At 70.8% G+C, this 201,575-nt stretch carries 187 protein-coding genes, 1 tRNA gene, 8 pseudogenes and 2 riboswitches; of the genes and pseudogenes, 99 read left to right on the top strand and 97 right to left on the bottom strand.

Annotation, left to right across the window (positions count from 1 at the left end; all coding sequences use genetic code 11):
* The first annotated feature begins 190 nt into the window (after positions 1-190).
* The 10 genes from AB0F38_RS23145 to AB0F38_RS23100 all read left to right on the top strand — a co-directional run bounded on the left by AB0F38_RS23145 (position 191) and on the right by AB0F38_RS23100 (position 10,224).
* Positions 191-799, top strand: a complete 609-nt coding sequence (locus tag AB0F38_RS23145) for a CDP-alcohol phosphatidyltransferase family protein (RefSeq protein WP_361896481.1) — start codon at positions 191-193, stop codon at positions 797-799.
* 111 nt (positions 800-910) lie between these two features.
* Positions 911-3,406 (top strand): mannose-1-phosphate guanyltransferase, encoded by a 2,496-nt coding sequence (locus AB0F38_RS23140; protein ID WP_361896478.1) that lies wholly within the window; start codon positions 911-913, stop codon positions 3,404-3,406.
* Between the two features lie 97 nt (positions 3,407-3,503).
* Positions 3,504-4,424 carry a DUF881 domain-containing protein gene (locus AB0F38_RS23135; RefSeq protein WP_361896475.1) on the top strand — a complete coding sequence of 307 codons (921 nt, stop codon included), beginning with the start codon at positions 3,504-3,506 and terminating at the stop codon, positions 4,422-4,424.
* Positions 4,421-4,753 (top strand): small basic family protein, encoded by a 333-nt coding sequence (locus AB0F38_RS23130; protein WP_003970459.1) that lies wholly within the window; start codon positions 4,421-4,423, stop codon positions 4,751-4,753. Before AB0F38_RS23135 ends, AB0F38_RS23130 begins: the two co-directional genes overlap by 4 nt.
* Before the next feature lie 5 nt (positions 4,754-4,758).
* On the top strand, positions 4,759-5,583 hold the full coding sequence (locus AB0F38_RS23125; protein WP_361896472.1) for a DUF881 domain-containing protein: 825 nt from the start codon (positions 4,759-4,761) through the stop codon (positions 5,581-5,583).
* Between the two features lie 61 nt (positions 5,584-5,644).
* Positions 5,645-6,574, top strand: coding sequence for an FHA domain-containing protein (locus AB0F38_RS23120; RefSeq protein WP_361896498.1), 930 nt, complete (start codon positions 5,645-5,647; stop codon positions 6,572-6,574).
* A 40-nt stretch (positions 6,575-6,614) separates the two neighbouring features.
* A complete protein-coding gene (locus AB0F38_RS23115; protein ID WP_361896469.1) occupies positions 6,615-7,358 on the top strand; it encodes a MerR family transcriptional regulator in 744 nt (247 codons plus the stop codon).
* A gap of 53 nt (positions 7,359-7,411) precedes the next feature.
* Complete coding sequence (locus AB0F38_RS23110; RefSeq protein ID WP_006123076.1) at positions 7,412-7,885, top strand: bifunctional nuclease family protein; 474 nt, start codon at positions 7,412-7,414, stop codon at positions 7,883-7,885.
* Positions 7,886-8,053: 168 nt separating this feature from the next.
* Entirely contained in the window at positions 8,054-8,671 is a 618-nt protein-coding gene (locus AB0F38_RS23105) for a MerR family transcriptional regulator (protein ID WP_361896467.1), read from the top strand.
* 74 nt (positions 8,672-8,745) lie between these two features.
* On the top strand, positions 8,746-10,224 hold the full coding sequence (locus tag AB0F38_RS23100) for a DNA polymerase IV (protein WP_361896464.1): 1,479 nt from the start codon (positions 8,746-8,748) through the stop codon (positions 10,222-10,224).
* Here the strand turns inward: AB0F38_RS23100 and AB0F38_RS23095 are convergent.
* Positions 10,146-10,517 carry a PRC-barrel domain-containing protein gene (locus tag AB0F38_RS23095; protein WP_361896462.1) on the bottom strand — a complete coding sequence of 124 codons (372 nt, stop codon included), beginning with the start codon at positions 10,515-10,517 and terminating at the stop codon, positions 10,146-10,148. The genes AB0F38_RS23100 and AB0F38_RS23095 overlap by 79 nt on opposite strands.
* Before the next feature lie 126 nt (positions 10,518-10,643).
* A riboswitch (glycine riboswitch) is annotated at positions 10,644-10,739 on the top strand.
* A gap of 195 nt (positions 10,740-10,934) precedes the next feature.
* On the opposite strand from AB0F38_RS23095, the gene gcvP reads away from it, so the two are divergent.
* A complete protein-coding gene (gene gcvP / locus AB0F38_RS23090; RefSeq protein ID WP_361896458.1) occupies positions 10,935-13,820 on the top strand; it encodes an aminomethyl-transferring glycine dehydrogenase in 2,886 nt (961 codons plus the stop codon).
* A gap of 62 nt (positions 13,821-13,882) precedes the next feature.
* Here the strand turns inward: gcvP and AB0F38_RS23085 are convergent, their stop codons facing one another.
* Positions 13,883-14,089 (bottom strand): DUF5999 family protein, encoded by a 207-nt coding sequence (locus AB0F38_RS23085; protein WP_361896455.1) that lies wholly within the window; start codon positions 14,087-14,089, stop codon positions 13,883-13,885.
* Positions 14,090-14,379: 290 nt separating this feature from the next.
* Complete coding sequence (locus AB0F38_RS23080; protein ID WP_361896453.1) at positions 14,380-14,985, bottom strand: hypothetical protein; 606 nt, start codon at positions 14,983-14,985, stop codon at positions 14,380-14,382.
* Positions 14,986-15,477: 492 nt separating this feature from the next.
* On the opposite strand from AB0F38_RS23080, the gene AB0F38_RS23075 reads away from it, so the two are divergent.
* From AB0F38_RS23075 to AB0F38_RS23060, 4 genes are all read left to right on the top strand, one after another.
* A complete protein-coding gene (locus AB0F38_RS23075) occupies positions 15,478-16,983 on the top strand; it encodes a glutamate-cysteine ligase family protein (protein ID WP_361896450.1) in 1,506 nt (501 codons plus the stop codon).
* A 150-nt stretch (positions 16,984-17,133) separates the two neighbouring features.
* The gene (locus AB0F38_RS23070) at positions 17,134-17,913 is read left to right on the top strand and encodes a type II CAAX endopeptidase family protein (RefSeq protein WP_361896447.1); all 780 of its coding nucleotides are present in this window, start codon (positions 17,134-17,136) and stop codon (positions 17,911-17,913) included.
* A 390-nt stretch (positions 17,914-18,303) separates the two neighbouring features.
* Positions 18,304-18,762 carry a Clp protease N-terminal domain-containing protein gene (locus AB0F38_RS23065; protein ID WP_361896495.1) on the top strand — a complete coding sequence of 153 codons (459 nt, stop codon included), beginning with the start codon at positions 18,304-18,306 and terminating at the stop codon, positions 18,760-18,762.
* 67 nt (positions 18,763-18,829) lie between these two features.
* A complete protein-coding gene (locus AB0F38_RS23060) occupies positions 18,830-19,879 on the top strand; it encodes an EamA family transporter (protein ID WP_361896444.1) in 1,050 nt (349 codons plus the stop codon).
* Between the two features lie 226 nt (positions 19,880-20,105).
* On the opposite strand, the gene AB0F38_RS23055 is transcribed toward AB0F38_RS23060, so the two are convergent.
* Positions 20,106-20,801: a pyridoxamine 5'-phosphate oxidase family protein gene (locus AB0F38_RS23055; protein ID WP_361896442.1), complete on the bottom strand. Its 696-nt coding sequence runs from the start codon at positions 20,799-20,801 to the stop codon at positions 20,106-20,108.
* Between the two features lie 35 nt (positions 20,802-20,836).
* Here AB0F38_RS23055 and AB0F38_RS23050 point away from each other — a divergent pair, with 35 nt between their 5' ends.
* Positions 20,837-22,168 (top strand): aminotransferase class I/II-fold pyridoxal phosphate-dependent enzyme, encoded by a 1,332-nt coding sequence (locus AB0F38_RS23050; protein ID WP_361896439.1) that lies wholly within the window; start codon positions 20,837-20,839, stop codon positions 22,166-22,168.
* Here the strand turns inward: AB0F38_RS23050 and AB0F38_RS23045 are convergent.
* On the bottom strand, positions 22,159-23,154 hold the full coding sequence (locus AB0F38_RS23045) for a DMT family transporter (protein ID WP_361896436.1): 996 nt from the start codon (positions 23,152-23,154) through the stop codon (positions 22,159-22,161). The two genes, AB0F38_RS23050 and AB0F38_RS23045, sit on opposite strands and share 10 nt — an antisense overlap.
* Positions 23,155-23,227: 73 nt before the next feature.
* Here AB0F38_RS23045 and AB0F38_RS23040 point away from each other — a divergent pair, with 73 nt between their 5' ends.
* Positions 23,228-24,187, top strand: a complete 960-nt coding sequence (locus AB0F38_RS23040; protein ID WP_361896434.1) for a LysR substrate-binding domain-containing protein — start codon at positions 23,228-23,230, stop codon at positions 24,185-24,187.
* On the opposite strand, the gene AB0F38_RS23035 is transcribed toward AB0F38_RS23040, so the two are convergent.
* Entirely contained in the window at positions 24,147-24,617 is a 471-nt protein-coding gene (locus AB0F38_RS23035) for a pyridoxamine 5'-phosphate oxidase family protein (RefSeq protein ID WP_361896431.1), read from the bottom strand. The genes AB0F38_RS23040 and AB0F38_RS23035 overlap by 41 nt on opposite strands.
* A 223-nt stretch (positions 24,618-24,840) precedes the next feature.
* Between AB0F38_RS23035 and AB0F38_RS23030 the strand changes: the two genes are divergently transcribed.
* Positions 24,841-25,416 (top strand): flavodoxin domain-containing protein, encoded by a 576-nt coding sequence (locus AB0F38_RS23030; protein WP_361896428.1) that lies wholly within the window; start codon positions 24,841-24,843, stop codon positions 25,414-25,416.
* A 172-nt stretch (positions 25,417-25,588) separates the two neighbouring features.
* Here the strand turns inward: AB0F38_RS23030 and AB0F38_RS23025 are convergent, their stop codons facing one another.
* The 14 genes from AB0F38_RS23025 to AB0F38_RS22960 all read right to left on the bottom strand — a co-directional run bounded on the left by AB0F38_RS23025 (position 25,589) and on the right by AB0F38_RS22960 (position 35,127).
* Entirely contained in the window at positions 25,589-27,535 is a 1,947-nt protein-coding gene (locus AB0F38_RS23025) for an ABC transporter permease (protein ID WP_361896426.1), read from the bottom strand.
* A 64-nt stretch (positions 27,536-27,599) separates the two neighbouring features.
* Entirely contained in the window at positions 27,600-28,394 is a 795-nt protein-coding gene (modA, locus tag AB0F38_RS23020) for a molybdate ABC transporter substrate-binding protein (RefSeq protein ID WP_361896423.1), read from the bottom strand.
* 190 nt (positions 28,395-28,584) lie between these two features.
* On the bottom strand, positions 28,585-28,731 hold the full coding sequence (locus AB0F38_RS23015) for a hypothetical protein (protein ID WP_361896420.1): 147 nt from the start codon (positions 28,729-28,731) through the stop codon (positions 28,585-28,587).
* Positions 28,732-28,979: 248 nt separating this feature from the next.
* Positions 28,980-29,453 carry a hypothetical protein gene (locus AB0F38_RS23010; RefSeq protein WP_361896417.1) on the bottom strand — a complete coding sequence of 158 codons (474 nt, stop codon included), beginning with the start codon at positions 29,451-29,453 and terminating at the stop codon, positions 28,980-28,982.
* A gap of 47 nt (positions 29,454-29,500) precedes the next feature.
* Positions 29,501-29,902: a gas vesicle protein K gene (locus AB0F38_RS23005; protein ID WP_361896414.1), complete on the bottom strand. Its 402-nt coding sequence runs from the start codon at positions 29,900-29,902 to the stop codon at positions 29,501-29,503.
* Between the two features lie 51 nt (positions 29,903-29,953).
* Positions 29,954-30,190, bottom strand: coding sequence for a gas vesicle protein (locus AB0F38_RS23000; protein ID WP_361896492.1), 237 nt, complete (start codon positions 30,188-30,190; stop codon positions 29,954-29,956).
* 23 nt (positions 30,191-30,213) lie between these two features.
* Positions 30,214-31,041, bottom strand: a complete 828-nt coding sequence (locus AB0F38_RS22995; protein WP_361896411.1) for a GvpL/GvpF family gas vesicle protein — start codon at positions 31,039-31,041, stop codon at positions 30,214-30,216.
* On the bottom strand, positions 31,038-31,490 hold the full coding sequence (locus AB0F38_RS22990) for a gas vesicle protein (RefSeq protein ID WP_361896489.1): 453 nt from the start codon (positions 31,488-31,490) through the stop codon (positions 31,038-31,040). Before AB0F38_RS22990 ends, AB0F38_RS22995 begins: the two co-directional genes overlap by 4 nt.
* A gap of 61 nt (positions 31,491-31,551) precedes the next feature.
* A complete protein-coding gene (locus tag AB0F38_RS22985; RefSeq protein WP_361896409.1) occupies positions 31,552-32,724 on the bottom strand; it encodes an SRPBCC family protein in 1,173 nt (390 codons plus the stop codon).
* Complete coding sequence (locus AB0F38_RS22980) at positions 32,717-33,271, bottom strand: hypothetical protein (protein ID WP_361896406.1); 555 nt, start codon at positions 33,269-33,271, stop codon at positions 32,717-32,719. The genes AB0F38_RS22985 and AB0F38_RS22980 overlap by 8 nt, the downstream gene beginning before the upstream one ends.
* A gap of 21 nt (positions 33,272-33,292) precedes the next feature.
* Positions 33,293-33,550 (bottom strand): gas vesicle protein GvpG, encoded by a 258-nt coding sequence (locus AB0F38_RS22975; RefSeq protein WP_361896403.1) that lies wholly within the window; start codon positions 33,548-33,550, stop codon positions 33,293-33,295.
* A 39-nt stretch (positions 33,551-33,589) separates the two neighbouring features.
* A complete protein-coding gene (locus AB0F38_RS22970) occupies positions 33,590-34,303 on the bottom strand; it encodes a GvpL/GvpF family gas vesicle protein (protein ID WP_361896400.1) in 714 nt (237 codons plus the stop codon).
* A gap of 3 nt (positions 34,304-34,306) precedes the next feature.
* Positions 34,307-34,750 carry a gas vesicle structural protein GvpA gene (locus AB0F38_RS22965; protein ID WP_361896397.1) on the bottom strand — a complete coding sequence of 148 codons (444 nt, stop codon included), beginning with the start codon at positions 34,748-34,750 and terminating at the stop codon, positions 34,307-34,309.
* 59 nt (positions 34,751-34,809) lie between these two features.
* On the bottom strand, positions 34,810-35,127 hold the full coding sequence (locus AB0F38_RS22960) for a gas vesicle protein (RefSeq protein ID WP_361896394.1): 318 nt from the start codon (positions 35,125-35,127) through the stop codon (positions 34,810-34,812).
* A gap of 389 nt (positions 35,128-35,516) precedes the next feature.
* On the opposite strand from AB0F38_RS22960, the gene AB0F38_RS22955 reads away from it, so the two are divergent.
* The 7 genes from AB0F38_RS22955 (at position 35,517) to AB0F38_RS22925 (ending at position 41,615) form a co-directional block, all read left to right on the top strand.
* Positions 35,517-36,401 (top strand): HipA family kinase, encoded by an 885-nt coding sequence (locus AB0F38_RS22955; protein ID WP_361896391.1) that lies wholly within the window; start codon positions 35,517-35,519, stop codon positions 36,399-36,401.
* Positions 36,398-36,781 (top strand): DUF3037 domain-containing protein, encoded by a 384-nt coding sequence (locus tag AB0F38_RS22950; protein WP_361896388.1) that lies wholly within the window; start codon positions 36,398-36,400, stop codon positions 36,779-36,781. The genes AB0F38_RS22955 and AB0F38_RS22950 overlap by 4 nt, the downstream gene beginning before the upstream one ends.
* 202 nt (positions 36,782-36,983) lie before the next feature.
* The gene (fabG, locus tag AB0F38_RS22945; RefSeq protein WP_361896385.1) at positions 36,984-37,745 is read left to right on the top strand and encodes a 3-oxoacyl-ACP reductase FabG; all 762 of its coding nucleotides are present in this window, start codon (positions 36,984-36,986) and stop codon (positions 37,743-37,745) included.
* A 22-nt stretch (positions 37,746-37,767) separates the two neighbouring features.
* Entirely contained in the window at positions 37,768-38,523 is a 756-nt protein-coding gene (locus AB0F38_RS22940; RefSeq protein WP_361896382.1) for an SDR family oxidoreductase, read from the top strand.
* A 117-nt stretch (positions 38,524-38,640) separates the two neighbouring features.
* Complete coding sequence (locus tag AB0F38_RS22935) at positions 38,641-40,221, top strand: ABC transporter substrate-binding protein (RefSeq protein ID WP_361896379.1); 1,581 nt, start codon at positions 38,641-38,643, stop codon at positions 40,219-40,221.
* An 81-nt stretch (positions 40,222-40,302) separates the two neighbouring features.
* The gene (locus AB0F38_RS22930; RefSeq protein WP_361896376.1) at positions 40,303-40,986 is read left to right on the top strand and encodes a uracil-DNA glycosylase; all 684 of its coding nucleotides are present in this window, start codon (positions 40,303-40,305) and stop codon (positions 40,984-40,986) included.
* A gap of 146 nt (positions 40,987-41,132) precedes the next feature.
* Positions 41,133-41,615 (top strand): hypothetical protein, encoded by a 483-nt coding sequence (locus AB0F38_RS22925; RefSeq protein ID WP_361896486.1) that lies wholly within the window; start codon positions 41,133-41,135, stop codon positions 41,613-41,615.
* Positions 41,616-42,366: 751 nt separating this feature from the next.
* On the opposite strand, the gene AB0F38_RS22920 is transcribed toward AB0F38_RS22925, so the two are convergent.
* The gene (locus tag AB0F38_RS22920) at positions 42,367-43,044 is read right to left on the bottom strand and encodes a TetR family transcriptional regulator (RefSeq protein WP_361896374.1); all 678 of its coding nucleotides are present in this window, start codon (positions 43,042-43,044) and stop codon (positions 42,367-42,369) included.
* 75 nt (positions 43,045-43,119) lie between these two features.
* On the opposite strand from AB0F38_RS22920, the gene AB0F38_RS22915 reads away from it, so the two are divergent.
* Positions 43,120-44,334 (top strand): FAD-dependent monooxygenase, encoded by a 1,215-nt coding sequence (locus AB0F38_RS22915; RefSeq protein ID WP_361896371.1) that lies wholly within the window; start codon positions 43,120-43,122, stop codon positions 44,332-44,334.
* 19 nt (positions 44,335-44,353) lie between these two features.
* Complete coding sequence (locus tag AB0F38_RS22910; protein ID WP_361896368.1) at positions 44,354-45,259, top strand: Gfo/Idh/MocA family oxidoreductase; 906 nt, start codon at positions 44,354-44,356, stop codon at positions 45,257-45,259.
* Here AB0F38_RS22910 and lnt read toward each other — a convergent pair.
* From lnt to AB0F38_RS22895, 3 genes and pseudogenes are all read right to left on the bottom strand, one after another.
* Positions 45,231-46,859 carry an apolipoprotein N-acyltransferase gene (lnt, locus tag AB0F38_RS22905; protein ID WP_361896365.1) on the bottom strand — a complete coding sequence of 543 codons (1,629 nt, stop codon included), beginning with the start codon at positions 46,857-46,859 and terminating at the stop codon, positions 45,231-45,233. The genes AB0F38_RS22910 and lnt overlap by 29 nt on opposite strands.
* A gap of 100 nt (positions 46,860-46,959) precedes the next feature.
* Positions 46,960-47,433 (bottom strand): nuclear transport factor 2 family protein, encoded by a 474-nt coding sequence (locus tag AB0F38_RS22900; RefSeq protein ID WP_361896362.1) that lies wholly within the window; start codon positions 47,431-47,433, stop codon positions 46,960-46,962.
* Positions 47,434-47,490: 57 nt separating this feature from the next.
* Positions 47,491-47,726 (bottom strand): annotated as a pseudogene (locus AB0F38_RS22895) (universal stress protein); the annotation flags it as partial.
* Positions 47,727-48,029: 303 nt separating this feature from the next.
* Between AB0F38_RS22895 and AB0F38_RS22890 the strand changes: the two are divergent.
* Positions 48,030-52,157, top strand: a complete 4,128-nt coding sequence (locus AB0F38_RS22890; RefSeq protein WP_361896360.1) for a bifunctional nitrate reductase/sulfite reductase flavoprotein subunit alpha — start codon at positions 48,030-48,032, stop codon at positions 52,155-52,157.
* 2 nt (positions 52,158-52,159) lie between these two features.
* Here the strand turns inward: AB0F38_RS22890 and AB0F38_RS22885 are convergent, their stop codons facing one another.
* The 3 genes from AB0F38_RS22885 to AB0F38_RS22875 form a co-directional block, all read right to left on the bottom strand.
* Positions 52,160-52,951, bottom strand: coding sequence for an SGNH/GDSL hydrolase family protein (locus AB0F38_RS22885; RefSeq protein WP_361896357.1), 792 nt, complete (start codon positions 52,949-52,951; stop codon positions 52,160-52,162).
* Between the two features lie 156 nt (positions 52,952-53,107).
* Entirely contained in the window at positions 53,108-53,980 is an 873-nt protein-coding gene (locus AB0F38_RS22880; protein WP_361896355.1) for an undecaprenyl-diphosphate phosphatase, read from the bottom strand.
* Between the two features lie 171 nt (positions 53,981-54,151).
* Positions 54,152-54,874 (bottom strand): TVP38/TMEM64 family protein, encoded by a 723-nt coding sequence (locus tag AB0F38_RS22875; protein WP_361896352.1) that lies wholly within the window; start codon positions 54,872-54,874, stop codon positions 54,152-54,154.
* Positions 54,875-55,155: 281 nt separating this feature from the next.
* On the opposite strand from AB0F38_RS22875, the gene AB0F38_RS22870 reads away from it, so the two are divergent.
* From AB0F38_RS22870 to AB0F38_RS22860, 3 genes are all read left to right on the top strand, one after another.
* On the top strand, positions 55,156-55,329 hold the full coding sequence (locus AB0F38_RS22870) for a hypothetical protein (RefSeq protein ID WP_361896349.1): 174 nt from the start codon (positions 55,156-55,158) through the stop codon (positions 55,327-55,329).
* Between the two features lie 93 nt (positions 55,330-55,422).
* On the top strand, positions 55,423-56,592 hold the full coding sequence (tuf, locus tag AB0F38_RS22865) for an elongation factor Tu (protein WP_361896346.1): 1,170 nt from the start codon (positions 55,423-55,425) through the stop codon (positions 56,590-56,592).
* An 89-nt stretch (positions 56,593-56,681) separates the two neighbouring features.
* Positions 56,682-57,527: a fused MFS/spermidine synthase gene (locus AB0F38_RS22860; protein ID WP_361896343.1), complete on the top strand. Its 846-nt coding sequence runs from the start codon at positions 56,682-56,684 to the stop codon at positions 57,525-57,527.
* Here AB0F38_RS22860 and AB0F38_RS22855 read toward each other — a convergent pair.
* Together AB0F38_RS22855 and AB0F38_RS22850 are read right to left on the bottom strand one after the other, a co-directional pair.
* Positions 57,489-58,802: an MFS transporter gene (locus tag AB0F38_RS22855; RefSeq protein ID WP_361896341.1), complete on the bottom strand. Its 1,314-nt coding sequence runs from the start codon at positions 58,800-58,802 to the stop codon at positions 57,489-57,491. The two genes, AB0F38_RS22860 and AB0F38_RS22855, sit on opposite strands and share 39 nt — an antisense overlap.
* Positions 58,803-58,868: 66 nt before the next feature.
* Positions 58,869-59,912 carry a hypothetical protein gene (locus AB0F38_RS22850; protein ID WP_361896338.1) on the bottom strand — a complete coding sequence of 348 codons (1,044 nt, stop codon included), beginning with the start codon at positions 59,910-59,912 and terminating at the stop codon, positions 58,869-58,871.
* A 109-nt stretch (positions 59,913-60,021) separates the two neighbouring features.
* On the opposite strand from AB0F38_RS22850, the gene AB0F38_RS22845 reads away from it, so the two are divergent.
* Both AB0F38_RS22845 and AB0F38_RS22840 read left to right on the top strand, forming a co-directional pair.
* The gene (locus AB0F38_RS22845) at positions 60,022-60,459 is read left to right on the top strand and encodes a DUF4442 domain-containing protein (protein ID WP_361896484.1); all 438 of its coding nucleotides are present in this window, start codon (positions 60,022-60,024) and stop codon (positions 60,457-60,459) included.
* 147 nt (positions 60,460-60,606) lie between these two features.
* Positions 60,607-61,272, top strand: coding sequence for a DedA family protein (locus AB0F38_RS22840; protein ID WP_361896335.1), 666 nt, complete (start codon positions 60,607-60,609; stop codon positions 61,270-61,272).
* A 117-nt stretch (positions 61,273-61,389) separates the two neighbouring features.
* On the opposite strand, the gene AB0F38_RS22835 is transcribed toward AB0F38_RS22840, so the two are convergent.
* Positions 61,390-61,920, bottom strand: a complete 531-nt coding sequence (locus AB0F38_RS22835; RefSeq protein WP_361896332.1) for a gamma carbonic anhydrase family protein — start codon at positions 61,918-61,920, stop codon at positions 61,390-61,392.
* Positions 61,921-62,074: 154 nt separating this feature from the next.
* On the opposite strand from AB0F38_RS22835, the gene AB0F38_RS22830 reads away from it, so the two are divergent.
* The gene (locus AB0F38_RS22830; RefSeq protein ID WP_361896330.1) at positions 62,075-62,827 is read left to right on the top strand and encodes an acyltransferase; all 753 of its coding nucleotides are present in this window, start codon (positions 62,075-62,077) and stop codon (positions 62,825-62,827) included.
* A 6-nt stretch (positions 62,828-62,833) separates the two neighbouring features.
* Here AB0F38_RS22830 and AB0F38_RS22825 read toward each other — a convergent pair whose 3' ends face one another.
* Positions 62,834-63,700 carry a DMT family transporter gene (locus tag AB0F38_RS22825; protein ID WP_361896327.1) on the bottom strand — a complete coding sequence of 289 codons (867 nt, stop codon included), beginning with the start codon at positions 63,698-63,700 and terminating at the stop codon, positions 62,834-62,836.
* 93 nt (positions 63,701-63,793) lie between these two features.
* Here AB0F38_RS22825 and AB0F38_RS22820 point away from each other — a divergent pair, with 93 nt between their 5' ends.
* Positions 63,794-64,378 (top strand): XRE family transcriptional regulator, encoded by a 585-nt coding sequence (locus tag AB0F38_RS22820; protein ID WP_361896324.1) that lies wholly within the window; start codon positions 63,794-63,796, stop codon positions 64,376-64,378.
* 116 nt (positions 64,379-64,494) lie between these two features.
* On the opposite strand, the gene AB0F38_RS22815 is transcribed toward AB0F38_RS22820, so the two are convergent.
* Positions 64,495-65,304, bottom strand: coding sequence for an AAC(3) family N-acetyltransferase (locus AB0F38_RS22815; protein WP_361896322.1), 810 nt, complete (start codon positions 65,302-65,304; stop codon positions 64,495-64,497).
* Positions 65,305-65,340: 36 nt separating this feature from the next.
* Positions 65,341-65,757 carry a CoA-binding protein gene (locus tag AB0F38_RS22810; protein WP_361896320.1) on the bottom strand — a complete coding sequence of 139 codons (417 nt, stop codon included), beginning with the start codon at positions 65,755-65,757 and terminating at the stop codon, positions 65,341-65,343.
* Between the two features lie 82 nt (positions 65,758-65,839).
* Here AB0F38_RS22810 and AB0F38_RS22805 point away from each other — a divergent pair, with 82 nt between their 5' ends.
* From AB0F38_RS22805 to AB0F38_RS22795, 3 genes are all read left to right on the top strand, one after another.
* Positions 65,840-66,475, top strand: coding sequence for a YigZ family protein (locus tag AB0F38_RS22805; RefSeq protein WP_361896317.1), 636 nt, complete (start codon positions 65,840-65,842; stop codon positions 66,473-66,475).
* 127 nt (positions 66,476-66,602) lie between these two features.
* Positions 66,603-67,769: an exonuclease SbcCD subunit D gene (locus tag AB0F38_RS22800; RefSeq protein ID WP_361896314.1), complete on the top strand. Its 1,167-nt coding sequence runs from the start codon at positions 66,603-66,605 to the stop codon at positions 67,767-67,769.
* A complete protein-coding gene (locus AB0F38_RS22795) occupies positions 67,766-70,846 on the top strand; it encodes an SMC family ATPase (protein ID WP_361896311.1) in 3,081 nt (1,026 codons plus the stop codon). The genes AB0F38_RS22800 and AB0F38_RS22795 overlap by 4 nt, the downstream gene beginning before the upstream one ends.
* A 15-nt stretch (positions 70,847-70,861) precedes the next feature.
* Here the strand turns inward: AB0F38_RS22795 and AB0F38_RS22790 are convergent, their stop codons facing one another.
* Positions 70,862-71,308 (bottom strand): Lrp/AsnC family transcriptional regulator, encoded by a 447-nt coding sequence (locus AB0F38_RS22790; protein WP_361896308.1) that lies wholly within the window; start codon positions 71,306-71,308, stop codon positions 70,862-70,864.
* A 95-nt stretch (positions 71,309-71,403) separates the two neighbouring features.
* Between AB0F38_RS22790 and AB0F38_RS22785 the strand changes: the two genes are divergently transcribed.
* A complete protein-coding gene (locus tag AB0F38_RS22785) occupies positions 71,404-71,880 on the top strand; it encodes a rhodanese-like domain-containing protein (RefSeq protein ID WP_361896305.1) in 477 nt (158 codons plus the stop codon).
* 28 nt (positions 71,881-71,908) lie between these two features.
* Here AB0F38_RS22785 and AB0F38_RS22780 read toward each other — a convergent pair whose 3' ends face one another.
* From AB0F38_RS22780 to AB0F38_RS22770, 3 genes are all read right to left on the bottom strand, one after another.
* Complete coding sequence (locus AB0F38_RS22780; protein WP_361896302.1) at positions 71,909-72,778, bottom strand: ATP-grasp domain-containing protein; 870 nt, start codon at positions 72,776-72,778, stop codon at positions 71,909-71,911.
* A gap of 89 nt (positions 72,779-72,867) precedes the next feature.
* Positions 72,868-74,553: a DUF885 domain-containing protein gene (locus tag AB0F38_RS22775; RefSeq protein ID WP_361896300.1), complete on the bottom strand. Its 1,686-nt coding sequence runs from the start codon at positions 74,551-74,553 to the stop codon at positions 72,868-72,870.
* A 190-nt stretch (positions 74,554-74,743) separates the two neighbouring features.
* Positions 74,744-75,256 (bottom strand): Lrp/AsnC family transcriptional regulator, encoded by a 513-nt coding sequence (locus AB0F38_RS22770; protein WP_361896297.1) that lies wholly within the window; start codon positions 75,254-75,256, stop codon positions 74,744-74,746.
* A 59-nt stretch (positions 75,257-75,315) separates the two neighbouring features.
* Here AB0F38_RS22770 and AB0F38_RS22765 point away from each other — a divergent pair, with 59 nt between their 5' ends.
* Entirely contained in the window at positions 75,316-76,548 is a 1,233-nt protein-coding gene (locus AB0F38_RS22765; RefSeq protein ID WP_361896294.1) for a PLP-dependent transferase, read from the top strand.
* Here AB0F38_RS22765 and AB0F38_RS22760 read toward each other — a convergent pair.
* The 5 genes from AB0F38_RS22760 to AB0F38_RS22740 form a co-directional block, all read right to left on the bottom strand.
* Positions 76,466-77,878 carry a GNAT family N-acetyltransferase gene (locus AB0F38_RS22760; RefSeq protein WP_361896291.1) on the bottom strand — a complete coding sequence of 471 codons (1,413 nt, stop codon included), beginning with the start codon at positions 77,876-77,878 and terminating at the stop codon, positions 76,466-76,468. The two genes, AB0F38_RS22765 and AB0F38_RS22760, sit on opposite strands and share 83 nt — an antisense overlap.
* Before the next feature lie 56 nt (positions 77,879-77,934).
* Entirely contained in the window at positions 77,935-80,667 is a 2,733-nt protein-coding gene (locus AB0F38_RS22755) for a DUF6493 family protein (RefSeq protein ID WP_361896288.1), read from the bottom strand.
* Positions 80,664-82,037, bottom strand: coding sequence for an SWIM zinc finger family protein (locus AB0F38_RS22750; RefSeq protein WP_361896286.1), 1,374 nt, complete (start codon positions 82,035-82,037; stop codon positions 80,664-80,666). Before AB0F38_RS22750 ends, AB0F38_RS22755 begins: the two co-directional genes overlap by 4 nt.
* Before the next feature lie 73 nt (positions 82,038-82,110).
* The gene (locus AB0F38_RS22745) at positions 82,111-83,718 is read right to left on the bottom strand and encodes an alkaline phosphatase D family protein (protein WP_361896283.1); all 1,608 of its coding nucleotides are present in this window, start codon (positions 83,716-83,718) and stop codon (positions 82,111-82,113) included.
* Between the two features lie 77 nt (positions 83,719-83,795).
* Positions 83,796-84,158 carry a hypothetical protein gene (locus AB0F38_RS22740; RefSeq protein ID WP_361896280.1) on the bottom strand — a complete coding sequence of 121 codons (363 nt, stop codon included), beginning with the start codon at positions 84,156-84,158 and terminating at the stop codon, positions 83,796-83,798.
* A gap of 221 nt (positions 84,159-84,379) precedes the next feature.
* Here AB0F38_RS22740 and AB0F38_RS22735 point away from each other — a divergent pair, with 221 nt between their 5' ends.
* Together AB0F38_RS22735 and AB0F38_RS22730 are read left to right on the top strand one after the other, a co-directional pair.
* Positions 84,380-85,264, top strand: a complete 885-nt coding sequence (locus tag AB0F38_RS22735; protein WP_361896277.1) for an RNA polymerase sigma-70 factor — start codon at positions 84,380-84,382, stop codon at positions 85,262-85,264.
* Between the two features lie 301 nt (positions 85,265-85,565).
* Positions 85,566-86,333 (top strand): GntR family transcriptional regulator, encoded by a 768-nt coding sequence (locus AB0F38_RS22730; RefSeq protein WP_361896275.1) that lies wholly within the window; start codon positions 85,566-85,568, stop codon positions 86,331-86,333.
* A gap of 78 nt (positions 86,334-86,411) precedes the next feature.
* Here AB0F38_RS22730 and AB0F38_RS22725 read toward each other — a convergent pair whose 3' ends face one another.
* From AB0F38_RS22725 to AB0F38_RS22715, 3 genes are all read right to left on the bottom strand, one after another.
* Entirely contained in the window at positions 86,412-87,569 is a 1,158-nt protein-coding gene (locus AB0F38_RS22725; protein WP_361896272.1) for an ROK family protein, read from the bottom strand.
* A 100-nt stretch (positions 87,570-87,669) separates the two neighbouring features.
* Entirely contained in the window at positions 87,670-88,320 is a 651-nt protein-coding gene (locus AB0F38_RS22720; RefSeq protein ID WP_361896269.1) for a response regulator transcription factor, read from the bottom strand.
* 4 nt (positions 88,321-88,324) lie between these two features.
* Positions 88,325-89,497 (bottom strand): histidine kinase, encoded by a 1,173-nt coding sequence (locus tag AB0F38_RS22715; protein WP_361896266.1) that lies wholly within the window; start codon positions 89,495-89,497, stop codon positions 88,325-88,327.
* A 108-nt stretch (positions 89,498-89,605) separates the two neighbouring features.
* Between AB0F38_RS22715 and AB0F38_RS22710 the strand changes: the two genes are divergently transcribed.
* From AB0F38_RS22710 to AB0F38_RS22695, 4 genes are all read left to right on the top strand, one after another.
* Complete coding sequence (locus AB0F38_RS22710) at positions 89,606-90,541, top strand: ATP-binding cassette domain-containing protein (protein ID WP_361896263.1); 936 nt, start codon at positions 89,606-89,608, stop codon at positions 90,539-90,541.
* A 5-nt stretch (positions 90,542-90,546) separates the two neighbouring features.
* Positions 90,547-91,290 carry an ABC transporter permease gene (locus tag AB0F38_RS22705; protein WP_361896261.1) on the top strand — a complete coding sequence of 248 codons (744 nt, stop codon included), beginning with the start codon at positions 90,547-90,549 and terminating at the stop codon, positions 91,288-91,290.
* A 126-nt stretch (positions 91,291-91,416) separates the two neighbouring features.
* Positions 91,417-91,878 (top strand): hypothetical protein, encoded by a 462-nt coding sequence (locus AB0F38_RS22700; RefSeq protein WP_361896258.1) that lies wholly within the window; start codon positions 91,417-91,419, stop codon positions 91,876-91,878.
* A gap of 9 nt (positions 91,879-91,887) precedes the next feature.
* On the top strand, positions 91,888-92,175 hold the full coding sequence (locus AB0F38_RS22695; RefSeq protein ID WP_361896255.1) for a hypothetical protein: 288 nt from the start codon (positions 91,888-91,890) through the stop codon (positions 92,173-92,175).
* 277 nt (positions 92,176-92,452) lie between these two features.
* Here the strand turns inward: AB0F38_RS22695 and purB are convergent, their stop codons facing one another.
* The 5 genes from purB to AB0F38_RS22670 form a co-directional block, all read right to left on the bottom strand.
* Complete coding sequence (gene purB / locus AB0F38_RS22690) at positions 92,453-93,895, bottom strand: adenylosuccinate lyase (RefSeq protein ID WP_361896252.1); 1,443 nt, start codon at positions 93,893-93,895, stop codon at positions 92,453-92,455.
* A gap of 180 nt (positions 93,896-94,075) precedes the next feature.
* Entirely contained in the window at positions 94,076-94,912 is an 837-nt protein-coding gene (locus tag AB0F38_RS22685; RefSeq protein ID WP_361896249.1) for an SGNH/GDSL hydrolase family protein, read from the bottom strand.
* Positions 94,913-95,013: 101 nt separating this feature from the next.
* Entirely contained in the window at positions 95,014-96,033 is a 1,020-nt protein-coding gene (locus AB0F38_RS22680) for a hemolysin family protein (protein WP_361896246.1), read from the bottom strand.
* Positions 96,030-97,370 (bottom strand): hemolysin family protein, encoded by a 1,341-nt coding sequence (locus tag AB0F38_RS22675; protein WP_361896243.1) that lies wholly within the window; start codon positions 97,368-97,370, stop codon positions 96,030-96,032. Before AB0F38_RS22675 ends, AB0F38_RS22680 begins: the two co-directional genes overlap by 4 nt.
* 232 nt (positions 97,371-97,602) lie before the next feature.
* Positions 97,603-98,037, bottom strand: coding sequence for a GNAT family N-acetyltransferase (locus AB0F38_RS22670; protein ID WP_361896240.1), 435 nt, complete (start codon positions 98,035-98,037; stop codon positions 97,603-97,605).
* Positions 98,038-98,158: 121 nt separating this feature from the next.
* Here AB0F38_RS22670 and AB0F38_RS22665 point away from each other — a divergent pair, with 121 nt between their 5' ends.
* Together AB0F38_RS22665 and AB0F38_RS22660 are read left to right on the top strand one after the other, a co-directional pair.
* A complete protein-coding gene (locus AB0F38_RS22665) occupies positions 98,159-98,386 on the top strand; it encodes a hypothetical protein (RefSeq protein WP_014157595.1) in 228 nt (75 codons plus the stop codon).
* Positions 98,383-98,754 (top strand): fic family toxin-antitoxin system, toxin component, encoded by a 372-nt coding sequence (locus tag AB0F38_RS22660; protein WP_361896237.1) that lies wholly within the window; start codon positions 98,383-98,385, stop codon positions 98,752-98,754. Before AB0F38_RS22665 ends, AB0F38_RS22660 begins: the two co-directional genes overlap by 4 nt.
* 144 nt (positions 98,755-98,898) lie before the next feature.
* Here the strand turns inward: AB0F38_RS22660 and AB0F38_RS22655 are convergent, their stop codons facing one another.
* From AB0F38_RS22655 to bioB, 4 genes are all read right to left on the bottom strand, one after another.
* Positions 98,899-99,576 (bottom strand): class I SAM-dependent methyltransferase, encoded by a 678-nt coding sequence (locus AB0F38_RS22655; RefSeq protein WP_361896234.1) that lies wholly within the window; start codon positions 99,574-99,576, stop codon positions 98,899-98,901.
* 66 nt (positions 99,577-99,642) lie between these two features.
* A complete protein-coding gene (bioD, locus tag AB0F38_RS22650) occupies positions 99,643-100,332 on the bottom strand; it encodes a dethiobiotin synthase (RefSeq protein WP_361896231.1) in 690 nt (229 codons plus the stop codon).
* Position 100,333: 1 nt separating this feature from the next.
* Positions 100,334-101,638 carry an adenosylmethionine--8-amino-7-oxononanoate transaminase gene (locus tag AB0F38_RS22645; RefSeq protein ID WP_361896228.1) on the bottom strand — a complete coding sequence of 435 codons (1,305 nt, stop codon included), beginning with the start codon at positions 101,636-101,638 and terminating at the stop codon, positions 100,334-100,336.
* Positions 101,631-102,824 carry a biotin synthase BioB gene (gene bioB / locus AB0F38_RS22640; RefSeq protein ID WP_361896225.1) on the bottom strand — a complete coding sequence of 398 codons (1,194 nt, stop codon included), beginning with the start codon at positions 102,822-102,824 and terminating at the stop codon, positions 101,631-101,633. Before bioB ends, AB0F38_RS22645 begins: the two co-directional genes overlap by 8 nt.
* A 144-nt stretch (positions 102,825-102,968) precedes the next feature.
* On the opposite strand from bioB, the gene AB0F38_RS22635 reads away from it, so the two are divergent.
* Positions 102,969-104,117 carry an 8-amino-7-oxononanoate synthase gene (locus tag AB0F38_RS22635; RefSeq protein WP_361896222.1) on the top strand — a complete coding sequence of 383 codons (1,149 nt, stop codon included), beginning with the start codon at positions 102,969-102,971 and terminating at the stop codon, positions 104,115-104,117.
* Positions 104,118-104,122: 5 nt separating this feature from the next.
* Here the strand turns inward: AB0F38_RS22635 and AB0F38_RS22630 are convergent, their stop codons facing one another.
* Both AB0F38_RS22630 and AB0F38_RS22625 read right to left on the bottom strand, forming a co-directional pair.
* On the bottom strand, positions 104,123-104,329 hold the full coding sequence (locus AB0F38_RS22630) for a DUF397 domain-containing protein (protein ID WP_361896219.1): 207 nt from the start codon (positions 104,327-104,329) through the stop codon (positions 104,123-104,125).
* Positions 104,330-104,360: 31 nt separating this feature from the next.
* Entirely contained in the window at positions 104,361-105,218 is an 858-nt protein-coding gene (locus tag AB0F38_RS22625) for a helix-turn-helix transcriptional regulator (protein ID WP_361896216.1), read from the bottom strand.
* A gap of 231 nt (positions 105,219-105,449) precedes the next feature.
* Between AB0F38_RS22625 and AB0F38_RS22620 the strand changes: the two genes are divergently transcribed.
* A complete protein-coding gene (locus AB0F38_RS22620) occupies positions 105,450-105,881 on the top strand; it encodes an ATP-binding protein (protein ID WP_361896213.1) in 432 nt (143 codons plus the stop codon).
* 93 nt (positions 105,882-105,974) lie between these two features.
* Here the strand turns inward: AB0F38_RS22620 and AB0F38_RS22615 are convergent.
* A pseudogene (locus AB0F38_RS22615) lies at positions 105,975-106,202 on the bottom strand (LysR substrate-binding domain-containing protein); the annotation flags it as partial.
* Between the two features lie 2 nt (positions 106,203-106,204).
* Between AB0F38_RS22615 and AB0F38_RS22610 the strand changes: the two are divergent.
* Positions 106,205-106,393, top strand: a pseudogene (locus AB0F38_RS22610) (LysE family translocator); the annotation flags it as partial.
* A gap of 18 nt (positions 106,394-106,411) precedes the next feature.
* Here AB0F38_RS22610 and AB0F38_RS22605 read toward each other — a convergent pair.
* From AB0F38_RS22605 to AB0F38_RS22595, 3 genes and pseudogenes are all read right to left on the bottom strand, one after another.
* Positions 106,412-106,882 carry a C40 family peptidase gene (locus AB0F38_RS22605; protein WP_361896211.1) on the bottom strand — a complete coding sequence of 157 codons (471 nt, stop codon included), beginning with the start codon at positions 106,880-106,882 and terminating at the stop codon, positions 106,412-106,414.
* A gap of 3 nt (positions 106,883-106,885) precedes the next feature.
* A riboswitch (cyclic di-AMP (ydaO/yuaA leader) is annotated at positions 106,886-107,058 on the bottom strand.
* A gap of 363 nt (positions 107,059-107,421) precedes the next feature.
* Positions 107,422-107,730 carry a hypothetical protein gene (locus tag AB0F38_RS22600; RefSeq protein WP_361896208.1) on the bottom strand — a complete coding sequence of 103 codons (309 nt, stop codon included), beginning with the start codon at positions 107,728-107,730 and terminating at the stop codon, positions 107,422-107,424.
* A 6-nt stretch (positions 107,731-107,736) separates the two neighbouring features.
* Positions 107,737-108,231, bottom strand: a pseudogene (locus tag AB0F38_RS22595) (ATP-dependent Clp protease proteolytic subunit); the annotation flags it as partial.
* Here AB0F38_RS22595 and AB0F38_RS22590 point away from each other — a divergent pair.
* From AB0F38_RS22590 to AB0F38_RS22555, 8 genes and pseudogenes are all read left to right on the top strand, one after another.
* Positions 108,228-108,461, top strand: a pseudogene (locus tag AB0F38_RS22590) (type II toxin-antitoxin system prevent-host-death family antitoxin); the annotation flags it as partial. The pseudogenes AB0F38_RS22595 and AB0F38_RS22590 sit on opposite strands and share 4 nt — an antisense overlap.
* Positions 108,462-108,939: 478 nt before the next feature.
* The gene (locus tag AB0F38_RS22585; protein WP_124283047.1) at positions 108,940-109,242 is read left to right on the top strand and encodes an urease subunit gamma; all 303 of its coding nucleotides are present in this window, start codon (positions 108,940-108,942) and stop codon (positions 109,240-109,242) included.
* A gap of 12 nt (positions 109,243-109,254) precedes the next feature.
* Entirely contained in the window at positions 109,255-109,566 is a 312-nt protein-coding gene (locus tag AB0F38_RS22580) for an urease subunit beta (RefSeq protein WP_361896204.1), read from the top strand.
* Positions 109,559-111,280 carry an urease subunit alpha gene (locus tag AB0F38_RS22575; protein ID WP_361896201.1) on the top strand — a complete coding sequence of 574 codons (1,722 nt, stop codon included), beginning with the start codon at positions 109,559-109,561 and terminating at the stop codon, positions 111,278-111,280. The genes AB0F38_RS22580 and AB0F38_RS22575 overlap by 8 nt, the downstream gene beginning before the upstream one ends.
* 51 nt (positions 111,281-111,331) lie before the next feature.
* Positions 111,332-111,997 (top strand): urease accessory UreF family protein, encoded by a 666-nt coding sequence (locus AB0F38_RS22570; protein ID WP_361896198.1) that lies wholly within the window; start codon positions 111,332-111,334, stop codon positions 111,995-111,997.
* A 38-nt stretch (positions 111,998-112,035) separates the two neighbouring features.
* A complete protein-coding gene (gene ureG, locus AB0F38_RS22565) occupies positions 112,036-112,713 on the top strand; it encodes an urease accessory protein UreG (RefSeq protein WP_361896195.1) in 678 nt (225 codons plus the stop codon).
* Complete coding sequence (locus AB0F38_RS22560) at positions 112,710-113,495, top strand: urease accessory protein UreD (protein ID WP_361896193.1); 786 nt, start codon at positions 112,710-112,712, stop codon at positions 113,493-113,495. Before ureG ends, AB0F38_RS22560 begins: the two co-directional genes overlap by 4 nt.
* Before the next feature lie 153 nt (positions 113,496-113,648).
* Positions 113,649-115,223 carry an alpha/beta hydrolase gene (locus tag AB0F38_RS22555; RefSeq protein WP_361896190.1) on the top strand — a complete coding sequence of 525 codons (1,575 nt, stop codon included), beginning with the start codon at positions 113,649-113,651 and terminating at the stop codon, positions 115,221-115,223.
* A gap of 218 nt (positions 115,224-115,441) precedes the next feature.
* On the opposite strand, the gene AB0F38_RS22550 is transcribed toward AB0F38_RS22555, so the two are convergent.
* The 6 genes from AB0F38_RS22550 to AB0F38_RS22525 form a co-directional block, all read right to left on the bottom strand.
* Entirely contained in the window at positions 115,442-116,155 is a 714-nt protein-coding gene (locus AB0F38_RS22550) for a lysophospholipid acyltransferase family protein (protein WP_361896187.1), read from the bottom strand.
* Positions 116,156-116,244: 89 nt separating this feature from the next.
* Positions 116,245-116,403, bottom strand: a complete 159-nt coding sequence (locus AB0F38_RS22545) for a hypothetical protein (protein WP_361896185.1) — start codon at positions 116,401-116,403, stop codon at positions 116,245-116,247.
* Between the two features lie 65 nt (positions 116,404-116,468).
* A complete protein-coding gene (locus tag AB0F38_RS22540; RefSeq protein WP_361896182.1) occupies positions 116,469-117,419 on the bottom strand; it encodes a cytochrome c oxidase assembly protein in 951 nt (316 codons plus the stop codon).
* A gap of 112 nt (positions 117,420-117,531) precedes the next feature.
* Positions 117,532-118,557, bottom strand: coding sequence for a 6-phosphofructokinase (locus AB0F38_RS22535; RefSeq protein ID WP_361896179.1), 1,026 nt, complete (start codon positions 118,555-118,557; stop codon positions 117,532-117,534).
* A gap of 202 nt (positions 118,558-118,759) precedes the next feature.
* Complete coding sequence (locus AB0F38_RS22530) at positions 118,760-119,488, bottom strand: glutamine amidotransferase (protein WP_361896176.1); 729 nt, start codon at positions 119,486-119,488, stop codon at positions 118,760-118,762.
* Between the two features lie 34 nt (positions 119,489-119,522).
* On the bottom strand, positions 119,523-120,761 hold the full coding sequence (locus AB0F38_RS22525; RefSeq protein ID WP_361896174.1) for a MurT ligase domain-containing protein: 1,239 nt from the start codon (positions 120,759-120,761) through the stop codon (positions 119,523-119,525).
* A gap of 114 nt (positions 120,762-120,875) precedes the next feature.
* Between AB0F38_RS22525 and def the strand changes: the two genes are divergently transcribed.
* Entirely contained in the window at positions 120,876-121,421 is a 546-nt protein-coding gene (gene def, locus AB0F38_RS22520) for a peptide deformylase (protein WP_361896172.1), read from the top strand.
* Positions 121,422-121,441: 20 nt separating this feature from the next.
* Here def and AB0F38_RS22515 read toward each other — a convergent pair whose 3' ends face one another.
* Positions 121,442-122,092, bottom strand: a complete 651-nt coding sequence (locus AB0F38_RS22515; RefSeq protein ID WP_361896169.1) for a TetR family transcriptional regulator — start codon at positions 122,090-122,092, stop codon at positions 121,442-121,444.
* Between the two features lie 176 nt (positions 122,093-122,268).
* On the opposite strand from AB0F38_RS22515, the gene AB0F38_RS22510 reads away from it, so the two are divergent.
* Positions 122,269-123,495, top strand: coding sequence for an acyl-CoA dehydrogenase family protein (locus AB0F38_RS22510; RefSeq protein WP_361896167.1), 1,227 nt, complete (start codon positions 122,269-122,271; stop codon positions 123,493-123,495).
* A 48-nt stretch (positions 123,496-123,543) separates the two neighbouring features.
* On the opposite strand, the gene AB0F38_RS22505 is transcribed toward AB0F38_RS22510, so the two are convergent.
* The 3 genes from AB0F38_RS22505 to AB0F38_RS22495 are packed head-to-tail and all read right to left on the bottom strand — an operon-like array spanning position 123,544 to position 125,205.
* Positions 123,544-124,035, bottom strand: coding sequence for a glutathione peroxidase (locus AB0F38_RS22505; RefSeq protein WP_361896165.1), 492 nt, complete (start codon positions 124,033-124,035; stop codon positions 123,544-123,546).
* 31 nt (positions 124,036-124,066) lie between these two features.
* Entirely contained in the window at positions 124,067-124,609 is a 543-nt protein-coding gene (locus AB0F38_RS22500; protein ID WP_361896163.1) for a GNAT family N-acetyltransferase, read from the bottom strand.
* Between the two features lie 20 nt (positions 124,610-124,629).
* A complete protein-coding gene (locus tag AB0F38_RS22495) occupies positions 124,630-125,205 on the bottom strand; it encodes an XRE family transcriptional regulator (RefSeq protein WP_361896161.1) in 576 nt (191 codons plus the stop codon).
* A 149-nt stretch (positions 125,206-125,354) separates the two neighbouring features.
* Between AB0F38_RS22495 and AB0F38_RS22490 the strand changes: the two genes are divergently transcribed.
* Positions 125,355-125,780, top strand: coding sequence for a hypothetical protein (locus tag AB0F38_RS22490; RefSeq protein WP_361896159.1), 426 nt, complete (start codon positions 125,355-125,357; stop codon positions 125,778-125,780).
* Here the strand turns inward: AB0F38_RS22490 and AB0F38_RS22485 are convergent.
* The 3 genes from AB0F38_RS22485 to AB0F38_RS22475 all read right to left on the bottom strand — a co-directional run bounded on the left by AB0F38_RS22485 (position 125,734) and on the right by AB0F38_RS22475 (position 129,668).
* Positions 125,734-127,068, bottom strand: a complete 1,335-nt coding sequence (locus tag AB0F38_RS22485; protein WP_361896157.1) for a chloride channel protein — start codon at positions 127,066-127,068, stop codon at positions 125,734-125,736. The two genes, AB0F38_RS22490 and AB0F38_RS22485, sit on opposite strands and share 47 nt — an antisense overlap.
* A 130-nt stretch (positions 127,069-127,198) precedes the next feature.
* Positions 127,199-128,629, bottom strand: a complete 1,431-nt coding sequence (locus AB0F38_RS22480; RefSeq protein ID WP_361896154.1) for a DUF2252 domain-containing protein — start codon at positions 128,627-128,629, stop codon at positions 127,199-127,201.
* A gap of 346 nt (positions 128,630-128,975) precedes the next feature.
* Entirely contained in the window at positions 128,976-129,668 is a 693-nt protein-coding gene (locus AB0F38_RS22475) for a hypothetical protein (RefSeq protein WP_361896151.1), read from the bottom strand.
* Between the two features lie 48 nt (positions 129,669-129,716).
* On the opposite strand from AB0F38_RS22475, the gene AB0F38_RS22470 reads away from it, so the two are divergent.
* The gene (locus AB0F38_RS22470) at positions 129,717-129,944 is read left to right on the top strand and encodes a DUF6011 domain-containing protein (protein ID WP_361896148.1); all 228 of its coding nucleotides are present in this window, start codon (positions 129,717-129,719) and stop codon (positions 129,942-129,944) included.
* A gap of 13 nt (positions 129,945-129,957) precedes the next feature.
* Here the strand turns inward: AB0F38_RS22470 and AB0F38_RS22465 are convergent, their stop codons facing one another.
* Entirely contained in the window at positions 129,958-130,836 is an 879-nt protein-coding gene (locus tag AB0F38_RS22465; RefSeq protein ID WP_361896145.1) for an acyl-CoA thioesterase II, read from the bottom strand.
* A 34-nt stretch (positions 130,837-130,870) separates the two neighbouring features.
* Positions 130,871-133,384: a DUF3516 domain-containing protein gene (locus AB0F38_RS22460; RefSeq protein WP_361896142.1), complete on the bottom strand. Its 2,514-nt coding sequence runs from the start codon at positions 133,382-133,384 to the stop codon at positions 130,871-130,873.
* 154 nt (positions 133,385-133,538) lie between these two features.
* Between AB0F38_RS22460 and AB0F38_RS22455 the strand changes: the two genes are divergently transcribed.
* Together AB0F38_RS22455 and AB0F38_RS22450 are read left to right on the top strand one after the other, a co-directional pair.
* A complete protein-coding gene (locus tag AB0F38_RS22455) occupies positions 133,539-134,330 on the top strand; it encodes a metal-dependent hydrolase (RefSeq protein ID WP_361896139.1) in 792 nt (263 codons plus the stop codon).
* A gap of 55 nt (positions 134,331-134,385) precedes the next feature.
* Positions 134,386-135,909: an ATP-dependent DNA ligase gene (locus tag AB0F38_RS22450; RefSeq protein WP_361896137.1), complete on the top strand. Its 1,524-nt coding sequence runs from the start codon at positions 134,386-134,388 to the stop codon at positions 135,907-135,909.
* A gap of 53 nt (positions 135,910-135,962) precedes the next feature.
* On the opposite strand, the gene AB0F38_RS22445 is transcribed toward AB0F38_RS22450, so the two are convergent.
* From AB0F38_RS22445 to AB0F38_RS22425, 5 genes and pseudogenes are all read right to left on the bottom strand, one after another.
* Positions 135,963-137,324, bottom strand: a complete 1,362-nt coding sequence (locus tag AB0F38_RS22445; RefSeq protein ID WP_361896134.1) for an NAD(P)/FAD-dependent oxidoreductase — start codon at positions 137,322-137,324, stop codon at positions 135,963-135,965.
* A 216-nt stretch (positions 137,325-137,540) separates the two neighbouring features.
* Positions 137,541-139,322, bottom strand: coding sequence for an ABC transporter ATP-binding protein (locus AB0F38_RS22440; RefSeq protein WP_361896131.1), 1,782 nt, complete (start codon positions 139,320-139,322; stop codon positions 137,541-137,543).
* Positions 139,319-141,181, bottom strand: coding sequence for an ABC transporter ATP-binding protein (locus AB0F38_RS22435; RefSeq protein ID WP_361896129.1), 1,863 nt, complete (start codon positions 141,179-141,181; stop codon positions 139,319-139,321). Before AB0F38_RS22435 ends, AB0F38_RS22440 begins: the two co-directional genes overlap by 4 nt.
* Before the next feature lie 110 nt (positions 141,182-141,291).
* Positions 141,292-141,528: pseudogene (locus AB0F38_RS22430) on the bottom strand (hypothetical protein); the annotation flags it as partial.
* Positions 141,529-141,545: 17 nt separating this feature from the next.
* Positions 141,546-141,989 carry a MarR family transcriptional regulator gene (locus tag AB0F38_RS22425; protein ID WP_361896126.1) on the bottom strand — a complete coding sequence of 148 codons (444 nt, stop codon included), beginning with the start codon at positions 141,987-141,989 and terminating at the stop codon, positions 141,546-141,548.
* A gap of 133 nt (positions 141,990-142,122) precedes the next feature.
* Between AB0F38_RS22425 and AB0F38_RS22420 the strand changes: the two genes are divergently transcribed.
* On the top strand, positions 142,123-143,931 hold the full coding sequence (locus AB0F38_RS22420) for an ABC transporter ATP-binding protein (protein ID WP_361896123.1): 1,809 nt from the start codon (positions 142,123-142,125) through the stop codon (positions 143,929-143,931).
* Between the two features lie 182 nt (positions 143,932-144,113).
* On the opposite strand, the gene AB0F38_RS22415 is transcribed toward AB0F38_RS22420, so the two are convergent.
* A complete protein-coding gene (locus AB0F38_RS22415; RefSeq protein WP_361896120.1) occupies positions 144,114-145,256 on the bottom strand; it encodes an NAD(P)-binding domain-containing protein in 1,143 nt (380 codons plus the stop codon).
* A gap of 74 nt (positions 145,257-145,330) precedes the next feature.
* Between AB0F38_RS22415 and AB0F38_RS22410 the strand changes: the two genes are divergently transcribed.
* The 3 genes from AB0F38_RS22410 to AB0F38_RS22400 all read left to right on the top strand — a co-directional run bounded on the left by AB0F38_RS22410 (position 145,331) and on the right by AB0F38_RS22400 (position 149,878).
* The gene (locus AB0F38_RS22410) at positions 145,331-145,753 is read left to right on the top strand and encodes a secondary thiamine-phosphate synthase enzyme YjbQ (protein WP_361896118.1); all 423 of its coding nucleotides are present in this window, start codon (positions 145,331-145,333) and stop codon (positions 145,751-145,753) included.
* A gap of 310 nt (positions 145,754-146,063) precedes the next feature.
* Complete coding sequence (locus AB0F38_RS22405; RefSeq protein ID WP_361896116.1) at positions 146,064-146,576, top strand: hypothetical protein; 513 nt, start codon at positions 146,064-146,066, stop codon at positions 146,574-146,576.
* Positions 146,577-146,593: 17 nt separating this feature from the next.
* Positions 146,594-149,878, top strand: a complete 3,285-nt coding sequence (locus tag AB0F38_RS22400; protein ID WP_361896113.1) for a tetratricopeptide repeat protein — start codon at positions 146,594-146,596, stop codon at positions 149,876-149,878.
* 599 nt (positions 149,879-150,477) lie between these two features.
* On the opposite strand, the gene AB0F38_RS22395 is transcribed toward AB0F38_RS22400, so the two are convergent.
* From AB0F38_RS22395 to AB0F38_RS22380, 4 genes are all read right to left on the bottom strand, one after another.
* Positions 150,478-150,681: a hypothetical protein gene (locus tag AB0F38_RS22395; protein WP_361896111.1), complete on the bottom strand. Its 204-nt coding sequence runs from the start codon at positions 150,679-150,681 to the stop codon at positions 150,478-150,480.
* 38 nt (positions 150,682-150,719) lie between these two features.
* Positions 150,720-152,594 carry a DUF262 domain-containing protein gene (locus tag AB0F38_RS22390; protein ID WP_361896109.1) on the bottom strand — a complete coding sequence of 625 codons (1,875 nt, stop codon included), beginning with the start codon at positions 152,592-152,594 and terminating at the stop codon, positions 150,720-150,722.
* A gap of 44 nt (positions 152,595-152,638) precedes the next feature.
* Positions 152,639-152,830, bottom strand: coding sequence for a hypothetical protein (locus AB0F38_RS22385; RefSeq protein WP_361896106.1), 192 nt, complete (start codon positions 152,828-152,830; stop codon positions 152,639-152,641).
* Positions 152,831-153,008: 178 nt separating this feature from the next.
* Positions 153,009-153,137, bottom strand: coding sequence for a transposase (locus AB0F38_RS22380; RefSeq protein ID WP_361896103.1), 129 nt, complete (start codon positions 153,135-153,137; stop codon positions 153,009-153,011).
* A gap of 239 nt (positions 153,138-153,376) precedes the next feature.
* Between AB0F38_RS22380 and AB0F38_RS22375 the strand changes: the two genes are divergently transcribed.
* From AB0F38_RS22375 to AB0F38_RS22360, 4 genes are read left to right on the top strand one after another with little or no spacing between them, the layout of a single operon-like run.
* Entirely contained in the window at positions 153,377-154,132 is a 756-nt protein-coding gene (locus tag AB0F38_RS22375) for a (5-formylfuran-3-yl)methyl phosphate synthase (protein ID WP_361896100.1), read from the top strand.
* An 8-nt stretch (positions 154,133-154,140) separates the two neighbouring features.
* Positions 154,141-155,550, top strand: coding sequence for an aldehyde dehydrogenase family protein (locus tag AB0F38_RS22370; protein WP_361896097.1), 1,410 nt, complete (start codon positions 154,141-154,143; stop codon positions 155,548-155,550).
* A complete protein-coding gene (locus tag AB0F38_RS22365) occupies positions 155,547-156,653 on the top strand; it encodes an NAD(P)-dependent alcohol dehydrogenase (protein WP_361896094.1) in 1,107 nt (368 codons plus the stop codon). The genes AB0F38_RS22370 and AB0F38_RS22365 overlap by 4 nt, the downstream gene beginning before the upstream one ends.
* Positions 156,650-157,636, top strand: coding sequence for a class I SAM-dependent methyltransferase (locus tag AB0F38_RS22360; RefSeq protein ID WP_361896091.1), 987 nt, complete (start codon positions 156,650-156,652; stop codon positions 157,634-157,636). Before AB0F38_RS22365 ends, AB0F38_RS22360 begins: the two co-directional genes overlap by 4 nt.
* Positions 157,637-157,793: 157 nt before the next feature.
* On the opposite strand, the pseudogene AB0F38_RS22355 reads toward AB0F38_RS22360, so the two are convergent.
* Positions 157,794-158,101, bottom strand: a pseudogene (locus AB0F38_RS22355) (EF-hand domain-containing protein); the annotation flags it as partial.
* Between the two features lie 236 nt (positions 158,102-158,337).
* Here AB0F38_RS22355 and AB0F38_RS22350 point away from each other — a divergent pair.
* From AB0F38_RS22350 to AB0F38_RS22340, 3 genes are all read left to right on the top strand, one after another.
* On the top strand, positions 158,338-159,957 hold the full coding sequence (locus tag AB0F38_RS22350) for an endo-1,4-beta-xylanase (protein ID WP_361896088.1): 1,620 nt from the start codon (positions 158,338-158,340) through the stop codon (positions 159,955-159,957).
* 578 nt (positions 159,958-160,535) lie between these two features.
* Positions 160,536-161,600 (top strand): 2,3-butanediol dehydrogenase, encoded by a 1,065-nt coding sequence (locus AB0F38_RS22345; RefSeq protein WP_361896086.1) that lies wholly within the window; start codon positions 160,536-160,538, stop codon positions 161,598-161,600.
* Between the two features lie 462 nt (positions 161,601-162,062).
* Positions 162,063-163,703 (top strand): N-6 DNA methylase, encoded by a 1,641-nt coding sequence (locus tag AB0F38_RS22340; RefSeq protein WP_361896083.1) that lies wholly within the window; start codon positions 162,063-162,065, stop codon positions 163,701-163,703.
* Between the two features lie 55 nt (positions 163,704-163,758).
* On the opposite strand, the gene AB0F38_RS22335 is transcribed toward AB0F38_RS22340, so the two are convergent.
* A complete protein-coding gene (locus AB0F38_RS22335; protein ID WP_361896080.1) occupies positions 163,759-165,906 on the bottom strand; it encodes a UvrD-helicase domain-containing protein in 2,148 nt (715 codons plus the stop codon).
* Positions 165,903-167,726: a DUF4357 domain-containing protein gene (locus tag AB0F38_RS22330; RefSeq protein WP_361896077.1), complete on the bottom strand. Its 1,824-nt coding sequence runs from the start codon at positions 167,724-167,726 to the stop codon at positions 165,903-165,905. The genes AB0F38_RS22335 and AB0F38_RS22330 overlap by 4 nt, the downstream gene beginning before the upstream one ends.
* A 245-nt stretch (positions 167,727-167,971) precedes the next feature.
* Between AB0F38_RS22330 and AB0F38_RS22325 the strand changes: the two genes are divergently transcribed.
* The 11 genes from AB0F38_RS22325 (at position 167,972) to AB0F38_RS22275 (ending at position 177,943) form a co-directional block, all read left to right on the top strand.
* Complete coding sequence (locus AB0F38_RS22325; RefSeq protein WP_361896074.1) at positions 167,972-169,216, top strand: sigma-70 family RNA polymerase sigma factor; 1,245 nt, start codon at positions 167,972-167,974, stop codon at positions 169,214-169,216.
* Positions 169,217-169,324: 108 nt separating this feature from the next.
* The gene (locus AB0F38_RS22320; protein ID WP_361896071.1) at positions 169,325-169,450 is read left to right on the top strand and encodes a hypothetical protein; all 126 of its coding nucleotides are present in this window, start codon (positions 169,325-169,327) and stop codon (positions 169,448-169,450) included.
* A gap of 1,075 nt (positions 169,451-170,525) precedes the next feature.
* The gene (locus tag AB0F38_RS22315) at positions 170,526-171,227 is read left to right on the top strand and encodes a hypothetical protein (RefSeq protein WP_361896068.1); all 702 of its coding nucleotides are present in this window, start codon (positions 170,526-170,528) and stop codon (positions 171,225-171,227) included.
* A gap of 7 nt (positions 171,228-171,234) precedes the next feature.
* The gene (locus tag AB0F38_RS22310; RefSeq protein ID WP_361896065.1) at positions 171,235-171,870 is read left to right on the top strand and encodes a MauE/DoxX family redox-associated membrane protein; all 636 of its coding nucleotides are present in this window, start codon (positions 171,235-171,237) and stop codon (positions 171,868-171,870) included.
* Positions 171,846-172,394, top strand: coding sequence for a hypothetical protein (locus AB0F38_RS22305; protein WP_361896063.1), 549 nt, complete (start codon positions 171,846-171,848; stop codon positions 172,392-172,394). The genes AB0F38_RS22310 and AB0F38_RS22305 overlap by 25 nt, the downstream gene beginning before the upstream one ends.
* Entirely contained in the window at positions 172,391-173,311 is a 921-nt protein-coding gene (locus AB0F38_RS22300) for a peptidoglycan-binding protein (protein ID WP_361896060.1), read from the top strand. The genes AB0F38_RS22305 and AB0F38_RS22300 overlap by 4 nt, the downstream gene beginning before the upstream one ends.
* Entirely contained in the window at positions 173,312-173,500 is a 189-nt protein-coding gene (locus AB0F38_RS22295; protein WP_361896057.1) for a hypothetical protein, read from the top strand.
* Positions 173,501-173,572: 72 nt separating this feature from the next.
* Entirely contained in the window at positions 173,573-174,076 is a 504-nt protein-coding gene (locus tag AB0F38_RS22290; RefSeq protein WP_361896055.1) for a hypothetical protein, read from the top strand.
* A gap of 208 nt (positions 174,077-174,284) precedes the next feature.
* Positions 174,285-175,019 (top strand): D-Ala-D-Ala carboxypeptidase family metallohydrolase, encoded by a 735-nt coding sequence (locus AB0F38_RS22285; protein ID WP_361896052.1) that lies wholly within the window; start codon positions 174,285-174,287, stop codon positions 175,017-175,019.
* Between the two features lie 202 nt (positions 175,020-175,221).
* A complete protein-coding gene (locus AB0F38_RS22280; RefSeq protein WP_361896049.1) occupies positions 175,222-176,970 on the top strand; it encodes a glycoside hydrolase domain-containing protein in 1,749 nt (582 codons plus the stop codon).
* A gap of 34 nt (positions 176,971-177,004) precedes the next feature.
* Positions 177,005-177,943, top strand: a complete 939-nt coding sequence (locus AB0F38_RS22275; protein ID WP_361896046.1) for a penicillin-insensitive murein endopeptidase — start codon at positions 177,005-177,007, stop codon at positions 177,941-177,943.
* Between the two features lie 55 nt (positions 177,944-177,998).
* Here AB0F38_RS22275 and selD read toward each other — a convergent pair whose 3' ends face one another.
* Positions 177,999-179,039 (bottom strand): selenide, water dikinase SelD, encoded by a 1,041-nt coding sequence (gene selD / locus AB0F38_RS22270; protein WP_361896043.1) that lies wholly within the window; start codon positions 179,037-179,039, stop codon positions 177,999-178,001.
* Between the two features lie 56 nt (positions 179,040-179,095).
* Between selD and AB0F38_RS22265 the strand changes: the two genes are divergently transcribed.
* The 3 genes from AB0F38_RS22265 to selB all read left to right on the top strand — a co-directional run bounded on the left by AB0F38_RS22265 (position 179,096) and on the right by selB (position 182,307).
* Positions 179,096-179,189: transfer RNA gene (locus AB0F38_RS22265), tRNA-Sec, on the top strand.
* A 23-nt stretch (positions 179,190-179,212) separates the two neighbouring features.
* A complete protein-coding gene (selA, locus tag AB0F38_RS22260; RefSeq protein ID WP_361896041.1) occupies positions 179,213-180,532 on the top strand; it encodes an L-seryl-tRNA(Sec) selenium transferase in 1,320 nt (439 codons plus the stop codon).
* 2 nt (positions 180,533-180,534) lie between these two features.
* Entirely contained in the window at positions 180,535-182,307 is a 1,773-nt protein-coding gene (gene selB / locus AB0F38_RS22255; protein ID WP_361896038.1) for a selenocysteine-specific translation elongation factor, read from the top strand.
* A 338-nt stretch (positions 182,308-182,645) separates the two neighbouring features.
* On the opposite strand, the gene AB0F38_RS22250 is transcribed toward selB, so the two are convergent.
* The 4 genes from AB0F38_RS22250 to AB0F38_RS22235 are packed head-to-tail and all read right to left on the bottom strand — an operon-like array spanning position 182,646 to position 183,748.
* On the bottom strand, positions 182,646-183,038 hold the full coding sequence (locus tag AB0F38_RS22250) for a hypothetical protein (protein ID WP_361896035.1): 393 nt from the start codon (positions 183,036-183,038) through the stop codon (positions 182,646-182,648).
* The gene (locus AB0F38_RS22245; protein ID WP_361896032.1) at positions 183,022-183,363 is read right to left on the bottom strand and encodes a hypothetical protein; all 342 of its coding nucleotides are present in this window, start codon (positions 183,361-183,363) and stop codon (positions 183,022-183,024) included. Before AB0F38_RS22245 ends, AB0F38_RS22250 begins: the two co-directional genes overlap by 17 nt.
* Positions 183,364-183,400: 37 nt before the next feature.
* Positions 183,401-183,583, bottom strand: coding sequence for a hypothetical protein (locus AB0F38_RS22240; protein ID WP_361896029.1), 183 nt, complete (start codon positions 183,581-183,583; stop codon positions 183,401-183,403).
* Positions 183,584-183,748 carry a hypothetical protein gene (locus AB0F38_RS22235; RefSeq protein ID WP_361896026.1) on the bottom strand — a complete coding sequence of 55 codons (165 nt, stop codon included), beginning with the start codon at positions 183,746-183,748 and terminating at the stop codon, positions 183,584-183,586. It lies immediately after the preceding gene.
* 120 nt (positions 183,749-183,868) lie between these two features.
* Between AB0F38_RS22235 and AB0F38_RS22230 the strand changes: the two genes are divergently transcribed.
* From AB0F38_RS22230 to AB0F38_RS22220, 3 genes are all read left to right on the top strand, one after another.
* Positions 183,869-185,164: an N-acetylmuramoyl-L-alanine amidase gene (locus AB0F38_RS22230; protein WP_361896023.1), complete on the top strand. Its 1,296-nt coding sequence runs from the start codon at positions 183,869-183,871 to the stop codon at positions 185,162-185,164.
* 1,176 nt (positions 185,165-186,340) lie between these two features.
* Positions 186,341-189,640 (top strand): DUF4132 domain-containing protein, encoded by a 3,300-nt coding sequence (locus AB0F38_RS22225; protein WP_361896020.1) that lies wholly within the window; start codon positions 186,341-186,343, stop codon positions 189,638-189,640.
* 218 nt (positions 189,641-189,858) lie between these two features.
* Positions 189,859-190,104: a hypothetical protein gene (locus tag AB0F38_RS22220; protein ID WP_361896017.1), complete on the top strand. Its 246-nt coding sequence runs from the start codon at positions 189,859-189,861 to the stop codon at positions 190,102-190,104.
* A 9-nt stretch (positions 190,105-190,113) separates the two neighbouring features.
* On the opposite strand, the gene AB0F38_RS22215 is transcribed toward AB0F38_RS22220, so the two are convergent.
* Entirely contained in the window at positions 190,114-191,088 is a 975-nt protein-coding gene (locus AB0F38_RS22215; protein ID WP_361896014.1) for a YafY family protein, read from the bottom strand.
* Between the two features lie 80 nt (positions 191,089-191,168).
* On the opposite strand from AB0F38_RS22215, the gene AB0F38_RS22210 reads away from it, so the two are divergent.
* Entirely contained in the window at positions 191,169-191,903 is a 735-nt protein-coding gene (locus AB0F38_RS22210; protein ID WP_361896011.1) for an alpha/beta fold hydrolase, read from the top strand.
* A gap of 42 nt (positions 191,904-191,945) precedes the next feature.
* Here the strand turns inward: AB0F38_RS22210 and AB0F38_RS22205 are convergent, their stop codons facing one another.
* Entirely contained in the window at positions 191,946-193,136 is a 1,191-nt protein-coding gene (locus AB0F38_RS22205; protein WP_361896008.1) for an IS110 family transposase, read from the bottom strand.
* A 308-nt stretch (positions 193,137-193,444) separates the two neighbouring features.
* Here AB0F38_RS22205 and AB0F38_RS22200 point away from each other — a divergent pair, with 308 nt between their 5' ends.
* Complete coding sequence (locus AB0F38_RS22200; RefSeq protein ID WP_361896005.1) at positions 193,445-194,443, top strand: winged helix DNA-binding domain-containing protein; 999 nt, start codon at positions 193,445-193,447, stop codon at positions 194,441-194,443.
* Positions 194,444-195,035: 592 nt separating this feature from the next.
* Here AB0F38_RS22200 and AB0F38_RS22195 read toward each other — a convergent pair.
* Positions 195,036-195,995, bottom strand: coding sequence for a GNAT family protein (locus tag AB0F38_RS22195; protein ID WP_361896003.1), 960 nt, complete (start codon positions 195,993-195,995; stop codon positions 195,036-195,038).
* Positions 195,996-196,055: 60 nt separating this feature from the next.
* On the opposite strand from AB0F38_RS22195, the gene AB0F38_RS22190 reads away from it, so the two are divergent.
* Together AB0F38_RS22190 and AB0F38_RS22185 are read left to right on the top strand one after the other, a co-directional pair.
* Positions 196,056-196,688: a TetR/AcrR family transcriptional regulator gene (locus AB0F38_RS22190; protein ID WP_361896000.1), complete on the top strand. Its 633-nt coding sequence runs from the start codon at positions 196,056-196,058 to the stop codon at positions 196,686-196,688.
* Between the two features lie 132 nt (positions 196,689-196,820).
* A complete protein-coding gene (locus AB0F38_RS22185) occupies positions 196,821-198,284 on the top strand; it encodes a glycoside hydrolase family 76 protein (protein WP_361895997.1) in 1,464 nt (487 codons plus the stop codon).
* Positions 198,285-199,810: 1,526 nt separating this feature from the next.
* Here AB0F38_RS22185 and AB0F38_RS22180 read toward each other — a convergent pair.
* Positions 199,811-200,251: an ATP-binding protein gene (locus AB0F38_RS22180; protein WP_361895995.1), complete on the bottom strand. Its 441-nt coding sequence runs from the start codon at positions 200,249-200,251 to the stop codon at positions 199,811-199,813.
* Between the two features lie 219 nt (positions 200,252-200,470).
* On the opposite strand from AB0F38_RS22180, the pseudogene AB0F38_RS22175 reads away from it, so the two are divergent.
* Together AB0F38_RS22175 and AB0F38_RS22170 are read left to right on the top strand one after the other, a co-directional pair.
* A pseudogene (locus tag AB0F38_RS22175) lies at positions 200,471-201,304 on the top strand (helix-turn-helix transcriptional regulator); the annotation flags it as partial.
* Complete coding sequence (locus AB0F38_RS22170; RefSeq protein ID WP_361895992.1) at positions 201,301-201,492, top strand: DUF397 domain-containing protein; 192 nt, start codon at positions 201,301-201,303, stop codon at positions 201,490-201,492. The pseudogene AB0F38_RS22175 and the gene AB0F38_RS22170, both read left to right, overlap by 4 nt.
* Positions 201,493-201,575 lie beyond the last annotated feature (83 nt).

Raw genomic sequence — 201,575 nt, 5'->3', positions numbered from 1 at the left:
ACTGCAGGGGGGACCCTGTGGGAGAGTAGGACGCCGCCGAACAATTTTTCCGGGGAAGCCCCGTGCCTTTGTGGCACGGGGCTTTTCTGCGTTCACGCCCCCTTCCCCCGTACCCCTGTGCACCGGCCGTCGACGGCTGAGGGTAGGGTCAGGGGGCATCATCGGCACGTTCTTCACAGGAGGCCCCCGGGTGGAGGTCCAGGAGACTCGAGTTCAGACGGACCGAGTACTCACCATCCCCAACATCCTCAGCATGGCTCGCCTCGTCGGCGTACCGCTTTTCCTGTGGCTGATCCTCCGCCCCGTGTTCGGCGGGCCCAACAGCGACGGCTGGGCGTTGCTGGTCCTGATGCTGAGCGGTGTCAGTGACTATCTCGACGGCAAGCTCGCCCGCCGATGGAATCAGATCAGCAGTCTCGGCCGACTCCTGGACCCGGCCGCAGACCGCCTCTACATCCTGTCCACTCTGGTCGGCCTCACCTGGCGGGAGATCCTTCCACTCTGGCTGACCGCAGCGCTTCTCGCCCGTGAACTCATGCTCCTCGTCATGGTGGGAATCCTGCGCCGGCACGGCTATCCGCCCCCCCAGGTGAACTTCCTCGGCAAGGCAGCCACGTTCAACCTGATGTACGCCTTCCCCTTGTTGCTGCTCAGCGACGGAAGTGGTTGGCTGGCAACGACGGGCGCCATTTTCGGATGGGCGTTCGCCGGATGGGGTACAACTCTCTACTGGTGGGCAGGGATCCTCTACGTGGTCCAGGTCCGCCGGCTCGTCAAGGCGGATGAAGTAGCCGATTAGCTCGTTGGCGCGTGCCGTGCAGAGTCGCACGCCCGCAATGAATGCCCTGGTGTTTACCCCGACGGGTGAAGTCGGCTAGACCGTCGTCTCTTCAAGGAGGACGTTTCCGACATGAAGGCCGTCGTGATGGCAGGCGGTGAAGGCACTCGCCTTCGCCCCATGACCTCAAGCATGCCCAAGCCACTCCTGCCCGTGGCCAATCGGCCGATCATGGAGCATGTGCTGAGACTGCTCAAACGGCATGGACTCAACGAGACCGTTGTGACCGTCCAGTTCCTCGCCTCGCTCGTCAAGAATTACTTCGGCGACGGCGAGGAGCTCGGTATGGAGCTCACCTATGCCAACGAGGAGAAGCCGCTCGGTACTGCGGGAAGCGTGAAGAACGCCGAGGAAGCCCTGAAGGACGACACCTTCCTGGTCATTTCCGGCGACGCCCTCACCGACTTCGACCTCACGGACCTCATCTCCTTCCACAAGGAAAAGGGCGCGCTCGTCACGGTGTGCCTGACGAGGGTTCCGAACCCACTGGAATTCGGCATCACGATTGTCGACGAAGAGGGAAAGGTCGAGCGCTTCCTGGAGAAGCCGACCTGGGGCCAGGTCTTCTCGGACACGGTGAACACGGGCATCTACGTCATGGAGCCCGAAGTCTTCGACTACGTCCAGGCCGACACCTCGGTGGACTGGTCGGGCGATGTGTTCCCGCAGCTGATGAAGGAAGGCAAGCCCATCTTCGGCTACATCGCCGAGGGCTACTGGGAGGACGTCGGCACCCACGAAAGCTACGTCAAGGCCCAGGCCGACGTGCTGGAACGCAAGGTGGACGTCGAGCTCGACGGTTTCGAGATCTCTCCCGGCGTATGGGTGGCGGAAGGCGCGGAGGTCCACCCCGACGCGGTGCTCCGGGGCCCGCTGTACATCGGGGACTACGCCAAGATCGAAGCCGGCGCGGAGATTCGCGAGCACACGGTCGTGGGCTCCAACGTCGTCGTGAAATCCGGTGCGTTCCTGCACCGGGCCGTGGTGCACGACAACGTGTACATCGGCGACCACAGCAATCTGCGCGGCTGCGTGATCGGTAAGAACACCGACATCATGCGTGCGGCCCGCATCGAGGACGGCGCCGTCATCGGCGACGAATGCCTGGTCGGTGAAGAATCGATCATCCAGGGCAATGTGCGGGTCTACCCGTTCAAGACCATCGAGGCCGGCGCGTTCGTCAACACCTCGGTGATCTGGGAGTCGCGGGGGCAGGCGCATCTGTTCGGAGCCCGTGGAGTCTCCGGGATCCTGAACGTCGAGATCACCCCGGAGCTCGCGGTACGGCTCGCCGGTGCGTACGCGACGACGCTGAAGAAGGGCGCGACGGTCACCACGGCCCGTGACCACTCCCGTGGTGCGCGTGCACTCAAGAGAGCGGTCATCTCGGCGCTGCAGGCAAGCGCCATCGATGTCCGGGACCTGGAGAACGTACCGCTGCCCGTAGCCCGTCAGCAGACCGCACGTGGCAGTGCCGGCGGCATCATGATCCGGACGTCTCCCGGGGTGCCGGACTCCGTCGACATCATGTTCTTCGACGAACGGGGAGCCGATCTCTCCCAGGCCCGCCAGCGCAAGCTGGACCGGGTCTACGCTCGCCAGGAGTACCGCAGGGCCTTCCCCGGGGAGATCGGGGACCTCCACTTCCCGTCGAGCGTCTTCGACTCCTACACGGGCTCCCTCCTGCGCAACGTCAACACGGAGGGCATCGCCGACGCCGGTCTCAAGGTTGTCGTGGACGCTTCCAACGGCAGTGCGGGTCTCGTCCTGCCCAGCCTGCTCGGACGGCTCGGCGTGGACGCGCTGACCATCAACCCGGGGCTCGACGAGTCGCGGCCCACCGAGACGGCCGAGACCCGGCGGGCCGGACTGGTGCGGCTCGGAGAGATCGTGTCGTCCGCGCGGGCAGCCTTCGGGGTGCGGTTCGACCCCGTCGGTGAGCGGCTCTCGCTCGTCGACGAGCGGGGCCGCATCATCGAGGACGACCGGGCGCTGCTGGTCATGCTCGACCTGGTGGCGGCCGAGCGGCGGAGCGGGCGGGTGGCCCTGCCGGTGACGACCACACGCGTCGCCGAACAGGTGGCCGCTTACCACGGCACGCAGGTGGAATGGACGACCACGTCCCCCGACGACCTGACGCGGGTGGGCCGGGAGGACACCGCCATCTTTGGTGGCGACGGGCGCGGCGGATTCATCATCCCCGAGTTCAGCAGCGTCTTCGACGGTGCCGCGGCCTTCGTCCGCCTCATCGGGCTGGTGGCCAGGACGCAGCTCACGCTCAGCCAGATCGACGCCCGCATCCCGCGTGCCCACGTCCTTCGCCACGACCTCGCCACGCCGTGGGCCGTCAAGGGACTCGTCATGCGACGCGTGGTCGAGGCGGCGGGGGAACGCAATGTGGACACCACCGACGGTGTCCGGGTCGTCGAGACCGACGGCCGCTGGGTGATGGTGCTGCCCGACCGTGCGGAGGCCGTGACCCATCTGTGGGCCGAAGGCCCCGACGACGCCTCCGCCCAGGCACTGCTCGACGAATGGTCGGCGATCGTCGACAGCGCGGGCGACTGACTCCGCGACGGTGACCCGGAAGCCGGCACGCCGCGGCTTCCGGGCCACCGGTGGGGCCATTCGGCGGCAGCCGTCATGACGTGCGACGATGTGCGGCATGTCGCAGCCGCCCCCCGATCGGAGCAGCGCACCGCCGCCTCCCCGTCCCGACGCGTCCATGTCACTGCTGACCACGGTGATGGAGCACAGCCTGGATGAGGGCTACGCCGAGGCTTCGGCACGCCGCGAGGCCGACGGCAGCGCCGGTATGCCCCGCACGCTCAAGTCGAAGCTGGGGCTCGCGGCAGGCCTGGTGCTGGCCGCTCTCGTGGTCACCCTCGGTGCCGCCGAGGCCCGTGTCGCGGCTCCGGTGGTGGCCAAGGAGCGCGAGGAACTCATCGATCGCGTCAACGCGGAGACCACCGCGGCCGACGCGCTGCAGGCGGACGTCGACGAACTGCGCAAGGACGTCGGCGAGCGGCAGCGCAAGGCCCTCGAAGAACACGGCGGGGACCAGGGCGGTCTGGTCGCGCTGCTGTCCGGTGCAACTGCCGTCGAAGGGCCCGGAATCAAGCTCGTCGTCGACGACGCCGAGGACACCGATCAGGGCGGCGGCGGGCCGCGCGAGTCGACCGGCTTCGCCGACACCGGGCGGGTACGGGACCGCGACATGCAGCGGGTGGTCAACGGACTCTGGCAGTCCGGCGCCGAGGCTGTCGCGATCAACGGGCAGCGGCTGACGGCACTTTCGGCGATCCGCGCCGCGGGCGACGCCATACTGGTCGACAACAGGCCGCTCGTGCCGCCCTACACCGTACTCGCGGTGGGGGACGGGAAGAAGCTCGCCGACGCGTTCCGCGACAGTGCGGACGGGCTGTACCTGCAGGCGCTGCACGAGAGCTTCGACATCCGCACCAGCATCTCCGAACAGGAGAAGGTGCGTCTGCCGGCCGCGCCGAGCCTGATCGTACGTACAGCAGAGCCTCAGGCCGCAGACACGGGCAGTGGTGCGGCAGACACAAGGAAGGGCACATCGTGATCGCCGTACTGGGCCTCGTCGTCGGAGTCGTGGTCGGACTGTTGGTCCGGCCCGAAGTGCCGGCGGTGGTCGAGCCCTACCTGCCGATCGCCGTTGTCGCCGCGCTCGACGCCGTCTTCGGCGGTCTGCGGGCCATGCTCGACGGGATCTTCGTGGACAAGGTCTTCGTGGTGTCGTTCCTCTCGAACGTCGTGGTGGCCGCGCTGATCGTCTTCCTCGGCGACAAACTGGGCGTCGGAGCCCAGCTCTCCACGGGTGTGGTGGTCGTCCTCGGCATCCGTATCTTCTCCAACGCCGCGGCCATCCGCCGGCACGTCTTCCGGGCTTGAGGCCGATGACCAACGAACAGAACCCGCACGGCGCGCACCGCGCCGGAGCGCTGCCTCCCGAGGCCCCCGGACCCGCGCCGGGCCCGGCTCCGGCCGACGCCCCCGAGGAGCTCTCCGGACGCCGGCGGCTGCTCGCCGGCCTCTGGCCGCCCAGGGTGACCAGGGCCCAACTCATCGTGGCCCTGCTCCTGTTCGTCCTCGGACTGGGGCTTGCCATCCAGGTCAGGTCGAACAGCGACAACAGCGCACTGCGCGGCGCCCGCCAGGAGGACCTGGTGCGCATCCTCGACGAGCTCGACAACCGCACCCAGCGCCTCGAGGACGAGAAGCAGCGCCTGGACGACCAGCGCACGGAACTGGAGAACAGCTCCGACCAGGCGGAGGAGGCCCGTAAGCAGACCCTGGAGAAGGAACGGCAGCTCGGCATCCTGGCGGGCACGGTCGCGGCCCACGGGCCCGGTATCACCCTGACCATCAGCGACCCGACGGGCGCCGTCGAGGCGGACATGCTCCTGGACGCCATCCAGGAACTGCGTGCGGCCGGTGCCGAGGCCATCGAGGTCAACGGGGTGCGCGTGGTGGCCAACACCTACTTCTCCGGCGACGGGGGAGACCTCAGGGTCGACGGGCGCAGGATCCGGACCCCGTACGAGTTCAAGGTCATCGGTAAGCCGCAGGACCTCGAACCGGCTCTGAACATCCCCGGCGGAGTGGTGCAGACCCTGGAGAAGGAGCAGGCCACGGCGGAAGTGGCGCGGGCCGAGGACATCGTCGTGGATGCCTTGCGACCGGCTGAGCAGCCTGACTACGCTCGGTCGTCACCGCAGTGAAGGCACGGTGGACAGGGCCGGAAGGACACGGGGACGAGGTTGCGGGGGGTCGGCGCATCAGATCGGTGGCGCGTGGTGGAAACTGTCGAGTGGATACGGACGTTGTGAGGATGTCCGGGTCGGCAGGTGTGTTCATTCAGGGTTCGTCCTGCCCCACGGGCGGGTCTATTTCGGTCAAGGGGAAACGCCCGTGAAGTTGTTTGCGAAGTTGTTCGGAAAGAGTGCCCGCGAGGACAGCAACAGTGCTGCCCGTCATCGTGCTCCGCGTCAGGGGCAGGGCGCCGAGGAGCGGGGATCGGATCGCCCGCTCTTCCGCGATGAAGTGCCGGGTCCGGCGGGTGACGGTGCCGGTGTGTCCGGCGCGTCGTCTGTTGACCCTGGTGGTGCCGGACGCATAGGTTTCGGGGAATCATCGACCTCAAGTACGGGTGGAGGGTTTCCCCCCGCCCCGGAGGGCTCGTCCATGCCGGTTTGTACGAGGTGCGGGCATCGCAATGCCGAGGCCAGCCGTTTCTGCTCCAACTGCGGCGCGCCGCTGCGGGGCGCAGTGCCCGAGCGTGCCTCGGAGACGACCTCGACCATCTCGATCTCCGGCATCGAGGCGTACGAGGCCGAGGTGACCGGCCAGACGGCCGCCCCCTCGCTCTCCCCGGAGGCCCAGGCCGCCGTGGACGCCCTGCCTGCGGGTTCCGCGCTCCTGGTGGTGCGCCGCGGCCCGAACTCGGGCAGCCGCTTCCTGCTGGACGGCGACCTGACCACGGCCGGCCGTCACCCGCAGAGCGACATCTTCCTCGACGACGTGACCGTGTCGCGGCGTCATGTGGAGTTCCACAGGAACGCGGACGGTAGTTTCACCGTGGGGGACGTCGGCAGCCTCAACGGCACCTACGTCAACCGTGAGCGCATCGATTCCGTCGCGCTGTCCAACGGCGACGAAGTCCAGATCGGGAAGTACCGGCTGGTCTTCTACGCGAGCCAGCGGGGCGTGTGACCCTCCCCGGGCTCCGTCCGGGGGGACCCTAGGAAGGTCCATGCTGCGAACACCGACAGGCGGTGCCGGCCACGGCACCGCCGCCGCGGACGGGCGAGGCATGAGCATCGGCACGGTGCTTCTGCAGCTGCGCGACGAGTTCCCCGAAGTCACCATCTCCAAGATCCGCTTCCTGGAGGCCGAGGGGCTCATCGAGCCGCAGCGGACCCCTTCCGGATACCGGAAGTTCCGCTCCGCCGATGTCGAGCGACTGGCTCAGGTCCTGCGCATGCAGCGGGACCACTACCTGCCGCTCAAGGTCATTCGTGAGCACCTCGACGCCCTGGCCCGCGGCGAGCAGGCCGCGCTGCCTCCCGGGAGCGGCCAGGGCGAGCTCGGGGACGGCCGCTGGGACCAGAACCCGGGCCGGGCCAACGCCGCCCGTATCGGGCGCTCCGAGCTCCTTGCCGCGGCGGAGGTCACCGAGGACCAGCTCGGTGAGTGGGAGTCGTACGGGCTGATCGTGCCCACGCCCGAGGGCAGCTACGAGGCCGAGACGGTCACCGTGGCGCGGCTTGTGGCGGATCTGGGGCGATTCGGTCTGGAACCTCGGCACCTGCGGGCGGTGAAAGCGGCCGCCGAGCGTGAGGCGGGGCTGGTCGAGCAAGTGGTCGCACCCTTGCGCCTGCACCGGAATCCGCAGACCAGGGCCCATGCGGAGGCCACCGCGAGGGAGCTCGCGGAGCTGTCCGTCCGGCTCCATGCCGCGCTCGTGCAGACCGCTCTGAAGGTTCGCTTCCGCTGACCGCGGAGGAGCCCGACTATCCAAACATGGCGGGCACGTCCTAGGGTTGCTGTGTGAACGAGCTCGACGTTGTGGGTGTCCGGGTGGAAATGCCCTCCAACCAACCGATCGTGCTCCTGCGTGAAGTGGGAGGCGACCGGTACCTCCCTATCTGGATCGGCCCTGGGGAAGCGACAGCGATCGCCTTCGCCCAGCAGGGCATGGCTCCGGCCAGGCCGCTGACCCATGATCTCTTCAAGGACGTGCTCGAGGCCGTCGGCCAGGAGCTCACCGAGGTCCGTATCACGGACCTCCGGGAAGGGGTCTTCTACGCGGAGCTGGTCTTCGCCAGTGGGGTCGAGGTGAGCGCGCGGCCGTCCGACGCCATAGCGCTCGCCCTGCGCACCGGTACGCCGATCTACGGCAGTGACGGGGTGCTGGACGACGCCGGAATCGCCATTCCGGACGAGCAGGAGGACGAGGTGGAGAAGTTCCGCGAGTTCCTCGACCAGATCTCGCCGGAGGACTTCGGTACCAACAGTCAGTGACCGTCCGGCAGGGCCTCTGTCAGCGCATCCGAGAAGCCGTTCCCCGAATTCGGTCACGGGAAACCACCCTCAGGGTGATTATCACTCGGCGTGCCGAGTGTGGCGATCGTTGACGCACCCCTGGTGACTGCCTACCTTCGAGTGGGCAGGTCAAGGACGGAGGTCGGCGTGAGAAGCAGCGGCGACGGTACGGCTGTGGGTGGGCCGTACCAGCAGCACGGCAGTGCGGCCGACCACACCATCAGGCAACCGGCCCAGCCGGTGATGATGGCAACGGACGGTGTGGCAGTGGCAGGTGAGATCGGCTATCGGGGGCCGACAGCATGCGCAGCGGCCGGGATCACTTACCGGCAGCTCGACTACTGGGCGCGTACGGGCCTGGTGGAGCCGAGTGTGCGTCCGGCCCACGGGTCCGGGACGCAGCGTCTCTACAGTTTCCGGGACGTGGTTCTCCTCAAGATCGTCAAGCGTTTCCTGGACACGGGCGTCGCTCTGCAGAACATCCGCACCACGGTCCAGCACCTGAGGGCCCGGGGGTTCACGGATCTCGAGCGGATGACCCTCATGAGCGACGGGGCGACGGTCTACGAGTGCTCCTCGCCCGACGAGGTCGTGAAGCTGCTCCAGGGGGGCCAGGGAGTCTTCGGGATCGCGGTGGGCGTCGTCTGGCGGGACGTGGACGCCGCGCTGTCCCAGCTGCACGGCGAGAGGGTCGACACCGGCGAGACGCTGATCGGCAACAACCCCGCCGACGAGCTGGCCCGGCGGCGCAACCGCGCGGGCTGAGAGCACCGGGGCCGCCCGCGCCGCGCGGGTGCCGGGCAGTCCCGTTGTCAGTGGCGTAGGGCAGCATCGGTGAGGTGAGAGCCGCACCGACCATCCTGCATCTGGACATGGATGCCTTCTACGCGTCCGCTGAGCAGGCGTCGAAGCCCAGCCTGCGCGGCAAACCGGTCGTCGTGGGCGGACTGGGGATGCGCGGGGTGGTCGCCACGGCCTCGTACGAGGCCCGGCGGCTCGGTGTCCACTCGGCGATGCCTATGGCACAGGCCAGACGGCTGGCACCCAACGCGGCCTATCTGGTGCCCCGCTTCTCGCTCTACCGCGCGGTGAGCGACCAAGTGATGGAGCTGCTCGGGCGCCTGTCCCCGCTCGTGGAGCCGCTCAGCCTGGACGAGGCCTTCGTCGACCTGGAGGCGGGTGGGGTCGCCGACGACTCCATGTCCGCCCGCATGGTCGGTGAGCAGCTGCGCACGGTCATCAGGGGTGTCACCGGCCTCAGCGGTTCCGTCGGTCTGGCGGGCTCCAAGATGCTCGCCAAGATCGCCTCCGAGGAGGCGAAGCCGAACGGGCTGCTGCTGATCGAGCCGGGCACCGAGCGTGAGCTCCTGGCCCCCATGCCCGTACGGACCCTCCCGGGTGTGGGACCCGCCACCGGTGACCACCTCCGGCGGGCGGGCATGACCGTGGTCCAGGACCTCGCGGAGGCGGGCGAGGCGGAGCTCGTACGGCTCCTGGGCAAGGCGCACGGCGTCGGGCTGTACCGCATGGCGCTCGGGTACGACGACCGGCCCGTCGTCGCGGAGCGGGACGCGAAGTCCGTGTCGGTCGAGGACACCTTCGATGTGGACCTGCACGACCGGGTGCGCGTCAGGACGGAGGTGGAGCGTCTGGCGGACCGGTGCGTCCACCGGCTCCGGGGCGCGGGACGGTCCGGCCGGACCGTCGTCCTCAAGGTGCGCCGCTACGACTTCTCGACGCTGACCAGGTCCGAGACCCTGCGCGGCCCCACGGACGACCCCACCGTCGTCAGGGAGGCCGCGGCCCGGCTCCTGGAGGCCGTCGACACCACCGGTGGCGTGCGGCTGCTGGGGGTGGGGGTCACCGGGCTCGCGGACTTCACACAGGAGGATCTCTTCGCGCAGGCAGCCGACGCACGGCAGTCAGCCGACGCGCAGCGGGCGACGGCGGACGAGCCGGGGTCCGGGGCCGCCGCGGTGCCGGACGAGCCGGACGCCGCGGCGGGGGAGGACGCCTCGCACGAGAGCGCCGCACAGCTGTCCGCCCGGCGCTGGCAGGCCGGGCACGACGTACGCCACGACGTCCACGGCCATGGGTGGGTGCAGGGCAGTGGGGTCGGCCGTGTCACCGTGCGGTTCGAGGAGCCCGGGATGCCGCCCGGCCGGGTGCGCACCTTCCGCATCGAAGATCCGGAACTCCACCCGGCCGACCCGCTGCCGCTGGTGCGGGACCCGGTGGACTACTCCTCGTGGCCGGCCAGCCTGCCGAAGTCCCTGTCCGGCCCGGTCCCGCCCGGGGGGGCGGAGTCCAGCCCGTAGTGGCGGTAGAGCTGCAGCTCCTGCTCCGGGGAGAGGTGACGGCCGACACCGAAGTCGGGTGCGTCCTTGATCAGGGCGCGGTCGAAGGGGATCACCAGAGTGCCGTCGACGAATTCGCTGGGCTCCAGCGGGACGAACGCGTCCCGGGTGAAGAGCCCGGTGCGGACGGCTGCCCACTCGGGTACGCCGGTGGCGTCGTCGAGATAGACCTCGTCCACCGTTCCGATCTTGGCCCCCTTGCGGTCGAAGGCCTTGCGGCCGATCAGGCTGCGCGGATCGATGTCGGTCTGCACGGTGCCTCCCACTGGTCGCAACAGGGTGGTCGCAACTGCTCCACAGGCACAACGAAAGGCCAGATCCGGGGCTTCGGCCACTCGAGACGCCGGCTCCGGCCCGCTGGTAGTCTGGAACACGGCTGCCGACCCCGCGCGGGAGAGCCCTCCGGAGAAATCCGGAGGCGCCGAAGGAGCAACTCCTCCCCGGAATCTCTCAGGCCCCCGTACCGCGCGGACGAGGTCACTCTGGAAAGCAGGGCGGGACCCGTACGGCACGTGCCGTCGAGGGCCCCCGTCCTCACCGACGGTGAAAGCCGGTACGCCTCCGGGCCGTGCCGGTGAAGCTCTCAGGTCGAGATGACAGATGGGGAGGCCGTCCGGGCAGCCACGCCGTGGTGCCCCTCGCAGGTCGTGACAGACCAGGAGGCCTCCATCATGACCCCCCGTCGCACTCCGCTCTCCCAGCTGGAGCAGGGCATTCCGTTCGAGCAGCGCCACATCGGGCCCGACGCCGAGGCCCAGGCGAAGATGCTCGCCCAGGTCGGATACGGCTCCCTCGACGAGCTCACCGCCGCAGCGGTGCCCGACGTGATCAAGAGCGCCGAGGCGCTGAACCTTCCTGCGGCCCGTACCGAGGCCGAGGTCCTGGCCGAGCTGCGACGTCTCGCCGACCGCAACCAAGTGCTCGCCCCGATGATCGGGCTCGGCTACTACGGCACCTTCACCCCGCCGGTGATCCTGCGCAACGTCATGGAGAACCCGGCCTGGTACACCGCGTACACGCCGTACCAGCCGGAGATCTCCCAGGGGCGGCTCGAAGCCCTGCTGAACTTCCAGACGATGGTGGCCGACCTCACCGGCCTGCCGACCTCCGGGGCCTCGCTCCTCGACGAGGGCACGGCGGCCGCCGAGGCCATGGCCCTGGCCCGACGTGTCGGCAAGGTCAAGGACGGCGTCTTCCTGGTCGACGCCGACACCCTCCCGCAGACCGTCGCGGTGATCGAGACCCGCGCCGAGCCGACCGGCGTCGAGGTGGTCGTCACGGACCTCTCCGACGGAATCCCGGCGGACGTCGCCGAGCGGGGCGTCTTCGGCGTGCTGCTGCAGTACCCGGGCGCCTCCGGAGCCGTGCGCGACATCAAGCCCGTCATCGAGCAGGCCCACGAGCTCGGGGCGATCGTCACCGTCGCCGCCGACCTGCTGGCCCTGACCCTGCTGACCTCGCCCGGCGAGCTGGGCGCGGACATCGCCGTCGGCACCACGCAGCGCTTCGGCGTCCCGATGGGCTTCGGCGGACCGCACGCGGGGTTCATGGCCGTGCGCGAGAAGTTCGCCCGCAGCCTGCCCGGCCGCCTCGTCGGCGTCTCCGTCGACGTGGACGGCAACAAGGCCTACCGCCTGGCCCTGCAGACCCGCGAGCAGCACATCCGTCGCGAGAAGGCCACCAGCAACATCTGCACCGCGCAGGTGCTGCTCGCCGTCATGGCCGGGATGTACGCGGTCTACCACGGCCCCGAGGGCCTGCGGACGATCGCGCGGCGTACGCACCGGTTCGCCACGATCCTCGCCGAGGGGCTGCGGGCCGCCGGTGCCGACGTCGTGCACGGCGCGTACTTCGACACGCTGACCGTCCGCGTCCCGGGCGCGGCGGCGGGCGTCGTCGCCGGGGCCCGTGAGCGCGGGGTCAATCTGCGGCTCGTCGACGCCGACCGGGTCTCCGTCGCCTGTGACGAGACCACCACCCGTGCGCAGATCGCCGCCGTCTGGGCGGCCTTCGGTGCCGCCGGCGACATCGAGGCCCTCGACGCCGAGGCAGCCGACGCGCTGCCCGGGAACCTGCTGCGCGCCGACTCCTTCCTCACCCACCCGGTCTTCCACCAGCACCGTTCCGAGACGGCGATGCTGCGCTACCTGCGCAAGCTCGCCGACCGGGACTACGCGCTGGACCGCGGCATGATCCCGCTCGGCTCGTGCACGATGAAGCTCAACGCGACCGCCGAGATGGAGTCGATCACCTGGCCCGAATTTGGTGCGCTGCACCCCTTCGCGCCGGCCGAGCAGGCCCAGGGCTTCCTCACCCTCATCCGTGAGCTGGAGGAGCGTCTCGCCGAGGTCACCGGCTACGACGCCGTCTCCCTCCAGCCCAACGCCGGCTCGCAGGGCGAATTCGCCGGTCTCCTGGCCGTGCGCGCCTACCACCGGGCCAACGGCGAGGAGCAGCGGACCGTCTGCCTCATCCCGTCCTCCGCGCACGGCACCAACGCCGCGAGCGCCGTGATGGCGGGCATGAAGGTCGTCGTGGTGAACACCGCCGACGACGGCGAGGTCGACATCGAGGACCTCCGCGCCAAGATCGAGAAGCACCGCGACGAGCTCGCCGTCCTGATGATCACCTACCCCTCCACGCACGGCGTCTTCGAGGAGCACGTCGCCGCCATCTGCGGTGAGGTGCACGACGCGGGCGGCCAGGTGTACGTGGACGGAGCCAACCTCAACGCGCTGGTCGGCCTGGCCAAGCCCGGCAAGTTCGGCGGGGACGTCTCCCACCTGAACCTGCACAAGACCTTCTGCATCCCGCACGGCGGCGGTGGTCCCGGTGTCGGTCCGGTCGGCGTGCGCGCGCACCTGGCGCCGTACCTCCCGAACCACCCGCTCCAGCCCGCGGCGGGCCCGGAGACCGGCGTCGGTCCGATCTCGGCCGCCCCCTGGGGTTCGGCCGGCATCCTGCCCATCTCCTGGGCGTACGTACGGCTGATGGGCGGCGAGGGCCTGAAGCGTGCGACGCAGGTCGCCGTGCTCGCGGCCAACTACATCGCCAAGCGTCTGGAGCCGCACTTCCCGATCCTGTACAACGGCCCGGCCGGTCTGGTGGCGCACGAGTGCATCGTGGATCTGCGCCCCATCTCGAAGGCGACCGGTGTCAGCATCGATGACATCGCCAAGCGGCTGATCGACTACGGCTTCCACTCGCCGACGATGTCGTTCCCGGTGGCCGGGACGCTGATGATCGAGCCGACCGAGAGCGAGGACCTCGCCGAGCTCGACCGGTTCTGCGACACGATGATCGCCATTCGCGGTGAGATCGAGAAGGTCGCTTCCGGCACCTGGACCGCGGACGACAACCCGCTGCGCAACGCGCCGCACACCGCGGCCGCTCTGGGTGGCGAGTGGACGCACGCCTACAGCCGCGAGGTGGCGGTCTTCCCGGCCGGCGTCTCGCCGTCGGACAAGTACTGGCCGCCGGTGCGCCGGATCGACGGGGCGTTCGGCGACCGCAATCTGGTCTGTTCCTGCCCGCCGCTGGACGAGTACGACCAGTAGGACACGCGTCGGGGCCGGTGCGGAGACTTCTCCGGCCGGCCCCTGTGTCTTTTCCGCCGTGGTCAGGCGGCTTTCATCACCTGGCCGTTCCTCAGGGTCCGGTGCGGGGCGATGATCTGCCCGTCCGGGAGCAGCTCACCGGTGTCCTCGAAGAGCAGGACGCCGTTGCACAGCAGGCTCCAGCCCTGTTCCGGGTGGTGTGCCGTCAGGCGTGCGGCTTCCCGGTCGGCGGAGTCTGCGGTCGGGCAGGGTGGCTGGTGCTGGCACATGGATGGGTTCTTTCGCTGCGTCGAGTCGAGTGTCCTGCGGCGTGACGATGTGTTCATGGCCCGCCCCCGTATCAGATCGGTCCGGTCCCAGTGTTGCCCTACGGGCTTCATTCCGCAGGCATTTCGCCACAGCTCCTCTTCTCCTTCCCGGACGCGTCACCCGGCCGGACGGTCCAACACAACTGGACTGTCCCTCCGGGTGGTTCGGGGTGACCTGACCGGGCTAGTCCGGACGGGCGGGCGGACGCGCCCCCGCCGTGGAGACGACGGGGGCGCGTGAGGCCGGAGGATCAGGCCGGTGACCCGAGGAGGCCGGGGAGCTCCGGAAGCGGAGCCGGGGTGACACGCAGAGTCATGACCGGAAGCAGATCGGCGACCCGGTGCGGGCGCTGGGCGGTGATCCCGGGAGGCGCGGGCGCCAGGGGCACCAGCACATCGGTCGGAGCGAGTGTCCCGCCCGCGGCATCGGCCTCGGTGTCGTCGTGCAGCCACAGGGTGAGCATGTAGAGCTCCGGGATGGACAGCAGACGCGGCTGGTAGTGCGCTGCCGCCGACTCGGCCTGTCGCACGGCGAGTTCGGTCGAGGCGAGGTAGGGACCCTCGAAGAAGTGCGAGAAGGTCCAGCCGTCGGCGGTGAGCACGGTGTCCGCGGCGGCGACGGCGCGTTCACCGCTGCGGATCAGGAAGCGCCAGCCGGCGAGGCGGGTGGAGGGTGCTGTCTCGCTCGGCGCGATCCGGTCCAGCACATGGACGGGGAGGGGAAGCTCGGGGCTCAGCGATCCCTGGACGGACCGGAGAGCGGGTGTATGGGCCTCGCGGACGGCGGTGGGAGAACCGAGTGCTGCGAGAACGCTGCGCAGTGCGGGCGCTGGGGCCGGAGAAACATGCAGCGGCATAGTGGGTCGCCTCTCACTTCGGAGACACGGTGATGCGTGGGCGGGTGCAGACGGCGCTGTCGGCGTGCGGGGCCAGAGGACGGCCGGCGACCGGGCGGACCGGCCGGTGCGTCAACTCTCTGCCGCGTTCGCAGAGTTTATACGACAAATGTTCACACGATGTTTCGGCTAGCCGTTCCACGTATTGTCCACAAGATGGATTTAAGCCTCTGAATTGCGGGATTTCTGCTACTTCGACCCCGCCTGGGAAGCCTGCGGCCAGGAATTTTCACGTGACGGCGGTAGGCTGAAACGCATCGGTGTTTCCATGCGCTCCCGGCGGCACGAACTCCATATGCTGCATGCCGACGGAATGTGCCTCCGGCTTCCGCCAACAGACTACTGGGTGCCCGATGGTCGTGGGGGCGTTATAGATCACCTCGTCGGGGCATTATCGATCGTGATGCGAGCGGCCTGTGCCGCGGGCCGCCCACCCGAGGAGGGGACCCTTCGATGGGCGAGAAGGTCGTGGCGGACAGCTTTGATCTGTCCGGTCGGCAGGTGTACCGCAAGAAGCTCACCCAGTGCCTGGAAGGGCTGGAGAGGCTCCTGTCGGAGCAGAGGTTCGATCGGCCCAGGAATCTCATGGGGCTGGAGATCGAGCTGAATCTCGCGGGTCCGGACGGCATGCCGCGGATGCGCAATGCGGAGGTGCTCCAGCGCATCGCCAGCCGGGATTTCCAGACCGAACTAGGGATGTTCAATCTGGAAGTAAACATTCTGCCGCACCGGCTGAGCGGCAGGGTTTTCGATCAGCTCGCCGAAGAGCTCCGCACCGGGCTCGCCTATGCGCACCGGAAGGCCGCGGAGGTGGACGCCGGGATCGTGATGATCGGCATCCTGCCGACACTCGGCCGCGATGACGTGGTCTCGGCGAACCTGTCGGACGTGGACCGGTACACACTGCTCAACGACCAAATGGCGGCGGCCCGCGGCGAGGATTTCGTCCTCGATATCGAGGGCGTCGAACGACTTGTCTGTTCCTCCTCCTCCATCGCTCCCGAATCGGCCTGCACCTCGGTCCAGTTGCACCTGCAGGTGACACCCGCCCGCTTCGCCGACGTGTGGAACGCCGCCCAGGCCATCGCCCCCGTCCAGATCGCCCTCGGGGCCAACGCCCCCTTCCTGTTCGGCAAGGAGCTGTGGCGGGAGTCGCGGCCGCCGCTGTTCCAGCAGGCCACGGACGTACGGCCGCCCGAGCTCAGGAATCAGGGGGTTCGGCCCAGGACATGGTTCGGGGAGCGCTGGATCGGCTCCGCGTACGAGCTCTTCGAGGAGAATCTGCGTTACTTCCCGCCCCTGCTGCCGATCTGCGACGACGAGGAACCGCTGCGGGTGCTGGACGAGGGCGGTGTACCGACTCTCGCCGAACTCGTCCTGCACAACGGCACGGTCTACCGGTGGAACCGGCCGGTGTACGGGCTGGCCGACGGTGTTCCCCATCTGCGGGTGGAGAACAGGGTCCTGCCCGCCGGGCCCACGGTCGTCGACGTGATCGCCAACGCTGCCTTCTACTACGGGCTGGTGCGCGCGCTGGCCGACGAGTCACGGCCGGTGTGGACCAAGCTGCCCTTCGAGGCCGCCGCCGAGAACTTCGACACCGCTTGCCGCCACGGGATCGACGCCGAGCTGCTGTGGCCGCGCCCCGGGCGCTCGGGAGGTGTGACGAAGGTGCCCGCCGTCAAGCTGGTGCGGGACGAACTGCTGCCGCTGGCCGCAGCCGGGCTCGACGCCTGGAACATCGAGCCCGCGGACCGCGACCTCTATCTGGGAGTGATCGAGGAGCGCTGCCGCCGCCGCGTGAACGGGGCCTCCTGGCAGGTCGACACGTATCACCGGGCACTGGAGGCAGGCCTCGAACGGGACGGGGCGCTGGCGGCCACCACCCGGCGCTACGGCGAACTGATGCAGTCGGGCGAGCCGGTGCACACCTGGCCGGTCGGCTTCCCCGCCCCCTGAGGAGGACGGGCGGCCCTCGCCGGCAGCCGCCCGTACCCGCGCCGTCGCTCGGAGGCGGCCGCCCGGTGTCCCTCCGCGCCCTTGCCGTCGGGCAAGCTAGGACGCACTGACGCACGGCTGAGGGCAGGTGTACGGGTGGAGGCGGGGCGCGTGGCTGGATCCATTGCTCACGAGGAGGTGTCACGGCGGACCCTGCGGTCGGAGACGCTGCTGGTGCTGGCCGTCTCGCTCGGGGCCAGCGGGGTGTCCGCCCTGATCAGCTTCGTCGGATCGCTGACGAAGCCAGGGGGTCTGAAGGACCAGGCCGCGACGCTGAACGGTTCCTACGCCCCCGGACGGCCGTGGCTGGACCTCTCGTGGCAGCTGTTCGGCATCGCTTCCGCTCTGGTGCCGGTCGCGCTGGTGGCCCATCTGCTGATCCGGGAAGGGGCCGGCCTGCGGACCCTCGGCTTCGACCGTACGAAGCCCTGGCCGGACCTGGGCCGCGGCACGTTGGTCGCTGCGGGGATCGGCAGTGCCGGGCTGGCGTTCTACCTGGTGGCGAGGGCCGGCGGATTCAACCTGACGGTGGTCCCGGAGTCGCTGCCCGAGGTGTGGTGGAAGTTTCCGGTGCTGATCCTCTCCGCGGTGCAGAACTCCGTCGTGGAGGAAGTGATCGTCGTCGGCTACCTGCTGCGCCGGCTGGGGCAGCTGGGGTGGACGCCGATGGCGGCTCTGGCGGCGAGCTCGGTGCTGCGCGGCTCGTATCACCTGTACCAGGGAATCGGCGGCTTCATCGGGAACGTGGTCATGGGCGTCGTCTTCGTCCTGCTGTACCGGCGATGGGGGCGCGTCGGACCGCTGGTCGTCGCGCACGCCCTGCTCGACATCGGGGCCTTCGTCGGATACGCGCTGCTCGCGGGCAAGGTGGACTGGCTGCCCACGCCGTGACGGACACCCGCTCCTACCCGGTGGGTGTGTTTGCGGCGGATGGTCATCCCGGGCACCTGGCCGCGGCGCGATCCTCGTGATTCCGCAGAAGGAGCTGCACCCGATCCTCGCCGACGATCACTGAGGCGTGCGGTCCGAACGGCGGCCGATCGGCACCTCGCGGCCGGTCCGCAGGGCCTCCGCGCCGTCCAGGGTGGCCAGATCTCATCCCCAGGGATGAGGAACCACTCGGACATGCCCGTCCACGGTGGTAGGTCCGGATGGGTCGTGCCGGGGATGTTCTCGCCCTCCGGGGGTGATGGGGTAGGAATCGTGCACAATGCGACGCGATGGATCCCCGGACAGACCCCGCCGAACCCCGCCGAACCCGCTGCCGGGCTCGCCGCGGAGATGGCGGCGGTCGCGACCGGCGCGCGCAGGCGGGCAGTGCGTGACGGTGACCGCCACATCGACACGGCGCATCTCCTTCACTCCCTCATCGAGTCCGATCCCGGCGTCCGGGAGGCGTTCGGCGAGGGACCCCGACTGGCCCGAGTCCTCGGCTATCTCGTACAGCGCAGCATCGGGTACGGCCTCCGCTGGCAGGGCGTACGGGAACGCACGGGTGCGCTGCCTGCCTTGCGGGGCGCGGTGGACGTGTGGTCGCCCTCGGCCGCGGCGGCGCTGGACCGGGCGGTGCGTGGGGCGGTTCTGCGCGGAGAGCCCCGCGCCGGTGGCCTCGATCTCCTTGCCGCACTGGTGGCCGACCCGCAGTGCCGGGCCGTCGAGGTGCTGGAGCGGGCGGGCGTCGATGCGGCATGGCTCGCGGGCCGGACGGCCGACCGGCTGACGGGGGCGGCGCGGGGGTGATCGTGGACACGGCACCGACAGGGGTAACGGTGGTGACGCTCCTGACGTCAGCTGCCATGATGTGCCGATGCACGCGTCTCAGAGGAGAAGTGCCGGTCTGGGCCTGGCCCTGGCCTCGGCCTTCGCATTCGGTGGTTCAGGGGTGGCGGCCAAACCGCTGATCGAGGCGGGGCTCGACCCCCTGCACGTGGTGTGGCTGCGGGTGACCGGTGCCGCTCTCGTCATGCTGCCCGTCGCCTGGCAGCACCGGAAGCTGGTCCGTGAACGGCCCGTGCTGCTGGCCGGATTCGGACTGTTCGCCGTGGCCGGCGTCCAAGCCTTCTACTTCGCCTCGATCTCCCGTATCCCGGTCGGCGTCGCCCTCCTCGTCGAGTACCTGGCGCCCGCGCTGGTCCTGGGCTGGGTGCGCTTCGTGCAGCGCAAGCCCGTCACCCGGGCCGCCGCGGCCGGAGTGGTGCTGGCCGTCGGCGGACTCGCCTGTGTGGTCGAGGTCTGGGCCGGTCTGAGCTTCGACGCCGTGGGGCTGCTGCTCGCACTCGGAGCGGCGTGCTGTCAGGTGGGCTACTTCGTGCTGTCCGACCAGGGCAGCCAGGACACCGGGGACGGGGATACCGCCGCCGAGTCGCCGCATCCCGTCGGCGTGATCGCGTACGGCCTGGTGGCCGGCGCGGCGGTCCTCACCGTGGTGGCCAGGCCGTGGGGCATGGACTGGACGACACTCGGCGGGAACGCGGCGATGAACGGGCATCAGGTCCCCGCATGGCTGCTGCTCGGCTGGATCGTCCTGCTCGCGACCGTGCTCGCCTATGTCACCGGAGTGGTGTCCGTACGGCTGCTCTCGCCGCAGGTGGCGGGCGTCGTCGCCTGTCTGGAGGCGGTCATCGCCACCGTGCTGGCCTGGGTGCTGCTCGGCGAACACCTCTCCACGCCTCAGCTCGTGGGCGGCTGCGTCGTCCTGATCGGGGCGTTCATCGCGCAGTCCTCCGCACCCAGGCCGCCGTCCGGACCGGTGGCATCCGGCCCGGGCACGCCCGGACCCCGCGCGGAGGGGGCAGCGGGCGCCCGCGCATCCGCCGCTGCCGGAGGTGAGCTGTCCGGTTCTCCGGCCTCACCGTAGGGTGGCGATCGCGCGGCGCACCGTACTTCCGCCTCCTGCCGCCAGACACGCGGCAGCCCACTCCTGACGAGGACCGGGCCCAGGTGCCTCCCGAGCGGGAGCCGCCCCGCGTGCGGAGCCTGGCGACCACCCCTCCCACTCTCCTCCGGCCTGCGCCTGGACGCGCCGTCCGATAGGCCCGTTGCCGGCCGGGACGACGGGACCACCGTGCCGGCCGGGGCGTGCTTCAGAGCGCGGCCAGATAGTCGGGCACCGGGACCGCGGGGTCCAGATCGTCGGACGGCACCGGTGCGGCGTAGCCGTGGGCCAGGGGAATCACTCCGGCCCAGTACGGCAACGAGAGGTCCGCCGGATCGTCGTTGGGGCCGCCGGTGCGGACCTTCGCGGACAGCTCCTCAAGGTCCAGGCGGATGACGGCCGTCGCGGCGAGCTCCTTCGCGTCGGCCGGCCGCGAGTCCCGGGACCTGCCCGGTACGACCTGGTCGACGATGGCGTCGAGCGCGATGCGCCGCTCCTCCGGGTCGGTGACCGTACGGGCGATGCCGTGGACCACCACGGAGCGGTAGTTCATCGAGTGGTGGAAGGCGGAACGGGCCAGCACCAGGCCGTCGACGTGGGTGACCGTCAGGCAGACCGCCATGCCCGGATCCGCAGCGCCGGCGTCGCGCAACGGTCGGGATCCGGTCGAGCCGTGCACGTACAGCCGTTCGCCGACCCTGCCGTAGAGCGTCGGGAGCACGACCGGCGCGCCGTCGCGGACGAAGCCCAGGTGACAGAGGTACGCCTCGTCGAGTATCGAGTGGACCAGCTTTCGGTCGTACGAGGCGCGCTGCTTGGCCCGGCTCGGGACCGTACGCACGGTCGGCTGGTAGGGGACTGCGACGTCCGTCCCGGTGCTGTCGGGCCCAGAGGTGTCCGGCATTGCCTTCTCCATTGCACTAGTGCATAATCACGTTTGTGCTAGGAGAGTATCGGATCAGTGGGCGGCGTGCATCGGAAATCGCCGCGAGTGTGGAGCGGGGGGTCGGCTCGGGAGACCTCGCGCCCGGTCATGCGCTGCCCCCCATGCGGGAGTTGGCGTCCCTGCTCGGCGTCAACCCCAATACGGTGGCCGCCGCCTACCGGACGCTCCGCGAGCGCGGAGTGATCGAGACGGCGGGCCGCAGAGGGAGCAGGGTGCGCTCGAGCCCCGCGAGCACGGCGCGTGGCTCGCTCCGGATCGAGGCGCCGCCGGGTGTGCGTGACCTGGGTGAGGGCAACCCGGATCCCGCCCTTTTGCCGGACCTCGACGAGGCACTGGCCGCCGCCGCGCGGTCGTACGCCCGGCAGCCCGGCATGTACGGGGACGCCCCTGTCCTTCCCGGACTCGCGGCGTTCGCGCGGGCCGCGATGGATGCCGACGGTGTGCCCGCCGGCCCCCTGGCGGTCGCCTCGGGGTCCCTCGACGCGATCGAGCGGGTGCTGTCGGCGCATCTCAAGCCCGGCGACGCGGTCGCCGTCGAGGACCCGGGGTGGGGCGGTCTGCTGGACCTCGTCCCGGCGCTGGGACTGCGTGCCGTGCCGGTCGCGCTGGACGAGGAGGGCCCGCTGCCCGGCCAGGTGGAGCGGGTCCTGCGGGCGGGAGCCAGGGCCCTGGTCGTCACCGACCGGGCGCAGAACCCGACCGGTGCGGCGGTGAGCGGCCGCAGGGCGGCCGAGCTCCGGACCGTCCTCGCGGAACGCCCGGATGTCCTGCTCATCGAGGACGACCACGGCCACGCCATCGTCGACCTTCCGCTGCACCCCCTGGCCGGGGTCACGGAACGCTGGGCGCTGGTGCGGTCCGTCGCCAAGGCGTACGGACCGGATCTGCGCCTCGCGGTGCTCACGGGCGACGCGCTGACCGTGGACCGGGTGACCGGACGCCAGCGGCTGGGGCCCGGCTGGGTCAGCACGCTGCTGCAGCGGACCGTGGTGCACCTGTGGACGTCGGGGGCGGTGGACGCGGCGGTGATCGCCCGGTCCTACGGGGAGCGCCGGCAGGCGCTCATCGATGCGCTGGACGCGCGAGGCGTCCCGGCGTACGGGCGGAGCGGAATGAACGTGTGGGTGCCCGTCAGCGACGAGACGGGCACGGTGGCCCGGCTGTTGCACTCGGGCTGGGCGGTGGCCCCGGGGGCGCGCTTCCGGATGGATTCGCCGCAGGGGATGCGCCTGACGGTGTCCCCGCTGACCGCGGGCGACATCGCGCCCCTGGCGGACGCGGTCGCGGCCGCGGTGGGGCCCGTCCGGCCCGTCAGCTACGGCTGAGCCGCGGGGCGGCGGCCTCCGGTGGTCCGGTGGGCGGCGCGGGCCCGGCTCTGGGTGAGTGCGGCGCCGACAAGGACGATCAGGGCGCCGACCGGGGTGTTCCAGCTCAGCTGCTCGTCGAGAAGGGCCACGCCGGCCGCGGTCGCGATGACCGGGATGAAGTAGGTGACCATCTGAGCTGTCGTCGGGCCGACCTCCGTCACGAGTCCGTACTGGACAAGGAGGGCCAGTCCTGTGCCGAGCGCTCCCAGCGCGATCACGGAGAGCGTCGGGAGGAGCGGGAAGCTGTCGGGGAGCGAGGTGAACACAGGGGTGACCACGGCGAGTTGCAGCGTCCCGAGGAACAGCTGACTGCCGGTCATCGCCAGCGCCGACGAGCCGGTGCCCGCCAGGGTGCGACGGAGGTAGATCCAGCCGACGGGATAGCTGAGGGAGGCCAGGAGGGCCATCGCCGTGCCGCTCAGGTCCAGGCCGGAGAAGCCCTGCCAGGCGCCCAGCACCGTCAGTACACCGATGAAGCCCAGGCCCAGCCCGGCGACGCGGCGGCGGGTCGGCCGGTCCTCGGAGAGGGCGACGAGCGAGAGCGCCATGCCCCACAGGGGCGAGGTCGCGTTGCAGATTCCGGCGAGCGTGGACGGGATGGTCAGCTCGGCGTACGCGAAGAGCGAGAACGGCAGCGCGTTGAGGAAGAACGCGGCGACGAAGAGGTGACCCCAGGTCCGGCCGGAGCGCGGCAGGCGTTCGCGGCGGACCGCCATCGCCACGGCGAGGACCGCCGTACCGAACAGCAGGCGTCCGAACGTGACCTGGAACGGCGCGTACCCGTCCGTGCCGACCTTGATGAGGAGAAAGCTGAATCCCCAGATGAGGGCGAGCGCCACGAAGCGGATGCGCCAGTCGATGGCCGGTCGCGGGGCGGGGGCGGCGGTCGCGGGCACGGGGGTGCTGGACGGCGGGACGGTTCTCGGTGCGGGAGGGGCGCTCATGGGTCAACGATGACGGCACGATTCGCGTAGGACAAGTGAGATTTCGTGGTTCCTTTCGCGTAGCATCGCTTAGATGTTGAATCTGGAGCGCCTGCGCACGCTGGATGCCCTCGCCCGGCACGGCTCGGTCAGCGGGGCCGCCGACGGTCTTCACGTCACGACATCGGCGGTCTCCCAGCAGATGTCCAAACTGGAACGCGAGGTGGGGCAGCAGCTCCTCGCCAGGAACGGCCGGGGGGTCCGCCTCACCGACGCGGGCCGGCTGCTCGCCGACCATGCCGCGAAGATCCTGTCCCAGGTGGCGATCGCGCAGTCCGACATCGAGGCCCAGCGCGGCCAGGTGGTCGGCGAGGTCAGGATCGCGGCCTTCCCGACAGCGGCCCGCGGGCTGTTCCCGGCCGCCCTCACGTCACTTCGCGCGGATCATCCCGAGCTGAGGCTGCGCACGACGGAGCTGGAGCCGGAGAGCGGGATCCGCGCGGTGATCCGGGGGGACGTGGACCTCGCCGTGGTGCTCGACTGGAGCAACAAGAGGCTGCCCGTGCCCGGCGGTCTGGCCAAGGCCGAGATTCTCGACGACGCACCGGACATCGCCATGCCGGCCGGCCACCCGCTCGCGGACCGCGCGGAGGTCGACCTGGAGGACTTCGCCGACGACGAGTGGGTGTCCTGGCCGGAGGGCGAATTCTGTTACGAGTGGCTGATGTTCACACTGCGGTCCAAGGGCATCGAGCCCCGCATCGCACACCTGGCGGGCGAACATCACACACAACTCGCCCTGATCGAGGCCGGATTCGGAGTCTGCGTGGCTCCCCGCCTGGGTCGTGGGCCGGTGCCGGACGGTGTACGGCTCGTGCCGGTGCGGCAGACGATGCGGCGTCACGTCCATGCGGTGTGGCGCACGGACGCGGACCGCCGGCCGTCGATCAGGGCGGCGGTGGAGGCACTGCGCGCCGCGGGGCGGTCGCTGGACGCCCCGGTCGCCCAGGACCTCAGGCCGGATCAGCCAGCTTCCGGAAGTCCCAGGACGTGACGGTCTGCGGAGTGAGCCGCAGCCAGGCGTGCCGTCCGTCGTGCGGCAGGGCGTCCATACCGAAGTACTTGGATGCGAACATCCGCTCCGGAGGCTCCAGTTCGGCGCACGCGGCACCCGTGCGGGGGATCTCGCCGACGGTCTCCGCCTCACCCGACAGTTCCACGCCGCGCAGCTCTCCGTACTCCACCCCGTCGTCGACCACCACCGCCATCCTCGGGTCGTGCCGCAGCTGCGACCAGCGCAGGCTCCGGGTGAGGGAGTACAGCCAGAGCGACGTGCCGTCCCAGACGAACCACAGTGCCCCGACGTGGGGCCGGCCCTCCGGGGAGACCGTGGCCACGCGGCAGGTGCGCTGTCCGGTGAGGTAGGCGTCCCGTTCGGCGTCGCTCATCATGATCCGACGGCCGCGGCGCTGGGTGGCGGTCATGGGACGCCCTTCGTCGGGGTGGGCCGGATGCGGAACCACGCGGAACCATGCGCGGCCATTCGGAATCATGAAGGCTTGTCCGTGATCACGCAATGGGTCCCGCCCGACGGTCCGCGTCGCGGTGCCGACGCAGCATCCCGGCGCCAGGAGCCCCTCGGACGAGCGTGATCGAGTCGCCCCGCACCGGTCGCGGTCAGGTCCGCGGTGGATGAGACTGGCGGACGTGAGCACCGCTGCGCAGCCTTCCCGCCGGCACGACACGGTCCGTGTGCTCGTCGCGTACGCGGGTGTCCACGGCTCCACCCGGAGCGTCGCCGAACACATCGCCGCTCGCCTGGCGCGGCAGGGGGTCCAGGCCGATGCGCTTCCCGTCGACGCCGTGGATGATCCGAGTGCGTACGACGCGTTCGTCGTGGGCAGTGCCGTTCACGACATGGCGTGGCTTCCAGAGGCTCTGACGTTCGTACACGCCGACGCGGACCTGCTGGTGCGCCGGGGCGTGTGGCTCTTCAGCGTGGGGATGCCGGCTGCCCTGCGAGGCCCGTGGAAGGCACTGGTCGGCCGGGAGGAAGTCCATGTGGTCGGCGGCCTGATCGACGAGCTGCGTCCACGCGGTCACCGTCTGTTCTCGGGTGTCATCGGACCCGGACACCTGACGCGAGCCGGGCGCGTGAGGTTCCGGGTGATGGGCCTGCGCTACGGCGACTACCGGGACTGGCCGGCGGTTGACGCATGGGCGGGGGAGATCGGCCGCGAAGTGCTCGGGCGCGGCGCGGAGGCCGGCGACGCTCAGGCATGAGGCCGGCGGATGATCCCCTGCCGTCCGTCGCCGTCCCGCATCCCGCTGCGCCGCTCACGCATGCGCGCGTCCACCGAGGTGCTCCGGTCGTCCTCAGATGCGCCCGGTCTTCTCAGGAGCCGGTCGAACAGCTCACCGGCCGGCCCCGGGGTCACCATGTGTCAGGGTCCGTTCAGAGGGGGACGACGGTTACTTCCGTGGCCTTGACGCCTGCCCAGACAGGAGTTCCCTCGGCGAGGCCGAGTTCGGCGACGGCCTGCGGGGTGACCTCGGCGACGAGGTCCGGCGTCCGGTCCGAGGTGATCAGGACACGGAGCCGGCTCCCACTGGTGGTGATCTCCCGTACGGTGCCGGGCCAGACGTTGCGAGGGCTGCCGGTGGGCCTGTCCCGGTGTACGGCGACGGCCTCCGGGGCGATGATCGCGAGGCAGCTCGTGCCGGGCGGGAGCGGATCCGCGGCGACGAGGACGCCGCCGCCGTCGAGCCGGACGCCTCCGGCGCCGGCGATGCCGGGCCACGCGTTACGGCCGAGCATGCGGGCGACCCAGGGGGAGCGGGGATGGCGGGTGACCTCGGTGGGTGGCGCGTCCTGCAGGGCCCGTCCCTCGTCGAGGACGAGGACCCGGTCGGCGAGCGCGACAGCTTCGACGGGGTCGTGGGTGACGATCAGGCATACGCCGCCGAAGCCGTCGAGATGGCGGCGAAGGGTGTGCCGGACGTGAGCGCGGGTGGTCTGGTCGAGGGCCGCGAGCGGTTCGTCGAGCAGGAGCAGCCGGGGACGGGCGGCCAGTGCCCGTGCCAGCGCGACGCGTTGGGCCTGGCCTCCGGAGAGCTGAGCCGGTCTGCGGTGCGCGAGATGACCCACGCCGAGGCGGTCCAGCCACTGCTGGGCGGTGAGGCGGGCCTCGGCGCGTGGCACACCGTGCGCGCGAAGCCCGTAGGCGGTGTTGGCCAGCGCGTTCATGTGAGGGAAGAGGGCGCCGTCCTGCGGGACCCAGGCCACGCCCCTGAGGTGCGGGGGGAGAGCGGTCACATCGGTGTCGCCCAGGCGGAGTTCGGCGTGGGCGCGTGGGGTGAGGCCGAGGAGTGCGCGCAGCAGGGTGGTCTTTCCGGCGCCGTTGGGGCCGACGACGGCGATGGTCGTCCCGGCATCCGCGTCGAGCGTGAGGCTGTTGAATCCGGTGACTACGGCGTGGAGCGGCCAGCTGCCCTCGGTGGCGGCCGTGGGGTGCGTGGCCACCGGAGCGGCATGCGCGTCCTTCCGCGGGGCGGGCCCGGAATCGTCTGCCGGAGTCCGCGGCCGTGCCGGGGTGTTCGGAGTGCCGGTCCAGCGCCCGCGCAGGGCGATGAGCACGGCCATGGCGATGACGAGCAGAAGCAGGGAGACGGAGGTGGCGGCTTCCGGGTTGTCCTGGAGCAGCAGATAGACCTGGAGCGGCAGCGTCTGCGTTGCGCCGGGGAGGTTCCCGGCGAAGGTGATGGTCGCACCGAACTCACCGAGGGCTCTCGCCCAGGTCAGGGCCGCGCCGGCGGCCAGTCCGGGGGCGACCATGGGCAGGGTGACGGTGAAGAACACCCGCACCGGTGAAGCCCCCAGGGAGGCTGCGGTCTCCTCGTAGCCGGGGCGCAGACCGCCCAGCGCCCCTTCGAGGCTGATGATCAGGAACGGCATCGCGACGAAGGTCGCGGCGAGGACGGCGCCGGAGGTGTGGAACGGCAGCGTGACACCGAACGTGTCCTCCGTCCAGGGCCCCAGGAGTCCGCGCCTGCCGAAGGCCAGGAGGAGGGCGACGCCGCCGACGGTCGGTGGCAGCACCATCGGCAGGAGCACCAGGGAGCGGACGAGTGCCTTGCCGGGGAAGTCGACGCGGGCCAGGAGCCAGGCCAGCGGGACGCCGAGGACGACGGACAGGCCCAGCGCCCAGGCGGACACGACCAGGGACAACGTCAGCGCTCGGGTCGTCTCGGGGCTGGTCAGATGAGTGCTCAGGTCGCCCCACGAGGTGCGGGAGAGGATCCCGACGAGGGGCAGCAGCAGGAAGGCGACGGCCAACAGGGCGGGGATGGCCAGGGCGATCGGCGTGCGGGGGCCGGTGGTGCGGTGGCGTAGGCGTCTCATCGAGGATTCCCTGAGCTGGAGGTGCCGTGCGTGCGGGCCGGCCGCCCCTCGAGGTGGTGGTCTGTCACGGCTTCTGGAAGCCCGCGGCGGCGAGGATCTTCCGGGCCCCGGGGGTCGACAGCCACGTCACGAAAGCGGTCGCGGCCTCGTTGTTCTTCGACGTCTTGAGGGTTGCCGCGGGGTAGGAGGCTATGGCGTTCCGGGCGTCCGGGATGTCGATGGCGTCGACCTTGTCGGTGGCCGTCGCGGCGTCCGTCCTGTAGACGAGACCGGCGTCGGCCTCGCCCAGCCCGACCTTGCTGAGGACGGCGCGGACGCTGGGCTCCTGGGAGACCGGCTTCACGTCGATCTTCTGCGCGTCCAGGATCTGCCGGCTGTAGCGCCCGGCCGGAACCTCCGGCGCCGCGAGGACGACCTTCAGCGCGGGGTCGGCGAGGTCCTCCAAGGTCTCGACCTTCTCCGGGTTGCCCTTGCCCGTCGCGATCACCAGACGGTTCTTCGCGATGACGGTCGGCGTTCCGGTGTCGGACTTCAGGCCGTCCATCGTCCTGGTGTCGGCGGTGACCAGGGCGTCCGCGGGTGCACCCTGCTCGACCTGGGCGGCGAGCTCCTGCGAGCCGGCGAACGAGAACGTCACCTCGGTTCCGGGGTGCTCCCTCTCGTACACCGCACCGGCGGTCTTGAAGACCTCGGTGAGCGAGGACGCGGCCAGAACCGTCAGGTCGGCCTCAGGGGCGCCGGTGGCCGTGCCGTTGTCACCCGAGTCCTTCCCCCCGCCGCCGCAGGCGGCCAGCGGAACGAGCAGAGCCGCCGTGAGTGCCGCGGCCGTGGTACGACGCCTGGTGGAGGTGGCAGACATGGGGCGGGACTCCTTCGGCACGCGGTCGGCCGCCCGATAGTAAAGGGCTGCATGTGCCATACAATAGAGCTTTCGCGCTTGCATTTACAGAGTGAAATCCTATTCCACCTGGCATATGCGATTCGATCTGGAGGGTTGCCCTCCGCGGTCCAGGAGGCGCCCGCACCGGCATCCCCGCACCGGGCACACCTCACGCGGCGTGAAGAGCCCGGACCCGGTCGTTGGTTCCCAGCGGGGCGAACAGTTCCCCGCGGGCGACCGTGAGGTCGATCCCGCGTACGGCGTCGCATCCCCGACAGCTCCGCCTCAGCGCCACCGCTTCGATGACTGCGTTCATGCACTCCAGACTCCCGGCGGCAGGAGACGGGCGGCAGTGCGCTCCGTCATGGGGTCCCATGACGGGCGTCATACGCACCCATGACACGGCGCACAGCCGGCCAGGCCCGCGCGGGAGAGTGGGGAACCTAGTGACCAACGCGCGTAGCAGCGGGCGACTGCCCACCCCTCAGGCGCTGACGCACGGAAGGAGGGCCGACGGGTGGTCCGTCGGCCCTCCTGGGAGTGGGGGTGCTTGCTGCGGTCCGGTCAGATTCGTCCACCGGTCAGGCGGGTGATCGGACCGACGTGGGTCCTGGCCGTCTGGCGTCCGAGTGCGAAGGCACCGCCGAGGAGGCCACCGACACCCGCGGCGGCGCCCACCGCTATCGCCTTGCGGTGCTTGAGGACGGTCCACGCTGTGGTGGCGGTCGAGGCCACCTTGCCCGCTGTGTCCCGGACGGTCTGCTGTCCCGTCTCCCACCCGGCCGCAGCAGCCTGCCTCGCCGCCAGGCCCGCCGAGCGCACGCCGGACTCCGCGGACTTCCCGGCTTCCTGGGCCGACGTCCTGGCCTCCTGTGCCGCTGACCCGGCCTTCGAGGCCGCGACCGCCGAGCCGGACTTGGCACGGTCACCGGCGGCCGAACCGGCCTGTCGCCCCTTGGCGGCGGCCGTCTTGGCACCTGCACCGGCCTTCGCCGCAGAACCGTTCATGTTCTTGGTTTCTTCGCTCTCTGCAGTCATGGTTTTCGTGTTACCCCTCGATCTCGCTCGAAACAGGACGAGTGGAATCAGCCGGAATCGCGGGGGAGCAGCGAACCCAGCGGACCGAGATCCAGATTGAGGTCCTCCACCGTGAGGTCGTAGCGCTCGCACAGCTCCGACATCCGGTCCTGGAGGATCATCAGCGTCATTCCGATACGTTCCTCCTGGTCCTCACGCAGATCCCCCTGGTCGACCCGGTGCAAGGCGGTGCGCTCCATGAGCTGACGCAGCAGCTCGACGATGGTCAGCACCAGTTTGACGAGGTCGCGTTCCACCGAATCCGCGTCGGTCTCCAGCCGCTGGGCCGGTCCGCTGCGCCTGTCGCGGTCGTCCGGCCCCGCCGGCGCGAGATCGAAGGCCCGCGCCGCCGCCTGGGCGACGTCCTGAAGGTCCGGGGCGTGCGTGTGCGGTTCCGCCTGCTCAGCCATGGGAGTTCTCCTCGTTCCTTCGCCCTTGCCGGGCGGGCCTTCGGACAGCCGTCACCACGGCGACGGCTCGTCCGAGGTGATCGATCGGATCACGGCTCTCAGATTGATGTGCACCAGGTCGACATCGGCGACGGAGACAACCAGGTCTCCCGTGAGTACCGCTCCGCCGTTCAGCAGCCTGTCGAGCAGGTCGATCAACGCCACCTGCCGCCCCGCCAGCGATTCGAAGGAATCGTCGGGCGCCGCGGACTGCCCGGCGCGGGGTTCGAAAGACCCCGCGCCGGGCATCGCGGCGCTCAGCTCGTCGTTCGTCACCGCTCGCCACCGGCCGCGGCGGGGGGCGTCGCGAACGAGTACGGTGCCCACGGGCCGGTGATCTCCACGCGCACACCCGGTACGTCATCGGCGAGCCCGGTGAGGACCGTGCGGAATGCGCCGACCTCGGAACCACGCACCAGATAGGCCGCGTTGAGGATGTTCTCGCCCGCACCCTGGACGAGGTCTCCCTGCTGGGGCCGGTGGGAGACGTGCGCCCTGGCGATGTCGGCCACCCGGAGGGGCACCTCGGCAGCCACGGCACCCGCCGCCCGGTAGATGTCGCGATGGTTCCGCTGCTGGGCCCTGCGCCTTTGCAGGTAGGCCCGGCCAGGGCCGGCCGCCGGCTCGGCATCGGCGTCCGGCCCCCCACCGCCGGCCGCAGCCGCGTCGCGGGGGTCCGCGTAGACCTTGACGCCGAGCTCGACATGGCCTTCCAGGCGGGCGAGCAGAGCGCCGAACTCCGGCCGGCGTTCGCCGAGCATGGTCCGGACCCGGGCGTCGTCGAGGTATACCGTCGCCAGCCGCATGGGCAGGACGGTCGCGTGCTCGTACGCCGCTGCGACGACCGCGTGGTGCGTCCGGGCCATCACTTCGAGCTGTCCCAGATCCTCCATCACGGCCTTCACACCCTCGGTGCCGTACGAGGCGGCCGGCACCGACGACACCAGAGCCGCGAGGTCTCCGGCGCGGACCGTCCGCAGAGGTCCGCCCTCCAGGCCCTGGCACCCGGCGAGCACCGGCTCGAGCGGGGCACCCGCACGGCTGACGGCGTAGACGTAGGCCATGGCCGAGGCCGTCGCCGGGTCCGCTGGCGCAGTCACTTCCACTCCTCACCTTCCGTGTCCTTTGCCTGCGCGTTCTCCGCTTCGGGCTTCCGGGGCGGTGCGCCCCGGCCGGCCTCCGCGGACGACGCGCCGGGCGGTCCCATCGCTGCCCTGAGCTCGGCGATCTCCGCCCTGAGCCGGGCGTTCTCCGCCTCCACCTGATGCGCCACCGGAGAGGCGTCGTGCACCGTGTTCCCGGCCTTCTGGCCGACGTGCGCCCGTGAGGACAGTGAAGGATCGTGCTCCCACCAGTCGATGCCCATCTCCTTGGCCTTGTCGACGGACGCGACCAGCAAACGCAACTTGATCGTCAGGAGTTCGATGTCGAGCAGGTTGATCTGGATATCGCCCGCGATGACGACGCCCTTGTCCAGGACGCGTTCAAGAATGTCCGCGAGATTCGCGGAGGACCCTTGCTGTCCGTACGGGGACGTCGAGGCCCCCATACGGCCGGCCAGTGAATCGGACACGTCTCATCATTCCCATCCGAACTGGGGGCGCACCAGGTCAGCCACGTGCGGACGCGGTACGGCGTCGGCGTCGCGGAGCCGGTTCTTCTTCCTCGTCGTCCTCAACAGGCTCCTCCTCGTCCTCGTAGCCGTCCTCGGCGGGAACTTCGTCCTCGGGCTCCTCGTCCTCCGCCTCGTACTCGTCCTCCGGGGAGGGTTCTTCGTCCGTCTCCGCCTCGTGATCCGAGACGGGACCCTCTTCTTCCTCCTCGGTGAACTCGTCGTCGTGCTCGTCCCGCTCCTCATGCTCGTCGTGCCCGGGGTCTGCCTCGCTTTCGGCGAGCCCGGGCTCCTCCGTCTCCGAGCCGTTCTCCTCCGCGGCGCGTGCCTCTTCCTCCTCGACGGCCTCGTCATGGTCCAGGACGACCTCGCCGTCCCGGATCTCGCCGCGCCAGCCGTCAGTGGCCTCGCCGCGCATCATGATGAACTTGCGGTAGAGCTTGAGGTCGAGGCGCGCCCTGCGACCCTGGGCCCGCCAGATGTTGCCGGTCTTCTCGAACAGCCCCTTGGGGAAGTACTCGAGGACGAGCAGGACCCGCGTCAGGTTGTCCGTGACGGCGTGGAACGTCACCACGCCCTTGACCGTTCCCTTGGCGCCCTCGGTGGTCCAGGTGATGCGTTCGTCCGGGACCTGTTCGGTGACGTTCGCCTTCCAGCTGCGGGTCGACTTGGCGACCTTCACCTTCCAGTTGCTGCTTGTGTCGTCGGCTTTGTCGACACTCACCACGCCCTTCGCGAAGGTGCTGAACTCCTGGAACTGCGTCCACTGGTCGTACGCCTCACGCACGGGCACACCGACGTCGATGTCCTCGGAGATGGTGACGCTCTTGGACTTGCCCCCGCCGCCCTTGCGCCCCTTGCCGAACAAACCCTTGACCTTGTCCTTGACGACGTCCTTCACGTGGGAGGCGCCGGCAGTGACGGCTGCCTGCGCCGGGGACTTGCCCTCACTGAGCGCCTTGCCGCCCTTGGCGAGGCCCCGCGCCGCTCCGCCGGGGCCCACCTTTCCCTCCGCGAGCTTGCCGACCCCGTCGCCGAGCTTGTGGCCCAGGCTGGTGACCGCGTGCTGGGTCCGGGCCTTGAGATAGTTCTGCAGCTCTTCCTTGAGACGGCCGGTTGCGGGATTGTTCGCGACGTCGTCCTTGAACCTGCCGAAGGCCGAGTCAGCCATTGTCGCCACCCCCGCTACGGCGAGTGCCTGACGCAGCCGTCTTGCGGGCACCCGTAGTGGCCTTGCGCCTGGCCGGCGTGGTCTTCTTCCGGGCAGCGCCCGAGGCGGTCCGACGGGCTCCCGAAGTGGCCCCTTCCGCGGACTTCGCCGCCTCGGCCGCAGGCTTGCGGCGCGGTCGCGGCTTCTCCTCGGTGTCCTCGGACTCCTCGCTGTCCTGTTCCCGGCCCCGCACCTCCGCGTCCGCGCCGGACGGATCTTCGAGTTCGAGGGTGCGCTTGCGAAGCGAGTCGGCGAGGCCGGTCGCCCGCTGGGTGAGGGCGTTGGCGGCCGCCTGCTTCGTGGCGCCCACCACCTCCTTGCGCACCTGTTCGTTGACGGTGCCGAGAAGCGGTGAATCGGCCAGCATCCTGCCGAGTTGTTTGCCGTCCAGGCTCAGCTTCTTGCCCGCCAGGAACATCCCGAAGCCGATTGCCAGCTTGGCTTTCTTCGTGCGTCCCAGGAGGTACCCGCCCACAAGGGCCGCACCTATCTTCATATTGCCGGTCATCTGTCGAACACCTCAATCTCGTCAGGATTTATCGTCCAGACGCGTCCGGTAGTTCTCGCACTCGGCGAGCCGGTCCAGCAATTCGTCCTCGCGCCGGTCGAATTCATCCTCGTCGATGTCTCCGCGCAGCAGTTCCTTTTCCAGCTCGGCCAACTGCGTACGTACGGGGCCCGGGTCGTAGTGCTCACGTTCCGCGGCCAGTACGACCTGATCGATGACCCATGCCGTACCGCGCACCGGTGCCAGCGGGAGAGTGAACAGCTGCGAAAAGAGGCCCATGGCGGGCTCCTCCCGTCCGTAAGGGTCTGCGGGGCCGCCTCAGACGAAGCTGTAAGGCGGAAGCGGGCCGTTGAGAGCGAACTCGTACGAGTCGCCCCTGCGCTCGGCCTCTTCGTGCACCGCCTGCGAGAACGCGGATGCCTCGTCCCGTCGTACGAGGTAGGACACGTTCAGGAAATGCGTCTTGGTCGGATCCCCTTCGGAGACCCGTTCCGCGACTGATGCCAGCGCGGCCGACACGCTTTTCCCCACGGCGTCCTGCCTGGCTCCGATCTCGTTCGATATGAGCTCGCCCAGGGCCATCTTCTGGTCCTGCGCCGCCGGGTTCTGCCGGGTGTACTCGTTGAGCCGCCGGACCTCCGGGGACTCCGCGAGGATTTCCCGGAGCATGTTTTCCTCGTCGCCCGAGACCTTCAGGTTGTACTCGAGGCGGCCGTCGAGTTCGAAGAGGCGGGCGGTATAGCTGTCCTTGCCCTGTTCGAGTGCGGCCAGGACCTGTTCGTCGTCCGGACCGACCAGCCCGAACCGCATCGGCAGTGCCGCCCCGTCGGCCATCAGCCGCTCCAGCACGCTCTGGTGAGCGACGAGGTCCCGGCGCTTCGCGCGGAGGTCGGGGGGCGTGTCACTGACGACCGCGCTGAGCTCCCGCGTCTTGAGGGTGCGCAGGTCCGAGGCCGGTGCGCCGACCCCGGGGAGGCCGTCGAGGCGCAGCGGGTGGTCAGCCGCGGTGATGGCGTAGATGTACGTCGGCATGGGCTACTCCTCCCGCCGCTGCGTGGTGCGGCGGCTGCTGCTCGAAGCGGTGGACTTGCGTGCGGGCCGCTTCTCCTTCTCCTCGTCGGAGTCCCGGCCACCCTGGAGGGTGTCGGTGAAGGCTTCGACCGCGCCGGTCAGTGCCCCTTTCGACTTGCCCTTGGCGCCGCTCTCGACGGTGTCTCCGACAATGTCCGTGAGCTGGGTCGGAGCCTTGCGGCCCGACTCGAGGTCCAGTCGGTTGCACGCCTCGGCGAAGCGGAGATAGGTATCCACGCTGGCCACCACCACGCGGACATCGATCTTGAGGATTTCGATACCGACGATCGAGACACGAACGAAGGCATCGATGACGAGCCCCCTGTCGAGAATCAGCTCGAGAACGTCGTAGAGGTTTCCGGATCCGCCGCCACTGTTGGAGGCGTTGCTCTGCTGTACGAGACTCATGGTCGGTCTTCCTTCCAATGAGTTGGTGCGCATGGGTACGGATTTTCTGGGGGATCAGCTCAGCGGTCGACCTGTCCCCGCGCATACCGTCTGACGCGTTCGTATCCCACGAGTTGGCCCTGTTCGTCGAGCGATACGTGATAAGAAGCCATCACGCTCGTGGTGTCCGGGATCTTCTCGATCTCGACGACTTCCACGTTCGCTGTCCAGCCGTCGTCCGTCGCACTGAGCGAAGACACCGAACTGGGCTCCTGCTGGAGGAGTCCGGCGAGCTGCCTGGCCGCGTTTCGCATCGCCGTGGAGATATCGACGCGACTGTCACGTCTGCTGTCGCCGCTCCCTTCGCTGTCGTTCTCGGATTTCCGGGTCGTCGTCATGCGGTCACCTGCCGTGCGTCGTCGAGGCTTCCCGTCGGCTTTGCGTCAGCCGTTCATTCGGGGATATGCAGTGCGCGTGCCCATGCGGCCCGAACGTATGCGTGACGGCTTCTCGTCTTCCTCGCATCCCGGGGGAATCAGGGACCGGTCGAAGCGCGCTTCGGATCTTCGGCCCGGTCGGCCCACCCGCAGGTGACAGTGGTGTGGGCGGCCGGATGACGACCGGTGCGCCGGCATCCCGATCGCGTGCGCGACGTGACCGCGGACAGGCGGCGGGCGGCGGCCGTGCCACGGTCGACGGCCCCGGCGCGAGACGTGGCGGTACCGGGACGCGGCCTCCTGACCCGCTTCACGGAAATGGAGAGTGCCTGGCCGTATAGCCTGGGAAAATGCTTACTGAAGTCACCGCGACCCGCTACGTGACCCCGTTGCGGGAGGGCGGATCGCTGCCAGGGATCGTGGAGGCCGACGATCTGGGCACGTACGTCATGAAGTTCACGGGTGCGGGGCAGGGCCGCAAGACCCTGGTCGCGGAGGTCATCTGCGGGGAGCTGGGCAGGCGGCTGGGGCTGCGGGTCCCCGAGTTGGTGACGATCCAGCTCGACCCCGTCATCGGGCTCGGGGAGCCGGACCAGGAGGTGCAGGAGCTGCTCAAGGCGAGCGGCGGGCTGAACCTCGGCATGGACTACCTGCCCGGCTCGCTCGGGTTCGACCCGCTCGCCTATCAGGTGGATCCGGCGGAAGCCGGGAAGGTCGTCTGGTTCGACGCGCTGATCAACAACGTGGACCGGTCGTGGCGGAACCCCAACATGCTGGTCTGGCACGGTGACCTCTGGCTGATCGACCACGGGGCCACGATGATCTGGCACCACAACTGGCCGGGCGCACAGGCCTCCGCGGCGAAGCCGTACAACGCCTCGGACCACGTCCTCGCGCCGTTCGGCCCCGACATCGCCGCTGCCGCCGCCGAGCTCGCCCCGCTCGTCACCGAGGAGCTGCTCACCGAGGTGGCCGCCGAGGTGCCGGACGAGTGGCTGGCCGGGGAGCCGGGCTTCGGGACGACGGACCTGTTGCGGCGGGCGTACGTGGAGCCGCTGCTGGCGCGCGCCGCCACGATCCACGAGCGCATCTCGATGGGGGAGCCCACGAAGACACAGCCCTCCCAGGCCCCCGGCTGGGTCACCGAGCGCCTGGCTCCACGGCCGCACCTGACGAAGAGGGACCGTGCCGCCCAGGCGGACGCCGGGCAGAACAGCAAGGACGGCGGCCGATGAGCGAGCGCGATGTCTTCGAGTACGCGGTCCTGCGCGTCGTGCCCCGGGTCGAGCGCGGCGAGTGCTTCAACGCGGGCGTGCTGGTCTACTGCCGGGCGAAGTCCTTCGTCGCCGCGCGCACGCACCTGGACGAGCGCAAGCTCAAGGCACTGGACCCGCATGCCGACGTGGTGGGCGTACAGGCCGCCCTGCGCGCGGTCGAGGGAGTGTGCTGCGGCGGCGAAGCGGCCGGCCAGGCGGCCGGTGACGACCCGGGGCGGCGCTTCCGCTGGCTGATCGCACCCCGCTCCACGGTCGTCCAGCCGGGCGTCGTGCACAGCGGACTCACCACGGACCCCGAGGCTGAGATCGAACGGCTGCTCGACCTGCTGGTGCGCTGACCCCGGCACCGGCGGCGGTGTCCGCGACCTGCGCGGTCGCGGCGCCGTCCGGTGTGACATGCGCCCGTGCCCCCGTGGGCCGTTGACACCGGGTGCCAGGGCTTCTAGCGTCTCGTCTGCTGAAGGTACTAAGCGGTTGCTCAGTTGTCGGGAACTTCCTGACGTCCGCTGAGCCGCGATCCAAGGGCGAGGAGAACCAAGCATGTCCACCACCGAGCAGCGCGTCGCCATCGTGACGGGAGCGGCACGGGGCATCGGCGCCGCCACCGCCGTACGCCTGGCGGCCGAGGGCCGCGCCGTCGCCGTACTCGACCTCGACGAGGCGGCGTGCAAGGACACGGTCGAGAAGATCACCGCCGCGGGGGGCTCCGCCCTCGCCGTCGGCTGCGACGTGTCGGACAGCGCCCAGGTGGAAGCCGCCGTCGCGCGCGTCGCCGCCGAGCTCGGCGCTCCGACGATCCTGGTCAACAACGCGGGCGTGCTCCGCGACAACCTGCTCTTCAAGATGAGCGAGTCCGACTGGGACCTCGTGATGAACGTGCACCTCAAGGGCGCGTTCCTGATGGCGAAGGCCGTCCAGGCGCACATGGTGGAGGCCAAGTTCGGCCGTATCGTGTCGCTCTCCTCCTCGTCGGCGCTGGGCAACCGCGGCCAGGCCAACTACTCCGCGGTCAAGGCCGGTCTGCAGGGCTTCACCAAGACGCTGGCCAAGGAGCTCGGCAAGTTCGGCGTGACCGCCAACGCCGTCGCCCCCGGTTTCATCGTCACCGAGATGACCGCCCAGACCGCGGCCCGTGTCGGCATGGGCTTCGAGGAGTTCCAGGCCGCCGCCGCCACCCAGATCCCCGTGCAGCGCGTGGGCCGGCCCGAGGACATCGCCAACGCCATCGCCTTCTTCACGGGTGACGACGCGGGCTTCGTCTCCGGCCAGGTCATGTACGTCGCCGGCGGACCGCTCAACTGATCCCGGAAGGGCAACGGACATCATGACTGTGCAGGACAGTGGCAAGGTCGCGCTCATCACGGGTGCGAGCCGGGGCATCGGTTACGGCATCGCCGAGGCGCTGGTGGCCCGGGGGGACCGGGTCGTCATCACCGGCCGCGGCGAGGACGCACTCAAGGAGGCCGTCGAGAAGCTCGGCTCCGGCCGGGTGATCGGCGTCGCGGGCAAGGCGCACGACGAGGAGCACCAGGCGACGGCCGTCGAGCGTGCCATGGAGGCGTTCGGCCGGGTCGACTTCCTGATCAACAACGCCGGTACGAACCCGGTCTTCGGGCCGATGGCCGAGCTGGATCTCAACGTCGCCCGAAAGGTCTACGAGACCAATGTGATCTCGGCGCTCGGCTTCGCCCAGCAGACCTGGAAGGCCTGGCAGAAGGAGAACGGCGGCGCGATCGTCAACATCGCGTCCGTCGCCGGGGTCTCCGCATCGCCGTTCATCGGCGCCTACGGCATGAGCAAGGCGGCCATGGTCAACCTGACCCTCCAGCTGGCGCACGAGTTCGCGCCCGTGGTCCGGGTCAACGCCATCGCGCCCGCCGTGGTGAAGACGAAGTTCGCCGAGGCGCTGTACGAGGGCCGGGAGGCCGAGGCGGCCGCCGCCTACCCGCTCGGCCGGCTCGGAGTGCCGGAGGACATCGGCGGTGCGGCGGCGTTTCTCACCTCCGCGCAGGCGGACTGGATCACGGGGCAGACGCTCGTGGTCGACGGCGGTATCTTCCTGAACGCCGGCGTGGCCTGAGAGTGGCCTGAGCCGGTTTGGCCCTGATCGAGGTAAGTGCCCCCCGGGTCAGCGGGTTGATCCGGCGGGGCGCTGCGGTATGGTCTGCCGACCCATGGCTGATCGAGGAGCGTGCGCGTGTTCTACCGGGCCAGTCTGCAGGCTGCTGCAGCCCTTGCTTCCCTTTCTCTGCTGGCCGGCTGCGGACTGCTGTCCGACAGCAGTTCGGAAACGAACCAGCAGATAGCGGTCGGGACGACGAGCTCGCCCTCGACACTTGATCCGGCTGCGGCCTGGGACGGCTCCTGGGAGCTGATGCGGAACGTTTTCCAGACGCTGGTCAGCTTCCCGACCGGCAGTACGAGCCCTGAACCGGATGCGGCGGAGTCGTGCCGGTTCACCGACGCCACGAGCATGGCGTACCGGTGCACCCTCCGTGGCGGCCTGAAGTTCTCCAACGGCGAGAAGATCGACGCCGAGACCGTGAAGTACTCGATCGACCGGATCGTGAAGCTCAAGGTCAAGGGCGGCCCGGCCGGCCTCCTCGGTTCCCTCGACCGGGTGGAGACCAAGGGCGACGACACGGTCATCTTCCACCTCGCCAAGGCGGACGCCACCTTCCCGTTCATCCTGGCGACCCCGGCGATGTCGCTCGTCCCGCCCAGCGAGTACCCGGCGGACAGCATCCGTGAGGACGGCAAGGTCACCGGCTCCGGACCGTACGTCCTGAAGTCGTACGAGCCCGGCGAGAAGGCCGAGCTGGCCAAGAACCCCGACTACAAGGGTTTCGCCAACCGGAAGAACGACTCGGTCACCATCCACTACTTCGAGGGTTCCGCCCCCATGGTGAAGGCGCTGAAGAAGAAGGAGATCGACGCCACCTACCGCGGTCTGACCGCCGAGGAGGTCGTCAGCCTCGAGGACAACAAGGCGGACAACGAGGGTCTGCAGATCATCGAGACGGTCGGCGCCGACATCCGCTTCCTCGTCTTCAACCCCAAGGACCCGGCCTCCGGCAAGCTCGCGGTCCGGCGGGCCATAGCCCAGCTGGTGAACCGCGACGCGCTCGTCGCCAAGGTCTACCAGGGCACCGCGGAACCGCTGTACTCCATGGTCCCGAAGGGGATCGCCGGTCACACCACGAGCTTCTTCGACTCCTTCGGCGATCCGGACAAGGACAAGGCCAAGGCGATCCTCAGCGAGGCGGGGATCGACGAGCCGGTCGAGATGACCTTCTGGTTCACCACGGACCGCTACGGTTCGTCCACCGCTCCCGAGTTCGCGGAGCTGAAGCGCCAGCTCGAAGCGTCCGGCCTGTTCAGGATCACGCTGAAGAGCGCACCGTGGAAGTCCTTCCAGGAAGGCTTCACCAAGGGTGACTACCCGGTCTTCGGGCGTGGCTGGTTCCCCGACTTCCCGGACCCGGACAACTTCATCGCCCCCTTCGTGGGTCCGGACAGCGTCACCGGCACGCCCTACGTGACGAAGGAGATCACCCAGGACCTGCTCCCCTCCTCCCGTCAGGAGAGCGACCGCGGGGCCGTCTCGAAGCAGTTCAAGCGCGCCCAGGAGATCCTCGTCGAGGACGTGCGGCTGCTGCCGCTGTGGCAGGGCAAGCTCTATGTGGCGGCGGGCGAGGACATCGGTGGCAGCGAGCGCGCCCTGGACCCGCAGACGGTCATGCAGTTGTGGGAGCTGTACCGCAAGGCCAGCTGGTAGGCAGGGCTCGGAGGGTCCGTTGTCAGTGGCCCCCGGTAGGTTCTGTGGACAAGAACCAATTGCTTACCGGAGGTTGTGGACGTGACCGACACCGACCTGCTGCCCGAGTCCTGGCGCGGCGTCCTCGGCGAAGAGCTGCAGAAGCCCTACTTCAAGGAGCTCACCGACTTCGTCGAGAAGGAGCGGGCCAACGGGCCGGTGTATCCCCCGCGCGATCAGGTGTTCGCCGCGCTGGAGGCCACCCCGTACGACCGGGTGAAGGTGCTCATCCTCGGCCAGGACCCCTACCACGGCGAGGGCCAGGGGCATGGGCTCTGCTTCTCGGTCCGGCCGGGGGTCAGGACGCCCCCTTCGCTGCGCAACATCTACAAGGAGATGAACGACGAGCTCGGCCTGCCGGTCCCGGACAACGGATATCTGATGCCGTGGGCCGAGCAGGGCGTCCTCCTGCTCAACGCGGTGCTGACGGTCCGGGGCGGCGAGGCGAATTCCCACAAGTCCAAGGGCTGGGAGAAGGTCACGGACGCGGTGATCCGTGCGGTGGCCGACCGGCCCGACCCGGCGGTCTTCGTGCTCTGGGGCAATTACGCGCAGAAGAAGATCCCGCTGATCGACCCGGAGCGCCACGTCATCGTGAAGGGCGCGCACCCCTCGCCGCTCTCCGCGAAGAAGTGGTTCGGCTCCCGTCCCTTCACCCAGATCAACGAGGCCGTCGCCGCCCAGGGCCACGAGGCCATCGACTGGCGGATCCCGGACCTGGGCTGACAGGCGGCCGCGCCGGCCCGGACCTGCGGGCGACCCGGTCGGTGCATCCGGCCATCCGGCCCGCATCCGGGCGCGCTCGCCTGAGGCTGCGGCTAGCGTCGGCTCGACGGGCAGGCCGGACGGCGATCAGGGAGACCTCTGTCGTGGTGGAGCAGCAGGATGCGTCGAAGGACGCTGTCGTGACCAGGATCGGCCGGGCGGTCATGCTGCTCCACGGCGGGGACAGGGAAGAGGCGCGCAATCGTTTCGGTGCCCTCTGGGCGGAGATCGGTGAGGACGGTGACGCCCTGCACCGCTGCACCCTCGCCCACTACATGGCCGACACCCAGGACGATCCCTGGGACGAACTCGCCTGGGACCTGAGGGCCTTGACCGCCGCGGAGGAGCTGACCGGCGCAGCCGTGGCGGAACACCGGGACGCCCTCGCGGCGCGGTCCTTCCTCCCCTCCCTGCACCTCGCCCTCGCGGCCGACTGTCTGCGGCTGCAGCGCCTCGAGGCCGCCCGGCTCCATCTGGACCGGGCGTGGGACACCGTCGGCGCCCTGGGGGACGACGGTTACGGCGGAGGGATCCGGGCGGCCATCGGGCGGCTGGAGCAGCGGATGCGGGGGAGCCGGGCGGGAGAGTGAGACGGGCGGGCGCGTTGTGCCCCGGTGACGCCGGCCCGCCGTGACCCCGGAGTCAGCGGCCGTACGTCGCGTCGCAGATTCTGGACTGTGGGCTCCCGGCCGGCCAGCGCCCGTATCCCCGGCCCAGTGCGCAGACGTCCTTCCCGGTGACGGGGACGGAGGCGCCCGGTGCGACCGGCCCCGCGCCGCCCGGGAACCGAGGGGGCAGGCGAGGCGCCTGTGGCCGAGGGGCGTCCGCCCGCTCACGTCGGCGCGGCGTGCGTGGCGCGTCGTCCCGGGCGGACGAGGGAGCGCCGGCACGCCCGGCGGAGGCGGACGCGGCAGGATCCGGCAGTGCCTCCAGGGAGTCCAGGACCGGGGGCTGCACGATCTGCGGTGCCACGTCCTGCACGGGTCTGCTGGTGCCGGGACGTGGAGCCACGGTCTTTCGCGGCGGTTCCACCGAGACGCAGCCCGAGACCGCGGTGACGGCGATTCCCGCCAGGAGCGTTGCTGTGATTCCGGTTCGATGCACCCGCCTCACTCTGCCCGGCGGATACCGTCGCGGGACAGTCGCTGAGCCAGGATTGGCCCGCACGAGTGACGCCCGCGGCAGGGCCGCTCGGCCGGTCATGTACGGCGGGTCCCGGAGCCGCCGGAGCGCGGGCCGGAGCGTCGGCCGCCGCTCACGCCGTCGATCCGTTCCCGGACGAGGTCCGCGCGTCCGTCGTGCGGGCCGCCGTCGTCCCGGGACCGTCCGCGGGGCCACTGCCTACACGCTCGCGCCGCCGAGCATCCCGCGCAGCAGTTCGGCGCAGCCGGTGCGCAGCTCCTCCTCCGTGGGTACGGAGCGGTGGTGGGACCCTGCGGCGCAGGCGAACATCATTCCCTCCGCCCAGGCCACCAGCGACAGGGCGTGGCGTTCCGGTTCGGCGGATCCCGCGGCGGTCATCAGGGCCACCAGCGGTTCGCGGAACTGCCGGCCCGCGGCGTCGTAGTACGCCCGCAGCTCGGGGCGCCTGGTGGCCTCCAGCGCCAGTTCGTACCGGCAGATCAGCAGTTCGGTGCGGCCCGTCAGATACCGGTGCAGGGCCTGCGCCAGCCCGGCGGCCAGCAGGCCGGGATCGCCGGCCGCGGGAGGTCCGGGAGGCTGCGGAAGCCCCTGTGGCCCCAGCGGCCCCGAAGGCTCCGGAATCCCCGAAGCCCCGGGAAGGCTCCCCGGGTCGAGCACCTGAGACTCCAGCTCGGCGAGCCGGCGCACGCTCGCCTCCAGCAGCGCCTGCCGGGTGCGGGCATGGTTCGACGTCGACCCCTGGGGGAGTCCGGCCCGCTCGTCCACCGCGCGATGGGTCAGCCCCCGCATCCCGCGCTCCGCGAGCAGGGTCAGGGCGGTGTCGGCGATCAGATCGGCGCGGGAAGAGCCGGGCGTCCGGATGGTGCGTGTGGGCATGGGGCCAATCTACCGTCGAAACTACACCTGTAGTACGGTGAGTCGTCTACTACAACTGTAGTTTGGAGGTCGGTCATGACAACGTCCCATGCAGTGGTCATCGGCAGCGGCATCGGCGGCCTCACCGCCGCCACCGCGCTGCACCGGTGCGGCTGGCAGGTCACCGTGCTCGAACGCGCCGCCTCGCTGGAGCCCGTCGGGGCGGGCATCAGCCTCGCGCCCAACTCCCAGCGCGCGCTGGACGTCATCGGCCTGGGCGACGCGGTCAGGTCCCTCGCCGCCTGGCACGGCGACGGCGGCATGCGCACGCCGGCCGGTCGCTGGCTCGCCCGTACCAGCAGTGCCGCGGCGGCCGAGCGGTTCGGCGGGCCGCTGGTCCTGCTGCACCGCTCCGCCCTCGTCGACCTGCTCCGATCCGGGCTGCCCGATGCGGCACTGCACACCGGTACGCCGGCGGAGCTCGTCGGTCCGGGGCGGGCGGGCGGCCGCAGGGCCGTCGTCAGGACGTCATCGGGCGACATCGAGGCCGATCTGGTGATCGGCGCCGACGGTATCGGCTCGACCGTGCGCGCCACGCTCTTCCCACGTCATCCCGGCCCCAGGTACAGCGGCTTCACCACCTGGCGCGTCGTGTCCCCCGGAGTCGGCCACCCGTTCAGCTCGCACGAGACCTGGGGGCGCGGAGCCCTGTGGGGCAGCCACCCGATGAAGGACGGCCGCATCTACGCGTACGCGGCGGCCACCGCCCCGGCCGGGGCGGTGGCCGCCGACGACGAGAAGGCGGAGCTGCTGCGCAGGTTCGGCGACTGGCACGACCCGGTGCGCGCGATCATCGGGTCCGTCGGGCCCGGCCAGGTGCTGCGCCACGACGTGTACCAGCTGACCGATCCGCTGCCCTCGTTCCACCAGGGCCGTACGGCGCTCGTGGGCGACTCCGCGCACGCCATGGCACCCACGCTCGGCCAGGGGGGCAACCAGGCCATCGAGGACGCCGTCGTGCTCGCCCACCACCTCCCGCCGGACCGCGACCCGGGGGAAGGGCTCGCCGCCTACAGTGCGGCCCGGCTGCCCCGTACGACCGCGATCGTGCGTAAGGCCGCACAGGCCTCCCGGCTGATGCAGCTGTCCGGCGGACCGGCCGTCGCCGTACGGAACGGGCTGATCGCCACCGTCGGGCGCCTGGGCCCGGGGCTCGCCCTGCGCGCCTTCGACGGCATCGCCGACTGGCACCCGCCGCAGCGCACGTATGCTGCCGGGACCAAGGGCGGGCACAGGACGCGGCCTTGGTGAGGGCGACAGGGAGAATTCCGTGAAGGTCGGTTGCATCGGGCTCGGCGACATCGCGCAGAAGGCGTACCTGCCGGTGCTGACGACACTCCCCGGGGTCGAACTGCATCTGCAGACCCGCACGCCGGCGACGCTCGCGGCCGTCGCGGGGACCCACCGGATCCCCGGCCGGCGGTGCCACACGGATCTCGACTCGCTCCTGGCCCAGGGGCTGGACGCCGCCTTCGTGCACGCGCCCACCTCCGCGCACCCGGAGATCGCCGGGCGGCTGCTCGAAGCGGGCGTCCCGACGTACATCGACAAGCCGCTCGCCTACGAACTCGCCGAGTCCGAGAGGCTGGTGGCGCTCGCCGAGGAGCGCGGCACCAGCCTCGCCGTCGGCTTCAACCGCCGACTGGCACCGTCCTACGCCCAGTGCGCCGAGCACCCGCGTGAACTGATCCTGATGCAGAAGAACCGGGTGGGGCTGCCCGAGGATCCGCGCACCATGGTGCTCGACGACTTCATCCACGTCGTCGACACGCTGCGCTTCCTGGTGCCCGGCCCGGTCTCCGACGCCGTCGTGCGGGCGCGGATCGAGGACGGACTCATGCACCATGTGGTGCTCCAGCTGTCCGGCGACGGATTCACCGCCATCGGCATGATGAACCGGCTCAACGGATCGACCGAGGAGATCCTGGAGGTCTCCGGCCAGGACACCAAACGCCAGGTCCTCAACCTCGCGGACGTCGTCGACCACAAAGGGCAGCCCACCTTGCGGCGGCGCGGTGACTGGGTGCCGGTCGCCCGTCAGCGCGGCATCGAGCAGAGCGTGCTGTTCTTCCTGGACGCGGTGCGGGCCGGTCAGGTGCTCAGTGCCCAGGACGCGCTGGAGACCCACAGGCTGTGCGAGCGGGTGGTCAGGGACGCCCTGGAGCAGGCTTCCTGAGGGACCGCACGCCGGCCGTACCGAAGAAGACGGCCAGCACCGCCAGCGCCCCGTACACGGGCCAGGCACCCAGCCGCACGTAGAGCGTGCTGCCCCGCGCGAGCGGTACGTCGTACACCGCGGCCTCGCTCGCGTCCGTACCGAGCGGCGCACCCACCCGTTCGCCCTGCGGGCCGTACGCGGCGCTCACGCCCGTCAGGGTGGCGTGCACCATCGGCCGCCCGGTCTCGGCCGCCCGCAGCGCACCGAGCGAGGCGTGCTGCGCGGGCGCCCAGCTGTGCTGGAACGTCGAGGTGGAGGACTGGGCGATCAGCAACTGCGCGCCGTCCGCGGCCAGCCGCCTGCTCATGTCGGGGAACGCCGACTCGAAGCACACCAGCGGCCCGAGCCGCAGCCCGTCCGCGCCCGGCAGGTCCATCACCACGGGGCGCTCGCCGCGCAACCGGTCCTCGCCCGCCGCCCTGCCCACCGAGGTCGCCCAGCCGAGCACCGCACGGGCCGGGACGTACTCACCGAACGGCACCAGGCGCATCTTGTCGTAGCGGTCCCCGGTCGGCCCGTCAGGGCCCACCAGCACCGCGGACTTGTAGATCCCGGCGCTGTCCGGACCTTCCGTCCGCCGGGCGTCCATGTTGACCAGCAGTTCGGCCCCGACCAGCCGGGAGAGCGCCGCGATCCGGTCCGCGGTTCCGGGGCTGCGTGAGAGATCCACGCCCACGCTGCTCTCGCCCCACACCACCAGGCCGACGTCCCGGCCGACGAGGGAACGGGTCAGCGCCTCACTGCGTGCGAACCGGCGTTCGATACTGTCCGGGCCGTCGACGACACCCGGCTGCACGACGGCGATCCGGGCGGTGCCCGTGCGCTCCGGCTGCGGCGCCCGGACCCAAATGGCCGCCACACCCAGCGTGCACACCACGAGACAGGCGGCCGCGGCGGTGCGGGCCGACGGTACGACCAGGAGCAGCGTGACCGCGGTGTTCACCGCCACCACGAGCAGGCTGACCAGCCATACGCCCCCGACGGACGCGGTCCGCAGTGCGGGAGCGAACTCCCACTGACTGGCGCCCAGCAGACCCCACGGGCCGCCCAGCCCTTCCCAGGAGCGGACCAGCTCGATCATCAGCCACCCGGAGGGCAGGACCGCGACGGCGGCCACCGCACCCCGGAACGACGGTGATCCGCCGAGCAGCCGGGACACGAGCACGCCCCAGGGAGCCCACAGCAGGCCGAGCAGAGCCGCGAGCACCACCAGGAACACATGCAGGCTCGGCATCAGCCAGTGGTGCACGGCGAGCATGAAGCCCATGCCACCCAGCCAGCCGTCGGTCGCGGCGCGCCGCCCGGTGTCCGCCGACCGGAGCAGCAGCATCCACGGTACGAGGGCCACTGGAGCGATCCACCAGAGCGAGGGGGCGGGGAACGCCAGGGCGGGCAGGGCGCCGGCGCACAAGGCCGCGGCACCGCGCCACAGGGGAGCGCGCAGCAGGCGCGCGTACGGCCGGGTGCCGCCGTCGGCCGGGCTGCTGCCGGCCTGGCCCTCGTCGGCGGGACCGCCCGGAGTCCGGTCCGCCGGAAGCCGCCCGCCCCGCATCGGCATGCCGTGTCCTCCTCGCCGGTCGCCCCGCTCGATCCCAGTGTGCGGCAGAAGATCGTCAGCGCACAGGGGGCGTGCCGGGGGCCCGGCCCCCGGGTGCGGATCAGCCGGCCGTGGGTGTGCCGGGCGACCACCGCCACTTCTCGTGCGCCTCGACCGTGCGGATCAGCCAGCCCGGCTCCGCACGCAGCAGGTCGAAGGTGTACCGGCCGCCGGAGAAGAAGGCCGGGGCCGTCCCTCCGGCCCCTGCTTCCGGTCCCATCGGATTCAGGTAGTCGGCCCGTACCCGCGCCCGGTCGCCGGGGTAGCCGCCCAGGTCCTGGAGGTCGAGCCGCCGGTTGACGATCAGGTGCTGGCGGACCGGGAAGGGCCGCAGGGTCTCCGCGAGCCACCGCGCCGCCTCGGCGGCCGGACCCTCGGACCCGCCCGCACCGCGGTAGTCCGCACGGCCGTCCTCGGTGAACAGGGCGCCGTAGTCCTCCCAGGCGCCGTCGTCCACCGCCACGGCGTAGCCGGTGATCACCGCATCGATCGAGAGCCGGTCCATTACCGTCGCGAGAGCCACGCGCTGTGTCATCGGGCAAGTGTCCGCCCGCGGGACCGGAAGTCCAAGGGGCCCGCACTCCCCGCGGCCTCAGCAGGGCACGACGGCCACGGGACCGAGGGTGTGCGTCACCGCCGTCTGCGCGACCGGGAACAGCCCGGGCCCCCGGGGGATCCGCCGCCCCTGTGCCGCCCGACCACGGTCAGCACCGCGGTGGCCGGCGCCGTGACCGGGGTGCGGGAGGCCGGTCCTCCGACCGGTTCACGTACGACGTCCGCCTGCGGGTACTTCTCCGGCCGGCCGGCCGTCAGTTCGGCGAGCGTTCGCCCGGGAGGAACCGTCGACCGCGGCGATCACGGGACGGTCGTGGGCGGTCATGACCACCTCCTGAGTGCGCCGCCGGGCGCATTCGATTCCGGCCGAGTGCCCCCGGCGGGGCTTTCGGCGAGGCCGCGCCGGCACCCGCTCCTCACGTTACGTCCGGGAGGTGCCCGGCCTTTGCCGGGGCCTCACGCACACGTACCTCCGACTGTGCACGGGACGTAACCACGCTTGATCGTCACGCGTGACACCCCAGAAACGGACGTTTCGTACCGTCGGGGGAGCACGTTCCCCACGAGAGGCCGTCCATGACCGCGCCGAATCCGCAACCGGACACCGCCACCCAGGTGCGGACGGTCTGCTCGTACTGCGGTGTCGGCTGCGGGATCGTCCTCGATCTCGGCATGGGGCCCGACGGGAGGCGTACCGTCCTGAAGGCCTCGGGCGACAAGGCGCACCCCGCGAACAAGGGCAGGCTCTGCACCAAGGGGGCGACGAGCGCGGAGATGCTCGCGGCGCCCGGACGGCTGGCGACGCCGCTGGTCCGGACGGACCGCAGCGAGGAACCGGCTCCGCAGACCATGGACGCCGCCCTCGAGGCGACCGCGCGGCGGCTGCGCGCGATCGTCGACGAGCACGGACCCGACGCGCTCGCCCTCTACGTCTCCGGGCAGATGACGCTGGAGGCGCAGTACCTGGCCAACAAGCTCGCCAAGGGCTTCGTCCGGACCAGCTGGATCGAGTCCAACTCCCGGCTCTGCATGGCCGGCGCGGGCAGCGGCTACAAGCTCTCGCTGGGGGCGGACGGCCCGCCGGGCTCGTACGAGGACTTCGAGCACGCCGACGCGTTCCTCGTCATCGGCGCGAACATGGCGGACTGCCACCCCGTCCTCTTCCTCCGCCTCATGGAGCGGGTGAAGACCGGTGCCAAGCTCATCGTGGTCGACCCCCGGCGCAACGCCACCGCCGACAAGGCCGATCTGTTCCTGCAGATCCGCCCGGGCACGGACCTCGCGCTGCTCAACGGCCTCCTGCACCTCCTCGTCGAGAACGGCCACACCGACCCCGAGTTCATCGCCGAACACACCGAGGGCTGGGAGGCGATGCCGGACTTCCTGCGGGACTACACCCCTGCCACGGTCGCGGAGGCCACCGGGATTCCGGAGGCGGACATCCGCCTCGCCGCCCGCTGGATCGGCGAGGCCGGCGACTGGATGAGCTGCTGGACCATGGGCCTCAACCAGAGCACGCACGGCACCTGGAACACCAACGCCCTGATCAATCTGCACCTGGCGACCGGAGCCCTCTGCCGGCCGGGCAGCGGGCCCTTCTCGCTCACCGGCCAGCCCAACGCCATGGGCGGCCGCGAGATGGGCTACATGGGACCGGGCCTGCCCGGACAGCGCAGCCTGCCGGCCGATGACGAGCGCGCCTTCATCGAGGAGATGTGGGACATCGCGCCCGGGACCCTGCGCACGGAGGCGGCGGGCACCGGAACCGTCGACATGTTCCGGCGGATGGCGGCCGGCGAGATCAAGGCCTGCTGGATCATCTGCACCAACCCCGTCGCGTCCGTGGCCAACCGCAGGACCGTCATCGAAGGGCTCGAAGCGGCGGAATTCGTCGTCACCCAGGACGTCTTCGCCGACACCGAGACCAACGCCTACGCCGACATCGTCCTGCCCGCCGCACTGTGGGCGGAGGCCGAGGGCGTCATGATCAACTCCGAGCGCAACCTCACCCTCAGCCGGCCGGCCGTCGAACCGCCGGGGGAAGCCTGGCCGGACTGGCGGATCATCGCGCGGATCGCCTGCGAGATGGGGTACGAGGACGCCTTCGGCTACAGCAGCGCCGAGGAGATATTCGAGGAGATCAAGCAGGCCCACAATCCGAGGACCGGGTACGACCTGCGCGGCGTCACGTACGCACGGCTGCGCGACACCCCCGTCCAGTGGCCGAGCGCCGCCGTGGACGGCCCCGACCGCAACCCCGTCCGCTACCTCAACGACGGAGTCAGTCAGACCCTCACCGTGCGCCCCGACGGAACCGTGCCACGGCTGGCCTTTCCCACCGCGAGCGGCCGGGCGGTGTTCTTCGCCCGCCCGCACCTGCCGCCGGCCGAGATGCCCGACGACGACTTCCCGTACGTGCTCAACACCGGCCGCCTCCAGCACCAGTGGCACACCCTGACGAGGACCGGGAAGGTCGCCAAGCTCAACAAGCTGAACCCGGGCCCCTTCGTGGAGATCAATCCGCGGGACGCCCAGGCGCTCGGCATCGGGGAGGGCGATGCGGTCGAGGTCGCCTCACGGCGCGGCCGGGCCGTACTGCCGGCCGTCGTGACCGACCGGGTGCGGCCCGGGGACTGCTTCGCGCCCTTCCACTGGAACGACCTGTTCGGCGAGTACCTCAGCGTCAACGCGGTGACCAACGACGCGGTCGACCCGATCTCCTTCCAGCCCGAGTTCAAGGTGTGCGCCGTGACACTGGCGAAGGTGTCCGCCGTCGTCCCCGCCGCCGCCCCCGCTCCTGTCCAGGCCGCGGGACCGGCTTCCGCGCTCGCCGGTGTGTTCGCGATAGCGGACGCCGCACCTCCCGTGCTGGCCGGCCACGAGCGCCGCTATCTGGCCGGTTTCCTGGCGGGCGTCGGTACGCGGACGGTGGGCACACCGGTGCTGCCGGCGCACGCGCCGTTCGAGCCGGAGCACGCCCTGTGGGTCAACGGAGTGCTGGCGGGGATGTTCTCCCGGCTGCCCGACGACGCGCCCGGGAGCGGGGCGCACACCGCGCCCGCGCGGGACGTCCCCACCGGGCGCCGGATCGTGGTGCTGTGGGCCTCGCAGACCGGAAACGCCGAGGGGGTCGCGGCGGCGGCCGCGCGGCGGCTGACCGACGAGGGACGGACGGCGACGCTCCTCGGGATGGACGACAGTCCGCTGGAGAGCCTGCCGCGGCCCGCCGATCTGCTGGTGGTCACCAGCACCTTCGGCGACGGCGACGCCCCGGACAACGGCTCCGGGTTCTGGGACTCCCTCCACGCGCCCGACACCCCGCGCCTGGAAGGCGTGCGCTACGCCGTGCTCGCCCTCGGGGACTCCTCCTACGACGACTTCTGCGGGCACGGAAGGCGTCTCGACGAGCGGTTCGACGAGCTGGGGGCCGTACGGCTCCTGCCGCGCGCCGACTGCGAACCGGACTACGAAGAGCCGGCGGGGCAGTGGCTCGACCAGGTGTGCGCCGCCCTGGGCACCCCGGCGGAGCCCGCTCCGGCAGCCCCCGCTCCTGCCGCGGCCCCCCGTGCTCCGGTTCGCCCCTCCAGGGCGGCGCCCACGCTCGCCCGTCTCACCGGCAACAGGCTGCTGAGTCTCCCCGGCGCCACGAAAGAGGTGCGCCGGTTCACCTTCGACAGCCAGGACAGCCCCGTCCCCCTCGTGTACGAGGCGGGCGACGCGCTCGGTGTCGTACCGGTCAACTGCCCCGACCTCGTGGCGGAATGGCTCGCCGTCACGGGCCTCGACGCCTCGGACCCGGTCGACGTCTCCGGCCTCGGCACCGTACCGCTCGGCGAAGCGCTCCACCGGCACCTGGACATCGCCCAGGTCACCCCCGACCTCCTGCGACTGGTCGGCGACCGCACCCACGACCGCACCCTCAAGAAGCTGCTGCGCCCGGACAACAAGGGCGAGCTCGCCCAGTGGACCTGGGGCCGGCAGGCGATCGACGTCGTAGCCGAACACTCCGCCCGCGCCACGGCGGCCGAGTGGACCGCAGCCCTCCGGCGCCTGCGGCCACGCCTCTACTCCATATCCTCCAGCCCGCTGACCGACCCCCGGCTGGTCCGGCTCACCGTCTCCGTCGTCCGCTACGAGAACCGGCACGGCCACCCCCGCAAGGGCGTGGCGTCCACCTTCCTCGCCGACGCCGCATCCGGCAGCCCCGTCCCCGTCTTCGTCCAGCGCGCCCCGCACTTCCGCCCGCCGGCCGATCCCGCCACCCCCATGGTGATGGTCGGCCCCGGCACCGGGGTCGCACCCTTCATCGGCTTCCTCGACGAACGGCGCGCCCTCGGACACCGGGCCGCCAACTGGCTCTTCTTCGGTGAGCAGCGCAGGGCCACCGACTTCTACTACCAGGACGAGCTCGACTCGCTGCGCGCCGACGGCACCCTGAGCCGGCTGGACACCGCCTTCTCCCGCGACCAGCGGGCCAAGGTCTACGTGCAGGACCGGATGCGCGAACACGGCGCCCACCTGTGGGCCTGGCTCCAGGACGGTGCCCACTTCTACGTGTGCGGCGACGCATCCCGGATGGCGAAGGACGTGGACCGGGCCCTGCGCGACATCGCGGTCGCCCATGGTGGGCTGGCACAGGACGCGGCAGCCGCGTACGTCAAGCAGCTCGCCGCCGACAAGCGGTACGTGCGCGACGTGTACTGAGCTCAGTTCCCCAGGGCGGCGCTGAAGGCCGGCAGATACGCGGAGGCGTGCCCCTCGGCCGTCGGGTGGACGTTGCTGCCGCTGATCCATGCGTCGCTGGTGCAGATCTCGTGCCCGGCGAAGGCCGGCCGGCCGTCCGCGAAGGCGAATCCGGCTGCCGCCGCACGGCCCGCGATCGTCGCGTTGAGCAGATCCGAACCCCGGTTGACGGCCGTGCGCTTGGCGGAGCTGAGCCCGCCGAGACAGAGGCCGCCCTCCTTGTAGAGGTGCGGGTATCCGATCACGACGACCTCGGCATGGGGCGCCCGGGCGCGGACGGTCGCGTAGAGGCTGTCCAGCTCGCCCGGCAATTCGTTCACGACGTACTCCCCGGCCGTTTCCAGGGCCCGCTCGCAGGCCGACAGGGTGGAGTACTGACAGCTGAGCATGGTCGAGGCGAAGCCGGAGTCGTTGCCTCCGATGCTCAGGCTGACCAGGGTGGTGCCCTCGTCGAGTTCGCCGACCTGGCCGCCGAGCACATCGGGGATCTTCGCACCGCCGCAGGCGGCGAAGGAGAACGAGGCGGGGTCGTTGGTGCCGGCCCACAGGGCGGGGTAGGCGTTGCGGCTCCGGGTGCACGCGATGTCGGAGTAGCTGCCGGCGCCGGTACCGGAGGCGTACGAGTCACCGAGGGCCACGTAATGCACCTCGGCCGCCGTCGCCGTGGCCGTCGTCGGGGAGGCGGAGGCCGGGACGGCGACCGAGGCGAGCGCGAGGGCCAGCAGTGCGGAACCGGCTGTGCGGGGCAGGGGCATGGGATTCTCCGTGGAGTGAGAGGGAAGGCGGCCGGTGCACTGCCGCCGACGAGCGTGACCACACCCAACCTCCCGCCCCGGAGCCCTCACGTCATCGGCGAAATGACTGACTCCCGGACCGGCCCGGTCCGGGAGTCAGGGGCGCAAGGGCCTTGCTCAGCCCGCGGACTCACCCGCGTGCGGGCTCAGCACGCCCGCCCCGATCAGGATGAACAGGGCGATGCCCAGGATCACGCGGTAGATGACGAACGGCATGAAGCTCTTCGTCGTGATGAACTTCATGAACCAGGCGATGACCGCGTAACCGACCACGAACGCGATGATCGTCGCGAAGATCGTCGGTCCCCAGGAGACGTGACCCTCACCCGCGTCCTTCAGCTCGTACGCCCCCGATGCCAGCACCGCGGGGATGGCCAGCAGGAACGAGTAGCGTGCCGCCGCCTCACGGGTGTAGCCCATGAGCAGACCACCGCTGATCGTCGCGCCCGAGCGGGACACGCCAGGGATCAGGGCCATCGCCTGGCAGATGCCGAAGATCAGGCCGTCCCGGACACCGAGCTCCCGCAGGGATTTGCGCTCCTTGATCGCACGGTGCTTGCCGCCGGTCTCGTCGCGGGCCGCGAGCCGGTCCGCGATGCCGAGGACGATGCCCATGACGATCAGGGTGGTCGCGATCAGACGCAGATCACGGAACGGACCCTCGATCTGGTCCTTGAGCGTGACGCCGAGCACACCGATGGGAATCGAACCGATGATGACCAGCCAGCCCATCTGGGCGTCGTGGTCGCCGCGCATCGACGAATCGGTCAGCGACCGGAACCAGGCCGAGATGATCCGGGCGATGTCCTTGCGGAAGTAGATGAGGACCGCGGCCTCCGTGCCGATCTGCGTGATGGCGGTGAACGCCGCACCCGGGTCGTGCCAGCCCGCGAACGCGGCGGTCAGCCGCAGGTGCGCGCTGGAGGAGATCGGCAGGAACTCGGTCAGTCCCTGAACGAGGCCCAGGACGAATGATTCGAACCAGCTCATGGGGCTTTGGCCATCCCGGAGGTGCTCATGCAACGGCCGACGGACAGGAAGGCCGTCGGCACCGTGCGGATGTGGTCAGAAAAGGGGACGGGACGCCACGGCCCCGGACATCCTCTGTCGGTCGCGGGCAGCGTATCGCCTGCAGATGAACGGACTCCGGGGCGCCCCCGTTTACGAGGCGGTCTCCGCCCCGCCCAGCCGGTGACGCCTGCGCCAGGCCAGCAGGGCCGCACCCGCACCGGAGAGCACGATGAAGCCCGTCGCCGCGAGGAACGCCGGCGAGGTCGGCGAGGACGCCTCGCTGCCGGCGATGACGTAGGCCGCCGTGTTGGGGATCGAGCCGAGCCCGGTGGCCAGCAGGAACGGCGGATACCCCATACGCGAGGTCGCCGCGCAGTAGTTGGCGGCCGCGAACGGCACTCCGGGGAAGAGCCGCAGCGCCAGCATGGAGCGGAATCCGTGCCGGCTCAGCACCCCGTCCGCTGCCATCAGCCACTTGCCGCGCAGCAGCGTGCGGAGCGCGTCCTGCCCCAGCACCCGGCCCAGCATGAACGAGACGCCCGCACCGAGCACGGTCCCGGCCAGGGCGGCAGCCAGACCGGTCTGAGCGCCGAAGAGCGCACCGGCGGCGAGATTGAGCAGCGGACGCGGCACGAACGCCACGGTGCACACGCCGTAGGCGACGCCGAACAGCATCGCCGCGGCCGAACCCGTCAGGTGGGGCGGCCAGCCCGAGGCCAGCAGTCGCTGTGGTTCGAACAGCACCATGGTGGTGGCGGCGGCCAGCAGCACCGCCACGAGCAGGGAGAACCTGGACCAGGGGGAGAGCAGCACCCTCGTACAGCGAACGGCGAGGCCGCCGGCGGGCGGCGTTGCGGGGACGGGCTCGAACATCTGGGGAGCGTAACCGAAACGCGTGTGTGATCGCCGTCATGTGCGTGTGACGGGCCACGCGGGGGAGCGGCATGGGGCACGCGAGAGCCCTGCCGTCCTTCACCGCGGCGGGCTCTCGCGTCAACGGCGCACACCGATATCAGGCCGTTCGTCCAGAAGCGAGACTCGCGAACCCGGTCCAGGCTTCCGGGCGCCGGTGGACCGGCCCCTGCCCGTCACACCGGCCGCGCCCGCTCGAAAACCGCTCGACGTGAGCGCGCGCATGAACCAGGATCAGGGGCATGTTCCGGTACGCCTTCCTCGCAGCGCAGTCCGCAGTCGCGGACGCGCCGAAGGCTGCCGTGAACCCCGCGGTCGCGAGCGCGGCAGCCGCAACGGCAGTCGCGGCAGTGGCCGCAGCAGCAGTCGCGGCGTTCACCGCTTCGGCGGCGCCCATCGGCGGCGCCCGAAGCTGACCCTCCCCCGACAGTCCGGCGGACCCCGCAAGGGGAGGGTCGGCAGGGCCCTGGGGTCTTCTCCTCGCAGCTTCGAATTCCAAGGAACGAGCCATGCCCAAGACGGCATACGTGCGCACCAAGCCGCACCTGAACATCGGCACCATGGGCCACGTCGACCACGGCAAGACCACGCTGACCGCCGCCATCACCAAAGTGCTGAGCGACCGGGGGACCGGCACGTTCGTGCCGTTCGACCGGATCGACCGGGCGCCGGAGGAGGCGCAGCGCGGCATCACCATCAACATCTCGCACGTCGAGTACGAGACGGACACCCGCCACTACGCGCACGTCGACATGCCCGGCCATGCCGACTACATCAAGAACATGGTCACCGGAGCGGCGCAGCTCGACGGCGCGATCCTCGTCGTGTCCGCGCTCGACGGGATCATGCCGCAGACGGCGGAGCATGTCCTGCTGGCCCGTCAGGTCGGCGTCGACCACATCGTCGTGGCCCTCAACAAGGCCGACGCGGGTGACCCCGAGCTGACGGACCTCGTCGAGCTGGAGGTCCGCGAGCTCCTCTCCGCCCACGGCTACGGTGGCGACACGTTGCCCGTCGTACGGGTGTCGGGCCTCAAGGCCCTGGAGGGGGACCCGCGCTGGACGGCGTCCATCGACGGACTGCTGGACGCGATCGACACGTACGTACCGATGCCGGTGCGCTACACCGACGCGCCGTTCCTGCTGTCCGTGGAGAACGTGCTCACCATCACGGGCCGCGGCACCGTCGTCACCGGCGCCGTGGAGCGCGGCACCGTGCGCGTCGGGGACAGGGTGTCGGTGCTCGGCGCGGACATCGAGACGGTCGTGACCGGCCTGGAGACCTTCGGCAAGCCGATGGAGTCTGCCGAGGCCGGGGACAACGTCGCGTTGCTGCTGCGCGGAGTGGAGCGCGACCGGGTCCGCCGCGGCCATGTGGTGGCGGCTCCCGGCAGCGTGAGTCCGAGCCGGCGCTTCACCGCGCGGGTGTACGTCCTGTCGGCCCGGGAAGGAGGCCGGACCACTCCGGTCACCACCGGATACCGGCCGCAGTTCTACATCCGCACGGCGGACGTGGTCGGCGACGTCGACCTCGGTGACACGGCCGTGGCACGGCCCGGCGACACGGTCACCATGACCATCGAGCTCGGCCGTGACGTCCCGCTCGAGGCCGGTCTCGGCTTCGCGATCCGCGAGGGCGGCCGGACGGTCGGCGCCGGTACGGTCACCGGCCTGCTCTGACCCAGGCACCGCGGAACCCGCCCCCCACCCTTCGCGGGGGGCGGGTCCCGTGTGTCCGGCACTCCTCGGGAAGGGGGAACAATGGGGGCGTGAACGAGCCGATACCCGTCATCCGTACCACCGACTGCGGCACCGCCCGGCTGCTGCCCGATGTGGACCGGGACCGGGCCTGGCTGCTCACGGTCGACGGCGCCCCGCAGTCCTACGTGGACCTCGATGACCCGGAGCACCTCGAATTCGAGTACGTACGGCGGCTCGCCCATGTCGTGGACCGGGCGGGGGAGCCCGGTGCGCCGCTGGACGTCGTGCACCTCGGCGGCGGGGCGCTCACCCTGCCCCGCTACGTCGCGGCGACCCGCCCCGGGTCCCGGCAGGATGTCGCCGAGACCGACCGTGGACTGATCGAGCTGGTCCGCGAGCATCTGCCGCTGCCCGGAGAGGCCGGGATCACCGTGCACGGCACCGATGCCCGGGGCTGGCTGGAGCAGGCACCTGAGGATTCCGCGGACCTCCTGATCGCCGATGTCTTCGGCGGCGCGCGCGTACCTGCCCCTCTCACGTCCGTCGAGTACGCACGGGCTGCCGGGCGGGTCCTGCGCGCGGACGGAATCTACGCGGCCAACCTGGCCGACAGCGCTCCGTTCGGCTTTCTGCGCCCGCAGCTCGCCAACTTCGCCGAGGTATTCGACGAGCTCGCGCTGATCGCCGAGCCCGCCGTGCTGCGCGGCAGACGCTTCGGCAACGTCGTGCTCGTCGCTTCCCGGAGCCCGCTCGACATCGCACCGCTGACGAGGCTGTGCGCCGCCGACGCGTTCCCCGCCCGGGTCAGCCACGGGGCGGCGCTGACGCGGCTCATCGGCGGAGCCGCGCCGGTACGCGACGACGAGGCCGTCGCATCACCCGAGCCCCCCGACGGGGCCTTCGGCATCGGCTGACGCCCCGGCCGGCGCCGGGACCCTGGCGCCGGCCGCCTTCACGGTGCCGCGCCGGGTCAGATTCCGTACGTCCGGGACGCACAGAACCCCCACCGTGACCACCACGATCAGCACGGCGCAACCCCACAGCGCCTCGCTGCGGCCCACCAGCGTCTCCACCGGACCGGCCGCCGCCGTCGCGAGCGGCACCATCGCGACCGAGCCGAACCAGTCGTACGCCGAGACCCGGGACAGCTTCTCCTCCGGTATCTCCTGATGAAGGGCCGTCATCCAGGAGACACCGAACACCTCGATGGCGACCCCGGTCACGAACATCACGCCGCACAGCGCCGTCACCGGCAGAGGTATCGCGAGGCCCGCCGACGGCAGGGCCATGGGGAACACGCAGAGCGTCCCGGCCAGCAGCAGCCTCCGGGGCTTCCAGCGCATCATGAGCAGCGCCCCGCCCAGGGTGCCGACCCCGAACGCGGCGAGCGCGAACCCCCACGGACGTGCGCCCCCGAGCTCGTCCCGTGCCACCAGCGGGCCGTACACCGCCTCGGCGGCCCCGACCACGGCCACGACCACGGAGAACTGCAGCACGATGGCCCAGAGCCAGGGGCGCCCCGCGACCTCCCGCCAGCCGTCGCGCATATCGGCGAGCAGCCCTCCGCCGGGTTCGCGCGCGGGGATGTGGCTCACGTCGAGGAAGGCCCGGAGCACACCGGCGACGGCGAACGCCGCCGCGTCGACGGCCAGGACCCAGCCCGGGTCCATGGCCGCGATCATCGCGCCGCCGAGCGCCGCGCCGCCGATGGCCGCACCGTGCATGGACATCCGGAAGAAGGCGAAGGCGCGGGCCGCCTGATCGCCGCTGACGCTGGACATCAGCATGCCCTCGGCCGCCGGGTTGAAGAAGGCCTGACCGGTACCGCACAGCGCGGTCAGCAGCATCATCTGCCACAGCTGGGGGTCGCCTGCCAGCACCAGCCAGGCGAACGCCGCCTGGGAAACGCAGTTGAGCGTGTTGGCCGCCACCATCACGCGGTGCCGCGGAAGCCGGTCCGCGATCGCGCCGCCGATCAGCAGGAAGAGCACCAGCGGCGCGGTGCGTGCGGCCGCGACCAGCCCCACGTCACCGCCGTCGCCGCCCGATTCCAGAACCGCGAAGGCCGCCGCGATCAGCGCGCCATGGGTACCCAGGCTCGTGATGATCGCGGCGGCGGTCAGCAGACCGTAGTTGCGGCCGGTCCGCGGGGAGCGGCTTTCGGTGGGCGGGGAGGCGGCGGAAGTCACCCGAGGACTATCCCCGCCGCGGCCCCGTGCTGCCAAATGGGTTAACCCGGCCCCGGCTGCCCCAGGTCAGGACGCGCTCCCGGCGAGCCTGACGGTGCTGAGGATCTTCTGGACGGTGGCGTCCGGGAGTTCGTCGGCGACTCCGGCGTTGGCGTAGAGGACCCAGGACGCGTACTCGCCCTTGGTGTTCTTGAAGGTGAACGCGATCGACTTGCCGTCGGTGTCGCACTTGTCCTTGTTGGCCAGCCCTGTGGCGGTCGCCGTCACGACGCTGCCGGAGAGACCGGACTTGGTCGTGTACGGCTTGGGCTTGCCTATCTTGACCTTCTCCTTGGGGTCCTCCTGGGCGTAGGCGGCCCAGACCCAGTTGGCGGCCTCGTTGGTGGCGGCCTCGTCGGTGCTCTTCGCACCCTGGCCGCCCTTGGTGCCGACACCGGCCAGACCGGTGTCCTCGTCACGACCGTCCTTGTCGGAGTCGTCGACGCACCACTTGCTCTTGTAGTAGGCCGGCGCGGTAAAGCCGACAGCCGGCTTCCCGGTGGGGTTCTTGACGTCCTCGAAGCCGGAGAACACACTGCTGCCCGCGACCTCCCAGTCGCCGGGCACGTCGAACTGAGTGCCCCACTTGGGATTGGTCACGACCTTCCAGCCGGGGACCGTCGGCGCGGCGTCCTCACCGCCCCGCGGGTTGGCCGCGGGGGAGGAGGCGGTGTCGGAGGGCTTCGCGGACGGCGAGGCCTTGCCGCCGGCGCCGCTCGTACCGCCCTTGTCGTCGTCCTTGTTCATGACGACGACGCCGGTGACGACAGCCGCCACGACGACCGCGGTGGCGGCGACGATCGCGACGATCGTCGTCTTCTTCCTGTCGTCCGGCTGCGGACCGCCGGGCTGGCCGCCCGGCACCGCGTACTGCGGCACGGTGGGCTGCTGGTACGGGTTGGGCTGCGGGTATCCGGGCTGCTGGCCCGGCTGGCCCTGCTGGTAACCCGGCTGCTGATATCCCGGCTGCTGATAGGGATTCGGCTGCTGGTACCCCGGCTGCTGGTACGGGTTCTGATTCTGGTCCTGCGGGTTTTGCTCGCCCCCGGGCGGCTGCTGTCCTGGCCACATGGCCAGTAACCATAGAGGGGTGGACCGTCCACTGCTACGGCCGCCCCTGTGAGGGGATGGTCAAAGAGTGCTACCCGCTAGTAACATGACGGCCATGAGCACGGAAGAGATGACAGTCGGCGACCTGCTGTCCGCGAGCGTTCCGATGGTGCGGACCCTCAACCTCGAATACCTGGAGACGACCGCGGAGCGTGCTGTCCTCTCGCTGCCGGACCAGCCCGAGTATCACAACCACCTTGGCGGCCCCCACGCCGGAGCGATGTTCACGCTGGCCGAGTCGGCCAGCGGCGCGATCGTGATCGCCGCGTTCGGTGACCAGATGGCGCGGGCCGTTCCGCTGCCCGTCACCACGGAGATGGCGTTCAAGAAGGTGGCCATGGGCCGGCTCACCGCGACGGCCACGCTGGGCCGCCCGGCGACCGAGGTCGTGGCCGAGCTGGACGAGGGCAAGCGCCCGGAGTTCCCCGTGGCCGTCGAGATCCGGCGGGCCGACGGTGCGGTGACGAGCGAGATGAGCGTGGTCTGGACGCTGCGTCCGAACCGCTGACCCGGCACCGGGGCGGACACACCTGGCCGGCACCCGGCCCGTGCGTGCGGCCGGTGGGAAGGAGTCCTCGCGCCGGCCGACCCGGTAGGCTGCCCGCCGTGCGCCTCAGGTGCACGGCGGGCAGATTCTCAGCGGGAGGAACAGGCGTTGCACGTCCAGGAGTGGCTCGAGACCGTCCCCGCGGTCAGCATTTACCTCCTGGTGGGGGTCGTCATCGGACTCGAGAGCCTGGGCATTCCGCTGCCGGGCGAGATCGTCCTCGTCAGTTCGGCGCTCCTCGCCTCCCAGCACGGTGACATCGACCCCGTGGTACTCGGCGCCTGCGCGTCGGCCGGAGCGATCATCGGGGACTCGATCGGCTACGCCATCGGCCGCAGGGGAGGACGCCCCCTGCTCGCCTGGCTCGGCGCCAGATTCCCCAAGCACTTCGGGCCGGCCCAGATCGCCATGGCGGAGCGGTCGTTCGAGAAGTGGGGCATGTGGGCGGTCTTCTTCGGCCGTTTCGTCGCACTGCTGCGGATCTTCGCCGGGCCCCTGGCCGGTGTCCTGCGCATGCCGTACTGGAAGTTCCTGATCGCCAATGTGTTCGGCGGCATCCTCTGGGCCGGGGGCACCACGGCCGTCATCTACTCGGTGGGAGTCGTCGCCGAGGCATGGCTCAAGCGTTTCTCGTGGCTCGGCCTGGTGGCCGCGGTGCTGATCGGGCTCACCTCGATGCTGGTGCTGAGGAACCGGGCCAAGAAGGCGGAGCGGCAGTCGGCGGACGGCCCTGTGCGGGCGTCCGAGCCGGACGTCGTGGCCGTCGCGGACTGATTGCCCACGCTCTCCCGGGCGCCTGGCGAAGGGAACGCCGGAACCCCGGGGCGCCCTGAACCCTGACCGACCCACCCCGGCAGTCCGCCCCCGGCAGTCCGCCCCCGGGCGGGACGGTCAGGCCCCGTGCGCGGCGCGGTGCGCCTTCGCCAGTTCCACGTAGCCGGCCGCGTTGAAGGCGATGCCCTCGCGCTCCTCGGCGGTCAGTTCCCGCTTGACCTTGGCGGGGACACCCGCGACGAGGGAGCCGGGCGGTACCCGCATCCCCTGCGGGACGAGGGCCTGCGCGGCGACGAGCGAACCGGCACCGATGTGCGCCCCGTTGAGGACGGTCGCACCCATGCCGATCAGGACGTCGTCTTCGATGACGCAGCCGTGCAGGACGGCGTTGTGCCCGACGGAGACCCGTGCGCCAACGGTCAGCGGGAAGCCGGGGTCGGTGTGCACGCTGCAGTTGTCCTGGATGTTGCTCTGCGGGCCGAGCGAGATCGGGCCGCAGTCGGCACGCAGCACGGCCTGATACCAGACGCTGGAACCGGCGGCCAGCGAGACCTCACCCATGACGACCGAGGTGGGTGCCACGAAGGCGTCCGGATCGACGTCCGGCTCCTTGCCGCCGATGCCGGTGATCAACGCCTGCTCTGCCATCGCCTGCTCCTCCGCTGCGGGGGTGTGCGGTCGTGCGCCTTCCGGTGTCCTCAGGTGAACGGTAGGCGACGTGTTCCTGGTCCCGGAGCGGTGTGGGGTGAACATCACAGCCGGTCCCGGGGATCCGCCCGTCCCTGCCGACTACCGTGAGCGGGTGCCGAAGAACAGAGACACGTTCTCCTTCCCGCTGGCCCGCTGGCGGCGCCGTGTCCTGTCCCGGGCCGTCCACCGGAGCTGGGACTGGGTGCAGGAGGCCGGGGCGGTCACCGCGCAGCATCCGGGGCGGCTGAGGTTCGGCCGGATCGGCACGGGAACCCGGCTCGCCTTCCCGCAGGGCACCGTCTTCGGCGAGCCGTGGATCGAGCTGGGCGATCACTGCATCATCGGTGAGCAGGTGACACTCACGGCGGGACTGATGCCCGATCTGGACCTGGGGGCGGACCCCATCCTGACCCTGGGAGACGGCGTCGTGCTCGGCCGCGGCAGCCATGTCATCGCGGACACCGCGGTGACGATCGGCTCGGACACGTACTGCGGCCCGTACGTCTACATCACGTCCACCAACCACAGCTACGACGACCCTGAGGAGCCCGTCGGCAAGCAGTGGCCGCGCATGGAGCCGGTCGTGATCGGCCCGGGCTGCTGGATCGGTACCGGAGCGGTGATCCTCCCCGGGGCCAGCCTCGGCCGCAATGTCGTGGTGGCGGCGGGAGCCGTCGTGCGGGGAGAGGTGCCCGACCACGCGGTGGTGGCGGGGGCGCCCGCCCGCGTCGTGCGGAGCTGGGACCCCGACAAGGGCTGGCAGCCGCCCCTGCGCACACCCGCCCCGGTCCCGATCCCCGAAGGGGTCACTCCTGAGCAGCTGCAGGCCGTGGCGCATCTGCTGGAGGACACCCCCCGCGCCTGACGGGCGCTATCCGGCTGCCAGCAGGACCGTGCCCACCAGGGCCAGGCCCGCCCCTGCCGCCTGGACGCCGCGCAACCGCTCGCCCAGCACGCCCCGTGCGGCCAGGGCCGTCACCACGGGGTGGAGCGAGGCCAGTACGGCGGCGACGGTGACCGGGCCGTGCCGGGCGGCGATCGCGTACGTGCCGTTCGCCGCGACATCGGCGAGGCCGATGAAAGCCAGCGCGGGCAGCGCGGCGAGCACGACGGCTCCGCCGCCCTCCTCGGGCAGGGCGCGGCCTCCACGGCGTACCGATACGTACAACGCCGTGCCGCCTACCGCGATGTTCGTGACGCGCTGGACGAGGAGTGCCAGGAAGAGCCCGGTCACCGTCGTCGACGCCTCCGCGATCAGGGCCATCACCGCTCCGAAGCCGAACGCGGCCAGCAGTGTCAGGACCACCGCCTGGCGCTGCACCGGCGCCCCGCGCAGCTGCGGGCCGCCCGCCAGGACGACGCCCGCGACGGCCACGGCCACCCCGGCGGACTGCAGCAGCCCCGGCCGCTCACCGACGACGAGGCCGACCGCCACCGGCACGGCGACGCCCAGCGATCCGAACGGGGACACCATGCCCATCGGGCCCAGTGCCAGGGCCTTGTAGAAGCTCAGCATCGCGACCGGGCCGACGGCGCCCGCCGCCACCGCGAACCAGAGCCGGCCCCCGGCCTCGCTCCAGCCGCCCGTCGCGATCACCACGACGCCCAGCACGAGGGCGGCGACGCGCTGCGAGACCACCACGACCGTGAGGGCGGGCGTGCGCCGGGTGAGCAGTCCGCCGCCGAAGTCGGCCAGCCCCCACAGAAGGCTCGTGGCCAGGGCGAACAGTGCTGTCATCGAGTGCCTCGCAGTACAGTGCGATGGTCGGGTGGGTGCACCACGCCGTAGTGCAATATTTTCGACCCTGTCATCCACAATATTGGACGGAATGTGTCTGACCTCGATCAGCTCACCCAGTCGCTCGCACGCAATCTCAGGCGCTGGCGGGGCGAGCGTGGCTTCACGCTGGACGCCCTCGCGGCCCGGGCCGGGGTCAGCCGCGGCATGATCATCCAGATCGAGCAGGCCCGGACGAACCCGAGCGTCGGCACCACCGTCAAGCTCGCGGACGCACTGGGCGTCAGCATCACCACCCTGCTCGACTACGAGCAGGGGTCCCAGGTGCGGCTGGTACCCGAGAGCCAGGCCGTCCGCATGTGGTCCACGGAGGCGGGCAGCTCGACCACGCTGCTGGTGGGTACGGAGGCCAGGGGTCCCATCGAGCTCTGGTCCTGGCACCTGATGCCCGGCGACAGCAGCGCCTCCGACCCGCACCCCGAAGGAACGGTGGAACTCCTCCATGTCACGGCGGGCGAACTGACCCTGGTCGTCGACGGCGAGGCGCACGCGGTACCCGCCGGAACCTCGGCGACCTTCGCGGCGCACGTCCCGCACAGCTACCGCAACGAAGGCACCGAGCCGGCCGAACTGACCATGGCGGTCTCGATCCCGCCGGTCCGCCGGGACGGCACATGAGCAGGGGGCGCTGACCCCGCGGACCTGCGCGCACCCGGCTCCCGCACTACCCGTTCCACCTGCTGCTCCCCGGCCGAGCATGGCCGGTGCCCGCCGCTGTGCGGAGCGCCGGGCAGTCAACCACCGCCGGTCCGATGGGTCCCGAGCCAGCCGACGGCGAAATCCACGGCCGGGCGGAGACGCATCAGGCGGCTGACGGCCGAACCCACCCGGCCCGTGCGGACCGCGCCGGTCAGTTCCGCACGCTCGAAGGCGCGGCCCAGTGCGGCGAAGTCGCTGTCGTCCAGTGCCACGTCCTCGTACTCCCACCACCGGCGCCCGCCCTCCGGTGCCACCACACAGCGGTAGAGGCGGCGCGGCGGGGCGGGAAGACGGTATTCGGCGAGGTGGAAAGCGGTGCAGGTGTCGAAACCCGTGCCCAGCAGCAGGATCTGCGCATCGGCTTCGTACAGCCGGGCCAGGGGGGAGTCCTCGCCCAGATGGCAGTCCGGGCGGTGCCCCGCGAGCAGCTTCCCGGCCGACGGGCCGATCGCGGTGAACGAGGTCTGCGGATGGGCGCTGCGCTCGGCGCCCGGGGTCAGCCGCACCGTCTCGGCGAGCCGGCCCATGGAGGGCGCGGGCGTGGCCGCACGGTCGAACGGCGGCATCGCCGCACGCACCGCCGCACGCGATTCGTCGCTCAGGCCGCGGACACGGTTGAGATACGAGGGCGAGGTGTCGGAATTCTCCGGGGTGAAGGAGGGAACGACCAGCGTCCCCTCCGGTCCGAGCGCCGTCCGCAGGGCGTCCGCCATGGCCACGGCGTCCCCTCCCACGGCGCGCATCGACGCGTGGACCAGCAGGACGCCACCCCGCTCCACGCCGAGCCCGGTCAGCTGGGCGGCAGCGCGTTCACCGTCGACGAGGTGCTGTGTCACGGCGGACATTCTCCCGGCCGGGCGCCGGTCGCGACACCACGCCTCTCAGGAGCGGCCGCCCAGGCGGGGTATCTCGATCGCCGGGCAGCGGTCCATCACGACGTCGAGCCCCGCCGCGCGGGTGCGCTCGTACGCCGCCTCGTCGATCACTCCGAGCTGGAACCAGACCGCCTTCGCTCCGGCCGCCACCGCCTCGTCGGCCACCCCGCCCGCGAGGTCGCTGTTGACGAAGACATCCACCACGTCGACCGGGAACGGGATGTCCGCCAGCGAGGCGTAGCCCCGCTCGCCGTGGACCGGCTCCGCCCTGGGGTGCACCGGGACCACCTTCTTACCGAAGCGCTGGAGGACCTCGGCCACTCCGTAGGCCGTCCGCGAGCGGTTGCCGGACAGCCCGACCACCGCCCAGGTCTCGCCCGTGTCCTGAAGGATCCTGCGGATCGTCTCGTCGTCTGCGTACATGCCCGGACAACGGACGGCCCTCCCGGACCATTCCCCACGGGAGGGTGAACGTGGCCCGCGGACCGGCACATAGGGTGGGCTGATGCAGGAGCAGTACCGGACAGTCGCCCGTGCGGGCGTGCACGAGACCGAGGTCAACCGATCGCGTTTCCTCTGCGCGCTCGCCCCCGCCGCCACGGAGCAGGAGGCACAGGATTTCGTCGCACGCGTCCGCAAGGAGCACCCCACCGCGACCCACAACTGCTTCGCCTACGTGATCGGCGCCGACGCCTCCGTGCAGAAGGCGAGTGACGACGGGGAGCCCGGCGGGACCGCGGGTGTGCCCATGCTGCAGATGCTCATGCGGCGGGAGGTGCGTTACGTCGTCGCCGTCGTCACCCGCTACTACGGCGGAGTCAAGCTCGGTGCCGGGGGACTGATCCGGGCATACGGGGGAGCGGTCGGCGAGGCGCTCGACACGTTGGGCACGATCACCCGTCAGCGGTTCCGGCTCGCATCGGTCACCGTCGACCACCAGCGGGCGGGCAAGCTGGAGAACGATCTGCGGGCCACCGGCAGGACCGTGCGCGAGGTGCGGTACACGGAGGCCGTGACGATCGAGATCGGGCTGCCGGACGCCGACGTCGAAGGGTTCAGGGCCTGGCTGGCCGATGCCACGGCCGGCACGGCGATGCTCGAACTGGGTGGCGAGGCGTACGGGGAGGTCCGGTCCGGATGAGAGATCGGGAGGCCGGCGGCATCCGCCCGGCCGGGCGGGCCGCGGAAGCCCGCGGCAGGCGAGATGCCGGGCGGGCCCGGGGGCGGAGGAAGCGGAACATGCAGGTCGGAACGGTCGGAGTGATGTCGTGAGGATTCTGCACACCTCGGACTGGCACCTGGGGCGGTCGTTCCACCGTGTCCCGATGCTCGAGGCCCAGGCCGCCTGCCTCGACCACCTGGTGGAGACCGTGCGGGAACACGAGGTCGACGCGGTCGTCGTGGCGGGAGACGTGTACGACCGGGCCGTGCCGTCGCTCGCGGCCGTCCAGCTGTTCGACGACGCACTGCACCGGCTCGCCGCCGCCGGGGTACCGACGGTCATGATCTCCGGCAACCACGACTCGGCCCGCAGGCTCGGCGTGGGCGCCGGGCTGATCGCACGGGCGGGCATACACCTGCGCACCGACCCGCGGGACTGCGCTACTCCCGTCATGCTGTCCGACACACAGGGCGAGGTGGCCTTCTACGGACTGCCCTATCTGGAACCCGCCCTCGTCAGGGACACACTGGGCGCCGCCAAGGCCGGGCACGAAGCCGTCCTGCGTGCCGCGATGGACCGGGTACGGGCCGATCTCGCCTCCCGGCCGGCCGGAACCCGCGCCGTGGTCCTCGCGCACGCCTTCGTGGCGGGCGGCGAGCCCAGCGACAGCGAGCGCGACATCACCGTCGGCGGCGTCGCAGCGGTTCCCGCCGGGGTCTTCGACGGGGTCGACTACGTGGCACTCGGACACCTGCACGGCTGCCAGACCGTCACCGAACGCGTGCGCTACTCGGGCTCCCCGCTCGCCTACTCCTTCTCCGAGCACGCCCACCGCAAGACGATGTGGCTCATCGACCTGGGCGGCGGGGGGCAGTTCACCGCCGAACGCATCAGCTGTCCGGTCCCGCGTCCTCTCGCCCGGCTCCGCGGACACCTCGACACCCTGCTGGAGGATCCCGCCCTGGCACGTCACGAGGCGTCCTGGGTGGAAGCCACCCTCACCGACCCCGCCCGGCCGGACGAGCCGATGGCCCGACTCCTCGCACGCTTCCCGCACACCCTCAGCCTGGTCTTCGAACCCGAACGCGCCCCGGAGGACCCGCTCGGCTCGTACGCCCAGCGGCTCGAGGGACGCGACGACCACCAGATCGCCGAGGACTTCGTGGCCCACGTGCGCGGCGGCAGCGGCCCCAGCACACAGGAACGCACGGTGCTGCACGACGCCTTCGACGACGTACGGGTGCACGACGGTGTGACGGAGGTGGCCCGTTGAGACTGCACAGGCTCACCCTCACCGCCTTCGGCCCCTTCGGCACCACGCAGGAGGTCGACTTCGACGCGCTGTCCTCGGCCGGACTCTTCCTGCTGCACGGCCCGACCGGTGCGGGCAAGACCTCCGTCCTCGACGCCGTCTGCTACGGGCTCTACGGAGCGGTCCCAGGCGCCCGGCAGAGCCCCGGGACCTCCCTGCGCAGCGACCACGCCCCGGCGGATCTGCCGACCGGGATCCGCCTGGAGCTGACCGTCGGCGGACGTCGGCTGGAGATCACCCGGAGCCCCGCCCAGCCCCGCCCCAAGCGCCGAGGCGGCGGCTTCACCACGGAGAAGGCACAGAGCCTCCTGCGCGAGTACGACCCGGGGAAGGGCTGGCAGCCGCTCAGCCGCTCTCACCAGGAGATCGGTGAGGAGATCGGCCGGCTCATCGGCATGAGCCGGGAACAGTTCTGCCAGGTGGTGCTGCTGCCCCAGGGCGACTTCGCCCGCTTCCTGCGCGCGGACGCCGAGGCGCGGGGCAAGCTCCTCGGCAGGCTCTTCGACACCCGCCGGTTCGCCGCGGTCGAGGAGCGGCTGGCCGAGCTCCGCCGCACGGCCGAAGCCCGGGTACGGGCCGGTGACGAGCAGATCCTCGCCCTCGCCCAGCGGATCGCCCAGGCGGCCGGACCAGCGGCCGGCGAGGCGACGCTGCCCGAGGACCGGCCCGGTGAGCCCGGACTCGCCGGTGGCGTACTGGAATGGGCCGCCGTCGCACGCGGCGGCGCACACGAACGGCTCGACATCGCGCAGTGCGCCCTCGCCACGGCGGAGAGCCGGCATGCCGTCGCCCGTCACGCACTCGACTCCGAGCGCGAGCTCGCCCGGCTCCAGCAGCGCCACGAGGAGACCCGCCGCCGCTCCGCCGGACTCGAGGAACGCCGCGCCGAACGCGACCGGTGCCACGAACAGCTGTCCCGTGCGCGCAAGGCGGACCTGGTCGCCCCCGCGCTGGAACTGCGGGACGAGGCCGAACGGGCCCACCGCGAAGCGAGCGAGGCACGCGAACGGTCCCGGGCCGTACTGCCCCGCGACCTGGCCGACGCGGGCGCCGAGCAGCTCGCGGACCTGGAGCGAGGAATCCGCGCGGAACTCGGCGCACTCGACGCCGCACGCCGCGCCGAACAGCGCAGCCGCGAGATCGACGCCGAACGGTCAGTGCTCGAACGGCAGTCCCGCGCCGACGACGAGACCATCCAGGAGGCGGCCGACTGGCTGGCCGGCTGGGACACCGCCCACCGGGACCTCCGGGAGCGCATCGAGACGGCCCAGGAGGCCGCGACCCGGGCGGAACAACTGGCCGGGCAACTGGCCCCGGCCCGGAAACGGCTGGACGCCGCGCACCGGCGCGACGCGCTCGCCGTGCAGGAGGAGACCGCCGCCGCCCGCCTGACAACGGCCCGCGAGCACGCGGTGGCTGCGCACGAGACCTGGCTGGGGCTGCGCGAACGGCGGCTTCGGGGCATCGCCGCGGAGCTGGCCGCCCAGCTCGTCGACGGCGAGGCCTGCGCCGTGTGCGGCTCCGCCGACCACCCGGAGCCCGCCCTCGCGGGCGACGGCCATGTGGACCGGGCGACGGAGGAGGCGGCGCTCACCGCCCACCGACGCGCCGACCAGGCCCGCGCGGACGCGGAACGCGAGCTCGGACTCCTCCGCGAGCGTCTGACCGCGGCGCGCGCCGAGGCGGCGGGGGCCGGGGACGGACCGACGGACGGCGGGTACGCGGCGCACGAGGCGGCGACCGACGACGCGGACTCCCGTACCGTCTCCGTGGCCGGGCTCGCCGCGTTCGTCGACAGGCTGAGCCGGGAGCACGCGGACGCCCACCGGCTCGCCGCCGGGACGCACGGGGCCAGGGAGGCCCTCGCCGCAGCCGAGCGGGAGCACCTCGGACGGCTCGACGACCGGCAGCAGGCCGAGCGGCGAGCCGCGGCCCGCACCTCGCAGCGGGAAGCGCTCGACCGCGAACAGGCCACGCTGGAAGCCGAGCTGGTGAAGGCCCGCGGTGCATCGGCATCCGTCGCGGAGCACGCCGCGCTGCTGGGACGCCGGGCCGGGCTGCTCGCCGAGGCCGCGGAAGCCCTCCGCGCCGAGCAGAGCGCCGCGCGGCAGCGCAAGGAGGCCGATGGCCGCGTCGCCGACGCCGCCTTCCGAGCGGGCTTCGACACCCCGGAGGCCGCAGCCGCGACATTGCTGGGGGAGTCCGCACAACGCGAGCTCCAGCACCGGATCGACGCCTGGCAGGCGGAGTCCGCCGCGGTCAGCGACCGGCTTGCCGAGGCGGACGCCCGGGCGGCGGCGGAGCGCCCGCCCGCCACGCCCGACGCCGCACAGACCGCCTACGACCTGACCGCGCGGCTGCTGCGCGACAGCGCGAGCGCGCTCGCCGCCGCGCAGGAGCGCTGCACCGAGCTCGGCCGGCTCTCCCGGCGGGCGGGGGACGAGGTACGCAGGCTGGGACCGCTGCGCACCGACTACGAGCGGGTGGCACGCCTCGCCGGGCTGACCGCGGGCACCTCCGCCGACAACGAACGCAGGATGCGGCTGGAGGTGTACGTCCTCGCGGCCAGGCTCGAACAGGTGGCCGCGGCGGCTACCGCCCGCCTCCAGAAGATGTCGTCCGGCCGCTACACCCTGGTCCACTCCGATGCGCGCAGCGGCGGCCGGAGAGCGGGGCTCGGCCTGCACGTCGTGGACTCCTGGACGGGCCGGGAGCGCGACACCGCGACCCTCTCGGGCGGCGAGACGTTCTTCGCCTCGCTCGCGCTGGCGCTCGGCCTCGCCGATGTCGTCACGGACGAGGCCGGCGGCGTACGGCTGGACACGCTGTTCATCGACGAGGGTTTCGGCAGTCTGGACGACCAGACCCTGGACGAGGTGCTCGACGTCCTGGACTCACTGCGCGAGCGTGACCGCAGCGTCGGCATCGTCAGTCACGTGGCCGACCTGCGCCGCCGCATCCCCGCACAGCTGGAGGTGGTGAAGGACCGGCACGGATCGGCGGTCCGCCACCGGGCCACGGGCACGCTCGGCGGCTGACCGCCTCGGCGTCGCTCAGCGGCTGACCGCCCGGCGGGGCAGGGGTGAGGAGTACACGATGCTGGTGGTCACGGAGCCGAGGGTGCCGATCCTCCCCGTGACCTCCTCCAGGTGGCGCATCGACCTGGCCGTCACCTTCAGTACGAAGCAGTCGTCCCCGGTCACATGGTGGGCCTCCACGATCTCCGGCGTCGTGTCGGTCAGATCGTGGAACGGCTTGTAGTTGCCGTGGGGATAGCGCAGCCGTACGAAGGCGAGAATCGGCATCCCGAGCCTTTCCGGGTCGACCACAGCGGCGTATCCGCTGATGACCCCCGCCTCCTCGAGACGGCGCACCCGCTCCGTGACGGCGCTCGGGGACATGGCGACGGCGCGGGCCAGCTCGGCGAAGGTCGCGCGTCCGTCGCGTTGCAGGACTTCGAGGATGCGCCAGTCCGTCGCGTCCGTGGGAATGTCGGTCATGGGTCCGAGACAACAGGGAAATCACCGGCGGATCAACCGATGTGCCGGGAATCTCTGCTTCCGGCCGGGTGTCCCCAGCCCCTAGATTCCTGGACATGAACTCACCGACCGCCCACGCCGTCCTGCGCGTTCCGCCGGCCTCCCCGGCAGCCGCCGCCGCTCACTTCGGTGCCTCGCTCGCCTTCCACGCGGACGTCTCCGACGTGGCAGCCGCCCTCGACACCGAGGGCGATCCCGGGTTCGTCGTCCTGGACTCGCGGTCCACCGCGGCCTGGGACCAGGGGCACGTGCCCGGCGCCGTGCACCTGCCGACCGCCCTGATCGCGGAGCAGGCGGCCGCGCTCCTCGACCCTGCCGTCCCGGTGGTCACGTACTGCTGGGGACCGGGCTGCGACGGCGCTGCCCGCGCCGCCCTGGCCCTCGCCGAACTCGGCTACCAGGTCAAGGAGATGCTCGGTGGCTTCGAGTACTGGGTGCGCGAGGGCTTCGGGTTCGAGACCTGGCAGGGGCGCGAGCAGCGCGCCGCCGATCCGCTCACCGCGCCGGCCGGCTCCGACGACTGCGGCTGCTGACACGCAGCCCGGCCTCGCCCGGACCGGATCAGGATGCGGGCAGCGCGCCGAACAGCGCCTCCCCGTCGTCCCCGGCGGGCAGGCCGCTGACCTGTCCGTCGCCCACCTCCACCACCCGCCACACCCCGTCCTCCCGCAGCGCGAGGTCGGTCGTGACCCAACGGCAGCCGAGGCGGCGCACGGCCGCACCGACCGCGTCGAGCCCGGGCGCGGGAACCCGGCCAGGAGTGTCCGGATGGGCCGTCACCCGCACCGGATCCCCGTCCACCCACCACACCCGGGCCTCCCCGCCCGCCACGAACGGCTCGTACGCCCGCAGCACCACCCCGCCGGCCAGGAAGTCGCCCTGCAACTCCACGAACCTACCGACGACACGGGCGAGCCGGTCCGTGTCCGACAACTCGGGTACGAAGCAGGCCTCGTGCCACTCGTGCTTGCGGGACTTCACGAAATCCTTCACGATCCCCGGCCCAGGGCCGAGGGGTTCCGCCAGGCGTGACAGGGACGGGACGTCCGGCGGACCGCCCGACGAGGGCAGTGCGCACCAGACACTGCGCGGCGTGAGACCCGCGAACGTCCCGTACCAGCCGGGGAGTTCATGGGCGGCGCGGTACGCGGTGGGAGTCGTCAGGAGCGAGCAGCCGCGCGCGAGGAGAGCCTGTTCCAGCTCCTCGTACCGGGCCGCCGGAACCATCCAGCCGCGATACCAGTACGGCCCCGAGTCCCGCGGTACCCGGCCGACGGCCGCCTTCGCGTCCCCGCTGAGCAGGACGTCGTGATCGACCGCGACGACCTGTGCACCCGCCCGCCGCGCCGCAGCCGCTTCCGGGGCGAACCGAGGGTCGGGGCGTCCCGGCCGCAGGGGGTCGGAACAGAACAGGAAAGAGGCCGGGGCCATGCGGAACTCACTCTTCGAGCCGTCGGGGAGGGGAAGGAGCGGCACGCGGGTGCGGGGCGGGCGCGCATGCGCGCCCGCCCCGCCCGGGATCAGAGCCTGGACAACTCGTCCACCAGGTCGTCCAGGCCGAGCGATCCCTGCGAGAGGGCCGCCATGTGCCAGGCCTTCAGGTCGAAGGCGTCACCGTGCGCCTTGCGGGCGTTCTCCCGGCCCAGCAGCCATGCGCGCTCGCCCAGCTTGTAACCGATGGCCTGCCCCGGCATCGACAGGTAGCGGGTCAGCTCGCTCTCCACGAAGTCGGCCGGCCGGCCGCTGTGGCTGCCGAAGAACTCCTGGGCCAGGTCCGGCGTCCACCGCTCGCCCGGATGGAACGGCGAGTCTGCGGGGATCTCCAGCTCCAGGTGCATGCCGATGTCCACGATCACCCGGCAGGCACGCATCATCTGGGCGTCCAGATATCCGATCCGGCGCTCCGCGTCGGGCAGGAAGCCCAGCTCGTCCATGAGCCGCTCCGCGTACAGCGCCCAGCCCTCGGCATTGGCACTGACATGGCCGATCGACGCCTGGTAGCGCGAGAGGCTGTCCGCCACGTGTGTCCACTGCGCGATCTGCAGGTGGTGGCCCGGCACACCCTCGTGGTACCAGGTGGACACCAGGTCGTACACCGGGAAGCGGGTCTCGCCCATGGTGGGCAGCCAGGTGCGGCCGGGGCGCGAGAAGTCCTCGGAGGGGCCGGTGTAGTAGGGGGCGGCGGCCCCGCCCGCGGGAGCGATCCGGGACTCCACCTTCCTTACGCGCTCGGCGAGTTCGAAGTGGGTACCGTCGAGGGCATCGATCGCTTCGTCCATCAGGCCCTGCAGCCACACCCGGACCTCGTCCACGCCCTCGATGTGCTCGCCGTGCACATCGAGGTGGGCGAGCGCCTCCCACGGCCCGGCACCCGGGAGGATCTTCTCGGCCTCGGTCCTCATCTCGGCCAGCAGCCGGTGGTATTCGGACCAGCCGTATGCGTACGCCTCGTCGAGATCCAGGTCCGTGCCGTTGAACTGGCGGGCCCAGCGGGCGTAGCGCTCGCGTCCCACGGTGTCGGGGGCGCCCTCGATCGCGGGGGCGTACACCTCACGCATCCACTCCCGCAGCGCGAGCAGCCCCTCGGCGGCCCGACCGGCCGCCCCGTCCAGCTCCGTGCGCAGCGAATCCGGTCCCGAGGCCACGAAGTCCTGGAAGAAACCGGGTCCGTCGCCTCCGGCCCAGGTGCCCAGCTGCTCGATGAAGGTGGCGGTGGGGCGCGGGCCCGCGTACAGCTTCCGCTCCAGACCGAGCGCGAGCGAGGCGCGATACCCCTCCAGCGCGGCGGGGACGGCGAGCAGGCGGTCCACGACCGCCGCCCAGTCCTCGTCCGTCGCGGTCGGAGTCGCCGTGAACACCTCGCGGAGGCTGTGCACCGGCGAGTGGATGTTGGAGACGGCCCGCAGCCCCTCCTCGGCCTCATGGATGGCGAGATCGGCCGTCAGGCGCTCGCGCAACAGCCGTGCGCAGCGCTGTTCCGCCTCCGTGTCCGCGCCCGGTACCTGCTCGGCGGCGTCGAGTTCCACGAGGGTCCTGCGGATCAGCTCGGCCATGGCGGCCTGGCCGGCAGGTGAGAGATCGGGCAGTGTGCGAGAGCATTCTGCGACACCGAGATAGGTACCGGTGATCGGGTCGAGTGCGATGTATGCGTCGACGTAGGCGTCGGCGACCTGGCGCGGCAGTGCGCTGCTCGATGTGTCTGGCATGTGGACATCCTCGTACGGCGGAGGCCTCTTCGTCACCGGTATGCGCCCTTCGGACTCGGCGCGGGTGGCGAAGTGGCCCGCATGCGACTTCGCCGCGGCCATGGCTCAGCACCGGTTCGGCCGGGTTCGCCCCTGGTCGGTACGGGTCGCCACCGGCTCGGCACCGGGCCGGTGGCGACCGTAAGATCCGTCACAGCACGGGGGCGTCGGGGCGTGGCTCCTGTGCGCCCGTGGCGGGAGGCAGGAGGGGACCGCACTCCCACTGCTGGAAGATCAACCGGGTCTCCACCCGCGCGACCTCGCGGCGTGAGGTGAATTCGTCCAGGACCAGCCGTTGCAGATCCGCCGTGCCGGCGACGGCGACATGCACCAGGTAGTCGTCGGGCCCGGTGAGATGGAACAGCGCGCGGGACTCGGGCAGCGCCCGGATCCGTTCGACGAACGGACCGATCAGCTCGCGGCGGTGCGGCCGGACCTGCACCAGGAGCAGCGCCTCCAGGCCACGGCCGAGCCGGGCCGGATCGAGCCGCAGCTGGTGTCCGAGGATCACACCGGAACGGCGCAGCCGTGCCACCCGGTCCAGACAGGTGGACGCTGCCACACCCACTTCGGCGGCTAGCTCCCGATACGTCATCCGTGCATCGTTCTGCAGCAGTCGCAGAATATGCAGATCCACCGGGTCCAGAGCGACGGATTCAGCCATCGGCCGAACGTAGCACGGGTCTTCCCCGCAATCATCCGTCCACTGTTCAGAGTAGTGGCATGGACACCGAATCCCCCGCGCTGACCACCCCGGCACCCACCCGGCCCAGGGCGCTCGCCACCGAAGCCGTGCACGCCGGACGCGACGATCTCGCCTCTCTCGGTCTGCACGCCGCACCGATCGATCTGTCCACCACCTACCCGTCGTACGACTCCCGGGGCGAGGCCGAGCGCATCGACGCCTTCGCCGCCACCGGCGCGAAGCCCGACGGGCCGCCCGTCTACGCCCGGCTGGACAACCCGACCACGGCCCGTTTCGAGACGGCGCTCGCCCGTCTGGAAGGTGCCGAGAGCGGAGTCGCCTTCGCCAGCGGAATGGCGGCGCTCACCGCCGTGCTGCTGGCCCGGGCGAGCACGGGGCTGCGGCACGTGGTCGCGGTGCGTCCGCTCTACGGCTGCAGCGACCACCTCCTGGGCGCCGGGCTGCTCGGCACCGAGGTGACCTGGACCGATCCGGCCGGCATCGCCGACGCGATCCGTCCCGACACCGGGCTGGTGATCGTCGAGACTCCCGCCAACCCGACACTGGCAGAGGTCGACATCAGGGCCGTGGCCCACTCCTGCGGCTCGGTGCCGCTCCTCGTCGACAACACCTTCGCCACGCCCGTACTGCAGCGCCCGCTCGAACACGGGGCCCGGATCGTGCTGCACAGCGCGACCAAGTACCTCGGCGGGCACGGGGACGTGATGGGCGGAGTCGTCGCCTGCGACGAGGAGTTCGCCGCGTCACTGCGGCAGGTGCGCTTCGCCACCGGCGGCGTGCTGCATCCGCTCGCCGGCTACCTGCTGCTGCGCGGGCTGTCCACGCTCTCCGTGCGGGTCCGGGCCGCGTCGGCGAGCGCCGCCGAACTCACCCGCAGGCTCGCCGCCGACCCCCGCGTCGCGCGCGTGCACTACCCGGAGCTGGGCGGGGCGATGGTTGCGTTCGAGGTGTACGGGGATCCGCACCGGGTGATCGCGGGAGTCCGGCTCATCACTCCGGCGGTGAGCCTCGGCAGCGTGGACACCCTGATCCAGCATCCGGCCTCCATCAGCCACCGCATCGTGGATGAGGGAGACCGGCAGGCCGCAGGTGTCAGCGACCGTCTGCTGCGCATGTCGGTCGGTCTCGAGGACGTCGAGGACCTGTGGGCCGATCTGTGCCAGGCGCTCAGCGACGGATCTGCGGGTGCTGTTCCGTCTGCTCGTGCGCAGGACCGGGCCGGTCGGGAGACGCAGCCAGCCGGGCGGTGATCACCAGCGTGCCCTCCTCGATCTGGTAGTCCAGGGGCAGTGCGAGTGCGCGCATCGCCGCGACCATGCCCGTGTTGTGGGCCTGGGTGACGGCGTACACACTCTCGCAGCCGGCCTCGACCGCCAGGGCCACGAGCCGGCCCAGGAGCTCGGAACCGATGCCGCGGCGTTGCCAGTCGTCCTCCACCAGGAGGGCGACCTCGGTCTCGTCCCCGTCCCAGAGCAGGTGGCCGAGCGCCACGAGCCGGCCGGAGGCGGTCTGCACGGCGAGGGTGCGGCCGAAGCGCGGGCTCAGGAGGTGGTCCAGGTAGCGGTCGGCGTCCCGGACCGGGCCGTGGTAGCGCAGGCCGAGGGTGTGCTCGGAGCAGCGGTCGTGCATGGCGCGGGCGGCGGCGACGTCGCTGCGGTCCGCGCGGCGCACCGTGATCTCGTTGCCCTCGGGAAGAGTGAGGACGTCCTCGCTGCGCGGGACGCGCGGGCCGAGCCGGGCGTCGAGCTCGACGAGGGCGCGGGCGCGGGCGAATTCCGTCGGGGTGAACGGGAGATACGGGCGCTCGACCGTGATGACTCCGCCCGAAGGGTCGCGCAGTCTCATCACGGTGTCCTCCAGGACACCCTCCACGGGCGCGCTCTCACCGGTGGGACGCCCGGTGATCGACAGGGCGGGCAGCGAGTGGATCGTGCACCGGCCGAGGAGCTGGCGGAGCGCCAGCGGGAGCTCGGCCGCGTCCAGTGCCGTACGGGTGGCAAGGCCGATGACCCGGGTGGGGGTGTCCACCAGGTCGTGCGCGTCCGCGCGCTCGATCCAGGTGGAGGTACCCCCGGCGGCGGCGATCTCCCGGGTGAGCTGCTGGGCCGGCAGCTCTGCGGGCGACCGCAGCAGGAACTCGTCGACGGTGCCCTGCGCCAGCGGGTGCGTCTGCAGGGTGAGGATGTCGATCCGGTGCCGGGCGAGGACGATGCAGAGGGCGGCCAGGGCGCCGGGGGTGTCCCGCACCGTCGTCCGCATGCGCCACAGCACCGTCTCCGTCTCCACGGCCTCGTCGGCACCGACGGAGGCGGTATCCGGATCCGTGCCGGCGAAGGACGTGCCGGTATCCGGGGGCGGGGCGTGGCTGTGCCGCCGGGCCCACCAGGTGTGGAACGCGGCCGTGGCCACCAGGGCCACGGCCGAGGCCATGAGCAGGTAGGGGCCGTCCGGCTGGTGCCCGATCAGGTTCGCGATCGCGTCGGCCACGGCAACCGCCGTGAAGAGAGCGGCCAGTTCGATCAGGTCCCGCCGCCAGTGGTGGGGACGGCGGGCACTTTTCGCGGATGTCACATCAGTCATGTCCTCACTGTGACCGACCGGTGTTGCCTGATCACGAACGCATTGTGACTGATGGGTTACGTGTGGATCTGGTCGCCTATCAGTACCTTTTGGCTTTCCCCGTCGACGGCCTCCCCGCCGTACCCGGGCCCGGAGGCCGCCAGCAGCCGGGTGGCCTGCCGCACCAGCTGCGAGGAGCCCCGCCGACCGGCCGTCGCGGCGAGGCCGGCGATCGGCTCCGTGGCCACCGGGCCGCAGCGTTCCGTGCACATGGCCGCGACGGCCAGGATGTCGCCCAGCCCGTGCGGCGCCTTCTCGTAGGCCAGCAGACTCGGCAGCGCCGCTGTGAGCACCGACAGGACCGTCCGGTACGCGCCGGTGGCGGCGGCCGTACGGGCGGAGTCCGCGAGCCGCTTCGGCTTCACGAGATCGTGGTCGACGAGTACGGCCAGCTCCCGGCCGAGCACGCTCGCGTCCAAGCGCCCCTGGGCGGCGAGTACGAGCAATGCGTCCACCGCCGAGAGGCGGTCCTCCGGACGGCGTGCCCCCAGTCCGTACGCCAGGGCGAGATGGATGGCATCGGCGGCAGGTCCACCCGCCTCGACGAGTCCCGGAAGCACCCACGACCCACCGTCCGGGCCGTCGTCCGCGCCGTGCATGAGCGTGGGTATCAGCCAGGCGGCGAGCGCCTCGCCGTCCTCCGGGAGTGCCGCGAGCCAGTGCTCCGAGCGGGCGGCGGCCCAGTGGTAGCAGGGGCTCTGATCGGGGTGGTGCGGACGGCCCAGCCAGTGGAACGCGCGCGGGAACTCCTGCTGGATGTCGAGGCGTTCCTTCGTGGCGAGCAGCACCCGTCGGGTTCCGGCGGCGGACCGCTGCCACCAGGTACCGGAGGTCGGGAGGTCGCTGTCCGACCGATGCCGCAGTACCGGCGCGACCGGCGTGTCCGCCCGCAGCCACGAGGCGAGCCGGTCGCCCTCCGCCGTGCCGAGCAGGGCGGCGTCGGCCGCGGCCCGCAGGCTGTCGGTCCGGCGCACACGAAGCAGCGCCTGCGCGAAGTCGACGGGCCCCGGCAGGACGCCGAGCCGACGATAGGCCCGCAGCCGCTCCACGAGTTCGCCGGCGTCCAACGAACCGGTGTGCCGCGTCGGTGTGGCCAGCAGGAACGGCACCTGCCCCGTCGTCGCGAAGGCGGCCGCCTCCCACAGCCTCGCGTACATCACCCCGTCCAGCGCGGCATGCGGGCAGGTGCCCGTAGCCGTCCACCGATTACGTCCGTCGTGGACGGACCGGAACGAGATCCGGCCGAGCAGCGATGCCACGACGAGATCGAGACCGCCGGGATTCCTGGTGAACCACCGGTCCACCTGCTCCTGCCTGAGGTCCTCGAGCCACCATTGTCCCGCCATCGCCTCGCGCAATGCCTCCGTCAGCGCCGTGCGGTCGGTCCGGGCGTGACGGATCAGACCGTCGAGCGCGCGCTCGAACGAACACACCTCACGTGATCCGGAATTCACCAGGGCGGCCACCTCCTCGACGAGCTCGGCCACCGTCCCCGGGGCGGGTCCGAGGAGACGCGCGGCCGGCACCGGGGGCAGGATCTCCTCGTAGGGCTCATCGGCAGGTTCCTCGTCCAGCAGGTCCCCGAACACCTCATGGGCGGCGGCCCGGTGCATCGGTCCCAGCCGCGCCGCGGCGAGCGCGAGGTCCTCACGCACGGCGTCACTCGCCGCACGGAGGTGACGCGCCGTCAGCTTCAGGGCGCGCTCCTGGACGTCCATGTCCTCGTGCCCGAAGGCCTCGGCGACGACCGGAAGCAGTGCGTCGGCGCCGGACGCCTCCCGGCGCAGCACCTTGCCGATCAGCACCAACTGGGCGCGCACCAGCTTCTTCTCCGTGCGGAACAGCACCGAGCCCGAGACATCGGCGAGCACACGCGTGCTCAGCTCACCGCGCGCGTCCAGCCGGGAGAGCACCTCCTGCGCATGGCCCGCGACGATCGCCACGCCGTCCGCGGCCATTCCCGACCAGTCCGGGACGCGCGCCGTCTCCTCCTCCTCGGTCAGGCCGAGCGCACGCACCACGGCCAGGTAGAAGCGCAGACTCCCCGGCCGTCCCCCGCGCAGCAGCCGCTTCACGGCCCCGTCGACCAGCACGGCACGGTCCAGAACCCCTTCGGTGGCCAGCGCCGCCAGTGCGGTCGGCCAGTGATCGCCGGACTCCGGATCGTCGTACCAGTACAGCGTGGACGGTGGCTCGGGCCCCTCGAACAGCCTCGGCACCATGGCCGTGAGATGCGGTTCGGCGCGCAGGATGTCGATCAGCGGGTTCCGGTCGTTGCCGTGCCACCGGCGGGAACCGACGTACGACACCCAGGCCTCCACCATGGTGTCCGTGACCGGCATCGGGCACTGCGCGATGCGCACCAGCTCGGCGACGAACCGGTAGTCGGAGTCCGTCGTGGCCATCGACGGACGTGCCGCCAGCCGATGGGCGAGGTCGGCGAGCCAGGCCGGATCACGGTCCGCGAGCACCTTCAGCACCAGGGGGTACGGGGTGCCCGACCAGTCGCGCAGATCCCTGCCGCCGATCCAGGCAGCGCAGGCCGCTGCGCCGGTGTGACACCCCGCACCCGCGACAAGCAGCGTGTTCCGGACCTTCGCCCGCTGCTGCCAGTCCCAGCCCCGGGCCTCCCTGCGCAGGGACTTCAACTCCGCGAGGGCCGCCTTGCGCCCCGCGCGATCGAGTCCGGCCACGAGTTCGGGCACGGCCTGCTCGTTGCCGTCCCGGACAGCGGTGAGGAGCTCCTTCATCGCACACCGCCCGCAACCGTGGCACCGCGGCGGACCATTCGGACGGCCAGCGCGTGCTTGCAGGGGCCGCGGCGTCCCCGGTAGTCCGCCCACCACTGGCAGGTACAGCTCAGCACTCCGTCGTTCTCCCGCACCTGGTAGCGGCGTTCACCGGAGGAGACGGCCGCCAGCTCGCCGTCGACCACGACCGCTCCCTGACCGGCCAGCTGCCGTGCCGCGACCAGACGCGGATTGTGCCGTTCGGCCCGGCGCGCGTCGTAGGGGAGTTCCCGGTGGAAGTACGCTGCGTCCGCGAGGTCGTACCCCACGCGCCCGGCCGTGCCCAACCGTGCGAGCGCCGCCCGTACCCGCTCCACCGTCAGCCCCGACTGCTCGGCCAGATCAGCGGGCTCGATCCTGGGCTCCCACGCCAGCAGCACGGACACCAGCTCGGCATCCGCCGCCGCGTCGTCCGTGGCCAGCGCCTCCAGCACTCCACCCTCACCCGAGAAACCGCGGGACGCGTCGGGCGACAGGGTCAGTGTCAGCCGCATTCCCGGCAGCACCACCTCCCAGGCACTCGCCGTCGCCGTACCGTCGGCCACCGGACCGTAGATCCGCAGAGCCGTCGCATGCCGCAACACCCGCTGGAGCGCGACCAGCCGCTCCGGGCCCGGCAGACAGACCGCACCCGCGACGGGCCGGGTCGTCGGCCTCAGGGTCTTCCCGGCGGGCACGACCCACCGGGCTCCCCGCGATGCGTTCCCCGAGGAGCGCGGCAGCGAACGGAGGAACCGGACAGCCTCCACCGCCGGGAGCTCGGCCCGCAGATCGAAACCGGCCGAAACCACCTGGGCCTCGGCGAAACCGCGCAGCCAGCGGTCCGGCAGCGGCACCTTCTTCTCCACCACCGGGCCGTCCATGGTGGTGACCGCCATCGCGTCGGGCCCGACCCGCAGGTGCAGCGGATCGTCCGCCGTTATCCGCGACAGTGCCTCCCGCAGCGGGTGGTTGACGTCCACATTCGTCGTCCCGTGCCCCGTCTCCGCCCCGTCGAGCCCGTCCCGCAGCACATCGAGACGCGCGTACACCCCGCAACAGCCCGAGAACGACTCGAAGCGCAGCCGGTCGCCGTTGCCCGTGACCACCGGGTCGAGGGACGACAGCAGCGTCCGCTGGTAGTAGCGGGCCGACGCCACATCGGCGACGGCCAGCAGCCCCCGCGCGGCGATCCTCGGCGAGGTGACGAATCCGGAGAAGAAACGGGGGTGCGCCTCGGCGCCGCGTGGTGTGAGACCTCCGGCGGTCTCCAGGCCGAGCAACTGCCCGGCCTGCGAGGACTCCAGGACGGACGGGCGTGAGTAGGCCAGGGCCTGAACGGATCGGGTCATGGGAAAACCGTAGGACCCGCCACTGACAACGGCCCCGGACGCGAGCCCGGGGCCATCTCTCAACGACGCCCGCTCACTGCCCCGTACGCCCCGGCTGAAGCACCTTGCTGAAGAGAACCGTGCCGCCCTGCGCCCGCAGCCGCACCGTCAACTCCCCGCTCCCGCCGTCGATGTCGACCTCTCCGAAGAACTGCGGCGACTCCATCGGCGACACATTCGCCCGGTCGGGCGCCCGGACGAAGACCCGCTCGGGGCCGAACGTGCCGTCGAGCGCGTTGGCCGGGAACCCGCCGGCTGCCAGCGGCCCCGACACGAACTCCCAGAAGGGCGCGAAGTCCTTGAACGCGGCGCGCTCGGGGGAGTAGTGCTGAGCCGAGGTGTAGTGCACATCGGCCGTCAGCCAGACGGTGCCCGTGATCCGGCGGTGCTTGACGAAGCGCAGCAGCTCGGCGATCTGCAGCTCCCGGCCCAGCGGTGCGCCCGGGTCCCCCTGGGCGATGGCCTCGAAATCCGTGGAGCCGTCCGGGACGACCAGTCCCAGCGGCATGTCGGCCGCGATCACCTTCCACACGGCCCGCGACCGCGACAGTTCGCGCTTGAGCCAGGTGAGCTGCTCGGCACCGAGGATGCCCGTCGTGTCGTCGGGCTGCCGGCCGGGGGAGTTGGCGTTGCGGAATGACCGCATGTCCAGGACGAACACGTCGAGCAGCGGACCGTGACGCACGACGCGGTGCATGCGCCCCTCAGGGGAGGAACGGTGCCGCGAGGACGTGTGCAGGGACGAGCCGTGGGCCGACACCGGGAAGTACTCGCGGAACGCCCGCATCGAACGAGCCGCGAGGAGGTCCACGTTCTTCTCGGTGTACCGGGCGTCGTCGAGGATCTGCCCGGGATACCAGTTGTTGCGCACCTCGTGGTCGTCCCACTGGATGACGGAGGGAACCTGGGCGTTGAACGCGCGCAGGTTCTCGTCCAGCAGGTTGTACCGGAAGTTCCCGCGGTACTCGTCGAGGGTCTCGGCCACCTTCGACTTCTCCGGAGTCGTGATGTTGCGCCAGATCCGCCCGTCCGGCAGCGTCACGCTCGGCTCCAGCACCCCGTCCGCGTAGATGTTGTCGCCACTGCACAGGAAGAAGTCCGGGTCGAGGCGGCGCATTTCGTCGTACACCCGGTAGCCGCCGATGTCGGGATTGATGCCCCAGCCCTGGCCGGCGATATCGCCGGACCACAGGAAACGCACCCCGTCACGGCGCCCGGCCGGGGCGGTACGGAAGCTCCCGTACACCGGCTTGCCGGTACGGCGCGGGTCGTGCGGATCCGAGAGCGTCACGCGGTAGTGCACCTGCTCGCCGGCCGGCAGCCCGTACAGGGGCGTCGTTCCGGTGAAGTCCGTGCGGGCGCCGATCAGCGGGCCGTGCCATCTGCGGGCCCGGCGGAACGACCCGGTCGCCGAGGTCTCGACCAGCATCCGAGCCGGACGGTCCGATCGCACCCACACCAGGGCCGAGGAAGCCGTCACATCGCCCACCTGCACACCCCATGCGGCGTTCGGCCTGCCCGACAGTGCGAAGGCCGGAGCGACGGTGACGGCGGAGGGAACGGCGAAGGCGGCCGAGGCGATGAGCGAGCCACGCAGCACGGTGCGGCGGTCCGGGGCCGGAATGCGAGGACGGTTCGACATCGATGTGCCTCCATGGGCGACGGGGCAGGCGGACTGCCGTAACGACGGGGCGGTCATGGCTGGGTGCCGAGTCATGCCTAGTGCCCGGTGGCGGCGGGCATGCCAACCGCAGATGAACAGCGAGCCGTGCGCTCCGCCCGATGTCGCTCGACGCCGCTGGACCTGTCCCGGTCCGCGCGGACTCGCCGCGCGCCACCGTGCTCGGCCCGTTCCCGTCCGCGCCATGCCACCAGCCGGACCGCGTGGTCCTCGCCGTCACCGGTCCGGTAGTAGCTCAGCGGGCGCGGCGGGATGCCGACCGCATCCGTCCTGAGCCGGTACTCCGCCGGAGAACCGAAGTGTTCGGGCAGGCGGGCGATGACGTGCGGGCAGGCAGGGGCGATCCCGCCGACCTCGGTCCTGCCGAAGCGGTTCTCGTCCCTCTTCGGGTAGGACGCCACCCGTCCCGGACCGTCCTGTCCTGGCCGCGCGCTTCGAGGACCGACGGCGGAACCGACTGCGAACGAGACCGACGTGGCCATGCCGCCAACCTTCGGGACGGTCCTGCCCGACCGGTCGGGACCGTGGCCTTGTCACCGACAATTACCCCTGCCTGGCCTGCAGTTCTCGGGTGGTGCGATTCCTGCTGGACACTGTCCGGGGTGTCGGCTGGGATGGAGGTGTGACTGTCGACCCCGCGACCGACCTCTTCGAAGAAAACCGGCCCGTCCTCACCGGGGTCGCCTACCGCATGCTCGGCCGCGCGGCCGATGCCGAGGACGTGGTCCAGGAGGCGTGGCTGCGCTGGTCGTCGGCGGAGCGCGAGGCTGTGCGGGAGCCGAGAGCCTTCCTCGTGCGGATCACCACCCGGCTGGCCATCGATCGCCTGCGCCACCTGCAGTCCAGGCGTGAGTCGTACGTGGGACCGTGGCTTCCCGAACCCGTCGTCACCTGCTTCGGGTCTTCCGTCCCCGACACGGCGGAACAGGCGGTCCTCGCCGACTCCGTCTCACTCGCCGTGCTGGTCGTCCTCGAATCTCTCTCCCCGCTGGAGCGTGCGGTCTTCGTCCTGCGCGAGGCATTCGGCTACCCGCACGCGGAGATCGCAGCCATCCTCGACCGGTCCGAGGCGGCGGTGCGCCAGGTTGCCGGCCGCGCGAAACGGCATGTGGAGGAACGCAGGCCGCGCTACGACGTCGATCCGGCCGCGCGCCGTGATCTCACCGAGCGCTTCCTCGCCGCCGCCTCGGGCGGAGACCTGGAGCAGTTGCTCGCCCTGCTGGCGCCCGATGTGCGGCTGGTCAGCGACAGCGGAGGCAAGTCGAAGGCGCCGCGACGGATCATCGAGACGGCGGACAAGGTCGGCCGCTTCCTCTTCGCCGTGGGACAGGAGGGGGTGTCGGGGAGGCAGGCCGCGATCGTGGAGCTCAACGGTGGCCCGGCCCTCGTGATGACCGCCGACGGGAAGCCGGACACGGTCTTCCAGGTCGAGATCAGGCACGGGGTCGTCCAGTGCGCGTACATCATTCGCAATCCAGACAAGCTGGCCGGTTTGCGTCTGAGTTAGGCGCTGCGACAGCTGTCGTTCGTCCTCCCGGGCCGACGCCCGGCTGTACGCGCGGTAACCACTCGCCGTGCTGCACGAGCCCCGCGGACCCGCCCGGACGTAGGGTTCTCTGCTGCCCGGGGGCATACGGCTGCACGAACGTCCTGTGAACGCTCTGCGGCAGCGGGTCGCTCCGCTCCGTTACGGGGGGAGTATTGGTCTTGACCAAGGTGGTACGCCACCCTAAGGTTTGGAACGTTAAGACAGGAACCTTTAATAAACAACGTCGCGGAACAGGCGCTGGGCGATTGCGGAGGACAGGGTGGGGACCACGCAGCTGGATTCGGTGCAGGAGCCGAAGTACTGGCACCTCAAGACCGTGCTCAGTGAGGCACTCGACTCGGACTTCGCGGTGGGAGAGATCCTGCCCAACGAGCGCGATCTCGCGGCGCGCTTCGGCGTAGCCCGCGCAACGCTCCGACAGGCTCTGGAGCAGCTGGAACTCGAAGGCAGACTGCAGCGACGCCGGGGCGTGGGCACCACCGTCGCCCCGCCCCGTGTAGGCGTCGCCGTCGCCGCGGCGCAGCACGACTGGGCCGGCGGCGGTTCGGACGACGCGTGGCAGCCCGTCGAGTGCACCACCGCGACGGCTCCTGCCGCCGTGGCCGCCGTATTCGACGACGGCGCCGCCGAAGACGTGCACGTCGTGCGCCGTATCCGCCTCGCCCGCGGGCAGTCCGTCGCGGCGGAACTCCTCTACGTCCCGCGGTCGTCCGTGCCCGATCTCCCGACGATCGACGCGCCGTCCGGCCCGGCCCGGGCACGGAGCGTGCTGCGCGAGCTGCACCGTCTCGGCCTCGACGGCCAGGACCGTTCGGTCGAGCTCGGATCGGCTCGCGCGGACGACGCCAGGGAGCTCGACCGGCTTCCCGGTGCCCCGGTCCTCGTGGTCACGACGCGCTACTTCGCCGCCTCCGGTACGGCCGCCGTATCGGTGGCCACTTACAGGGCCGACACCTGCCGGCTCACTTTCGGGGACTCGGGGGCTCTGGAGATCAGCCACCAAGAGCAGGAGCGGCAGGCCTCCTGACCCGTTGGCTCCGAGCTTCCTGTCCCGGCGCCGAAGAGCTGCCCCCGGAGCGCGGCAACACCCTGCGGCCCGTCGCAGTCAGCGACGGGCCGTCACCGCTCCCTCCACGGCGAAGAGCTGCTCCTCGACGTGGTCCAGGGCCAGTCGCAGGGCACCGGTCGCGACCGCCGCCTCACCCAGCAGCGAGAGGGCCACCCGGGGCGGCCGTAGACAGTAACGGGCCAGCTCGTCGCGGAGCGGATCCAGGACACCGTCCAGGCCGGCGGCCCAGCCCCCGATCACCACCAACTCGGGGTCGAGTGCCAGGACCAGAGCCGCGACATCGTGCACCAGCCTGTGAATGAACCGCTCGACGGCTGCCTGGGCCCCGGCGTCGCCCTGCTTGGCCGCGGCGAACACCGCGGCGACGGCGTGCTCGTCCAGCGGATGCAACGGGGTGTCCGTCGTGGAGAGCAGGTGCTCCGGTGTCACGTCCCGGCCCAGCAGATGCAGCGCGCCGATCTCTCCCGCCGCACCACCGAACCCGCGGTGCAGCCGCCCGCCGATCAGCGCACCCGCCCCGGGGCTCAAGCCGGCCAGCACGAAGACGATGTCGTCGGACTCGACGGCGGCACCCTTCCAGTGTTCAGCCACGGCAGCGGCATTGGCGTCGTTCTCCACCAGCACGGGGCAGCGGAAGGAACGCCGCAGCTTCTCGCCGAGTGCCAGGCCGGTCCAGTCGGGCAGCGCCGTACCCAGCCGCACGGTACCGTCGGCCTCCACGATGCCAGGGCTGCCCACACCTACCGCGCGCAGGCTGCTCCGTGCGACCCCGGTGCGCCGCAGGACATCGGCGATCATGGCTCTGACCTGGTCGATCCTGACATCCGCGCACGCGGTCTCGGACACCTCACGGGAACCTGCGCCTATGATCCGGCCGTCCAGACCGGACAACAGGGCGGAAACCCGGTGCGGTCCGATCTCGATGCCCAGCACATGCCCTGCCTCGGCCCGGAACCTGAACCGTCTCGCAGGCCGTCCCTGCTTACGCGCTCCGCTCTCGTCGGGCAGTGCCTCGACGACCAGGCCCGCTGCGAAGAGCCCCTCGACCACGCCCTCGACCGTCGGACGGGACAGCCCGGTGATCCGGGTCAGGTCCGTGAGCGTCGGCGATTCGGCCCCCCGGAGGGCATGCAGAACCACCGCGGAATTGATCCGCCGCAGCAGAGACGGGTCCCCACCGGTCAGCCGGCCCACGGTGTGTCCTCCCAGGTCGTGCCCATGTCTGCCGGATCGTACTCGTTGGCCGAGGCCGCGGCGACAGCCACCCGGAGCCGGTACCGAGCGGTGACTTCGGTCAGCCCGGTGCCACGAAGCCGGACTCGTAGGCGGCGATCACCGCCTGGGTGCGGTCCCTGGCTCCCAACTTCGCCAGCACCGCGCTGACGTGCGACTTCACCGTCTCTACACCGACCACGAGCTTGGCGGCGATTTCCGCGTTGGACAGCCCCCGCGCCATCAGACGGAGCACCGCGGCCTCGCGGTCGGTGAGCGCCGCCCGGTCCATGACGGCCCGCGCCTTGGTCGTGCCGTACTCGGCGGCCAGCTGCCGGACCGCCGCGGGGAACAACAGCGACTCCCCCTCCGCCACCAGTCGCACCGCATGCACGATCTCCGCAGGCCGGGCTCGCTTGAGTAGAAAGCCGTCCGCACCGGCTCGCAGTGCCTCGTACACGTACTCGTCGTTCTCGAACGTGGTGACCACCAGAATCTTCGGCGGATCGGGGACGGTACGCAGCACCACCCGGGTCGCCTCGATCCCGTCCATCAAAGGCATCCGTACGTCCATCGCCACCACATCCGGCCGCAGTTGACGCACCAGAGGAATCACCGCCGCGCCGTCGGAGGCCTCACCCACCACCTCGATATCGGGCTGGGCCCCAAGGACCGCGCGCAACCCCGCGCGCACCAGAGGCTCGTCGTCGACCAGAAGTACGGTAACCGGCATCCGGTCAGCGTATGTGGTCCAGCGGGAGGCTCACGTGCACCATCCACTCTTCCTCGTACGGACCCGTCTCGGCCTTCCCGCCCAACAATGCGGCCCGCTCCCGGATGCCTCGCAGCCCGCTGCCGCCACGCTGCCCACAGGGCGCTCTCTCGAGAGGATTGGTCACCTCCAACTCCAGCGAGGCGTCCGTGACGCGGATTCTCACCCGTACGGGGACGGCCCCGGCGTGACGCAGCACATTGGTGAGCGACTCCTGCAGGATCCGGTACCCCTCACGGGACACCGTGCCGGGGATCGCTTCGAGTGGACCGGACACCTCCGCGTCGATCTTCGCCCCGGAGCCACGAGCCGAGTCCAGCAGCCTGTCGGCCTCGGAAATCGTCGGTCGCCCGCTTACGGGAGCGTCCGATTCGCGCAGCACCCGCAAAACCCGCTCCAGATCATCCAGCGCGTCCCGTCCCGTCTCCTCGATCGCGACGAGTGCCCGGGCTGTGAACTCGGGATCGCCCGCCGTCCTGGCGGCCCCGGCCTGTACGACCGCGACCGTCAGCGCGTGCCCGATCGAATCATGGAGCTCGCGCGCTATGCGATTGCGCTCGAGCAGTGTCTCTGTGCGCTCCTCCAGCGCGGTCATCCGCTCCGCCGGTGACGGGCCGAGCAGCCGACGGGCAGCGGCTGTGACGATGTCACCGCACAGCACGACCACACCGAGAAGCAGGAGGATCGGCAGGGGAGCGAGCAGGGCGCACCACCAGCCGGGCTCGACACCACGGGCCGCCCAGTCTTCGCTCGGAGCCGTTCCGAACGAACCTCGCACCAGATCGACCGTCGTCGCAGGCAGCCAGACCGTCGCGAGGGACGCCACTGTCGCGAGGACGAGCCGAACCTCCAGCCAGACAACGGTGCGCCGGCGGGCCGCCCATGTCGTGGCAGGCTCCGCGGAGATCGTGGCGTCAGGACGGCCCCGCTGCTCGGGTGTGAGCAGCAGTTGTGCCTGTACCCCCTCGGCGAGACGCATTGCCGGAAGCAGCCCGACAGGTATCGCGAAGAGAAACGGCATCCACGGACTGCTCGGAGAGATGAACAGCCACACGCTGACCACCGCGGACGGAATGAGCAGGTGCAGCCAGCGACTGTACGTGGCCGGTCGGGCCAGCAGTGCGAAGAAGCGGCGCATGCCGCCATCGTGCCAGGGCAGGCCGGGGCGACAACTCCCCCGGGAGAGGGAGACGATCCACCCGGGCGGGGGAGGCCGCGGTCCTCGCCCGGCCGCCAGGCTGAGGGCATGACCAGCATCGACGTGCATGAGCTGACCAAGGACCACGGACCCACCCGTGCGGTGGACCACCTCACGTTCAGCGTGCGACCCGGCCGGGTGACCGGCTTCCTCGGGCCCAACGGCGCGGGCAAGTCCACCACCATGCGCCTGGTCCTCGGCCTGGACCGGGCGACCAGCGGTACCGCGACGATCGGCGGGCATCCCTACGCCACACTGGGCAACCCGCTGCGCCGGGTCGGCGCACTGCTCGACGCCCAGGCGGCACACGGCTCGCGGACCGCCCGCAGTCACTTGCTGGCGCTCGCCACCAGTAACGGCATAGCGGGCAGCAGGGTCGAGGAGGTGCTCGCGGAGGCCGGCCTCGGCACGGTCGGCGGGCGGCGGATCAAGACGTTCTCGCTCGGCATGCGGCAGCGGCTCGGTGTCGCCGCGGCGCTTCTCGGTGATCCAGAGGTACTGATGCTGGACGAGCCGTCGAACGGACTGGATCCGGAAGGCATCATCTGGATCCGAGAGCTGATGCGGAAGCTGGCCGGTGAGGGTCGCACGGTGCTGGTCTCCAGTCACCTGATGAACGAGACCTCTTCGTTAGCCGACCATCTGGTCGTCCTCGGCAAGGGAAGGCTCCTTGTCGACATGCCGATGAAGGAGTTCCTCGCCTCCCGGAGCCGGCCCGGTGTCCGGCTGCGCACGACGGAATCCGCGCGGCTGCGTGATGTGCTGATCCGTAAGGGATACGTGCCCGCACAGGGTGAACACGGGCGCTGGACGGTGGACGGAGCCACGGCGGAGGAGATCGGGGCCCTGGCCGCCCGTGAAGGCATTCCCCTTCTCGAACTCATCGATGAGCAGGCCACGCTGGAAGAGGCCTACCTCGATCTCACGGCAACAGCAACGGAATTCGCCGCCGCCACGTTCCCCACCGCCGGCCAGGAGGTCTGACCGCCATGACCATGTCGACGACCGCAGTACTGCACTCCGAGTGGATCAAGATCAAATCGGTGCGGTCCGTTTCCGGTTCCCTCATAGCGGTCTTCGCGGCCACACTCCTCGTCACCACGCTCGTCTCCTCCACCGTCGGGCAGGCAGAGGCGGACAACCCGGGTAACGACATCGTCTTCTCCGCCTTCTACGCGCTGAACTTCGGCCAGATCGCGGCCATCAGCTTCGGTGCCACCGCGCTGTCCTCCGAGTTCCTGAACGGCGCCCTGCGGATATCGCTCACGGCAGTCCCGAACCGCAGCCTCTTCTACGCCGCGAAGACGGCGGTGGTCGGTGGGCTCGCCCTCGTCGTCGGGCTGATCACCAGCTTCACCGCGTTTCTGGTGGGCCAACTGTTCATGGGTGAGTACGCGATCGGTCTCGGTGAGCCGGGCGCACTGCGGGCGGCGGTCGGTGGTGGCGTCTACCTGGCTCTGATGGCCCTGTTCGCGGCGGGACTGACGGCGGTGCTGCGCAGTGCGACTGCCGTGCTCAGCCTGCTCATTCCCTTCATTCTGATCGTCTCGTTCGTCGTCGGAGACATAGCGGGCGGAGTCGCCCGGTATCTGCCGGACCGGGCTGGGCAGCTGGTTCTGTACCAGAATCCGGACGGACGCCTGGGACCGTGGACCGGGCTGGCCGTCACCGCCGGATGGGCCGCCGTCACGCTGCTCGCCGGTTGGTGGACCGTGCGGAACAGAGACGCCTGAGCAACGGCACGGGGATCACACTTCACTCTTCGCGCGCCCGAGGCGAAACGGGATCCGGGTGCCCTCGGGAGTCGTCGAGTGGTGGGGACGAAGTCAGATGTCAGTGGGAGACGCTTTACTGACGGCATGACCACCGCACACCACCTCCGCCTCATCGACGGAATGCGCACCAGGGAATTCCCTCCGGAACGCACCCTGTCGGGCTCGGGAGTCAGCGGGCCCGGGTACCACGCGGCATTCCTGCACGGGGAGGAGTACGGGGACGACGGGGACGCAGCGGGGCAACGGGAGTGCGACGAGGGGGAGTACGCCGAGCACCGGGCGCAACACCTGGCGGATCACGATGCCCTGCTCACGTTGCTCACGCTGCGCTGGGGCGAACCACAGGCCGTCAGTTTGTGGAGCTCGCAGGAACGAATGATGGCGGGGGAGGTGATAGCGGAGCCCTGGGGCGACGTTGTGTTGAGCTGTGAGTATCTCCAGCTCTGGCGGGTGGAGGACCGCTGGATCGCGGTGGCGCTCCATGTCGAGGACGAGGGGCCGGGCTGCGGGTTGAGCATCCTGGTAACAGTGGTCGACCCGCCCTAGGAGACAGCGGTGGCAGTGGCCGACCTGTTCTGTGAGGCAGCGGCGGTCGGCGCGGCGGGCACGTCGTATCCGACGAACTCGGTGATGCGTGCCCGGGGTCAGCAACTGCGGTCGGCCGGTGAAGCGATGCGTACCGACCTCGAAGCCCGTACTCCGGCCGACAGCCATCCCGGATCGAACCCGCGCATCTCGAACCACTCACGGATGACGGCGGCACGTCTCGAACAACGGTGGCGGGATCTGCGTTCGAGCGGGCTGCAACCGGCGTGCCATCCACGAGGTTCGGGGAAGGTATGAATCGTGCCAGGCCCGCCGGTTCGCGGTGGGGTCCGGGAGTGCCCATGGCGTGGTCCCCTGAGTGACGGCCACTCACCGGGTGACCCCTGATTCGAGCACCGCGCCGGACCGGCATCCGCGCCAGGCAGGTTCCGGCGCCCGTCTCCAGCACGGTGCAGGCCTGCCCGGAGGATGGGGAGCAGTGAGAAAAACAGCCCGCCCGGCGACCACGTCGGGGACGACGCGGGCGCGGGCGGGCTGGACCTCTTCAGGTGTGTTCCGGCAAGGGAGCCGGCCGTCAGAGAATGGAGCCGGGCGCGTAACCGGCGGCTTCCGGGTGCTGCTTGGCGATCTCCTCGATCCGGGACACCAGAGCGGTGACCTGGTCGCCCGCCGCACCGGTGAACGACAGCTTGTCCGCCATCAGGGCGTCGAGCTGTGCGCGGTCGAGGGGGATGCGCTCGTCGGCGGCCAGCTTGTCCAGGAGCTCGTTGCGCTCCGCGCCCTGCTCCCGCATGGCCAGCGCCGATGCGACCGCGTTCTCCTTGATCGCCTCGTGCGCGACCTCGCGCCCTACCCCGGCCCGTACGGCGCCCATCAGCACCTTGGTCGTGGCCAGGAACGGCAGGTAGCGGTCCAGCTCACGCGCGACGACCGCCGGGAACGCACCGAACTCGTCGAGCACGGTGAGGAAGGTCTCGAGCAGGCCGTCGAACGCGAAGAAGGCGTCCGGCAGCGCAACCCGGCGGACCACGGAGCAGGACACGTCGCCCTCGTTCCACTGGTCGCCCGCCAGCTCGCCCGTCATCGACGCGTAGCCCCGGAGGATCACCATCAGGCCGTTGACGCGCTCGCAGGAGCGGGTGTTCATCTTGTGCGGCATCGCCGACGAGCCGACCTGGCCCGGCTTGAAGCCCTCGGTCACCAGCTCGTGCCCGGCCATCAGCCGGATGGTCTTGGCGACCGACGAAGGCGCCGCCGCCAGCTGCACCAGCGCGGTCACCACGTCGTAGTCGAGAGAACGGGGGTAGACCTGGCCCACGGAGGTGAAGGCCTGAGCGAAGCCGAGGTGCCCGGCGATGCGCTGTTCCAGGTCGGCGAGCTTGCCGGCGTCGCCGCCGAGCAGGTCCAGCATGTCCTGCGCGGTGCCGACGGGACCCTTGATGCCACGCAACGGGTAACGGTCGAGCAGGTCCTCCAGCCGCCCGTAGGCGACCAACAGCTCGTCCGCGGCCGTGGCGAATCGCTTGCCCAGCGTCGTCGCCTGCGCGGCGACATTGTGCGAGCGGCCCGCGATGACCAGCTCGCGGTATTCGGCCGCCAGCTTGCCGAGCCGGGCCAGCACCGCCACCGTGCGGTCGCGCATCAGTTCCAGCGAGAGCCGGATCTGCAGCTGCTCGACGTTCTCGGTGAGGTCCCGGGAGGTCATGCCCTTGTGGACCTGCTCGTGGCCGGCGAGGGCGTTGAACTCCTCGATCCGGGCCTTCACGTCGTGCCGGGTGACCTTCTCGCGCTCGGCGATGGAGGCGAGATCGACCTGGTCGAGCACTCGCTCGTAGTCGGCCAGCGCGGCGTCCGGTACCTCGATCCCGAGGTCCTTCTGAGCGCGCAGCACCGCCAGCCACAGCTGACGTTCCAGCTTCACCTTCTGCTCGGGGGACCAGAGGACGGCCAGCTCCGTAGAGGCATAGCGGCCGGCCAGGACATTGGGGATGCGAGGCTTCGCAGACACAGCAGTCACGTGTCCGGATTCTACTGGCGGTTTCTGCAGGCTGGCGCCGCGGTCCGGTGTGTGGCTTCCTACGAAGGCCTGCCGAGGGTGCCGAGGGTGCCGAGGGTGCCAGGCGTGCCGCGCGGCACCACGGCTCCCCACCGAGCGACCGGCTCGCCGCCTCCGGCTCCTCAGTGTGCTACGGACCGGTCAGCCGTCGAGCCGACGCCAGCTCGTCACCGGGCCCGGGGCAGCCCCGTCCTCCGGCGTGATCCAGAAAGCTCTCCCGAGTGCCCCGTCGAACTGGGCGCCGCCCCGCCCGTCGCCGGAAGACCTCCCGGTGAGCCGCCGCCCGATCCAGGGCATCAGATGCTGTCGGGCGAACCGGACGTCGTCCACCCGCCGCCTCGCCCAGCGGGCGGGCGGCGACACGGGCATCGGAGTCCGCCAGTCACTCTCCGCAGGAAGTCCCAGCGTCTGCCAGATCGCCTCCGCGACCCGGCGATGACCCTCGGCCGTCAGATGCAGCCGGTCGACGTCCCACATCCGCGGATCGCCGAGCGACGGCGCAGCGTACAGGTCTGCCACCAGCGCGCCGTGGCGCTCCGCCAGGTCGTCCACCAGCGAGAACAGTTCCTCCATGCGCGGACGGAAGCGTTCCATCACCGGGCCGTTGCGACCGGGGCTGCGCATCAGCACCAGCGTCTTGCACGACGGTGCGAGCCGCTCCACGGCTTCCTCCAGCCGGCCGCGGACCATACCCATGTCGCACTTCGGCCGCAGGGTGTCGTTGAGCCCGCCCACGAGCGTGATCACGTCCGGTTGCAGTGCCGCAGCGACGGCGACCTGCTCCTCGACGATCTGGCTGATGAGCTTTCCGCGCACGGCGAGGTTGGCGTAGCGGAAGCCGGGCGCACGGGCCGCGAGCCGGGAGGCGAGGACATCGGCCCAGCCGCGGTACGTACCGTCCGGCAGAAGGTCCGACATTCCCTCGGTGAAGGAGTCGCCGACAGCGACTAGACTGGTGTAGGAGGCATTCAATTCCATGGCGGTGAGATCGTACCGTGACGGCGACCGCAGGACACCGGGGAAACAGGCAGGGGCGCGGCCGTCGCCGCGCCCCTCCCGTACGTCACCGTGAACCGGCGTCAGCGAGCCTGGGGCCTGCCCACCAGCTCACGCAGCACGTCCTCCATGGTGACCATGCCGGCCAGCCGGTCGTCCTCGTCGAGAACCGCTGCCAGGTGCGTACGGCTCCGCCGCAGCGCGGTCAGGACGTCGTCGAGCGGCGTCGCCGCCCGCACCCGGGCGATCGGCCGCAGTGCCGTCACCGGGAACGGGACATTGCGAGGCGTGGCGTCCAGGGCGTCCTTCACATGCAGGTATCCGAGGATCCGCTGTTCGCTGTCCATCACCGGGAAGCGGGAGAAGCCGGACTCGTACGAGAGCCGCTCCAACTCCTCCGGAGTGGTCCCGACCCTGGTGTACAGCACCCGGTCGACCGGCATGAGCACGTCCCGGACCGGCCTGCGGCCCAGTTCCAGCGCGTGGCGCAGCCGCTCCGCCGAACGGTCGTCGACGAGTCCGGCGTCCCCCGCGTCCTTGACGAGCCGCGCCAGTTCATCGTCGGAGAAGGTCGCGGACACCTCGTCCTTGGTCTCCACCCTCAGGAGCTTGAGCAGCGCGTTGGCGAAGGCGTTGATGGTGAAGATCACCGGCCGCAGCGCCCGGGCCAGGGCCACCAGCGGCGGCCCCAGCAGGAGTGCGGTGCGGGCCGGCTCGGCCAGTGCGATGTTCTTCGGCACCATTTCGCCCAGCAGCATGTGCAGATACGTCGCGACGGACAGGGCGATCACGAACGAAACCGGGTGCACCAGCCCGTGCGGGACGCCCACAGCGTCGAAGACGGGCTCCAGCAGGTGCGCGATGGCGGGTTCGGCGACGATGCCCAGCACCAGGGTGCAGAGCGTGATGCCGAGCTGCGCCGCGGCGAGGAGGGCCGACACATGCTCCAGGCCCCAGATGACGCTGCGCGCCCGCCGGTTCCCGGCCTCTGCCTCCGGCTCGATCTGGCTGCGGCGTACGGAGATCAGCGCGAACTCCGCGCCGACGAAGAATGCGTTGACGACCAGGGTCAGCAGGCCGATGAAGAGCTGGACGGCGATCATCGTTCGTCCTCCGTCGGCTCGTCGTCGGCGCCGGGCAGCGGTGCGTGCAGAAGGGCTCGCGCTGCGCGGTGCCCCGAGGCGTCCACCACGTCGATCCGCCATCCGGTGAGCTCGACCGTGTCGCCGACCACGGGGATGCGGCCGACATCGGTGGCGATCAGACCGGCCAGCGTCTCGTAGGGCCCGTCGGGCACCCGCAGTCCGATGGTCCGGAGCTGGTCGGTGCGGGCCGCCCCGTCGGCGGACCACAGGACGCGTCCGTCGGCGTCCTCACCGGCGGGCGCGAGGTCCGGCGTCTCGTGCGGGTCGTGTTCGTCACGCACCTCGCCGACGACCTCCTCGACGATGTCCTCCAGTGTCACGACGCCCGCCGTGCCGCCGTACTCGTCGATGACGACGGCCATGGCGAGCTTCCCCGACAGCCGGTCGAGCAGCCGGTCCACGGTGAGGGTCTCCGGAACCAGCAGGGGCTCGCGCAGCATGTCCGACACCCGCTTGCGGGGCCGCTGGTCGGCCGGAACGGCCAGGACGTCCTTGATGTGCGCGACCCCGACGACCGTGTCCAGGCTTCCCCGGTAGACGGGGAAGCGGGAGAGGCCGGTCGCCCGGGTGGCGTTCGCGACGTCCTCCGCGGTCGCCCGGATCTCGAGGGCGGTGACCTGGACACGCGGCGTCATCACGTTCTCCGCGGTCAGCTCGGACAGGTTCAGGGTACGCACGAACAGCTCCGCGGTGTCCGCCTCCAGCGCGCCCTCCTTCGCGGAGTGACGGGCCAGCGCCACCAGTTCCTGCGGGCTGCGCGCGGAGGCCAGCTCCTCGGTCGGTTCGAGGCCGAAGCGGCGCACGATCCGGTTGGCGGTGTTGTTGAGGTGGCTGATGAACGGGCGGAAGACCGCGGTGAACACCCGCTGTGGTGTGGCGACCACCTTGGCGACGGCGAGCGGGGACGAGATCGCCCAGTTCTTCGGGACCAGCTCGCCGACCACCATCAGGACCACCGTGGACAGTGCGGTGCCGATCACGAGTGCCAGCGAGGAGGCCACGCCCGGGGAGAGCCCCGTCGCCTCCACCGGCCCCCGGATCAGTTTGGCGATGGACGGTTCGGAGAGCATGCCGACCACCAGGTTGGTGACGGTGATGCCGAGCTGTGCGCCGGACAGCTGGAAGGTGAGGCTGCGTACCGCCTTGAGTGCTCCGGCCGCACCGCGCTCTCCTCGCTCGACGGCCCGTTCGAGCTCGCCGCGCTCAACGGTGGTCAGGGAGAACTCCGCCGCCACGAACGCGCCGCAGGCGAGGGAGAGCAGCACGGCCACGAGGAGCAGTAGCACTTCGGTCATCGGTTCACCTCCGTCCCATGATCGGGCAGGGGCAGGAGGTTCGCGCGATGTCGGCGGTATCTACTACTGGGAGGCTCGCCCATGGGCGGACGCTCACACCTTTCGAAAAGTCGGACGGTTGGGGATCCATCGTAAAGGGTCGGCAAAGTGTCGGACGTTCCGGTTGTCCGTCGAGTCCGCTCCTCCCGCGCCTCGGCCCGGCATCTCGGCGCGGCCCCCGGGCCGGCGCGTCTCAGGGGGTGAGGTGCTTCACCCACCTGCTCCATCGGCCCTCCGGCGCATACCCCGCCGCGCGCCAGGCATGCTGCGCGAGTGCGTTGCGGTCCAGCACCATCGCGTCGCCCCGCCGCCCGCCCAGTGCGGTGAACCGCTCCTCCGCGGCGGCGAGCAGTGCCGTACCGACGCCGCGACGTCGCTGGCCGGGGTGGACGGCGAGCCGGTACAGATGGCATCGCCAGCCGTCGAATCCCGCGATGACGGTTCCGGCGAGCACGCCGTCCCGCTCGGCGAGGATCAGTGCGCCGGCGTCGCGTGCCACCAGCCGTTCGACGCCGTCCCGGTCGTCGCTGATGCTGGTGCCCTCCGCCGCGGTCGTCCAGAACGCCAGAACCGTATCGACGTCGTCCGCCGTCGCCGCCCGGATCTCAAGATCATTCATATCCGTCATCCCATCACCGGTGGAGCGCGGGAGTCGAGCGGATTCCGGTATACGGGCGGCGGTCGCAGGTGTACGGACCACGAAGTGGTTCCTCTTGCCGGTGCTAGCGCGGACGCGCTAGCGTGATGTCGTGCCCAAGACTCAGCTGAACGTTCGCGTGGACGAGGCGACCGCCGAAGCAGCGCGGCAGCGCGCTCTGCAACGGGGGATGAGTGTGAACCGATACATCGAGGAACTCGTCAAGCAGGATGCGGGCGAGGTGGGACACACCTTCGTCGAGGCCGCGGCCGACTTCATGAAGCAGTACGAGTCGGTGTTCGCCGAGGAGTTCGGCCCGGAGCGCGAAGGCACCCGTTGAATCTGCGGATCGACCTTTCCTGGCTGCTCATGGTCGCCGAGCACAAGACGCCCGGTGATCCGCAGGTCGTCGACTGGGGCGCGCTCGTCGCAGCCGTCAGCCGGCACGAGGCGGAGATCTTCGGCAGCCCCGTCTACAGCGACCCGCACTCCCGGGCGGCAGCCATGCTTCAGCTGCTCCTCCACGTACCGGCGCTTGAACACTCCAACGCCATGTTCGCTTCCGCGGTCGCCTACGGCTACCTCGTCGCCTCGGGGCTGAAGATCATCACCTCGCCCGAGCAGGTGCGCGATCTCGCACGCCTGGTGAAGGAAGGCAAGGCGGACGTCCGGGCGATCGCCGACGAGCTGCGCCGGTGGAGCCTGTGACCCTGCCGCCCGGTCCGTGACGCCGGTCCGCCATGAGCGGAGACCATGTGCAGGGACCACGCGCAGTGACCGCAAGCGGAGACCGCAAGCAAGTGACCACGGGGCGGTGGCCGCCGGCTGGGTCCTCGATCGGGGCAGGGTGCCTCAGTCCACGACCATGGACCTGCGGGCCACACCGAGCACGCAGGGTGTGGACGGCAGTTGCACGCCCTTCTCCGGAATCCGCAGCCTGCGGTACGTGCCCAGCTCGAAGCCGGCCGCCTCGATCGCCGCGATCGTGTCCCGCGCCGTGTGACAGCCCCCGAACAGCAGCGGCCAGAACGTCCGGTCCACCCACCGCTGGGTGGTCGCCAGTGCTCGCCCCTGGGCCAGTGTGTGCTCGAAGAAGCGCAGTTCACCGCCCGGCCGGAGCACGCGCTTGATCTCGGACAGTGCCCGGGGCAGGTCCCGCACGGTACACAGCACCAACGACGCCACCGCCACGTCGAAGGCCTCGCTCTTGACCGGGAGCGCCTCGGCCGTGCCCGGCACCACATCGACCGGGACCTCCGCGCGCAACCCGGCACGGGCCGCCAGCTGACGCAGACCGCGTTCGGGTTCGATCGCCACCACCTCGGACACGGACCCCGGGTAATGCGCGAAGTTGAGGCCGTTTCCCGCGCCGATCTCGATGACCCGGCCCGAGACACCGGACAGCAGTTCCTCGCGGAGGCCGGCGATACCGCCTCTGAGGTCGGCGGTCACGCTCATCCGGGCGTAGAACCGGGCGAAGACCGGATGGTGTACCGCGTCCCGCGGGATCTTCGTGCTGCGCAGACGCATGACGGATCTCCTCGGCGGACGGGTACGGCTCCTTCAATTCTCCCCCGTACGGGCCGGCTCAGCCCTTCACCGGCCGAGTCGGCTCCCGCCCAGCTCCGGTGCCAGCCAACTCGCCGCACGCGCGCGGAAGTCGACGGGGGACAGCGACCCCGCCCCGGCGGGGACCACGCCGAGCAGCGGGGCGCCCGCGACGACCGGAAGGTCCTCGATGTTGCACCGGGCGGCCAGATCCGGTTCGGCCGGCATGCTGCCCACCACCACGCCGGGACATGCGAGGCCGCGGGCACGCAGCGCCTCCGCCGTCAACGCGGTGGCATTGAGGGTCCCGAGGCCCGCGGGAGCCACGACCAGCACAGGGGCGGCCATCAGCCGGGCGGCGTCCGCGAGCGTCGAGCCGTGCTCGTCGAAACGTACGAGCAGCCCGCCCGCGCCCTCGACCAGGACCAGATCGTGCTCCGTCGCCAGCTTCTGCGCCGCCTCTGCGATCTCGTAGGGGCGCACGGGCGGCAGACCGGACCGGCGTGCCGCGGTTTCCGGGGCCAACGGCTCGGGGAAGCGGGCCAGTTCGACCGCCGTCACATGGCCGCCCGCGAGTCGCACGACCTCGGCGGCGTCCCCCTCCTCCCCCGGGGCGAGACCGGTCTGGGCCGGCTTGAGCACCGCGACCCTCCGGCCGCGGCAGGCCGCCGCCACGGCGGCGGTCACCACCGTCTTGCCGATCTCGGTGCCCGTACCGGACACCACCAGAATGGTCATCTCAGCCTTCCCGCGCCGCCGCGCACACGGCCCGGCAGATCCGGTCCACATCGTCGTCACCCGTCACGTACGGCGGCATCGTGTACACGAGATCGCGGAAGGGGCGCAGCCATACGCCCTCGCGGACAGCCGCCCGGGTCGCGACCGCCATGTCCACCTCGTGATCGAGCTGTACGACGCCGATCGCACCCAGCACCCGTACGTCCCGTACGCCGGGGAGGCCGGTTGCCTCGGCGAGACCGTGCCGCAGCCCGGTACCGATCCGCTTCACCTCCTGCTCCCAGTCCTGGCCCAGCAACAGGTCCACGGATGCGCAGGCCACGGCCGAGGCGAGCGGATTGCCCATGAACGTGGGCCCGTGCGCCAGTACCGGCACCTCCCCGCTCGAAATCCCCTCCGCCACCCGAGTGGTGCACAGCGTCGCAGCCAGCGTCAGGTATCCGCCGGTCAGCGCCTTGCCGACACACATGACATCCGGGGACACCCCGGCGTGCCCGGCCGCGAAGAGCTTTCCCGTACGACCGAATCCCGTGGCGATCTCGTCGAACACCAGGAGTACGTCGTGCGCGTCGCACGCCTCGCGGAGCACCCGTAGATACGCGGGCGAGTGGAACCGCATCCCGCCCGCGCCCTGCACCACCGGCTCCACGATCACCGCGGCCAGTTCGTCGGCGTGCGTCGCGACCAGCTCCCGCAGGTGCCGGACGTAGGCGCCGTCCGGCTCCGCGTCGAAGCCGTCCGGCGGCGCGTCCGCGAAGACCTGCCGGGGCAGGGCCCCCGACCACAGTTCGTGCATTCCACCCTCGGGATCGCACACCGACATCGGCTGCCAGGTGTCCCCGTGATAGCCGCCGCGCCACGTCAGCAGCCGGTGCTTGGCGGGTCGCCCGGCCGAGCGCCAGTACTGCAGACACATCTTCACCGCGACCTCGACCGAGACCGATCCGGAGTCGGCGAGGAACACGTGCTGCAACGGCTCCGGAGTGATCTCCACCAGCCTGGCCGCCAGCCGGACAGCGGGCTCATGGGTGAGCCCGCCGAACATCACATGGCTCATCCGGTCCAACTGGCCGCGGGCCGCCTCGTTGAGCACCGGATGGTTGTAGCCGTGCACCGCCGACCACCAGGACGACATGCCGTCGACCAGCTCGTGCCGTCCGTGCGCCGGTTCGGCGAGCCGGAGCCGCACCCCGGACGCGGATTCCACGACCAGCGGCTCCTGCCGGCCCGGCATCGGGCCGTAGGGGTGCCAGACGTGGGCCCGGTCCAGGGAACGGAGCTCGGCGGGGGAGAGCGGATCAGGCATTGGGCGCGATGTCCGTACCGGCGCCGCGACGCCGGACCGCCACGAGATCCGTCCGCACCGGTTCCGTACGCACCGGTTCCGTACGCACGGCCGGGACCTCGGAGGAGTCCGGAGCGGCCGCGGGAGCGTCCCCGCAGGGGGCACAGCCGCCGTCGTGCGAACCGCAGCCCCCGCCCGCCGCGGCCCGGTGCCCAGGAAGCGTCGTCGTGTCCGCCCCCTCCACCTCGAAACCGGCGTCCGCGATCATGTCGAGGTCGGACTGGCCCGACTGGCCCTCGGTGGTCAGATAGTCACCCAGGAAGATCGAGTTGACCAGGTTCAGGGCGAGCGGCTGCATCGAGCGCAGATGGACCTCGCGCCCGCCCGCGAGCCGCACCTCGACGTCCGGGCAGACGAACCGGACCATCGCCAGGATGCGCAGGCACCGCTGGGGGGTGAGGTGCCACTCCTTGGCGAGTGGGGTTCCCTCGATCGGAATCAGGAAGTTCACCGGCACCGAGTCCGGGTCCAGCTCGCGCAGCGAGAACACGACGTCCACCAGATCGGCGTCGGTCTCACCCATTCCCGCGATCAGACCGGAGCACGCCGAAAGGCCCGCGGCCTGGGCCTGCTGCACGGTGTCCACCCGGTCGGCGTACGTGTGGGTGGTCGTGATCTCCCCGTACGTCCCCTCCGAGGTGTTGAGGTTGTGGTTGTACGCGTCGGCGCCCGCGGACCTCAGCCGGTCGGCCTGGCCCTCCGAGAGCAGGCCGAGGCAGGCGCACACCTCCACGTCCTCGTGCTGCTCCTTGATCGCCTCGATCGTCTGCGAGACCCGGTCGACGTCCCGGTCCGTCGGCCCCCGCCCGCTCGCCACGAGGCACACGCGCTTCGCGCCGCCGGCCACTCCGGCGGCGGCGGCCTTCGTCGCCTCGTCCGGCTTCAGCCAGGTGTACTTGAGGATCCCCGCCTTGGAACCGAGCCGCTGCGAACAGTACGAGCAGTCCTCGGGGCAGAGCCCGGACTTCAGGTTCACCAGATAGTTGAGCTTCACGCGCCGCCCGAACCACTGACGGCGCACCTTTCCGGCCGCGGCCACCACGTCGAGCAGGTCGTCGTCGGAGGTCGCCAGCACGGCGAGCGCTTCTTCACGGGTCGGCAGTTCGCGCCGCAGCCCCTTGTCCACCAGCGTGTTCAGCAGGTCCATGGCCCCGATCCTGACGTACGGCACCGCCTTCGGCCAAGGAGGAACCGGACAGCAGAGGTGGCCGAGGGTGTGTGTATTGCCACACCCTGACCTGCTGCGCACCCCGCTAGGGTCTGTGAGCTGCCTACAAAAGGGACCGCCCCCATGTCCTTCGCCCCGTTCGACTGGATCGATGACGAGGCCCGCCGCCGGGCCGCCGCCGGGCTCGTCCGGACCCTGCGCCCCAGGCCCGCCGAATCGGAACTGCTGGACCTCGCGAGCAACGACTATCTCGGCCTCGCACGCCACCCCGAGGTCACCTCGGCCGCAGCCGAGGCCTCCCGCCGGTGGGGAGCGGGTGCCACCGGCTCGAGGCTGGTCACCGGATCCACCGAGCTGCACGCCGAACTCGAACGCGAGCTGGCGGATTTCTGCGGCTTCGAAGCCGCCCTCGTCCTCTCGTCCGGTTACGCCGCCAACCTCGCCGTCCTCACCGCGCTCACCGGACCCGGCTCGCTGATCGTGTCCGACGCGGGAAACCACGCCTCGATCGTCGACGGATGCCGGCTCTCCCGTGCGGCGACCGCCGTCGTCCCGCACGCGGATCCCGCTGCCGTGCGCAAGGAGCTCCGCACCCACGGCGGACGGGCGCTGGCCGTCACCGACTCCGTCTTCTCGGTGGACGGCGACGCCGCCCCACTGACCGCGCTCGCCGAGGCCTGCCGGGACGGGGGAGCGGCCCTCCTCGTCGACGACGCCCACGGACTCGGCGTGCTGGGCGAGGGCGGACGAGGTGCGCTCGCCGCCACCGGACTCGCTGGCGGCGAGGGCGTCGTGGCCACACTCACCCTCTCCAAGTCCCTCGGCAGCCAGGGCGGGGCGGTCCTCGGCCCGGCCCGGGTCGTCGACCATCTGGTCAACACGGCCCGGACCTTCATCTTCGACACCGGTCTCGCACCGGCGGCCGCGGGTGCCGCCCTGGGCGGTCTGCGGCTGCTGCGCCGGGAACCGGAACGGGCGGGCAGGGCCCGGGCCGTCGCCACCGAGCTGTACGACCGGCTCACAGCGGCCGGGCTCACCGCCGTGCGCCCCGACGCGGCTGTCGTGTCCGTGCGCGCGCCGTCGGCCGAGGCGGCGGTGCGCTGGGCCGCGGACTGCCGCTCGGCGGGTCTCGCGGTGGGGTGCTTCCGGCCGCCGTCCGTCCCGGACGGGATCTCCCGGCTGCGGCTGACCGCACGGGCCGACCTGACACGAGAGGAGATCGCGGCCGCGGTGGCCACGATCGTGACGTGGGCGCCCGATCCGGCCTGCTGACCTCGTCAGCCCTCCCGGTGCTCCCGCAGGCTGGACACGAAGGACGTCCAGGCCGTCGCGGTGAAACGCAACGGAGGCAGGTGCACGTCCTTGGAGTCCCGTACGGCGAGCTGGTCGTCGCCCAGCGGCGCGGCTTCCACACAGTTGTTCATCCCGGTGCTGCGGCTGCTGCGCCGCCACCGGAGAGCGGGTTGTGCAAGACGGTCGGACATCGTGCCCCCCTCGGGCAGTCTGAAGGTCCGGTCAACCGCCGCGGCCGACTGCGGCGATGAGATCCAGCGAACGCTCCGGCGACAACGCGTGATCCTGCATCGTGCGGAACGCCGAGCTGTACGCCTCAAGGTCCTCTCTCCGCTCCAGATAGAGACTACTCGTCAAATGGTCAAGAACGACCACATCCAGATCGGAAGCTGTCGGAAAAGAGAAGATGACGAAGGGGCCGGTGAGGCCGATGTAGCTACCCGCCTCGAACGGAAGTAACTGCAGTCGCACATGGGGCAATTGGGCCATCATCACCAGATGGCGCAGCTGATTCCGCATGACCCGGGGACCACCGACGCCCCGCCGTACGGCGGCCTCGTCGAGCACCGCACTCAACTGGAGCGGTCTGGGCGCGTGCAGCACTCCTTGCCGGGCGAGCCGGACCTCCACCAGGGAGTCCAGCTGAGCGGGCGGCAGCCCGTCGAGGGAGGACCGGGTCACCGCCCGTGCGTAGTCGGCGGTCTGCAGCAGTCCCGGCACCACCGACGTCTCGAGGGTCCGAGCGGCGCCGGCCTGGGACTCCAGACTGATGAAGTCGCGGTACTGGGGCGGGATGAGACCGCGATAGGCGTGCCACCACCCGCTGCCGCCCCCGCCCGCCGGGCCCGCGAGCGTCTGCAGCAGCGTACGGAGCTGTACGTCGTCGACTCCGTAGGCGTCCAGTAACCGGGTCACGTCGGCCGGCTTCACCCCGCTCGCACCCGTCTCGATCCGGCTCACCTTCGACTGGTGCCAGCCCAGCAGCCGGGCCGCTTCACGGCTCGTGAGTCCTGAACCGTGGCGCAGGCCGCGCAGTTCCTCGCCGAGCTTCCGACGGCGTACGACAGGGCCGTGCCGCATGCCGGCCTCCTTCCGATGGACGGGGAGCCGGGCCCGTACCGGGTCGGCTCGGAAAGGGGCCAGTGTCGCGCCCGTACGGGGCTTACGGTGCCGATTTCACCGTATCGAGCGACAGATATATGCATATCTTGGTGGATCGCTGTTACGGAGGGCAGCATCGGTGGCAGTCTGACGCGAAGCACAATCCAGGCCGATCGCGGGTCGGTCCGGGCGGGAAGGGACGGCGTCGCCATGGCAGACCATCAGGAAGCATCCTTCACTCTGCCGAGCGATCCCGTCTCGGTATCCGCGGCCCGGAGACATGTGGCCAGGGTGCTTGCCGAATGGGGCCTGCCGGACAGCACCGAAGCCGCCGACGTCATCCGGCTGATCGTCTCGGAACTCGCCACCAACGCCGTCCAGCACACCTTCGGGCAGTCGCCCACCTTCACGGTGGAGCTCCGACTCGACCGGGACGTGGAGCTCTACCTCGGTGTGACGGACAGTCACCCGCGCTGGCCCCAGCGGCTGCCCGCGGCGGTACAGCAGGACAACGGCCGCGGCATGGTGATCATCCGGGCCCTGGCCAAGGAGTGCGGGGGGCGGCTCGGCGTCAGTCCCACCCCGGACGGCGGTAAGACCGTATCGATCGTCCTTCCCTGGTCCGTCCCCGCACAGACCTGACGTCCCGCCCAGACCTCGCGTCCGGTGAGGGCCCGCCTTCCGGCGCGGACCAGATCTCCTGTGCGGACCCGACCACGGCGTGCACACCCGTGGTCATTGCGCACCTGCCGCCCGGCCGAAGCCGCCGCGGAGCAGGGCCCTCGACGTGGTCGCGACAGCGGTATCGCGATCATCCCTGTGCACCACGGAGATCGTCCGCCGGAAGGCCGCGGGTTCCAGCCGGCGTACGGCGAGTGGGGCCGGGGACATCGAAGCGACCATCTCCGGCACCACCGCCACGCCGAGCCCGGCGCTGACCAGCGCGTAGCCGGGGGATTCGCACCAGGACTCGGCTGCCGGCCTCGGTGGTCGTACTGCCGGCGCTCGTCCCGTTCCCGGCCGTGGCCCTGCTGGTGGACCGTCTCGGCCGGTGGCTCCGCCGGCCGCGTACCGCCCGCGCCGTCGAGGGCGGCAGCGGCGCGGCGCTCACCGCGCTGGGGCTCGTACTGGTGACCGGGCCCTTGCTGCACTGATCCTGGTGGGTGCGGCCGTCAGCGGACCCTCCCGTACCAGACGTTCTTCGACCAGATCTTCTCCAGCCGGACCACGGCCCCGGTCTTCGGTGAGTGCCAGATCTTCCCTCCGCCGGCGTAGATGCCCACGTGGTAGACAGTGCGGCCCGCGTGGAAGAAGACCAGGTCGCCGCGTTGTCGCTGCGATCCGGTGATGTGGCGGGTCTTGTTGTACTGCTGCTGGGCCGTGCGGGGGAGTTTCTTGCCCGCCTTCTTGAACGAGTAGAGCGTCAGGCCCGAACAGTCGAACCGGTGGGGGCCTGTGGCGCCGTAGCCGTAGGGCGATCCCTTCTTCGAGGCGGCGATCTTGAGTGCCTTCGTCGAGTGGGCCGCGGCCTCGGCGTCGTTGACGAGGCCGGGGGCGAGCATGGTGGCGCCGAGGGCGACGGTGAGAACCGAGGCCGTTCCGGCCCGGGCGAGCAGAGACGGGACATGAACCTGCGCAGTCATGCGCAACCCTTCGTCAGCCGCCTGTGAAGGATGACCTGTCGGGTTCGGGCTGGCGAAGTTGCCCGGCCGCACACGGCGGCTTCACCCCGAGGGCCGTCCGGATGTCCGGTCGGCCCGATGTGCTCGGGTCCTCCACTCCTGCCGATCCACTTCTGTCGACCAGGCATCCGGACAGCGGCAGGACTCGGCGTCCGCCCGGACCGCCCCGCCGCGGTGGCGGGGGCTTGTCGTCCCAGGGATCTTTACTCACGTACGGCCGGATTTCCGAGCTGAAACGGCGTTATGTGAGAGTCGTCACGACTGATCCATTCAGGTGGACGGGATGGATCCAGGGCTTCGGCGGCGCCTGCCGACCAGCCCCGTACCAGCGGCGGAACGACATATTCCGCTCAGTGTCCGCGCGCGTCCGCAAGTTGAGCTGTCCCTCGTGCGGGGGACCGCCTACGCCGAACGAGCGAGGAAATCTGGGCGTCCCGTCGGGCGTGTCGTGAACGGGCCCGGAAGGGCCGTTGGTCCGGGGGAGTCGGGCGGGGCGCCCGTCAACTCGACCGGGCGGGGGGCATGGTGACCCGTCCCGCGCGCCGCTCCCCGTCCAGCAGCCGCAGCGCCCGCGCCAGCGTGGCCGCGTGGATCTGCGCCTCGCCCCGCTCGTGCATGACGACGAGGGCGTCGCGGAGGGAGGCCGCGCGGGAGGCCAGCGCCTGTGCGGCCCTGAGCGCCCCGTACGTGTCGCTGCCGCGGGCCGGATTGATCCGGCCGACCTGGTCGAGCACTTCCAGGTAGCAGTCGATGAACTGGGCCTCGGCGCGGGTCAGGGCGGGCAGCGGCGGGAGCTGGGGGGAATGCATCGGGATTCACCTCGCGGGGTGCGGCGGCTGGGACGGGGTGCGGTTCTCCATGACGTGGTCCACGAGTCCGTACGCCTGGGCGGCCGGGGCGTCGAGGATGGTGTCCCGCTCGATGGCGGCACTGATGTCCTGCGTACAACGCCCGGTGTGACGGGCCGGCATGGCGGTGAGCGTCTCGCGCACACGCACCAACTCGCGTGCTTCGATCTCGAGATCGGAGGGCTGGCCCCGCACCGGCTCGTCCAGGGCGGGCTGCTGAATGACTACCCGGGCGCCGGGCAGTGCATGTCGGTGTCCGGGTGCGCCGGCCGCGAGGAGCACGGCGGCGCTGGATCCCGCCCAGCCGAGACACAAGGTCTCCACCTCGCAGGTGAGGTACTGCATGGTGTCGTAGATCGCCGTCATGGCGTCGAACGATCCGCCGGGCGAGTTGATGTAGAGGGAGAGCGGCCGGTCCGGCTCGGCGTGCTCCAGATGCATGAACTGCGCGATCAGGTCGGTGGGTCTACGGCGGTGAACGCGTGGTCGTGACCCGCCACGGCAAGCCGCTCGTGGCGCTGGAATCCGCCGCTGACCTGCAGCGACTTGAGAGCGAAGAGGCGGAGGCGGCTGAGGAGCAGGTGATCCGTCCGGTCTCGTCGATCGACCCGGTGACGTCCGCTCCGGGCGAACGACGCAGCTTCGGCATCGCTGCGGAACACCGTGGCCGGCGCGACCGGCCCGGCGGCTGACGAAACGGTCGTCACGACCGCCCCGGCGGCGACTCCGGTGAGGGCCGGCGGCAGGGTGCTCGCGTCGAGCGCGCTGCCGCGGGGATCCGCTGCGGGCGCCGCGACGAGATCGGTGACCGGTGGCACGGCGGTCCTGGCCGGCGCCGCCCCGGCGACCGCCTGGGTCGGCGGCGGGGAGACGACGGGGCCGCCGCCGGCGCGGTGAGCAGCTGCGGTCCCTCCCCGGTGGCCACGACGGCGCCGTATACGACCCTCCCCTCCCTCGCGGTGCGCGGGGCCGCCGCGCCGTCGTAGCGGTGGATCTCGAAGGTTTCCCAGGGCTGCTCGAACTGCTTCCGTAACGTGCCGGAAAAACTTCCGTCCTAACGTGCAATACCTGGCCGCGGAACCCGGTGCGCTGTTCAACCGACTGTTGGAAGTGGACAGGGTCCCGCCGCGCCCGGGGCCGGTACCGGGCGGAAGACGAAAAGGTGGAAGCGTGCAACTGACTCCGCACGAACAGGAACGCCTGCTCATCCACGTGGCGGCCGACGTCGCCGAGCGGCGCAGGGCGCGCGGGCTGCGGCTGAATCATCCCGAAGCGATCGCCCTGATCACCTCGCACCTCCTGGAAGGCGCCCGTGACGGCCGGACGGTCGCCGAACTCATGGCCTCCGGCAGGAAGGTGCTCACCCGCGCGGACGTCATGGACGGCATCCCGGAGATGATCCACGACGTCCAGGTCGAGGCCACCTTCCCGGACGGCACCAAGCTCGTCACCGTCCACGACCCGATCGTCTGACGGGGACTGCCGATGATTCCCGGAGAGATCCTGTACGCGGACGGCCCGGTGCCGCTCAACGAGGGGCGCCACGTCACCCGCCTCACCGTCCTCAACGCCGCGGACCGGCCCGTCCAGGTCGGCTCGCACTACCACTTCGCCGAGGCCAACCCCGGCCTGGACTTCGACCGGCGGGCCGCCCACGGGCTGCGGCTGAACATCGCCGCGGGGACCGCCGTGCGCTTCGAACCCGGCATCCCCGTCGACGTCGAACTCGTCCCGCTCGCAGGCCTGCGCATCGTCCCCGGACTGCGCGGCGACACCGGAGGTTCCCTCGATGCCTGAGCTCAGCCGACCCGTGTACGCCGACCTGTTCGGGCCCACCACCGGTGACCGCATCCGGCTCGCCGACACCGACCTCGTCGTCGAGATCGAGGAGGACCGCTGCGGCGGTCCCGGGCGGGCCGGTGACGAGGCCGTGTTCGGCGGCGGAAAGGTGATTCGCGAATCGATGGGCCAGGCGCGCACCACCCGCGCCGAGGGCGCACCCGACACCGTGATCACCGGCGCCGTCATCATCGACCACTGGGGCGTGGTCAAGGCCGACGTGGGTATCCGTGACGGCCGGATCACCGGCATCGGCAAGGCCGGCAACCCGGACACGATGGACGGCGTCCATCCCGACCTGGTCATCGGGCCCGAGACCGAAATCATCGCGGGCAACGGCAAGTTCATCACTGCGGGCGCCATCGACGCGCACGTCCACTTCATCTCGCCGACCCTGGTCGACGAGGCGCTCTCCGCAGGGGTCACCACCCTCGTCGGCGGCGGCACGGGACCGGCGGAGGGCACCAAGGCCACCACCATCACCCCCGGCCCCTGGCACCTTGCCCGGATGTTCCAGGCGCTGGAGGCCTACCCCGTCAACATCGGTCTGCTCGGCAAGGGCAACACGATGTCCCGCGAGGCCATGCACTCCCAACTGCGGGCCGGGGCACTCGGATTCAAGATCCATGAGGACTGGGGTGCCACCCCCGCCGTCATCGACGCCTGCCTCGGCGTCTGCGAGGAGACCGGCGCACAGCTGGCCATCCACACGGACACGCTCAACGAGGCCGGATTCGTCGCCGACACACTGGCCGCCATCGCCGGGCGCTCCATCCACGCCTACCACACCGAAGGCGCGGGCGGCGGGCACGCACCCGACATCATCAGCGTGGTGTCGGAGCCGTACGTCCTTCCCAGCTCCACCAATCCCACCCGCCCGCACACCGTCAACACCATCGAGGAACACCTCGACATGCTGATGGTCTGCCATCACCTCAACCCCGCGGTGCCGGAGGACCTCGCCTTCGCCGAGTCCCGGATCCGGCCCTCGACCATCGCGGCCGAGGACATCCTCCACGACCTCGGCGCCATCTCGATCATCTCCTCGGACTCCCAGGCGATGGGGCGCATCGGCGAAGTCGTCCTGCGCACCTGGCAGACCGCCCATGTGATGAAGCGGCGGCGGGGGTCGCTGCCGGGCGACGGTCCGGCCGACAACCACCGGACCCGTCGTTATGTCGCCAAATACACCATCAACCCGGCGGTCGCCCAAGGGCTCGACCGGGAGATCGGCTCGATCGAGACCGGGAAGCTCGCCGACCTCGTGCTGTGGGACCCGGCCTTCTTCGGGGTCAAGCCGCAGACCGTGATCAAGGGCGGACAGATCGCGTACGCGCAAATGGGCGACGCCAACGCCTCGATCCCCACCCCGCAACCGGTCATGCCACGACCGATGTTCGGTGCCGTGGGCCGGGCCCCCGCGGCCAACTCCCTCAACTTCGTCTCCGGTGCGGCCATCGAGGACGGGCTGCCGGAACGGCTGGGGCTCGGCAAGCGGTTCGTGCCGATCACCAGCACCCGCGGTGTCACCAAGGCGGACATGCGGGAGAACGACGCCCTGCCCCGTGTCCGGGTCCATCCCGACAGCTTCGACGTCACCATCGACGGGGAGCGGGTCGAACCCGCGCCGGCCACCGAACTTCCCATGGCCCAGCGCTACTTCCTCTTCTGACCCGTTCCCTCCACCAACCCCACCGACCCCACCGCAGGCAGGACAGCACCCATGACGACGCGCGCCGCCCTGCTCGTCCTTGCCGACGGCCGCTTCCCCGCCGGTGGCCACGCCCACTCGGGTGGCGCCGAGCCGGCCGTCAAGGCAGGACACATCCGCAACGCCCAGGACCTGGCGGACTTCTGCCTGGGCAGGCTCCACACCACCGGACTCACCTCCGCCGCCCTGGCCGCGGCAGCGGCCCACGGCCTCGACCCCCTCGCGCTCGACGAGGCCGCCGACGCCCGGACCCCGTCACCCGCGCTGCGGGCCGTCGGGCGCAGGCTCGGACGCCAGCTCATGCGGGCCGCGCGGGCCACCTGGCCCAGCCCCGAACTGGCCGCGCTCGCCGCGGCCCGGCCGCGCGGCGCCCACCAGCCCGTCGTCCTCGGCCTCACCGCACGCGCCGCGGGCCTGGAGCCGCAGGACGCCGCGCATTGCGTCGCCTACGAAGCCGTGAGCGGTCCGGCCACCGCGGTCGTCCGGCTGCTCTCCCTCGACCCCTTCGAGGCCACCGCCGTCCTCGCCCGACTCGCACCCGCACTCGACCGGGTCGCCGGACAGGCCGCCGCAGCGGCACGGGGCGGCATCGACGCACTGCCCGCCGCCTCCGCCCCCTTGCTCGACATCACCGCCGAAGCCCACGCGGCCTGGCCGGTCCGCCTGTTCGCTTCCTGAGCCCCGCCCCGCCCGCCGCCACACCAGGAGCCGCACCCATGCACCTCGACCACACCCACCACGGCCCCGCGGCCGTCAGCGCCGACGCCGCCCGTCCCGACGGCACCCGCCGCGCCCTGCGCATCGGCCTCGGCGGACCGGTCGGCTCAGGGAAGACCGCCACCGTCGCCGCCCTCTGCCGCGCCCTGCGCGACCGGCTGTCCATCGCCGTCGTCACCAACGACATCTACACCCGTGAGGACGCCGCCTTCCTCCTCCGCAACGCCGTGCTGCCGCCCGAGCGCATCCAGGCCGTCGAGACCGGCGCCTGCCCGCACACCGCGATCCGCGACGACATCTCCGCCAACCTGGAGGCCGTCGAGGACCTGGAGGACGCCGTCGGGCCGCTGGACCTGATCCTCGTCGAATCCGGCGGTGACAACCTGACAGCCACCTTCTCCAGAGGGCTCGTCGACGCGCAGGTCTTCGTCATCGACGTCGCGGGCGGCGACGACATCCCCCGCAAGGGCGGCCCGGGTGTCACCACCGCCGACCTCCTCGTCATCAACAAGACGGACCTCGCGCCGTACGTCGGCTCCGACCTGGACCGGATGGCCCGCGACGCCGCCGAGCAGCGCGGCGAGCTCCCCGTCGTGTTCACCTCCCTCACCTCCGCCGAGGGGGTCGCGCCCGTCGCCGACTGGGTGCGGGCACAGCTCGCCGCCTGGGCCGCATGAGCGTCGAGGCCACCGCACGGATCACGGCGGTCCCCGACGGCCGCGGCGCCACCGTCCTCCCCGTGCTGGAGAGCGAAGGACCGCTCGCCCTGCGCCGCACGAGGTCGCCGGCGCCCGGATACGCCCGCGTCACCGTGGTCGGCGCGATGAGCGCGCCCCTCGGCGGTGACCGACTCGCCATCGAGGCACGGGCCGAGGACGGCGCGCTGCTGGCGGTGGACTCCGCCGCCGCCACCGTGGCGCTCCCCGGTGCCGGACCTGACGCGGGCCGCGCCTCGTACGACCTGCGGCTGAGCGTGGGGGAGGGCGCCGAGCTCCGCTGGCTCCCCGAGCAGCTCATCTCGGCGTGCGGCAGCGAGCTCGACCAGACCACCCGGATCGAACTCGCCGCCACCGCACGGCTGGTGCTGCGCGAGGAACAGATCCTGGGCCGGTCCGGCGAGGACACCGGCAGCCTCACCACCCGCCTGACCGTCCGCCGGGCCGGCCGGCCGCTGCTCGACCAGCACTTGGCCTACGGGCCCGGGGCTCCGGGGGGCTGGGACGGCGCCGCCGTCCTGGGAGGCAACCGGGCCGTAGGACAACTGCTCCTCGTCGAGCCCGCGTTCGAGGACGCTCCCCCCGCGCCGCGGGTGCTCGGCCCCACCGCCGCGCTCACCCCGCTGGCCGGACCGGCCGTCCTGGTGACGGCGCTGGCCGCCGACGCCCGGTTCCTGCGCGGCGTGCTGGACGAGGCGCTGGAAAGGCTGCTGCACGGGCTCAGGGCCGCCCGCGGGGTCTGAGTCCGCTCAGCGGGACGGAGGTCACCGGTTATTGGTTCGGCAAAGAATCACACGTACGCCCTGTTCTCAGGCACCTCACGGACGAAAGGATCCGCTGGACGCGACAACACGTGCGCCGCCACGGGCGGCGTCACACACAGGGGGAGGTTCCACGTGAGACGCACAGCAGTGCTCGGTTCGGCCGGCACTCTGATCGCGGGCACGCTCATAGCGGGCGTGATAGCCGCGCCGGCCGCCGGCGCCGACGGCCGCCACGGCACCGCCGAGGCGCGCGGAGTCCAGCTCGCCGCGGCCGAGGCCGCGCAGGCCGGCATCGACTGGACGGACTGTCCGGCGGACTGGGCGATCCCCGCACCCATCCAGTGCGGATGGGTGACCGTGCCGCTCGACTACGCCGAGCCGCACGGCAAACAGATCAGGCTCGCCGTCGACCGGCACGTCAGCACGGGCACGAAGGCCGAGCGCCAGGGCGCCCTGCTCTACAACCCCGGCGGCCCCGGCGGCTCCGGCATGGCGTTTCCGAAGCGCATCGTCACGAAGAACCCGCTCTGGACGAACACCGCGAAGGCATACGACTTCGTCGGCTTCGACCCGCGCGGCGTCGGCCGCTCGGCGCCCATCTCCTGCGTCGACCCGCAGGAGTTCGTGAAGGCCCCGAAGCCCGACCCGGTGCCCGACAGCGAGGCCGACAAGCGCGCGCAGCGCAAGCTTGCCGCCGAGTACGCGGACGGCTGCGCCGAGCGCAGCGGCGACATGCTGCCCCACATGACCACGCCCGACACCGCACGCGACCTGGACGTCATCCGCGCCGCACTCGGTGAGAAGAAGCTCAACTTCCTGGGTGTCTCCTACGGCACCTACCTGGGCGCGGTCTACGGCACGCTCTTCCCGACGCATGTGCGCCGCATGGTGGTCGACAGCGTGGTCAACCCCGCGAAGGACAACATCTGGTACGAGGCCAACCTCAACCAGGACATCGCCTTCCAGACCCGCTGGGACGACTGGAAGGCGTGGGTCGCCGAGAACGACGCCACCTACCACATCGGCGACACACCCGAGAAGGTCGAGCAGGCGTGGCTGACGCTGCGTGCCGCGGCCAAGAAGAATCCGATCGGCGGCGTCGTCGGCCCCGCCGAGCTCATCGGCTTCTTCCAGGGCGCGCCGTACTACGACTCCGCCTGGGCGCCCACCGCCCGGACCTGGAGCGACTACCTGGCCGGCGACACCCAGGCGCTCATCGACGCCGCTGCTCCCGACCTGTCGGACACCGCAGGCAACGCCCGCTCGGAGAACAGCAACGCCGTGTACACCGCGGTCGAGTGCGCGGACGCCAAGTGGCCCACCAGTTGGAGGAAGTGGGACCGCGACAACACCCGGCTGCACCAGGAGTACCCGTTCATGACCTGGGCCAACGCCTGGATGAACCTGCCCTGTGCGACCTGGTCGGCCGAGCAGCAGACCCCGCTGGACGTCCGGACCGGCAAGGGCCTGCCCCCGGTGCTGATCGTGCAGTCCACGCGGGACGCCGCCACTCCGTACGAGGGCGCCGTCGAGCTGCACAAGCGCTTCAAGGGCTCCCGTCTCATCACCGAGAAGGGCGCCGGCTCCCACGGAGTCACCGGTCTGGTCAACGCCTGCGTCAACGAGCGGGTGGACACCTATCTGCTCACCGGGAAGACCGACCGCCGCGACGTGACGTGCGCACCGCACGCCGCGCCGAAGCCGTAGGCACCACCCGATCCGCGTGAACGGGCGGCCGGAGATCCCGACCGGCCACCCGTTCACGCCGGCCCCGGACCGCACGAGCCGCTCGACGGCCTCCGGGAGCGATTCCGCCCAGCCGTCACCGGCTCGGATCCGCGCTCCGGTCGACCAGGACGTCACAGCCGTTGCCGTCGCACCCTCACCGCCGGGCCACGGTCATCCGCCCGGAGGAGATCCCGTCCTCAGCGTCGGCGCCGAGGGAACTTCCTGGGCTGCTCGGCCTGAGCCGCCGCCTTCACCTTCGCCGCGTACTCGTCGACGTACTCCTGCCCGGAGAGACCGAGCACGGCGTACATGATCTCGTCGGTGACCGCCCGGATCGCCGCCTTCTGGTTCTCCAGACCGGCGTAGCGGGAGAAGTCCAGCGGCTCGCCGAAACGGATCGTGACCCGCTTGATCCGGGGCACGACCTTGCCGGGCGGCTGGATCTCGAACGTGCCGACCATCGCGCAGGGAATGACCGGGACCCCTGCCTTGATCGCCATCACCGCGACCCCGACCTTGCCCTTGTACAGGCGGCCGTCGTGCGAGCGGGTGCCCTCCGGGTAGATCCCCAGGAGCTCGCCCTTGCTCAGCACCCCCAGGCCCTCGCGGATCGCCGCCTGCCCCGCGTCCTTGCCCGACCGGTCCACCGGAATCTGCCCGGCGCTGTGGAAGAAGGCCGCGGTCAGCCTGCCCTTGATGCCGGGACCGGTGAAGTACTCGGCCTTCGCGAGGAACGTGATGCGCCGCTTGATGATCGCGGGCATCAGGAAATGGTCGGAGAACGACAGGTGGTTCCCCGCGACGATGGCAGCGCCCTCATCGGGGATGTGCTCCAGTCCTTCGATACGGGGCCGGAACACCAGCTGGAGCAGGGGTCCCAGCACGACATACTTCAGGACGTAATAGAACACGAACGGTGCACCTCGCTCTGCGGGCCGGTATCAGTGAGTTCTACCAGGCCGCCGAGGTACGGGGAACCGCCGGTCCGGGCCACCTTCGCTCAGGTGTCGCGGGTGGCCACCATCCCCAATGTGGCCATGCCCAGCACCACCCAGCCGAACCAGAGCCAGCCGTTGCTCCCCAGCGCCACCGTGTACGCGGTCACCGCGACCAGCGTCCCGACGGTCAGCACTCCCATGGTCTTCGTGGATCCAGGCATGAGCGCACACTCCTCACCGGCCGCGCGGCCGTTGAAGCCATGGTCACCCCACAGTCGCGCCCACGCTACTGTCCGCGCGCCTGCAAAGAGGCGAGGTAGGCGTTGTACGCGTTCAGTTCCCGGTCGCCGTCCCGGTCCGCGGCACGGTCGGCGCGCTTGGCCGTCCGCTGCTCGGAGCGGTACCACTGGAAGACCAGCGCGATCAGGACCAGCACGGAGGGGATCTCGCTGAACGCCCAGGCGATACCGCCCGCTGCGGACTGATCACTCAGGGCGTCGATCCCGAGCGAGGCCGGGGGATCGGCGTACGTCCCCACCATCGGCTGGCTCGCCATCATCAGCGCGATGCCGAAGAACGCGTGGAAGGGCATACCCGCGAAGAGCTCCAGCATCCGCATCACGTAGCCCGGCCGGTGCGGCCCCGGGTCGACCCCCATGATCGGCCAGAAGAACACCAGGCCGACCGCGAGGAAGTGCACCATCATCGCGAGATGGCCGACCGTCGAGCCCATCAGGAAGTCGAACAGCGCGGTGAAGTAGAGCGCGTACAGGCTCGCGATGAACAGCGGGATCGTGAACACCGGATGCGTGATGATCTTCATGTAGCGGCTGTGGAGGAGCATGAGCAGCAGCTCGCGCGGACCGGTACGGCCACGCCCCGCCACCGGCAGCGCACGCAGCGCCAGCGTCACGGGCGCGCCCAGCAGCAGCAGGATCGGCGACAGCATGCTGATCACCATGTGCTGCACCATGTGCACGCTGAACATGACCATGCCGTAGTCGTTGAGTCCCGTGCACATCACCGCGGCGATGGACAGCACACCGACGACGAAGAACGCGATCCGGTTGACCGGCCAGCCGTCGCCCCGTCTGCGCAGCCGCAGCACGGCGTAGCCGTACAGGACCAGCGCGGCGATACAGCCGGTCAGGAAGAACGGGTCCGCGGAGAATTCGAGCCCGCGTCCCAGCGTGAACGGCGGTAGATCCATGTTCATGCCGTGCCCGCTGTGATCCATCTGTTCACTCCCGCTGGGGACGTCCCCGTTTCGTGCCGGTTGTCCGGACCAGAGTAGAACTGCCCCCGGCCGCGGGTGCGGCCGGGGGCAGTTCCGGAGTACGTCGTACGGCTCAGAGCACGCACTGAGCCTCGGCGTAGCGCTCGGCCGGGACCGTCTTCAGGGTCTCCACGGCCGCCGCCAGCGGAACCATCGTGATGTCCGTGCCGCGCAGTGCCGTCATCATGCCGAACTCGCCGCGGTGAGCGGCCTCGACCGCGTGCCAGCCGAAACGGGTGGCCAGGACACGGTCGTACGCGGTCGGGGTGCCGCCGCGCTGGACGTGACCGAGGATCACCGGGCGGGCCTCCTTGCCGAGGCGCTGCTCCAGCTCGCCCGAGAGCTGCGTCGCCACACCGGCGAACCTCTCGTGGCCGTAGACGTCCTTGGTGCCCTGGTTGAAGTCCATCGAGCCCTCGCGAGGCTTGGCGCCCTCCGCGACGACGACGATCGCGAACTTCTTGCCGTCCGAGAAGCGCCGGCCGACGAGCGCGGTCAGCTCGTCGATGTCGAAGGGCCGCTCGGGGACGACGATCGCGTGCGCGCCCGCCGCCATGCCCGAGTGCAGGGCGATCCAGCCGGTGTGCCGCCCCATGACCTCGACGATCAGCACCCGCTGGTGCGACTCGGCCGTGGTCTTCAGCCGGTCGAGCGCGTCCGTCGCGACGCCCACGGCCGTGTCGAAACCGAAGGTCACGTCGGTGGAGGCGATGTCGTTGTCGATGGTCTTGGGCACACCGACGATGGGCAGCCCCGCCTCGGAGAGCAGGTTGGCGGCCTTCAGCGTGCCCTCTCCGCCGATCGGGATGATCGCGTCCAGGCCGAGATCGGTGACATGGCCCCTGGCCCGCTCCACACCGTCGCGCAGATGCGCGGGCTGGACCCGGGAGGAACCGAGGATCGTGCCGCCCCGGGCGAGAATGCCGCCCACCGCGTCCAGGTCGAGCTTGCGGTAGTCACACTCGAGGAGACCCCGCCAGCCGTCGTGGAAGCCGATGACCTCGTCACCGTGGTCGACCACGGCGCGGTGCACGACGGAACGGATGACGGCGTTGAGGCCGGGGCAGTCGCCGCCGGAGGTGAGGACACCAATTCGCATTGCCCGGGAAACCTTTGCAACGTGGGCCGACGACCGGACCACGTCGTCCGGTTGGATCCCGCCACCCTACCGGCGCAAGGTGGCGGGACCGAACCCACCGTCCGACTGTTGGACGTCCACCGGCCGTACACGAAAATCCGCGATGACGGACGGCCTGTCAAGAAGGCGTGTCCGTACGGAAGGCCGTGCCGGCCGGAGGACCTCAGGCGGGCTGCGTCGCCGCGGCGATGCGCTCGGCGCGCAGCGCCTCGTACCACCGGTCGTCGCACGGCGGCAGCGCGTTCACATCGAGGGCCAGCTTCAGCAGGTGGTCCGCGATCAGCGGATTGCGCGCCAGCACGGGACCGTGCATGTACGTACCGAAGACCGTGTCGTTGTACGCGCCCTCCGTGCCGTCACCCGTGCCGTTGCCCCGCCCGATCCGGGTACGGGCGAACGGCCTTGTCGTCGGGCCGAGGTGGGTGACGCCCTGGTGGTTCTCGAATCCGGTCAGCGGCGGCAGACCCAGGTTGGGATCGATGTCCCCGAGCACGTCACCGACGCACCGGGCACCCTCGCCCCGCGTGGAGATCACGTCGAGCAGCCCGAGGCCGGGCTCGCGCTCGCCGAGGTCGTTGATGAACTCGTGCCCGAGGATCTGGTAGCCCGCGCAGACCGAGAAGATGATCGCGCCGTTGGAAGCGGCCCGGCTCAGCCCGCCGTCGCGGCGCAGCCGCTCCGCTGCCAGCCGTTGCGGACGGTCCTCACCCCCGCCGATCAGGTAGATGTCGCCCGAGGTCGGGATGGGCTGGTCGCTGCGCACGTCGACGCGTTGCACGTCGAGACCGCGCTGCCGCGCCCGGCGCTCCACCACGAGGGCGTTGCCCTGATCGCCGTAGGTGCTGAGGAGGTCCGGGTAGACCCACACCAGCCGCAGGCCGTTGTTGCTCATGCTTCGTCCTCTCCGGGGGTGGCCCGCGCCGGGGTCAGTTGCCGACACGACGGCGCAGATCCTGGAAGGCGGTGTAGTTGGCAATGACCTCGATGCGGCCGGGCGGAGACATCTGGACGGCCTCGTCCAGGTTCTCGCAGACGCGGAAGTCCAGACCGGCGACCTCCAGGCGCACCGCGAGGTCCAGCTTGCGGTCCCCGAGCACGAAGATCGGGTGGCCGTACAGCTGGGTGTAGTCGACGTCCCAGAGCCACGAGGTGTCCGTGCCGTCGGCGCCGCGGGCGTTCACGGAGAGGATCACCGGGGTGGGCGGAGGGTCGATCAGCGAGAACGTCTCGAGCCAGCCCGCCGGGTTCTTCGCCAGCAGGAGCCGCAGCTCACGGCCGAGGAAGGTGACGACGTCGTAGCGGCCGGCCACGGCCTGCACCTGGTACATGCGCTCCAGGGCGACCTGCGGCGGCACGCCGAACACGGCGGCGACGGCGGCCGAGCTGGTGGCGTTCGCCTTGTTGGCGCGGCCCGGCAGCTGGAGGTGGATCGGCCACGCGGAACCGTGCGGGTCCAGGACGTAGTCGCCGTTGAGCGCCCAGCTGGGGGCGGGACGGCGGAAACCGCACTCGCCGCAGAACCAGTCGTCGCCGGGGCGCTGCATCACACCGCCGCAGGACGGGCAGGACCAGGCGTCGTCCTTCCACGCCTGTCCCGCCGCGACCCACACCACGTTGGGCGAGGAGGACGCCGCCCAGACGATCAGCGGGTCGTCCGCGTTGGCCACGATCACGGCCTTCGAGCCGGAGAGGCCCTCGCGCCACTTCTCGGCCAGCATCCGGGTCTCCGCGGCACGGTCCAGCTGGTCGCGGGAGAGGTTGAGCAGCGCGATCACCTTCGGCGTCGTGTCGCGCGCGACGCCGGCGAGGTACTTCTCGTCGACCTCGATCACGCCGTACTTCGCGTCCGAGCCGCCGGCCAGCGCGGAGGTGATCCCCGCGGGCATGTTGGCGCCGAGCGCGTTCGACACGACGGGCCCGGCGGCCCGCAGTGCCTCGGCGATCAGCCGGGTGGTGGTCGTCTTGCCGTTCGTCGCGGACACGAGGATCACGTCCAAGTGCTGCGCCAGCCGCCCCAGCAGGTCGGGGTCGAGCTTGAGCGCCACCCGGCCGCCGATCACCGATCCGCTGCCGCGCCCCGCAGCGCGCGACACCGCCGCGGCGGCCTTGCCCGCCGTCACGGCGAGCTTGGCCCGCGGCGACAACGGCTCCGTGTTGCCTGCCATCGTCCTAGATCCTCCTTGCATCAGTCCGCGCCCAGCCTATCGATGTCCGGCACCTCGACCGCACGTCGGCACCGGGCGGAACGTGGAGGTCACGTGGAACGTACCCTTCTCCCCATGCGAAACCGCCCGATCCCCGGCAGTTCCGGACTCGTGCGTGCCCTGAGTCTGTTCGGCGACCCGGTGCTCCACGGCCCCTGCGAGGACGTCACCGACTTCGGTCCCTCGCTCGCGAGGCTGGTCGAGGACATGTTCGCCACCATGTACGCGGCGCAGGGTGTGGGACTGGCCGCCAACCAGGTCGGGGTTCCGCTCAAGGTGTTCGTCTACGACTGTCCGGACGACGAGGACCTCAGGCATCTCGGCCACCTCGTCAATCCGGTACTCGTCGAGGCGGACGGGATCACCGTACGCGGACCGGAGGGGTGCCTCTCACTCCCCGGTCTGGAAGCGGGCACCCCGCGCTTCGATCACGCGGTGGTCGAGGGCCGGACCCTCACGGGCGAGCCGGTGCGCGTGAGCGGCACCGGCTGGTTCGCCCGCTGCCTGCAGCACGAGTGCGACCACCTAGACGGCCGGGTCTACACGGACCGGCTGACCGGCCTGCGCCGCGCCAGGGCGCAGCGCGCGGCCCGGCGGGCGCCGTGGGGGCGTACGGACTGACCCGGGGCGGGCGGGCGCTGTCAGAAGCCGGGGCCGCCCGGCAGGTCGCCGGCCTCGGCCAGCCTGCCCCAGAGCAGGTCGGCGAGACTGCGCACCAACTGCTCGCGCGAGCAGGGGCGGTCGCCCAGCCACCAGTCGCCGGCCGCGTGCATCATGCCGACGATGCCGTGGCCCCAGATGCGGGCCATCTGTTCGCTGTCGGGGCCGAGGTCGACCCGCTCGGAGATCACCTTGCCGAGCTCCTCGCCGAGCCGGCGCAGCAGCGGGGCCGAGTGCCGGCCGACGTCGAAGCCCTGCTCGGGGGAGGGTGCCGCGTCGTCGGACGGGTGCATCAGGAAGCGGTAGACCTGCGGACGGGCCTCGATCGCCGCGAGGTACGTGTCCAGGGTGGCCTCGACCCGCTCGCGCCGTTCGGACGGAGCGTCGAGCGCGGCCCGCAGGGCGCTCAGCAGGGCGTCGGTGTGGCGCTTGGCGAGGGCGCGGTAGAGGCCGCCCTTGTCGCCGAAGTGGCGGTAGAGGATGGGCTTGGTGATCCCCGCCTCCGCGGCGATCGCGTTCATCGACGCCTGCGGGCCGTCCCGGAGTACCACGCGGTCCGCGGCCTCCAGCAGCTCCCGGCGGCGGCGCTCGGCCGCCGTCCGCTGTCGCTCGGCCCCTCGTGTGGTCTCCATGTCGTCTCTCTCCGCCCCCGCCAGCTGTCCTGCGATCTCTTGACGCCCGGGCAACGTAACACCATGCCCGGCGGTGCGGCGGATCCGAGGCTGAGCGGTTGACAGTCAATACTTGCTGGTAACAGACTGGTGTTACCGCGAGTAACGTATCCTTGACCGAAGCGCATGGAGGGAACATGGCCGAGTTCACGCTCGAGCTCAACGACGACCAGAAGCAGGTCCGCGACTGGCTCCACGGCTTCGCCGCGGATGTGATCCGGCCGGCCGCCTCGGAGTGGGACGAGCGTGAGGAGACGCCCTGGCCCGTCATCCAGGAGGCGGCCAAGGTGGGCATCTACTCCCTCGACTTCTACGCCCAGCAGTTCTTCGACCCTACGGGCCTCGGCATCCCCGTGGCTATGGAGGAACTGTTCTGGGGTGATGCGGGCATCGCCCTGTCGATCGTCGGAACGGGCCTGGCGGCCGTCGGCGTCCTCGCCAACGGAACCGAGGAACAGATCGGCACCTGGATCCCGCAGATGTACGGCGACGCCGACGACGTGAAGGTCGCCGCCTTCTGCTCCTCCGAGCCGGACGCCGGTTCCGACGTCGCCTCGATGCGTACCCGCGCGGTGTACGACGAGGCCAAGGACGAGTGGATCCTCAACGGCACCAAGACCTGGGCGACCAACGGCGGCATCGCCAACGTCCACGTCGTCGTCGCCGTCGTCGACCCGGAGCTGGGCTCGAAGGGCCACGCCTCGTTCATCGTCCCGCCCGCGACCCCGGGCCTGTCCCAGGGGCAGAAGTTCAAGAAGCACGGCATCCGCGCCTCGCACACCGCCGAAGTGGTCCTGGAGGACGCCCGCGTCCCCGGGCACTGCCTGCTCGGCGGCAAGGAGAAGCTCGACGAGCGCCTTGCCCGGGCCCGCGAGCGCGCCAGGTCCGGCGGCGAGCGGGTCAAGAACGCCGCGATGGCCACCTTCGAGGCGTCCCGCCCGGCCGTGGGCGCGATGGCGGTCGGCACCGCCCGCGCCGCGTACGAGGTCGCCCTCGACTACGCGAAGACCCGGACCCAGTTCGGCCGGCCCATCATCGACAACCAGGGCATCGCGTTCCAGCTGGCCGACATGCGCACGCAGATCGACGCCGCCCGGCTGCTGGTCTGGCGCGCCTCCTGGATGGCGAGCGCCGGAAAGCCGTTCGACGCGGCCGAGGGCTCGATGTCGAAGCTCTACGCGAGCGAGACGGCCAAATCGGTCACCGCGCAGGCCATCCAGATCCTCGGGGGCAACGGCTTCACCCGGGAGTACCCGGTGGAGCGCATGCACCGGGACGCCGCGATCTACACGATCTTCGAGGGCACGAGCGAGATCCAGCGCCTGGTGATCGCCCGTGCCCTGTCGGGGATGCCGATCCGCTAGCGACACCGCGGGGCCGGACCGTGTGGCGGTCCGGCCCCGCGAGCCGTCCTACTTCCGCGGCAGGTTCGCCTCGATGGCGGCGAGAACCTCGGGTGCCTCCGGCTCGGTGCGGGGGCGGATCCGGGCGACCGGCTCGCCGGCCGGGGAGATCAGGAACTTCTCGAAGTTCCACTGGACGTCACCGGCCGCGCCCTCGGCGTCCGCGAGCTTCGTCAGCTCCGTGTACAGCGGGTGCCGGTCCTCGCCGTTGACGTCGACCTTCTCCAGCAGCGGGAAGCTGACCCCGTACGTCGTCGAGCAGAACGTCCGGATCTCCTCGGCGGTGCCCGGCTCCTGACCCGCGAACTGGTTGCACGGCACGCCGAGGACGGTGAACCCGCGGTCCCCGTACTCCTTCTGGAGCCGCTCCAGGCCGGCGTACTGCGGGGTGAGGCCGCACTTCGATGCGACGTTCACCAGCAGGACCGCGGAGCCCTCGAAGGCCCCCAGCGTGGTGGGCTCGCCGGTGAGGGTGCGGAGCGGGATGTCGTGCAGCGTCATGGAGAACTCCTCGATAGCGTGGCGTCGCTGTTCATTGTGACGCCAGTGGGTTCGCTGGGCCGACCGCCTTGTAGTAGAAGGTGGTCGCCCTCAGGACGCCGGCCGGGTCTCCCGCGTACGCGGGAATCGATCCGCATTCCGTCCAGCCCGCCGAACTGTAGAGCCGTTCGGCCGGGCTGCCGGTCTCGGTGTCCAGGACCAGCAGAGTCAGTCCCTCGGCGGCCGCCGCCCGCTCGACGGCTGTCAGCAGGGCACGGCCGACACCCTGCCCGCGGGACGCGGCCCGCACCATCAGCTTGGCGACCTCCGCGCGGTGGCGGGCGTTCGGCAGAGCCGGCCTGACCAGGCCGATCGTGCCGACCAGCCGCTCCCCGTCCCGGGCGATCCAGACCCGGTGGCGCCCCGACTCGACCGCCGCGGCCCGCTCCCGCCACCAGGTGGCGGCGGCCTCCCGGTCCAGCGGTTTCAGGAATCCCACCGAGGCTCCGCCCTCCACGGTGTCGATCAGAAGGGCGGCCAGTTCGTCGGCGTACGTGACGAGCTCGGGGCCGGATACGGGGACGATCTCGGTCATGGAACGGGGTCCTTTCACATTCACGGCATGACGATCAGCAGGGCGTAGCGCACCCGGTCCGGGCCGGGGCAGCGGAAACGTGAGGGGCCGCGCAGCCGGAAGCGCAGGCAGTCACCGCGGCGCACGGTGTGCACGGTGTCGTCGACGGTGATCTCCACCGTGCCTTCGAGTACCCAGATGTGCTGCTCCACACCGGGCACGGGCGGATTCCCGTACGAGAGGGCGGCCCCGGCGTCGAGCGTGCCCTCGACGATCTCGGCGCGCAGGCCGGCGTGCGGCGGTGATACGGAGCGGCGTACGAATCCGGACGGCTCGTCCCGCCATACCGGCTGCTGGGCGGCGGGCACCAGTGCGGGCGGCTCCGCCTCCACCTCCATCAGCAGCCGGGACATCGTCCGTCCGTACGCCGCGCAGAGCCGCCCGAGCACGGTGGCGGTGGGGCTCAGTTCGCCGCGCTCCAGTCGCGACAGGGTCGAGCGGCTCACGTCGGTGCGCCGGGACAGCTCGTCCAGCGACCAGCCGTGCTCGGTGCGGAGCCCGCTCAGCCGGACCGCGAGCCGGGCGCCGACGGGGTCCGGCTGGTCGGTGCCTCTCATATCCGGGACTCTATCCCTTGAGTGAGATGAGCTGGCCGTCTCTGCCCCGGTGTGCCGATCGGCTGATGCCATGTCAGGCTGATAAAGGGAAAATAAGCCGAAAATCGGTTCATTCGGACCGGCTCGGCTGGAGAACCGAGGAGGCCGGTATGGCCAGAGACATGAGTGGTACACGAGCGGATCACGACACCTCGCGCACATCCCTGTCCGGCTGGACCGTCTTCGCGGCCGTACTGATGATCTTCGGCGGGGCCATGGCGATCCTTGAGGGGATCGCCGCCATCGCGAAGGACGACGTGTTCGTCGCCACGCGCAACTACGTCTTCCAGTTCAACCTGACGGGCTGGGGATGGGTCCATCTCATCCTGGGCATCGTCATCCTCCTGGCAGGCTGTGCGCTGTTCACGGGAGCCCTGTGGGCGCGTGCCGTCGGCGTCCTGCTCGCCGGGCTGGGGCTGGTCGCCCACTTCCTGTGGCTGCCGTACTACCCGTTCTGGTCCCTCGTGCTCATCGCCGTCAACATCATCGTCATCTGGGCGCTGTGTGCGGGGCCGCAGCGGGACGTTCGAGCCTGAGGGCGAGGACGTAGGAGACCACCACCGAGACGATCACGAGCGGTACCACCGTGATGCCCTCGGATCCCAGCAGCAGTGTGGCCAGCAGCACCGACGTCATCGGCAGCTTCAGCATCGCCACACACATGGCGCCGATGCCCATCGCGAAACCCGACGTCACGCTCAGTCCGGGCAGATGCGACAGGGCCAGTCCGCCCGCCGCCCCCAGGAACATCGCGGGGAAGACGGGGCCACCCCGGAAGCTGCTCAACGACGCGCAGTACGCGAGCGCCTTGCAGGCGATGAGCACCAGGAGCGTACCGGCGGAGTACGCCGCGTTGTCGCTGAGCAGCCCGCCCAGGGCGTCCTGCCCCGAATAGAGCACCTCGGAGGCATCCTCCCCGGTGCTCCCGGCGTAGAGGAGCGCGAGGAGGCCGACGATCACGCCCATCCCCGCGGTGGCCACCACCGTACGCCGCTCGACCCGCTCCTGCAGGAACAGGGAGAGCCGCTTGATCCCCGTGCCCGCGAGAGCCGCGGCGAGCCCCAGGACGACCGCCCAGCCGAACTCGCCGAAGGTCGGCTGCCCTGCGGGCGGCACGTGGGGGAGGGTCAGGGAGTACGTTCCCAGGCCCGTCCACGAACCCAGGCCGGTGAAGATGAGCGAGCCGACCCCCGCGGCCAGCAGCCCCGGTACGAGCGCCACGCCGAGCATCATCCCGGCCAGGCCCGAGGCCTCCGTCAGCAGGAACGCGCCGAGGAGCGGTGAGCCCAACAGGGCGCTGACGGCCGCGAAACTCCCCGAGGCTGCCACCATGGCGCGAACTCCGGGGTCGATACCGGGTGTCACCAGGCGTACCGCGTACACCGCCAGGCCGCCGCCGAGGGCGATGAGCGGCGCCTCCGGGCCGAGCACCGCCCCGAGCCCGAGGGAAGCCAGTGCGGCCAGGGTGATCCCCGGCAGCTCGGCGGCCGCCGGAGGCCCGGTGCTCACCTTGCTCTCGGCGGGCCTGTGTCCGCCCCGGCCCGGGAGGCGGCGGACAGTCAGCCCGGTCAGCAGCCCCGCCACGGCGAGCAGCGGGACGGGCCACCACGCGGGCGTGCCGTCGAAGCCCAGTGCCCGGGGCAGATCCCTGTAGGTCAGCGACTGGAGCTCATGGACGAGGGCCAGGAAGCCGAACGCCGCCGCGGAGATGGGGACTCCGAGGATCGCCACCGTGATCAGGAGCGCCAGGTACCCCCGGGTGCGCACGACCTTCATCGGATCCGGGGACTCCGCGCCGGGTGCTCCGACCGGTTCGGCCGACATGGTCATGGTCTCCTCGGCGTCGGGTCCCGGCCGGAGCACGCTGTCCCGGCGGGGTCCTCACGGTGATACCACGACGGGATGCCGTGTCCGTGATGTCCCGACTGCTCAGGAGCGGCGAGTCCCGTGCCGCCTATCCGTCGCCCTTCTCGGCCGCGGGAAGCCTGCCCGCGGCCACCGCCTCGGTCAGGGCCCGGTGGTCCCGCTCGTTCCGGTCGGCGTATCGCTCGGCGAACGTCTCCAGGGCCCGGTCGAACACGTCGCCGCGCCCCAGATACGCCGCGATGGCGATGCGGTCACCGGACCGCGCGTGGGCGCGGGCCAGTGTCGTCCCGCACAGCTCGCCGAACGCGCGCATCCCGCGCGGCACCATCATCTCCGGCTCGGCGATGCCCTTCCAGTCGCGCAGCTGGCGCACGTAGAAGTCGCGGCGCCTGCCGTCGATCCCGTCCACCCGTTCCCAGCCGAGGAAGATGTCGCCGGCGGCCTGCATCATGCGCTGGCCCGCGACCACCCGCTCGCCCTGGTTCCGGTACAGGCTCGGCCCGGCGTACGGCGCGAGCACCGAGGTGTCGGCTTCCTTGGCCTGGAGGAAGAGTGGGTCCGCGCCGTCCCTGCCCAGCAGCAGGACGATCCAGCACCGGGTCCCGACGCTGCCCACGCCCACGACCTTGCGGGCCATGTCCGCCGGGCGGAAATCCGCGAGCAGGGCCCTGCGGTCCTGCGGGAGGCTGCGGCCGTAGCGCCGGAGCAGCGCGTTGACCCGCTTCTCCAGCGCGCCGCGTTCCGCGTCGGGCAGCAGGTCCGCGAGCGGCACGAGCAGTGGCGGGTCCGCGGCGATCCGGAGCTGCCCGCCGGCCATCTCGGTGAGCTTGTCGAAAGCCCGCAGGCTGTCCCGGGTGCGTGCCTTCGCGGTCGCCCTGGCCAGCCGCTTGCGGCCGCGCGCCGCCAGCTTCTCCGCGGCCACGGCGTGGAGGAGGTCCGCATCGATCCGGGTGTACCAGACATCGAGATTGCGCATGCCGGCGAACCGGATCATCGCCTCCCGGTACGCACGTGTGGTGGCCCGCACGATGCCGGCCCGCTCGCCGTCCGAGAAGCCGTTCGCCCGCCCCGCGATGACGAAGCTGGCCGCCAGTCGTTTGACGTCCCATTCCCAGGGGCCCGGCAGCGTCTCGTCGAAGTCGTTGATGTCGAACAGCAGATTGCGCTCGGGCGAGGCGAGCAGCCTGAAGTTCAGCAGATGGGCGTCACCGCACAGCTGGGCCCGGATTCCCGTGACCGGTGTGCCCGCCAGGTCGGAGGCCATCACGGCGGCGGCCCCCCGGTAGAAGCGGAACGGGGACTCGGTCATCCGCCCGTACCGGATCGGTACGAGCTCGGGGACCCTGGCCGCCGACTGGGCCCGCAGGATGTCCAGTGGATCGGGCCGGTCCGCCGCCGGCTCGAACATGGCGTGGCTGGACCGGGGTGTCCGGCGGCGGGCCGCCCTGCCGAGTGCGGCCCGCTCCGCGGGTGTCGCGCCCGGTACGGCGCGGAGGGGTGAGGTGGCGTCGTGGACCATCGAGGGCCCTCCTGACTGCCTGAGCGGGGTGTGAGGTATACCCACCATCATCCCGTTCCGTCCGGATTCCGTCCTGTCTCGGCCGCCGGGTACCCCTCGTGCGCCCGTCAGGCCTCCCCGGCGCTCCGCGCCCGGCCCACCCGTCGCCAGATCGCCCGCTGGCATCTGAGCGCCGCGGTGCCCACCACGACGAGCACCGCGATGGGCCGGGGCTCACCCGCACCAGCCGTGCCGGCCTCCCCGCCGAGGTCCCAGCGGTGAACAACCCGGCATCTGCCCGAACGTGCCGACCCACCGGTCGCGCATCACAGCGGCGCGCGCCCTCGACCGGAAGCGACCGGCCCCGTCACTTCTTCCCGTCGTCCCACTCCGTGCCGAGCAGCCAGCTGTCGAAGGTCCGCAGCAGGACCACGAGGGCCGCGCCCAGCCGCCGGTCGAACCCGGGCGCGTGCAGATGCACCGTGTCGTCCTTCGACCTGAACTCCAGCGGGGCCTGCCCGCCCGCACGCCACACGATGCGCCGCGGCCCGCGCGCCGCATCACCACTGCCGCTGAGCAGGCTCAACACGATGATCAGCGTCTGCAGCGGGGAGAGCAGCCACCACACGTACCACCACAAGATCCGCCCCTTGTAGCCCACCGCGTCCGGTCCGCCCGCCGGAGTCACCGTCCACCGGGTGCGCAGGCCCCTGCCACGCAGCGCCTTCTCGCGCACGAACGTGCCGATCGGCTCGCCGTGCGCGCCGAGGACCTGGTACGTCGCGACACCGTTCCCGGCCGACACCGTCACCAGGGTGGCCAGCCGCTCCCGGCGGTGTTCGTCCGCCCACAGCACGAAGGAGCGGACACCGCGGCCCCGCGCCGCCCGGTACGCGGGTATCCCGCCCGGCGGCAGTTCGCGCTCCACGTACGCCGCCACGCGCTCGGGTGCCGAACCGTCCGCGCACAGCACCAGGTGTTCCACCGGAGCGGGAGCACCGCCCTCGGCCACCGGAGCCCCGTTCCGTGGTGCGGGCCCCATCCTCAGTACGCTGCTCACCGCTGTGCCCCTCCGTGGTGTGTCCTACCGGCTTGAGAGGATCCGTACGTGGAACCCCCCGAGCCCCTTCCCGAACTCTTCCCCGCACCGCGGCCGGAAGCCGGCCGGCGCGACTCCGCGCCGGTGCGGTGCGCCCTGTGCGGACGGCCCCTCACCGGCGCGGAGTCACGCCGCACCGGACTCGGCCCCGCCTGCGATGCCAAACTGCACCCGGCGGGCCCGGACATCCGGACCCGCCGTCACGAGGTGGACCAGGAACCGCTGCCCGGCACCTGACCCCAGGACAGACCTACGCGCCGTCCAAGCGGCGGAACAGGCCCTCCTGGACCACCGACACCAGCAACTGCCCCTGGCGGTCGTAGATCCGTCCCCTGGCCAGACCACGGCCGCCCGTGGCGATCGGCGACTCCTGGTCGTACAGGAACCACTCGTCCGCCCGGAACGGCCGGTGGAACCACATGGCGTGGTCCAGCGAGGCCATGTCGAAGCCGCGGGGGCCCCACAACGGCTCCACCGGGATCCGGACCGCGTCCAGCAGCGTCATGTCGCTCGCGTACGTCAGCGCACAGGTGTGCACGAGCGGGTCGTCGCCCAGCGGGCCCACCGCGCGCATCCACACCGCACTGCGCGGGTCCGCGTCCTTGATCTCCTCCCGCGTCCAGCGCAGCCGGTCGACGTAGCGGATGTCGAAGGGCTGACGCCGCGCCATCCGCTCCAGCGCCTCCGGCAGCCCGCCCAGGTGCTCGCGCACCTCGTCGGCGACGGTCGGCAGATCCTCGGGATCCGGCACAGCACGGGCGGGCGGCAGCTGGTGTTCGAAACCCGCCTCCTCGGGGCGGTGGAAGGACGCCGTCAGATTGAAGATCGTCCGGCCCTGCTGCACTGCCGTGACCCGGCGGGTGGTGAAGGACCGGCCGTCCCGCACCCGCTCGACGTCGTACACGATCGGCACGCCGGGACGCCCGGGCCGCAGGAAGTAGGCGTGCAGCGAGTGCACCGGACGGTCCCCGTCCGTGGTGCGGCCGGCCGCGACCAGGGCCTGGCCCGCGACCTGACCGCCGAACACCCTTTGCAGGGACTCCTCGGGGCTGCGACCGCGGAAGATGTTGACCTCGATCCGCTCCAGGTCGAGAAGATCGACCAGGAGCTCGGCGGGGTTCGTCGTCATGTGGTTCGTCCCCACTCCCGAAACCGGCGCGCCGTCACAGCTGACCCACCGCCGTGACCCGGACGACAGCCCGGCCCTCCTCGTCGGAGGCCGCCAGATCGACCTCCGCACGGATACCCCAGTCATGGTCACCCGCCGGGTCGGCGAAGGCCTGCCACACCCGCCACAGACCGTGCTCCGGGTCCTCGTCGATCTTCAGCAGCTTCGGGCCGCGCGCGTCCGGGCCCGTACCCAGGTCCTCGTGCGCGTCCCAGTAACCGTCCATCGCCTCGCCCCAGGCGTCCTCGTCCCAGCCCGAGTCGCCGTCGAGCTCACCCAGGTCGCGGACGCGGTCCAGCGCGGCCAGCTCCACCCGGCGGAACATCGCGTTGCGCACCAGGACCCGGAAGGCGCGGGCGTTGGCCGTGACCGGCTTGACCTCGTCGGCCCGCTCCTGCGCCTGCTCGGCGGTCTCCACCTCCGGGTTCGCCAGCTGCTCCCACTCGTCCAGCAGGCTGGAGTCCACCTGACGCACCATCTCGCCGAGCCAGGCGATCAGGTCCTCCAGGTCCTCCGACTTCAGGTCGTCCGGGATGGTGTGCTCCAGAGCCTTGTACGCACTCGCCAGGTAGCGCAGCACGATGCCCTCGGTGCGGGCCAGCTCGTAGTTCGACGTGAACTCCGTGAACGTCATGGCCCGTTCGTACATGTCCCGGATCACCGACTTCGGCGACACGGGGTGGTCGCCGACCCACGGGTGGCTCGTGCGGTACACGTCGTACGCGTGCCAGAGCAGCTCACTCAGCGGCTTGGGGTACGTGACCTCCTGGAGCCGCTCCATCCGCTCCTCGTACTCGAGGCCGTCCGCCTTCATCTGCCCGACGGCCTCACCCCGCGCCTTGTTCTGCTGGGCGGCGAGGATCTGCCGCGGGTCGTCGAGCGTCGACTCCACGACGGAGACCATGTCCAGGGCGTACGAAGGGGACTCGGCGTCCAGCAGGTCGAAGGAGGCCAGCGCGAAGGTGGACAGCGGCTGGTTCAGTGCGAAGTCCTGCTGGAGATCGACCGTGAGACGCACGATCCGGCCCTCGGCGTCCGGTGTGGCGAGCCGCTCCACCACACCGCCGTCGAGCAGCGAACGGTAGATCGCGATGGCCCGCCGGATGTGCCGGAGCTGGGCCCTGCGCGGCTCGTGGTTGTCCTCCAGCAGATGCCGCATCGCCTCGAAGGCGTTGCCCGGGCGGGCGATGACCGAGAGCAGCATCGTGTGCGTGACCCGGAAGCGAGAGGTCAGCGGCTCGGGATCCGAGGTGATCAGCTTGTCGAAGGTGGTTTCCGACCAGGCGACGAAGCCCTCCGGAGCCTTCTTGCGGACCACCTTGCGCTTCTTCTTGGGGTCGTCACCCGCCTTCTTGACGGCCTTCTCGTTCTCGATGACGTGCTCGGGGGCCTGGGCGACGACGAACCCCGCCGTGTCGAAGCCCGCCCGGCCGGCACGCCCGGCGATCTGGTGGAACTCGCGGGCGCGCAGCGTCCGCACCCGGGTGCCGTCGTACTTGGTGAGCGCGGTGAACAGCACCGTACGGATCGGCACGTTGACGCCGACGCCCAGCGTGTCCGTACCGCAGATCACCTTCAGCAGACCCGCCTGCGCCAGCTTCTCGACCAGACGGCGGTACTTGGGGAGCATGCCCGCGTGATGCACCCCGATCCCGTGCCGCACGTAGCGGGAGAGGTTCTGGCCGAACTTGGTGGTGAAGCGGAAGTTGCCGATCAGATCGGCGATCTTCTCCTTCTCCTCCTTCGTACACATGTTGATGCTCATCAGCGACTGCGCGCGCTCGACGGCCGCGGCCTGCGTGAAGTGCACGATGTAGACGGGCGACTGCCGGGTGTCCAGCAGCTCCGTGAGCGTCTCCGTGATCGGCGTCAGCCGGTACTCGTAGCTGAGCGGCACCGGCCGCGTCGCGGAACGCACCACGGAGGTCGGTCGACCGGTACGCCGGGTCAGGTCCTTCTCGAACATCGAGACGTCGCCGAGCGTCGCCGACATCAGCACGAACTGGGCCTGCGGAAGCTCGAGCAGAGGGATCTGCCAGGCCCAGCCGCGGTCCGGCTCCGCGTAGAAATGGAACTCGTCCATCACGACCTGGCCGATGTCTGCGTACTTGCCGTCACGCAGCGCGATGGAGGCGAGGACCTCGGCGGTGCAGCAGATGACCGGGGCGTCGGCGTTGACCGAGGCGTCGCCGGTCAGCATGCCGACGTTCTCCGTGCCGAAGAGCTTGCAGAGGTCGAAGAACTTCTCCGAGACCAGCGCCTTGATCGGCGCCGTGTAGAAGGTGACCTTGTCCTGGGCCAGCGCCGTGAAGTGCGCACCCGCCGCGACCAGGCTCTTTCCTGAGCCGGTGGGCGTGGAAAGGATCACGTTCGCCCCGGAGACCACCTCGATCAGCGCCTCCTCCTGAGCCGGATAGAGGGTGATGCCCTGCGATTCGGTCCATGACGAGAAGGCCTCGAAGAGGGCGTCCGGGTCGGCGGTCGGGGGCAGCTGATCGATTAGGGTCACGCCCCCATCTTGCCTGCCTTGTGACCGGATACGGGAACCGGAGGACCGCGCGAAGATCACGGACGATACGCTGCCCACTCAACTCGGCCGCCTCGCACAGGCAATGGCGGCCCGGCCGCGCACGGCCGATTCACCAACGGGGGCGGGAACAGCCATGATGGGACCGGCACACTCTCTGTCAGGGGCGGCCGCCTGGCTGGGGGTGGGTGCCGCGGCAGCCGCCGCGGGCCACACGATGCCCTGGCCCGTCCTCGTCGTGGGAGCCCTGATCTGTGCGGGCGCCGCACTCGCCCCGGACCTCGACCACAAGTCCGCCACCATCTCGCGTGCCTTCGGCCCGGTCTCCAAGACCCTCTGCGAGATCGTCGACAAACTCTCGTACGCCGTCTACAAGGCGACCAAGGGACCCGGCGACCCGCGCAGGACAGGGGGGCACCGCACGCTCACCCACACCTGGCTGTGGGCGGTGCTGACCGGCGGCGGAGCCTCGGTCGCTGCGATCACCGGCGGCCGATGGGCGGTCCTGGCGATCCTCTTCGTCCACCTCGTGCTCGCCGTCGAAGGCCTGCTGTGGCGGGCGGCGCGCATGTCCAGCGACGTCCTCGTCTGGCTGCTCGGCGCGACCAGCGCGTGGATCCTGGCCGGAGTGCTCGACAAGCCGGGCAACGGCTCCGACTGGCTGTTCGCCGAACCCGGCCAGGAGTACCTGTGGCTGGGACTGCCGATCGTCCTCGGGGCCCTCGTCCACTGCATCGGCGACGCGCTCACCGTCTCGGGCTGCCCGATCCTGTGGCCGATCCCGCTCGGCCGCAAGCGGTGGTACCCGCTCGGACCGCCGAAGTTCATGCGCTTCCGGGCCGGCAGCTGGGTGGAGATCAAGGTGCTGACGCCCGCGTTCATGGTGCTCGGGGGAGTGAGCGGGGCCGCCGCGCTCAACTACATCTGACCGCCGGACGCCCGTTCCGGGGGCGGTGCGCCCGCAGGCGTAGCACCATGACCCCATGCTGCTCGCCCGGCTCGCCCATGTGTCCCTGGAGGTCGCCGCGACATCGGCGCGGACCCGGAAGGTCGCCCTGCTCGCCGGCCTGTTCCGGGAGACCGGTGCGGACGACGTCCCGGTCGTCATCCCCTACCTGGCCGGTCGCCTGCCGCAGGGACGGCTCGGCATCGGGTGGCGCACCCTGGGCGACCCGGTGGCACCCGCGGACGCGGCCACACTGACGGTCTCCGGCGTCGACGCGGAGCTGACGGAGATCGGGGCGCTCTCCGGTCCCGGCTCGCAGGCCGCCCGCAAGGAGCGCCTCCAGAGGCTGCTCGGCGCGGCCACGACCGAGGAACAGCACTTCCTGCGCGCGCTGCTCACCGGCGAGGTACGGCAGGGGGCACTGGACGCCGTCGCCGTGGACGCGCTGGCCGGTGCCACCGATGCGCGGCCCGCCGACGTGCGCCGCGCCGTCATGCTCGCCGGATCCCTCCAGGCCGTCGCCGGGGCACTGCTCGCCGACGGCCCTGAGGCGCTCGCCGCCTTCCGCCTCACCGTGGGCCGACCGGTCCTGCCGATGCTGGCGCACACCGCGCGTTCGGTCACCGAGGCCGTCGGCAAGCTGGGGCCGTGCGCCGTCGAGGAGAAGCTTGACGGCATCCGCGTCCAGGTGCACCGCGACGGTCCACGGGTGCGGGTACACACCCGCACGCTCGACGACATCACCGACCGGCTGCCCGAACTGGTCACGGCGGTGGCCGGCTTCAGCGGCGACCGGTTCATTCTCGACGGCGAGGTGATCGCCCTCGGGCCCGGCGGCAGACCGCGGCCCTTCCAGGAGACCGCCGCCCGGGTCGGATCCCGGCGCGACGTCGCCGCGGCGGCGGCGGCCGTCCCCGTGGTCCCCGTCTTCTTCGACGTGCTGTCCGTCGACGGACGCGAACTCCTGGACCTCCCCCTCATGGAACGGCACACGGAACTGGCCGCCTTGGTACCGGAGCCGATGCGGGTACGTCGCGTCATCGTGACGGACCCCGGGGACGAGGCCGCGGCGGCCTTCTTCGAGGCCTCGCTGGAGCGCGGGCACGAGGGCGTGGTGGTCAAGGGGCTGGACGCGGCCTACAGCGCGGGCCGCCGGGGCGCGTCCTGGCTGAAGGTGAAACCCGTCCACACCCTGGACCTCGTGGTGCTGGCCGCCGAGTGGGGGCACGGCAGGCGCACCGGGAAACTGTCCAACCTCCACCTGGGAGCCCGGCGGCAGGACGGCACCTTCGCCATGCTCGGCAAGACCTTCAAAGGGCTCACGGACACGATGCTCACCTGGCAGACCGAACGCCTGCGGGAACTGTCCACCGCCGACGACGGCCACGTCGTCACCGTACGACCGGAACTCGTCGTCGAGATCGCCTACGACGGGCTCCAGCGGTCCACCCGCTACCCGGCGGGGGTCACCCTGCGGTTCGCCCGGGTGCTGCGCTACCGGGAGGACAAGTCGCCGCAGGAGGCGGACACGGTCGACAGGGTGCTCGGTTCGCGGACCTGACCGCGGCCCCCGCCGGCGGGGGCCGTGCGGCGGGGCCGGAGCGCGGCTGCCGATCAGCTGTGGCCGGCCGTCGACGCGGTGTGCGCGCGGATCTCTTCCGGCGTGAGATAGGCGTCGGTGTACTCGAAGTCGCGCAGGGTGGCCGGCGTGCGGGCCTGGAAGCCGGTCCGTACGAAGTCGTCCCCCGCGATCGCGTTCAGCATCCAGTTGGTCAGAACCCGCGTCTTGGCGACATTGGTCCGCAGGGCCGACCAGTGGTAGCCGCGTGCCACCAGCTGGGCGGGCACGCCCTTCAGCTCGATGCCCAGCGGCTTGGAGACCGCGTCCCGGCCGCCGAGGTCCACCACGAGACCGAGGTCCCTGTGGACGTAGGGCTGACGCGGACGGCCGCGCAGCGAAGCGATGAGGTTGTCCGCCAGCACCCGTCCCTGCCGCATGGCGTGCTGCGCGGTGGGAGGGCAGATCGCCCCGTCGCCCTTGGTCAGGTCCGGCACCGCCGCCGAGTCGCCCAGCGCGAACACCCCGTTCACACCGGGCACCTGCATCTCCGGCGTCACCGCGAGCCTGCCGCGTACGGTCTCCGCGTCGAGCGTGGCCACGAGCGGGCTGGCCGCGACTCCGGCGGTCCAGATGAGCGTGCGGCAGGGCAGCACCCGGCCGTCGGTGAAGGTCACCTTGTCCGGTCCCGCCTCGGCCACCGAGACACCGAGCGACACCTCGATGCCGCGCCTGCGCAGGATCTCCAGCGCGGAGGCTCCCAGCTTGTCGCCGAGCTCCGGCATGAGCTTGGGCGCGATGTCGATCAGATGCCACTTGATCAGCTTCGGGTCCAGCCGGGGGTAGTGCCGGACGGCGTTGACGGTCAGCCGCTGCAGGCAGGCAGCGGTCTCCGTGCCCGCGTATCCGCCGCCCACCACCACGAACTGCAGTCGCGACTCCCGCTCGGCCTCGTCCTGGCTGGCATCGGCCAGATCGAGTTGGGAGATGACGTGGTCACGGACGTAGGCGGCCTCGGCCAGCGTCTTCATGCCCCGCGCGTTCTCGACCAGCCCAGGGATGTCGAAGGTACGGGTGACGCTCCCGGCAGCCAGCACGAGGCGGTCGTACGGCTCGTTCACGATCTCGTCGGTGATCTTGCGGATGACGCAGACCTTCGCCCTGGTGTCCACGCCGATGGCGCCGCCCGGAATGATCCGGGTGCGGTGGCGCCGGCTGCGGCGCAGGGAGACGGCGACCGACTGGGGGGTGAGCACCCCGGACGCCACCTGCGGAAGCAGCGGAAGATAGAGCTGGTACGAGAACGGCGTGACGAGGGCGATGTCCGCCTCACCAGGGGCGAGGCTGCGTTCCAGCCGGCGCACGCACGCGACTCCGGCGAAGCCTGCACCGACAACGAGGATCCTGGGTCGTGCCACGGTGTGCGTCCCTTCTCGGGCCTACGCGGTCTTCGCTCGCCTGCCCCGTATCCGGGGCCAGTCACTCCTCATCCTCACCGCAGCGGCCGCGCTTCGCCTCCTGTGCGACGCGGGCGGCGACGGACGGCCCGGGGCCACGGAACGAGCGGCCCCACGGGTGACACGGGCACGGGAGGCGTACCGGTCCGGGGTGACCGGACCCCGGACCGTTCGGGCTCATCCGTGCCAGGACCGCCACAGTGCCGCGTACGCGCCGTCCGCCGCCACCAGCTCGTCGTGGCCGCCCAGCTCGCTGATCCGGCCCTCCTCGACGACCGCGATCACATCCGCGTCGTGCGCCGTGTGCAGCCGGTGCGCGATCGCGATCACCGTCCGGCCGTCCAGCACCCGGGCCAGCGAACGCTCCAGATGCCGTGCCGCCCGTGGATCGAGGAGCGAGGTCGCCTCGTCCAGCACCAGGGTGTGCGGGTCCGCCAGGACCAGCCGGGCCAGTGCGATCTGCTGCGCCTGTGCCGGAGTGAGGGCCAGACCGCCCGAGCCGACCTCGGTGTCCAGACCGTCCGCCAGGGTCCTCGCCCAGGCGTCCGCGTCGACCGCCGCGAGCGAGGCCCACAGCTCCGCGTCCTCGGCGCCCGCACGGGCCAGCAGCAGGTTGTCCCGGAGCGAGCCCACGAAGACGTGGTGCTCCTGGTTGACCAGGGCCACATGGCTCCGCACCCGCTCCGCCGTCATCCGGGACAGCTCGGCCCCGCCCAGCGTGACCTCACCCGTCCGGGGCGCGTAGATCCCGGCCAGCAGCCGCCCCAGGGTGGACTTGCCCGCACCGGACGGCCCGACCAGGGCCAGGCGCGTACCCGGGGCGACGTCCAGCGACACCTTGTGCAGGACGTCGACACCGGCGCGGTAACCGAAGTGCACCTCGGTGGCCCGAACCTCGCGGCCGTCCGGACCGACCGCGTCGTCGCCCGCGTCCGGCTCTATCTCCCGGACGCCGACCAGCCTGGCCAGCGACACCTGGGCGACCTGCAGCTCGTCGTACCAGCGCAGGATCAGACCGAGCGGGTCGACCATCATCTGGGCCAGCAGCGCGCCCGTCGTCAGCTGCCCGACGGTGAGCCAGCCCTCGATCACGAACCAGCCGCCGAGCAGCAGCACCGCGCCCAGGATCGTCACATACGTGGCATTGATGACGGGGAACAGCACCGAACGCAGAAAGAGCGTGTACCGCTCCCACGCCGTCCACTCCCCGACCCGCCGGTCGGAGAGCGCGACCCTGCCCGCCCCCAGCCGATGGGCCTCCACGGTCCGCCCGGCGTCCACGGTCTCGGCGAGCATCGCCGCGACCGCCGCGTACCCGGCGGCCTCCGAGCGGTACGCGGACGGCGCCCGCCGGAAGTACCAGCGGCAGCCGACGATCAGCACCGGCAGGGCGATCAGCACGGCCAGGGCCAGCGGCGGGGCGGTGACGGTGAGCGCGCCCAGCAGCAGCGCGACCCACACCACGCCGATGGCCAGCTGCGGGACGGCCTCACGCATCGCGTTGGCCAGCCGGTCGATGTCCGTCGTGATCCGGGAGAGCAGGTCACCGGTGCCGGCCCGCTCCAGGACACCCGGGGGCAGCCCGACCGACCGCACGAGGAAGTCCTCGCGCAGATCGGCCAGCATCTCCTCACCCAGCATCGCGCCGCGCAGCCGCATGGTCCGGGTGAACACGGTCTGCACGACCAGCGCCAGCGCGAACACCGCGGCGGTGCGCTCCAGATGCAGGTCGGTGACCCCGTTCGACAGGTCCTCGACCAGTCCGCCCAGCAGGTACGGCCCGGTGATCGACGCGATCACCGCGATCGCGTTGACCGCGATGAGCATCGCGAACGGCTTGCGGTGACGCCGCAGCAGGGAGCGGACGTAGGTCCGTACGGTCGTCGGGGTGCCGACCGGCAGGGTCGTCGCCGACTCCGGGGCGGCCGGGTCGTACGCCGGTGGTGCGAGGCCGATCATGCCCTCTCCTCGATTTCCTCGATCGCTTCGACCGACGGTGACGCGTCGATTCCCACGAGTTCGTCCTGCGCGGCGCAGGACGCGATGTCGTCGTCGGTCTCCCGGGTGACGACCGCCCGGTACCGGGGTTCGTCCCGCAGCAGATCTCGGTGCGACCCGGCCGCGACGACCGTGCCCCGGTGCACCAGCACCACGCGGTCGGCCAGGTCCAGCAGCAGCGGGGAGGAGGCGAACGCCACCGTCGTACGGCCGTGGCGCAGCCGCTTGATACCCGCGGCCACACGCGCCTCCGTGTGCGAGTCGACGGCCGACGTCGGCTCGTCGAGCACCAGCGCCTCCGGGTCGGTGACCAGCGAACGGGCCAGCGCGAGCCGCTGGCGCTGCCCGCCGGACAGGGACCGGCCCCGCTCGGTGATCCGGGTGCGCATGGGGTCGCCGTCCGTGTCGACGGAGGCCTGGGCCAGCGCGTCCAGCACGTCACCGCACTGGGCGGCGGCCAGCGCGTCCTCGGCCCGGACCGCACCCGAGGACGGCACGTCGAGCAGCTCGCGCAGCGTTCCGGAGAGCAGCACCGGGTCCTTGTCCTGCACCAGCACCGCGGTCCGGGCCGAATCGAGCGGCAGCTCGTCCAGCGGGACACCGCCGAGCAGCACCGAGGGGACCGGCGCCGACACGGTGCCGGCCCCGGTGTCCGACGCGGTGTCCCCCGCGGCGTGTCCGCCGAGGCGTTCGGCCAGCCGTCCGGCCTCGTCGGGGTCGCCGCAGACCACGGCGGTGAACTGCCCCCGCGCCGCCATCAGCCCGGTCACCGGGTCGTACAGATCGCCCTCGGGCACCATGGCGTCGATCGTCGACGGCCGCGCGACGCGCTGCAGTGACAGCACCCGGACCGCGCGTTGTGCGGACGGCCTGGAGAAGGAGTACGCCATGGCGATCTCCTCGAAGTGCCGCAGCGGGAAGAGCATCAGTGTCGCCGCGCTGTACACGGTGACCAGCTGACCCACGTCGATACGGCCGTCCCGTGCCAGCGAGGCCCCGTACCAGACCAGCGAGATCAGCAGCACTCCCGGCAGGAACACCTGGATCGCCGAGATGAGCGCCCACATCCGGGCACTGCCCACGGCGGCCTCGCGCACCTCCTGGGACGCGCGCCGGTAGCGGCCGAGGAACAGTTCCTCGCCGCCGATGCCGCGCAGCACCCGCAGGCCGGCGACCGTGTCGGAGGCCAGTTCGGTTGCCCTGCCCGCCTTCTCACGCTGGATGTCCGCGCGCCGGGTGGCCCGGGGGAGCAGTGGCAGGACGGCCAGCGCGAGGACCGGCACGGCGATCGCCACCAGCACCCCGAGCGAGGGCAGGTAGAGGACGAGCCCGACGCAGATCAGTACGAGTGCGGTGGCGGCCGCGGCGAACCGCGACAGCGCCTCGACGAACCAGCCGATCTTCTCGACATCACCGGTGGAGACGGCGACGACCTCGCCCGCGGCGACCCGTCTGGTCAGTGCCGAGCCGAGCTGGGCCGTCTTGCGTGCCAGCAACTGCTGGACCCGGGCCGCGGCGGTGATCCAGTTGGTGACCGCCGTCCGGTGGAGCATGGTGTCGCCCACGGCGATGAGGACGCCGAGGACCACGATGAGAGCTCCGGCCAGCGCGAGTCCCCGGCCGGAGCGTTCGATGACGGCCTGGACCGCGAGTCCCACGGTGAGCGGCAGACCGGCGATCGAGCACTGGTGCAGCAGCCCCCAGGAGAGCGACTTGAGCTGGCCGGTGAGCTGACTCCGGCCGAGCCAGAAGAGAAAACGTGGGCCTGACCGGACATCGGGATCGCCGGGATCTGAATACGGAAGATCGCGAATCTGCATGACGTCCCAAGAATCGGAAGGGGCGGAGATCCTTGGCGGATCCCGGGGAACAGTGGGGGACCAAACCGTGCAAGGTTCGCGTCCTGCCCCCGTCCGGGGCAAGCGATTATCGTGAGTGCCTTGTGCGGCATGCCGCGGTCGCCCGTGAACGCACAGCGGCCGGCGCCGTCGGGGCCGACGGTCTCCTCGGCGCAGGCCACGGTCAGCTCGCGGTGCAACTCCCTGTTGGCATCGGTGAGATACGGCACCCCTTCACGGGCGGGCCCGGCGTGCACGAGGAGGCGTCGACCACCGGCGGCAGTGCCGCCCGCGGTCCGGCCCCGGGCTGCCTCCACGACGCGCTGCGCTGTCCGCACCGCATGCCTCAGCAGCGGCGCTCCGGCATACCGTTGACCAGAGCGGTCAGCAGCCCGCCGAGCACCTCGCGCTGATCCGCGGTCAACGGAGCCAGGATCTCCTCAGCGGCGGCCTTGCGCGCGTCGCGCAGCGAACGGAGCACGGCGCGGCCCTCCTCGGTGATCTCGATGCGGATCACCCGGCGGTTCGTCGGGTCCGGGGCGCGGCGCACCCGGCCGCTCGCCTCCAGGCCGTCCACCAGCGTGGTGACCGCCCGCGGGACGACGTCCAGACGCTGGGCGAGATCGGCCATCCGGGGCGGACCGTCGTAGTGCGCGACCGTGCGCAGCAGCCGGAACTGGGCCGGTGTGATACCGATCGGCTCCAGCTGGCGGCTCTGGATGCGATGGAGCCTGCGGGTGAGCCGGAGCAGCTGCTCGGCCACCTGGCCGTCGGAATCGGGGGAGTCCATGGGGGAACAATATCAGGACCCCGTTCATTGTGAATAGAGGTAACAATGAGCTAAGCTCCGTAAGATCTGTTCCATCCCCTCAGCCGCACGCCTCCGCCCGAAGCCTGCCGGCCCCACGCTGTCGAAGGAGCTCATGAAACCCGACGAACCCACGTGGGCACCCCCCGCCGGTGATACCCAGCAGCCGCCCGCCGAGCTGCGTCGCATCTTCCGCCTCTTCCGCCCCTACCGCGGCAGACTCGCGGTGGTGGGGCTGCTGGTCGGCGCCTCCTCGCTGGTGTCGGTCGCCTCTCCGTTCCTGCTCCGCGAGATCCTGGACACCGCGATCCCCCAGGGGCGCACGGGGCTGCTCACGCTGCTGGCGCTCGGCATGATCCTCACCGCCGTGATGACCGGCGTGTTCGGCGTCCTGCAGACCCTGATCTCCACGACGGTCGGCCAGCGCGTGATGCACGATCTGCGTACCGCCGTCTACACCCAGTTGCAGCGGATGCCGCTCGCCTTCTTCACCAGGACACGCACGGGTGAGGTCCAGTCCCGCATCGCCAACGACATCGGCGGAATGCAGGCGACCGTCACCTCCACCGCGACCTCGCTGGTCTCCAATCTCACCGCGGTCATCGCCACCGTGGTCGCCATGCTCGCGCTGGACTGGCGGCTCACCGTCGTCTCGCTGCTCCTGCTGCCCGTCTTCGTGTGGATCAGCCGCCGCGTCGGCCGTGAACGCAAGAAGATCACCACCCAGCGCCAGAAGCAGATGGCCGCGATGGCGGCCACGGTCACGGAGTCGCTCTCGGTCAGTGGCATCCTGCTCGGCCGCACCATGGGCCGCTCGGACTCGCTCACCCGGGGCTTCGCCGAGGAGTCGGAGCGTCTGGTGAGCCTCGAGGTGCGGTCCAACATGGCCGGGCGCTGGCGGATGTCGACGATCGGCATCGTGATGGCCGCGATGCCCGCCGTCATCTACTGGGCGGCCGGTCTCACCCTCCAGTCGGGGGCCACCGCGGTCTCCGTCGGCACGCTGGTCGCCTTCGTCTCGCTCCAGCAGGGCCTGTTCAGGCCGGCCGTGAGCCTGCTCTCCACCGGCGTGCAGATGCAGACGTCTCTCGCGCTGTTCCAGCGGATCTTCGAGTACCTCGACCTCGACGTGGACATCACCGAACCCGCGGAGCCCGTCCGGCTGGAGAAGATCCGCGGTGAGATCGCCTTCGAGGACGTCACCTTCAGCTACGACGAGAAGAGCGGCCCGACGCTGAGCGGCATCGATGTGACCGTGCCCGCCGGCCACAGCCTCGCCGTCGTCGGCCCCACCGGCTCGGGCAAGTCGACGCTCAGCTATCTGGTGCCGCGGCTGTACGACGTCACCGGCGGCCGGGTCACCATCGACGGGGTCGATGTCCGGGACCTGGACTTCGAGACGCTCGCCCGGGCCGTCGGCGTGGTCTCCCAGGAGACGTACCTCTTCCACGCCTCGGTCGCCGAGAACCTCCGCTTCGCCAAACCGGACGCCACCGACGAGGAGATCGAAGCCGCGGCCCGCACCGCGCAGATCCACGACCACATCGTCTCCCTGCCCGACGGCTACGACACCCTGGTCGGTGAGCGCGGGTACCGCTTCTCGGGCGGCGAGAAGCAGCGGCTCGCGATCGCCCGCACGATCCTCCGCGACCCGCCCGTGCTGATCCTCGACGAAGCGACCAGCGCCCTCGACACCCGTACGGAACACGCCGTGCAGCAGGCCATCGACGCGCTGTCGAAGGGCCGCACCACGCTCACCATCGCGCACCGGCTCTCGACCGTCCGCGACGCGGACGAGATCGTTGTCCTGGACGGCGGCAGGGCAGTCGAGCGCGGTACGCACGAGGAACTGCTGGAGCAGGGCGGACGTTACGCCGCGCTCGTCCGCCGCGACGGCCTGCCCGCCCCGGTGGTCGCCTCGTAAGGCGCCGTCCGGGGCCGCGGGCCGGGCGCGCCGAACGCCACCGTGGGCGTGCACGCGTCGGCCGAGGGCGGCTCGCGGGGCCAGGGCCAAGGAGGCCGGAGACGTGCTGCCGGTGCACCACGCCGGACTGCCGCCGGACCTTCCGGCGCGGCCTGGGCGAGGGCCCGGCCCTGTGCCCTCGGTCAGGCGGGCACGCTGTCCGTCCGGTCGCTGCTTCCCTCGTTGCCCGTGCCGTCCGTGTCCGTGCCCTCCGTGTCCGTGCCGTTCAGCAGGCGCATGACCGAGCGGACCGCTGCCCGTCCCGCCCGGTTGGCGCCGATGGTGCTGGCCGACGGGCCGTACCCGACGAGGTGGACGCGCGCGTCCCGTACCGCCCGGGTGCCCTCGACGCGGATGCCGCCGCCCGGCTCGCGGAGCTTCAGCGGGGCCAGATGGTCGACCGCCGCCCGGAAGCCGGTCGCCCACAGGATCACGTCGGCCTGGACCGTACGGCCGTCGGCCCAGGCCACTCCGTCCGGAGTGATCCGTTCGAACATGGGGAGCCGGTCGAGAATCCCTTCCTCGCGTGCGCGCCGGATGGCGTCGTTCACCGGCAGCCCGGTCACGCTCACCACGCTCCGCGGCGGGAGCCCGCGCCGTACGCGCTCCTCCACCATGGCCACGGCGGCCCGCCCCTGTTCCTCCCCGAAGGGGCCCTCCCGGAACACCGGGGGCCGGCGCGTCACCCAGTACGTCGCGGCCGCCACCTCGGAGATCTCCATCAAGTGCTGGGTCCCCGAGGCCCCGCCGCCGACCACGACCACCCTCCGGCCCGCGAACTCTCCGGGCCCCGGATAGTTCGCGGTGTGCAACTGCCGTCCCCGGGAGGTGTCCTGACCCGGGTAGCGCGGCCAGAACGGCCGGTCCCAGGTGCCCGTCGCGCTGATCAGCGCCTGCGGGGCGTACGTACCCTCGGACGTCTCCACGAGCAGCCGGCCGCCCTCGCCCTCGCGTACCGCGCTCACCTCGACCGGCCGGTGCACCCGCAGACCGAAGCGGTTCTCGTACGCGTCGAAGTAGGCACCGATCACCTCGGAGGACGGGCGGCCGTCGTCAGCGCCCGTGAGTTCCATCCCGGGCAGGGCGTGCATGCCGTGGACCTTGCCGTACGTCAGCGAGGGCCAGCGGAACTGCCAGGCGCCGCCGGGCCGCGGGGCATGGTCGAGCACGACGAAGTCCCGGTCGGGCTCCAGTCCGGCGCGACGCAGGTGGTAGGCGGCGGACAGACCCGCCTGACCCGCGCCGATCACGGCCACGTCCAGCTCACGCACCCCAGAATCGTTCACGCTTCTACCAACTCTGGGTGGGTCCTGGATCTTCCCGACGGTGCCATCCGCACCACCGGCGTCAGAATGGGGCCATGCCCGATTCCTTCGCCACCCACATCCTGGACATCGCCACGGGACGGACCGAGACGGTCACCGACCTCACGGCCGACTGTGAACGCTTCCTCGCGGACGCGGCCCACGGCCGGGACGGCCTGCTCAACGTCTTCGTACCCCACGCCACGGCCGGCATCGCCGTCCTGGAGACGGGAGCCGGCAGCGATGAGGACCTCCTGGCCGCCCTGCGGACCCTGCTCCCCGCCGACGACCGCTGGCGCCACCGCCACGGCAGCCCGGGCCACGGCCGCGACCACGTGCTGCCCGCCCTCGTACCGCCGCACGCGACGTTGCCGGTGATCGGCGGGCGACTTCAGCTCGGGACGTGGCAGTCGGTGTGCCTGGTGGATACAAATCGCGATAATGCAAACCGTCACGTTCGTCTGTCGTTCTTCGGGTAGGGCTGCATCTGCCGTCACTGTAGGAGTGATGTCCCCGGCCCGGTCCGATGCGCAGCGCTGCCCCCGGCCGGGTGCCACACCGACAAGCTCAGGCGCTGGGGACCCGGACGTCGAGGACGTCGCCGTCCAGGATGCACGAGGCCGGGCGAGCCGCCATCGCCGCGTACCGCACCGGGATCGTCCCGCGGTCGTCTCCTGATCTCTTGTCTCCCCGTCAGACGGAAGACTTCAACTGGCCTGATGCGGTACCCATGTGTGACAACGGGGCTGTACGTTGCGGTGAGAAGAGTCGAGGCGACGTGAGGGGCAGGTGGGGGCTTTGCTCACCGAGGCGTTGGCCGCGCTGGCTGCGGCAGGCGGCGGGGCGGTGGTCCAGGCTGCGGGGACCGACGCCTGGCATGCGGCGCGGCAGCGGGTCGCCGAGCTGTTCGGCCGTGGCGACGCGGAGCGGGGACGGGCCGAACTGGAGCGGCTGGACCGGACGGCCCGGGCCCTGGAGCCGGGCGCCGCCACGGACCCGGGGCGGGAGCTGCTGCGCCAGGAAGGAGTGTGGCAGGAGCGGTTCGAGGCCCTGCTGGAGTCCCTCGACGCGGAGGACCGGGAGCGGACAGTCCAGGACTTGCGCGCCCTGCTGGCCTTCGTCGCCGACGCGGGAGGCGATACGGCGCTGGCGACCGGGAACGCCTTGGCGCGGGACGGCGGCAGTGCCGTGACCGGGGTGAGGCGACAGGGCGGCGGGCGGGCCGCACGAGCTGTGAACACCGGGGACGCAGAGGCCATCGGCGCGGAGTCCAGCGCGATCAGTGGCATCGTGGCCGAGTAGACGGCAGGGACCGCGGTATGGCCAAGTGGCGATGGGGCAGAAGACACGACCCCGGCAAGCGCACCCTGGCAGGGGGCACGGCGGGCGGCGTCGAGCCCGCGCAGCAGGTGTCGGGCAGCGGAAACGCCAACGCGACGCACGGCGGTATCGCCGTTACGGGCATCTACAACGACCATTCCAGCGTGGTGCTCCCCCCGGAGGCGGTCCGGCCCGTATCCGAGGTGAAAGCTCGACCGGGACTGGACAACCTGCCCTACCGCACCGCCCACTTCGTGGGGCGTGCCGCTGAACTGGACCGTCTCGACGCTGCCATGAAGAAGACCGGCGGCGTGTGGCTCCAGGCCGTGCACGGGCTCGGCGGGGTAGGCAAGAGCACGCTGGCCGTGCACTGGGCGGCCACGCGTGCCCGGAAGTACCGTCTCGCGCCCATCCGGTGGATATCCGCGGACAGTGCGGCGAGTGTGGAGCAGAGCCTGGCCGCCCTGGCCACCGCTCTGCAGCCTGCCGCCTCCAAGGCGCTGACGGTGGAAGCCCTGGCCGAGTACGGGATGCAGTGGCTGGCCACGCATAGCGGCTGGCTGCTCATCCTGGACAACGTCAACCACCTCGCGGACATCGCCCCTCTCTTGGCTCGTCTGCCCCATGGGCGCTTTCTCATCACAAGCAGACTCGCCACGGTGTGGCACGACGCCGCCGAGGTCATCCGGCTCGACGCTCTGCAACCGGACGAATCGCTGGCCCTGCTCACCCGCATCGCGAACGCCGGCGGCGGCGGCAGGGACCTGTCCGGAGCAGCCGAACTGTGCGCGGATCTGGGCCATCTTCCCCTAGCCGTCGAACAAGCCGCCGCCTACCTCGCCGAGAACCCCCTGCTGACCCCGACCACCTACCTGGACCTGCTCCGGCAGAACCCCGGCCCGCTGCACCAACAGGGAGGCGAGGGCTTCACCGTCGCCGAACGCACCATCGCCCGCATCTGGCGCGTGACGTTGGACCGTATCGGCGAACGGCAGCCGATGGCCGCCGACCTGCTGCGCACCCTGGCCTGGTACGCGCCTGACAGCATCCCCGTCGGGCTCCTGGACAACGAGGGCGACGAACCGGTCGCAGTCGCCGGCGCGATCGGCGTCCTGAACGCGTACAGCATGATCACCGTGGATCCCGACGCGCGAGCTCTCTCCGTCCACCGGCTGCTCCAGTCTGTCGCCCGGACCTCCGACGCCGAAGACCCGCACCGCACGCCCGGCCTCATCACTGAAGCCCGGGGACGTGCGACCGCCGCACTGGAGGCCGTCGTCCGGCCGACCGATTGGCAGGACCCCGCTACCTGGCCCACCGGACGCACCCTGCTCCCGCACATGGACGCCCTGGCCGACCACATGCCCCCGTCCGCCGACACCGGCACCACGGCACGGCTCCTCGATCACGCCGGCGTGTTCCTCATCAGCCAGGGGCTCGCCACCCGAGCCACCACCCACCTCCGCCGAGCCCTCGACCACCACGAGCGGGAACGCGGCCACGACGACATCCGTACGCTCACCTGCCGTCACAACTTGGCGCACGCCCAGGAGGCGTCGGGGTACCTGAATCGGGCCATCCTTATGTACGAGCTGGTTCTGCGCGACGAGGAACGCGTTCTGGGGCCGACGCACCAGCTCACGCTGGCCAGCCGCATCAACCTTGCCGACGCCTACGGTGCCGCGGGCGACTCGGACCAGGCGCTCGCACTGCTCCCGCAGAATCCTGAATACGGTCCACTTACCGGCCCGCTTCCCAGTGCACCCGACGGCGACGAGAGCCTCTCCGCCCTTGCCGCGCGGAACACCCTCGCCCGTACGCAGCAGAAGGCGGGACGACACGACGAGGCCGTTCGCCTGTACGAGGAAAACCTCGACGCCTGCGCCCGCGCGTTAGGTCAGGACCACCACCTCACCCTGGTGACGCGGAACAATCTGGCGGCCGCGCGCGCCGGATCGAAGGATCCGCGTGAGGCCGTCCGCCTCTTCGAGGGGATCTTCGGCGACATGGATCGGGTGCTCGGGGAGGAGCACCCCGACACCCTCCTCGTACGAGGCAATCTGGCGGGCGCATACCGGGAGTCCGGTGAACTCGACCGGTCCATCGCGCTGTTCGACGAGACACTGCCGGTCATGGAGCGCGTGCTCGGCGAGAACCACGGTACGACCCGCGCCGCCCGAGTCGCCCTCGCCCTCGCATGCCGGGCGGCCGGCGACACGGACCGAGCAGTGCGCCTCGCCACTCCAGGATCGGATCCGCCGGCCGGTCATGGAACACAGGCGGCGCGCCGTACGAACCGCACCGATCCCGGTGAGGCGGCGGCCCCTGCCGCGGACGGGGGGCGCCTCGACACCCGCAAGGCCGACATCGGCTACGGGTTGCTGGCCGTCGGCGACGCGGATCGAGCCGTTCCACTGTTCGAGCAGGTCGTCAGCGACGATCGGCACCGGCTGGGCGAGGACGAGCCCAACGCGCTCACCGCCCGCCACAACCTGGCAGTGGCTCACCTCATGGCGGGTACCCCTGAGCGAGCTGTCCCCCTCTTTGAGCAGGTCCTCCGTGTACGGGAGCGCTCACTTGGCGAGGACCATCCCGACACCCTCACCAGTCGCCGACACCTCGCCGACGCCCACCGCGAGGCAGGAGATTTCGGCCGGGCCGTCCCGATGTACGAGCGGACGTTCCACGCGCGGTCACGGATTCTCGGCGCCCACCACGCGGACACCCTCGCCGTCCTCGGCATGCTCGCGCACACCCATCGGCTCGCGGGCCGGCCGGACCGGGCCGCGCCCCTCTTCGAGCAGGCACTCCACGGGCAGGAGCAGGTGCGGGGCCCCTACCACCCCGAGACGCTCACCCTCCGCAACAGTCTCGCCGGAACGTACCAGGACGCGGGTCAACTCACCACGGCTGCGCTGCTCCACGAGGACAACGCCGCCGCGTGCGCCCGTGCCCTCGGGGATGATCACGAGCAGACCCTCACCGCCCGCCACAATCTGGCAGTCGCCCACGCCACCTCCGGAGACTTCGGCCGGGCCCTCCCCCTGCTCGGAGACACGTTGCAGCGACAGTGGGTGGTCCTCGGTGCGGACCACCCGGATACCCTCGCCACCCAACTGAGCCTGGCCGGCATGTGCCAGGCGGTCGGACTGCGGCGCCAGGCTCGACGCCTGTACAAGCAGACCCTCTCCACGTGCCGTCGCACCCTCGGCGAGAACCACCCCCTTACGCGAGGCGCACGCGAGCGCCTGATGTCCGCGAGGCGGACCAAGCGTGGGCGCTGAGCCGCACGGGCGGCGCACCTGTCGCCGGAAGTTCCGGATGACCATCCCGACACAACGATGAGAGCGGCGCTCCTTTCCTGGTCCGGCTGCTCGGCAGTACCGCACGCCCGGAACCTGTCCGCTCCAGCAGGGTGTGCGCGGCAACCGGTTAGCCTGGGAATCGGCGTCGGCACGAGCGGACGGATTGCCGATCGGGTCGCTGCCTCCTGGCGTCTGCACAGGGCCGGTCGGTTGGACGTCCTGGCGGCAGACGGGCTGCTCGACGAGCGCCGCGTGAGGCAGTGGGCGCAGAGGGACGGTGTGCACCTGGGCGCGAGGGGCCGGGTGACTAGCGGGGGGCCTGACTCGCCTACGCGGCGCACTGACTAGGACCAGATGATTCGGACGTCGCCGCTAACCGACAGCAGCAGGTGCGCACCGTGGTTCAGGAGAACCTGTTCGAGCTTAATCGCCCCGACTCCAGCCGGACTCGGAGCGGCCTATTCACACTCTGACCCTCGAACGCACGGGCTGTCGCACAACCGGTCGGAATGCTGCGCGCTCGGCAGGCATGGCCGGGGAGCGACGCACACCGAGATCTTGCTCCGCCGCCGAGGCTGCTATGTCGTGTCAAGCTGCGAGTTCTTCGACGTTGCCGAGTCGGTTCCGGTCGGAGCGCTCAAGGATCTTAAAGATCTGGCTCGGGCAGGTGCGAGCGTGAATTCCGCTACCTCCAGGGTCGGATAGACCTTGGTGAAGCCGGCGAACACGTGTCTGTCCACCTTCCACAGGCCCACCTGGATGAGGCCGATGTCGAGGCTCATCTCTGACAGCCAACGTGCACGGCCGCGGCTGCCACCCTTCACCGGATGCTTTGCAGGAGCGCCCCCGTGGCCGTGACGGTCCAGAACGACCACCCGTTGCGGTTCGGATTGACGTGCGGGTTGAGAGCCCGGACGGTGGCTACCGCCGCCCCGCTGGGGGATTCGTACACCCCGCGGCCGGGGCCGGAGGGGATCGTCACGGTGCGGGACGGCGGATCGTAGTAGGCGGTGGTGCGCCGGCCTTCGTAGACGGCGTGCAACTCGACGCCCTGCTCCGTGCGCAACGCCTGCACGTCTGCCTTGACCAGCGCGGGCGCGGGAGTATCCTCCGCGATCACGGTCTCGTCGGCGGGCATCTCGTCGGCGTCCTGACGGATGGCCCTCCCGTCGTAGGCGGGCAGACCCAGGAGCTCGTTGAGAACGTTGGCCAGCAGGCTCCTGCGCGCGGCCAGGAAGTCGGGGAATCGGTCCAGGGACCGCAGCTCCGGGTCGCTGGGGATCCACTGTTCCGCCAGGCGCTCCGGCGCGATGCCCGCCATGTACTCGGCGGGCAGCCTGGAGGAGATCATCTTGTTGGTCTGGCCGGTGACGAAAGCCAGGTTGGCGAGGCTGTTCCACTCCTCCTTCGCGTAAGTCCCCTGGACTCGGGCGCGAGGGAATACGTGGTGGAACTCGATCCTGGAACCGCTGTACATCGGCTGATCGTTGATGGCGATGTTGGTCGACCAGTCCCGCGCCCTGCTCCGCAGCGCGGCAATGTAGAGCAGTTTGAAGAAGGCGTGCGTGGAGTACTTCTGCTCTAGGTCCCTTGGGTGCAGTGCGCTGTCCAGGGATCGGGGGCCGGAGGCCCGGCGGATGAGCTCGGCGAACAGGTCCTCCCCGGCACGGGACCTGATCAGCCGGGCCTCCGCGTCGAGCTTGCCCTCGACCTGCAGCGAGTAGTGGCTGAAGGCCATCGCCGTGTACACCCAACGACGCAGCAGCTGCGCCTCTCCCTGACGCAGCTTGCCGCTCCGGTGATAGAGCAGCAGCGCAGGGACGATCGTGACGTTCGGCGAGGAGAGGATCTCGGACCGGGGGATCGAGCACTCGCCTTTCAGGAAGTCGATGGCGAAGCGAAGGGCCCTCTCGGTGGCGTGCCACGCCTCCTTCAGCGCGGTCTCGTCCACCTCCGCTCCGATGAGCTTGATGTGATGGGCGCCGGTGCCCGCGAGGAGGCTCATGAGGCGCAGAACGGCTTCCCTGTTCAGGTCGAAGTCGCTGTCCCGCAGTTCCTGGTGAAAGGCGTCCATGGTGTCCAGGCCGGTGGACCAGCGGGCCGCGATGGCGCTGTACACGAGATCGCCCTTGGACAGCCGTCGGCCGCCCTTGTTCAGCCGGGCGAACAGCTCGGCGACCTCCTCGTAGTCGTCGGACTCATAGGTGATGACGGCGATCTGGTGAGACCGGATGTTGTTCACCTTCTGCAGCCGCTGCATCCAGGTGCCGAAGTCCGGGTTGTCGGGGGACACCCCGGCCTTGTTCAGGACCGGATAGAACTGCACGTTCTCCTGCAGGAGCGTCGACACCGGGATCAGGAGCGGATCCTTGCGCTGCACGGCGCTCGGGGTCACGAATTCTTCGGTACGCACGTCGAAGCGCAGGTCTATGTGCCGACCGTCGGCCTTCGACTGCGGTTGGTAGACCCAGGCGAGGGAGGTCAGCCGCTGCTGTCCGTCCAGCAGATAGAGGGGTTGGTTCGTCGCTTTGTCGGTCTGGACGACGGCCGCAGTCTTGAACGGGACGTTCAGGCCGGTCTTCCACAGCAGCAGGGCGCCGACCGGGTAGCCCCGGTAGAGGGAATCGAAGAGATCACGGGTGGAGCCAGCGGTCCGGCGGCCCGCATCAGTCGTGCTACACGACGACGGCCGCACCCGGCACCCCCGCGCTTGAGCACGGCATGCACGCGTGGGGCCCCTTAGGTTCCGCGTGATTTCACATGGGCCTCGGTGATCTGCTCGGTCAGCTCGGCATCCCGCACCGCACGAGGACCGGGCAGAGCAGAACGGCGGGCATAGACGGCGGTCCGGGAGACCTTCATCAGCTCACACGCCCGTTTGACGCTGTGGCCTGCCTGCTTCTCCGCCTCGATGAACGGGTGCACCGTCACCGGGTCTCCTTCGCGAAGAAAGCTGTGCCCGCTTGAGGACCTCGGCATCCTCACGCAGCCGGCGGTTCTCCCTCCGCGAAGCGGCCAGTTCCTCGCGTTCGCTGCTGGTCAGCCCGTTGCGCTCGCCCGCGTCGACGTCGGCCTGCTTCACCCAGTCCCGCACCGCGGTCTCGGTCAGTTAGAAGTCCTTGGCCACTTGACCGATCGAGCGGTCACCCCGTCGGCACAGCCCGACGATCTCGGCCTTGAACTCCGGCGTGAACGAACGGCGAGGGCGGCGAGGCTTCTTCTTCCCCATGCTTTCCATGATGGGCATCCTCCCGGGGCTGAACCCCAGATCTCGAATGTCCGTCACAGCGGATCAAGCCCAGTTCGCGCCGGTGCACACGGAGTCGTACATGTGCGTACACGCGCCGCCCGGGGAACCCCCGCACGCCCTACCGGTGCGCGCGGGCAATGGAAATGATGAGCACACCGCACATGAACCACGTGATCCGCGGTTCCCCGTCCCCCGGCCGGGCGGACTCGCGGCGGAAGGAGTTCACGGTGTTGCTTCTCATCTCCCCTGACGGCGTCGAGGAAGCGCTCGCCTGCGCGAAGGCGGCGGAGCACCTCGACATCGTCGACGTCAAGAAGCCCGATGAGGGCTCTCTCGGCGCCAACTTCCCTTGGGTCATCAGGGAGATCCGCGACGCGGTACCGGCGGACAAACCGGTGTCCGCCACGGTGGGCGACGTCCCGTACAAGCCCGGCACCGTGGCGCAGGCCGCGCTCGGGGCGGCCGTTTCCGGCGCCACGTACATCAAGGTGGGCCTGTACGGATGCACGACTCCCGAGCAGGGTGTCGAGGTCATGCGGGCGGTTGTCCGGGCGGTGAAGGACCACCGCCCGGACGCGCTGGTCGTCGCCTCGGGCTACGCCGACGCTCATCGCGTCGGTTGTGTGAATCCGCTTGCCCTGCCCGACATCGCAGCCCGCGCCGGTGCCGACGCGGCCATGCTGGACACCGCGATCAAGGACGGGACGCGGTTGTTCGACCACGTTCCGCCGGACGTCTGCGGCGAGTTCGTCCGCCGCGCCCACGCGTCCGGTCTGCTCGCTGCCCTCGCAGGCAGCGTCAAGCAAGCCGACCTCGGTCCGCTGACCCGTATCGGCACGGACATCGTGGGCGTACGGGGAGCGGTCTGCTCGGGCGGTGACCGGAATGCCGGAAGGATCCAGCCGCACCTGGTCGCCGCCTTCCGGGCGGAGATGGACCGGCAGGCCCGGAACCACGCCGCCGACGTCCCGGCCCTGAACTGACCGCCGGGATGCCGACACCGGAAGCCGGCCGCGCCCCCGGACACCGCGCCCCAGGCCTCCCTGTCATCGACCCGGCTTCCGGGGAGACCTTCGACGAAGCCTCCGACCAGCAGCCGCACGAGCTGGACGACGCGATCGACCGGGCCCGGCGCGCCTGGACCGGATGGCGCGCCGACCCGGCCGCTCGCACCACCCGGCTGAACGCCGCCGCCGACGCAGTGGATGCTGCCGGAGACGACCTCGCTCCGTTGCTCACCCGGGAACAGGGCAAGCCCCTGGCCGAGTCGTACGCCGAGGTCGCCCGTACGGCGGCCCGACTGCGGTACTTCGCCGCTCTGGTTCCCCGCACCCGCCGGATCGACGACGGCCGACCCGTACACAGCGAGATCCGCTGGCAGTCTCTCGGGCCCGTTGCCGCGATCGTGCCGTGGAACTTCCCCCTCCAGCTCGCGTCGGCGAAGTTCGCTCCCGCACTAGCCGCCGGCAACACCGTGGTGCTCAAACCGTCCCCGTACACCCCCCTTGCCACCCGACTGCTCGGTGCCGTCCTCGCCACAGCCCTGCCCGAGGATGTCCTGACCGTCATCACCGGCCGGGAACCCCTCGGTGCCCACCTCGCCGCCCACCCGGGTATCCGCCACGTCACCTTCACCGGCTCGGTGCCGACCGGGCGGGCCGTCGCCGCAGCTGCGGCGGCCTCCCTCGCTCGTGTCACCCTGGAACTGGGCGGCAACGACGCGGCCGTCCTCCTGGACGACGTCGACGTGGACCGGGTCGCGGACCGGCTGTTCTGGGCCGCCTTCCGCAACTGCGGGCAGGTCTGCATGGCGGTCAAACGCGTCTACGCACCGGCCCGGCTCCACGCAGAGGTCGTCGAGGCCCTCGCACACCGGGCGAAGACCGTCGTCGTCGGATCCGGCCTGGACTTGGAGACCCGGCTCGGGCCGGTCAACAACGCCCCCCAGCTGGCCCGCGTCGAGCGGGTCACGCAACGGGCCCTGGCGGCCGGCGCCCGGGCGGCGGCCGGTGGTCACCGGCTCGACGGACCGGGCTACTTCTTCGCTCCCACGATCCTCACGAACGTCCCTCCCGACGACCCGGTGGTGACCAGGGAACAGTTCGGACCGGTCCTGCCGGTGCTGCCGTACCGAAACCTCGACGAAGCCGTCGAAGCGGCCAACGACACCGGCTTCGGGCTGGGCGGTTCGGTGTGGGGCACCGACCTCGACCGGGCGGCGGCGACAGCCGAGCGGCTCGAATGCGGCACGGCCTGGATCAACCACCACGCCGAACTCTCCCTTGCCCAGCCCTTCGCAGGCGTCAAGGACAGCGGGGTCGGTGTCGCGGGCGGGCCGTGGGGCCTCTACGGCAACCTCCGTCCGTTCGTCGTGCACCGGCCGAGGGAGGAAGGGAGATGAGGTTCCGAGCCGCCGTGCTGCGCTCTTACGAGACCCCGTTCGCGGTCGAGGAGGTCGTCCTGAGCACCGGCCCGGCCGCCGGTGAGATCCTCGTCGAGATCGCGGGATGCGGAATGTGCCGGACCGATCTCGCGGTCCGGCGATCAGCCCGCCGCACCCCTTTGCCGGCGGTTCTCGGCCATGAGGGGAGCGGAGTCGTGGTGGCGTCCGGCGATGGCCCGGACAGCGCGATCAGCGTCGGTGACCACGTCGTGCTGAGCTTCGATTCCTGCGGAGACTGCCGGAACTGCCGCAGCGCTGCCCCCGCCTACTGCGACTCCTTCGCCTCACTCAACCTCTTCGGGGGACGCGAGGAGGACGCGTCACGGCTCACCGACGCCGTTGGGGGAGCGCTGGCCCCCCGGTGGTTCGGCCAGTCCTCCTTCGCCGAATACGCCCTCGTCCCGGCGCGCAACGCCGTCAGGGTCGACGCCGCCCTGCCGCTCGAACTGCTGGGTCCGCTCGGCTGCGGCACCCTCACCGGCGCCGGAGCCGTGCTGAACACCTTTCGCGCCGGCCCCGGTGACACCCTCGTCGTACTCGGCGCGGGAGCGGTGGGCCTGGCCGCAGTCATGGCGGCCACCGCCGCCGGCGTACGGACTGTGGCCGTCGACCGGCATCCGGGGCGCCTGGACCTGGCCGAACGGTTTGGCGCGGTCCCGCTGCCCGCCGTGACGGCCGGACTGGCCGAGCGCATCCGTCGGCACACCGACGGCGGCGCGCAGTACGCCCTGGACACCACGGCCTCCGCCCCGCTGATCAACGACGCGCTCCGCGCGCTGCGTCCCACCGGCACCCTCGGTCTCGTGGCACGCCTCCACACCGCACTGACGCTCGAACCGGGCACGCTCGACGGGGGCCGCAGCATCCGGCACATCTGCGAGGGGGACGCCGTACCCGAACTGCTGATACCCCGGCTGATCGGTCTGTGGCAGGCCGGCCGCTTCCCCTTCGACCAACTGATCCGCACCTATCCCTTGGCCGACATCAACGAGGCCGAACGCGACTGTGACGCCGGACGCGTGATCAAGCCCGTCCTGCTGCCGGAAAGAAGAGACCGATGAGTGACACCTCCACCACCGGAGACCCTCGCCATCCCACCAGCGACCCTTCCGTGTTCTTCGCTCCCACCGAAGGGGACACGACCACCACGGCGACGCCGCGGACCGGCGCGGAAGGCGTGGACGCAGGCGTGGGACTGACCGCCCTCCTGGTCGCCGCCGCACGGGCGATCGAGACCCACCGCGACGACAGCCTGGCCCGGGACGTCTACGCTGAGCACTTCGTCCGTGCAGCCCCCGCCTGCGCGGACTGGCCGGTGAGCATCCAACAGGTCCCGGAAGGGGACGACAACCCGCTGTGGGGGAGGTTCGCCCGCTACTTCGGTCTGCGGACCAGAGTCCTCGACGACTTCCTCCACCGGTCGGTCGGTACGGGCGTACGCCAAGTGGTCCTGCTGGGAGCGGGATTGGACACCCGCGCCTTCCGGCTGGACCTGCCGTCCAACTGCGTCGTCTTCGAGATCGACAGGGCGGGCGTGCTGGCCTTCAAGGAACAGGTGCTTACGGACCTGTCGGCCGCCCCGAAGGCGAAGCGGATCCCGGTACCGGTCGACCTGCGCGCCGACTGGGTCACCGCCCTGACCTCTGTCGGCTTCGACCCGGCCGCTCCAAGCGTCTGGCTGGCCGAAGGACTGCTCTTCTACCTACCGGGCCCCGTCGAGACGTACCTCATCGACACGGTGGACCGGCTCACCACCGGGGGCAGCGCCCTGGCCTTCGAGGCCAAGCTGGAGAAGGACCTGCTCGCGTACCGCGACAGCCCGATCTACACGGCGACGCGAGAGCAGATCGGCATCGATCTGCTCGACCTCTTCGACAGGGGGCCGCGCCCCGACTCCGCGGGTGACCTGGCGGCCAAGGGCTGGTCCACCTCGGTGCACACGCCCTTCGACTTCACCCGTCAGAGGGGACGTGGTCCCCTCCCCGAGCCGAACGACGCGCTGGAGGGAAACCGGTGGGTCTTCGCGCACAAGACCCGACCCTGACGTCCGCTTGACCTCACGGGGCCGACGCCCGCGCGCGTGGGGGCGATCCGGGGCCCGACCGGAGGCGTCCCGGGACGGCCCGCGCCGCCACGGAACGCTCATGTCCGGGCCGTGTCAGACGGCCCGGACAGCCACCAGTTGGTGAGCCGGAATGCCCAGATACGAAGAGCGGGCGCTCGATCAGGCCGTCGCCGTCGGGATCGCCGAGTACGGCGAGCGCCTCGGGAACTCGGTGATCGTGGGACCGAAGCGCTCGGGGTCGAGCACGAACGGACGGAACTCGTCGACGGAGATCACACCGTCACCGTTGGCGTCCAGCTCCGTGGCCAGTGTGGTCCAGTAGCGGCGGAACGCTGCCCGGATGGCCTCCCTGGCGCCGTCGTCCGATGCGACCGCCACCTCCAGATCGTTCCCGAACGGTCCTCCGCCGATGGTCCCCCCGCTCGCACCTGAGACACTGGCGATCAGTCACAGCGGGGGCCGGCGCGATCGGTTGCGCACCGTTCTTGCCGCAGCCGGGGGAGGGCGGTGCTCGGCGACGGTGTGGCTGAGGGCGGCGATGCCGTCGGAAGACGGACTGAGGATACGGAGCGCTGCTGTTCATGCGGTTTCAGAAGAGCGCTGTCATCGCGGTTGTGTGTGCCTTGGCCGCTGGTGTCTCGGGGGACTGTGCCGGCGGCTCCGCGCCCGTGCGGGGACCTGTGGAGGACCTCCTGAACGGCAGGGACTGGGCTCACTTCGCCGGCGGGAAGCCCACGCACGCAGGGGTACGGGTCACACCCCTCGACCGGCGCATCACACGCCAGGACGGCACCGGCGGACAGCCGAACCCACCGGTGAACCTGCGCGGTCCCCACATGGTGTTCCGAGGGGATGTCCGGATCGAAGCCGGCCTGCGGCGCACGGATGACACGGATGCCTACCTGCATCTGTACGGTGAGACGCCGGTCATCTACGACGAGTGGCGCTACGAACGGCGCGGCGTGCGCATCGGCGTGGCCGGCGGGAGGCTCCGGATCGACCGCTGGGACGGGGACTCCGACAGACCTGCGATGACCCGGACCTTCGGGGGCGGCCTGGGGCTCGAAGTCCGCCTCGCCGTCCAAGTCCGCGCGAACAGACTTGTGCTGGAGGCCGACGGTAGGGTCGTGGGAACCGTTCCCGCGCGGGACGTCTTCGGCCGTGGCCGCATCTGGTTCGGCGCGGATGCGGGAGCCCGCGGGAAGGGCTGGACCCTCAGCGATCTCCACGCGCAGTCACTGGGCCGGGGCCGGATGTCCGTCGTGGACGCGCCCGGCCTGCGAGTGCCCCGGTCCAGCGATGCGATGCGTGATCTGGCGGCGGTTCTCCCACGCCCGATCCGTATGGGAACCGCCCTGGCCGCGGGCCCCTTGCTGACTGACAGCGCCTACCGCCGGACGGCGGGTGAGGAGTTCTCCATGCTTACGCCGGAGAACGACTTCAAGCCGCAGTTCGTCCAGCCTCGACGCGGCGTGTTCGCGTTCGCGGAGGGCGATACCTTGGTGGACTTCGCCGAGGCCAACAGGATGAAGGTGCACGGCCACACCCTCGTCTGGTTCGAAGCCCTGCCCGCATGGATGCGTGCCCAGATGACGCACGAGCAACGCAGGCGCGTCATGGTGGAGCACATACGCGCGGTAGCGGGCCACTTCCGGGGGAAGGTGGCGGAATGGGACGTGGTGAACGAGCCCATGTCCGACGAGGACGAGGACTACTCTCAAGGCAACCGGGGCGTGCGGCCGCAGTTGTGGTTCGAAGCGATGGGTGAGCAGTACATCGACATCGCCTTCCGTGCGGCCCGCGAGGCTGACCCGCACGCGGTGCTGTACCTCAACGAGTACGGGGTGGAGGAGGACGGTCCCCGCTGGGATGCCCTCTACGCGCTGCTGATCCGGCTGAAGGAGCGGGGCGTTCCGATCGACGGCGTCGGTTTCCAGGACCACGAATACGCCGTCGGCGACCGTACCGACCCCGAGGTCTTCCGACGCAAGGTCCGGGCTTTGGCCGGGCTCGGCCTGAAGGCCCGGGTCTCGGAGGCGGACGTTCTCGTCGACGAGGACGAAGAGGACATCCAGGCCCGCCAGTTGGCGGGGAAACTCGCGGTCTGCGGCGAAGAACCCAACTGCACCTCGTTCTCGACCTGGGGTTTCACCGACAAGTACGGCTCCACGGCTGACCTGCGGCACTATCCCCCGAGTCCGGGAAACGCTCTTCCCTGGGACGCGGCGTACGAGGCCAAACCTGCCTACTGGGCACTGCGTGACGTCCTGGACGACGCTCGCCGCTCAGGTACTGGATAGGTACGGCGGACACCGCGAACGACCAGTCGGAAACACCGGTGCGACCAACGACTGTGCAACGGCCGGTGCGGCAAGAGCACTGTCGCCTTGGACGCGGGTGCTCGGCCGGTCCCACACCACGATCAGCGGCGCCTTCAGCAGCTGGTGCGCGCCATCCGGCGGGCGGATATGGGCGGGCGCGGGCGTCTCACTGCCCGCTGCACTGGCCGCCCGCTCCGGACGAGCCCAGCGCAGGCAGCGGCCTCGCTCTCCGCAGCCTGGCGGCGACGCCGTACGCGGACCTGACCGATCGAGGCCGGCGCATCGTCCACGAGGATGTCGCAGTCAGGGAACGCGCGGCGGCTGAGCTCGCGCATCGGGGTCCGTACCGGCCAGCCTTCGACGGGGCCTTTCACACCGGGTGTCCGGTCCGGGCCGCCGGAGGCTGGCCGGCCATCATGGTCGCCGCGCGCCTGAGCATATTGAAACGTATTGTTTATCGATGGAGGGAATGTGCTGCGTGAGACGCGCACACCTCACTCCACGACAGGGCTCAAGACGAAGTGTGAACAGAGAACGGACGAAGGGGCGTACGCACGGTGAAGGCTGCACGCTACTACGACCGCGGAGACATCCGTATCGAGGACATCCCGGAGCCCACTGTCCGACCGGGCACGGTAGGCATCGACGTTGCATACTGCGGGATTTGCGGCACCGACCTGCACGAGTACCTCGACGGACCGATCTTCGTACCGCCGACCGGCCACCCGCACCCGGTCTCGGGCGAGTCCGCCCCCGTGACGCTCGGCCACGAGATGTCTGGCGTCGTGTATGCGGTGGGCGATGGCGTCGAGGGCCTGGCACCGGGTGACCGTGTCGTCGTCGAGCCCTACATCCTGCGCCCCGATGTCGACACCAGTGCGAACAATCCGGCCTACCACCTCTCGCCCGACATGAACTTCATCGGGCTGGGCGGTCGTGGTGGCGGCCTGGCGGAGAAGATCGTCGTCGAGCGTCGGTGGGTCCACCCGGTCGGAGACCTCCCGCTGGACCAGGCAGCCCTCATCGAGCCTTTGTCGGTGGGCTACCACGCGTTCCAGCGCTCGGGTGCGAAGGCGGGGGACTTCGCCGTCGTCGGCGGCGCAGGCCCCATCGGGCTGCTCACCTGTGCGGTGCTCAGGGCGATGGGCGTCGAAGTCGCGGTCACCGAGCTCAGTCCGTTGCGTCGGCAGAAGGCCCTGGACGCCAAGGCCGCCGACCATGTCATCGACCCCTCTGTCACCGACGTCGCCGAAGCGGTCAGGCGTCTGACCGGGGGCAAGGGTGCGGACGTCGCATTCGAGGCCACGTCCGTCAACGTCGTCCTCGACACGCTGTTGGACGCCGTCAAGCCGGGCGGTGTCGTCACCGTCATCTCCATCTGGGGCGAGCCCGCCTCGCTCGACATGCAGAAGCTCGTGCTCAAGGAGATCGACCTGCGCGGCACGATCGCCTACGTCAACTCTCACCCGCAGACCATCAGGCTCGTGGAGGAGGGGCGCATCGATCTGGCGCCGTTCATCACCAGGACCATCGGCCTGGACGACCTCGTCACCGAAGGCTTCGAGACCCTGATCCACCACAACGAGACGGCCGTCAAGATCCTGGTGGACCCCCGCCGCTGAAGTTCCCTTCCGTGTGTGGCTCCGGGAGTCACGGCCGACCGCCAAGGGCATGGCCACTGAACCTCTACCGCTGTGAGCGGTTGTTACGTGCAGTGTGAGGTCGACCTCCGGGCACCGACCGGGGTACTCGACGGCGAGTACGCCGGAGGGTCTGCGCGTCGCTCCCGTTTCACCTGTCTCCGAGCGTTCTCGACCGCGTCAGAGCAGGTTCGATCCACTGGAGCGGCTCGGTGCTATCAGAGTTGCCTTAACGGACGTTGGTGGACACCAACATCTCGAATGACGACCGCCAGGCGGTCGAGCTTCCTTGGCTGGTGCCGCAGCCTGTGGAGCGGTCGCCGCCACGATGAGGGCTTCCCGCGAGCGGTGTAGAAGTGTCCACGAAGCAGCATGGTGCAGTGTTTAGGTTGTCAACATGCTTCTTTCTGGAAGACGTATGGAGCCCCGTGTACGGTGAGGGTCATGAAGGACAACGCCGCTTCACCGGTCGGTCCCCTGGTCACCGGCTCCGAGATCGCTCGGCTGGCCGGTGTCACGCGGGCTGCCGTCTCCAATTGGCGCCGGCGTTACGACGACTTTCCCGCGCAGGCCGGCGGCGCCGCGAACAGTCCGCTCTACGCACTTGCCGAGGTCCAGGCATGGCTGGACAAGCAGCGCAAAGGCCAGGAGGTGTCGCCCGAGGTCGAGCTGTGGCAGGCCATGAGGGCCGCCTACGGGGAACAGATGGTCGCGGGTCTGGCCGAGGTGGCCGGGGTGCTTGCCGGAGCGCAGGCGGCGGGGTTGCCGGATGACGTCGCGACCCGTGTCCAGGTGCTTGCTGAAGCACCCGTCGATCTCGTCAACGGACTGACCGAACGTTTCATGGACTCCGCTCGGCGAGCAGGGTCGGACCAGGTCACCTCCGAGCGCGTGGTGCGTGCTGTGTGCCACTTCGCTCCCGAACTGCCGTCGGAAGCCACGGTCTTCGATCCCGCCTGCGGAATCGGGGTGCTGCTCCTGTCCGTCGCCACGGAAGCGGGCACGCATGGTCGCGGCCAGGAGGTCGATGCCGACAGCGCCCGCTTCGCGCAGCTCCGGGCCGACCTCCTGGACCGACCGGATGTGCACGTCGTGGCGGGTGATTCCCTGCGAGCGGACGGATGGCCGGGTCTCAAGGCGGACCTGGTCGTCTGCGACCCGCCGACCGGCGTGACCGAGTGGGGGCGGGAGGAACTGCTGCTCGACTCCCGATGGGAACTCGGTACTCCCTCCAAGGCGGAAGGCGAACTGGCGTGGCTCCAACACGCCTATGCGCATACCGATGCCGGCGGCCAGGTCCTCATGGTCATGCCTGCCTCGGTCGCCTACCGCAGGGCAGGCCGCCGCATCCGGGCGGAACTCGTGCGCCGGGGGATCCTGCGCCAAGTGATCGCCCTACCGCCCGGGACGGCGACCTCTCACGCCATGCCCGTCCATCTGTGGTGCCTGCAGCGGCCGGAGAGCACGGAGATGATCCATTCCGTGCGCATGGTCGACCTGACCGACAACAGCCCCGACGGGAATCTGGAACCACGCCCCGACCAGGTCGCCGACGTGCCGCTGATCGAGCTCCTCGACGACACCGTCGACCTGACCCCCGGCAGCCATCTGCGGGCCCGGCACCGCGACTACCCCGCTGAGTACGCCACCCTGCGCGAGGAGCTCGGGGACCGGATCCGCCGACTCGCCGCTCTCCTGCCCGAGCTGGCACCAGGTGGCGGACAGGGCTCACTGGACGGCGCCACCACCAGCGTTGCGGATCTCGCCCGCGCCGGACTTGTCTCGTACGACGGTCCGGAGCCGGTCTCGGCCAGCGAGCAGTTGGACACGGACTATCTGCAGGGATTTCTGCGCAGCTCCTTCAACACCCGCCGGTCGACAAGTGCCAGCGGGTCCTACCGCCTCGACGGCCGGGGTTCCCGCATCCCTCGTATGGGCATCGACGACCAGCGCCGTTACGGTTCTGCTTTCCGAGCTCTGACCGAATTCGAGGAAGGCATGCGCAAGGCCGACGAGCTGAGCCGACAGCTCGCCGAAGTCGCCCGCGACGGGCTCGCCGCGGGCGCCCTTGCACCGGAGGAGTGAGGAGAGGCGGCCCGCCCCCGGTGGGTCGGCCGCCCCGTCTCCGCGCCCTCATGGGTCAGGCGGGCCGCGCGAGGAACGGGCTCGGAGCTCCGTTCCACGTCACGCTCAGGGCTTCGCGGGCGCGCGTGCAGGCGACGAAGAGGAGGCAGCGTTCCCGGAGCAGGTCGGCGTCGTGCTGCAGCGGGTCCGCCTCGCGTGAGGTGATCTCGCGGGCGAACGGGACAGCGCCCTCGGTGACACCGAGAACGGACACCGCCCGGAATTCCAGTCCTTTCATCGCGTGCATGGTCGCCAGTCGTACCCCCTCGGCCCGCTGCGCTGTCTGCCCGTTGGCCCGCAGCACCGGAATGCCGGCGGCCCTCAGCTTCTCCTCGGCCGCGTCCAGGGAGAGGTTGAAGCGGGCGCACACGCCGATCTCGTGTGGTGCGAGGCCTTCGTCGAGCAGCGCCCGGACCCGGTCCACCAGGGCCTCGGTCTCCTCCTGCCGCGTCGCGTAGTCCTTCACCTGGGGACGGCGCCCGTGCAGCAGGGACCGGTACCCGGCCAGCGAGTCCGTTCCCTCGCCCTCGAGCGCGTCCACGGTGACAGGTGCGAGGAGGTGTGCCGACCAGGAGAGGATCTCCTCCGTGGAACGGTAGTTGACACGCAGCCGGAAGCTGCGGCCGGCCGTTGCTATGCCCAGGGAGCCGAGCGAGACCCGGGTGTCGTAGATCCGCTGGTGCGGGTCACCGGTGAGGAACATGTCGTCGGGGCTGGGGGAGACGGAAGTACGCAGCACACGCCACTGCGCGGGGTGCAGATCCTGTGCCTCGTCCACGACGACATGGGCGTACGGAGCCGGCTCGCCGGACAGGATGTCCGCCGCGCGTGCGCAGACCCGCAGGTAGGTGGTCTCGCCACGCTCGCGCAGGAACTGTTCGAACCGCTCCACCCCGCTCCACACCTCGCGGCGGCGCGCGGGGCCGAGGCCGATGCCGCGGCCGCGGCGGCTCGCGCCGAGGTAGGAAGCGAGATCGCCGAGGTTCTGGCCGAGTACGACGTGCCGGTACTCCTGCGCCAGGAACTGTGGGGTGAACGGCAGATCGAGCTGCTTGACGGCCTTCTCCCACAACTGACGTTGCTCCCGGTCACCGACCGGCCTGGGCACGGCCCCGGACTTCGCGCGCACGATGCCGTTCGCGTAGGCGTCGACCGTCGTCACATCCACCCGCGCCATCAGCGCCTCGTCCTCTTCGAGGAGAAGGCCGAGCATCTGACGCAGTCCGGCGGCCAGCGCGTTCGTGTACGTGGTGAGCAGGATACGGCTGTCCTCGCCGCGGCCGAGCAGATGCCTGACCCGGTGCAGGGCGGCGACCGTCTTACCCGTCCCGGGTCCCCCGGTGACCTGGACGGGGCCGCCGTACGAGACGCGGTAAGCGACGCGACGCTGTGAGGGATGGAGAAAGACCCGCCAGGCCTCGAACGGCTTCTCCAGCATCTCTTCCAGCTCGTCCGGTCCGGTGACCAGGCGAATGCGTGCGGGAGTGTTGGCGATGACGGTGGCCAGGTCCTCGACCGGCTCGGCGGGCGCGCCGGCGGGCCGGCGGACGGCGACGACGTCCCGGTACACCTCTTCCGGCCCGAACCCCTCGGCAAGGTACTGGAGCACCTCCAGCTGGTCCTCCGGCAGGAGCGTGGCGAACGCGTCCAGCTGGGCCTTGTCCACGAGGGAACGCGCGGCGCGCAGTACCTGGTCGTCGATGCCCAGTTCGCGCAGAGTGCCGTCGGAGACGCCCGCGAACAGCAGCTCGGGAGCGTTGCGTGCGGCCGTCTCGTACAGGGGGGTCAGCTCGTCCAGGGCGACGGCGTCGCGCACCTCCAGGGCCCTGGTCGCGGAGTTCGCGCTGTACAGGCGCTTCGCCGCCCAGGTGTATGCGTCGTCGTGCGGCAGGACGTTGACCAGCAGGAACATGTCACTGCCGTCGTCGGGCGCGAGGACGACGCCCCGCCAGAAGTCGGTGACGCGGATGGTGCGCATCCGCGGATCGCGGGCGTTCTGGACGGACTCCAGGTGGAGGCCCTTGTCCGCGTGGCCTTCCCGGCCGGGATCCGGGGCCGCGCTCTGCAGGATGCCGGAGCCCGCGAGAGCCAGTCCGGCTTCCACGCTCATCGGGGTGGAGACCGCGGGCCCGTACTCGTGGAGCGTCACATCGTGCACGGTCACGGGCGCTGCTCGCGCAGCGAGGCGAGACCGTAGCGGGTGGCGACGTCGAGGCCCTCTCCGTAGTGGTGCTCCTCGAGCAGCGGGAGGATCTTCGTACGCCAGGTCCGTTCGAGGCCGCCGTCGCGGTACACGCCCGGCTTCATCAGGTACGACGGGCCGATGGCGAAGTCCGCTTCGTCTATGCGGGCGTTGAGAGCGTCGAGAAGCTGAGCGGGCTCCGTCTCCCTGCCCTTACGCTTCAGCCAGCGTGCGAGCAGCCCGGCGGTCGGCTCGACGCGGGGGGAGAGCTCCACGAACGCGAAACGGCGCCGCATCGCCCCGTCCACCAACGCTATCGACCGGTCGGCGGTGTTCATGGTGCCGATCACGAAGAGGTTGGGCGGCAGCGCGAAGTCGTCCCCGGAGTAGGTGAGGCGCACGGACCGTGTCCGGTACTCGAGAAGGAAGTACAGCTCGCCGAAGACCTTCGCGAGATTGGCGCGGTTGATCTCATCAATGATCAGGAAGTGCGGAACGTGCCGGTTGCCCTCGCGGGACGCCAGGTCGGCGAGCTCCCGGAGCGGGCCGGCCGACAGCCGGAAGGCCACCTCGCGCGTCTCGGCGTCCTCCACGGGCCGGAACCCCTCGAAGAAGTCCTCGTAGGCGTACGACGGGTGGAACTGCACGATCTTGACCTGCTCGGGTCCGCCGCCGAAGTGCTCGGCCAGCTTCATCGCCAGGTAGGTCTTGCCCGTGCCCGGAGGGCCGTAAAAGACCAACTGCCGCTCGTCGATGAGAAGTTCACGCACCTCCTTCAGCCAGGCCTGGTCGTGGACGAGGAGATCGGCCGCGAGGGACCCGGTGACGTCGGGCAGTGACAGCTCCCGCTGCGCCGGCCGCCCCGCAGCGGACCGCGCGGACCCGTCGATTTCTGACGGGGCGACAGCTTGCACGTTTCCGGTGTATCCCTCCAGTGCTTCCAGGACACCGGTCAGGTCGACGACGTCATGCTGGACGGACAGCTTCTGCTGCACCGCCTCCGGCAGTTCGTCGTACGGGTGGCTGCCCGTCTGCCAGTCGACGGAGCGCCGCAGATCGGACAGGCCACCCGGGGACGCGGTCTGTACGGCCTCCCCGGTGATCCGCCCGACGTGAAGCCGGCCGTCGCCGATGGTGGCCACCGTGTCACCGACACTCATCTGGGTCAGGAAGGCGTGCAACTCGTCGACGAGGCCCCGCTTCTGGCTGTACGAAGCCGCGCCCTCGTACCCCTCCTCGACGAAGCGGCGCAGTGCGCTCTTCGTCGGATCGCTCTCCTCCAGGGGCGGCAGGTGCACGCCCGCGAGTGAGACGACCCCCTCCTCCAGCCACAGTTGCCGCACCAGGTTGTGTCCCGAGACGTTGGAGCCCCGCACCAGCCACGCCTTGCGCGGGGCGCGCCAGGTGGTGGAAAGGTGATCGGCGAGCGGGTGGCCCTCGGCGGTGCGCCAGGACTCCGGGCCGGAGGCGCCGTAGCCGTACACCAGGTCCGCGGCGGCCGAGGAGGAGTTGCACGTGATGTCCCTGGTGGTCACCCATCGCTGCGGCGCCTGCGTCCGGCCGGGAGGCGGCGGGGCGTCGGCCAGTGCGCCGCTCGCGCGTAACTCCGTACGGAACCGGCGTGCGTGGTCCCCGAGCCCGGGCCACGCTTGGGCGGCCACCGCCGAGCCCTCCCGCAGGAGGAACTTGTGCGTGCCGTTGCCGCCTAACTCGGTGAGCAGGTACCCGCGCGCCTCACCCGCGTCCTTGGGCAGCTTGATGCGGAACTCGGGCGTCCCGGGGAGGCGGTCGTGCTGTGGCATGGATGACCTTCCGGTTCGACGTAGGAGCGCGACTTCGCACTGCTTACCTGTTGACGTTGTCAATTGATATATAGTCATCAGTAATCACAAGTAATCTGTCTGTTGACGATGTAAACGGATCTGACTACGATGTGGATGCATCCGATCGGCTTTCCGAACGGAACTGGTGCTCGGTCGCACGAGTGGGGGGCGCTGTGAACGGAAATTCGACGGCTGAGGCCGAACGTCGCACAGTCGAGGAGAAGTTGCCGTCCGTCATCGAGCGGCTGAGGAGCTGTGCCTCGCCTGCGGGCACGGTCAGCCGACGTGCCTTCGCCATGGAAGCCGACCGACTCGGGCTCACCACCGATGAGCAGCAGCGGAGGCTCTGCAAGGAGCTCGAGGCGCTGGGCATTCATGTGAAGACCCCGCGCCGCTCCTCGCGTCGGACGTCCACCGCGCGACCGGCCGTCATACCCGTCGCAGGTTCTGCACAGGCCGGGGGTGGGGATGACGTGCTGCATCCTGCCGCACCTGAAACCGATTCCGTCCCCTCTGAGGCGGCCAAACACCTGGCGCAGGCCAGGCGGATGCTGGCCCGCTACGCGGAGGCCGACGGCACGGTCAGCAAGCTCGCCCACGACGGTGTGGTGCGGCTCCTTGGACTGGGTCCTGCCGATGCGCGGGAGCTGACCGTCGGCTTGCCCGTCACGCGCCCTCGCCCGATCGGTGCACCGGCCAGGCCCGTGACACCAGGCAGGGCCGGATCGAAGGCGTCAGTGTCCGTTCCGGCGCCGAGCGCCAAGAAGTCCAGCTGCTCCGCTGTTTCCGCCAAGGACGAGTCGCTTTCGGGGGCCGTCCGTGCGGCACGGGCCGTAATGGAGGAGGACCGGTGGCGGCGGAACGCGGGCAAGGTGGTCCTGAGGGCGGACGAGGAGGTCGGCCTTGCCGTGCTTCTCCGCGGCGGTACCGACCGCCTCAGCCGCGATGTTCCGAAGGAGGAGATCGCGGGACTTTCGCGCGACAGTGAGCGGTGGCGGGCGTACGAGTGCTTCGTCCTGCACAACCAGCGGCTCGTGTGGAAGATCGCACAGGGCTGTCAAGGGCGTGGACTGGACATCGAGGACCTCGTCCAGCACGGAACTCTCGGACTGATGCGCGCGGTCCGCAGGTTCGACGCCACCAGGGGCTACAAGATGTCCACCTACGCGACATGGTGGATCAAGCAGGCCATTACGCGCGCCATTGCCGACGAGGGCACCATGATCCGGCTGCCCGTGTACGTGCACGAGATGGTCAGCAAGGTAGCCGTTGCCGAGCGCAAGCTGCTGAGCGAGGGCCGGCCTCCGACCGTCGACAACGTCGCCTACGCGACGGCTGGCTGGGGGAGCCGATCGAACTGTGCACCGAGGCTGAGATCGCCTTCGCGGACCGACTGCGACGAGCGGTCTTCGGCGGCATTCCGAGCGAGCCCCTGCGTCATCTGGGCGAAGCCGAGACCCTCGCCCTGATCCAGACGAGGAAGGAGTTTCGCCGGGGCCGTCTGGATCACGGACGACCGCGACGCGGGCGAGTACGCCGCGGCGCGCGGTATTCCCGTCAAGAACACCGTCACCCTCATGCGCGAGGCCGCCGTGTCCGGGCAGATCCACTATGCGGAGGGGCACCGTCTCCTCCTCGGGATGGTCGCCGACGGCCGGCACATCCGTGGCGTTCCGGATCGCGCCGAGCGCTTGCTGGACTGACGGTTCACGACGGGACGGGCGCCCCGGGTACGGGGTCCGGTCCGACGGGCGCCCCCGGTAAGCCGCAGACCGTGACCGCCTCCACTATGGGCGGACGGAAGCGGGGCCAGCCAGGTGTGTCATCGGCAGCCCGGCCAACAATGCCGCAATGCGTGGCAACCAGAGTCACCGATGCTTTGCCTTGTGTGCATGCCGATACGTTGATGGCCCATCAGGGTATCGAGGCGGTGGGTCCGAGGGGCACCAAGGTATCGACGGGGAACTCTGGTGGGCCTCGGCCGCCACCGTGATGACCAGGGGCCCCGGAGGGTACTGACGGCCCGGTGCGGCGTGGAGCGCGCGGCGGATCCGCTGGATGTCGTGGTCGCCGATGAGTGGGTATCGCGGGCCGGGGCCGCGGGTGAGGCAGAGCCGTTGGCCGCGCTGGTGGTGTCGGAGTACGGCAGCCGGTCGAAGTCGCCGACGTTCAGGCCGATGTGGCGTCCGGTGGTGGTGGCCTGGTTGCCCGGGCTGGTCGCGCAGCCCAGGCGTTCGGCGGGCCGACGACCAGTCACATCGGCAGCCGGGGAGGCTCGGCCCACTGCGGTCGGTTACCCGCCCTGACCGCGCCCCCTCACGCCAGGCTTCCCCGGACAGGGACAGGGACAGGGCCTCGGGGAACAGCTTCGGCGTCCGGGTCGCCTGCCTGGGGAATGGGATCGGTCACCGCTTTCGCAGTGGGAGACCTCTCTGCACGGGCGGATCCAGCGGTCGAGACAGACCTCCTGTCCGATGGGGGAGCCGTGTCGGCCGATCAGTGCGGCCAGAGTCTCTCGCACACGGGTCGCCGCCTGAGGCGCCGCAGCCCCAGCAGCTCGACCGTTCGCCGGCTGTTCAAATCCGTCACATGGACCGGCCGACGCCCCCTGCGGAGCAATGGACCAGGTCAAGTGCCGGCTGCGTGGTGGGGAACGTGACGCGCACAGCGGCTGATCCGGTCTTGGGTAGTCCCAAAAGATTGACAGGGTCATGACTCTTGTCTACTTTCCTCAGCGGCTGCGGTGTCACACCGGACCCCGCCCCCGGGAGGATGCACATGGCCGCATCATTCGTCACTCATCGCGCACTCGATGGCGGGACGTACCACCTGGAGGGCGACATCGACCTCCAGGCGCCGTGCACTTCGGCTGTCGAGGTGGTGGCCGGTGGCCGACTGGTCGAATTCACTGCCGGGCCGGCCTCTTTGGGGGACGATGTCGCCGCCTCGCTGGGTATCGGGGCACCCGAATCCGAGCTCACCTTCCAGAAGGGCACGCTGCGCATTTTCCAGTCGGTCGAGCGTGAGCCGCGGTCGGGGCTCGTGGAGCGGCCGTCGCTCGTCGTGTGGCGTGGAGAGCGCCACTCACTCGTGACCCGGCTGTATGGCACGGGCGTGGCCGAGGTGCTCGGGCTGCTCCGGTCGGTGCGTATCGGGAAGAGCGAGTACGGGCTCACCCTCCAGCCGGATCCCTCGGCCGGAAGCGCCTTCGCGCGGCCCGCGACGCTGATCAAGGAGGTGCCCGGCCTCGGGCTGCTGGAGCTGTCGCGGCGCACGAAGGAGCACACCGCCCAGCTCCCGCCCTGGAAGGGGGTGGCGGTCGCGTCCGGCGAGCTGTTCCGCGACACGCTCTCCGACGGCAGTCCGTTCTTCGTGCTCGTCTCCACCGCGATCTGGGCCACGGTGGTGCCACTGGCGTCGACTCCTGTCGAGCGGGTACCCGATCTCGTCGGGCGGCTCACGCTCCGGCACACCGGGTGATCCGCCGGTGATCGGTTTCTACGGCGGGCTGACCGCCTCCCTCGTCATCCTGACCCTGCTCATGGGTGCGGGCTCCCACGCCGCCAGTCCAGCTGCGCTGGGCGACGCACTGTGGGCGCACGGCGTGCTGGATCCGCGGCTCCGCCGGTTGGCGGCCATCATTCTGCCGGTCGCGGAGGGTGTCCTGGGGGCGGCCGGCGCGGCCGCCCTCCTGACGGGTCATCAGCGGGGGCTGCAGACCGTACTCGCCGCGGGGGCCGCCCTCTTCGGGCTCTACGCCGCCTACACGCGGCACGTCCTCGCCCTCGGCCGCGGGGGGCCGTGCGGATGTTCCGGCCAGGATGTGCCCCTGAGCCGCTGGGTGACCCGGCGGGCCGCGGCCCTCGCCGTGCTCGCGACGACCGGCGCCCTCGTCGTCGGGGCGGGCCCCGTACGGCTCTCCACGGCGGAGCTGATCACGCTGGTGCTCGCAGCTCCCGCCTGCACCGCGCTCCTGTGGTCCCTGCCCGCTGCCATGCACGAGCCGACCGCAGCCTCCGTTCACCTGTCGACCAGGGCGCCTGCGCACCACCAGGCCGAGCCCACCGTGCACCGGACCGCCGAAGGAGTGCCAACGCGATGGACTTCACCACCAGCGCCCTGATTGCCTCGTGGGCGGCGATCGCGCTGCTCGCGCTGGTCGTCTCGGGACTGATCAGGCAGGTGCACCAGCTGTCACGAACACAGCCGCACCGCCCCGGGCGGGTGGGCATCGCCCCCGGCGCACAGGCGCCCGGCCTCGATGCGGCCCGGCCCGATCCGGCAGGGCTCGACGACCTCCTGACACCGGGCCGCGCCGCGCTGCTGCTCTTCCTCGACGCGGACTGCCGCACCTGCGTCCAGGTGCTCGCCGAAGCCGGCGCCTGGACGGTCCGCCAGGGCGACGCGGCCGCCCCGCAGGTGCTCGGGCTCTACGCGGGCGCCGGGCCGCAGGCCGGCGAGGGCGCCGTCCCGGTCGGGGACCACCGTCCGGAGCTGTTCACGGCCTACGACATCCCCGCCACCCCCTACGCGGTGGCCATCGATCCGGAACTCCGGATCGTGCGTTCCGAGCCGCTCGGTTCACCCACCGCGCTGCTGCGGCTGCTCGACGACATCGCACCCGCCACGCCGAGGAGCCGGCCATGACTTCACTGGACGACGTGCCTACGCTGCGCCGCTCCGGGAGCGGTGGCCGCCGCCGCTCCCTGACCGGGCGCGGGGCCCTTCCCTCCTTCGCGCCGTCCAGGCGCACCGTGCTGCAGGCCGCGACCGCCGCGGGCTTCGCCGCGCTGGGGGTGTTCTCCGCCGCCCGGGAGGCCTATGCCGACGGATACGACATCTGGACCGGTGCGTGCCCCACTTACGCCGCGGACCACAACTGCTCCCCGGGCTGCGGGCCCAGCATCATCTATGCCGACGCGTGCGTGACCTCGGGGACGAACACGGGCTTCCACCGGACCGACGGAGTCACCTGGACCCTGCGGCCCAACCAGTGCTACGCCGGCACCTACGACGGCTGGCTGTGGCGCTACAGTGCGGCGTGCGGCAACTGCGGCTGCGGTATCGAGCGGCGGTGCCACGACGGGTACCGCAACACCGGCTCCGGCTGGGTGAAGTCCATCTGCCGCTGGACCACCGACTGCGACTGCCCCGGCTCCGTGACCTGGCCGACCATCGGCCGCGGCGCCACCGGGCCCGACGTCCACACGGTCCAGCATCTGCTCACCCACCACGGTCATCCCACGGATGTCGACGGCATCTTCGGTTCGGACACCGAGGCGCAGGTCGAGGCGTTCCAGTCGGCGAACGGACTCAGCCCCACGGGCAGCGTCAGCGCGGCGACCTGGCCGGTCCTGGTCGTCACCGCGCGCCAAGGAGACGTGAACGATGCCGTGCGGGGCGCGCAGCGGCAGCTCAACAAGCACGGCTCCGCACTGACGGTCGACGGCAACTTCGGTTCGCTCACCCGGCAGGCCGTCGTCTCGTTCCAGTCCCTGCACGGCCTGACCGCCGACGGCGTGGTCGGCAAGAACACCTGGCTCACACTGACCGGGACGGTCTAGGTGGGCGAATCCGTCCGTCCTGCGGACCGGCCGAGCGGTGCCCGTGCCGTACGGGTACTGCTCACCGATCCTGTTCTGCCCGTGGCGGCCCTGGGGATCGCGGTGATCGCCACCGTCCTCCACGCCCCCGTGCTGACCTGGGCGATCACCGGCGGTCTGGCCGGTTACTCGCTCTCCGGCTCCGTTTGAACGCGTAACAGCGCATTCGCGCTGGCCTCGCCAGGTTGGCGGGCAACGTACAGGCAGGCGCTGGTCCTCGGCGTGTTCACCTGCGGTCTGCTGGCCGGCGGGGTGCTGACGGCCGGGGTGCTGTGGCTCCTGTCCGGTCTCTTCACGCCGCTCCCGGTCGTCGTGCGGCAAGGGCTGATCGTGGCGGTCGTACTGCTCGCCGCGCTGCGCGACGCGGGCAAGCTGTCGCTACGGCTGCCGCAGAACGCCCGGCAGATCCCGCAGGACGTCCTGCGCCGTCATCTGGCGCGCGGCGCGCTGCAGTTCGGCTTTGAGCTCGGTACGGGTGTGCGCACCTATGTCTCGGCGAGCGCGCCGTACGCGATCGCGGTAGCGGTGCTCCTCTCCGGGGGCTCCTACGCGCCCGCCCTGGCCGTCGGACTCGGCTTCGGAGCGGGCCGGGCACTCACCCCGGCTCTGCGCAGACTCTCCGGAGACGGGGAGCGCTGGGACGACCTTCTCGCGGCGCGGCTGAGCGGCATGACCGTCGTGTGCTCCGCGCTGATCGCCGCTGCCGCCCTCACGGTCCGGCAGTAGCGTCGTCACCTCGCTTCGCCGACCCCCCGGCCGGGGGCCGTCCATCGCATTGCATCAGATAACGCAACTTCCCTTGCTCGTGAGTCAGTTGTGCCGGAGGTCTGGTCCTGTGGCAGATGGGGATGGTGTGGACACGCCACAGAGAGGGGCGTCAAACTCGCCTCAGCCCTCTAGCGGGGGATCGGGAAGGACTCACAACGGAGGCGCCATGTTGAGGCGTGCGATCAAGCTCGCCCTGTCATTTGTCATGATCACGACAGCAGCGATCGGAGGGGTGCTGGCCACGGCCGCCCCGGCCCAGGCCGACGAGTGCTACAGCTGGGGCCGCACCCTGTCCGAAGGCATGTCGGGCGCCGACGTGACCCAGTTGCAGATCCGGGTGGCCGGGCACGTCGACTACGGCGAGATCCTCTCCGTCGACGGCAACTTCGGCCCGCGGACCAAGGCCGCGGTCACCAAGTTCCAGCAGGCGTACGGCCTCGGAGCGGACGGCATCGCGGGTTCCCAGACGTTCAGCAAGATCTACGCACTGCAGGACCCGGACTGCACCCCCATCCACTTCACCTACGCCGAACTGAACAACTGCAACTCCGACTGGTCCGGTGGTGCGGTCAGTGCCGCGACGGCCAAGTCCAACGGACTGCGCACTATGTGGAGGCTGGAGGCCATGCGGCACGCGATGGGCGACGTGCCGATCGTCGTGTCCAGCGGATTCCGCTCCACGGCCTGCAATAACGCGGCGGGCGGTGCCTCGAACAGCCGGCACCTCTACGGTGACGCCGCCGACCTGGTAGGCAGCCCGTCGTTCTGCGCGCTCGCCCAGCGGGCTCGCTCGCACGGCTTCGGCGGCATCTACGGCCCCGGCTACCCCGACCACAACGACCACACGCACGTGGACGGACGCACCAGCCGCTCCTGGTCCGCGCCCAACTGCGGTGTCTGACCGCCGAGTCTCCACGCACCCGCACAGCAGCCCGCCTTCCCCGGGCCGGCCTCCGGCCCGGGGAAGGCGGGCCCGCACCGTCCGCAGGGTGCGCGGCCGATCAGCCTCCGGCCACGGGCAGGCGCCGCTCGTGGCCGAACCGGAGCAGACCCGCCGTGCCGCTCTCCCTCACTCTCCCCCGCACCCGAGTAGGAGTGAACCGATGTCGTCCTGGATCCCCTGGCGCGCCCGCGCCAGAACTGCCCTGCTGGCAGTGCTAGCCGGTATCGGCGCGTTCGCCGCCCCCGTCCCCGCCCAGGCAGATTCTCGACCCGAGGGTCTGCAGAGCGTCACCTACCACGGCTATCGCCTCGAGGTGCCCGCCGAATGGCAGGTGGTCGATCTGGCCGAGAACCCGCGTGCCTGCCTCCGGTTCGACAGACCCGCCGTCTACCTGGGCGAGCCTGCCGAGCAGAACGACTGCCCCGCCGGAGTCGTCGGTCGTTCGGCGGGCATTGTCGTGGAGCCCATCACCGCCCGCTCCGCAGGCCAGGCGACGGCGGCGACTGCGCGGACCCAGCGCGGCAAGGCCATCGCCCCGACCGCCGCGTCCAGCAACGGCACCATCCAGATCGCGGTCGAGGACGCCGGCGTCCTCGTGACCGCCGCCCACACGCCGGAGACTGAGAACCTCGTACGCGGCGTCCTCGCCTCGGCCGAGCTCACAGTGAGCGCCGAGCGCACCGCGCTGCCCAGCGCGGCCCGGCGCTCCGACGCCACCCCCCTGGCTGCGGCCGGACCGCAACCCGGCAGCTACGTGGGCAAGGGCTTCGACGCCTGCGCCGCGCCCTCGCAGGCCGCGATGAACGCCTGGCAGGCGAGCTCGCCCTACAGTGCGGTCGGCGTCTACATCAGCGGCTCCTTCCGCGGCTGCGCCCAGCCGAATCTGACGGCGAGCTGGGTGACGAGCCAGACCAACAACGGATGGCGCCTGTTCCCCATCGATGTCGGCCGCCAGGCACCCTGCACCAGCTACTCGCTGAAGATGTCCACCGATCCGGCCACGGCCAGGTCCCAGGGCGTCACCGCGGCGGCCGGCGCCATCACCGCCGCTTCGGGCCTGGGCATCCCGGCGGGCAGCGCCATCTACAGCGACATCGAGGCGTACACCTCGACAGCCTCCTGCAAGGCGTCCGTGTTGTCGTACCTGTCCGGCTGGACCGAACGGCTGCACAGCAGCGGCTATCTGTCGGGCTTCTACTCCAGCGCCGCCTCCGGCATCAAGGACGCCGCCGCCGAGTACAACAACGCCGCCTACACACGCGTCGACCACCTCTTCTACGCGTGGTGGAACGGCGCCGCCGACACCAACACCGGTACCTACGTGCCGTCCTCCTACTGGTCCGACCACCAGCGGATCCACCAGTACGCGGGCGAGGTCACCGAGTCCTACGGCGGCTACTCGATCAACATCGACCGCGACTACCTGGACGTCGGCAACGGCTCCACGCCCACGCCCACCTGCACGGGGGCGAACCTCGACTTCACCGCGTACACCACCGTCCAGAGCGGCTCGACCGGAGACCGCGTCAAGGCCGCCCAGTGCCTGCTGAAGGCCGCCGGCTTCGACCCGGGCACCCCCGACGGGATCTTCGGGCCCGGCACGACCGCCGCCGCCCGGAACTTCCAGGCCGGCAAGGGGCTCACGGCGGACGGTGTGGTCGGCGCGAAGACATGGACGGCCCTGCTGTCCCGCGGATCCACTCCGACCGTCCAGAGCGGCTCGACGGGAGAGGCCGTCACCCGGTTGCAGCGCGCCCTGACCGCCGCGCTCGGCCGGACGGTGGCCATAGACGGCGTCTTCGGCTCGGGCACGGGTCAGGCCGCACGTGACTACCAGTCCTCGCGCGGGCTGGGCGCCGACGGCATCGTCGGCCCCGCCACCTGGGGCGCCCTCCAGTCCGGAAAGTGAGCAGGCGAATGAAAAGGAATGTGAGGCAGAGACCGTGAGACGACTCGCACGCATCATCACGCTGTTCGCCGCGTTGGCGGGCCTGCTCCTCGGACTGAGCGTCCCCGCGCAGGCCTTCCCGCAGGCGGCGTTCCCGCTGACCAGCAACGGCAACCGGGGCTCCGACGTCGTCGCGCTGCAGCACCTGCTTGCCGCGCACGGCCGCCCCGTGGCAGTGGACGGTGCCTTCGGCTCGGGCACCAAGAGCGCTGTGGTGGGCTTCCAGCAGTCCAAGGGCCTGACCGCGGACGGCGTCGTCGGGCCCGCCACCTGGGGCGCGCTCGCCGTCACCGTTCGACAGGGCGACAACGGGCCGGCGGTGACGGCCCTCCAGTCGCTGCTCAACGCCAAGCGGGGCGCCGGCCTCTCGGCGGACGGGGCCTTCGGACCCGCCACCGGCACCGCCGTCCGCACCTTCCAGTCCCATGCGGGAATCGGCGCCGACGGCGTCGTCGGGCCGGCCACCTGGCAGAACCTGCTGTGGCACTACGAGAACATCAACTTCGGCGGCAGCACGATGTGCGCGCAGAGCCCCGACGGCAACGCGGGCGCCCACTGGGCGACAGCCGGCGCCGTCGGCCAGCTGGAGGCCGCCGCCGCCGCCTTCGCCGCCACCGGGAACGGCAGACTGCCGGTCGGCGACGCGGGCTTCGAGCACGGTGGGGACATCGCCGGCCACGGCAGCCACGAAGTCGGGATGGACATCGACGTGTGGCCCGCCCGCACCGACTCGGCGCAGTGCACCGCGGGGCGTATCACGTGGCAGTCGAGCACGTACGACCGCGCGGCCACCCGCAGGCTCGTGCAGGAGATCCGGGCGAAGGCCCCCGGCCACGTCCAGCTGATCTTCTTCAACGACCCGCAGCTGATCTCGGAAGGGCTGACCACGAGCTACGCGAACCACGACAACCACCTGCACATCCGCTACCGGTAGCGAGCCGGCCGCGGGACCCGGGCCCCGCCCGCGGACCCGCGGCCGTCCGCAGAGCTCAGCGGATCACCAGCGTGGTGCCGGCCACGGCGGGAACCAGTTCCCCGATGACCGGATGTCCGGGCAGCTCCCCGGCGACCAGCAGCCCGCCGGAGGTCTGTGCGTCGGCGAGCAGGTGCAGTCGGTCCTCGCCCACCCGTCCCGCGTCGAGGTGCGGGCGCACCCATTCGAGATTGCGCAGGGTGCCGCCGCTGACGTACCCGGCCCGCAGGGACTCCCAGGCACCGTCGAGCACGGGAACGGCGGTGGCGTCCACCACGGCCGTGACGCCGCTGGCCCGGGCCAGCTTGTGCAGATGGCCGAGCAGCCCGAATCCCGTCACATCGGTGGCGCACACGGCGCCGGCATCCAGGGCAGCCGCAGCGGCCTTGTCGTTGAGCGCCGCCATGGTGGCGACGGCGTGCGCGAAGACCTCACCGGTCCGCTTGTGGCGGTTGTTGAGTATCCCGACGCCCAGCGGCTTGGTCAGGGTCAGGGGCACGCCCGGCCGGCCGGCGTCGTTGCGCAGGAGCCGGTCCGGATCCACCAGGCCGGTCACGGCCATTCCGTAGAGCGGTTCCGGGCTGTCGATGCTGTGGCCGCCGCCGACGAAGCAGCCGGCGCGGCGGGCGACTTCGAGCGCACCAGCCAGGACCTCCCGGGCCAGCTCCGCGGGCAGTACGTCACGGGGCCAGCCCAGCAGGTTGAGCCCGACGACGGGCCGGCCGCCCATCGCGTAGACGTCGGAAAGGGCGTTGGCCGCGGCGATCCGGCCCCAGTCGCGGGCGTCGTCGACGACAGGTGTGAAGAAGTCGGCTGTCGAGACCAGGGCGGTGCCGTCACCGGTGAGCACCACCGCGGCGTCGTCACCGTCGTCGAGTCCGACCAGCAGCCGGTCCTCGGTGCCGCCCAGGGCGTCTCCGGAGTTCCGGGACGGCAGCAGTCCGGCGACCATCGCCTCCAGTTCCCCCGGAGGGATCTTGCAGGCGCAGCCGCCGCCGTGCGCGAACTGGGTCAGCCGGATGGGCGTGGCCGGTCCGGCGGGGCCAACTGACTTCATACGGCGATCATTTCACCTCTTGCCCCAGCAGTGTGCGGGGACCACAATCTTGCTCCGGAGGCGTTGGGCGGGCTGGTGCCCCTCCCGATCTTCAAAATCGGTGTGGTCCGGAAACCGGGCCAGGCGGGTTCGATTCCCGTCCGCCTCCGCTGACTTCGACAGGGGTGGCGCGGGTGGCGGACGAGACGGACGAGCCGCCTGCGGACATCCGGCGGCAGGTGCCGAGCACCACGGTGCTCCTAGGCGACCCGCGACTGAGCGAGGCGTCCGCACGGCTGGGCAGGCCCATCGTCAAGGCCGCGGTCGGCACCGCCCAACAGCTCGTGCGGGAAGGACGGATCGGCCCGGGCGACGCGGTTCACGCCGCACTTGCCGCGCTCCCCGCACGCACGGCCGGACTGAGAGCCGTGCACAACGCCACCGGCGTCGTACTGCACACCAATCTGGGACGTGCCCCGCTGTCGCCGTCCGCACTGGAGGCGATGGCGGCGGCAGGCGGATACACGGACGTCGAGCTGGACCTCGGCACCGGCAGACGGGCGCCACGCGGCCGCGGCGCCTTGGCCGCCCTGCGGGAAGCGGTGCCGGCCGCAGAAGCGGCGCACGTGGTCAACAACGGAGCCGCCGCCCTGGCCCTGGCGGCGGTGACGCTGGCCCCGGGGCGCGACATCCTGCTCAGCCGGGGCGAGTTCGTGGAGATCGGCGACGGCTTCCGGATACCCGAACTGCTGGCCTCCTGCGGCGCCCGGATACGCGAGGTCGGTACCACCAACCGGACCCGTCTCGGCGACTACGCGGACGCCGCCGGCCCGGACACCGGCTTCATCCTCAAGGTCCACCCGTCGAACTTCACGGTGAGCGGCTTCACCGGGGGAGTGGGCCCCGGGGAACTGGCCTCGCTGGGCCTGCCCGTCGTCGTCGACATCGGCTCCGGCCTCCTCGCCCCCGACCCGGTGCTGCCGGACGAGCCCGACGCGGCCACGGCCCTGCGCGCCGGGGCCACCCTGGTCACCGCCAGCGGGGACAAACTGCTCGGCGGGCCGCAGGCCGGGCTGGTCCTCGGCCGGGCCGCCGTCGTCGAACGGATGCGCCGCCACCCGCTGGCCCGCGCCCTGCGCGTGGACAAGTTCACCCTGGCCGCACTGGAAGCGACACTGCGCGGTCCCGAGCCCCCCGTGCACACGGCCGTGCACATGCCGCTGCCGCAGCTGCGCATCCGCACGCTGCGCATGGCCGAGGACGCTGCCCGCCAGGGTCTGGACGCGCGCGTCGTACCCCACGAGGCGGTGGTCGGAGGAGGTGGCGCGCCCGGGACCGTCCTGCCGTCCTGCGCGCTCAGCATCCCCGACGACCTGGCAGAACCCCTGCGCACCGGTGAACCGGCCGTGCTCGGGCGGGTGGTGCGCGGCCGTCTGCTCCTGGACCTCCGGTGCGTACCGGAGGAGTGCGACAGCGCCATCCTCGCAGCGGTGCTGCGTGAGGCGGGGCGCTGATCATGCGGGTCATCGCGACGGCTGGGCATGTCGACCACGGCAAGAGCACACTGATCCACGCACTGACCGGCACCCACCCCGACCGGCTGGCGGAGGAGCGGCGCCGTGGCCTGACCATCGACCTGGGCTTCGCATGGACGGATCTGCCATCGGGCGAGCGGCTGGCATTCGTCGACGTACCGGGACACGAGAGGTTCGTGCCCACCATGCTGGCCGGCGTGGGGTCCGTGCCCGCCGTGCTGTTCGTGGTCGCCGCCGATGAGGGCTGGAAGCCCCAGTCCGCAGAACACCTCGCCGCCGTGGACGCCCTCGGCGTACGGCACGGACTGCTCGTCGTCACCCGCTGCGACGTGGCCGACCCGGGTCCCGCCACGGCGCAGGCGCAGGACCGGATCCGGTCCAGCACCCTCGGCAGCGTCGACACCGTGACCGTCAGCGCCCGCACCGGCGCGGGACTCACCGGGCTGCGTGCCGCCCTCGACAGGCTGGCCGCGCGGCTGCCGGACGGGGACGCCGAATCCCCGGTGCGGCTGTGGATCGACCGGTCCTTCACCGTGCGCGGCAGCGGGCTGGTGGTCACCGGCACCCTCGGGGCGGGGCGGATCCGCAGGGGTGACGTCCTGGTGACCGCCCGCTCCGGCCGTCCCGTGCGTGTCAGGGGGCTGCAGGCACTCGGCGAGGAGACCGGCCTGGTGCGGGCCACCGCCCGCGTCGCAGTCAACCTCCGAGGCCTCGACAAGGAGTCGACGGGCCGTGGTGACGCCCTGCTCACACCCGAGAGCTTCCTCCCCTGCCTGAGCTGCGACGTGCGCGTACACCACGGCGGAACGCCTGCCCCGGAACTGCCCCGCACCGCTGTCGTCCACATCGGCTCGGCGGCCGTGCCCGTACGCGTACGGCCGCTCGGTCCGGACCTCGTCCGCCTGACCCTGCCGGAACCACTTCCGCTGCGCATCGGCGACCGCGCGGTGCTGCGCGATCCCGGCCTGCGACGGGTGCTCGCCGGTCTGACGGTGCTCGACCCCCAGCCACCGGAACTGCGGCGCCGAGGTGCGGCGGCGCGGCGGGCCGCCGAGCTGGGCGACGCCCACGGCGCACCGGCCGAGGCCGCCGAGCTGCGGCGCCGACTACTGGTCAGGCGGGGGGAGTTGACCGTGATGGGGGTGGCAGTCCGCACCGCACCTGTCGTGGGGGACTGGCTCGCCGACCCTGCACACTGGACCACCCTGCGCGCCCGGCTGGCCGAACTGGTGGCGGAGTACCTCTCCGAGCGGCCCACCGAGGACGGCATACCGGTGGAGGCCGCCCGGCATCGTCTGGGGCTGCCGGCGGTCTCCCTCGTGGAGGCACTCGTCACGCCGCCGCTGCGGATGAGCCGGGGACGCGTGACCGCCGGGCTCGCGGCACAGCCCGCCTCTGTGGCGGACGCGGTGCGCCGGCTCACCGCTGAACTCGACGGGCGGCCCTTCGCCGCCCCCCGCGCGCAGCGGCTCACGGAACTCGGCTTCGGCCGCCGAGAGCTCGCCGCGGCGGTGCGACACGGAGCGATACTGCGGCTCGCGGAGCACGTGGTGCTGCTGCCGGACGCCCCCCGACTGGCAGCCGACCGGCTGAGCGAACTCGACCAACCGTTCACCGTGGGAACGGCGAGTCGTGCCCTGGGCACCACCCGACGCGTCACGGTTCCCCTGCTGGAGCACTGCGACGGTCAGGGCATCACTCAGGTGCTTCCTGACAAGCGCCGCCGGTGCACGCACCGGCGGCGGCCGGCGTGACGGCAGGGTCCAGCCGTTTCTCGGGATCACGGCTGAACTCGTGGCCTGGACCGTCAACGGGTCGGTGAGCGTTGGACATCTGTTGATCGTCGGAGAGCCGGAGTACCACGTGCGGACGTACCTGCACCGTGCGGTCCGACGGAGGAGCTCCGCGGGAGGTCCCGGCTCCGGAACTCCGTATGGAACTGGCGGTGGCTGGGACGTCTGCTGTTGGGAGTGTGAGCGACGGCCTCGACTTCCCCCGCAAGACGCTCGGTTGGAAGACACCCGCCGAGGCCTTCAACGAGCAGCTACAGCTGCTTCAACAGGCTGGTGTTGCAACGACCGGTTGAATCGGGTCAGTACACGTGCAGATCCTTCGCCGAAGCCTGCAGGTCAGCAGGGATGCCGCGGGCAGGGCCCGCGTCACCTTCCGGGCGCGGTCGATGGTGTCCCCCGGGAGTCCAACTGGCTGCCCACGCCGCAGCAGGGCATCTGTACGCCGCGCTGCGCATGTGCCTCCCGCGCCCCGAGGTCATCGACGCGCGATGGCAATGCCCGCCCATGAACCGCGTCGGTTGACGGAAGGCGACCCATGGCCCGGAAGTTCCGCACGACCTCCCCGTATCGGCGCGGAATGAGGGACTCACGTTGCTGATCACCGGGTGCCGGAGCCTCTTGGTACAGAACGACTTGTCCCCTACCTCCCGTGACGCCCACAGGGAACGGAACTCCTCACTGCGGCGGCTCAAACCGGTGACGATCGGGCCAGCCGCGCGTCACCCGTACGGCGTCCGGCGGAGGCATCGTCTTCGCTCGCTGTGCAGACTGCCCCAAGGTGCCGCCGTGTCCCGAGCGGGGTTCAGCAGCGAGACGATCCAAGTGATGCCCGGAGATGATGCCGCGCAGCGTTCGGGGAGTTCGAGGCCGGACCTTGGTCGCAGTGCCGAGGAGCCAGGAGACCAGGCCCTTCTTGAGATGGTCGGCGATGTTCGTGACCAAGAGGTGCAGGGCCGCGCCCACCGCTCGCACCAGGTCGCCACGGAAGCCGATCGGATCCTTGATGATCTTCATCATCGCCGAGGCTGCCTTGGTCAGAATCCCCAGCAGCAGGTTATTCGAACCTCCCCGCGAAGACCTGCGCCGCCACCTCCCCTAACCTCCCCACGTCGGCGGGGAGTTTGTCCACCTCCGCCTTGAACTCCGCCCGGCCCTGCGTGATTCTCCCCTCCGCGCGGTCCAGCTTCGCCCCGATCAGGTCGGCCACCGACGAGATGACCGCCTGCATCTTGGACACTTACAGCTTCCCGGCCTCCTGGTAGAGGTCGTTCGCCTCCTTCGGCATCCCGGCGAACTTGTCCTTGACCCAGCGGGCCTTGCCCAGCAGGCCCGAATAGCGCTTGTCCTTGTATTTCTTCACCCGCGCCTTGTGGTGCGCGGTGAAGTTTAGATGGTCAACCATGCTGAAAACCATGGACATTGGGGCAGCCAACGGGTTAGAAGGAAGACAGTCTGCTGACGTACACGGAGCAGCGTGGCGTAGCGGCGAGAGACCTCGGACAGTCCTGGAGAGGAACGCCTCATGTCCTTCGAGCCTGTGTACATATCCCGGCGGAACGCCCTGCGGGCCGGTGCCGGCGCAGCCGCCGTCGCCGGTCTAGGGGCCGGCCAGCTGGCCGATGCGAGCGGTGCCTCGGCCGCTCCTCCGGCCGACCTGTCGGACACCGCGTACATCATGAGCTGCGACGAGTGGGGTGCCCGGCCGCCTGCCGGGGAGCTGTCGACCCGTACGGGCTCCACCCGGCGGATCGTGGTGCACCACATGGCCTTCCCGAACACGATGGACTTCTCCATGGAAGCGGCCATCGCCTGCGCCGAGCGGGTCCAGTACATCCACATGGACAAGAACGGCTGGTCGGACACCGGAAATCACTTCAGCATCAGCCGCGGCGGCCATGTGCTGGAAGGCCGGCACGGAAGCCTGGACGCGCTCGAGGACGGCGGATACCAGATCGTCAGCGCGCACGCCGTCGGCCAGAACACCCAGTCGATCGGTATCGAGAACGAAGGCACCTATGTCGACGAGCTGCCCACCGGCAAGCTGTGGTGGTCGCTGGTTCAGCTCTCCACCACGATCTGCACCCGGTACGGCTTCGGCGCCCAGAACATCACTGGCCACTGGGACTGGAACAACACCCAGTGCCCCGGTGCGAAGTTCTACTCCACCTTCCCGCTGCTGCGCCTGCACGTCGCCAAGCGCCTCGGCCAGGACCCGAGCACCATCCCGGCCCGCACCTGGCCCGACACGTTCACCTCCTGCGCGGGCGCCACGGTCCGTACGCTGCAGCACCTGCTGAACACCCAGGGGTTCAACCTCGTTGCGGATGGGGCCTTCGGCCCGGCCACGCTGGCAGCGGTGCGTGCCTTCCAGACCGCGCACGGCTTCCCCACCGCCTCGGACGGCACGATGACCGGGCCGACCTGGGAGGCGCTGGCCCCGGAGATCGGCATGGGTGCCACCGGGTCTGCGGTGTTCGGCGTCCAGTCGATCCTGGCGGCCAAGCTGTACGCCGTGAAGGCGACCGGCACCTTCGACCGGGCGACGTGGGTCGCGGTCGCCAAGCTGCAGGCCCTGCACGGGCTCCGGGCCACCGGGTGGGTGGACCTGAGCACCTGGTGTGCCGCGCTCGGCGGTGTGGTGGAGGAGAACTTCCGCGGACTGAAGGGGCAGGCGGGGCTGGAAAGCGAGCTTGTCGTGCCGGAGGCCGAGTCCCTGCCTCCCGTGACCCTCGCGGCGGACGGGGTCGTGGCGAGCGACGCACCCGCCACGCAGTTTGAGGAGTTCCCGGTCGACCAGGACGTCCAGGAAGGGTTGTAGGCCCTGCGCCAGCGGCGCCCGACCTCAGGGCGCCGTCGGGTCAGTACGGTGTCGATGGTCCCGAAGAACGCGGCGATCCCGGGCAGGTTCAGCCCCTTGGCCCGGGACACGGCGAAGTTCTTGCCGCTCGCCCACTTCGATGTCCAGCCACTCGCCGCCCGAGGGCGTCCATCGCAACCGGACTTATCCAGTCGGCTGTTTGGCCCCGCGGTCGACCCTGCGCGCCCCGAGCTCCTCGGGACCGACCCGGGCCACAACGACAAGGCCTGCACGCTCACCGGCCCCGAGGCGCTGACCACCGCATGGCAGGCCGGAATCGTCGCCGACGCGCTTGACCTTGAGGTGCGTTACGAGGACGTGGAGCCTTACGACATGGCTCCGTATGGGGCGACTACGCTGCGGCTTGCCTCAACGGAGGTCGGTGGACACAGATCGCGACCATGCAAAACCGTCAGGTCCGGTTGTCGCTGGGGTAGATCCGTGACACCCGACGAGCGAACCAGGCCCGGCCTCCGCGCCCTGAGACTGAGGGAGGCCGGGCGGGGCCGGGCCGGCGGCCGAGGGTGGCCATGAGACGCCGGGTGATCTCCGTGGCCTCCACCGAGGTGCCGTACGCCCTTACGTGGTCTTCCCGGCCAAAGGATCACTTCGGCCCCTGCCCCGTCCTCTGGCCGGCAGGCTTCATCCTTGCCGATGAAGATGCATCGGCGGCCCACCTTCGTCCCTGTCTCCCGTAGGCGTGGTGCGCGCCTGTCCGCTGGGAGGCGCCGAGCTCTCCCGTCTCCGTTCGTATGGGCCGGCTTCCTCCACGGCGGCGGCCGGAGCGTCGTCGCGCCGAGGTCTGAGTGGGGCAGTGGCAGTCGCTCGTCGGCCCGTGGACCTGCCTCGTACAGCCATGCCGGAGCCCCTGTTGGCCTTCCAGTCGCACAACACTTCGCCGGTGCAGCGATCGGTGCAGGATGCGATCTGCGGGAAGGCAGTGCCCCGCACACCTGATGCGGGTCGAAAGCGCGGGCAGCACAGAAAAGTTGATGGTGAGGGGCAGAGAATCCTGCGATGCGGATGCGCCGCCGCCCGGGCGTGCACGGGCCCGACCGTTGTCAGTGCCGACGTCTAGCGTGATCGGGAACTGCTCATGAGGTCCCCGTGCAACGGGTGACGGGGAGGAACAGCGCCATGCACCAGGAAGTTGCCGACGAGGACCGGTTCGAGATGCCCACCGCCTGGCTGCGGGCCCTGCCCGTGCTCCGGGCCGCCGCGAAGCCGGCCGAGGACGTGGTGGAGAAGGCCGCTCGCCGCTACGCTCAGGAGGCGGCCTGGTTCGAGGAGATGTTCTCCTCCTCCGGCAGCGATCCGGAGCTGGTGAAGGAGGGCCGGGCCCACCGGGAGGGCAGTCCTTCTCCGCTCGGAGCCGCCGTGGAGATCGCCGTTGGCTGGCACTACACGATGGTGGACGTGCTCGTCGACGCCTGCGTGACCGAACACGGCCTGCCGTTCGCCGCCCGTGCCCTCGCGGAGCTGGGATGCGTCAACCCCCATTACATGCAGGCAGGTTCCCGACGGTACGACGCGGCGCTGCGGAGAGCGACCGGTTACCAGACCTACTACGTACGGGAGACCGCCGCCCGTATCCGGGACCTGCTTGCGGCGGTCGACGAGGAGACCCGACGGCGGACCGTCGAGGCCCTTGCCGGCTTTCGGGACAGCGCCGAGCGCCGCATCGTGGTCTCCTACCTGGTACCCGAGGAGCATGCCTGGGTTGACGAGTGCTGCGACGGCCCGATACCGAACGACTCCGTCCTGCGGCGCATGCTCCTTCTCTCCCTGTACCGGCCGGAGCAGATCGCCCGCATCGGCGAAGGAGCACGACTCGGCTGGAACGGCTGGAACCTTCAACTGCTCGCCACCCTCGCGAAACGGCTCGGTCCCGCCGTCGGGTCCCTGCTGGAGGACGCGTTCGACGGAGCCTACGGATCCGACGGACACCGGGACGTCGCGGGCTGGGCCGCCGAACTGCCCACCGACGACGCCTTCCGCCTGCTGCTGAAGCAGGGCGGCGACCGTAATGCCCGCCCCGCCCTGCTCGACGCCATGAACCGCTACCCGCGGAGGGCCCTTCGGCTGCTCTCCGCCGCCGCGGCGGGCGACAGCGAACAGGCCTCCCTCTCCCGGATGTTGCTGCCTCTGCACGTGGTGACCTACTCGGAGCTCACGAAGGAAACGTTGCCCGCCCTGCCCGAGGCGTCCGCAGCCGTCGTCGCCCCGCTGCTGAAGCGGGGCGAACGGGACGCAGAAGCGCCTGCGGAGGCGCTCCCCGCTCTGCTGGTCGCCCCGCCGTGGGCCCGGAAGCGCACCAGCCGAAAGGCCCGCGTGGCCCGCGACGTCACAGGGGCGCCGCAGGCCGAGGTGGTCTGGAAGCCCGGGGAGCAGGAGGCCTGGGCGGCCACCGTCGTCGCCGAAACCCCCTGGTGGCGCGCGCACGACTGGTCCCGCGAGATCCGGCAGATGCAGCAGGGGACGTGGCGGGGCGACATCCGCGCCGCCCGCCTCTTCGTCACCGGCCCCGAGGACGCCGTGCGCCCACTGCTCGACGTCTTCGCCCCCGAGCACGTCTGGGACACGGAGAGCTACCTCAGGCCCGTCGCAGCCCGCCACGGCCTGCACGCCCTGCCGATGCTGAGCCGGCTCGCCGCCCGCTACCCGGCCACCGCCTGCGGCCTGCTGCTGCCCTACCGCAGTGTCGAGGTGGCCCGGCAGATGGCCGAGTGGCTGGTGCGCCGCCAGTCGCTGAGGCCCACGGTTCTCGTCTGGCTCCGCCGCCACGGCCGGGCCGCCGCCGCCCTCCTCGTTCCCGACGCCGTCGGCCCGGCGGGCACGCGCCGCATCCACGCCGAGCACGCCCTGCGGCAACTCGCCGCAGAGGTGGGCGCCGAGGCCGTGCGGGAGATCGCCGCCGGCTGCGGCGGCGAAGCCGAGGAAATCGTCGCCGACCTCCTCGTCGGCGATCCGCTGGAGGCCGCCCTCCCGGCGAGGATGCCGTCCCCCTGCACCTGGGCCGCCCCCGCCCTGTACCCGCAGATCCGGCTCACCGGCGGCCGCGGCGCCCTGCCCGCCGACGCCGTCCGCCACGTGACGACCATGCTGCAGATCTCCAAGCCCGGTGACGTCTACCCCGGCCTCGCCACCGTCACCGAGCACTGCGACGCCGGCTCCCTCGCCGAGTTCGCGTGGGCCCTCTTCATGACGTGGCGGTTCCACGGCATGCCGGCCAAGGACAGCTGGGCCCTCCACGCCCTCGGCCTCCTCGGCGACGACGAAACCGTCCGCCGTCTCACCCCCCTCGTGCGTGCCTGGCCCGGTGAGAACGCGCACCACCGGGCCGTCGAGGGCCTCACCGTCCTCGCCGCGATCGGCACCGACACCGCACTGCGCCATCTGCACGGCATCTCCCAGCGTGTGCCGTTCAAGGCCCTCAAGAAGCGAGCCCGGGAGAAGATCGACGAGGTCGCCGAAGGGCTCGGCCTCACCACCGATCAGCTCGCCGACCGGCTGGTCCCCGACCTCGGCCTCGCCGACGACGGCAGCACCGTCATCGACTACGGCCCGCGCCGCTTCACCGTCACCTTCGACGAACAGCTCCGCCCCTGTGTCCGCGACGAGACCGGCAAGCTCCGCAAGGCCCTGCCGGCCCCGGGCGTCAAGGACGACCCGGAGCTCGCCCCCGCCGAGCGCAAGCGGTTCGCCGCCCTCAAGAAGGAGGTCCGAACCATTGCCTCCGACCAGCTGCGCCGCCTGGAGGCCGCCATGGTCACCGGCCGCTCGTGGACCGCCGCCGAGTTCCGCGAGCTGCTCGTCGAACACCCCCTTCTGCGCCACTTGGTGCGCCGCCTGGTCTGGCTCGGCGACGGCGACGGCATAGTGACCACGTTCCGTGTCGCCGAGGACCTCACCCTCGCCGACGTCCACGACAACGCATGGACCCTCCCCGCCGACGCCACCGTGCGCCTCGCCCACCCCCTCCATCTGGGGGGCGAACTCGAGGCCTGGGCCGACCTCTTCGCCGACTACGAGATCCTCCAGCCCTTCCCGCAGCTCGGGCGCCCCGTGCACGCCTTCACCGACGCGGAGGCCACCGGCCACCGGCTGGCCCGCTTCGAGGGCGTCACCGTCCCCGTCGGCAAACTCCTCGGCCTCACCAAGCGCGGCTGGGAACGCGGCACGCCCGAGGACAACGGTGTGGAACGCTGGTTCTCCCGCCCGATCACCCGCGACCGCCACCTCGTCATCGCCCTCGACGAGGGCATCACCGTCGGCATGGTCGACACGTTCCCCGACCAGACCCTCGAGACCATATGGATCGACGCCGCCCCCGGCGACTACTGGCGCAACCACACGTACCCGCACCACCTCGGCGAGATCGACCCCGTCACCGCCTCCGAGATTCTCGCCGACTTGACCGACATCACCGCCAAGTGAGCCGCGCCATGACCGCAGTGAGCGACCCGCACCCGCCCCACCTGCAGCGCCCGCCCGTAGAACGCCGCCGACATCGTCTCCTGTCTCGCCGGCACCGCCGCCAAGGACAGCCCCGAGGGCCTCGCCCGCCTGCGCCGCTTCCTCGAACAGCAGGCCCGCCTGCGCAGAGGCCCCCAGTGGCAGGCCCTCCACGAGGCCCGGCACCTGCTGGACCAACGGTGAGTAATGCCCGCGTCACCTTCCTGGGGGTACGCCACCACTCACCGGCCTGCGCCGGCCTTGTCCGCCGCACGATCCGCGAACTGCGCCCGGCATACGTCCTGGTCGAAGGCCCCGCCGACATGAGCGACCGGATCGGCGAACTGCTCCTCCTACAGCTACGCGATCTTCTCGATGTCGGTTTTTACCCAGAAAATGGCCCGCCGCAGGTCGCGGTGATCACCGTAGGGGCTCTGCCGCAGTAGATCCGGCATTTACTGCGGTAGTTCTTCCGGTTTCCGCTGGGCGGCTGCGGTGAGCTGGGCGGCCAGATTCTTGAGCGCCTGCCGCAGTTCGTCGGGATGGTGGATGGTGAAGGGCCACTCCAGGGAGGCGAGCATGTGGGCCATGCCGTCCAGCCGTTCTGCCCGTGCGTGCATGAGAACGCCGGTGGGCTGGGCGGTGAGGGTGACCGCTGAACGCGGCAGTCGGCGGGCGATCTCATCGAGGGGGCCGTGGATCGTCACCTCGACCTGCCAGCGGTAGGGCCCTTGGGCGAGGGTCGAGGTCAGGTGGGCGACGGTGTCGAAGCCGTCGGGTGCGGTAAAGCTGTCGGTTCGGGGGGTGACGGAGGCGATGCGGTCGATGCGGAAGGTCCGCAAGCTGTCGCGGAGGTGGTCGTGGCCGACGACGTACCAGCGGCCGGTGTGGAAGACCACGCCGTAGGGGTCGATGTCACGTTCGGTGTGTTCCTGGCGCCAGGACTGATGGCTGATCCCGACGGTCGTGCATGCGCGGGAGGCCTGGGCCAGTGCCAGCAGGACGCCGGTTCCGGGTGCCTGCCCTATCACGGCGTTGGCGGTGAACGACAGGGTCTCCCGCATGGCGGCGAGCGGTTCACGCAGGGTGTGCGGAAGCACCCGCTCGATCTTGGCCAGGGCACCGGCACTGGCCGGCGCGGCGGTGCCCATGCCCAGACGTTCTGCCGCGAGCAGGCCAAGGACGACGGCGAGGGCCTCGTCGTTGGTGAGGACCAGAGGTGGCATGCGGTAGCCGCGGGCCAGCCGGTAGCCGCCGTAGCGGCCGCGTTCGGCCTCCACGGGGATGCCCAGTTCCCGCAGATGGGCGGTGTACCGGCGCACCGTGCGCACGTCGGTGTCCAGCCGATGGGCCAGCTCCGTCCCGGTGAGCCGGGCGTTGGACTGGAGGAGTTCCAGCAGGGTCAGCACACGGGTCAGGGGATGCGACATGGATCACTCGGCATTTCAGGGCGGATTCTGTCCTGTATCGACTTTACGCTCCCCGCAGCACCTCACTTCAGGGAGATCACATGGCCACCTTCGTACTCGTTCCCGGCGCCTGGCTCGGGGCATGGGCCTGGGAAGACACCGCCCGCGCTCTGCGGGAGCGCGGCCACACGGCGCTGCCGCTGACACTGACCGGCCTGGCCGAGCACGCCGACCAGGGCGGCCCTCAGACGGATCTGGACACGCACATCGCGGACATCACGGGATTCGTCGAAAAGCACGATCTGCGTGACGTCACGCTGGTCGCCCACAGCTACGCGGCCGCACCGGTCACCGGGGCAGTCGGACGTCTCGGCGACCGGCTGGAGCGCGTGGTGTACGTGGACAGCGCCCCGTTCGCCGCAGGCATGTGCATGCTCGACCTCATGCCACCGCAGGCAGTGGACCAGCTGCGCCAGCAGGTCGACGCTTCCGGCGACGGGTGGCGGCTACCGATGCCGCCGTTCGAGGTCCTGGGCTTGTCCAGCAGCCTCGACGGGCTCGATGAGGGCAAGCGGAACGTTCTGCGCACGCGTGCCACCCCTCAGCCGTTCGGCACCTTCACTCAGCGTCTCGCCGGCTCGGCCGAGCCCGGCCCCGGTGTGGGCCGTGTCCTGATCGCCTGCCGTGACTTCACGGGGCTGCTGGACGCCGGCGTGCCGATGCTGGCCTACCTGAACCAGCCGCCGTGGCGGCGCTTCGACCTGCCCACCGGGCACTGGCCGATGCTGTCCGCGCCCGCCGAACTCGCCCGCGTCCTCGACAAGGCCGTCTCCTGACCGCGCCGGCCGAGAGGCACAGCCCGATTCCTAATAGAGATGTCAAGCTGCCAGTGTGACGGGCGGTATTGGGCTGTAGCACCGTCCGTCACGCTGGAGTGCCCACAGAACGTTGACCCGGCGGCGGGCGAGGGCCATGACTGCTTGGCTGTGTCGTTTACCTTCGGCGCGTTTGCGGTCGTAGAAGCGGCGGGATTCGTCGCAGCAGCGGGTGCTGATCAACGCGGAGGTGTAGAAGACGCGTTGGAGGCGCCGGCTGTAGCGGGTGGGGCGGTGCAGGTTGCCACTCACCTTCCCGGAGTCGCGGGGCACCGGGGAGACGCCGGCGAAGGCGGCCAGCCTGTCCGGGCTGGCGAAGGCGTTCATGTCGCCGCCGGTGGCGGCCAGGAACTCGGCGCCCAGCAGGACGCCGATGCCGGGCATGCTCGCGATCACTTCCGCATCGCGGTGGCGGCGAAACCGGCCCTCGATGAGCTTGTCGGTCTCCGCGATCTTCTCGTTGAGGGCCATCACCTCCCTGGTCAGGGAGTGCACGACGTGGGCGGTCATGTCCTCGCCGGGGACAGTGGTGTGCTGCCCTTCGGCGGCCTGGATGGCCTTGGCGGCGAGTTCGTCGGCACCGCGGACCTTGCGGTTGCGCAGCCAGGTGGCCAGGCGCCGTCGGCCGGTGCGGCGGATGGCGGCCGGGGTCTGGTAGCCGGTCAGCAGCACCAGGGGTCCGACGTTGCCCAGGTCGAGTTCGCGTTCCAGGCCGGGAAAGATCTCGGTGAGATGGCCGCGGAGCCGGTTGATGGTCCGGGTGCGGTCGTCGCTGAGGTCACGGCGGTGACGGGTGAGGACCTTCAGCTCGGACACCAGCTCGTCGCCGGGCCGCAAGGGCGTGAGGTCGCGCCGGATCCGGGCCTGGTCGGCGATGACCGCCGCGTCCTTGGCGTCGGTCTTGCCGTCGCCCCGGTAGCCCTCGGAGGCCCGGTTGACTGCCCGGCCGGGGATGTAGAGGAGTTGCTGGCCGTGGTTGAGCAGGACCGCGATGACCAGGGCGGCCCCGCCGTCCGCCAGGTCGATGCCCCACGTCGCCTCGTCGCCCAGGTCGAGAATGTCTCCGAGCAGCTTGAGCAGTTCACTCTCGTCGTTGGCGACGCGCCGGGACAGCAGCCGCTTGCCCGTTTCGTCGATCACCACGCAGTGGTGATGGGTCTTCCCGGCGTCGATACCGGCCCAGATCGCTGTCACGTCTCTCTCCGCAAGGTCGCGTTCGTACAGGTACCACGGACGACCTCGCTGTCGAGTCCCTACTGAGCGATCAGTGCCGCAATTCCTCATGAGCAGCCGAGTCGTCGTGGGGTGCCGGGCGGCGAATCGGAGGAAGCCACAACTACGGCAGACGCCTGAAAGCCACACCCGGCACCCCTGGGTGAGCCAACCCTACGAATGGCTCGCTCAGCCCGATCAGCAAGGTAGGGACGCCTGACCACGAGAGCATCCGCAGGCTCCGGGCCTGTGCGCAGGCTCTGGCCGGCGGAGCACGCGAGGCCTCTGCCGTGACGGTCGTCCGACGGGTCTTCGCCATCCAGGCCCAGGACGCCACGGCCGCCGACCTGGGCATCCGGGTACGCGGCCGGGACATCACCGCCCAGGCCATCCGCACGGCATACGAGACAGAGCGGAGCATCGTCCGCAACTGGTACATGCGCGGCACCCTGCACACCATCTCCAGCGACGACGCCCGTTGGGTGTTGCAGTTGCTGTCCCCGCGGATCCTTGCCGCAACCAGCCGCCGCTACCAGCAGCTGGGCCTGGGCGATGATCTGCGCCAGCGCGCCGACCATCTCATCCGGCGTGCTCTTGCCGCGCACGGCCCACTCACCCGGGCCGAGCTGACCGAACGCCTTACCACTCTCGGTATCCCGCCGGACGGGCAGGCGCCGTTCCACCTGATCCGCCACGCAGCCCTCACCGGCATCCTCTGCCATGGTCCGCAGCGCGCCCGAGAGGCCACGTATGTGCTGCTCGACGACTGGCTGCCCTCCACCGGGCGCTTCCGGTGGGAAGGCGACGACGTTCTCGCCGAGCTGGCCCGCCGGTACCTGGCCGCGCACGCCCCCGCCACCTTGGAGGACTTCGCCGCCTGGTCCGGACTGCCGATCACCTGGGCCCGCAGGGCCTGGAAAATGCTGGCGGAATCCGGCGTGATCACCGAGTACGGCGCATTGACCATGCTCGCCGGGCGGGTGAAAGAACTCCCACGCTCGTCTGACACCCCGGACGTTCGCATGCTGCCTGCCTACGACAACTACCTGATCGGCTACCGCACCCGCGAGGCGTCCGTCCCGGCTCTCCACCAGGCCCGCGTCTGGCCAGGAGGCGGCCTCATCCGCCCCACCGTCATCGCCGACGGCCTGGCCATCGCCACCTGGACCCGTGGCCCCGGCTCGCGCTCCATCCAGGTGGATGCGTTCGAACCTGTCCCGCCTCAGACCGAGCAGGGTATCGACGTGGAAAAGGAGGCCGTCGTCGGCTTTCTGCGGCCCACCACATAGCCGACCCGCGGTCTTCGGCGGCATTCCGAGCGAGCCCCTGCGTCATCTGGGCGAAGCCGAGACCCTCGCCCTGATCCAGACGAGGAAGGAGTTTCGCCGGGGCCGTCTGGATCACGGACGACCGCGACGCGGGCGAGTACGCCGCGGCGCGCGGTATTCCCGTCAAGAACACCGTCACCCTCGTGCGCGAGGCCGCCGTGTCCGGGCTCATCCATCATGCGGAGGGGCACCGTCTCCTCCTCGGGATGGTCGCCGACGGCCGGCACATCCGTGGCGTTCGGGACCGCGCCGAGCGCTTACTGGACTGACGGTTCACGACACGGGACGTGCTACCCCGGACGCGGAGACTCGTCCGGCAGGGCGACTCCGGTACGCGTAGACCGTGACCGCCGCCGCGGTGGGCCGACGGAGCAAGGGGTCGGGCGTCATCGGCAGCCCCGGCGGCCAATGAGAGCACCCAAGGGATCATGGGCTCGTTCGCCCGGCTCCGCCCCGGCCGGCGGGTGGAGACGCAGCAGACCGACTGGTCCGGCCCCTCCGCCGCACCGGCCGACGGACAAGTGGACGCGGGTCGACACGTCTGGGCGCCTGTTTACTCGTCCTCCCAGGTCAGCGCGGCCATCCGCCAGCCGGCGGGCGTCCGTACGAACTGGGTCGTCTTGCGGCCCGCACCCTCGAACCGCTCGCCGTTGTGGAAGCCGGACTTGCGGTACGCGCTGGTGCGGTGCGCGATCGACTCGAAGATCTCCGTCCGCTCGGAGACCTCCCACTCGGAGAACTCCGTCAGCGTCCCGTCGGTGAGCATCTTCGCCCGAGGCTCGATGAACGCGTCGAGGTCGTAGACCACGGGGCCCGTCCCGGTGTTGCTGATGATCATTCCCTGAGGGATGAACACCTCGCGGATCACGTCGACTTCGGGGCTGGAGCCGTTCGTGTTGTCGAACGCGCCGAGGAAGGTGGACATCAGGCGGTCGAGTTCGGCCTTGTCGGTCGGCGCGTTGGTGCCGGATGCGGGCGGCCACTCGTCGGAGAGAACCGACCAGATCTCTATGTCGCGTCGCTCGCCCCGGTACTCGGTGTGCCGCCGCAGCACCCCCTCCCGGGTCAGCCCGAGGCGGCGGGCCGCTTCGATGCTCCGGGTGTTGACCGAGGAGACCCACCATTCGACGCGGCTCATCCCGCGCTCCCCGAACGCCCAGTCGATCAGTTTCCGGCACGCCTGGTTCACCAGGCCCAGGCCCTGGCCCGCCTCCTCCGCCCAGCAGCCGATCTCGCAGTTCCCCGACGCCGTGTCGAAGCGCGTGAACATCACGCCGCCGACCAGGGTGCCGTCCCGCCAGATCCCGTAGATCCGGCCCGTGTCGGTGGCCTGCCTGTCGGCGTAGCGCTGGAGGGTGGCCGTGGCGGAGGCGAGGTCGGTGCTGAAGGTCGCCCAGGGGATCCAGGGGTCGACGTTCGGGCGGGCTCGGTCGATGTGGTCGAGGAACTCCTGTGCGTGCGCGGGCTCCAGGGGGCGGAGCTGGGCGTTCTCGCGGAGCGGGAGCATGAACACGGTGACCTCGGTTCGATGATGCGGGGTACGTAACGAGCGTTCGGTACGTAAGCTAGCAGCATGCCGCCACCCGCACCCGGAGACCGTGAAGCCCGCCGCAAGGATGTTTCCGAGGCGGTGTGGGCCGTGCTCGCCGACAAGGGGTTCGGCGGGCTGACCCTGCGAGCCGTCGCCGCCGCGATGAACGGCTCGACGGGGATGCTCATGCACTACTTCCCGACCAAGCGGGCTCTGATCGCGCACGCGCTGGACCTGCTGGAGGTACGTACCGCGGAGCGCCCGCGCCGCGCACGGCCTGCCGAGGGGCTGCCGTCGGTGCGCGCCGTGCTGCTGGACATCCTGCCGCTGACGCCGGACGACACCGCCCGCAACCGCATCTGGGTCAGCTCGTGGGACCTCGCGCTTGCCGACGAGGGGCTGGCCCACGAGCAGGCCGGGCGATATGCGCGGTTGCGGGGGGTGGTCCGGCCGCATTTCGAAGCAGCGGGCCAGCTGGGACAGTTGGGCGATGCGGATGCCGATTCCGAGCAACTGGCTGCTGCGGCAGTCGCGTTCACGCATGGGCTGGTCGTGCAGGCGCTCTTCGACCCCGGCCGGTTCCCCGGCGACGTACAGACCGCGATGCTCGACGACTTCCTGGCCTCGCTCGGGCGGTCGCCTCTGCCTCCGCCCGATGCGCGCACACCGGATTGATCGCCCGGCCGACCTCGGATCTCGCTCGCCGACACCGGCGACAGCGGACCGTGCCATCTTCCCGACGCTTGACATGCGCGCGTCTATTGCTTGAATGCGCACTGTCGCGTTTCCCACAGAAGGAAGCCCCTCATGCGCCTGTGCCTACCCCGTTCACGCCGGGCAGTGATCGCGCCCCTCCTGCTCGCCTGCCTCGCGGCTCCGCTCGCACCTACCCCCGCGGAAGCAGCCGGTGGCTCGATATGTAACAAGTACTGCGACGCCCGGGACCCGCAGTACGCCACGGGAGATCGCAGCCCCGTGACCGCGTCGATCCACTCCCGCACGATCAGTCTGCACCTCTCGGACGACGATGTGATGGGTTGGGCGTCGATCCGCAACGGAAGCCCCGGCGACGAGGTATGGCTCGACCGCTCCTTCGACGGCGGCAGGACATGGTCCTCGGGCAGCAAACTCGGCTCCACCAAGATCCCGCAGGGAGCCGGCGGCTGGCGCAGTCAGATGTACAACGTCGACGACTGGGCGAACGCGGGCATCGGTGCCCTGCGGGCCTGCGGCAAGGCGGGCGACCGGGCGGAGATCGCCTGCACCGGCTGGGCGCGCGTGGACTGGAACGCCTGGAGCAGGAGCACCGCAGCGGCGACCGCGCTGATGATGGGCTACAACAAGGCCACCGGCAGGTTCGCCGACGGCTGGTGGACATCGGCCACCGCGCTGACCTCGCTGATCGACAACGTCCGTGTCAGCGGCATGCCGAGCTACACGTACGCCATCTCCCACACCTACGACAAGCTCCGCGGCGCCGAGGGCGGCGACTTCACCAACAGTTACCTGGACGACACCGGCTGGTGGGGCCTGGCGTGGGTGGCCGCCTACGATCTCACGGGCGAGCAGCGGTACTTGGACACCGCCCGTGTCGACGCCGACCACATGCACGACTACTGGTCCTCGGCGTGCGGCGGCGGAGTGCAGTGGGCGACCGACAAACCGTACAAGAACGCGATCACCAACGAGCTCTACCTGCACCTCAACGCGGCCCTGCACAACAGGATCGCCGGTGACACCACCTATCTACGGCGAGCCAACGACGAGTGGACCTGGTTCAAGAACAGTGGGCTGATCAACTCGGGCAACCTGATCAACGACGGACTGACCGGCGCCTGCGCCAACAACGGCGACGTCACCTGGACCTACAACCAGGGAGTGATCCTCGCCGGACTCGCCGAACTGCACCGTGCCACGGGCGACAACCGCCTTCTGGACAGCGCACGCACCCTCGCCGACGCATCCACCTCCTCCGCCTACCTCAACCCCGGCGGCACCCTGCACGAGCCGTACGAACCCGACGGCACCGGCTGCACCTCCGACGGCGACTCCTTCAAGGGCGCCTACGCCAGGGGCCTCGGCATCCTGAACAAGGCACTCGGCGACCACCCCTACAGCGCCTACCTCGACCGCCAGGCCGACACCGCATACACCCAGGACCGCAACTCCCTCGACCAGTACGGGCCCCATTGGGCCGGACGGTTCACCGTGAGCGGCAACGGCTGCCAGCACAGCGCCCTCGACCTGCTCAACGCGGCTGCCGGCAGCTGACCCGCCGACGGCCGGAGGGGCAGGCGGGAACCCGAAACAGGTGCGTCCGAAGTCCGGGAGGAGTGACCTACTATCAGCCAGCGGGTCACCGAGTGGCCGGCCGTCGGCGTACGGCCTGAGCCTCTACTCGGGCGGCCGGGCCGAGGATCCAGAGGAGGGTGTCGTGCAGGCGAGCGACAACGAGCGCCACTGGATCAGCGCGTGGCATGTTCCGTTGAACATTGCCGCCATGCACGTGAGCGGCGTTCTGCTGGTCATCGGCTTCGGCTGGATGCCCGCAGCGTCCACGGCAACCTATGGGCAGGCGTTCGGGCTGATGCTCTGGGTCCTGGTGCTCCACGTCGTTGTCCAGATTCCGGCCGGCCTTCTCGCCTCCCACTGGGCCGTCCGGGGCCAGGTGGCCAGGGCCGGCCTGGTTGCGCTTGGACTGGCCGCGTCGGTCACATGGGCTCTCCATATGTGCATGGGGCAAGACGCATCCACGAGGGCTCTCTGGTGGCAGAGCCTGGGATGCCTCTGCGTATCCCTGAGCAGCTACGTGTGGCTGTGCACCTTGCGCCGCTCTACCGTCCAGCGACTCGCCGGACGGTGCAGATACTCACTCCAAGGCCTCGGCATCTGGGCCTTGTTGCGTCCACCGCGACGCGGTCCCCACTGACCGGAAGGTCGCCGCGACCAGTGCCACACCCGTGCCGGAACGGGTGGGCATCAGAGAGGGCCGGGGCCCGCGCGGGCTCGGGCAGTCCGGTCACGTCGGCGTAGCTGGGACCCAGCGCCCAGACGATCGCCTCCGCCGCGAAACGCTGCACGAGACCGTCGGGAGGCCGCCGTGTCCGGGCACCGGAGTTCGGTGGGGTCAGGGATCGGCGGACCGCTGCCGCAGTCGCCCGGAAGCCCGGACCGCCGACTCTGCGGCGTACGGACATCTGCGGCTCGTCCCCCCGATGGTCGGCGATCAGGCTCTCTGCGTACGGCAGTTCGGTCAACGGCGGTACGCGCGACAGGTGCGCGACCGGCCGGGCGATGTCATTGCCCCGTATGGCGGTCGTCGAGAGGCATAACCGTGGGACACGACGACCGGTCCTGCTGGGCACGAACCACGACGAGGGGAACTACTTCGTCGCCGTCGATTACCCACAAGGACTGCGACCCCGGGAATACCCCGGCGCCATCACCACGCACTTCGGCCCCGAGGCCGCAGCGCGCATCACACCGGCCCGCGCAGCGGAGGACCACGGTCCGGTGCCGCGGGACACCGGCGGGCGCGGGACCGGGGGCCGGGCGGGGCCGTTCACACGGGGGTCCGTCCAGCGACCGCCGTCACCTTCGACGCCCAGGAACGCGAGGTGGACGCACTCAAGGAGGCGTCCTGGGCCCCGCCCGCCCTGGCGCCCTACGGCCCCGACCTCTCCCGCGACGACGTGATCGGTGCACCACGGTCCGCGCCCCTCGCCGGCCCCGGCACCTTCCGCGACCTCAACGACGTAGGCCGCTGCCCCTTCCCGCCAGGCGCGGCCGCGCGCTGGTCAAGGCGTCGACAGTTCGGCGCGGACGGTCTTGCCGCCGGGTGGGTGGGGTACGCAGTCCCAGTGGTCGGTGAGGGCGGCGACGAGCAGCAGGCCCCGCCCGCCGGAGTGCAGCGCCTCGGGTTCGGTGTCCGCCGGAGGGGGCTGCGGGTACACCTCCCCGCGGGCGTCGGTCACTTCGACGCGCAGGCGGCCGGCCGCCGGGTCGAAGGCGAGGGTGAGCCGGAAGCAGCGACCCGGTACGAGGCCGTGGAGAACAGCGTTGGCGGCGAGCTCCGCGACTACGAGTTCGGCACGCTCCGTGAGGTCGTGCGGAGCGCCCCAGGTTCGCAGCTCGGTCACGGCGAGCAGTCTGGCCAGCCGGGCTCCGCGCCGTGTGGACGACAGGAGCTGGGTAAAGGTGCGGGTGGGGCGGTCGACTTGGGGCAGCGCGTGGTTCATGGCGCCAGCGTGACGGTCGGGTGCACATGGGGTCGAGTGCCGCACCCCGTACGCGGAGTCAGCGTACGGGCACGAAGAGTGGACAGTACGGTGCCGCTTCCGTCACGCTGAGTGGTGAGCCCGGGGCGGTGTCAGGAGCCGTCGCGGGGCGGTGCGGAGAAAGGCGGGGCGGATGAGCAGCGGTGTGGGTAGGCGGCCGGAGGCGTCGGCGCGCAGGGAGTTCCGGTAGGGGAATGGGAGAGGGAACCCCATCCGTCCGACAGTCTGCGCACGTTCGGCGCGGTTGTCCAGGCGCTACGCGAACACGCGGGGCTCAGCCGGACGGAGTTCGGTGCCCGCGTCCAGTACTCCAAACACACCGTGGAGTCAGTGGAGTTGGGGCGCCGGATGGCGGACGAGGCGTTCGTGGAGCACGCGGAGGAGGCGACCGGCAACACCGGTGCGCTGCGCAAGGCCGCCCGGCATCTCACGCGGGGTGAGGCGGGGCTCGCGGCGTGGTTCCGGCGGTGGGCACGGCTGGAACGGGAGGCGGTGAGCCTGTGTACGTATGAGTGCCGGCTGGTGCCGGGGTTGTTGCAGTCGGAGGCGTATGCGCGGGCGGTGTTCGAGGGCACGATCCCGCTGCGCACGGACGGGGAACTGGAGGAGCAGCTCGCGGCGCGGATGGAACGGCAGGCGATGATGCGGGAGCGGCCCACCGTGCCGTTCAGCTTCATCGTCGAGGAGCACGTGTTCCGGCGGCGGTTCGGGGGAGTGGAGATGATGCGCGAGCTGGTGGCCCATGTCCTTGAGCTCACTACCCCGCGCAACGTGACGCTTCAGGTGGTGCCGCTGGAGGCTGGGCTGCACGCCTGCCTGGACGGGCCGGTGCAGGTGCTGGAGACCCCGGAGGGGCGGCGGTTGGGCTACTCCGAGGGTCAGCAGAACGGACGGTTGATCTCCGACCCGAAAGAGATGAGTCTGCTCTGCCAACGCTATGACACACTGCGCTCGCAGGCCCTGAGCCCCAACGAATCCCGGGCCTTGCTGGAGCGACTTCGAGGAGAGCGATGAACAGCGGTACGACGGAACTCGCCTGGTTCAAGTCCAGCTACAGCGGCAGCCAGGGCGACAGCTGCGTAGAGGTCGCGGTCGCCGAACAGGCCGTGCACGTGAGGGACTCCAAGGACGTGACCCGTCCCCACTATGCGGTCGGGCGCGAGGGGTGGTCGCGGTTCATGGGGTTCGTCGCGGACGTCTGACTCGGCCTCGGTCCGCGCGTAGAAGGGCGAGCGGTAGAGGAACGGCGCCCAGAAGCGGACGACACCCGCCGAGCCGTTGTCGG

Origin of the sequence: Streptomyces sp. NPDC025273 (assembly GCF_040638585.1) — a bacterium.
In the GTDB taxonomy this organism is placed as follows: domain Bacteria; phylum Actinomycetota; class Actinomycetes; order Streptomycetales; family Streptomycetaceae; genus Streptomyces; species Streptomyces cinereorectus.
This window is presented reverse-complemented; position numbering and strand designations above follow the sequence as displayed.

Excerpts from the sequence above, each read along its gene's own strand:
- AB0F38_RS23140 (WP_361896478.1), top strand. The coding sequence starts at position 911 with ATGAAGGCCGTCGTGATGGCAGGCGGTGAAGGCACTCGCCTTCGCCCC.
- AB0F38_RS23135 (WP_361896475.1), top strand. The coding sequence starts at position 3,504 with ATGTCGCAGCCGCCCCCCGATCGGAGCAGCGCACCGCCGCCTCCCCGT.
- AB0F38_RS23125 (WP_361896472.1), top strand. The coding sequence starts at position 4,759 with ATGACCAACGAACAGAACCCGCACGGCGCGCACCGCGCCGGAGCGCTG.
- AB0F38_RS23115 (WP_361896469.1), top strand. The coding sequence starts at position 6,615 with ATGCTGCGAACACCGACAGGCGGTGCCGGCCACGGCACCGCCGCCGCG.
- gcvP (WP_361896458.1), top strand. The coding sequence starts at position 10,935 with ATGACCCCCCGTCGCACTCCGCTCTCCCAGCTGGAGCAGGGCATTCCG.
- AB0F38_RS23085 (WP_361896455.1), bottom strand. The coding sequence starts at position 14,089 with ATGTGCCAGCACCAGCCACCCTGCCCGACCGCAGACTCCGCCGACCGG.
- AB0F38_RS23080 (WP_361896453.1), bottom strand. The coding sequence starts at position 14,985 with ATGCCGCTGCATGTTTCTCCGGCCCCAGCGCCCGCACTGCGCAGCGTT.
- AB0F38_RS23075 (WP_361896450.1), top strand. The coding sequence starts at position 15,478 with ATGGGCGAGAAGGTCGTGGCGGACAGCTTTGATCTGTCCGGTCGGCAG.
- AB0F38_RS23065 (WP_361896495.1), top strand. The coding sequence starts at position 18,304 with ATGGCGGCGGTCGCGACCGGCGCGCGCAGGCGGGCAGTGCGTGACGGT.
- AB0F38_RS23060 (WP_361896444.1), top strand. The coding sequence starts at position 18,830 with ATGCACGCGTCTCAGAGGAGAAGTGCCGGTCTGGGCCTGGCCCTGGCC.
- AB0F38_RS23055 (WP_361896442.1), bottom strand. The coding sequence starts at position 20,801 with ATGCCGGACACCTCTGGGCCCGACAGCACCGGGACGGACGTCGCAGTC.
- AB0F38_RS23045 (WP_361896436.1), bottom strand. The coding sequence starts at position 23,154 with ATGAGCGCCCCTCCCGCACCGAGAACCGTCCCGCCGTCCAGCACCCCC.
- AB0F38_RS23040 (WP_361896434.1), top strand. The coding sequence starts at position 23,228 with ATGTTGAATCTGGAGCGCCTGCGCACGCTGGATGCCCTCGCCCGGCAC.
- AB0F38_RS23035 (WP_361896431.1), bottom strand. The coding sequence starts at position 24,617 with ATGACCGCCACCCAGCGCCGCGGCCGTCGGATCATGATGAGCGACGCC.
- AB0F38_RS23025 (WP_361896426.1), bottom strand. The coding sequence starts at position 27,535 with ATGAGACGCCTACGCCACCGCACCACCGGCCCCCGCACGCCGATCGCC.
- modA (WP_361896423.1), bottom strand. The coding sequence starts at position 28,394 with ATGTCTGCCACCTCCACCAGGCGTCGTACCACGGCCGCGGCACTCACG.
- AB0F38_RS23015 (WP_361896420.1), bottom strand. The coding sequence starts at position 28,731 with ATGAACGCAGTCATCGAAGCGGTGGCGCTGAGGCGGAGCTGTCGGGGA.
- AB0F38_RS23010 (WP_361896417.1), bottom strand. The coding sequence starts at position 29,453 with ATGACTGCAGAGAGCGAAGAAACCAAGAACATGAACGGTTCTGCGGCG.
- AB0F38_RS23005 (WP_361896414.1), bottom strand. The coding sequence starts at position 29,902 with ATGGCTGAGCAGGCGGAACCGCACACGCACGCCCCGGACCTTCAGGAC.
- AB0F38_RS23000 (WP_361896492.1), bottom strand. The coding sequence starts at position 30,190 with ATGCCCGGCGCGGGGTCTTTCGAACCCCGCGCCGGGCAGTCCGCGGCG.
- AB0F38_RS22990 (WP_361896489.1), bottom strand. The coding sequence starts at position 31,490 with ATGGGGGCCTCGACGTCCCCGTACGGACAGCAAGGGTCCTCCGCGAAT.
- AB0F38_RS22985 (WP_361896409.1), bottom strand. The coding sequence starts at position 32,724 with ATGGCTGACTCGGCCTTCGGCAGGTTCAAGGACGACGTCGCGAACAAT.
- AB0F38_RS22980 (WP_361896406.1), bottom strand. The coding sequence starts at position 33,271 with ATGACCGGCAATATGAAGATAGGTGCGGCCCTTGTGGGCGGGTACCTC.
- AB0F38_RS22975 (WP_361896403.1), bottom strand. The coding sequence starts at position 33,550 with ATGGGCCTCTTTTCGCAGCTGTTCACTCTCCCGCTGGCACCGGTGCGC.
- AB0F38_RS22970 (WP_361896400.1), bottom strand. The coding sequence starts at position 34,303 with ATGCCGACGTACATCTACGCCATCACCGCGGCTGACCACCCGCTGCGC.
- AB0F38_RS22965 (WP_361896397.1), bottom strand. The coding sequence starts at position 34,750 with ATGAGTCTCGTACAGCAGAGCAACGCCTCCAACAGTGGCGGCGGATCC.
- AB0F38_RS22960 (WP_361896394.1), bottom strand. The coding sequence starts at position 35,127 with ATGACGACGACCCGGAAATCCGAGAACGACAGCGAAGGGAGCGGCGAC.
- AB0F38_RS22955 (WP_361896391.1), top strand. The coding sequence starts at position 35,517 with ATGCTTACTGAAGTCACCGCGACCCGCTACGTGACCCCGTTGCGGGAG.
- AB0F38_RS22950 (WP_361896388.1), top strand. The coding sequence starts at position 36,398 with ATGAGCGAGCGCGATGTCTTCGAGTACGCGGTCCTGCGCGTCGTGCCC.
- fabG (WP_361896385.1), top strand. The coding sequence starts at position 36,984 with ATGTCCACCACCGAGCAGCGCGTCGCCATCGTGACGGGAGCGGCACGG.
- AB0F38_RS22940 (WP_361896382.1), top strand. The coding sequence starts at position 37,768 with ATGACTGTGCAGGACAGTGGCAAGGTCGCGCTCATCACGGGTGCGAGC.
- AB0F38_RS22920 (WP_361896374.1), bottom strand. The coding sequence starts at position 43,044 with ATGCCCACACGCACCATCCGGACGCCCGGCTCTTCCCGCGCCGATCTG.
- AB0F38_RS22915 (WP_361896371.1), top strand. The coding sequence starts at position 43,120 with ATGACAACGTCCCATGCAGTGGTCATCGGCAGCGGCATCGGCGGCCTC.
- lnt (WP_361896365.1), bottom strand. The coding sequence starts at position 46,859 with ATGCCGATGCGGGGCGGGCGGCTTCCGGCGGACCGGACTCCGGGCGGT.
- AB0F38_RS22900 (WP_361896362.1), bottom strand. The coding sequence starts at position 47,433 with ATGACACAGCGCGTGGCTCTCGCGACGGTAATGGACCGGCTCTCGATC.
- AB0F38_RS22890 (WP_361896360.1), top strand. The coding sequence starts at position 48,030 with ATGACCGCGCCGAATCCGCAACCGGACACCGCCACCCAGGTGCGGACG.
- AB0F38_RS22885 (WP_361896357.1), bottom strand. The coding sequence starts at position 52,951 with ATGCCCCTGCCCCGCACAGCCGGTTCCGCACTGCTGGCCCTCGCGCTC.
- AB0F38_RS22880 (WP_361896355.1), bottom strand. The coding sequence starts at position 53,980 with ATGAGCTGGTTCGAATCATTCGTCCTGGGCCTCGTTCAGGGACTGACC.
- AB0F38_RS22875 (WP_361896352.1), bottom strand. The coding sequence starts at position 54,874 with ATGTTCGAGCCCGTCCCCGCAACGCCGCCCGCCGGCGGCCTCGCCGTT.
- AB0F38_RS22870 (WP_361896349.1), top strand. The coding sequence starts at position 55,156 with ATGTTCCGGTACGCCTTCCTCGCAGCGCAGTCCGCAGTCGCGGACGCG.
- tuf (WP_361896346.1), top strand. The coding sequence starts at position 55,423 with ATGCCCAAGACGGCATACGTGCGCACCAAGCCGCACCTGAACATCGGC.
- AB0F38_RS22850 (WP_361896338.1), bottom strand. The coding sequence starts at position 59,912 with ATGTGGCCAGGACAGCAGCCGCCCGGGGGCGAGCAAAACCCGCAGGAC.
- AB0F38_RS22845 (WP_361896484.1), top strand. The coding sequence starts at position 60,022 with ATGACAGTCGGCGACCTGCTGTCCGCGAGCGTTCCGATGGTGCGGACC.
- AB0F38_RS22835 (WP_361896332.1), bottom strand. The coding sequence starts at position 61,920 with ATGGCAGAGCAGGCGTTGATCACCGGCATCGGCGGCAAGGAGCCGGAC.
- AB0F38_RS22825 (WP_361896327.1), bottom strand. The coding sequence starts at position 63,700 with ATGACAGCACTGTTCGCCCTGGCCACGAGCCTTCTGTGGGGGCTGGCC.
- AB0F38_RS22815 (WP_361896322.1), bottom strand. The coding sequence starts at position 65,304 with ATGTCCGCCGTGACACAGCACCTCGTCGACGGTGAACGCGCTGCCGCC.
- AB0F38_RS22810 (WP_361896320.1), bottom strand. The coding sequence starts at position 65,757 with ATGTACGCAGACGACGAGACGATCCGCAGGATCCTTCAGGACACGGGC.
- AB0F38_RS22805 (WP_361896317.1), top strand. The coding sequence starts at position 65,840 with ATGCAGGAGCAGTACCGGACAGTCGCCCGTGCGGGCGTGCACGAGACC.
- AB0F38_RS22790 (WP_361896308.1), bottom strand. The coding sequence starts at position 71,308 with ATGACCGACATTCCCACGGACGCGACGGACTGGCGCATCCTCGAAGTC.
- AB0F38_RS22785 (WP_361896305.1), top strand. The coding sequence starts at position 71,404 with ATGAACTCACCGACCGCCCACGCCGTCCTGCGCGTTCCGCCGGCCTCC.
- AB0F38_RS22780 (WP_361896302.1), bottom strand. The coding sequence starts at position 72,778 with ATGGCCCCGGCCTCTTTCCTGTTCTGTTCCGACCCCCTGCGGCCGGGA.
- AB0F38_RS22775 (WP_361896300.1), bottom strand. The coding sequence starts at position 74,553 with ATGCCAGACACATCGAGCAGCGCACTGCCGCGCCAGGTCGCCGACGCC.
- AB0F38_RS22770 (WP_361896297.1), bottom strand. The coding sequence starts at position 75,256 with ATGGCTGAATCCGTCGCTCTGGACCCGGTGGATCTGCATATTCTGCGA.
- AB0F38_RS22765 (WP_361896294.1), top strand. The coding sequence starts at position 75,316 with ATGGACACCGAATCCCCCGCGCTGACCACCCCGGCACCCACCCGGCCC.
- AB0F38_RS22760 (WP_361896291.1), bottom strand. The coding sequence starts at position 77,878 with ATGACTGATGTGACATCCGCGAAAAGTGCCCGCCGTCCCCACCACTGG.
- AB0F38_RS22755 (WP_361896288.1), bottom strand. The coding sequence starts at position 80,667 with ATGAAGGAGCTCCTCACCGCTGTCCGGGACGGCAACGAGCAGGCCGTG.
- AB0F38_RS22750 (WP_361896286.1), bottom strand. The coding sequence starts at position 82,037 with ATGACCCGATCCGTTCAGGCCCTGGCCTACTCACGCCCGTCCGTCCTG.
- AB0F38_RS22745 (WP_361896283.1), bottom strand. The coding sequence starts at position 83,718 with ATGTCGAACCGTCCTCGCATTCCGGCCCCGGACCGCCGCACCGTGCTG.
- AB0F38_RS22720 (WP_361896269.1), bottom strand. The coding sequence starts at position 88,320 with ATGCCGGTTACCGTACTTCTGGTCGACGACGAGCCTCTGGTGCGCGCG.
- AB0F38_RS22715 (WP_361896266.1), bottom strand. The coding sequence starts at position 89,497 with ATGCGCCGCTTCTTCGCACTGCTGGCCCGACCGGCCACGTACAGTCGC.
- AB0F38_RS22710 (WP_361896263.1), top strand. The coding sequence starts at position 89,606 with ATGACCAGCATCGACGTGCATGAGCTGACCAAGGACCACGGACCCACC.
- AB0F38_RS22705 (WP_361896261.1), top strand. The coding sequence starts at position 90,547 with ATGACCATGTCGACGACCGCAGTACTGCACTCCGAGTGGATCAAGATC.
- AB0F38_RS22700 (WP_361896258.1), top strand. The coding sequence starts at position 91,417 with ATGACCACCGCACACCACCTCCGCCTCATCGACGGAATGCGCACCAGG.
- AB0F38_RS22685 (WP_361896249.1), bottom strand. The coding sequence starts at position 94,912 with ATGGAATTGAATGCCTCCTACACCAGTCTAGTCGCTGTCGGCGACTCC.
- AB0F38_RS22680 (WP_361896246.1), bottom strand. The coding sequence starts at position 96,033 with ATGATCGCCGTCCAGCTCTTCATCGGCCTGCTGACCCTGGTCGTCAAC.
- AB0F38_RS22675 (WP_361896243.1), bottom strand. The coding sequence starts at position 97,370 with ATGACCGAAGTGCTACTGCTCCTCGTGGCCGTGCTGCTCTCCCTCGCC.
- AB0F38_RS22670 (WP_361896240.1), bottom strand. The coding sequence starts at position 98,037 with ATGACGGATATGAATGATCTTGAGATCCGGGCGGCGACGGCGGACGAC.
- AB0F38_RS22655 (WP_361896234.1), bottom strand. The coding sequence starts at position 99,576 with ATGCGTCTGCGCAGCACGAAGATCCCGCGGGACGCGGTACACCATCCG.
- bioD (WP_361896231.1), bottom strand. The coding sequence starts at position 100,332 with ATGACCATTCTGGTGGTGTCCGGTACGGGCACCGAGATCGGCAAGACG.
- AB0F38_RS22645 (WP_361896228.1), bottom strand. The coding sequence starts at position 101,638 with ATGCCTGATCCGCTCTCCCCCGCCGAGCTCCGTTCCCTGGACCGGGCC.
- bioB (WP_361896225.1), bottom strand. The coding sequence starts at position 102,824 with ATGGACCTGCTGAACACGCTGGTGGACAAGGGGCTGCGGCGCGAACTG.
- AB0F38_RS22635 (WP_361896222.1), top strand. The coding sequence starts at position 102,969 with ATGTCCTTCGCCCCGTTCGACTGGATCGATGACGAGGCCCGCCGCCGG.
- AB0F38_RS22630 (WP_361896219.1), bottom strand. The coding sequence starts at position 104,329 with ATGTCCGACCGTCTTGCACAACCCGCTCTCCGGTGGCGGCGCAGCAGC.
- AB0F38_RS22625 (WP_361896216.1), bottom strand. The coding sequence starts at position 105,218 with ATGCGGCACGGCCCTGTCGTACGCCGTCGGAAGCTCGGCGAGGAACTG.
- AB0F38_RS22620 (WP_361896213.1), top strand. The coding sequence starts at position 105,450 with ATGGCAGACCATCAGGAAGCATCCTTCACTCTGCCGAGCGATCCCGTC.
- AB0F38_RS22605 (WP_361896211.1), bottom strand. The coding sequence starts at position 106,882 with ATGACTGCGCAGGTTCATGTCCCGTCTCTGCTCGCCCGGGCCGGAACG.
- AB0F38_RS22600 (WP_361896208.1), bottom strand. The coding sequence starts at position 107,730 with ATGCATTCCCCCCAGCTCCCGCCGCTGCCCGCCCTGACCCGCGCCGAG.
- AB0F38_RS22580 (WP_361896204.1), top strand. The coding sequence starts at position 109,255 with ATGATTCCCGGAGAGATCCTGTACGCGGACGGCCCGGTGCCGCTCAAC.
- AB0F38_RS22575 (WP_361896201.1), top strand. The coding sequence starts at position 109,559 with ATGCCTGAGCTCAGCCGACCCGTGTACGCCGACCTGTTCGGGCCCACC.
- AB0F38_RS22570 (WP_361896198.1), top strand. The coding sequence starts at position 111,332 with ATGACGACGCGCGCCGCCCTGCTCGTCCTTGCCGACGGCCGCTTCCCC.
- ureG (WP_361896195.1), top strand. The coding sequence starts at position 112,036 with ATGCACCTCGACCACACCCACCACGGCCCCGCGGCCGTCAGCGCCGAC.
- AB0F38_RS22560 (WP_361896193.1), top strand. The coding sequence starts at position 112,710 with ATGAGCGTCGAGGCCACCGCACGGATCACGGCGGTCCCCGACGGCCGC.
- AB0F38_RS22545 (WP_361896185.1), bottom strand. The coding sequence starts at position 116,403 with ATGCCTGGATCCACGAAGACCATGGGAGTGCTGACCGTCGGGACGCTG.
- AB0F38_RS22540 (WP_361896182.1), bottom strand. The coding sequence starts at position 117,419 with ATGGATCACAGCGGGCACGGCATGAACATGGATCTACCGCCGTTCACG.
- AB0F38_RS22535 (WP_361896179.1), bottom strand. The coding sequence starts at position 118,557 with ATGCGAATTGGTGTCCTCACCTCCGGCGGCGACTGCCCCGGCCTCAAC.
- AB0F38_RS22530 (WP_361896176.1), bottom strand. The coding sequence starts at position 119,488 with ATGAGCAACAACGGCCTGCGGCTGGTGTGGGTCTACCCGGACCTCCTC.
- AB0F38_RS22525 (WP_361896174.1), bottom strand. The coding sequence starts at position 120,761 with ATGGCAGGCAACACGGAGCCGTTGTCGCCGCGGGCCAAGCTCGCCGTG.
- def (WP_361896172.1), top strand. The coding sequence starts at position 120,876 with ATGCGAAACCGCCCGATCCCCGGCAGTTCCGGACTCGTGCGTGCCCTG.
- AB0F38_RS22515 (WP_361896169.1), bottom strand. The coding sequence starts at position 122,092 with ATGGAGACCACACGAGGGGCCGAGCGACAGCGGACGGCGGCCGAGCGC.
- AB0F38_RS22510 (WP_361896167.1), top strand. The coding sequence starts at position 122,269 with ATGGCCGAGTTCACGCTCGAGCTCAACGACGACCAGAAGCAGGTCCGC.
- AB0F38_RS22505 (WP_361896165.1), bottom strand. The coding sequence starts at position 124,035 with ATGACGCTGCACGACATCCCGCTCCGCACCCTCACCGGCGAGCCCACC.
- AB0F38_RS22500 (WP_361896163.1), bottom strand. The coding sequence starts at position 124,609 with ATGACCGAGATCGTCCCCGTATCCGGCCCCGAGCTCGTCACGTACGCC.
- AB0F38_RS22495 (WP_361896161.1), bottom strand. The coding sequence starts at position 125,205 with ATGAGAGGCACCGACCAGCCGGACCCCGTCGGCGCCCGGCTCGCGGTC.
- AB0F38_RS22490 (WP_361896159.1), top strand. The coding sequence starts at position 125,355 with ATGGCCAGAGACATGAGTGGTACACGAGCGGATCACGACACCTCGCGC.
- AB0F38_RS22485 (WP_361896157.1), bottom strand. The coding sequence starts at position 127,068 with ATGTCGGCCGAACCGGTCGGAGCACCCGGCGCGGAGTCCCCGGATCCG.
- AB0F38_RS22480 (WP_361896154.1), bottom strand. The coding sequence starts at position 128,629 with ATGGTCCACGACGCCACCTCACCCCTCCGCGCCGTACCGGGCGCGACA.
- AB0F38_RS22465 (WP_361896145.1), bottom strand. The coding sequence starts at position 130,836 with ATGACGACGAACCCCGCCGAGCTCCTGGTCGATCTTCTCGACCTGGAG.
- AB0F38_RS22455 (WP_361896139.1), top strand. The coding sequence starts at position 133,539 with ATGATGGGACCGGCACACTCTCTGTCAGGGGCGGCCGCCTGGCTGGGG.
- AB0F38_RS22450 (WP_361896137.1), top strand. The coding sequence starts at position 134,386 with ATGCTGCTCGCCCGGCTCGCCCATGTGTCCCTGGAGGTCGCCGCGACA.
- AB0F38_RS22440 (WP_361896131.1), bottom strand. The coding sequence starts at position 139,322 with ATGATCGGCCTCGCACCACCGGCGTACGACCCGGCCGCCCCGGAGTCG.
- AB0F38_RS22435 (WP_361896129.1), bottom strand. The coding sequence starts at position 141,181 with ATGCAGATTCGCGATCTTCCGTATTCAGATCCCGGCGATCCCGATGTC.
- AB0F38_RS22425 (WP_361896126.1), bottom strand. The coding sequence starts at position 141,989 with ATGGACTCCCCCGATTCCGACGGCCAGGTGGCCGAGCAGCTGCTCCGG.
- AB0F38_RS22420 (WP_361896123.1), top strand. The coding sequence starts at position 142,123 with ATGAAACCCGACGAACCCACGTGGGCACCCCCCGCCGGTGATACCCAG.
- AB0F38_RS22410 (WP_361896118.1), top strand. The coding sequence starts at position 145,331 with ATGCCCGATTCCTTCGCCACCCACATCCTGGACATCGCCACGGGACGG.
- AB0F38_RS22400 (WP_361896113.1), top strand. The coding sequence starts at position 146,594 with ATGGCCAAGTGGCGATGGGGCAGAAGACACGACCCCGGCAAGCGCACC.
- AB0F38_RS22395 (WP_361896111.1), bottom strand. The coding sequence starts at position 150,681 with ATGAGCCTCGACATCGGCCTCATCCAGGTGGGCCTGTGGAAGGTGGAC.
- AB0F38_RS22380 (WP_361896103.1), bottom strand. The coding sequence starts at position 153,137 with ATGGAAAGCATGGGGAAGAAGAAGCCTCGCCGCCCTCGCCGTTCGTTC.
- AB0F38_RS22370 (WP_361896097.1), top strand. The coding sequence starts at position 154,141 with ATGCCGACACCGGAAGCCGGCCGCGCCCCCGGACACCGCGCCCCAGGC.
- AB0F38_RS22365 (WP_361896094.1), top strand. The coding sequence starts at position 155,547 with ATGAGGTTCCGAGCCGCCGTGCTGCGCTCTTACGAGACCCCGTTCGCG.
- AB0F38_RS22360 (WP_361896091.1), top strand. The coding sequence starts at position 156,650 with ATGAGTGACACCTCCACCACCGGAGACCCTCGCCATCCCACCAGCGAC.
- AB0F38_RS22340 (WP_361896083.1), top strand. The coding sequence starts at position 162,063 with ATGAAGGACAACGCCGCTTCACCGGTCGGTCCCCTGGTCACCGGCTCC.
- AB0F38_RS22330 (WP_361896077.1), bottom strand. The coding sequence starts at position 167,726 with ATGCCACAGCACGACCGCCTCCCCGGGACGCCCGAGTTCCGCATCAAG.
- AB0F38_RS22320 (WP_361896071.1), top strand. The coding sequence starts at position 169,325 with ATGCGCGAGGCCGCCGTGTCCGGGCAGATCCACTATGCGGAGGGGCAC.
- AB0F38_RS22315 (WP_361896068.1), top strand. The coding sequence starts at position 170,526 with ATGGCCGCATCATTCGTCACTCATCGCGCACTCGATGGCGGGACGTAC.
- AB0F38_RS22305 (WP_361896063.1), top strand. The coding sequence starts at position 171,846 with ATGGACTTCACCACCAGCGCCCTGATTGCCTCGTGGGCGGCGATCGCG.
- AB0F38_RS22300 (WP_361896060.1), top strand. The coding sequence starts at position 172,391 with ATGACTTCACTGGACGACGTGCCTACGCTGCGCCGCTCCGGGAGCGGT.
- AB0F38_RS22285 (WP_361896052.1), top strand. The coding sequence starts at position 174,285 with ATGTTGAGGCGTGCGATCAAGCTCGCCCTGTCATTTGTCATGATCACG.
- AB0F38_RS22280 (WP_361896049.1), top strand. The coding sequence starts at position 175,222 with ATGTCGTCCTGGATCCCCTGGCGCGCCCGCGCCAGAACTGCCCTGCTG.
- selD (WP_361896043.1), bottom strand. The coding sequence starts at position 179,039 with ATGAAGTCAGTTGGCCCCGCCGGACCGGCCACGCCCATCCGGCTGACC.
- selB (WP_361896038.1), top strand. The coding sequence starts at position 180,535 with ATGCGGGTCATCGCGACGGCTGGGCATGTCGACCACGGCAAGAGCACA.
- AB0F38_RS22245 (WP_361896032.1), bottom strand. The coding sequence starts at position 183,363 with ATGATGAAGATCATCAAGGATCCGATCGGCTTCCGTGGCGACCTGGTG.
- AB0F38_RS22235 (WP_361896026.1), bottom strand. The coding sequence starts at position 183,748 with ATGGTTGACCATCTAAACTTCACCGCGCACCACAAGGCGCGGGTGAAG.
- AB0F38_RS22230 (WP_361896023.1), top strand. The coding sequence starts at position 183,869 with ATGTCCTTCGAGCCTGTGTACATATCCCGGCGGAACGCCCTGCGGGCC.
- AB0F38_RS22225 (WP_361896020.1), top strand. The coding sequence starts at position 186,341 with ATGCACCAGGAAGTTGCCGACGAGGACCGGTTCGAGATGCCCACCGCC.
- AB0F38_RS22215 (WP_361896014.1), bottom strand. The coding sequence starts at position 191,088 with ATGTCGCATCCCCTGACCCGTGTGCTGACCCTGCTGGAACTCCTCCAG.
- AB0F38_RS22210 (WP_361896011.1), top strand. The coding sequence starts at position 191,169 with ATGGCCACCTTCGTACTCGTTCCCGGCGCCTGGCTCGGGGCATGGGCC.
- AB0F38_RS22190 (WP_361896000.1), top strand. The coding sequence starts at position 196,056 with ATGCCGCCACCCGCACCCGGAGACCGTGAAGCCCGCCGCAAGGATGTT.
- AB0F38_RS22185 (WP_361895997.1), top strand. The coding sequence starts at position 196,821 with ATGCGCCTGTGCCTACCCCGTTCACGCCGGGCAGTGATCGCGCCCCTC.
- AB0F38_RS22180 (WP_361895995.1), bottom strand. The coding sequence starts at position 200,251 with ATGAACCACGCGCTGCCCCAAGTCGACCGCCCCACCCGCACCTTTACC.
- AB0F38_RS22170 (WP_361895992.1), top strand. The coding sequence starts at position 201,301 with ATGAACAGCGGTACGACGGAACTCGCCTGGTTCAAGTCCAGCTACAGC.